Raw genomic sequence first — 224,528 nt, 5'->3', positions numbered from 1 at the left:
TGGACACCGGCGACGCCCGCGTGCACATGCAGGACGGGGCGAAGCTGCCGTGCAGCCGCACCTACCGCGCCGACCTGCGGCAGCGGGCGGGCCTGGAAGGCTGACCTCAGTCGATCCTGGTCAGCGCCGCCCCGTAGTGCGCGGCGACGTGATCGGTCTTGTCGCTCTTGATCTCGTACTGCGGCTTGTCGCCGGAGGCATGGTGCCGATGCCCCTTGTAGTCGAAATCGGCGGTATGCACCTTCACGATGCGGCCGCTGACATGGCCGGCTTCCGAGTTCCAGCGCACGTGGTCGCCCACCTTGAAATGCGTGGTATGGCTCATGTTCGTCTCCTCGAAACTTGCACCCAGTCTGAGCGAAGAGGCAAAAAGCGCGCGTGAGCGCCAGAGGCGACGTGATGGGCCGCACGCGCTGCTAAAATGCCCTATTCACCCGAATACGCGGTTTCCCATGATCGAGCTCAATCCCATCCGAGCCCGCATCGCCGACCTGACCGGTCGGCTCGATGCGCTCCGGGGGTATCTTTGACTACGTCGCCAAGCGCGAACGCCTGGAAGAAGTAGAACGCGAACTGGAACATCCCGACGTCTGGAACGACCCCGCCCGCGCGCAGGCGCTGGGCCGCGAGCGGTCGCTGCTGGACAAGACCGTCAACGGCATCCGCAACCTGACCGATGGCCTGGTCAGCGCCGGCGAGCTGCTGGAGCTGGCCGAGATGGAGGACGACGAGGACACCGCGCAGGCGGTGGTGGCCGACGTCGACCAGTACGAGAAGGGCGTGGAGGCGATCGAGTTCCAGCGCATGTTCTCCGGCAAGATGGACAGCTGCAATGCGTTCGTCGACATCCAGGCCGGCGCCGGCGGCACCGAGGCGCAGGACTGGGCGGAAATGCTGCTGCGCATGTACCTGCGCTGGTGCGAGTCGCGCGGCTGGAAGACCGAGCTGCTGGAGGCCTCCGGCGGCGACGTGGCCGGGATCAAGTCGGCCACCTTCCGGGTGGAAGGCGAGTACGCCTATGGCTGGCTGAAGACCGAGATCGGCGTGCACCGGCTGGTGCGCAAGAGCCCCTTCGATTCCGACAACCGCCGCCACACCAGCTTCACCAGCGTGTTCGTGTCGCCGGAAGTGGACGACGACATCGACATCGAGATCAACCCGGCCGACCTGAAGACCGACGTGTACCGTTCCTCGGGCGCAGGCGGCCAGCACGTCAACAAGACCGAGTCGGCGGTGCGCATCACCCACGTGCCCACCAACACGGTGGTGGCCTGCCAGACCGAGCGCAGCCAGCACGCCAACCGCGACCGCGCGATGAAGATGCTGGCGGCCAAGCTGTACGAGCTGGAAGTGCAGAAGCGCAACGCCGAGAAGGACGCGCTGGAAGCGACCAAGTCCGACGTGGGCTGGGGCAGCCAGATCCGCAACTACGTGCTGGACCAGAGCCGGATCAAGGACCTGCGCACGGGCATCGAGCGCAGCGATACGCAGAAGGTGCTGGACGGCGATCTCGACGAGTTCGTCGAGGCCAGCCTGAAGTCCGGCCTGGAGGCCGGCGCCAAGCGCAACGACGCGGCCTGAGCCGGCTTACCCCTGCCCGCGCAGTGCCCTGAGGCTGCGCGCGCGGGCGACCGTCATCGACGTTGCCACGATCCGAGGCACGCTGGACATCACCGTGATGATGCCTTCGGCCGCTTCCGGCTGTTCCAGCACCGCTTCCGCGGTGGCGTTGTCGGGCAGCTGCGCGCCCCAGTAGCCCACCCAGGCATCGCGGTGGCGCTTGGCCGCATACAGCGCGCGGTCGGCCATGCGCAGCGCGTAGTCCCAGCAACTGGCGGCCGCGGGATCATTGCCGCCGTCGAAGAACGGGATCGGCGCCAGGCCCAGCGACACCGTGACCAGCCGGGTCGCATGCGCGGTTTCCAGCGTGTGGGCCATGGCGCGGCGCAACCGGGTGGCGACCTGTTCGGCCTGCTCGCGGGTCAGGCTGGCGCAGGCCACCAGGAATTCCTCCCCGCCCCAGCGGGCCACCAGGTCGGTGGGCCGGCATGCTGCCTTGAGCTTGGCCGCCAGGGCGACCAGCACCTCGTCGCCCACATGATGGCCGTGGCCGTCGTTGATCTGCTTGAAATGATCGACGTCGATCAGGAACAGCACGTGGCGGGTGCCTTCCGGGCCGCGCTGGATCGTCATTGCGTCGAGCTTGCGCGCGGCGGCGCGGCGGTTGCCCAGGCCGGTCAGCACGTCGATCTCGCTGAGCCGGCGCAGCTGCCGGTGGCGCCGGCGCAGCAGCAGGCCGAAGCCGGTGGCCGCCGCCAGCAGCAGGATCAGCACGGCGATCACCGCCGCCGACAGCAGCCGCGCCTTTTCGTTCTCCAGCGCCTGGATGCGGCTTGCGTTGCGCATCCGCTCCAGCTCGCGCTGGTTGGAAAGCGCCTGGCTTTGCGCCTGCAGCTCCGCCAGCGCGGTGGTCTGACGCGACAGGCTGCCCTGCAGGGTCATGCACTGGGCCAGCTGGCCTTGGCTTCCGGGTTGCGGCGGTGCTGTCTGTCTGGCGGTGGCGGGGTTGGCCGCCAGCGGCAAGCCGACCGAGAGCAGCAGGAAGAGGGCGAGGATGCGCATGGTGTCGGAATCGTGGCGTTGGCAAGCGCCATGCAGGATGCGTGCCGGGGCGCCGCCGGCGCCGCTGCATCGCGGGTTGCCGCGGTCGCTCTGGTATCCTTCGGGGTCTGCACGCCCCCCGATTCCCCCTGTAGCACGCCGCTGCCGTCCGCGCGCGTGACGGATTCCCGATGAACGACACCACCGCCTCCCCGCCCGTCGACGAAAACCACCTGATCGCCGAGCGCCGCGCCAAGCTGGCCGCGCTGCGCGAGCGCGGCGGCGCGTTCCCCAACGACTTCCGTCGCGGCGATTTTGCAGGCGACCTGCAGGGCGAATACGCCGATGCCGAACAGTGGACCGGCGAGGCGCTGGAAGCCGCTCGCCGCAGCGTCGCCATCGCCGGCCGTATCCTCGCCAAGCGGGTCATGGGCAAGGCCGCCTTCGCCACCATCCAGGACATGAGCGGCCGGATCCAGCTGTTCCTGCAGGCCAATGTGCTGGGCGAGGCCTACGAGGCCTTCAAGGGCTGGGACATCGGCGACATCGTGGCCGCCGAGGGCGGGCTGATGCGCACCAGGACCGGCGAGCTGTCGGTCAAGGCGGCCTCGCTGCGGCTGCTGGTGAAGTCGCTGCGGCCGCTGCCGGACAAGTTCCACGGCCTGAGCGACGTGGAGCAGCGCTATCGCCAGCGCTATGTCGACCTGATCGTGACCCCCGAGGCGCGCGAGGTCTTCATCGCCCGCTCGCGCATCGTCCGCGCGATCCGCCACTGGCTGGACGCGCGCCGCTTCCTGGAAGTGGAAACACCGATGATGCAGTACATCGCCGGCGGCGCCACGGCGCGCCCGTTCGTGACCCATCACAACGCGCTGGACCTGGAGCTGTTCCTGCGGGTCGCGCCGGAGCTCTACCTCAAGCGCCTGGTCGTCGGCGGCCTGGAGCGCGTCTACGAGATCAACCGCAACTTCCGCAACGAAGGCGTGTCCACCCGCCACAACCCCGAGTTCACCATGCTGGAGCTGTACGAGGCCTACGCCACGTACACCGAGGTGATGGACCTGACCGAGGCGATGATGCGCGACGTCGCCCTGGAGGCGATGGGCACCACCGTGTTCGAGTGGGATGGCCACCGCATCGACCTGGCCCCGGCATTCCGCCGCTGGAAGCTGGAGGAGGCGGTGCGCGAGCTGAATCCGGAGATCTCCATGGCCGACTGCCGCGACCGTGAGGCGCTGGCCGCGCACTGCGCCCGCCTGAAGATCCCGGTGAAGCCCGGCTACGGCTGGGGCAAGTTGCTGCTGGAGATCTTCGAGAAGACCGTCGAGAGCGGGCTGATCCAGCCGACCTTCATCACCCATTACCCGGTGGAAGTCAGTCCGCTGGCGCGCGAGTCCGACAGCGAGCCGGGCATCACCGACCGCTTCGAGCTGTTCGTCGGCGGCAAGGAACTGGCCAACGGCTTTTCCGAGCTCAACGATCCCGAGGACCAGGCCGCGCGCTTCCGCGCCCAGGTCGAGGCGAAGGCGGGCGGCGACGACGAGGCCATGCACTACGACGCCGACTACATCCGGGCGCTTGAAGTGGGCCTGGCGCCCACCGGCGGCCTGGGCGTGGGCATCGACCGCTTGGTGATGCTGCTGACCGGCTCCAGCTCGATCCGGGACGTGCTGCTGTTCCCGTACATGCGGCCGGACCACGCGTAAGCGTCTCGACGGCCGTGTCATGGCGGCCGGTTGGGGTCGCTGGTCGGGTGCTCTGGTAGCTCCAGCCGCCGAGGGCTGCCGCGATTAGGTGCCGTGGGCCGTGCGTGCGCGAAGCCACGCCGATGCGCCCCGGCCGGCCAGCAGACCGCTGGCGAAGCAGGCGGTGAGCAGGTAGCCGCCGGTCGGCGCGTCCCAGTCCAGCATTTCGCCCGCGCAGAACAGGCCGGGGCGGTTGCGCACCATCAGCGCGTCGTCCAGCGCCTCCAACCGCACGCCGCCCGCGGTGGAGATAGCCTCGGCCATCGGTCGCGGGTTGAGCAGCCTCAGCGGCAGGCGCTTCAGGGTGGCGGCGAGACGGGCCATGTCCTGCTGGGCGGCCTTGTCCAGCATTTCGAACACCAGCGCGGACTTGGCGGCATCGAGCCCGGCCTGCCGGCGCAGGTGTTCGCCCAGGCTGCGGCCCTTGCGGGGTTTCGACAGGTCGGCCTCTAGGCGCGCGAGGTCGCGGCCGGGCACCAGGTCCAGATGCAGCAGCGTGCTGCCGTCGCGGGCGATGGCGACGCGCAGGTCGGCGCCAATGGCGTAGACCAGGCTGCCTTCGATGCCGGTTGCGGTGAGCACGCATTCGCCCTGCAGCGCGTGCGCGGCACCGGTGGCGTCCTGCCAGTGCGCCACCACGGGCTTGAGCGGCGCGCCGGCGAACCTCTCCGCCAGCAGGGCGCTCCAGCCGACATCGAAGCCGCAGTTGGCGGGCTGCAGGGGCGCGACGTCCACGCCGTGCGCTGCGAGCGACGCCACCCAGGCGCCGTCGGAGCCCAGCTGCGGCCAGCTGCCGCCGCCGAGCGCCAGCACCACGGCATCGGCGTCGAACGCGGTGCTGCCGGAGGGGGCGTCGAAACGCAGCCTGCCGGCTTCGTCCCAACCTTGCCATCGATGCTGGACATGCATCTGCACGCCGGCCTCCTTCAGCCGCCGCACCCATGCGCGCAGCAGCGGCGCAGCCTTGCGATCCAGCGGGAATACCCGCCCGGAGCTGCCGACGTAGGTGTCCACGCCCAGTCCGCGCGCCCAGGCGCGCAGGGCGTCGGCGTCGAAGGCATCCAGCCAGCGGCCCACCGCCGCGGCGCGCTCGCGGTAGCGCGCGTCGAAGCCGGGGCGCGGCTCGCCGTGGGTCAGGTTCAATCCGCCCTTGCCGGCGATCAGGAATTTCCGCCCCACCGAGCCCTTGGCTTCGAACAGATGCACGTCCACGCCGGCCGCGCGCGCGGCCTCGGCCGCCATCAGGCCGGCGGGACCGCCGCCGATCACCGCGAGGCGGGGTAGGGAAGGGGAATCTGGCATCCGCACATGATGCCGCGGGCGGCGCCCGCGGGCGACTACAATGCGCGGTTTGCGTCTGCAGGCTTCCCCCGCATGGTCCTCAACATCGCCGCCTACCTGTTCGTGGCCATCGACGACGCCGACGCGCTGGCCGCGCGCCTGCGCGAGCGTGCCGAGGCCGCGGCGCTGCGCGGCACGATGCTGGTCACCCCGGAAGGCCTGAACCTGTTCCTGGCCGGTACCGAGGCGCCGCTGCGCGACTTCCTGGCATGGCTGCGCGCCGACGCGCGCTTCGCCGCGCTGCATGCCAAGGAGAGCTGGAGCGACACCGTGCCCTTCGCGCGGCTGAAGGTGAAGCGCAAGCCCGAAATCATCACGTTCCGGCGCGAGGCCGCGTCGCCATTGCGGGCCGGCGCGCGCGCGCCGACGGTGGCGCCGGCCACGCTGGCGCGCTGGATCGAGCAGGGCCGTGACGACGACGGCCGGCGGCTGGTCCTGCTGGACACGCGCAACCGGCAGGAGATCGCCCATGGCACCTTCGCCGGCGCGCTGACGCTGCCCATCGACCGCTTCACCGAGCTGCCCGCAGCGCTTGCGCCGCATCGCGACGCGCTGCGCGACGCCACGGTGGTGAGTTTCTGCACCGGCGGCATTCGCTGCGAGAAAGCGGCGCTGTGGCTGCGCGCCGACGGCATGGACAACGTGCTGCAGCTGGACGACGGGATCTTGGGTTATTTCGAACAGGTGGGTGGCATGGGCTACACGGGCGGGTGTTTCGTGTTCGACGAACGGGTGGCGCTGGACCCGCAGCTGCGGCCGCTGGCGTGCGCCCTCGACGGCGGGGCAGCCGCATGAACTGGATCGCGATCGTCCTGGTGGTGCTGGGCGTGTGGCTGGCGATCAAGGTGGCCGGGGTGCTGGTGAAGCTGCTGCTGTGGCTGGCCGCGGTGGTGGGCCTGTGGTGGCTGGTGCACCCCTATCTCGGGCTGCCGCTGGTGCCCTTCATCTGACCTCGGCGTAGCCGCCTTGCGCCTCAGGCGCCGCCCAGCGCCTGCCCGGCGGCATGGCCCGACGCCCAGGCCCATTGGAAGTTGTAACCGCCGAGCCAGCCGGTGACATCCACCACTTCGCCGATGAAATAAAGTCCAGGCACCGTCCTCGACATCATGGTGGCGGACGACAGCCCATCGGTGTCGACGCCGCCCAAGGTCACCTCGGCGGTGCGGTAGCCCTCGGTGCCGCTGGCCATCAGCGGCCAGTCGCGCAGCAGCGCGGCGATCCTGTCCAGTTCGCGCGGGGCGTACTGGCGCAGTGGCCTGCTGACGATCCAGTGCTCGCACAGCCGCTGGGCGAAACGCTTGGGCAGCACATCCGCCAGCAACGTCCTCAGCTCCGAGTCCCGGCGCTGCCGCTGCCAGTCGCGCAGCAGGGCATTGGTGTCGGTCCCGGGCAACAGGTCCAGGCGCAGCTCATCGCCTGGCTGCCAGTAGTTGGAGATCTGCAGGATCGCCGGGCCACTGATCCCGCGGTGGGTGATCAGCATGAAGTTGCGGAAGCTGGCGTCGTGGCAGCGTGCCTCCACCGGCAGCGCCACGCCGGCCAGATCGTGCAGGCGTTCGGCGTGCTTGCCGGTCAGCGTCAGCGGCACCAGGCCGGCGCGGGTTGGCAGCACGGCGTGCCCGAACTGCTTGGCCAGCGTGTAACCGAAGCCGCTGGCGCCCATGCTGGGGATCGACAGGCCGCCGCTGGCCACCACCAGCGAAGGTGCCTCGAAGCGCCCCTGCGCCGTGTGCAGGCGGAAGCGGCCGGCGTCGGTTCGTTCCACACGTTCGATGGCGCAATGGGTGCGGATCTCTACCCCGGCATCCGCGCATTCGGCCAGCAGCATCGCCACGATCTGCTTCGAGGACTCGTCGCAGAACAGCTGGCCCAGCTCCTTTTCGTGGTAGGCGATGCCGTGTCGCTCGACCAGCTCGATGAAGTGCCAAGGCGTGTAGCGCGCCAGCGCCGACTTGCAGAAGTGCGGATTGGCGGAGAGATAGTTGGCGGGCGTAGCGCCGGTATTGGTGAAATTGCAGCGCCCGCCGCCGGACATGAGGACCTTCTTGCAGACCTTGTTGGCGTGGTCCAGCACGCGCACACGCAGCCCGCGCCGCCCGGCGGCCAGGGCGCACATCAATCCGGCCGCCCCGGCCCCGATGACGAGGGCGTCGCAATCATTGGAATGGCTCATGCGCACAGCATCGCCGCATTGCCAGCCTCGTGCCAGCTCGCATTCGCCGCGGCCGGCGGCCTCACGTCTACTCGCGAGAGGGCAGGGTGTGGCGGCGCTGCGGGCGGCCGGCCAGGTCCAGGAAGTTGTTGAACACCGCGTCGGCCCGCGCCTGCATGCCGGCGATGTGGCGTCGGGTGTCGGTGCGGATGCGCGCTTCGTCCTGGCTGCCGGCCAGCTGCTCCAGCTCGCGCCGGTAGGCCGGGGTGGCCAGCCAGCGCTCGATCAGCGGCGGGTTCATCTCCAGGTGGAACTGGAAGCCGTAGGCGTTGGCGCCGTAACGGAACGCCTGCTGTTCGCAGGCGTCGCTGCGGGCCAAGTGCACCGCGGTGGCAGGCACCTCGAAATGGCAGCCATGCCACTGGAACACCGGCGCGGCGTCGCCGAGCGGCGACAGGACCGGATCGGCGCGGCCGGCTTCGGTGGTGCGCACGGGATGCCAGCCGATTTCCGGCGTGCGCTGGCGCTTCACCGTCGCGCCCAGTGCATGCGCCAGCAGCTGTGCGCCCAGGCAGATCCCCAGCACCGGGCGGCCGAGTTCCAGCATGCGCTCTATGGCGGCCAATTCGGTACGCAGGTGCGGGCGCCGGGCCTGGTCTTCCACGTTCATGGGGCCGCCGAGCACCACCAGCCCTTTGTAGCGTTCCACGTCCGGCTGGGCGTCCGGATTGCGCTCGAAATTGACGAAGCGGATGCGGTGCCCGCGCCGGCGGATCAGTGGGTCGAGCGTGCCGAGCGGTTCGGCGGCCACGTGCTGGAAGACGAGGAGGCGGGACATCGACGGACCTTGCCGCCGGCCCGGGCGGCTGGCCAATGCCCGGCCGGCATGTCGGCATGTCGGTGCGATCCATTCTCCCCATCGGGGATGGGGAGGGGACGGTCAGCGTGGTTCAGCGCGGTTCAGCGCGGGCCGCGTGGCTTGAACCCGCCGGGCTTGAAGCCGCCTGGCTTGCGCGGGGCGCCGGGACGGTCGCCGCGCGGCGGGCCGAAGCTGCGCTTGCGCTTCGGCGCGTCCTGGTCTTCCGGCGTCGCCGGCCGCATCCGCAGCGGACGGCTGGCCACGCGCACCGTCTGCATGTGCTGCATCAGCTCGTCGGGCATGCCTTCCGGCAGGTCCACCAGGGTGTAGTCGTCGCGAATGTCGATGCGGCCGATGAAGCGGGCCTCGAGGTCGGCCTCGTTGGCGATGGCGCCGACGATGTTGCCCGGCTGCACGCCGTGCTGGTAGCCCACCTCGATGCGGAAGGTCTGCATGCCCACGTCGGCCGGCAGCGGTTCGCGCGGGCTGCGTTCGCGCGGCTCGCGCACCGGGCGCTCTGCGCGCTGCGGGCGGTCTTCGCGCGGAGTGAAGGCTTTTTCCGGCGCCGCGGGCTTGGGCAGCAGCAGCGGCGTCTTGCCCTGCACCAGCTTGGCCAGCGCGGCGGCGATCTCCACCGCCGGCACGTTCTTCTCGCGTTCGTAGCGTTCCACCAGGTCGCGGAACACCGACAGGTCATCGCTGGCCAGGGCGCCATCGATCTTGTCGAGGAACTTGGCCACGCGGCGCTCGTTCACGGCGTCCACGCTGGGCAGGTTCATCTGCTCGATCTTCTGCCGGGTGGTGCGCTCGATCGCGCCAAGCATGCCGCGTTCGCGCGGCGCCACGAACAGGATCGCCTCGCCGCTGCGGCCGGCGCGGCCGGTGCGGCCGATGCGGTGGACGTAGCTCTCGGTGTCGTACGGGATGTCGTAGTTCAGCACGTGGCTGATGCGCTCCACGTCGAGGCCGCGCGCCGCCACGTCGGTGGCCACCAGCACGTCGATCTGGCCGTCCTTCAGGCGCTGGATGGTGCGCTCGCGGGTCTTCTGCTCCACGTCGCCGTTGATCGCGGCCGCCGCGAACCCGCGCGCCGCCAGCTTCTCGGCCAGCTCCTCGGTGCCCATCTTGGTGCGGGCGAAGATGATCATCGCCTCGAACGGCTCGGCCTCCATGATCCGGGTCAGCGCGTCCAGCTTGTTGATGCCGCTGACCATCCAGAAGCGCTGGCGGATGCTGGCCGCGGTTGTGGTCTGCGCCTTGATGGCGATTTCCACCGGGTTCTTCAGGTAGGTCTGCGCGATGCGCTTGATCGGCGCCGGCATGGTGGCGGAGAACAGTGCCACCTGGCGGGTCTCCGGGGTCTTCTTGAGGACGGCCTCGACGTCGTCGATGAAGCCCATCCGCAGCATTTCGTCCGCTTCGTCCAGCACCAGCATGCGCAGCTCGGACAGATCCAGCGTGCCGCGCTCCAGGTGGTCGATCACGCGGCCCGGGGTGCCCACCACCACGTGCACGCCGCGCTTGAGCGCGTGCAGCTGCGGGCCGTAGCCCTGGCCGCCGTAGATCGGCAGGATCTGGAAGCCGGAGATGTGCTTGGCGTAAGTCTGGAACGCCTCGGCCACCTGGATGGCCAGCTCGCGGGTCGGCGCCAGCACCAGCACCTGCGGCTTGCCCGCTGCCGCGTTCAGTCGCGCCAGCGCAGGCAGGGCGAACGCCGCCGTCTTGCCGGTGCCGGTCTGGGCCTGGCCCAGCACGTCGCGGCCTTCCAGCAGCGGCGGTATGGTGGCGGCCTGGATCGGCGAGGGGGACTCGTAGCCGACGTCGCGCAGGGCGGCCAGCAGGGTCTCGGGCAGGCCGAGGTCGGTGAAAAGCGGGGTCGCGTTGTCGGCGCTCATGTTGCCTTGGGGCGGGATCGCCGAAGGAAAGGGGGCACGCATTGTACGCGCCGCGCCGCGAGTACGGGCTCCAATCGGCCAGGAGGTGGCGCCGCATCGCCGGCGTGGCGGCGATCCTTGCGCGAGATCGATCCGGGGATTTTCCCCGCCGGGGATGCGAACGATTCTTGGCTTTTCGCAGGCCGGCGCATCGGAGTGCGGAATCCTGCGCCCTTCGCGTGCATTCAGGACGTGAAGGTCTGGCCGCGGTGGCGTCCCGGCGGTTAGAATGCGCGGCTGTTAGCGAGCGGCCATCATGGCCGGCAAGCCCACGAACAACTAGAAGAGGCAAGCGTGCTGGCCGAATACCTGCCCACCCTGCTGTTTTTGATCGTCGCCACCGGCATCGGCATTGCGCTGATCGTCGTCGGCAACGTCCTTGGTCCCAAGCGGCCCTCCGGGGAAAAACTCTCGCCCTACGAGTGCGGCTTCGGTGCCTTCGAGAATGCGCGCATGCCGTTCGATGTGCGCTACTACCTGGTCGCGATCCTGTTCATCGTCTTCGACCTTGAAATCGCCTTCGTCTTCCCCTGGGCCGTGGTGTTCCGCGAGCTGGGGGTGTTCGGCCTGATCGAGATGGGCGTGTTCCTCACGCTGCTGGTCATCGGCTTCGTGTACGTGTGGAAGCGCGGCGCGCTGGAGTGGGAATGAGCAATATCGTCCGATCAGTACTGGAAGCCGCCAGCAATCCGCTGCCGGAAGGGCGGCTGGACGACATCCTGCGGCCCGAGGGCGACAATCCGCTGCTGCAGAACGGCTACGTCACCACCAGCCTGGACGCGCTGTGGAACTGGGCGCGCACCGGCTCGATGTGGCCGATGACCTTCGGCCTGGCCTGCTGCGCGGTGGAGATGATGCAGGCAGGCGCGGCGCGACTGGACATGGACCGCTACGGCGTGGTGTTCCGCCCCTCGCCGCGCCAGTCCGACGTGATGATCGTGGCCGGCACCCTGGTCAACAAGATGGCGCCGGCGCTGCGCAAGGTCTACGACCAGATGCCCGATCCCAAGTGGGTGATCTCGATGGGCAGCTGCGCCAACGGCGGCGGCTACTACCACTATTCCTACTCCGTGGTGCGCGGCTGCGACCGCGTGGTGCCGGTCGACGTGTACGTGCCGGGCTGCCCGCCCACCGCCGAGGCGCTGGTGTACGGCATCCTGCAGCTGCAGAAGAAGATCCGCCGGTTGGAACAGAATCCGTACTCGCGGACGCCCAAGCCGGAGGGCGCGCGCGCATGAGCATGCAATTGTCCGAGCAGCTGGTCGCGCGCTTCGGTGCGCAGGCCGTGCAGGTCGCGCTGCCGCGCGGCGAGGTCGGCCTCGAGGTGGCGCCGGCCGATTACCTTGCCGCCTGCAAGGCGCTGCGCGACGAGTTCGGCTTCGACACCTTCATCGATCTGTGCGGCGTCGACTACCTGGGCTACGGCACCGATGAGTGGGATACCGTCGGCGTCTCTTCCGAAGGCTTCAGTCGCGGCGTCGAAGGGCAGGGCCCGGGGCGCTTAAACTGGGGCGAAGCCCCCAGCCACGAGGCCGGCGCCACGGTCGTTTGCGACGAGCGCGCCAGCCGCCGCTTCGCGGTGGTGCTGCATCTGCTGTCGATCCCGCGCAACCTGCGCCTGCGCGTGCGGATGTTCGCGCCGGACGACGGCGTGCCGATGGTGCCGTCGGTGACCGGCCTGTGGCCGGGCGCCAACTGGTTCGAGCGCGAGGCGTTCGACCTGTTCGGGGTGGTGTTCGACGGCCATCCGGACCTGCGCCGCATCCTGACCGACTACGGTTTCGTGGGGCATCCGTTCCGCAAGGATTTCCCGCTGATCGGCAACGTGGAAGTGCGCTACGACGAGGAGAAGAAGCGCGTGGTGTATGAGCCCGTCACCAGCGTGGAGCCGCGCGTGGGCGTGGCCCGCGTGATCCGCGACGACGCCCGCTTCGCGACCGCCGAGGCCGAGCGCGACAACCGCATCCTGCAGCGGGAGGCGCGTCGATGAGCGACGTCCTGCACCCCGGCAGCGACACCTTCGCCAGCAATCCGGCGGAGGCGGCCCAGGAAATCCGCAACTACACGCTGAACTTCGGCCCGCAGCACCCGGCCGCGCACGGCGTGCTGCGCCTGATCCTGGAAATGGACGGCGAGGTGGTGCGCCGCTGCGACCCGCACGTCGGGCTGCTGCACCGCGGCACCGAGAAGCTGGCCGAGTCCAAGCCGTTCAACCAGTCGATCCCGTACATGGACCGGCTGGACTACGTGTCGATGATGTGCAACGAGCACGCCTACGTGCGCGCCATCGAGAACCTGATGGGGATCGAGGCACCGGAACGCGCGCAGTGGATCCGCACGATGTTCGACGAGATCACCCGCATCCTGAACCACCTGATGTGGCTGGGCTCGAACGGGCTCGACCTCGGCGCGATGGCGGTGTTCCTGTACGCGTTCCGCGAGCGCGAAGAGCTGATGGACTGCTACGAGGCGGTCTCCGGCGCGCGCATGCATGCGGCCTATTACCGTCCGGGCGGCGTCTACCGCGACCTGCCGGACAGGATGCCGAAGTACAAGGAGTCGCCGTGGCGCAAGGGCGCGAAGCTCAAGCGCTTCAACGAGTGGCGTGAAGGTTCGCTGCTCGATTTCCTCGATCAGTTCACCCGCGACTTCCCGGCGCGGATGGACGAATACGAGACGCTGCTCACCGACAACCGGATCTGGAAGCAGCGCACCGTCGGCATCGGCGTGGTCACCCCGGAACAGGCCAAGGCCTGGGGCATGAGCGGCGCGATGCTGCGCGGTTCCGGCATCGAATGGGACCTGCGCAAGAAGCAGCCCTACGCCAAGTACGCGGAAGTCGATTTCGACATCCCGGTGGGCGTGAACGGCGACTGCTACGACCGCTACCTGGTGCGCATGGCCGAGATGCGCCAGTCCAACCGGATCATCGCGCAGTGCGTCGCCTGGCTGCGGGCCAACCCGGGCCCGGTGATGCTGGACAACTACAAGGTGGCGCCGCCCTCGCGCGACGACATGAAGCAGAGCATGGAAGCGCTGATCCACCACTTCAAGCTGTTCACCGAAGGCTACTGCGTGCCGGCCGGCGAAACCTACGCGGCGGTGGAAGCGCCCAAGGGCGAGTTCGGCTGCTACCTGGTCAGCGACGGCGCCAACAAGCCGTTCCGCGTGCACCTGCGCGCGCCGGGCTTTGCCCATCTCTCGTCGATGGACGAAATCACGAAGGGACACATGCTGTCCGACGTGGTGGCGATGATCGGCACCTATGACATCGTGTTTGGTGAGGTTGACCGATGAAAGCGACGGGCAATTTCGAAGCCTGCCGCAACGTCGATCCGATGGTGGCTCTGTCGGACGCGACGCGCGCGCATATCGACCACTGGTTGACCAAGTTCCCGCCGGAGCGCAAGCGCTCCGCGGTGCTGCAGGGCCTGTTCGCGGCGCAGGAACAGAACGGCGGCTGGCTGTCCGACGAGCTGATCGCCGCCGTGGCCAAGTACCTGGACCTGCCGCCGGTGTGGGCCTACGAGGTCGCCACCTTCTATTCGATGTTCGAGATCAAGCCGGTCGCCCGCAACAACGTGGCGTTCTGCACCAACATCAGCTGCTGGCTCAACGGCGCCGAGGCGCTGGTCGCGCACGCCGAGCAGAAGCTGGGCTGCAAGCTGGGCGAGTCCTCCGCCGATGGCCGCGTCTACCTCAAGCGCGAGGAAGAATGCGTGGCGGCGTGCTGCGGCGCGCCGGTGGTGGTCATCAACGGGCATTACCACGAGAAGCTCGACCTCGCGAAGGTGGACGAGCTGCTGGACGGACTGAAGTAATGGGCGGACATTCGCACTATTCGGAAGGTTACGGCCCGGTCGGCCCGGCGCCGAAGGAACACCAAGCCGTCTACACCACGCTGCATTTCGACAAGCCGTGGTCGTACGAGAACTACCTCAAGACCGGTGGCTACCAGGCGCTGCGCAAGGTGCTGACCGAGAAGATCCCGCCGGCCGACATCATCGAGATGATCAAGGCGTCGGGCCTGCGTGGCCGCGGCGGCGCGGGCTTCCCGACCGGGCTGAAGTGGAGCTTCATGCCCAAGCACGACGGCGAGAAGTACATCCTGTGCAACTCGGACGAATCCGAGCCGGGCACCTGCAAGGACCGCGACATCCTGCGCTACAACCCGCATTCGGTGCTGGAAGGGCTGGCCATCGCCTGCTACGCCACCAACACCAAGGTGGCCTACAACTACATGCGCGGCGAGTTCCACCACGAGCCCTTCGAGCACATCGAGGAAGCCTTGGCCGAGGCGTACAAGCACGGCTGGCTGGGCAAGGACATCCTCGGCAGCGGCATCGACATCGACATCCACAACGCGCTGGGCGCGGGCGCCTACATCTGCGGCGAAGAAACCGCGCTGATGGAGTCGCTGGAGGGCAAGAAGGGCCAGCCGCGCTACAAGCCGCCGTTCCCGGCGAACTTCGGCCTGTACGGCAAGCCGACCACCATCAACAACACCGAGACCTACGCCTCGGTGCCGGCGATCGTGCGCAACGGTCCCGAATGGTTCATGTCGCTGGGCAAGCCCAACAACGGCGGCTGCAAGATCTTCTCGGTCTCCGGCCACGTGGCCAATCCGGGCAACCACGAAATCCGCCTGGGCACCCCGTTCGCCGAGCTGCTGGAGATGTGCGGTGGCATCCGCAACGGCCACCGCATCAAGGCGGTGATCCCGGGTGGTTCGTCGATGCCGGTGCTGCCGGGCGAGACGATGATGCAGCTGACCATGGACTACGACGCGATCCAGAAGGCCGGCTCCGGCCTGGGCTCGGGCGCGGTCATCGTGATGGACGAGACCACCTGCATGGTCCGCGCCTGCCAGCGCATCAGCCAGTTCTACAAGGCCGAGAGCTGCGGCCAATGCACCCCCTGCCGCGAAGGTACCGGCTGGATGCACCGGATGCTGACCCGCATCGCCAACCTCGACGCCACGATGGACGACCTGCACATGCTGCGCGCCGCCGCCGGGCAGATCGAGGGCCACACCATCTGCGCCTTCGGCGAAGCCGCGGCGTGGCCGGTGCAGGGTTTCCTGCGCCATTTCTGGCACGAATTCGAATACGCCATCGTGAACAAGCGCTTCTACGTCGACGACGAACGCGCCGGCACGCTGGTCAAGGCTGAAAAGGTGGTTGCGTGAGCGCACAACCCGTCAATCCGAACCTGCCGCCCGACCACGTCACCGTCTTCATCGACGGCGTCGAGATGGCCGCGCCCAAGGGCTCGATGATCATCCAGGCCGCCGACAAGGCCGGCGTCCCGATCCCGCGCTTCTGCTACCACGAGAAGCTGCCGATCGCCGCCAACTGCCGCATGTGCCTGGTGGACACCGAGGTCGGTGGCCGCGCCGCGCCGAAGCCGTCGCCGGCCTGCGCCACCCCGGTGATGGACGGCATGAAGGTCTTCACGCGCAACGACAAGGCGCTGAAGGCGCAGCGCAACGTGATGGAGTTCCTGCTGATCAACCACCCGCTGGATTGCCCGGTCTGCGACCAGGGCGGCGAGTGCGAGCTGCAGGACCTGTCGCTGGGCTACGGCCGTTCGGTCAACCGCTTCGTCGAGCGCAAGCGCGCGGTGGCGGACGAGGACCTGGGCCCGCTGGTCGCCAGCGAGATGACCCGCTGCATCCACTGCACCCGCTGCATCCGCGTGACCGCCGAGATCGCCGGCACCTACGAGCTGGGCGGCATGTACCGCGGCGAGAACCTGCAGATCGGCACCTACGACGGCAAGCCGCTGACCACCGAGCTGTCCGGCAACGTCATCGACGTCTGCCCGGTGGGGGCGCTGACCAACAAGGTGTTCCGCTTCAAGGCGCGCCCGTGGGAGCTGACCGCGCGGCCGTCGCTTGGCTACCACGACGCGCTGGGCAGCAATCTGTTCCACCACGTCCGCCGCGGCGACCTGCTGCGCAGCGTGCCGCGCGACAACGAGGCGGTGAACGAGTGCTGGTTGTCCGACCGCGACCGCTACGCGCATGAAGGCCTGTCCGCTGCCGACCGTGCCACGGCGCCGCTGATCCGCGACGGCGAAGGCTTCCGCGAAGCCAGTTGGGAAGAAGCGCTGGCGATGGCGTCACGGATCCTGCGCGACAACGCCGGCGACGCGCTTGGCGTGCTGGCCCACCCGGCCACCTCGAACGAGGAGGGTGCGCTGCTGGCGCGCCTGGCATCCGGCCTGGGCAGCGGCAACATCGACCACCGCATCGGCCAGCTCGACCTTTCCGACGGCGCCGCCGCGGAAGCGTTCGGCATGCCGGTGGCGGAGATCGAACTGGCCGACGCCATCGTCATCGTCGGTTCCAATGTCCGCCACGAAGTGCCGCTGCTGCACCAGCGCATCCGCAAGGCCTTCAAGAAGGGCGCGAAGATCCACGTGGTCAACCCGGTGGATTTCGATTTCACCTTCAGCATCGCATCCAAGGCCATCGTGCCGCCGTCGCAGCTGGCTGCCGCGCTGGCCGCGGTGGATGTTGGCGATGCCGGCAATATCGCGGTGATCGTGGGCGGCGTGGCCGAGAACGGCCCGCATGCCGCCGCCATCCGCAAGGCGGCCGCCGACTTCGCCGCGGCGAAGAACGCGAAGCTGTGCCGCATCCCGCAGGGCGCGAACGCGCTGGGACTGTCCCGCCTGGGCGTGCTGCCCACCTCGCGCGATGCGCAGGCGATGCTGCGCGATCCGCGCAAGGCCTACGTGATCTACGGCATCGAGCCCGGCCTGGACTTCGCCGACCAGCAGCTCGCGCTGAAGGCGCTGGGCGGCGCGCAGGTGGTGGCATTCAGCCAGTTCGCCTGCGAGTCCACCCGCGCGGTCGCCGACGTGATCCTGCCAGTCGGCGCGCTGCCGGAAATCGATGCCACCCTCACCAACCTCGACGGCATCGAGCAGCAGGCGGTCGCCGCCGGCAAGCTGCCGGGTCTGGCGCATTCCGGCTGGCGCGTGTTGCGTGCGCTGGGCGGCGACCTGGCACTGCCGGGCTTCGAATTCACCGATTTGACCGGCCTGCGTGCGGGGCTCGCGCCGAAGGCGGTGCAGGTCGCCAAGGGCGCGCCCGCGCCGGTGGCCGGTAATGGCCTGGAAGTGGCGGCCTCGGCCGCGATCTACCGCGTCGACGGGGTGATCCGTCGCTGCGACGCACTGCAGGCGCACCCGCTCACTGCGGGCCCGCGTGCCACCCTGAACCCCGCCGATGCCACGGCGTTGGGGTTGGCCGAAGGCGTCATGGCGAAGTGCGCCACCGCCGCCGGCACGGCCACCCTGCAGGTGGCGATCGACCCGCGCGTCGCCCCCGGCAGCGTGTGGGTGGAATCCGGCTACGGGGCCACCGCGCCGCTGCTGGCCGCCGCCAAGCTGGAGGTCGCGCGCGCATGAACATCGCGAGCAATCCCCTGATGCAATACGCCATCGACCCCCTGCGCGAGTTGCTGCTGTCCTTCGGCACGGTCGGCATGCTGGCCTGGATCGTGCTGAAGATCCTCGCCATCCTGATGCCGGTGATCATCGCGGTCGCGTTCTACGTGGTGTGGGAGCGCAAGCTGATCGGCTGGATGCACGTCCGCCATGGGCCCATGTACGTGGGCTGGGGCGTGCTGCAGGCGTTCGCCGACGTGTTCAAGCTGCTGTTCAAGGAAGTGGTGCAGCCCACGGTGGCCCACCCGGTGCTGTACCGGCTGGCGCCGCTGTTGGCGCTGGTGCCGGCCTGCGCGGCTTGGGCGGTGGTGCCGTTCGACGCACAGGTGGTGCTGTCGAACGCCAACGCCGGCCTGCTGTACCTGCTGGCCATGACCTCGCTGGGCATCTACGGCGTGATCATCGCCGGCTGGGCCTCGAACTCGAAGTACGCCTTCCTCGGCGCCATGCGTGCCTCGGCGCAGATGATCAGCTATGAGATCGCGATGGGCTTCTCGCTGGTCGGCGTGCTGATCGCGGCCGGCAGCCTGAATCTGTCCGACATCGTGATGGCGCAGGCCGGCAAGGGCTTCCTGGGCTGGTTCTGGATTCCGCTGGCGCCGCTGTTCGTGGTGTATTTCGTTTCCGGCGTGGCCGAGACCAACCGCTCGCCGTTCGACGTGGTGGAAGGCGAATCGGAGATCGTCGCCGGCCACATGGTGGAATATTCCGGTTCGCAGTTCGCGCTGTTCTTCCTCGCCGAATACGCGAACATGATCCTGATCAGCTTCCTGACCTCGATCTTCTTCCTCGGCGGTTGGCTGAGCCCGTTCGGCGGCTGGGGCATTCCGCTGCTGTCGGTCGACGGCTGGTGGTGGCTGCTGGCCAAGGTGTTCTTCTTCGCCAGCTGCTTCATCTGGTTCCGTGCCACGTTCCCGCGCTACCGCTATGACCAAATCATGCGTCTGGGCTGGAAGGTGTTCATCCCGATCACCATCGGCTGGATCTTCGTGACCGCGCTGCTGGTGTACTTCGGCGTGATCGGCGACGGCATGATGGGAGCGGCGGCATGAGCAAAGTGGTTTCCTACTTCAAGAGCCTGCTGCTGCTGGAACTGGTCAGCGGCATGTGGCTGACGCTGAAATATCTGTTCCGTCCCAAGTACACACTGATGTACCCGATGGAAAAGACCCCGCAGTCGCCGCGCTTCCGCGGTGTGCATGCGCTGCGCCGTTACGCCAACGGCGAAGAGCGCTGCATCGCCTGCAAGCTGTGCGAGGCGGTGTGCCCGGCGCTGGCGATCACCATCGAGGCCGGACCGCGTGCGGACGACGGCACCCGCCGTACCACCCGCTACGAGATCGACCTGTTCAAGTGCATCTTCTGCGGTTTCTGCGAGGAGTCCTGCCCGACCGACTCCATCGTCGAGACGCACGTGCACGAGTACCACTTCGACCAGCGCGGCCAGAACATCCTGACCAAGCCCAAGCTGCTGGCCATCGGCGACCGCCTGGAGGCGGAGATCGCCGAGCGCCGCGGCGCCGATGCCCCGTACCGTTGAGGCCGACCCGAGCATGGACTTCGATCTGCAAACCCTTGCCTTCCTCGGCTTCGCGGCGGTCGCCGCGGCCGCGGCGCTGGCGGCGATCACCGCGCGCAACCCGGTCCACGCCGTGCTGTGGCTGGTGCTGACCTTCTTCTCGGTGGCCTGCACCTGGATCATCGGCGGCGCCGAGTTCCTCGGCATCGCGCTGGTGCTGGTGTACGTCGGTGCCGTGATGGTGCTGTTCCTGTTCGTGGTGATGATGCTGGACATGGACAAGGCGCCGGCCCGTCAGGGCTACGTGCGCTACCTGCCGGTCGGTCTGGTGGTGGCGGTGGTGATGCTGGTGCAGATGCTGGCCCTGATCGGCGTGCGCAGCGCCGCCGAAGCGCCGCTGGCGGACAACGCCGCGGTGGCCGCGGACGTGCCCAACACCACCTGGCTGGCGCGTGCGTTGTTCACCGAGTTCGTGCTGCCGTTCGAAGTGGCGGCGGTGATCCTCACCGTGGCGGTGGTGGCGGCGGTGATGCTGACCCTGCGCAGGCGCCCGGGCGCCCGCCACCAGAATCCGGCCGAGCAGGTGCGCGTGCGCGTCGCCGACCGCGTGCGGCTGGTGAAGATGCAGGCGGAAGTGCCGGCCGCGAGTGCCAAGCCGGAGGAGGGCGCGCAATGAGCAACCTGATGTCCGCCCTGACCCTGGGCCACTACCTGACGCTGGGCGCGGTGATCTTCTGCATCAGCGTCGCCGGCATCTTCCTGAACCGCAAGAACGTGATCATGCTGCTGATCTCGCTGGAGCTGATGCTGCTCTCGGTGAACATCAACTTCGTCGCCTTCTCGCGCTCGCTGGGCGACGCCGCCGGCCAGGTCTTCGTGTTCTTCATCCTCACCGTCGCCGCTGCCGAGGCCGCGATCGGCCTGGCGATCCTGGTGACCCTGTTCCGCAACCGCCGCAGCATCGACGTGGCGGACATCGATACGTTGAAGGGCTGACCTGATGGATCCGGCAATCCTCATCTCCAAGACCCAACTGGTGCTGGTCGTGCTGCTGCCGCTGGTCGGGAGCCTCCTGGCCGGCCTGTTCGGCCGCCGGATCGGCCGCGCCGGCGCGCACACCGCCACCATCCTCGGCGTGGCGGCCAGCTGCGCGCTCTCGGTGCACGTGCTGTGGCAGCTGATGCACGGCGCCGCCGTGTTCAACGAGAATCTCTACACCTGGATGCAGGTGGGCGACATCTCGGTCAACGTCGGCTTCATGGTCGACAAGCTCACCGCGATGATGATGGTGGTCGTCACCTTCGTCTCGCTGCTGGTGCACATCTACACCATCGGCTACATGGCAGAGGACGAGGGTTACCAGCGTTTCTTCAGCTACATCTCGCTGTTCACCTTCAGCATGCTGATGCTGGTGATGAGCAACAACTTCATGCAGCTGTTCTTCGGCTGGGAGGCGGTGGGCCTGGTGTCCTACCTGCTGATCGGCTTCTGGTACAAGAAGCCGACTGCGATCTTCGCCAACCTCAAGGCGTTCCTGGTCAACCGCGTCGGCGACTTCGGCTTCCTGCTGGGCATCGCCGGCGTGCTGTACTGGATCGGTTCGCTTGATTACGCGCAGGCGTTCGCCAATGCGGATGCCATCCGCGGCATGAACGTCGAAATCCTGCCCGGCCACGCCTGGTCGATCGCCACGGTCATCTGCATCTGCCTGTTCATCGGCGCGATGGGCAAGTCCGCGCAGGTACCGCTGCACGTGTGGCTGCCGGACTCGATGGAAGGTCCGACCCCGATCTCGGCGCTGATCCACGCCGCGACCATGGTGACCGCGGGCATCTTCATGGTGGCGCGCATGTCGCCGCTGTTCGAACTGTCGCAGACCGCGCTCAACTTCGTCCTGTTCGTCGGCGCAACCACCGCGTTCTGGACCGGCCTGATCGGCATGGTGCAGAACGACATCAAGCGCGTGGTGGCGTATTCCACGCTGTCGCAGCTGGGCTACATGACGGTGGCGCTGGGCGTGTCCGCGTACTCGGCGGCGGTCTACCACCTGATGACCCACGCGTTCTTCAAGGCGCTGCTGTTCCTCGGCGCCGGCTCGGTCATCATCGGCATGCACCACGAGCAGGACATGCGCAAGATGGGCGGCCTGCGCAAGTACATGCCGGTGACCCACATCACCATGTGGCTGGGCACGCTGGCGCTGGTGGCCACCCCGTTCTTCAGCGGCTACTACTCGAAGGACGCGATCATCGTCGCCGCCGGCGAGCACGCGGGCGAGGGCGGCTTCATCGCGCAGTACGCCTACTGGGCCGTGCTGCTGGGCGCCTTCGTGACCAGCTTCTACAGCTTCCGCCTGCTCTACCTGACCTTCTTCGGCAAGGAGCGCTTCCGCGACGCCCACGGGCATGGCCATGACGCGCACCACGATGCCCATCACGACGATGGCCACGGCCAGCACGGCGCGCACGAACCGCACGAGTCGCCGTGGGTGGTGACCCTGCCGCTGGTGCTGCTGGCGATCCCGTCGGTGCTGATCGGCTTCTTCACCGCCGGCCCGATGCTGTTCGGTACCGACTGGGCCGGCCACGAGAAGGGCACGGGTTTCTTCGACGGCGCGATCTTCGTCGAGCCGGTGCGCGACGTGATGGCGAAGATCGCCGCGGCGGACTGGCACGGTCCGGTGGCGTTCGCGCTGCACGGCTTCATGACCCCGGCGTTTTGGCTGGCATTCGCCGGGTTCGCGCTGGCCACCCTGCTGTACCTGGTCAAGCCGGACCTGCGCACGGGCATCACCCGTTCGCTGGCCGCGCCGATCCGCCTGCTGGAGCGCAAGTACTACATGGATGACCTGTGGATCGGCGGCCTGGCCGGCGGCAGCGTCAAGCTGGGCAGGCTGTCCAGCCTGGTCGACAACCGGGTGGTGGATGGCGCGGTGAATGGCGCCGTCAGCCTGGTGGGGACCGTGGCCGCGGCGCTGCGCAAGGTGCAGACCGGCTACCTCTACCACTATGCGTTCGCAATGATCCTGGGCCTGGTCGCGCTGCTCGCGATGGCCCGGTACTACTGGCAGTAAGCCGGCAACCGACGAGATGGATACCGCAAGCGTGACCCACTGGCCCCTGCTTAGTCTTTTGATCTGGCTGCCGATCCTCGGCGGCGTGTTCTCCCTGCTTGCCGGCAACCGGCGGCCCGAACTTGCGCGCTGGATCGCGCTGGGGTTCGCGCTGGTCTCGCTGGCGCTGAGCGTCCCGCTGTTCACCGGCTTCGATGCCAGCAGCGCGGCGATGCAGTTCGTCGAGCAGCGCGCCTGGATCCCGGCCTACGACATCCAGTACCACCTCGGCGCGGACGGGCTGTCGGTGCCGCTGATCGGCCTGACCACCCTGGTCGGCGTGCTGGTGCTGGTGGGCGCCTGGGGCTCGGTGGACAAGCGCGTTGCGCAGTACGTCGCCTGCCTGATGTTCCTCGAAGGCCTGATGATCGGCGTGTTCTGCGCGCTGGACTCGATGCTTTTCTACGTGTTCTTCGAGGCGATGCTGATCCCGATGTTCATCGTGATCGGCGTGTGGGGCGGCCCGCGCCGCATCTACGCCTCGCTGAAGTTCTTCCTGTACACCTTCCTCGGCTCGGTGTTCATGCTGATCGGGCTGGTGTACCTGTACCTGAAGGGCGGCAGCTGGCAGATCGCCGACATGGCGGCGCTGCCACTGACCATGACCGAGCAGACCTGGCTGTTCTTCGCCTTCTTCGGTGCGTTCGCGATCAAGGTGCCGATGTTCCCGGTGCATACCTGGCTGCCGGACGCGCACGTGGAAGCGCCCACCGGTGGCTCGGTCATCCTGGCTGCGATCATGCTGAAGATCGGTGGCTACGGCTTCCTGCGCTTCACCCTGCCGATCGTGCCCGACGCCGGCCACGAGTTCGCCTGGCTGATGATCGCCTTCAGCCTGGTGGCCATCGTCTATGTCGGCCTGGTGGCGTTGGTGCAGGAGGACATGAAGAAGCTGATCGCCTATTCGTCGGTCGCGCACATGGGCTTCGTCATCCTGGGCACCTTCATCGCGTTCTCGCTGGTGCGCGACCAGGGCCTGGGCGACACCGCCCGCCTCGGCCTGCAGGGTGCGATGGTGCAGATGGTCTCGCACGGCTTCATTTCCGCGGCGATGTTCTCCTGCGTTGGCGTGCTGTACGACCGCATGCACACCCGCATGATCAAGGACTACGGCGGCGTGGCGAAGGTGATGCCGTGGTTCGCGCTGTTCTGGGTGCTGTTCGCGATGGCCAATTCCGGCCTGCCGGGCACCAGCGGCTTCGTCGGCGAGTTCGTGGTCGTGCTGGCCAGCTTCCAGCACAACCCGCTGATCGGCCTGGCCGCCGCGCTCACGCTGATCATCGGCGCAGGCTATTCGCTGTGGCTGACCAAGCGGATCATCTGGGGCGACGTGGGCAACGCCCACGTGGCCGGACTGAAGGACATCAACGCGCGCGAGTGGATCGTGCTGGGCGTGTTCGCCGCCTTCACTCTGGCACTGGGCATCAACCCCAAGCCGCTGACCGACCTGATGGAACCCTCCATCGCGCAACTGGCGGCCCAGCTCGCCGCGACCAAGCTTTGAGGACATGACGACGATGCAGGCCACTCTCGCCATGCCGGCAGCCACCGAACTGCTGCCGCTGATTCCCGAACTGGTGCTGGTGGGCGCCGCGTTCGCGCTGCTGATGCTGGACCTGTTCCTGAAGGACAGCCAGCGCGTGGTCACCCACGTGCTCTCCATCGCCGTGCTGGCCTTGGTGGGGGGGCTGATCGCCGCAGGCGTCGGCGTCGGCGAAGACACCGCCGTGCTCAACGGCATGTTCGTGCGCGACACCATGGCAGACGTGCTGAAGGTCGCCACCTGCGTGGTGTCGGCGATCGCGCTGCTGTTCGTCTGGCCCTACCTGCGCGAGCGCGGGCTGTACAAGGGCGAAGTGTCGGTGCTGATGCTGTTCGCGGTGCTCGGCATGATGCTGCTGACCTCGGCCGGCAGCCTGATCATGGTCTACCTGGGCCTGGAGCTGCTGGCACTGAGCTCCTACGCGCTGGTGGCGATCGACCGCGACAACAAGCTGGCCTCGGAAGCGGCGATGAAGTACTTCGTGCTGGGCGCGCTGGCCTCCGGCCTGCTGCTGTACGGCATGTCGCTGGTCTATGGCGCCACCGGCAGCCTCGACCTCGCGGCCATCCGCGACGCCGCGCCGGGTGTGGCGCAGCCCATGCTGCTGCTGACCGGCGTGGTGTTCATGGTTGCCGGCATCTCGTTCAAATTCGGCGCCGCGCCGTTCCACATGTGGCTGCCCGACGTCTACCACGGCGCGCCGACCCCGATCACCCTGTTCATCGGTTCCGCGCCGAAGCTGGCGGCGTTCGCCATGGTGGTGCGCCTGCTGGGCTTCGGCACCGCGCCGCTGGCCGAGCACTGGCAGCCGATGCTGGGCGTGCTGGCGGCGCTGTCGCTGGTGGTGGGTAATGTGATCGCGCTGATGCAGACCAACCTCAAGCGCATGCTGGCGTATTCGACCATCTCGCACGTCGGCTTCCTGTTCCTCGGCTTGGCCGGCGGCGGCGCCGAAGGCTATGCGGCGGCGATGTTCTACGCGATCAGTTACGCGCTGATGGCGACCGCCGCGTTCGGCGCGATCGTGCTGCTGGCGCGGCGCGGGTTCGAAGCCGACAGCATCGACGACTTCAAGGGCCTGAATGCGCGCGACCCGTGGAGCGCCGGCATGGTGCTGTGCGTGATGGCCTCGCTGGCCGGCATCCCGCCGTTCCTCGGCTTCTGGGCCAAGCTGGCGGTGCTGCGCGCCGCGATCGATGGCGGCATGCTGTGGCTGGCCATCGTCGGCGTGGTGTTCGCGGTGATCGGCGCGTTCTACTACCTGCGGGTCATCAAGGTCATGTACTTCGACGAGCCGGTGGGCGAGCCGGTGATGCCCCGCGACGACCGCAGCCTGCGGTTGGTGTTCGGCGTGAATGCGCTGGCGCTGCTGGTGCTCGGGGTCTTCTGGAACCCGCTGATGGCTTGGTGCCAGGCGGCGTTCGCCTGAGGGCGACTGCCCCGCGCGCTGCGCAGAGCGAGACGCGAAGGCCCGCCGTTTGGCGGGCCTTTCGCTTGCAGACACCGTGATTCCGCGGTCCGGGCGGGTTTGCCGTTCGCTGCGATCAGCGCAAACGTTGCTCCACGGCGCCGACGAAGCGGCCCTGCCGGTCCACCACCACGCGCGCGCGCTTGGTGCCGTGGTAGAAGGTGGCGCGGTACAGGCCGGCGTCCTCGCCGGTGCCGCGCTCGCACAGCCGGTCGATCTTGCGCAGCTCCAGCAGATGCAGGAACTCGTCCTGTGCAAGGCCGAGCGCCGCCGCGATCGGCGCGGCATCGATCTCGATTTCAAACGCCGGATTGAGGTCGAGGGGAATGGACTTGCCCATGGATGCGGCCGGTCGGTAGGCGGGCATGTTCCGACGCGCCGGTGGGCGGCGCCATGATCCCGGTCAATCCGTGGGCAAACGAAAGGGGCCTTGCGGCCCCCTTCGGGAATGCGCGGAAGGCGAATCTCAGTTGGCGTTCTGCAAGTCGCGCAGGCTGCCCGGAACGCTGGCGTAGTAGGCCGCCAGGTCGGCGATCTGCTGGTCGCTGAGGTTCTTGGCCTGGGCGGCCATCACGTCGGCGGTGGCGCCGGCGCGGGTGCCGCCGCGGTAAGCCTGCAGCGAATGCGCGAGGTAATCGGCGTACTGGCCGCCCAGCTTGGGGTACATCCCGTCGATCGGGGCGTTGCCGTCGGCGCCGTGGCAGGACGCGCAGGGCGCAATGCCTTCGCCGCCCTTGGCAGCGAACTCGCGGCCGGCCTCGATATTGCCGTCCGGCAGGCCGGCGGAGCTCGACTTGGCTTCGCCGGCCGCAGCGTGGCCGCCTTCCGACTTGCCGCCGCAGGCCGACAGGGCCAGCGCGCAGGCGAGGGCGAGCAGGGTCATGGAGGTCTTGGTCATGGCGCGGCTCACTTCAGGCTGGACAGGTAGGCGGCGATGTCGGCGATATCCTGCTGGGAGAAGCTCTCCGCCTGCGCCTGCATCGTCGGGTGCTTGCGCTTGCCGGTGCCGTATTCGGTCAGGGCATTGCGCAGGTAGGTTTCCGACTGGCCGCCGATCTTCGGAACATGGTAGCTGGGATAGGCGTTCTTGTAGCCGGTCAGGCCGTGGCAACCGCGGCAGGTGTAGGTCAGGCCCTTGCCGCGGGTGGCATCGCCGGCCGCCGGAGTGGCGGGCGCCGCCGCAGCGGGCGCGGCCTGGACGGCAGGTGCGGGGGCATCGGCCGCCGCGGGTGCGGGCGGGTCCTGTGCAGTGACGGCAAAGGCCGCCAGGAGCAGGGCAAGGCTTGCGGCAATCGGCAGCGGTCGCATCATCTGGCTGTTCCGGACTGTGTATCGGTAAAGGAAGTCGGGCGCCGGTGTTGGGCGCCCGATCGTTCGAGTATAGCGGCGAAAGCCACGGACTTCACATGCGACTCATCCGCATCGCGCCATCGGCTCCGTGACGGCGGGGCCGGGAGCCATGCCATCGGCATACATGACCTTCGGCGGATGGCGCGCCTCCTGGCGCTGGTGACATACTTGACTACAACACTAACCCATGACGATTCCCCCCATGCGCCCACTGATCCCGGCCCCCGTTTCCCGCTTCCGCCGCGTGCTTCCGCTCGCCCGGCTCAGCCTATTGGCCGTTGCGCTGGGGCTGGCGGCCTGCAAGGGCGGCGGCGCCGAGGGCGGCAAGGGGCCGAACGGCAAGGAGCAGGCCAACAAGGGGCCGGAGGCCATCCCGGTCGAGGTGGCGAAGGCGTCGACCCGCTCGATCTCCGCCAGCTATGCGGGCACCGCGCCGCTGGAAGCGCGTGCCGAGGCGCAGGTGGTGGCCAAGACCTCGGGAATCGCGCTGCAGGTCTATGCCGACATCGGTCAGCAGGTGGTCGCCGGCCAGCCGCTGGTTCGCATCGACCGCGACCGCGCGACCTTGCAGGTCGCCCAGGCCGACGCGGAAGTGCGCAAGCTGGAGGCCAACTACCGGCGTTCCGCGCAGCTGCAGGAGCAGAAGATGGTCAGCGTGAACGACGTTGAACAGCTGCGCTACAACCTGGAGAACGCCCGCGCGCAGCTGCGCATGGCCAAGCTGGAACTGTCCTACGGCACGGTGAGCGCGCCTATCTCCGGCGTGGTGGCCTCGCGCAGCATCAAGCAGGGCAACCTGGTGCAGATCAACACGCCGATCTTCACCATCGTCGACATCTCCCGCCTCGAGGCCACGCTCAACGTGCCGGAGCGCGAGATCGAGACCCTCAAGGCCGGCCAGGCCGTGCAGCTGACGGTGGACGCCCTGCCGGGCAAGACCTTCGATGGCCGAATCGACCGCGTGTCGCCGGTAGTGGATGCCGGCAGCGGTACCTTCCGGGTGATCTGCGCCTTCGACGGCGGCGGCTTGCTGCAGCCGGGCATGTTCGCGCGCATCCGCATCAACTACGACCAGCGCGCCGATGCGCTGGTGATCCCGCGCAGCGCGCTGCTGGAAGACGGTGGGGCGCCGGCGGTGTTCACGGTCAAGGGGGGCAAGGCGGTGCGCTCGGAACTCAAGCTGGGTTACGTCGATGGCGAATGGGTCGAGGTGCGTGACGGCCTGCGCGCGGGCGACCCGGTGGTGGTGGCCGGCAAGTCCGCGCTGCGCGAGGGCAGCGCGGTGCAGGTGATCGGCGACAAGGCCGCGCCGGCGGCCGCGGCGAAGGCGGCCGCCAAATGAGTTCGCCGTCGACCCCCGGGCCCGACCACGCGCAGGACCCGCACCACGCGCCCGCCGCCGGCTTCAGCCTGGTGGAGTTTGCAACCCGCCGTCGCGTCACCATCGCGATGATGACGCTGACCCTGGTGCTGTTCGGCTTGATCGCGCTGGGCAGTCTCAAGGTCAACCTGCTGCCCGACCTCAGCTACCCGACATTGACCGTGCGCACCGATTACGAGGGTGCGGCGCCGGCGGAGATCGAGACCCTCATCTCGCAGCCCGCCGAAGAGGCGTTGGGCGTGGTGAAGGGCCTGCGCAAGCTGAAGTCGGTGTCGCGCACCGGCCAGTCGGACGTGGTGATGGAGTTCGCCTGGGGCACCGACATGGACCAGGCCAGCCTGGACGTGCGCGACAAGATGGAGGCGCTGCAATTCCCGCAGGACGCAAAGCCGCCGGTGCTGCTGCGCTTCAATCCCTCCACCCAGCCGATCATGCGGCTGGCGCTGTCGCCGAAGCAGCAGCCCGCCAACACGGCCGAGGGCATCCGCCAGCTGATGGAGCTGCGCCGTTTCGCCGACGACGACCTCAAGCGCAAGCTGGAGCCGGTCGAGGGCGTGGCCGCGGTGAAGGTGGGCGGCGGCCTGGAAGACGAAGTGCAGGTGGACATCGACCAGCGCAAGCTGGCGCAGTACGGCCTGTCGCTGGACAGCGTGATCAACCGGCTCGCGCAGGAGAACGTGAACGTCTCCGGCGGACGGCTGGAGGAAGGTTCGCAACGCTACCTGGTGCGCACCGTCAACCAGTTCGCCACCGTCCAGGAGATGGCGAACATGCTGCTTACCACCCGCAGCGCGGGCGCCTCCTCCAACGGCGCCACCGAGCAGGCCCTGCGGCTGGCCGCGGCCAGCGGCGATGCGCGGGTGATGGCTGCGCTGTCGCAGGGCGGCGACACCCAGGCCGGCACCTCCCCGCTGCGCCTGAGGGACGTTGCCACCGTGCGCCAGGGCTACAAGGAGCGCGAGGCGATCATCCGCCTCAACGGGCGCGAAGCGGTGGAACTGGCGATCTACAAGGAAGGCGACGCCAATACGGTGTCCACTGCCGATGCGCTGGAGGCCAAGCTCAAGGCCATCCGCGAAAAACTGCCCGCCGACATCGAGCTGACCACCATCGAGGACCAGTCGATCTTCATCCGCAACGCGATCCGCGACGTCAAGGTGGACGGCGTGATCGGCGGCCTGCTGTCGGTGCTGATCATCTTCCTGTTCCTGCGCGATGGCTGGAGCACCTTCGTCATCAGCCTGTCGCTGCCGGTGTCGATCATCGCGACGTTCTTCTTCATGGGCCAGCTGGGGCTTTCGCTCAACGTGATGTCGCTGGGCGGCCTGGCGCTGGCCACCGGTCTGGTGGTGGATGACTCCATCGTGGTGCTGGAATCGATCGCCAAGGCGCGCGAACGCGGCCTTGGCATCCTCGAGGCGGCGATCGCCGGTACCCGCGAGGTGAGCATGGCGGTGGTCGCCTCCACCCTGACCACGATCGCGGTGTTCCTGCCGCTGGTGTTCGTGCAGGGCATCGCCGGCCAGCTGTTCCGCGACCAGGCGCTGACGGTGGCGATCGCCATCGGCGTGTCGCTGGTGGTGGCGATGACCCTTATCCCGATGCTGAGTGCGCTGAAGGGCCGTCCGCCGCTGGGCTTCCCGGAGGAAGCGGCGCCGGCGCGCTGGCAGCCGCAGAAACGCTGGCAGAAGCCCGCCGCCTATGCCGGCCGCGGCGTCGGCGCGCTGTTCCGCTACGGCTTCTTCGGCCTGGCCTGGCTGGTGGTGCGCGGTTGGCGCGGGCTGGCTGCGGTGGTCGGCCCGGTGATGCGCAAGCTGAGCGACCTGGCCATGGCGCCTTACGGCCGCGCGGAGCGCGCTTACATGCGCGTGCTGCCGAAGGCGCTGCAGCGGCCCACGCCGGTGCTGCTGGTGGCTTCGCTGGCGTTCGCGCTGACCATGGCGGCGGTACCGCTGCTGGGCACCGACCTGATCCCGCAGTTCGCGCAGGATCGTTTCGACATGACCGCCAAGCTGCCCCCAGGGACGCCGCTGGCGAAGACCGACGCGCTGGTCCGCGACGTGCAGGCCCTGCATGCGGACGACGCCGGCGTGCGCGTGCTGTATGGCGTGTCGGGCACCGGCACCCGGCTGGATGCCAGCCCCACCGAAAGCGGCGAGAACATCGGCAAGCTGTCGGTGGTGATGGAGAGCAACGACGCCGAAGGCCCGCTGACCGAGGCGCTGCGCAAGACCATGAAGGACTTCCCGGGCGTGCAGGTGGACTTCAGCCGCCCCGAACTGTTCAGCCTGTCGCCGCCGCTGGAGATCGAGGTGGAAGGTGCGGACCTGGAAACCATCCGCAAGGCCGGCAACCGGCTGGCCGGGATGCTCCGCGCCAATCCGCACTACGCCGACGTGAAGTCCACCGTGGAGCAGGGCTTCCCGGAAATCCAGATCCGCTTCGACCAGGACCGCGCCGCGGCGCTGGGCCTGACCACCCGCCAGATCGCCGACGTGGTGGTGAACAAGGTCAAGGGCAACGTGGCGACGCGCTACAGTTTCCGCGACCGCAAGATCGACGTGCTGGTGCGCGCGCAGGAGTCCGACCGCAGTTCGGTGGACGACCTGCGCCGGCTGATCGTCAATCCGGGCAGCGGCACCCCCGTCGAGCTCGCGGCCGTCGCCGACGTGGTGGCCACCACCGGCCCCAGTGAGATCCATCGCGCCGACCAGCGCCGCGTCGCGATCGTCTCGGCGAACCTGCGCGACATCGACCTAGGCGCTGCGATCCGCGAGGTCAACGACATGGTGGCGAAGAACCCCCTCGGCACCGACATCGACATGCGCATCGGCGGCCAGGGCCAGGAGCTGGGCGAATCCATCCGCTCGCTGCTGTTCGCGTTCGGGCTGGCCATCTTCCTGGTCTACCTGGTGATGGCCTCGCAGTTCGAATCGCTGCTGCATCCGTTCGTCATCCTGTTCACCATCCCGCTGGCGCTGGTGGGTGCGGTGGCCGCGCTGCTGCTGACCGGTTCGCCGGCCTCGGTGGTGGTGTTCATCGGCCTGATCCTGCTGGTGGGCCTGGTAGTGAAGAACGCGATCATCCTGATCGACAAGGTGAACCAGCTGCGCGAGGAAGGCGTGGCCAAGCGCACCGCGCTGGTGGAAGGCGCGCGCTCGCGCCTGCGCCCGATCATGATGACCACGCTGTGCGCGGTGTTCGGCTTCCTGCCGCTGGCCCTGGCCTTCGGCGATGGCGCGGAGGTGCGCAGCCCGATGGCGATCACGGTGATCGGCGGCCTGCTGGTGTCCACGCTGCTGACCCTGCTGGTGATCCCGGTCGTCTACGACCTGCTGGACCGCAAGCCGGACGAGTTCTACGCGGAACGCGGCCGGCGCGCGCGCAGCGTCGCCGAGCAGGCGGCCGCAGTGATCTCGCACGAACACGACCCGCTGGACGGCGGCGCGAGGGCATGACCGGATGAACATCACCGAGCTCTCCATCCGTCGCCCGATCACCACCATCATGCTGTTCGTGTCGATGGTGGCGATCGGCCTGATCGCGTCGTTCCGCCTGCCGCTGGAGGCAGAGCCGGAAGCCACCATCCCGTTCTTCTTCGTGTCGCTGCCGTACCCCGGCTCCACCCCGGAAGAAGTGGAGCGCAACCTGGTGCGTCCCGTCGAGGAGGCGCTGGCGACCATGCCCGGCATCGAGTCGATGAACTCGCGCGCCAACGCGGACGGCGGCTCGATCCAGGTGCGCTTCAGCGACTGGAGCCGGGACATCGCGATCGCCGCCTCCGAGGCGCGCGAGCGCATCGATGCGATCCGCGACCAGTTGCCGGACGATTTCCGCCGCTACTTCGTGCAGCGCTGGAGCACCTCCGACCGCGAGGCGCTGAGCCTGCGCCTGACCAGCAGCGTGGACCTGACCACCCGCGCCGACCTGATCGAGCGCAGCATCAAGCAGCGGCTGGAGCGCCTGCCCGGCGTTGCCCGGGTGGAAGTGGAGGGCGTGGCCAAGCAGGAAGTGCTGGTGGCGCTGGACAAGGACCGCCTGACCGCGCACGGGGTGGTGCTGAACGAGCTGGTGCAGAAGCTGCAGGCGGCGAACTTCGCGGTGTCCGCCGGCGAGATCAACGAAGCCGGCCGGCGCCTGCGCGTGCAGCCGCTGGGCGAACTGCAGCAGCTGCAGCAGCTGCGCGACCTGCGCATCGACAAGAAGGGCACGCGCCTGTCCGATATCGCGGACGTCGACCTGCAGCCGCAGCGCATGAACTACGTGCGGCAGCTGGACGGCAAGCCCAGCGTGGGCGTGGACATCTACAAGGAGCGTGCGGCCAACCTGGTCGACCTGTCGCGGATGGTGCGCAAGGAGATCACGCTGCTCGAGCAGGATCCGGCGATGCGCGGCGTCAGGATCGAAGTCACCGACGACCAGGGCCAGGCGGTGACCAGTTCGCTGCTGGCGCTGGCCGAGGCCGGCGGCATCGGCCTGCTGCTGTCGGTGGTCGTGCTGTACGCCTTCCTGCGCCACTGGCCGTCGACCCTGATGGTGTCCACCGCCATCCCGATCTGCTTCACGATGACGCTGGGCTTCATGTACTTCGCCGGCATCACCCTCAACATCATCTCGATGATGGGGCTGCTGCTGGCGGTGGGCATGCTGGTCGACAACGCCGTGGTGGTGGTCGAGAGCATCTACCAGGAGCGCGAGAAGTACCCCGGCAAGCCGTGGCTGGCGTCGATCATCGGCACCCGCCACGTGGCGATCGCGCTGTCGGCCGGCACCCTGTGCCACTGCGTGGTGTTCCTGCCGATGCTGTTCGGCGAGAAGAACATCATCACCATCTACCTGTCGCAGTTGGCGGTCACCATCTCGGTGTCGTTGCTGGCCTCGTGGCTGGTGGCGATCAGCCTGATCCCGATGCTGTCGGCGCGGATGAAGACGCCGCCCGCGCTGAAGTCGCCGTTCATCACCGGGCTGCAGGCGCGCTATGCCCGCCTGCTGCGCTGGACCCTGCTGCATCGCGGCTGGAGCGTGGCCGGCATCCTGGCGATCTCGCTGGTCAGCGTGTACCCGATGATGAACACCACCGGCAGCGGCGACGACAGCGATCCCACCGAGATCAACATCTTCTACCAGTGGAAGGGCGCCTATTCCAAGGAGGAGATGGGCAAGGAGGTGGCGCGGGTCGAGCAGTTCGTCAATGCGCACCGCGAGGAATTCAAGATCGACCGGGTGTACAGCCGCTACAGCGAGCAGGGCTGGGCGCAGACCCGGCTGTTCCTGACCATCGACGATGCCGAACAGAACAAGAAGATTGCCGAGGAAGTGCGCAAGGGGCTGCCCAAGTCCGCGCGCGCCAACCTCGGCATCGGCTGGCCGGGCGGCATGGGCAGCGGCGACGGGCAGGGGATCACCTTCAGCCTGATCGGCGACTCCACCCAGACGTTGAAGGAGCTGGCCGACGACATCGTGCCGATCCTGGCCCGCAATCCGAAGCTGCGCGACGTGCGCGTGGACACCGGCGATGCCAACACCGAGCTGAAGGTGCAGGTGAACCGCGAGCGCGCGGCGGCCTACGGATTCAGCGCGCAGCAGGTGGCGCAGTTCGTCGGCATGGCGCTGCGCGGCTCGTCGCTGCGTGACTTCCACCGCGAGGACGTGGAGATCCCGGTCAACGTGCGCTTCGCCGGCTCGGATAGCTACAGCGTGGAGGACCTCTCCACCTTCCTGGTGCGCGCGCCGAACGGCACCGAAGTGCCGCTGCTGGCGATGGTTGACGTGGACACCACGCCCGCCGCCACCCAGATCCAGCGGCAGAGCCGGCAGACCATGCTGCAGGTGCAGGCCGGTCTGGCGCAGGGGGCGTCCATCCAGGATGCCCGCAAGTCGATCGAGGACACCCTGAAGAACGTGCAGTTCCCGCCCGGCTACAGCTACACCTTCGATGGCGCCGGCTTCAACATCAACTTCGACGGCATGAAGCAGATGTTCCGCGCGATCGGGATCGCGCTGGTGCTGATGCTGGTGATCATGGCGGCGGTGTTCGAGTCGCTGCTGTTCCCGCTGGCCATCATGTCCTGCGTGCTGTTCTCGATCTTCGGCGTGTACTGGCTGTTCTGGCTCACCGGCACCGAGATGAACATCATGGCGGTGATCGGCATCCTGGTGCTGATGGGCGTGGTGGTGAACAACGGCATCGTGATGATCGAGCACATCAACAACCTGCGTCGCCGCGGCCTGCCGCGCATCGACGCGCTGGTGGAGGGCAGCCGCGAACGCCTGCGGCCGATCATGATGACGATGGGCACCGCGATCCTGGCGATGATCCCGATCGCGCTGTCCACCAAGACCGCCGACGGCATGCCGCCGTACTACCCGATGGCGCGCGCGATCGCGGGCGGGCTGGCGTTCTCCACCGTGGTGAGCCTGCTGTTCCTGCCGACCATCTACGCGCTGCTGGACGACCTGCGCGCGGGCTCCTCGCGCCTGCTGCAGCGGGCCAGGCTGGGCCGCGCGCAGCGGCGCGCCGTGGCGGCGGGCTGACCGGCCGCGCCGAAGCATCCCCCGGGCGCGGACACGGCAGACGGGGCGCTGCGCCCGGACGCGCTATCGTGTGCCTCGGGACGGCGCGGGAGAAGGCTACGGGATGAGTACCTACGCACTGGACGCGGTGTTCCGGCCGCGGTCGCTGGCGCTGGTCGGCGCCAGCCCGCGCGAGCGCTCGGTCGGCGGTGCCATCCTGCGCAACCTGCGCGAGGCGGGTTTTGCGGGGCCATTGGGAGTGGTCAACCCGCGCTATCCGCGGATCGAGGGCGTGGCAGCCGTGGCCAGGCTGGCCGACCTGGGATTCGTCCCGGAGTTGGTGGTGGTGTCCTCGCCCGCCGCCACGGTGCCGCGGGTGATTGCCGACGCCGCCGCGCTGGGCGTGCGGGCAGCCATCATCGTGACCGCCGGCCTGGGGCGCGGCCCCGGCTCTTTGCTGGAGCAGACCGAGGCCGCGGCGCGCGCGCACGGCCTGCGCATCGTCGGTCCCAATTGCCTGGGCGTGATGGCACCGCATGCGCGCCTCAACGCCAGCTTCGCCGCGGGCGCGCCGCTGGCCGGCGACCTGGCGCTGGTGTCGCAGTCCGGCGCGATCGCCTCGGGGCTGGTGGAATGGGGGAAGGCGCGCGGCGTCGGGTTCTCGGCGGTCGTGTCGCTGGGCGATGCGGTCGACGTCGACGGCGGCGACCTGCTCGACTGGTTCGCACAGGATCCGAAGACCCGCGCGATCCTGCTCTACATCGAATCCATCCAGGACGCGCGCAAATTCATGTCGGCCGCGCGCGCCGCCGCGCGCGCCAAACCCGTCGTGGTGGTCAAGTCTGGCCGGCATGCGCAGGGTGCGAAGGCGGCGGCCACGCATACCGGCGCACTGGCCGGTTCCGATGCTGTCTACGACGCGGCGTTCCGCCGCGCCGGCCTGCTGCGGGTGATGGCGCTGGACGAGCTGTTTGCCGCGGCGGAAACGCTGGGCCACCTGCGCAGCGCGCCCGGACGGCGGCTGGCCATCCTCACCAACGGCGGCGGCATCGGCGTACTGGCGGTCGACCGGCTGATGGACATGGGCGGCACGTTGGCGACCATCGACGATCCCACCCGCGAACGGCTGGAGGCGCTGCTGCCGCCGTCGTGGTCGCGCGCCAACCCCATCGACGTGATTGGCGACGCCGACGCAGCACGCTATGCGGCCTCGCTGGAGGCGCTGTTGGCCAGCCCGGAGAACGATGCGGTGCTGGCGATGCACGTGCCCACCGCGCTGTCGTCGTCGCACGACACCGCGGCTGCGGTGGCCGGCGTGCTGGCGGGGCGGCCGCGCGCGTCCAGCGGCAAGCCGGTGCTGGGGGTCTGGGTCGGTGCCGGCGACGATGCCGTGGCGCGGCTGGACGCCGCCGGCGTTCCGACCTATGCCAGCGAAGCGGACGCCGTGCGCGGCTACATGTACCTGGTGCGCCATCACGAAGCGCAGCGGGCGCTGATGGAAACGCCGCCCAGCCTGCCGGAGGATTTCGAGGTGGACATCGCCGCGGCGCGCGCGGTGGTGGAGGGCGCGCTGGCCCAGGGCCGGCACTGGCTGGACCCGCTGGAGGTCGCCGCGCTGCTGCGCGCCTATGCGATCCCGGCCATGCCGGTCGCGCTGGCCACCGACTCCACCCGGGCCGAGGAGGTGGCGGCGCCGCTGCTGGCCGCCGGCACGCCGGTCGCATTGAAGATCCTGTCGCCGGACATCATCCACAAGTCGGACGTGGACGGCGTGCGCCTGAACCTGGCCAGCGGCGCCGCCGTGCGCGAAGCCGCCGACGCGATCCTGGCGCGCGCACGGGCGCTGCGGCCGGAGGCGCGCATCGATGGCGTGACCGTGCAGCCGATGGTGCTCAAGCCGAAGGCGCGCGAACTGATCGTCGGCCTGGCCGACGATCCCACCTTCGGCCCGGTGGTGGTGTTCGGCCGCGGTGGCACCGCGGTGGAAGTCATCGACGACAAGGCGCTGGCCTTGCCGCCGCTGGACCTGCGGCTGGCCCACGAGCTGATCGCGCGTACCCGGGTCTCGCGCATCCTGAAGGCCTACCGCGACGTACCCGCCGCGGACGAACGCGCGGTTGCGCTGGTGCTGGTGAAGCTCGCCCAGCTGGCGGCCGACATCCCGCAGGTGCGCGAGCTGGACATCAACCCGCTGCTGGCCGACCGCGACGGGGTGATGGCGGTGGATGCGCGGGTGGCCATTGCCCCCGCCGACGACAGCCCGAACCGCGGGCCGTGGCATTCGCGGATGGTGATCCGCCCGTATCCGTCGGAATGGGAGCGCGAGGTCGACCTGGCCCACGACGAGCGCATGTTCGTGCGTCCGGTGCGGCCCGAGGACGAAGCGCTGTTCCGCGAATTCTTCGGCCGGATCAGCGACGAGGACCTGCGCCTGCGGTTCTTCTCCACCGTGCGCCACTTCAGCCACGAGTTCATCGCCCGCCTGACCCAGCTCGACTACGCGCGGGCGATCGCGCTGGTGGCGCTGGGCACCGACACCGGCCAACTGCTGGGCGTGGTGCACCTGCTGGCCGACGCCAACTTCGAGAAGGGCGAGTACAGCATCCTGGTGCGCTCCGACCTGAAAGGCTACGGCATCGGCTGGCAGCTGATGCGGATGATGGTCGAGTACGCCCGCAGCGTCGGCCTGAAGACGGTGGAAGGGCAGGTGCTGCGCGAGAACGCGACCATGCTGCGGATGTGCCGGCAGCTGGGTTTCCGGGTCAGCGTGGACCCGGACGACATGATGCTGATGGACGTGGCGCTGGACGTGGCCAGCGCCCAGGTCTGAGGCGGGCTAGTGGAGCAGGCGGCCGAGGATGCTGGCGCCGGAGATCCACACCCCCACCGCGCTGCCGATGTTGCTCAGCAGGAACACCAGCACCACCCGGCACACCCGGTTGCGGTACCAGCCCGCCAGCGTCTGCGCATCGTCGCGCAGGGCGAGGAAGTCGGGGTAGGCCGGCTTGCGCAGATGCACTTCCGCCAGTGCGCTGAACATGCCTGGGGGCAGGCCGGGGCGGAAGGGCTTCAGCGGTGCGGCGATGGCGGCGGCCAGGACGCTCAGCACGTGCCCGCGCGCCAGCAGCGCGCCCAGCGCCGCCAGCCCGCCGGTCCACGCCACCCATTGCAACAGCAGGTCGCGGCCCAGGTCGCGGCCACCGTGGAAATAGCCCCATGCGATGCCGCCGCAGATCAGCACCATCAGGGTGAGGGTGATCCATGGGATGTTGCGCTTCTGCCGGACCTGCAGCAGCTCCGCGGTCAGCGCCTGCGGGGCGCGCTGCTCTTCGGCGAGGTACTTCGCCATGCCCTTGAGGTGGCCCGCCCCGACCACGGCGAGGACGTGCTTCGCGCCGTCGTCGCGTTCTCGCAGCTTCGCCGCCATGTAGCGGTCGCGCTCGTCGATCAGGGTGGCGTACAGCGTCGGCGTTTCCCGGGCGAACTCGCCGAAGCTGGACTCCAACATGTCGCCTTCCTTCAACCGCTCGATGTCGGCTTCGGACACATCCTCGCGGTCGAACAGGCCGCCGGCCACGCTGCCGATCAGCTTGGCGCGGTCCCACCAGCTCAGGCCCTGCAGGATGCGACGGAAGGTGATGCCGACGTCGCGGTCGATCAGCTGCATCGACAGTCCGCGCGCCACCGCCTCGGTCGCCGCAGCCTTCAGCTCCGCGCCGGGCTCGATGCCCAGCTGCTCGGCCAGCCGGCGCTGGTAGGCGGCCAGCGCGAGGTTGGCGGCGAACGGCGCCACCTTCTTCTCGCGGATGACCTTCACCAGGTCCAGCTGCGCCAGCGCGTCGGGCTGGGTCAGCGCCTTGTGGCGCTGTTCGTCCAGCTCCACCGCCACCGCATCGAAGCGGCCGCTGTCGATGGCGGCGTTGACCGCCTCGATGCTGGCCTTGGACACGTGCGCGGTGCCCAGCAGGGTGTAGTGGACGCCGTCGCGCTCGATTTCGATGACGGGCTGGCCGGCGTAGCCGACGGCATCGTGCACGGGGGCCTCAGTCACGGTAGCGCTTGACCAGATCGCCGTAGGCGTCGATGCGGCGGTCGCGCAGGAACGGCCAGATGCGGCGCACGTGTTCGCTGCGCTGCATGTCCACCTCGGCCAGTAGCAGGGTGGGCGAGGTGCCTGCTTCGGCGATGAATTCGCCCTGCGGCCCCAGCACGTGGCTGTTGCCCCAGAAATCGATCCCCGAAGCGCCCAGCGGCGAAGGCTCGTGGCCGACGCGGTTGCACGACAGCACCGGCAGCCCGTTGGCGACGGCGTGGCCGCGGTGGCTCAGCACCCAGGCATCGCGCTGGCGGGTCTTCTCGTCATGCGCATCGTCCGGGTCCCAGCCGATCGCGGTGGGATACAGCAGCAGCTCGGCGCCGGCCAGCGCCATCAGCCGCGCGCCTTCCGGATACCACTGGTCCCAGCACACCAGCACGCCGAGGCGGCCGACGCTGGTGTCGATGGGATTGAAACCGAGGTCGCCCGGGGTGAAGTAGAACTTCTCGTAGAAGCCCGGGTCGTCCGGGATGTGCATCTTGCGGTACCTGCCCGCGGTGCTGCCGTCGGCGTCGAACACTACCGCGGTGTTGTGGTACAGCCCGGTGGCGCGCTTCTCGAACAGCGAGCTGACCAGCACCACGCCGTGCTGTTTCGCCAGCGCCGACAGGCGTGCGGTGGAAGGGCCGGGGATGGGTTCGGCCAGGTCGAATTCGCAGACCGCTTCGTGCTGGCAGAAGTAAGCACCGTTGTGCAGTTCCTGCAGCAGGACGAGTTTCGCGCCGGACTTCGCCGCCTCGGCCACGCGAGATTCGATGACCGCGAGGTTGGCCTCGGCGTCGCCATGGTTGCGCTCCTGCACGAGCGCGACGGGAAGCTTGCTGTACCTGGACATCAGACCAGACCCTCCGGCAATTGCATGGTGATGCAGTGCAGGCTGCCGTTCTGCCAGATCAGCGGGCGGCAGGGCACCTGCACGATCTCGCGGCCGGGGAACGCCTGCGCCAGCACCGCCGCGGCCGCATTGTCGGCGACGTCGCCGTAAGCCGGCATCAACACCGCACCGTTGACGATCAGGAAGTTGGCGTAGCTCGCCGCCAGCCGGCGGCCGTCGTCGATCACGGGCCGGGCCCACGGCAACGGGAACAGCCGGTACGGCTTGCCGTCGCGGGTGCGCAGCGCGGCGATCTCGTCGGCCATCGCCTTGAGGTCGGCGTAGTGCGCATCGGTGCTGTCGTCGCAGGCCTGGAACACGATGGCGTCGCCGGGCGCGAAGCGGGCGAGGGTGTCGATGTGGGCGTCGGTATCGTCGCCCTCCAGTGCGCCGTGGTCCAGCCACAGCACGCGGTCCTGCTGCAGCCACTTCGCGAGCTGCGCGGACAGCTGCTCGCGGGTCGCGTCGGGATGGCGCTCGTGCAGGCAGCGCCAGGTGGTCAGCAGGGTGCCGGCGCCATCGGTCTCGATGCCGCCGCCTTCCAGCGCGAAATCGATGCGCTGGCGCGCGGCATCGCCGAACACCCCTTGCGCGGACAGGCGCTCCACCAGCAGGTCGTCAAGGCCGGCTTCGAACTTGCCGCCCCAGGCGGTGAAGCGGAAGTCCAGCAGGCGCAGGCCCGGGCCATCGCGCAGCGTGATCGGCCCGGAGTCGCGCAGCCAGGTGTCGTCGTAGGCCACGGTGACGAAGCGGACGCGGGCCATGTCGACCCGGTTCGAGCGCAGGCGCATCTCCGCGTAGGTCTCGATGTCGTCGTCGGCCACGCAGATCAGCACCGGCTGGAAGCGGGTGATGGCCTGGACCAGGGCGATGTAGCTCTCTTCGACCTCGCCGAGGCGGTCGGCCCAGTCGGTGCCGGCGTGCGGCCACGCGATCAGGATCGCCGATTGGGGTTCCCACTCGGCGGGGAAGCGCACGGAATTTTCGGTCATGGGGTCTGCGTGGAAGTCCGGCGCCGGGGCGCGGGATGGAGGGGGATTGCGTCAGCGGGCGGCCGGCTTGGGGCCGATCTCGTCCGCGCCGGCCTTGTTGGCCACCGCGTCGATCACCCGGCCCTGTTCGAAATAGACGGTGAAGGCGGGGTAGACCCAGCGGTCGATCGCCGGCCATGCGCGCTTCTGGCCGCCGCGGCGGTCCAGCCGCTCGGCCGGGGCGCCGTACCGGGCTTCCACGTCGGCCATGCGCAAGCCGCGCGCGGGCAGGTTGCCGGGCTCTTCCTGCACGCGCTGGATCAGCAGGGTGTCGCCGGCACTGGCGGTGCCCGAAACGGCGACGCAGAAGGCGAGGAGGAGGCTGCGGATCGTGCGGTCCATGGCGGGACTCCCGGGAAGTGGAGACGGGATTCTATCGCCGATACGCAAAAGGCCGCCTTGCGGCGGCCTTCGCGGAGTCGGAACCGCGCGCAAGGCGCGGCGCCTTCACGCCGGTCTCAGCGCTGGCGCGCCTTGAAACGCGGGTTGGACTTGCAGATCACGAAGACCTTGCCACGACGGCGAACCACCTTGCAGTCGCGGTGACGGGCCTTCGCCGACTTCAGGGAGGACAGGACCTTCATGATGAAACCTCGGCAAATGGAATGGAATGAAACGAAGCCGCGCATTCTAACGGGTATTCGGCTTCCTTTTCAACAGGTTGGGATGTTTCCTTCGCGCACCCTGCGGTGCCGGCGGCTTGGTTCCATAATGCCGGCCATGAATTCCTCCGTCCCCGTTCTCACGATCGATGGCCCGTCCGGCTCCGGCAAGGGCACCATCAGCCGCCTCGTGGCCACCCGGCTCGGCTGGCACTACCTTGATTCCGGCGCGCTGTACCGCGCCGTGGGAATCGCCGCGGGCTGGTCGGACATCGACCTCTCCGACGCTTCCGCGCTGGTGCGCTGCACCTTCGACACCGAGGTCGGCTTCCGCGATGCCGGCGACGGCGAGCCGCGGGTGATCGTCAACGGGGTCGACGCCACCCTGGAGCTGCGCACCGAAACGGCGGGCGCCGCCGCCTCCGCCATCGCCGCCATCCCCGAGGTCCGCTCGGCGCTGAAGGAGCGCCAGCGCGCGTTCCGGCAACCGCCGGGGCTGGTGGCCGATGGCCGCGACATGGGGACGGTGATCTTCCCCGACGCCGCCCACAAGGTGTTTTTGACCGCCAGCGCCGAGGAACGCGCGGAGAGGCGCTATAAGCAGTTGAAAGACAAAGGGGTTTCGGTCACAATCGACGGTCTGCTGCGCGAGATCCTCGCCCGCGATGCCCGCGATGCCAGTCGCGCGGTGGCGCCGCTGCGTCCGGCAACCGATGCCGTCCTCATCGACACCACCGGCCTGCCCATCGATGCGGTGGTCGCCCGGGTATTGGACGTCGTCATCCGCCCCACGGCCTGACGGCGCCGGCTCCAGCGTTGCAGATACAGTTCCGCGGGCACCTGCGTGCCTGCGGTTTTCCTCCGTCCACACATGGCCAAGCGCCTCCTGCGCGAACGCCAACCAACCCAAGGTGGGCCGCCCCGTTGCTGTGGGCCGCCTGTGTATCCACCCGAGATTTTTCATGAACTCCGTAGCTACCGAATCCTTCGCCGAACTGTTCGAAGCCAGCCAGGCCAATTGGGCCAAGATCAAGCCCGGCGCCATCGTCAAGGGCATCGTGGTCGACGTCCGCAACGACGTCGTGGTCATCAATGCCGGCCTGAAGTCCGAGGGCATCGTCCCGATCGAACAGTTCCGCAACGACGCCGGCGAGATCGACGTCGGCATCGGCGATGAAGTCAAGGTCGCCCTCGACTCGCTCGAGAATGGTTTTGGCGAAACCGTGCTGTCGCGCGAGAAGGCCAAGCGCGCGATGGTGTGGGACGAGCTGGAAGAAGCGCTCGAGGCGAACGCCACCATCGTCGGCCGCATCAGCGGCAAGGTGAAGGGCGGCTTCACCGTCGACATCAAGGACGTCCGCGCCTTCCTGCCGGGCTCGCTGGTCGACGTGCGCCCGGTCCGCGACCCGGTCTACCTGGAAGGCAAGGAGCTGGAGTTCAAGCTCATCAAGCTCGACCGCAAGCGCAACAACGTGGTCGTCTCCCGCCGCGCGGTGGTCGAGACCGAGCATTCGGAAGAGCGCGAGCAGCTGCTGGAGAAGCTGGTCGAGGGCGCCGTGCTGAAGGGCGTGGTCAAGAACCTGACCGATTACGGCGCGTTCGTGGACCTCGGCGGCATCGACGGCCTGCTGCACATCACCGACATGGCCTGGAAGCGCGTGCGTCATCCGTCCGAGGTGGTGGAAGTCGGCCAGGAGCTGGACGTCCGCGTGCTCAAGTACGACCGCGAGCGCAACCGCGTGTCGCTGGGCCTGAAGCAGCTGGGCGAGGATCCGTGGGACAACATCGCCCGCCGCTACCCGGCCAACTGCCGCGTGTTCGGCAAGGTCTCCAACGTCACCGATTACGGCGCGTTCGTCGAGATCGAGCCGGGCGTCGAAGGCCTGGTGCACGTCTCCGAAATGGACTGGACCAACAAGAACGTCAACCCGGCCAAGGTGGTGCAGGTCGGCGACGAACTCGAGGTCATGGTGCTGGACGTGGACGAGGAGCGTCGCCGCATCTCGCTGGGCATCAAGCAGGTCACCAGCAATCCGTGGGAAACCTTCGCCGCCATCCACAAGAAGGGCGACAAGGTGTCCGGCCAGATCAAGTCGATCACCGACTTCGGCATCTTCATCGGCCTGGACGGCGGCATCGACGGCCTGATCCACCTGTCCGACATCAGCTGGAACTCCACCGGCGAAGACATCGCGCGCAACTACAAGAAGGGCGACACGCTCGAGGCAGTGGTGCTGGCGGTGGACCCGGAGCGCGAGCGCATCTCGCTGGGCGTCAAGCAGATGGAACAGGACCCGCTGGGCCAGTTCATGGCGGCCAATCCGAAGGGCACCAAGGTCAAGGGCACCGTCAAGGAAGTCGACGCCAAGGGCGCGGTCATCGACCTGGGCGAGGGCGTGGAAGGCTACGTGTCCGTGCGCGACATCAGCCACGAGCGCACCGAAGACGCCAGCCAGGCGCTGAAGGTCGGCCAGGAAGTCGAGGCCAAGTTCGTTGGCATGGACCGCAAGGGCCGCAGCCTGCAGCTGTCGATCAAGGACAAGGACGCCGCCGAGACCGCCGAAGCGCTGGCCGAGTACAACAAGGCCCACGCGGACGCCGCCAGCGGCACCACCAAGCTGGGCGCGCTGCTGCGCGAGCAGTTGAACAGCAAGGCCGACTGATCCATCCGGCCGGTTGACATGCGGCGGCCCGGCTTCGGCCGGGCCGCCGTTTTCTCGGCGTCCGAACCATCTTTGCAAATGACCAAGTCCGAACTCATCGAACTGCTCGCACGCCGCCAGCCGCACCTGAAAGCCGACGACGTCGACATGGCGGTGAAGACGCTGCTGCAGATGATGGGTGGGGCGCTGGCCGCCGGAGAGCGGATCGAGATCCGCGGATTCGGCAGTTTTTCGTTGCATTACCGGCCGCCACGCACCGGCCGCAATCCGAAGACCGGCGATGCCGTCGCCCTGCCGGGCAAGCATGTGCCGCACTTCAAGCCGGGCAAGGAACTGCGCGAGCGGGTCACCGGCGTGTTGCCGCTGCCTGTCCAGGACTGACGCGGTACGGGACGCGGATCAGCGGTCCAGTCCGTTAAGCTTGCGGGGTTGCCGCAACCGGATTCCAGACCGTGGCGTCATTCGTTCGATTTGTTGCCGCCGTTGCCTGCCTGCTGGCAGGCGGAGTCGTCGGCGCACTCAATCCCCAGCAGATCGCGCTGGACCTCGGCTTCGCCACGCTGCACACCAGCCTGGGGCTGGGCGTCCTGGTGGCAATCCTGCTGGGCGTGGTGGCAGGCGGGCTGCTGGTGGCGGTCGGCGTGGTGGCGCCGTTGCGCCAGCGCTTGCGCCGCGAGGAAGTCGCGCGCCTGCCGGCAACGCAATCAGGGAGCTGATCGTGGATTTTCTCAACCAGTGGATGTGGTTCGTCATCTTCGTGCCGCTGGCCGCGCTGCTGGGCTGGGTGGTCGGCCGCCGTGGCGGCGAGCAGCACAGCGGCAACCAGGTCAGCAAACTGTCGACCACCTATTTCCGCGGCCTGAACTACCTGCTCAACGAGCAGCCGGACAAGGCGATCGAACTGTTCCTGCACGTCGCGGAACTGGACCGGGATACTTTCGAAACGCAGGTCGCGCTGGGTCACCTGTTCCGCAGGCGTGGCGAGGTCGACCGGGCGATCCGCCTGCACCAGGCGCTCGCACAGCGGCCTGACCTGAGCGACCTGCAGAAGATCCAGGCGCTGTCGGCGCTGGGCGAGGATTACATGCGCGCCGGGCTGCTGGACCGGGCCGAGACCGTGTTCAACGACCTTGCCCAGCTCGACCAGCGGGCGCCGCAGGCGCTCAGGCACCTGATCGGCATCTACCAGTCCGAGCGCGACTGGGAAAAAGCGATCGGCAATGCGACCCGTTTCGAAGAGGTTTCGGGCGAGCCGATGGGCAGGCTGATCGGGCAGTTCGAATGCGAGCTGGCCGATCGCCATCGCGCGAACGGCGAGATCGAGGCGGCGCGCGCGGCGCTGGCGCGTGCCTACGCCGCCGATCCGACCTCGGTGCGCGCAGGGATCGCCGAGGGCCGCATCGAGGCGGAGGCCGGCAATCCGCAGGGCGCGATCCGTGCGCTGGAGCGGGCCGCGCGGCATGATCCGGAGTACCTGCCGGTGATCCTGCCAATGTTGCTGGAGAACTACACCCGGGCAGGCGACAGGACCGGCGCGCGCGCCTTCCTGAGCGAGATGTGCGAGCACTACCGGGGGATCGCGCCGGTGCTGGCGCTGACCCGCATGGTCGAGGCGGAGGAGGGCGTGAGCGCCGCCCGCCGCTTCCTGGCCGAGCAGCTCAAGGACCGGCCCTCGGTGCGCGGCGAGGCTGCACTGATCGACCTCAGCCTCGCCGACCGGGCTGATGCCGAGGCGACCCTGCAGGACCTCAAGCTGGTGACCGACCAACTGCTGGTGCGCAACCCCAGCTATCGCTGCAACCGCTGTGGTTTCGGCGCGCGCAGCCACCACTGGCAGTGCCCCAGTTGCAAGGAGTGGGGGACGGTCAAGCCGCTGCTGAACTATGCGGTGGTCTGAGCCGGCGCTGCTGTCCGCCGCGGCTTTCGCGGTTTCCTGTTGCGCCACCGCCTGGGCGCGCGCGCATGCGCGTCGCCGCGGCCTGGTTGACCTGCCCGGCGAACGCCGCAGCCACGACCTGCCCACGCCGCGCGGCGGCGGGATCGGCATCGCCGTGGCGGCGCTGGGCGCTGCCGTCTGGCTGGCCTGGGTCAATGACGGCGGATGGGCGTGGGTGGCGCTTGGCCTGATGCTGGTCGCCGGCGCCGGCTGGTGGGATGACCATCGTCCGTTGCCGGCCTGGCCGCGTCTGCTTGCGCACGCCGCGGCCGGCGCCTGTCTGGCTGCGGGTACGCTGCACGCGGGGGCGCCGATGGGCGCGGCGCTGGTCGCGCTGCTCCTGGTGCCGGTGCTGGTGAACGTCTGGAACTTCATCGATGGCATCGATGGCCTGGCCACCAGTCAGGCGCTGCTGGCGGCGCTGGCGCTCGGCTGGGCGCTGGACGGCGCGGGCCGGCTGCTGGCGTTGGCCGTGGCCGCCGCTTGCGCCGGTTTCCTGCCGTTCAACTTCCCGAAGGCGCGGATCTTCCTCGGCGATGTCGGCAGCGGGGCGCTGGGCTATCTGCTGGCGGCGCTGGTCGTCATCGGGCTTTCCAGCCGCCCCCTCGCCGCCTGGCCGGTCCTGCTGCTGCCTTTGTCCATCTGCCTGGTCGATGCGGGGTTGACCCTGGCCCGCCGGGTGGCCCGTCGGGAACCGTGGTGGCAGCCGCACGTACAGCATCTTTACCAGCGCCTTGCGCGCCACCTCGGCCATCCGCGGGTTACGCTTGGCTATGCGGGATGGACGGCGCTGGCGATCGGGATCATGCTAGGGCTCCTCCGGGTACCGGCAGACCGGGCCTGGGTCGGCGCCGCAGCTTTTTTCGGACTGTCGATGGCCGCATGGCTCCGCCTGCAACGCAGGCTAGGAAACGGAAGCGAAGGAATCGTTTGATGAGCGCATGGAAGGATCGCCTCAGGCACCGGCTGCCGCGCATGGCGGTGGTGGGGCACGATCTTGCGATGGTGTGGATCTGCTGGCAGGGGCTGCACTATCTGCGCTACGCGCTGCAGCCGACGCCGCTCGATCTTGCGCCGTTTTCCAACACCGTTGTCATCGTGCTGGTCGCCCAGGGCCTGGTGTCCTGGCGGGTGGGGTTATACAGGGGGCTCTGGCGTTTCGCCAGCGTTCCTGACCTGCTCAATATCTTCAAGGCCAGCTTGCTTGGGCTGCTTGCGGTGGTTGTGGGGCTGTTCTTCTACAGCAGGCTGGACCTGGTTTCGCGCGCCGCGCTGCTGCTGTATCCATTCGTGCTGACGGTGCTGTTGGGCGCGCCGCGGCTTATTTTCAGGGCTTGGAAAGACCACAGTCTGCAGCAGGCCGTCGAGGGCGCGGAGCGGGTGCTGATCCTCGGCGCGGGCCAGGCTGGCGAAGCGCTGGTGCGCGATCTGCGCAGGCTGGGGCAGTACGACCCGATCGGTTTCCTCGACGATGCGGCATCGCTGCGCGGCACCCGCTTGCAGGGCTTGCCGGTGCTGGGCCGGATTCCAGAGGTGGCGCGGATCGCCCGCGAAACCGGGGCGCAGCTGCTGGTGGTCGCAATGCCCTCGGTGGATGCCACGGTGATGCGGCGGGTGATCGCGCTGTGCGAGGAGAGCCATCTGCCTTTCCGCACGGTGCCCCGGCTCGCCGATGTCATGCAAGGCCGCTCACTGCCGGGACAGCTGAAGGAAGTGGCGATCGAAGACCTGCTAGGCCGGCAGGCGCGAAGCCCCGACTGGAAGGCGATCCGCGGTTGGCTGGGCGGGCGTTCGGTGCTGGTGACGGGAGCGGGCGGATCGATCGGCTCGGAGCTGTGCCGCCAGTGCGCCCGCCACGGCGCAAAGCGCATCGCGTTGGTCGAGATCGACGAGCTGGCGCTGATGACCATCGCTGCGGAATTGCGTCGCGACTTCCCGGGCATCGATTGCGTGCCCGTGCTGGGCGACTGCGGCGACGAGGCGGTCATCCGCCATGCGCTGAAGCTGGTGGAACCCGAGTCCGTCTTCCATGCCGCCGCCTACAAGCAGGTACCGCTGCTGCAGGGCCAGCTGCGCGAAGCGGTACGCAACAACGCGCTGGCCACGCACGTAGTGGCCATGGCCAGCCGCGAGGCCGGGGTCGGCACGTTCGTGCTGGTATCCACCGACAAGGCGGTGGACCCGGTGAACGTGCTGGGCGCCACCAAGCGCCTGGCGGAAATGGCCTGCCAGTCCTTGGTGGATGCCCGCTCCACCCGCATGGTGACGGTGCGCTTCGGCAACGTGCTGGACTCTGCGGGCAGCGTGGTGCCGCTGTTCCGCGAACAGATCCGCCGCGGCGGCCCGGTGACGGTCACCGATCCCGACGTGACGCGCTACTTCATGACCATCCCGGAGGCCTGCCTGCTGATCCTGCAGGCCGCGTCGATTGGTGCCCAGCAGGCGGTGTACACGCTGGACATGGGCGAGCCGGTGCCGATCAGGGTGCTGGCCGAGCAGATGATCCGCCTGGCCGGGAAGCAGCCGGGCAAGGACGTGGCGATCGAGTACATCGGTCTGCGTCCCGGCGAGCGACTGCACGAGACGCTATTCCATGCCGACGAGCGTTACAGCAGCACCATCTATCCCGAGATCCTGCAGGCCGAGCCGCGCGCGGTGATGCCGGAGCGGGTGGCGCAGGCGCTTGAGCGACTGTGGGCGAGCGTGCGCAGCTACGACCTCGAGGCGCTGGCGCATGCGCTCCGCGACGCGGTACCGGAATTCAGCCCGGTCGAAGATGCGTCCGGCCCCCGGCCTGCCACCGTGGTGGTATTTCCCGGCCGTCGCGCGAAGGCGCGGTAACACGCGCCCTGTAGAATCAGGGGATGCCAAATCCGAATGCAATGCGGCGCATCCGCAAGGCGGTGTTTCCGGTCGCTGGCCTGGGGACCCGGTTCCTTCCCGCCACCAAGACCGTTCCCAAGGAGATGCTGCCGATCGTGGACCGGCCGCTGATCCAGTACGCCGTCGACGAGGCCATCGCCGCCGGTTGCGATACCCTCATTTTTGTCACCAACCGCTACAAGCACGCGGTGGCCGACTATTTCGACAAGGCGTACGAGCTGGAGCAGAAGCTGGAAAAGTCCGGAAAGCAGGATCAGCTGGCGCTGATCCGCAACGTGCTCCCCGACGGCGTGCGGGCGGTGTTCGTGACCCAGGCCGAGGCGCTGGGGCTGGGCCACGCGGTGCTGTGCGCCCGGCCGGTGGTCGGCGATGAGCCCTTTGCGGTGCTCCTGCCGGACGATCTGATCTGGAGCAAGGGCGATCCCGCGCTCAAACAGATGGCCGACCACGCCCAAGTCAGCGGCGGGAGCGCTGTGGCGGTGCAGGACGTGCCGCGCGAACAGACCGGCAGCTACGGCATCGTGGCCACCGACGCCTTCGACGGCCAGAGCGGCCGCATCTGCGAGATCGTGGAGAAGCCCAGCCCGGAGCAGGCGCCCAGCAACCTTGCCGTGGTCGGGCGTTACATCCTCACCCCAGCCATCTTCGACCTGCTGGAAACCACCCAGAAGGGCGCAGGCGGCGAGATCCAGCTGACTGACGCGATCGCCGCGCTGCTGGAGGCGGAGCGCGTGGATGCGTTCCGCTTCCGCGGCACGCGTTTCGACTGCGGTACCCATATCGGGCTGATCGAGGCCACCATCCGCTACGCGCTGGACAACGAGAAACTCAGCGACGCCGCGCGCGAGCTGATGCAGAACGCACTGGGCGAAATGGGCGTGGTCGAAACCTGATGCCGGCACGGCCAGTTCCGGGTTGATGCGAAAACGGCGCCTTCCGGCGCCGTTCTTTGGTTTCCTGACTGCGGTCAGAGCGCCTCGAAAATCCCCGCCGCGCCCATGCCAGTGCCGATGCACATCGTCACCATGCCGTACTTCTGCTGGCGGCGACGCAGGCCATGGACAATCGTGGCGGTGCGTACCGCGCCGGTCGCGCCCAGCGGATGGCCCAGCGCGATCGCGCCGCCCAGCGGATTGACCTTGGCCGGGTCCAGCCCGCAGTCGTTGATCACCGCCAGCGACTGCGCGGCGAAAGCCTCGTTGAGTTCGATCCAGTCCAGCTGGTCCTGGTTCAGGCCCGCCTGCTTGAGCGCCTTCGGGATCGCCGCGATCGGGCCGATGCCCATCACCTCCGGACGCACGCCGGCCACGCTGAAGCTGACGAAGCGCGCCAGCGGGGTCAGGCCGTAGTCCTTGATCGCCTGCGCCGACGCCAGCAGCACCGCGCCGGCGCCGTCGCTCATTTGCGAGGAATTGCCGGCGGTCACGCTGCCGCCGAACTGGCCGTTGCGGAACACCGGGCGCAACTTCGCCAGTCCTTCCAGTGAGGTGTCCGGGCGCGGGCCCTCATCGTGCTCGGCCAGCTTGTTGCGGGTCAGGATGCGGCTGCCATCGGCCAGGTCCGGCTGGTGGCTGACGATCTCGTAGGGGCTGATCTCGTGCCTGAACTCGCCGGCCGCCTGCGCCGCCAGCGCCTTCTGGTGCGAGGCCAGCGCGAAGGCGTCCTGCGCCTCGCGCGAGATCTTCCACTCCTCGGCCACCTTCTCGGCGGTGATGCCCATGCCGTAGGCGATGTTGACGTGGTCGTTGTCGAACACCGACGGCGCCATCGCCACCTTGTGGCCCATCATCGGCACCATGCTCATCGACTCGGTGCCGCCGGCCAGCATCAGGTCGGCATGGCCCAGCCGGATCTGGTCCGCAGCCAGCGCCACGGCCTGCAGGCCGGAGGAGCAGAAGCGGTTGATGGTCTGCGCGGCGATGGTGTTGGGCAGGCCGGCCAGCAGCACGCCGATGCGCGCCACGTTCATGCCTTGCTCGCCTTCCGGCATGGCGCAGCCGATGATGGCGTCGTCGATGCGGTTGACGTCGATGCCCGGCGCCTGCGCCACCACGCTGCGCAGCACGTGCGCCAGCATGTCGTCGGGTCGGGTGTTGCGGAACATGCCCTTGGGCGCCTTGCCGACCGGGGTGCGGGTGGCGGCGACGATGTAGGCGTCCTGGATCTGCTTGCTCATTCGAATGACTCCGGAAATTTGGTTTTCCCTTCTCCCCGGCGTCGCGGGGAGGAGGTGCCGAATGCGGGCGAGGGGCTCAATTCCGCAGCGGCTTGCCGGTCTTCAGCATGTGGCCGATGCGGGCCTGGGTCTTCTCCTGCTGGGCCAGCTCGACGAAGTGCTGGCGCTCCAGCTTGAGCAGCCATTCCTCGTCCACCAGCGCGCCGCGGTCGACCTTGCCGCCGCACAGCACGGTGGCGATGCGTTCGGCGATCTCGTAGTCGTAGGGGCTGACGAAGCGGCCCTCCAGCATGTTGACCAGCAGCATCTTGAAGGTGGCGATGCCGACGTCGCCGGCCACCTGGATGCGCCGCGCCGGCAGCGGCGGGCGGTAGCCGCCCTCGGCCAGTCCGCGCGCCTCCGCCCTGGCGATGTGCAGCAGTTCGAAGGCGTTGAAGGCGACCTTGTCGCCGGCGCGCAGCAGGCCCAGTTCCTTGGCGTTGACGGCGGAGTTCGACACCTTGGCCATCGCCACGGTCTCGAAGATCTTCTTCAGCTCGGCGAACACGTCGCCGCCGGGTCCGGCGGCATCCGAGGCGCGCACCGCGAACTCCTTCAGCCCGCCGCCCGCCGGCAGCAGGCCGACGCCGGCTTCGACCAGGCCGATGTAGCTCTCCAGATGCGCCACGGTCCTGGCGCTGTGCATCTGGAACTCGCAGCCGCCGCCCAGCGCAAGCCCGCGCACCGCGGCCACCACCGGCACCAGCGAATACTTGATGCGCTGGCTGGTGGCCTGGAAGTTGGCCACCATCGCTTCGAACTCGGCCAGCTTGCCGGCCTGCAGGGCGCCCAGCGCGCCGGCCAGGTCGGCGCCGGCGGAGAACGGCTCCTTCGGCTGCCAGATCACCATACCGGCGAAATCCCGCTCGGCGCGCGACACCGCTTCCTGCAGGCCATCCAGCACCGCGTCGGAGACGGTGTGCATCTTGGTCTTGAAGCTGACCACGGCCACGTCGTCGCCGTCGTGCCACATGCGCAGGCCGTCGTTCTCGAACACGGTGGTGCCGGGCGCGAACTTCTCGCCCAGCAGCGGATCCGGGAAGCGCTGGCGCTGGTAGACGGGCAGGGCGGAGCGCGGCTGCATCGCATTGCGCGAGGGGCTGTAGCTGCCTTCCGCCGCGTGCACGCCGCTGCGGCCATCGAGCACCCACGCCGGCAGCGCGGCAGTGCTCATGCTCTTGCCGGCGGCGATGTCATCGACGATCCATGCCGCCACCTGCTGCCAGTCGGCCGACTGCCAGGTTTCGAACGGCCCCTGCGCCCAACCGTAGCCCCAGCGGATGGCCAGGTCGACGTCGCGCGCGGTATTGGCGATATCGGCCAGGTGGTAGGCGCTGTAATGGAACAGGTCGCGGAAGCAGGCCCACAGGAACTGCGCCTGCGGATGCTCGCTGGCGCGCAGCCGGGCGAACTTCTCCACCGGGTTCTTCAGCTTGAGGATCTCCACCACCTCCGGCGCCGCCGAGCGGTCTGCGGGGCGGTAGTCCTGCTTTTCCAGATCGAGGACGACGATGTCCTTGCCGACCTTGCGGAAGATGCCGGCGCCGGTCTTCTGGCCCAGCGCGCCCTTGCCGATCAGCGCGGACAGCCACGCCGGCGACTGGAAGAAGCCGTGCCACGGGTCGTTGGGCAGGGTGTCGGCCATGGTCTTGATGACGTGGGCCATTGTGTCCAGGCCGACCACGTCCGAGGTGCGATAGGTAGCCGACTTCGGCCGGCCCAGCAGCGGACCGGTGAGGGCGTCCACCTCGTCGAAGCCGAGCTTGAACGCGGCGGTGTGGTGGATCACCGACAGGATCGAGAACACGCCGATGCGGTTGCCGATGAAGTTCGGGGTGTCCTTGGCGTACACCACGCCCTTGCCGAGCTGGGTGACCAGGAACGTCTCCAGGCCTTCCAGCACGGCGGCGTCGGTGGTGCTGGCCGGGATCAGCTCGGCCAGGTGCATGTAGCGCGGCGGGTTGAAGAAGTGCACGCCGCAGAAGCGGTGGCGCATTTCCTCCGGCAGCACCGAGGCCAACGCATTGATGCCCAGGCCGGACGTGTTGGAGGCCAGCACGGCGTGCGCCGGCACGAACGGCGCGATCTTCCGGTACAGGTCCTGCTTCCAGTCCATCCGTTCGGCGATCGCCTCGATGATCAGGTCGCAGTCCTTGAGCTGGTCCAGGCCGCTGTCGTAGTTGGCGGGCGCGATCGCCTCGGCCAAGGCCTTGCTGGCCAGCGGGGCGGGGCTGAGTTTGCCGAGGTTGGCAATGGCCTTCAGCACCACGCCGTCGGGGTGACCTTCCTTGGCGGCGAGGTCGAACAGCACGGTGTCGACGCCTGCATTGGTGAGGTGGGCGGCGATCTGCGCACCCATCACGCCCGCGCCCAGGACCGCGGCACGACGTACGAGCAGTTTGTGAGACATAGTTCCTATCTCCTTGAAAATTCAGGTGGCGTCGGCGTGGAAGCCGGCCGAGGCGAAACGGATCAGGGCCTTGGCGGCGCGCTGGCGATGAGTGGATTCGGAAACGCCGGGCGGGCGCTTGATCAGGCCGAAGTCGGCCATGGCGTAAGTCAGGGCGCCGGACAGGAAGTCCAGTCGCCAGTACAGGTCTTCCTTGCCCAACGCAGGCACGCAGGGACCAATGGCCTTGGCGAACTCGCGCAGCACGTGGCCGTACTGGTCGGACAGGAACTTGCGCAGGCTGTCGTTGCTCTCGGCGTAGGCGCGGGCGATCACCCGGATGAAGGCGCCGCCGCCATGGCGGTCCTGGGCCATCGCCAGCGCGGGCTCCACGAACGCCGCCAGGATCGGCTCAAGCTCGCCAGGGGCGGCGGCCGCCGCCTTGGCCAGTGCTTCGAGGCGCTGGGCGCTCATCACGTCCATGCGCCGGCGGAACACCTCGTGGACCAGGTTGTCCTTGCTGCCGAAGTGGTAGTTGACCGCCGCGATATTGACGTCCGCGCGGCTGGTGACCTGGCGCAGGGAGGTCGAAGCGAAGCCCTGCTGGGCGAACAGCTCTTCCGCCGCGTAGAGGATGCGGTCCTTGGTCGAGAAGTGCTGGAGCCCCATGCGATGCCCTCGAGTCAAACGCTTGTTTGAGCCTACGCCGTACGCTGGCGTACGTCAATCGCCCGCGCGGTCGCGGGGTCGGCGCAAAACGGGCGCGTAAATCGCCGGCCGATCAGGTAGAATTCCCCGCAGCCATATCGGCCAAACCCGCGCCAGTACGCGGGTTTTTCTGTTATCCTCGGGCGATTCCGGCATGGACGCCCGCCAACCGGAGAGCTTTCCCATGGCGCTGGAGCGCACCCTTTCGATCATCAAGCCCGATGCCGTCGCCAAGAACGTCATCGGCGAAATCTATTCCCGCTTCGAAAAGGCAGGCCTGAAGGTCGTTGCCGCGAAGATGAAGCAGCTGTCCAAGGCCGAGGCCGAAGGCTTCTACGCGGTCCACCGCGAACGTCCGTTCTTCGGCGCGCTGGTCGAGTTCATGATCTCCGGCCCGGTGATGGTGCAGGTGCTGGAAGGCGAGGGTGCGGTGCTGAAGAACCGCGACCTGATGGGCGCCACCAACCCGAAGGAAGCGGCCGCCGGCACCATCCGCGCCGACTTCGCCGACAGCATCGACGCCAACGCCGTGCACGGTTCGGATTCGCTGGAGAACGCCGCGATCGAGATCGCCTATTTCTTCCCGGCGACCGACGTCTACGCGCGCTGAGCGAACGCCATGACTGAAGCGCGCAACCCCGCCATCGAGATCGCCCTGCTGGGCGACGACGGGGCTGCGCCTGCCTCCGCGCCGGTGAATGCCGGCGTGGAGGATCGCGTCGCCGCGGCAGCGGCGTCTGCCGATGCCGGGAAAACCAATATCTTCGACTTCGATCGCGCCCGCCTGGAGCGCTTCTTCGAGGAAGACCTGGGCGAGAAGAAATTCCGCGCCCACCAGGTGATGAAGTGGATCCATCACCGCTACGCCACCGATTTCGCGGACATGACCGATCTGGGCAAGGCGCTGCGCGCCAAGCTGGAGGAGCGCGCGGTGGTGCGCGCGCCGCAGGTAGTGTTCGACAAGGCCTCCACCGACGGCACCCACAAGTGGCTGCTCGGCATGGACGCGAAGAACGCCATCGAGACGGTCTACATCCCCGACAAGGGGCGCGGCACCCTGTGCGTGTCCTCGCAGGTGGGCTGCGCGCTCAACTGCGGCTTCTGTTCCACCGCCACGCAAGGCTTCAACCGCAACCTGTCCACCGCCGAGATCATCGGCCAGGTGTGGGTGGCGGCGCGCCACCTCGGCAACGTGCCGCACCAGCAGCGCCGGCTCACCAACGTGGTGATGATGGGCATGGGCGAGCCGCTGGCCAATTTCGACAACGTCGTGCGCGCGATGAGCATCATGCGCGACGACCTTGGCTACGGCCTCGCCAACAAGCGCGTGACGCTGTCGACCGCCGGCATGGTGCCGCAGATCGACCGGCTGGCGCAGGAGAGCGACGTGTCGCTGGCAGTCTCGCTGCATGCGCCGTTCGACGAGCTGCGCACCCGGCTGATGCCGATCAACAAGAAGTACCCGCTGGCCGAGCTGATGGACGCCTGCGTGCGCTATGCGCTGCGCAAGAAGGGCGAATCCGTGACCTTCGAGTACACCCTGATGCAGGGCGTCAACGACCAGCCGGAGCATGCGCGCGCGCTGATCGGCCTGCTGCGCGATTTCGATCGCCGGGTGCAGATGAAGGGCGCGGCCAAGATCAACCTGATTCCGTTCAATCCGTTCCCGGGTACCGGCTTCCAGCGCCCAAGCGACGAGGCCATCCGCGCGTTCCAGAAGCACCTCAACAACGCCGGCATGATCGCGCCGGTGCGGCGCACCCGCGGCGACGACATCGACGCCGCCTGCGGCCAGCTCAAGGGCCAGGTGATGGACCGCACGCGCCGCTCGGCCGAGCATCGCAAGCGGCTGCACGCAGCGGGAGCAGGCGATGCGGCGTGAGTTCGCGATCCTGGCCATCCTCGGCAGCCTGCTGCTGGCCGGGTGCAGCCAACTGGAGCGGCTGACCCTCATCCGTCCCAGCGCGCAGCATCGTGGTTACACCCAGATCGCGCCGCGTTACGACTTCAGCGGCAAGCACGGGCGGGATACCGGCGACGCCGCCATGCTGCTTGCGGCGGGCTCGATGTTCTTCCAGCGCGGCCAGCTGGACGAAGCGGAGGAGCAGGCGCGCAAGGCGCTGAAGGCGCAGCCCGGCTCCGGCGACGCCAATACGCTGCTTGGCCTGATTGCCGATGCGCGTGGCGACGCTGCCGGGGCAGGGCTTCTGTTCCGGTCGGTGGCGGATGCCGCGCCGGCCAATGGGGTCTATGCCAACAACTACGGCGCCTGGCTTTGCGCCAATGGGCGCGCGGCGGAATCGCTGGACTGGTTCGACCGCGCGATGGCGGACCCGGCTTATCCGACGCCGGTGCGGGCGCTGGCCAATGCCGGGGATTGCGCCCGCAAGGCCGGGCAGCCGGTCCGGGCCGAAGCCAGCTGGCGCGCGGCACTGGCGCTGGATGCGACCCATCCGCAAGCGCTGGCGGGAATGGCGGCGATGGCGTTCGCCCAGGGCGAGTATCTCGAGGCGCGGGCATTCGTCGAGCGCTGGCTGGCGGTGGCCCCCGATGAGCCGGCCGCGTTGCAACTTGCGATGCAGGTCGAGGAAAAAAGAGGCGACAACGTGGCCGCTTCGCGTTATCGTTCACGTTTGCAGGCGATCTCTCCGGGTCCTACCACGGCACCGCGCACGCAATGACCGCGAATCAACAACCAGACCTGACCCACGAGGCGCTTGCCGGATGCGGCGCTCGTCTGCGCGCCGCGCGGGAGGCAGCTGGCTTGAGCATCGATGATGTGGCGGGCCGCCTGCACATGCCCGCCCGGGTGGTCCGATCGCTGGAAAACGAGGACTGGTCACGTCTCGGGGCGCCGGTGTTCGTGCGCGGCCAGGTGCGCAGCTATTCGCGCCTGCTGGGCCTCACCACGGCACCGCTGATGGACGCATTGACGGTCGGCCAGGTCGAGCCCACCAAGCTGGTCAGCCGCACCCATATCCCCAAGGCGCAGTGGTGGGCCGAACAGATCGGCCGGCGCCTGGTCTACATCGTGCTGACGCTTTCCCTGGCGATCCCGGTGTGGGTTGCCACCCGCCAGCACCTGGCCGCTACCGTCGAGGGCGTGGCCGCGCTGGACGCGCCGGCGGACGCCGCCCTGCCCGTCGAGCGGGAGGTCGATCGCACCCCGCGTACGGTGGTCGCTTCGATGGCGCCGGTGGCCGCCAGCGGGCAACCTGCAGTCGCCGTCGCTGCCGCCACGGGCGCGGAGATCGTGCTGCGGACCAGCGACAAGACCTGGCTTGAAGTGATCGCCAACAACGGCAGCACGCTGGCCAAGGAGCTGTTGCCGGCCGGTGCGGAACGCCGCTATGCCGCGTCGCAGGTGCGTCGCATGACCATCGGGAATGCCTCCGCAGTGGTGCTGGAAAGCCGCGGCCGCCCGGTCGACGCGCTGGCCAATGCCCGCGCGAACGTTGCCCGCTTTGAGGTATCCTCCGACGGCTCGCTTGTCGCGTCGAACTGAACGCTTCGTCGCGCGGGCTCCCGGTATCCAGAAGAACACAACGCCCCGTCGGGACGACGGGCGAGAGGCAGCATGGCGATTGACGAACTGCTCAACGAGCACGAACAGAGCGAGAAAGTACGCAACTGGCTGCGCAGCAACGCGCTTGGGCTGATCGGCGGCGTCGGGCTTGGCCTGGCAGTGATCGCCGGCTGGCAATGGTGGCAGGGTCAGCAGTTGCAGAGCGGCATGCAGGCCAGCACCGGCTACGCACGGGCCAGCGAGGCGTTCGAAGCCGGCCGGATCCCGGCGGACAAGGGCAGGAGCTTGATCGCCGGGCTGGAGAAGGGCAATCCCACGCTGGCCACCCTCGCGGCACTGCAGCTGGCCAAGGCGCAGGTCGATGCCGGCAAGCGCGATGACGCCATCGCGACCCTGCGCGGTCTGGACAGTGTCGACGCCGACCTGCGGCCGGTGGTGCGGCAGCGGCTTGCGCGCCTGCTGATCGATGCCGGCAAGGCCAAGGACGCGCTTGCGCTGCTGGATGACGAACGCAATGCGGCGATGCTCGACGTGCGCGGCGACGCGCAGTTCGCGCTGGGCGATAAGGCGAAGGCGCAGGATGCCTACCGCAAGGCGCTGGCGCTGGTCGACGTGGCCGATCCGCAGCACCGGCTGATCGCGATGAAGCTGATCGAAGCGGGCGGCACCCCGCCGCACGCAGGGAGCAACGGTTGATGGACAAGCGAGGTTTCCTGCGCACTCTGGCTATCGCCGCGATGGCGATGGCGATGCTTTCTGGCTGCAGCTCGGTCAAGAACCTGTTCGGCGGCCGCAACAAGGACAAGACCGGCGAGCCCGCCAAGCTGGTCGACTTCACCCCTTCCGCGAGCGTCAACAAGCTGTGGTCGACGACGGTCGGCAAGGGCGAGGACCTCCTTGGCATCGGCCAGCAGCCGGCGGTCATGGATGGCAACGTCTACGCGGCCGCGGTCGACGGCGGGGTGAGCGCCTATGCGCTCTCCTCCGGCGCCCAACTCTGGCGTTACGAATCCAAGCAGGCGCGTCTGAGCGGCGGCCCCGGCGCTGGGGACGGCCTGGTGGTGGTCGGCGGCCTGGAGGGTCAAGTGGTGGCGCTGGACGCGGCCACCGGGCAGGAGAAGTGGACCGCCAAGGTCGGCAACGAAGTCCTGTCCGCGCCGGCGATCGGCGGCGGCATGGTGTTCGTGCACTCCAACGATGGCCGGGTCACCGCGTTCGATGCCGGCACCGGCGCCCGCCGCTGGTTCCACAGCGTCGAGTCGCCGGCGCTGACCGTGCGTGGCACCGCCGGCATCACCCTCGGCCCGGGCATCCTGTTCGTGGGGGGGGACAACGGGGCCCTCACGGCCCTGAACATGAACGACGGCAACGTGCTGTGGTCTACCCCGGTCGCCGAGGCCGACGGGCGTACCGAACTCGAGCGCATGGCCGACGTCGATGCCGCGCCGGTGCTGGAAGGCACCACCCTGTTCGCCAGCAGCTACAAGGGCCGCACCGTCGCCATCGACGGTCCCAGCGGCCAGGTGATGTGGACCAGCGACCACGGCGGCGCCCGCGGCGTGGCGGTCAGCAACTCGGCGGTGGTGGTGACCGACAAGGGTGGCATGGTGGTCGGGCTGGACAAGAACAGCGGCGGCAGCCTCTGGCAGCAGTCGGGGCTGGGCAACCGCAATGTCTCCGCGCCGGCGGTGCAGGGCGATTACGCGGTGGTCGGCGATCTCGACGGCGTGCTGCACTGGCTGCGCCTCAACGATGGGGCGTTCGCCGCGCGCAGCAAGCTGGGCGATGCCATCGTCGGCCGGCCTGTGGTCGTCGACGGCATCCTGTTGGTGCAGAGCCGGGACGGCAAGCTGGCCGCGTTCGCGCTGCAGTGACCGGCCCCGCCAGCCCGCATCGGCTGGCACATCTCCGCGGCCCCGGCTACCCTGCCGGGGCCGCTGTTGTTTCGCCCGGACCCTGACCGGGTCCCATCGAACGATGCGGTGGACATCCGCCGCCAAAGGTCTGATCCATGCTTCCCCTCGTAGCCCTGGTCGGGCGCCCCAATGTCGGCAAGTCCACGCTGTTCAATGCGTTGACGCGCACCCGCGATGCGCTGGTGCACGACGAGCCGGGTGTGACCCGCGACCGCAACTACGGCGTCTGCCGGCTGCTTGAGGGCAGGCCGTTCGTGCTGGTAGACACCGGCGGCATCGCCGGCCAGGACGAGGGACTGGCCGGGGCGACAGCCAAGCAGTCGCGCGCCGCCGCCGAAGAGGCGGACCTGATCCTGTTCGTGGTCGACGGCCGCGAAGGCGCCTCGGCGCTGGACGACGACATCCTGCGCTGGCTGCGCAAGCTGTCCAAGCCCACGCTGCTGATCATCAACAAGACCGATGGCATCGACCAGCGTGCGGCGGAGGCCGAATTCGCGCGCTATGGCATTGCCGACGTGCTGCCGGTTTCCAGCGCGCACCGCACCGGCATCGACCAGCTGCTGGCGAGGACCGCAGCGCTGCTGCCGGAAGCGGGTAGCGCCGAGACCCTCGATGACGATCCGGAGCGCATCCGCATCGCCTTCGTCGGCCGCCCGAACGTGGGCAAGTCCACCCTGGTGAACCGGATCCTGGGCGAAGAGCGGATGATCGCCTCCGAAGTGCCCGGCACCACCCGCGACTCCATCGCCGTGGACCTGGAGCGCGACGGCCGCAAGTACCGCCTGATCGATACCGCCGGCCTGCGCCGGCGCGCGCGGGTGGAAGAGGCGGTGGAGAAGTTCTCCGCGTTCAAGACCCTGCAGGCGATCGAGCAGTGCCAGGTGGCGGTGCTGATGCTGGACGCCAGCGAAGGTGTCACCGACCAGGACGCCACCGTGCTGGGCGCGGTGCTGGATGCAGGCCGCGCGCTGGTGATCGTGCTCAACAAATGGGACGGCCGCACCGATTACGAACGCCAGCAGGCCGAGGCGCTGGCCGCGCGTAAGCTGAGCTTCGTCGATTGGGCGGAGCGCGTGCGCATTTCCGCCCTGCACGGCTCCGGCCTGCGCGAACTGTTCAAGGCCATCCACCGCGCGCATGCCTCGGCCACCCACGTCTTCAGCACCGCGGACGTCACCCGTGCGATCGAGGCGGCCTACACCGCCAACCCGCCGCCGGTGGTGCGCGGCCACGTCGCCAAGCTGCGCTTCGCCCATCCGGGTGGCGATACGCCGCCGACGTTCGTCGTCCACGGCACCCGCCTGAAGACGCTGAGTTCCACCTACCAGCGCTATCTGGAGAATTTCTTCCGCAAGCGCTTCAAGCTGGTGGGAACCCCGATCCGCTTCGTGTTCCGGGAAAACAGCAATCCCTACGAAGGCAAGAAGAACGTGCTGACCGAGCGCCAGGTCGAGAAGAAGCGCCGGCTGATGCGGCACGTCAAGCGCGGCGGCTGATGCTGGCCCCGAGCGACATCACCCTGGGCATCCTGGCGGGGGGCCGCGCCACCCGCCTGGGCGGGCGCGACAAGGCCTGGATCGAACGCGGCGGCAGCGCGCAGGTGGTGCGTCTTGCGCACCGCTTCGCCGGCGAATGCGGCAAGGTGCTGGTCAGCGCCAACCGCGAACTGCCGCGATACGCGGCCCTTGCGCTGCATGCGGTGCCCGACCGCCAGCCGGACCTGGGTCCGCTCGGGGGGCTGGACGCGCTGGCGGCTGCCTGCCCCACGCCGTGGCTGCTCACCCTGCCGGTCGATCTGGTGGAGGCCGCCGACGGCCTGCCGCGGAGGTTGGCGCAGGCGGGCGGGCAGGGCGCAGTGGCGCGCGACGACGACGGCCTGCAGCCGCTGGTGGCGCTGTACCGCGTGGAGGCGCTGCGCGCCGCGCTGGCGGCGGCGCTGGCTGACGGCGAATACTCGGTGCGCGCGCTGCAGGCGTCGCTGGCGCTGCCGGTGGTGACCTTCGACGGACTGCGCTTCGGCAATCTCAATACCCCCGCCGATCTGCTCGCGGCCGGCTGCACCACGGCGTGACGGCGCCGCGACGACGGGCCGCATCGTGCGGGCGATAATCCATCCATGAGTGCCCGCAGCCTGCCCCCCGCCGCCGCTTATGCCCGCCTGCAGGAGGGCGCGTTGCTTGTGGATGTGCGCGCGCCGCACGAGCGCGCGCTGGGCATGGCCACGGACGCGCTGGGCATCGTCCGCGAAGACCTGCTGAAAGATCCGGGCGCGCAGCTGCCGGATCGCGACGCGGAAATCCTGCTGCTGTGCCAGGCCGGCGTGCGTTCGCTGGCCTGCGTGCAGGCGCTGCAGGCGCTGGGCTACCGCAATGTGGCCTCGGTGGAGGGCGGGACGCGCGCGTGGGAGGCGGCCGGGCTGCCGATGGCCAGGCCCGACATCGACGCCGATTTCGGCGAACGCTATTCGCGCCACCTGCGCCTGCCGGAAGTCGGCCTCGACGGCCAGAGGAAGCTCGAGGCCGCACGCGTGCTGCTGGTGGGCGCCGGCGGCCTGGGTGCGCCGGCTGCGTTCTATCTGGCAGCCGCCGGCATCGGCCATCTGCGCATCGCCGATGACGATGTGGTCGATCGCAGCAACCTGCAGCGGCAGATCCTGCATGCCGATGCCCGCATAGGCATGTCGAAGGTGGAATCTGCGGCGGCCGCGCTGACCGCGCTCAATCCGCGCGCCCGCATCGAGCAGGTGCGCGAGAGGGTCACCGCGGTCAACGTCGAACGCCTGCTCGAAGGCGTGGACGTGGTGCTGGACGGCGGCGACAACTTCCCGGTGCGCTATCTGCTCAACGACGCCTGCGTGCATCTTGGCAAGCCGCTGGTGCATGGCGCGGTGCATCGTTTCGAGGGGCAGGCCAGCGTGTTCGACGCCGGCCGTCGGCGCGGACAGGCGCCGTGCTATCGCTGCCTGTTCCCGGAGCCACCGCCGGCCGAGGCCGCGCCGAACTGTGCCGAAGCCGGCGTGCTTGGCGTGCTGCCGGGCGTGATCGGCCTGCTGCAGGCCACCGAGGCGATCAAGCTGCTGCTGGGCATCGGCGAATCCCTGGCCGGCCGGCTGCTGCAGTTCGATGCGCTGGCGATGCGCTTCCGGGAATTCCGCGTGGAAGCGGACCCGCAGTGTCCGGTTTGCACGCCGGATCGCGCTTTCAACGGCTATCCCGACTATATGGCGCTGTGCGCTGGAGCTGACCGATGACCGATTTCGCATGGATGCGTCGCCTGCTGGCGGCCTGCCTGTTGTTCGCCGCCGCACCGGCGTTTGCCACCGACCAGTGCCCGACGCTGTCGCAGCGCCAGTCCGACCCGCAGGTGGCCACCCGCATTGCCGCCATCGCCTGCGACGAGCACCTGCGCTGGAACCGGCCGTTCATCGACGCCGATGGCCGGCTGGCCAGCCTCAACGCCTACGAGGCGGAAGGCAGCGGGCTGAAGGACGGCGGCTCGCCGTGGCGGCGGGTGGCGTTCTACTGGCAGGCCAGCGGGCTACTGTCGCCGATGGGGTTCAAGCCGGGCGCCAGCGACTGCGGCTACGCCGCGCTCAACCTCGCGTACCCGGGCCTGGGCTGCCGCGGCTTCGTCATCGACAACCCGTGGTCGGCCGCCTTCATCAGCTGGGTGATGCAGCGCGCCGGGGTGCCGGGCTTCCGCACCTCCGCCAGCCATTTCGATTACGTACGCGCCGCGCGCAAGGACGTCGCCGCCAGCCCCTATCGCTTCGTGGAACCGATGTCGGCGAAGCTGGAAACCGGCGACATGCTCTGCTACGTGCGCACCGGCCGCGTGTACGGCCACGACGGCCTGCTGAAGGCGATCGACGGCAGCACCACCAGCCTGCCGATGCATTGCGACCTGATCGTCGCGGCCACAGGCGGCAAGGCCTATGCGGTGGGCGGCAACGTGCAGCAGGCGGTGACCATGCGCATCTTCAACCTCAATGCGCAGGGCCAGCTGTGGGACCTGCCGCGCCGCTCCGATGGCGACGTGGAATGCTCGCCGGAGACGCTGGGCGCCTGCAGCTTCAACCGCCAGGACTGGGCCGCGGTGCTCAAGCTCAAGCCGCAGGAAGAACTGGCGAAGCTTGGCCCGGTGGCGCCGCCCAGCTTCCTGCCCAGCGCCCCGGTGGCGCCCACCTGCTGCGTGAACTGCGTGGTGGGCTCGGGCGTGCCGCGCTGTCCGGCGGCGGGACAGATCGCCCCGCAGGCACAGCAAACCGACGCCCCGCTGCAGGGGTCGGAATAGGCCACGCGGACCGGCTGCGCGATAATGCGGGCCCGCCCGTTACGCAGCCGCGCCGAATGACCGCAAGAATCCTCGATGGAAAACGCATCGCCGACGCGCTGCTCGACAGCCTGAAGGCGCAGGTGGACGCGCGGTTGGCCACCGGCAAGTCGCGGCCGGGCCTTGCGGTGGTCTTGGTGGGCAGCGATCCGGCGTCGTCGGTATACGTGCGCAACAAGAAGCGCGCGGCGGAAAAAGTGGGCATCCGGGCGTTCGACTACGACCTGCCTGCGGGCACCGGCGAGGCCGAGTTGGTGGCGCTGATCGACCAGCTCAACGCCGATCCGCAGGTGCACGGCATCCTGATCCAGCTGCCGCTGCCCGGCATCCGCGACGCCAGCCGGCTGATCGAGCGCATCCACCCCGACAAGGACGTGGATGGCTTCCACCCGCAGAACGTCGGCCATCTGGCGCTGCGCCAGTTCGGCCTGCGCCCTTGCACGCCGCGCGGCATCACCACCCTGCTGGCGTGGACCGACCGCCCGGTGCGCGGGCAGAGCGCCACCATCGTGGGCGTGTCCAACCACGTCGGCCGTCCGATGGGGCAGGAGCTGCTGATCGCCGGCTGCACCGTGACCAGCTGCCACAAGTTCACCCCGATGGACGTGCTCAAGCGCCACGTTGGCGAGGCCGACATCCTGGTGGTTGCGGCCGGCCGGCCGGGCCTGATCCCGGGCGACTGGGTGAAGGAGGGTGCGGTGGTGATCGATGTCGGCATCAACCGCCTGGACGACGGCCGTCTGGTCGGCGACGTGGGCTACGAGGAAGCGGCCAAGCGCGCCAGCTGGATCACCCCCGTGCCGGGCGGGGTGGGGCCAATGACCGTGGCCACGCTGATGCAGAACACGCTGGAGGCGGCGGAACTGGCGGATTGCGCCGCGAATCCGGACGCGCTTCGGCCGTAGCCGGGGGCGCCCTGCAGTTCATCGCGGGATCGGCCGTGGCCTGGCCTCGCAAGTCGCTCCCCGATACTCGCTTGGTTGCGAGGCCAGGCCACGGCCGATCCCCGGACAAGGCCGCCGGCGTCCCGGTTTTCCGGGCCAGCCGCAAAAAAGCGCTACAATGGCGCGCTTCCCCACTTCCTATGGGTCTGCCGATGCTCCGCATCCTGGCTGAAGCACTGACGTACGACGATGTTTCCCTCGTCCCCGCGCATTCCGCCGTCCTGCCCAAGGATGTCTCGCTGGAAACGCGCCTCACCCGCGACCTGCGCATCCGCCTGCCCATCGCCTCGGCGGCGATGGATACCGTGAGCGAAGCGCGCCTCGCCGTGGCGATGGCGCAGCTGGGCGGCATCTCGATCATCCACAAGAACATGACCGCGCAGGCGCAGGCCGCGCAGGTGGCGTGGGTGAAGAACTTCGAGGCCGGGGTGATCCGCGAGCCGTTCACCGTGGGCCCCGACACCAGCATCGGCGAGGTGCTCAAGCTGACCCGCGCGCGCAACATCTCCGGCGTTCCGGTGGTGGACGAATCCGGCCACCTGGTCGGCATCGTCACCGGCCGCGACATGCGCTTCGAGAAGAAGCTGGACGATCCGGTCCGCCACGTGATGACCAAGAAGGACAAGCTGGTCACGGTGAAGGAGGGCGCCAGCGACGACGAGGTGATGGGCCTGCTGCACAAGCACCGCATCGAGAAGGTGCTGGTGGTCAACGACGACTTCGAACTGCGCGGCCTCATTACCGTCAAGGACATCCAGAAGAAGTCCGACAATCCCAACGCGGCCTACGACACCAGCGAACGCCTGCTGGTCGGCGCCGCGGTGGGCGTGGGCGGCGATACCGAACAGCGCGTGGAGGCGCTGGTGGCCGCCGGCGTGGACGTGATCGTGGTCGATACCGCGCACGGCCATTCGCAGGGCGTGATCGAGCGCGTGGCCTGGGTCAAGCAGCGCTACCCGAAGGTGCAGGTGGTGGGCGGCAACATCGTCACCGGCGACGCCGCGCTGGCGCTGATGGACGCGGGTGCGGACGCGGTGAAGGTAGGCGTCGGCCCGGGCTCGATCTGCACCACCCGCATCGTCGCCGGCGTGGGCGTGCCGCAGATCACCGCCATCGACATGGTGGCGTCGGCCTTGCAGGATCGCATCCCGCTGATCGCCGACGGCGGCATCCGCTATTCCGGCGACATCGGCAAGGCGCTGGCGGCAGGCGCCTCCAGCGTGATGATCGGCGGCCTGTTCGCCGGCACCGAGGAAAGCCCGGGCGAAATCGAGCTGTTCCAGGGCCGCAGCTACAAGAGCTACCGCGGCATGGGGTCGCTGGGCGCGATGGAGAAGGGGTCGAAGGACCGCTATTTCCAGGATGCCTCCGACGCCGACAAGCTGGTGCCGGAAGGCATCGAGGGCAGGGTGCCGGTGCGCGGCCCGCTGTCGGGCGTGGTGCACCAGCTGATGGGTGGCCTGCGCGCGACCATGGGCTACGTGGGCTGCGCGACGGTCGAGGAAATGCGCAGCCAGCCGCAGTTCGTCAAGGTGACCGGCGCCGGCCAGCGCGAAAGCCACGTCCACGACGTGCAGATCACCAAGGAACCGCCGAACTACCGGGCCGGTTGAGGCATCCACGCAAAGGGAGCCGCAAGACTCCCTTTGTTGTATCCAATGACGAATAACAGCCAGCGCATGACCAACATCCACACCGACAAGATCCTGATCCTAGACTTCGGCGCGCAGTACACCCAGCTGATCGCCCGCCGCATCCGCGAGATCGGCGTGTACTGCGAGATCTGGGCGTGGGACCACGATCCGGCCGAGATCGCCGCGTTCGGCGCGAAGGGCATCATCCTGTCCGGCGGTCCCGAGTCGACCACCGAGCCCGGCTGCCCCGCGGCGCCGCGGCAGGTGTTCGATGCCGGGGTGCCGATCCTCGGCATCTGCTACGGCATGCAGACGCTGGCGGTGCAGCTGGGCGGCGCCACCGAGGCCGGCAACCAGCGGGAGTTCGGCCATGCGGCGCTGGAGATCATCGCCAACGATGCGCTGCTGGCACCGGTGGCCACCAGCGCGGCGTTGCGCAACGTGTGGATGAGCCATGGCGATCATGTCGCGCGTGCGCCGGAAGGCTTCAGCATCACCGCCCGCACCGATCGCCTCGGCATCGCCGCGTTCGCCAACGACGCGAAGAAGATCTATGGCGTGCAGTTCCATCCGGAAGTGACCCACACCGCAGCCGGCGAGGCGCTGCTGCGGCGCTTCGCGGTCGACATCTGCGGCTGCCGCACGCTGTGGACGGCAGCCAACATCATCGAAGACCAGATCGCCCGGGTGCGCGAGCAGGTCGGGACCGACGAAGTGATCCTCGGCCTGTCCGGCGGCGTGGATTCCTCGGTGGTCGCGGCGCTGCTGCACCGGGCGATCGGCGACCAGCTGACCTGCGTGTTCGTGGACACCGGCCTGCTGCGCTGGAACGAAGGCGACCAGGTGATGGCGATGTTCGCCGAGCATATGGGCGTCAAGGTCGTGCGCGTGAACGCCGCCGACCGCTATTTCGACAAGCTCGCCGGGGTCAGCGATCCGGAAGCCAAGCGCAAGATCATCGGCAACCTGTTCGTCGAGATCTTCGATGAGGAATCCAGCAAGCTCAGCAACGCGAAGTGGCTGGCGCAGGGCACCATCTACCCGGACGTGATCGAATCGGCCGGCAGCAAGACCGGCAAGGCCCACGTCATCAAGAGCCACCACAACGTCGGTGGCCTGCCCGAGCACATGAAGCTGGGGCTGGTGGAGCCGTTGCGCGAACTGTTCAAGGACGAAGTGCGCAGGCTGGGAGTCGAGCTCGGCCTGCCACGCGAGATGGTCTATCGCCACCCGTTCCCTGGCCCGGGGCTGGGCGTGCGCATCCTCGGGGAAGTGAAGCCGGAGTACGCCGAGCTGCTGGCGCAAGCGGATGCGATCTTCATCGACGAGCTGCGTAAGGCCGGCCTGTACGACAAGACTTCGCAGGCATTCGCGGTGTTCCTGCCGGTGAAGTCGGTCGGCGTGGTCGGCGACGCACGCGCCTACGAATGGGTGATCGCGCTGCGCGCGGTGGAGACCATCGACTTCATGACCGCGCACTGGGCGCACCTGCCGTACGACTTCCTCGGCACGGTCAGCAACCGCATCATCAACGAACTCCGCGGCGTCTCGCGCGTGGTCTACGACATCTCCGGCAAGCCGCCGGCTACTATCGAGTGGGAATGAGCGACACCGACGAGCGCTGGATGCGCCATGCGCTGGCGCTGGCCGAACGCGCGCGCGACGAGGATGACGAGATCCCGGTCGGCGCCGTGGTGGTGGATGGCGACGGCAACGTCGTCGGCGAGGGCTGGAACCGCAACATCGCCGAATGCGATCCGAGCGCGCACGCGGAGATCGTGGCGATGCGGCGAGCCGGGCAGGCGCTGGGCAACCACCGGCTGGTCGGCTGCACGCTATACGTGACCCTGGAGCCCTGCGCGATGTGCGCGATGGCGATGGTGCATGCGCGGTTGGCGCGGGTGGTGTTCGGTGCGTTCGATCCCAAGACCGGTGCGGCGGGCAGCGTATTCGACCTGCTGGCCGATCCGCGCCACAACCATCGCATCGAAGTGGCCGGCGGCGTGCTGGCCGCTATCGCCGGACCGATGCTGACTGGCTACTTCCGCGCCCGCCGGGGCAAGGGCGGCGCCTGAGGCGATCGCGGGCGCGTCAGTCCGCGGCGGCATCCGGCGGCGTGGGCGGGCGCCGGGCCGCGGCCATGCTGTGGTCGAGCTCCAGATCGAAACTCTTCACCGCCAGGCTGACTTCGCGCCACATGGCGATGCTGGCCGCCAGCAGGAACAGGACGCCCAGTACCGCCATCGCGGTGGGCAGCGCCCCCATCCGGAATCCCACCAGCGCGTCGGTGGCCAGCGCCAGGCTGGTGCCGACGAAGCTGGCCAGGGCGCCGTACAGCAACCGGCAGGCGCGCAGCACCAGGTGTGCGCGCTGGCGGTGGCGACGGATCTGCTCCTCGCGCTCGCCGGCGTCCGTTGCGTCGTGCTCCCAACTGGCTATCAGTGCGCGCAGCCTGTCCACGACCCGGGCCAGCCGCGTATTGGCCGAGGCCAGCAGGCCAGCGGTGGCGGTGAGGAAGAAGGCCGGGGCCAGCATCGCGGTCAGGATCGCGTGGTGGCCGATGGCATTGGCGGTGGTCTGCAGCATGCGGCGTCCCGTCGGCAAGCCGGTATCATGCCCTCACCCCAACGCGTGCGCGAGCCCATGCCTGCCGATCCCACCCAAGACTGCCTGATCTGGATCGATCTTGAAATGACCGGGCTGGATACCGAGCGCGACGGCATCCTGGAGATCGCCACCGTGGTGACGGACGGCCAGCTGAACGTGCTTGCCGAAGGGCCCGAGCTGGCCATCGCCCATCCGCTGGCCACGCTGGAGGCGATGGACGAATGGAACCGCAGCCAGCACGGGGGATCCGGGCTGTGGCGACGGGTGCTGGAAGCGGGCGTGCCGCTCGCCGATGCCGAGTCGCAGACGCTGGCGTTCCTGCACCAGTGGGTGCCGGCCAATGTTTCGCCGATGTGCGGCAATTCGATCTGCCAGGACCGGCGTTTCCTGCACCGGCTGATGCCGGCGCTGGAACGCCATTTCCACTATCGCAACCTCGACGTCAGCACGCTCAAGGAGCTGGCGCGGCGCTGGTCGCCGGCGGTGCTGGAAGGGGTGAAGAAGACCTCTGCGCATACCGCGCTGAGCGATGTGCACGACTCGATCGAAGAACTGCGCCACTATCGCAGGTACATGGGCGCCATGGCCGGGCTGGCCGTGGGCTGACGCCGGCAGCTGCCGAATGTCCGCAGGGGGCGTCCGGAGGGCACTGGGGCTGGTGGCTTTCGGGCTGCTGATCCTGTCGTGTGCGTGGTTGGCGGCGCCCAAGCACGCAACTGCGGCCATGCAGGCCACGCCCGTGCGGACGACGGCGCCGCCGCGTCCCGAGAAGCCGATTTCGGCGTTCTATAGGGAAACCTGGACCACCCGACAGGGACTTCCCCATAACCAGATCAACGCCATTGCGCAGACGCCCGACGGCTACCTGTGGCTGGGCACCTGGGAAGGCCTGGTGCGCTACAACGGACTGGAGTTCCACCAGTTCGACCGCGGCAATACGCCTGCGCTGAGGGACAACGGCGTGCGGTCGGTGCGCGCGGCGGCGAACGGCGCCGTGGTCGTTGGCACCTCGCGGGGCGGGGTGGCGGTGAAGCAGGGGGATCGCTGGCGCAGCTGGACAAGCGCCGATGGCCTGGCGCAGGACGAGATCCTCGATGCGGTGCTGGATCGCCACGGGCGCCTGTGGGCGGCCACCGAAAGCATGGGTTTGAGCATGCTGGAGCGCGGTCGCGCGCTGCAGTTCAACGTGGCGAACGGCCGGCTTCCCAGCGACGTCGTGTTCAGCCTGCTGGAAGACCGCGACGGCAGCATGTGGGTCGCCACGGCGGCCGGGCTGGTCCACGTGGTGGGCGGCCGGGCGATCCGGGTGGGTGCGCTGGCAGGCCTTCCGCAGGCGCCGGTGTTCCGCCTGCTGCAGACGCGAGCCGGTGTCCTGCTGGTGGGCACCGAACGCGGGGTATACCGTCGCGACGCCAGCAGCGGGCGCTTTGTGCAGCTGTCGCCCAGGCTGCCAGAGGACGGCGTGCCCAGCCTCGCGGAGGACAATGCAGGTCATCTTTGGATCGGGACCGTCAACAACGGGTTGTTCCGGTTGGCCGGGTCGGGCGTGGAACACTTCACCAGCCGGCGGGAACTGCCGAACAACCGGGTTGCCTCCCTGCTTGCCGATCGCGAAGGCAGCATCTGGGTAGGAACGAATGCCGGACTGATGCGGTTGAGCGACGCGCCGTTCACTACCTGGAACAGCGACCAGGGGCTGAGCGACGACTACGTCCGCGCGCTGGCAGCTGCACCGGACGGCGGCATCTGGATCGGTACCGGTCGCGGCCTCAACCTGTGGCGCAACAACGCCATCGTGGCCGGATACACCAAGGCGGATGGCCTGCCCGGCGACTCCATCCTCAGCCTGCTGCAGGCCCGCGATGGCAGCCTGCTGGTCGGCACCTACACCGACGGCGTGCTGCGGCTGCGCGACGGCCAGGTGGTGGCGCGCTACGACTCCGCCGACGGCATGCCCGGCAGCAACCAGATCCGGGCGCTGGCGGAAGGCAAAGATGGCACCGTCTGGATAGGCACCACCCGCGGACTGGTGCGGCTTCGCGATGGACAGTTCCGCGGATTCGGCGTGGCGCAGGGATTGCCGCGCGAGTTCATCATCGCGCTGCATGTGGCCGGCGATGGCACGCTGTGGGTGGGAACCAGCAACGGCGTGGCGCGGGTCGTGGATGATGAGGTGCTGCCGCTGGAGGCGAACCTGGTCCGCGGCGCGCAGGACGTCTTCGATTTCCACGAAGACGCCGACGGCACGATGTGGCTGGCCACCGACCGCGGGCTGTTGCGCTACCGCCAGGGCCGGATACGCGGGCTGAGCCTGGAGCACGGCCTGCCGGTGGATACGCTGTTCGCCATCCTCGACGACGGTCTTGGCTACCTGTGGCTGGCATCGAACCGCGGCGTGCTGCGCATCGCGCGGGACGAGGCGGAGGCGGTGCTGGGCGGCCGCCGCGCCCAGCTCACCGTCGATCATTTCGGCGAGGCGGACGGACTCGTCAGTTCGCAGTGCAACGGCGGCTCCGGACCTGCGGCGATGCGCGATGGGCGCGGCAACCTGTGGATCGCCACTGCGCGCGGCGCCGCAGCGGTGGATCCGGGGGCGCTGCAGAGCTACCGGCACGCGCTGCCGCACGTGGTGGTGGAGCAGGTGTTGGCCGATGGCAAGCCCGTGCATCTGGACGAGGTTCTGCGGCTGCCTGCAGGCACGCGCAAGCTGGAGTTCCGCTTCGCCGCGGTGAGCTTCCAGATGCCGCGTTTCCTGCGCTACCGCTACCAGCTGGAGGGCTTCGATCCCGGCTGGGTGGAGCGCGGCAACCTGCGCAGCGCCCAGTACACCAACCTCGATCCCGGCAACTACCGCTTCCACGTCAACGTCTCCGCTCCCGGCCTGGACCAGGGCTGGAGCAGCGAGGTGACCGGGGTTGCCATCGAGATCGCACCGCAGCCCTGGCAGCGGCGCGGTTTCATCGTCGCCGCGATCCTGCTGGGGCTGGCCTGCGTGTACGCGGTCTACCTCTGGCGCGTGGGCAGCCTGCGCCGGCGCGCGGCCCGCCTCGAGGAAACGGTGGCGGAGCGGACCCACGACCTGCGCCTGCACGCCGAACGCCTGCGCGAGTCCGACCTCGAGAAGTCGGTGTTGCTGGACAAGCTGGGCCAGCAATCGGAAGCGTTCGCGCGGATGGCGCTGGAGGATGCGTTGACCGGCGTCGGCAACCGCCGCAGTCTGGATGCCGAACTGCAGCTGGCCTTCGCGCGCGCCCTGCGCACCCGCCGGCCGCTTTGCTTCGCGCTGTTCGACATCGACCATTTCAAGCAGATCAACGATCGCTACTCGCACGCCGCGGGCGATCAGGCGCTGGTCGCCGTGGCGCATGCGCTGCGCGACGCGTTGGACGGCGCCGGCATGCTGGCGCGCTGGGGCGGCGAGGAGTTCGCGGTCCTGTTCGAGCGGATTCCGCTGGAGCGCGCACGCGAAATCTGCGAGGCGATGCGCCAGCGCGTGGAGGCGATCGATTGCAGCGCCTATGCGCCGGAACGGCGGCTGTCGGTGAGCGCCGGCATTGCCGAGCGCGCCGGCGCCGTCCGCATCGAGGATCTGGTCGCGCGGGCCGATGCGCTGCTTTACGAGGCGAAGCGCGCCGGTCGCAACCGCATCGCTGGCTGAGGCCGCCGGCGGTTTCAGCGTTCGCGGCTGCTCGGCTGGTCGCCATCGTCCGCCATCCCGCGCAGCAGGATGTCGGCAATCGGACGGCCGTCGGCGTCGCGATGGTAGACGTGCAGGTCGCGCTGCGGGTAGGGGATGTTCAGGCCGCTGCCGATCAGCTCGTTGCGGATCGCCTCGATGACCCGGCTGCGCGCATCGCCATAGTCCTCGTTGCGTGCGAATGCGAACAGGGTCAGATCGACGCTGCTTTCGCCAAGGTTGACCACCTGCACCATCGGCGCCGGCTCCGCGAGCACCTTCGGCTCGCTCTCGGCGATCTGCAGCAGGATCTGGCGGGCCTTGTGCAGGTCGTCCTCGTAGCCCACGCCGACGGTGACGTCGAAGCGGCGCTGCGGCAGCTGCGAGTGGTTGACGATCGGGGCGGTGGTGATCTCGCTGTTGGGCAGGATCACCACGCGGTGGTCGAACGCGCGCAGCCGGGTCTGGAATACGCGGATCTCCAGCACCGTGCCCTCCTGTCCCGCAATCACCACGTGGTCGCCGGCGCGGAACGGCCGCAGCACGATCAACATCACCCCCGAGGCGATGTTGGACAGCGAATCCTTCAGCGCCAGGCCTACTGCCAGGCCCGCGGCGCCAAGGACGGCGAACATCGAGGTGGTGGGAATGCCGATCGCCGCCAGCGCGGTCATGATCACCAGCACCAGCATCACCGCGTAGGCGATGTTGCCGAGGAAGCCGCTCAGCGTGCTATCCACGTTGGCGCGGCCAAGCACGCGCCCGAGACCGGTGCTCATCCGCCGCGCCAACCAGCGGCCGATCATGAAGATCGCCAGCGCCGCCAGCAGCCGCAGGCCCCAGGCCTCGAGCAGCTGCAGCCAGTCGATGCCGCGCAGTTCGCGCGCCAACTGCGTGGCCTGTTCGTGTTGCGGTGCGGCGGCGGGAACGCTGGGCTGCATCTTGGCTCCGATGGTTGAGTGCGCATCCTTGCCGCGGCCGCGGCAGGGCCCGGCAGGATAACGCGCAGGCCGCAAAGGCACGATCAACGTGCCCTGCGTCCTGCGCGCGCGGTCAGCCGGCGGACCGCGCGCCGCGCTGCTTCACCAGCGCATAGATCACCGGGATCACCACCAGCGTCAGCACGGTGGAAGACACCATCCCGCCCACCATCGGCGCGGCGATCCGGCGCATGATCTCCGAACCGGTGCCATGGCTCCACATGATCGGCAGCAGGCCGGCCATGATCGCCACCACCGTCATCAACTGGCGGATCTCCGGATGCAGCGGGCAGACGTACAGCGTGCCGGCCACCGCTGCGTTCGGGGACGGCGTCGGGAAATGCGCCGGGTCGGCGATGAACTTCTCGCGGCAGCGCGCCGAACAGAATTGGTAGGTGGTGCCCGCGCGCCCGGCACGGTGGGGCGTCGTAGCCGGATCCACCTGCATGCCGCAGACCGGATCGATGACGCCGCCATTGGCGGGCGCGGGGTTGGCGTGCGGGCGGCTGCGGTCGTGGCCATGTGCGTGGTGCCGGCGTCCGCTCATGCGTCCTCCCGTAACAGCGCAGTCAAAATGGAACCGGTAACGAGATTTGGAATGGGGCGAGTCAGTGCCCGTGGTGGGCGAACGGCGAGGTGGAACCGTCCTTGGCCACCAGTTCCACCACGTAGGGTTGGACCCGCCCATCCGGCGTTTCCATGCCGGGCGATCCCATTGGCATGCCTGGCACGGTCAGGCCCTTGGCATCGGGCCGTTCGGCCAACAGGCGCTTCACGTCCCCGGCGGGGACATGACCCTCGACGAAATAGCCCTCGATCTCGGCGGTATGGCAGGAACCCTTGCCGTAGGGCACGCCGACACGCTCCTTCACAGAGCCCAGGTCATCGACGTCGCGGACCTCGACCTGGAAACCTGCCTGCTGCATGTGCTCCACCCACAGATGGCAGCAGCCGCAGGTCGGCGTCTTGGTGACCACCAGGCGTGGCTGTGCGTGATTGTCGCCATTCGGACCGGCCGCAGGCGGCGACGCGAACGGTTCCGCCGGCTGTGCCGCGGTGGCGGGCATGGGCGTTGTTGCGGCAGCGGCGCCGGCAGGCGGATCAGCGGGCTTGGCGCAGGCGCTCAGGGCCAGGGACGAGGCCAGGATCAGGCCGGTCCACTGGCGGTGGACGTGGCCGCGTGCAGGGGTGCGGTATTTGAAAGACATGCGACTCCTCCTCAGAACCAGATGCGGACGCCCGCGACCATGCGGGTATCTCGGGTGGCTTCGCCTCCGGCCGTACGCAGGTCGGCGGTTCTGCCGAACGCGCGTTCGTGGACGACGCCGATGTACGGGGCAACCCGGCGGGTGAACTCGTAGCGCAGGCGCAGGCCGGCTTCGGCCGTGCTCAGGCCGGAGCCGATGCCGCGGCGCGGATCGTCCTTGCCGTACAGGCTCGCCTCAACCAGCGGCTGCAGGACGAGGCGATTGGTCAGCAGCACCTCGTACTCCGCCTCGATGCTGGCCGCGGTCTTCCCGGATTCGCCGACGTACGCCGTGGCCTGCACTTCGAACTTGTAGGGCGCCAAGCCCTGCACGCCGAACGCCGCCCAGGTCTGCGAACCGCCGGGCTTGAAGTCGCGCCTGATGCCGCCGACCACGTCCCACCAGGCGGACACGCTGCGCCCGTACAGCACTTCCAGATCGGCCGATTCGGTGTGGCCGTCGCTGCGCTCGCCTTCCGAGCGCAGCCACAGGCGGTTGAGGTCGGTGCCGATCCAGGCCTGCGCTTCCCAGGCCTGGCCGCTGCCGTGGTCGGCATCCCAGCCTTCGAGGCGATTGAACATCACCAGGCTGTTCACCTCCGAGGCGTGCTCCATGTGCAGCTTCAGTTCCGGGAATGCCGCCGCGCGATCCGCATCGGTCACCACCGGGATCGGGGCGAGCGGCTGCGCGGATGTCCCGGCCGCGCCGTGGCCCATGGCGGCGTGATCCGTCGATCCATGATTCATCGACCCGTGATCCATCGCGCCGTGGTTCATGTCGAAATGCCCGGCCGCGTCCGCCTTGGGCGTGGCGTGGCCCATGTGGGCGTGTTCCATCGCGGGCGTTGCCGGCGGCGCCGGCTTGTTTGCGGTATCGGCGGCGTGAGCCGCATGGCCGGCGTGATCGGCATGGGCCGGCGGCGGCGTCGCCGGTGTTGCCGCGTGCGCCTGCTGCGTGGATGGGAGGTGCTTGTGGTGGGCGTGATCCTGCGCCTGTGCGCCGGCGGAGACGGTGAGGCCAAGCGCCAACGCGAGGGCATTCCACGGCATCGGGTGCATGCTGTCCATCGTGCTCATTCCTCCACCCGCACTTCGCGCATCATTCCCGCTTCCATGTGGTAAAGCAGATGGCAGTGGTAGGCCCAGCGGCCGAGCGCGTCGGCGCGCACGCGGTAGCTGCGCCTGGTGCCGGGCGCGATGTCGACGGTGTGCTTGCGCAGGTGGAAGTTGCCGCTCTCGTCCTCGAGGTCGCTCCACAGCCCGTGCAGGTGGATCGGGTGGGTCATCATGGTGTCGTTGACCAGCACGATGCGCATGCGCTCGCCGTAGTTGAGCCGCAGCGGTTCGGCATCCATGAACTTCTTGCCATCGAACGACCAGGCGAACTTCTCCATGTGGCCAGTCAGGTGCAATTCGATCTCGCGCGAGGGCTCGCGGCCGTCGGGATCGTCGAACAGGCTCTTCATCGCGCCGTAGGTCAGCACGGTGCGGCCGTTGCCGCGCAGGCCGATGCCGGGATCGTCGAGCCTGGGGGCAAGTGACATCGCCTGCATGTCCAGCAGCGGATTGCCGGTTTCCGAAGCCGGGTGCTGCTGCATGCCGCCCGCCGCGCCCTTGCCGTGGCCGGCGTGGCCCATGCTGGCACCGCAGCCGCCCTCCATGCCCATGCGGGCGCCGCAGCCGCCTTCCATGGGCTTCGCGCTCCCGTGCGCGCCGTGGTCCATGCCGCCGTGGCCCATGTCGTCCATGGTCAGCAGCGGGCGCGGGTCGATGGCGGGCAGCGGCGCTTCCAGGCCGGGGCGGACGGCCAGCGTGCCGCGCGCATAGCCGGTGCGGCCCATGTCCTGGGCGAAAATCGTGTAGGCATCCTGGCCGCGGGGTTCGACGATCACGTCGAAGGTCTCGGCCACCGCGATGCGGAACTCGTCCACGCTGACCGGGTGGATGTACTGGCCGTCGGCCGCCACCACGGTCATCTTCAGGCCGGGGATGCGCACGTCGAAATAGGTCATCGCCGAGCCGTTGATGAAGCGCAGCAGCACCTTCTCGCCGGGGCGGAAAAGGCCGCTCCAGTTGCCGGCCGGCGCGGTGCCGTTGATCAGGTAGGTGTAGGTGTGGGCGTTGATGTCTGACAGGTCGGTCGGGGTCATCCGCATGCGCCCCCACATGCCGCGATCTTCCAGTGTGGCCGCCAGGCCGTCCTCGCGCACGTCGCGCATGAAGTCGCCGACGGTGCGCTTGTAGTAGTTGTCGTAGCCCGCCATTTTCTTCATGCGGCGGAACAGGGCGACCGGATCGAGATCGGTCCAGTCCGACAGCAGCACCACGTGCTCGCGGTCGTGGTGGTAGGGCGGCGGTTCGCGCGGCTCGATCACGATCGCGCCGTACAGGCCCGCCTGCTCCTGGAACATCGAATGGCTGTGGTACCAGTAGGTGCCCGACTGGTTGAGCCGGAACCGGTAGAGGTAGGACTCGCCCGGTGCGATGCCGTCGAAGCTCAGGCCGGGCACGCCGTCCATGTTGGCCGGCAGGATGATGCCGTGCCAGTGGATCGACGACTGCGCGCCGCGCAGCCGGTTGGCCACCCGCAGGGTGACGGTGTCGCCTTCGCGCCAGCGCAGGGTAGGAGCGGGCAGCGAGCCGTTGATCGTGGTGGCCATGCGCTCGCGGCCGGTGAAATTGACCGGCGAGCGGCCGATGGCGAGATTGAAATCGGTGCCGCGCAATTCCGGCACCGCCGCGGCCCGCGGCGAGGGCGCGGCGAACGCCGGCCAGTGCGGCAGGGCGCCGGCCACGACGCCGCCTGCGGCCAGGCCGGTCACGAAACGACGGCGCGACAGCTCGGCGCCAAGGCGAGAGGGGAGATCGCGTGATGACATTGGGGCTCCACACTGGGGAGACAGGGCGACGAACCGTATAGGGGTTGCCCCGGGGGGAAGGTCAAGGACGGTTGTGGCGGAGTCCATGCATCGGCTTCATCGCGACGCTGCCCCGCCGAGCGTGCGCTCAGGCGATCGGTGGGCGGACCGCCCGCCGCCGGGCCGGATCGGCGCGCGCCGGCGCGGTCACCGTCTGGTAGCCGGGACCGAGGTCTTCGCTGCCGAAGCCATGCAGCAGCTTAAGCGCGGCAACGGCGTGCTGGGCGCAGGCACCATCGCAGTTTCCGGGGTCGCAGCAGTCGGTGTCGGTCGGCGCCTGCGCATGGGACGGACAGTCTTGCGTCGCATCCGCCGGGGCCGCCGGGCCGGAATGGTTCTGGCCGGAATGGTTGCGGCTGGCGTGATCGGCATGGGCCAGCGTCATGGTGATTGCGGCCGCGGCCACGCCGACCCCATTGAGGAGCAGACAGAACGCAAGCAGCAGGTGGCCGAACAGGCGTGCCATGCGCGCTACTTTACCGCCCCGGCACGGCAAAGGGTGAACCGGAGGCTTGCCTGCGAAGGCCCGGGAGGGAGTACCCCTCCCGCAGGCCCGTTGTGGCGCAAGGCAAGGATCAGTGCTTGGCCTTCGCCAGCGCCAGCCAGGTGTCGACCACGGTGTCCGGGTTGAGCGACACCGATTCGATGCCCTGTTCCATCAGCCACTGCGCCAGATCCGGATGGTCGCTGGGCCCCTGGCCGCAGATGCCCACGTACTTGCCCTTGGCGCGGGCGGACTGGATGGCCATCGACAGCATCTTCTTGACCGCCGGATCGCGCTCGTCGAACAGGCCGGCGACGATGGCGCTGTCGCGGTCCAGGCCCAGGGTGAGCTGGGTCATGTCGTTGGAGCCGATGCTGAATCCGTCGAAGATCTCCAGGAACTCGTCGGCCAGCAGCGCGTTGGACGGGACCTCGCACATCATGATGATCTTGAGCCCGTGCTCGCCTTGCACCAGGCCGTTCTCGCGCAGCACCTCGACCACCTGGCGGCCTTCCTCCAGCGTGCGCACGAACGGGATCATCACCCACACGTTGTCCAGGCCCATCGCCTCGCGCACGCGCTTGACCGCCACGCACTCCAGCGCGAACGCGGCCTTGAAGCTGGGGTCGATGTAGCGGGAGGCGCCGCGGAACCCGATCATCGGGTTCTCCTCGTGCGGCTCGTACTTCGAGCCGCCGAGCAGGTTGGCGTATTCGTTCGATTTGAAGTCCGACAGGCGCACGATCACCGGCTTGGGATACACCGAGGCCGCGATCGTCGCGATGCCTTCCTTCAGCCGCTCGATATAGAACTCCACCGGACTTTCGTAGCCGGCGATGCGGGCGTCGATCTTCGCCTTGGTGTCGGCGTCCTGCTTGGCGTATTCCAGCAGCGCCTTCGGGTGCACGCCGATGTGGCTGGCGATGATCATCTCCAGCCGCGCCAGGCCGATGCCGGCGTTCGGCAGCTGGCCGAAGTCGAAGGCGCGGTCCGGGTTGGCCACGTTCATCATGATCTTCAGCGGCGCCGGCGGCATGTTGCCGAGGTCGGTGGTGGTGCGCTCGAAGGGCAGGGCGCCCTGGTAGATGAAGCCGGTGTCGCCCTCGGCGCAGCTCACGGTGACGGTGTCGCCGTCCTGGATCGAATCCAGCGCGTCGCCGGTGCCGACCACCGCCGGCACGCCCAGCTCGCGCGCGATGATCGCCGCGTGGCAGGTGCGGCCGCCGCGGTTGGTGACGATGGCGGCGCTGCGCTTCATCACTGGCTCCCAATCGGGGTCGGTCATGTCGGCGATGAGCACGTCGCCCGGCTGCACCCGGTTCATGTCGTCCAGGCTGCGCACCACGCGGGCGGTGCCGCTGCCGATCTTGTGGCCGATGGCGCGGCCCTCGGAGAGCACCTTGCCGCGGCCGCCCAGGGTGTAGCGCTCGATCTGGGTGGCGTGCGCGCGCGACTTCACCGTCTCCGGGCGCGCCTGCAGGATGTACAGCTTGCCGGTGTGGCCGTCCTTGCCCCACTCGATGTCCATCGGGCGGCCGTAGTGCTGCTCGATGACCAGCGCCTGCCTGGACAGTTCCTCCACGTCGGCATCGGTGATCGAGAACTTGCCGCGCAGCCCGGCCGGCGTCTCCTCGGTGCGCACGCGCTCGCCCGGCACGTCGGAATAGACCATGCGCAGCTGCTTGCTGCCCAGCGAGCGGCGCAGGATCGCCGGCTTGCCCTGCTGCAGGGTGGGCTTGTAGACGTAGAACTCGTCCGGGTTCACCGCGCCCTGCACGACCATCTCGCCCAGGCCGTAGCTGGCGGTGACGAACACCACGTCGCGGAAGCCGGATTCGGTGTCGAGGGTGAACAGCACGCCGGACGCGCCGACGTCGGAGCGCACCATCAGCTGCACGCCGGCGGACAGGAACACGTCCTCGTGGGCGAAACCGTGGTGTACGCGGTAGGCGATGGCGCGGTCGTTGTACAGGCTGGCGAAGACTTCCTTGACCTTGCGCACCACGTCGTCGGCGCCGGTCACGTTGAGGAAGGTCTCCTGCTGGCCGGCGAAGCTGGCGTCGGGCAGGTCCTCGGCGGTGGCGGAGGAACGCACCGCGACCGCGATGTCCTCGCCGCCCGCATCGGTGCACAGCTGCGCGTAGGCGGCGCGGATGTCGGCATCCAGCTGCGGCTGCAGCGGTGCATCGATCACCCAGGCCCGGATCTCGGCGCCGGCCCTGGTCAGCGCCGACACGTCTTCCACGTCGACCGTCGCCAGCTTGTCGTAGATGCGGGCGTGCAGGTCGTTGTGGGCGATGAAGGCCTTGAACGCGTCCGCGGTGGTGGCGAAGCCGCCCGGCACCGACACGCCGAGGTCGGCCAGCTGGCCGATCATCTCGCCCAGCGAGGAGTTCTTGCCGCCCACCTGGGCGAGGTCGGACAGGCGCAGGTCGTGCAACCAGAGGACGTTGCTGGTCGAGGCGGGGGTGCTCAAGGCGGGCTCCGTGGGGGGCGTGTGCGGCGCAAGCGCGCGGAAGTCCGCTATTTTACCCCGAGCGCCCGCGAGGAATCCCGATGGAATCCGCTCGACCCGTGTTCTATGTCTCCGACGGTACCGGCATCACTGCCGAAACCATCGGCCACAGCCTGCTGACCCAGTTCAGCGGCGTGCGCTTCTCCAGCGACCGGCTGCCGTTCGTGGATACACCGGAAAAGGCGAAGGAAGCCGCCGAGCGCATCCGTGCCGCCGGCGCAGCGCGGGGGCTGCGGCCGATCGTGGTCAATTCCTGCGTCGACCCCAATCTCAACATCCTGCTCGCCGAGAGCGGGGCGCTGATGTTGGATGTGTTCGCGCCGTTCATCGCCCCGCTGGAGCAGGAGCTGGGCCGCAGCCGTGAGGCCCAGATCGGCCGCGCGCACGGCATCGTGGACTTCGACATCTACCACCAGCGCATCAACGCGATGAACTACGCGCTGACCCACGACGACGGCGTCAAGCCGGACTACTCGGATGCAGACGTGATCCTGGTCGCGGTCTCGCGCGCCGGCAAGACGCCCACCTGCGTCTACCTGGCCCTGCAGCACGGGGTGAAGGCGGCCAACTACCCGCTGACGCCGGAAGACCTGGAAGGCGAGCGCCTGCCGGCCAGGCTGCGCCAGTACCGCGGCAAGCTGTTCGGCCTGACCATCGACCCCCAGCGGCTGCACCAGATCCGTCAGGAGCGGCGGCCGGATTCGCGCTACGCGCAGCTGGACACCTGCAAGCGCGAGGTCGCGCAGGCGGAGACCATGCTGCGCCGGGAGGGCATCGAACTGCTCAGCACCACCAACGCCTCGATCGAGGAAATCGCCAGCCGGGTGATGAAGCACCTGGGCATCAATCGCGAGATGTACTGACCGCTCCGTGCGGCGCGTGGGACCCCGCCAGCCTGTGCCTGCGCGGCGCATGCGTCAATGCTGCCGCGCGCGCCGGCGGGCGTGTACGATCGATCCATGACCACCGCACTTGCACGCCGCGCCCGCGTTCCCGCCATCAGCCGCTTCGGCTGGCTGATGGGCCTGTACTCGGAAAACCACGCGCGGCTGCAGCGGCTGTTCGAAGTTTCCGACCTCGGCTGCGGCACGTATGTCTCCTTGATCGGCGACGGCCTCGACGTGCGCCTGGAAGTGGTGGAGCGCCATGCCTACACCAGCGAGCTGCGCATGAGCTACGGCCTCATCGATCCGCAGACCGGCATGGCCGATCCGTCGGCCAGCCTGCGCCTGTACCGCGATGCGCGCCAGGTGGAGGCCACGCACTGCTACGCGGGCAGCCGCTGGCAGGACGTGATCGGCATGTATCCGCCGCCGCAGCGCATCCTCGACCATCGCCTGCGCATGAACACCTTCCTCGGCAAGTGGCTGCAGTACCTCGCCGAACGCGGGCACGGCGTGGCCACGCTGCACGTCGATGAAGACGCGCTGAAAATTTGTTGAGAAAACGCTTGACGGTTCCCGATTTCACCCCCAGAATGCGCGTCTTTCCAGCCCCGTGGGGCCATAGCTCAGCTGGGAGAGCGCCTGCATGGCATGCAGGAGGTCGGCGGTTCGATCCCGCCTGGCTCCACCATTTTTCAAAGCGTTTCCGGTTCTGTCCCCATCGTCTAGAGGCCTAGGACATTACCCTTTCACGGTAGCGACCGGGGTTCGAATCCCCGTGGGGACGCCACCTTCGGAATCGGTAGACGACGCAACACACGCAAGCGGTCGCCCCAGTGGCGGCCGTTTTCGTTTGTGCGTTTTTCCCCGCGTTGACCGGCGCATGGATGCGCGCGCCCCGCGGCGCGCGATCAGGCGTCCTTGTTGTGCCGGCGCATCAGGCGCTGCTTCTCGCGGTTCCAGTCGCGCTCCTTGCTGGCCTCGCGCTTGTCGTGGCTCTGCTTGCCCTTTGCCAGCGCCAGCTCGACCTTCACCTTGTTGCCTTTCCAGTACAACGCGGTGGGAACCAATGTGTAGCCGTCGCGCTGGATGCGGCCCATCAGGGTGTCGATCTCGTGCCGGTGCAGCAGCAGCTTGCGGGTGCGGCGATCGTTGGCGACGACATGCGTCGACGCCTGGATCAGCGGGGTGATTTGCGCGCCGATCAGGAACAGTTCGCCCTGCAGCACCACCGCATAGGCATCGCCGATGTTGGCGCGGCCGGCGCGGATCGCCTTCAGTTCCCAGCCCTGCAGCGCAAGGCCGGCCTCGAACTTCTGTTCGAAGCTGTACTCGTGGCGCGCGCGCTTGTTGAGGGCGATGGTGCCACCGCCGTTTGGCTTATCCTTGCCGTTCTTCTTGCTCATCCCGCCATTCTCGCCGATCCGGACGCGCCGCGGTGCGTCCTCCCGGCCCGGATCTTTCGATGCCCGTCATTTTGCGCAGCGCCCTCGTCGAACATTCCGCGTCCCGGATGTTCGCACTGGTCAATGATGTTGCCGCCTACCCGCGCCGCTTCGACTGGTGCCGGCAGGCGCAGTTGCTGGAGGAGGGAGAAGGCCGCCTGGTGGCGCGGCTGGACCTCGGCGTCGGGGGGTTCTACACCTGGTTCACCACCGAGAACCAGCTCAGCCCGCCGCACCACATCGACATGGCGCTGCGCGATGGGCCTTTCCGGCGCCTGCAAGGGCGCTGGGAGTTCCATGCGCTGGACGAGTCGGCCTGCAAGGTGTCGCTGCGGCTGGATTTCGAGCCGCAGAATCGCCTGCTGGCGCCCGCGCTGCAGCTGGGCATGCAGGGGCTGGCCGACCGCATGGTCGATGATTTCGTGCGCGAGGCGGACAAGAGGGCAGACTGATGCGGGTGCAGCTGCTGCGCGCTTGGCCGCATCGCGCCGAGTGCGTTGATCTGGAAGTGGCGGCGGACGCCCGCGTCGGCGATGCGCTGGACGCGGCCGGCTGGCGGCTGGAGGGCGGGTTCGTTGCGCTGGCGGTGTTCGGCGTCGCCGCCTCGCGGGAGACCCGGCTGCATCCGGGCGACCGCGTCGAGCTGCTCCGGCCGCTGCAACGCGACCCCAAGCAGGCGCGCCGGCTGCGTGCGGGGAAGGCTGGGGCCCGCGTCGGGACGCGCGGCCGCTGAGGCGGCGCCGGGCGCCCTCAGCGGCGGCGCTTGTTCTTGTCCTTGGCCAGGTTCGGGCCGAAGTAGCGGATCGCGTTGCGCGACAGCTCGGAATCCTGCTCGGGGAAATATTCGCCTTCCCAGCGCGACAGCTGGCCGTTCTCGAACCACAGCGTCATCGTCTTCACTTCCGGCTTGCCGGTGCGGCCGATGCGCTGGCTGGCGACGTAGTCCCAGCGGTCGTGGTGGAAGGGGTCGCGGATCGACGGCGTGCCCAGCAGCACCATCACCTGCTGCCGGTCCATCCCCGCCTGCAGCTGGTCGACCGCGGTCTTGTCGAGCAGGTTGCCCTGGAACACCGGCTGCCGGTACAGCAGGCCGCAGCCGCTGACCAGCAGGGTTGCAAGGAAGAGTACGAGCAGCTTGCGCATCGGCAGGGCGGGGCAGTGGCGGAGGTGCCGATGATACACTCCCGGCACGTCGCATCGGCCCGCCGCAAGCTGCGTTGGCGCGGGGCGCGGCGGCGGCGTTCACATGCCGGCAGGCGGCACTGGATTGTTCACGGAGAGATGTCGATGTCGCAGGATCTTCGCAAGGCCGGGCTCAAGGTCACCCATCCGCGGCTGCGCATCCTGGAACTGCTGGAGCACGCCAAGCCGCGGCACATGACCGCCGAGGACATCTACCGCCAGCTGCTGGCGGAGTCCGAGGAAATCGGCCTGGCCACGATCTACCGGGTGCTGACCCAGTTCGAATCCGCCGGCCTGGTGCTCAAGCACAACTTCGAGGGCGGCACCGCCGTCTACGAGCTGGACCGGGGCGAACACCACGACCACATGGTCGATGTGGACACGGGCAAGGTGATCGAGTTCCACAGCGACGAGATCGAGCGCCTGCAGCAGAAGATCGCCGCCGAGCACGGCTACGAGATCGCCGACCACGCGCTGGTGCTGTACGTGCGCAAGAAGCGCTGAGTCACTACGGCTGCGGCGACGCCCGCCGCCGTTCCAGCCACCAGACCAGCGTCGCCAGCGCCAGCCATGCGGCCAGCCACGGCCACGCTGCGCCGCGCTGGGTGACGGTGGCCGGCGAGGCCCGCGGGGCGGGCGCATCCGAAGCCAGCGCCGCGGTGGCATCGAACCGGCGTTGCGCCTGCCAGGCCTGGCCTGCGTCGGCCGGCAGCACGGCAAATGCAGTTTGCAGGGCTCGGGTCTGCAACCGGTGCCAGCCGGGCGTGCGCGGCCAGAACGCGGCGCAGCGGCGTGCGCCGGCCGCCGGATCCACGGCCAGCGATATGCGGCTGCCGTCGGGCGCGATCACCGCAGCGGCGTGATCGATGCCGCACAGCACCGCCCGCTGGCCGGCCCAGAACGGTCCGGAAGGCGGCGCCTGCGTGGCGGCGATGGCCGGGCGGGCGATGCCCGCGAGCAGGCCGCTCCACAGGCGCGCGTGCGCGGGAGCATGGCCAGCCAGCGGCAGCCTGTAGCTGTCGGCCAGCGCAACCAGCCCCACGCGGCCGCGCCCCAGCGGACGCCACCACGCAAGCGGCTGCCCCCGCGCATCGCGCAGCAGCGGCAGCGCATCGCCGGCTTGCACGGTCACCACGGTCCGGCTCAGGCCGGGCAGGGCGTGCTCGGCAGTGGGCTGCAGCGAGGTGTTCGCCAGCTGCGCAGGTGCGCTGCGGGCGCCGGCATCCACCCTATAACCCCAGTGGCGCAGGCGTGAGCGCGACGTTGGCGTCAGCGGCGCATCCAACCGCAGCAGCACGCCCAGTCCGTTGCGGATGGCGGCGGTGAGCGCGCGCAGCTCGGCCTCGCCCAGCGCCTGCAGGCTGCGGGTATCCAGCAGCACCGCGTCGAACCGCCGGAGGGTGTCGGCGTCCAGCGGCAGCGGCGCGTCGCCCAGCACCAGACCGGCACCGACGCTGACCCGCGTATGCAGGCCGACGCCGGCATCCAGCGCCCAGCGGCGCAGGTACTTCAGCTCCGGATCGGGCGCGCCGGCCAGCACCAGCAGGCGCGGCGCAACGGGTGCGATGACCTGCAGCGGCAGGGGCACGCTGTCCCGGACCTGACCTTCCGCATCGCGCAGGCGCAGCTGGAAAGAGAACGAGCCGCCGCTGCGCGCCACGCCCTGCAGGATGAAACCGCCATCCGCCGCCACGGCCGTGCTAGCGATGGCGCGCGCGGCGGGGTCCAGCAGTTCCAGCGTGCCGGCCTCGATGCCGCCAACCCGCCCACGCACGCTGAAGGCGTTGCCGGGCGCCACCGTCGCCGGTGCCTTCAGGTCGATGATCCCGACCGGGCGCGATGCGGGATGGAAGCGCAGCGGAAGGCCGCGGGCGGCCTCCCGGTCACGCACATCAAGCCCGCTGCCGACGATGCGCAGGCCGCGCACGCCGGGATGGCGTCGCAGGGCGGTGGCGAGGTCGGGCGCCGGCTCCGCGCCGATGCCTGCGGGTGCTTCGGGCAGCGCGATGCGCAGCGTGCCGGCATCGGCCGCGCCGGACTTCGCGCCCGCGGTGTAGACGGTCATCACCCTGGCATCGATCGGCCGCGCCGGCGGAAACAGGCCGAAGTAGAGCAGCGCCGCCAACAGCGGCTGCGCGGCCAGCAGCAGCGGCAGCTTCCAGCGCGGCGTGGTCTGGCTGCGATCACGGCGCTGGTGGCCATGCAGCAGGCGCGTACAGGCCAGCAGCGCGGCCAGCGCCAGCACGCCGGCGGTGAGGACCTCGGGCATGACTGCGGTCATTGCTTCGCCTCCGCATCCAGCGCATCGAGGTAACGCTGCCCCTGCGCGTCGGGCGCGGGCCGGCGCGCGACCGCTGCCGGCGGCACGGGCAGCAGCGGCCACAGCAGGGCGCGCAGGCGCTCGCGGCATGCCTTGCAGGCGGGATCGCGCCGCAGGGCATCCAGCGCGGCCTGCAGCGCCAGCGGGTCGGCGACGCGTTGGCCGTGCTGGCGCAACCAGGCCTGCAGTGCCTCCAGCGCGGGTGCGGACATCGGGCGCGGCGGCACCGCGTCCAGCTGCTGCCACAGCGCCGCGACTCCGGCCTCGGCGGGCGGCGCGGTGCGCAGCGGGTCCGGGCGCGGCGCCAGCCCTTCGCGCTTGCCGCCCAGGCGGCGGCTCTCGTCGATCGGCGGCAGCTGCGGACCCACCCGTGCCAGATAGATGCGTTCCGCCTGCTGCACCTGCTTGATGTGCCCGAGTGCCTTGTAGGCGAACGGCAGGGCGCGTTCGGGATGGCCCTGGCGCAGCTGCAGTTCGGACTGCCACATCTGGTCCAGCGCCAGTTTCAGGGTGGCGCGGGTCTGCGGGTCGAGCAGGGTGGCGGCTTCGGCGTGGTCGTGGGTATGGCCGTAGGCTTCCAGCAGGTCGACGTCCTGGCCGAAGGTGCTGGCGGGCGCAGGCGCGGGATGGTCGTGGCCGGCGTGGTCGCCGGTCTCGTTGTCGTGTCCGTCTTCGTCGGCGGTGGGCAGGCTGGGCTCGCCTTCCGCTTCCTCGCCGAGGAACTGCCCGTAGCGCAGGCGCAGGATGCGCTGGTCGACGCCAATGCCATCGGACTTCTGCAGATAGCGCTCGCTCGCGAGCTTGGGCTTCTGCTTCAGCAGCGCTTCGGCGTCCAGGATGATCTGCCGCTGGCTGCGGAAATACGCGGGCAGGACGCGCTTGACCACGCCTTCGATGCCGCTTGACTCCTCGCTGGCCGCAGCCTGGAGGCGAAGGATCAGCGCGGGGCTGCGCGCGACCTGTGGCTGCGGGCTGCGATTGTCCTGCGCCACCAGCCGCGCGATCAGGTCGTCGCCCGGCTGCAGGCCAAGAGTGGGCAGCGCCACCCGGTGGCTGAAGCGACGGCGCAGGCGGCTGCCTTGCCCCTGCAGCGGCAGGCTGAGCTCACGGAAGGTGATGTTCTCGCCGCTGCCCTGCGCCAGCGTGAGCTGCAGCGTGGCCTGCGTGGCGACGCCGTAGTCGTCCTCCACCTCGAAGGCCAGCTCCCAGCCGGCTTGCGTCGGCGGCGCGAGGCTCAGGCTGCGCGCCGGGGCCAGCACCTTGAGCTGCGGCGGGCGGTCGGGAAGCGCGTCGAGGCGATGCGGTTTGTCGGCATCCAGCAGGCGGCCGTCGAGTTCGATGCGGTAGAGCGCGGAGGCGTCCAGCCGCAGCCCGCCCTGCCAGTCGTTCCCGCGCTGTTGCAGCGGAAGACGCCGGCCATCGAGGAAGACCAGCGCGACGCGGCCCGGCGTGCCGCTGAATGTCAGCGTCCAGCGCAGCTGGGTACCTTGCGGGGCGGACGCCGACAGCGTGCCGACGCGGCGCACGGGAAGGCCGGTATAACGAGGCGGCGCAATCTGCAGCTGGCTGGATGCCAGCCGCAAGGGTGACGTTGCGATGGCGGCGCCAGGCGCCGGACGCCCCAGATCCGGAGCGCGCTGCGGCCACAGCAACGCGCCTGCCAGCAGCAGTGCAGCCCCCGGCACCGACACCGCCAGCCGAGGCCACGGCCAGGCGGTGCGCAGGTCGGCGGGATGCGCCGCCAGCCGCTGCTGCAGGCGCTGGCGCTGCAGCTGCTGCAGCGTGCCGGTGGGCGGCGCCGCGGCCAACAGGTCGGCGCTGTCCTCCATGTCGGCACGCGCGTTGAGCGCACGCAGCAGCCAGCGCAGGTCGCGACGCCGCCACTGCAGCATGGCGGTGAAGGCGATGAGCAGCAGGCCGGCGGCTGCGACCACCAGCGCGGAGGTGCGTCCGCCCAGACGCAGGGCGAGGGCGGCAAGCGCCGCCAGCCACGGCAGCGCGAACGCGGCAAGCAGGGCGATAGCGCGAAGTCGCGCCGCGCGCCAGGCGGCTTGCGGAAGGGCGTTGCCACTCATGCGCTGGCTTCGCGGCGGCGGGCCGTGGCCAGCCAGCGTTCGACCGCGAACAGCAGCGCGATCAGCACGGCCAGCCACGGCTGCAGGTCGCGCGGCGCGGGCGGCTGCGCGCGGGCGCCGAGCGCGGGCATGTGGGCGCGCGCATCGGCGCGGCCGGGCGGCGGCATCGGCGGTGCCAGCGCATCGCGCAGGCGCTGCGGGAAGTCGGCCTCCAGCAGCAGCGGCATGTCCGCCGGTCGCAGCGGCTGGCGGAAGCGCAGCAGGCGCCCGCGGCCGAGGCGGCCGCTTTCCAGCAGCGGAACGCCGGCGTCATCGTGCAGCAGCGGCGCCAGGGCGATGTTGCCGGGCAGCGCAGCGTCATGCGCCAGCAGAACGCTGCCACCGCGCGCAATCCAGTCCTGCAGGGTTGCCGGCATCGGCGCGGAGGCCAGCCATGCGGCGACTGCCGTGGTGGCCGGCGGTGCGGTATCGGCGGCCAGGTCGAAGACCGTCCCCTGCCAGGCACGCGCAGCGGCGCGCAGCGGGCGCAGAGCGTATGCGTGCCCGGCATCGGCATGCAGGTAAAGCGATGGCGGCGGGAGTCCGGCGGCTGGCTTCGATGGGGCCGGCGCCACATCGACGACCCGCCAGTCCAGCTTGCGCGACAGCTGCGGAATGCGGCCGTCGGCGCCATCGAATCGGGCCGTGGCCAGCACCACCAGCGGCACGCCGGCCGGCAGGTCCGCGTCCAATTCGCGCAGCAGGCTGGCGATGGGTTGCGGCGTTGCAGGCGAGGGCGCGTCCAGCGCTGGCAGTCCCTGCGCCAGCCAGTGGCGGCGCGCGTCTTCCGGCAGCGACTGCGCGGCCAGCGCCGCGGCCGGTACGCCGGGCATCACCGCTACCACGGGGCGCATATCCGGCGCGCCGTGCAGCACCGGCCGCGCCAGCCACAGCGCCAGCAGCGCGAGCAGCAGCAGGCGCAGCAGCAACAGCGGCCATTCGTCGAAGCGCAGCCGCCGGCGCGGACGCGGGCGGGCGCGCAGCCAGCGCAGCGCGGCGAAATCCAGCGGGCGCACGCTGTCGCGCCGGGCCAGGTGCAGCAGCAGCGGCAGCAGCAGGCTGGCCAGCGCCGCCAGCGCGGCGGGCAGCAGGAGGGACAGGGTCATGGCCGCCCCGGCGCGAACAGCTGCCGCAGCGGCTGGTCCAGTGGCTCGTCCAGCACGTGGCGGGCGTGGGCGATGCCGGCGGCGTCGAGGCGCGCATCCAGCTGGCGCTGCGCCTCCGCGAAGCGGCGCAGATAGTCGTCGCGCAGCAGGCGGCCATCGCCGGGCAGGTGCTCGCCGGTTTCAGGGTCGCGGAACAGATGCCCGCCGACGAACGGAAAGTCGCGTTCTTCCGCCGTCAGCAGCTGCAGGAACAGCACCTCGCGGCCGGCCTTGGCCAGCGTCTCGGCCAGCGCAACGACGCCTTCATCGAAACCGTCGCTGAGCAGCACCACCAGGTCATGGCCGCCGATCCGCTCCCACAGCGGGTGCAGCCGTTCGTTCGCTGGAAACCCGCCGCCCGCCTGCACCGCATGCAGCGCCAACCACAAGCGGTCGCGCCCGCGCGGGCCGTGGCCGGGCGGCAGCAGCTGCAGGCCGTTTTCCGCCAGCACCACCAGCCCGAAGCGGTCGCCCTGCGCCAGCGCCAGCTCGGCAATGCAGGCGGCCAGGGATTTCGCAGCGTCCAGTCGGCGCCAGTCGGGCCGGGCCTGGTCGGCCTGCGCCATCGAGGCGCTGGCGTCCAGCAGCAGCCAGACGGTCAGCGGGCTTTCGCGCTCGGCTTCGCGCACGAAGAAGCGGTCGGCGCGGGCATAGAGTTTCCAGTCGATCTGGCGCGGCTCGTCGCCGGGCTCGTAGCCGCGGTACTGTGCGAACTCCAGCCCGGCGCCGCGGCTGGGGCTGCGGTGCGCGCCGATGCCGCGTTCGCCGCGCGCACGCCGCACCTGCAGGCGCAGGGACTGCAGCCGGCTGCGGACGTCGGGGGGGATCAGCGGCGCGACCATCGGCGGGTATCAGGCGGCGTAGGGCACGTCGCGCAGCAGCAGGGCGACCACGTCGTCGGCGGACTTCTGCTCCGCTTCGGCCACGAACGACAGCAGCAGGCGGTGGCGCATCACCGGCGCGGCCAGCGCCATCACGTCGTCTCGGGTGGCGGCCAGGCGGCCGTGCAGCAGCGCCCGCGCCTTCGAGGCCAGCACCAGCGACTGCCCGGCGCGCGGGCCGGCGCCCCAGCGCACGTACTTGCGCACGTCTTCCGGCGCGCCCGCATCACGTGGGCGGCTGGCGCGCACCAGCCGGGTGATCCAGTCCAGCAGGTCTTCGCCCAGGTGCACCTCGCGCACCAGCGCCTGCAGCGCCAGCACCTCGCTGCCGTCCATCACCGTCGGCACCTGCGCACTGGCGCTGCCGGTGGTCTGGGCGATGATCGCGCGCTCCTCGGCGGCGTCCGGGTAGTCCACCTTCACGTGCAACAGGAAGCGGTCCAGCTGCGCTTCCGGCAGCGGATAGGTGCCGGCCTGTTCCAGTGGGTTCTGGGTGGCCAGCACGAAGAACGGCGCCGGCAGCGGGTAGGTGGTGCCGGCATAGCTGACGGTGCGTTCGGCCATCGCCTCCAGCAGCGCGGCCTGGGTCTTGGGCGGGGTGCGGTTCAGCTCATCGGCCAGCAGCAGGTTGGTGAACACGGGGCCCTGCTGGAAGCGGAACGCGCGCCGCCCGGTGCCGTGGTCTTCCTCCAGCAGCTCGGTGCCGAGGATGTCGCTGGGCATCAGGTCGGGGGTGAACTGCACGCGCCGGAACTGCAGCGCCAGCGCCTGCCCCAGCGAACGCACCAGCAGGGTCTTGCCGAGGCCGGGCACGCCTTCCAGCAGGCAGTGGCCGGAGGCCAGCAGGCCGATCAGCAGCTGCTCCACCACCGCCTGCTGGCCCACCACGGCCTGGCCGATCGCCGCCCGCAATCGTTCGAGGCGCTGGAACTGCTGCTGGAGGCTGGCTTCGCTTGCGGCAAGGGTCATGGCGGTTTCCGATTCAGGACAGCAGGGCATACATCACGATATTGACGCCGAAGCGGGTGTTGTCTTCGGCCAGGAAGCGCTTGTTGCGCCAGTCGTAGTCCCACTCGCAGCCGTAGTCCTTGTTGCTGTAGAGCAGGCCCAGGCGGCCGTCGAACTCGATGCCCTTCAGGTAGTCGTGGACCAGGTCGTCGCCCCAGCCGTTGAGCTCGAAGCCGGTGGCCGGCGGGCCTTCCGGGAACTTGAAGAAACTCGAATACAGCGGGTGCGCATTGGGCAGCTTCTTCAACGCGGCCTTGCCGAAGATCGCCGCCATCTGCGCCTCGAACGACTTGGCGAACAATCCGTCGATGTCGTGGTTGCAGTCGTCCACGAACACGAAGCCGCCGTTGCGCAGGTAGCGCTCGAAATTGCGCCGCTCGGCCGGGTTGAACTCCACCAGCTTGTGCCCGGCGAGGTAGCAGAACGGCGCCTGCAGCATCTTCGGGTCGGACAGCTCCACCACGTGTTCCTTCGGGTCCACCCGCAGCGAGGTGTAGTCGATCAGCGAGGTGATCAGGTTGGACGGCATCCGCGCGTCCACGTCCCAGTCGCCGGAGTCGTACTTCAGGCGGGTGAACCAGAAATCGTAGCGGCCGGACTGCGCGAACGCCGGCGATACCAGAGCGCCCGCGGCTGCTCCGAGCAGCAGCCGCAGGAACCCGGCGCGGGTCATGGCATGGCCCGGCTCAGACCGCATCCGACAGCGAGGTGAAGGTGAAGTCGCGCAGGCGCATCGGCGGGATCATCATCACGAAGCTGGATTCGTCGCCGGCCACGCGCACCGGCTTGCCCAGCTCGTCGATGTTGTTGAGCATGATCACCGGCGACTCGTTGAAGCGGAAGTTCTTCACCGGGTGCTTGATCTGGCCGTTCTCGATGTAGAAAGTGCCGTCGCGGGTCAGGCCGGTGAGCAGCACGGTCTGCGGATCGACCATCCGGATGTACCAGGTGCGGGTGACCAGGATGCCCTTCTGGGTGCCCTTGACCAGGTCGGCGATGGACTTGTCGCCGCCGCCCATCAGCAGGTTGCCGGGGCGCGCGTTGGCGGTCTTGCCCTGCTTCTCCGCCCAGTAGCGCGAGTAGTTGAGGTTGGCGATGCGGCCGTCCTTGATGATGTCCATGCGCTCGCGCGGCAGGCCTTCGCCGTCCCACGGCAGCACCGGTGCGTCCGGATGCCACGGGTCGGAATGCAGGTTGACGCGCGGGTCGTAGACCAGTTCGCCCAACTTGTTGCCGCCGCCCTTCCTGGACAGGAAGCTGCGGCCCTCGTCGGCGCTGCGCGCGTCGAAGAAATTCATCATGAAGCTGATCAGGCCGGCGGCCGCGGCCGGCTCCAGGATCACCGTGTACTTGCCCGGTTCCAGCGCCTTGGCGTCGGCCGAGGCCAGCGCCTTGCGCTTGGCGATCTCGATGTCCTGCGCAGCGCGGAAATCCGCGGCGTCCTTGAGGTTGCGGCCCACCCAGCCGGAACCGCGGCCATCCTCGGTGCGCACGGTGCAGGTGTAGTTGAAGCCGGTGGCGCGCTGGTAGCCGAAGTTGCCCTTGCTGTTGGCGAAGGCGACGAAGCTCTGGCCGTCCTCCAGGAAGCCCGCGGCAATCAGCTTTTCGGCCTTGCACGGGGCGATGGAATCGGCGGCCACCTGGGCGCGGAACTCCGGGTCGATGGCGGCGGTGGACTCGCTGAAGGTCGGGCTGGCGCGGTAGCTCTGCTTCTCGAGGATCGGCATGTACTCCGGGTTTTCCGGCGCCAGCCGCGCCAGGTCCTCGGCGCGACGCACCACCCGCTCCAGCGCGGCGTCGTCGAACTCGTTGATGCTGGCCATGCCCACGCGCTTGCCGAACGCCACCGACACCGACAGGCTGGTGTCTTCGACGATGCCGCTGGTGGACACGTTGTTCAGGGCGAAGCGGATGTTGCCTTCGACCGATCCGGACAGCGAGGCGCTGCATTCGTCGGCCTTGGAGAGGGCGATGACCTTGTCGAGGATGGCCTTGGCCTGCGCTTCGGTGAGGATGCTCATGTAGGTGTTTCTCCTGGCAGCGCGGAGCGGGCTCCGCGGCTCTTGGTGATGGGGTGGGATCGACGATCCGATGCCGCCGGTCTGATCCGGCCCTGCAGGGTTCAACCCAGGTTGCGCGCGGTGTTGATGACGTTGATGCCGTTGAAGCGGGCGGTGGACGAGCCATGCGACACCGCCGACACCTGGCCGGGCTGGCCCTTGCCGTCGAAGAACGAACCGCCCAGGCGGTAGTCGCGCTCGTCGGCGATGGCCGCGCAGGCGTTCCAGAACTCCGGCGTGCGGATCTGGTAGGCCACGTCCTCCAGCGGGCGGGTCACCCTGCCGTCCTTGATTTCATAGAACAGCTGGCCGCCGAACTGTGCGTTGTAGCGCTGCTGGTCGATCGAGAACGAACCGTCGCCGACGATGTAGATGCCGTTCTCCACGTCCTTCACCAGGTCATCCACCGACAGCTTCTGCCTGCCGGGCGCCAGCGAGACGTTGGCCATGCGCTGGAACTGCACGCTGGACCAGGAATCGGCATAGCAGCAGCCGTCGGACTCGGTCTTGCCGAGGATGTGGGCCTGGTCGCGGATGGTCTGGTAGTCCACCAGCTTGCCGGCCTGGATCAGGTCCCAGCGCTTGCACTTCACGCCTTCATCGTCGAAGCCGACCGCGCCCAGGCTGCCGGGCTGGGTCTTGTCGGCGAAGATGTCGACCAGCTCGCTGCCGTACTGGAAGCGCTGCTCGCGCTTCTCCAGCGTGGCGAAGCTGGTGCCGGCGTAGTTGGCCTCGTAGCCCAGCACGCGGTCCAGCTCCAGCGGATGGCCAACCGCTTCGTGGATGGTCAGCCAGGTGTGCGACGGGTCCAGCACCAGGTCGTACTTGCCCGGCTTCACCGAAGCGGCCTTGAGCTTTTCCTGCGCGTGCCTGGCGGCGGCGATGGCATCCTCGCGCATGTCGTAGCTCTTGCCGTACACGGTCACGCCGTTCGGCAGCACGGTCTTGTCGGCGGCGTTGCCGTCCAGGTATTCGAAACCCATGCCCATCGGCGACGACAGGCCCGAGCGGCTGCGGAACTTGCCGCTGGCCTTGTCGATCACGGTCACGCTCATCGGCGCCCAGATGCGGTGCACGTCCTGGTCGATGTAGGAGCCGTCGGTGGAGGCGAAGTACTTCTGCTCGTTGATCGCGAACAGGGTGGAATTGACGAAGCTGGCGCCGGCCGCCATCGCCGCGGCGTTCACGCCCAGCAGCAGGTCGGCCTTGTCCTTCACCGGCACTTCCATCGCGTTCTTCACGATCGGCGTGCGCCAGCTGACCTCGCCGTAGCCCGGCGCCTTCGCCAGTTGCACCGGCGCGCTCTGGATCTTCGCGTTGGCCTTGGCGATCGCGGTGGCCTGGCGCGCGGCCTTGGCCACGCCGTCGGCGGTCAGGGTGTTGGTGGCGGCAAAGCCCCAGGCGCCGTTGGCGATGACGCGGATGCCCACGCCGGTGGACTCGCCGTTCATCACGCCCTGCACCTTGTTCTCGCGGGTCATCACCGCCTGCCGCAGGTAGCGGCCGATGCGCACGTCGCAATAGCTGGCGCCGGCGGCCCGGGCGGCCCCCATCGCCTCGTCGGCCAGGCGCTTCTTCAGCGCCGGGTCCAGCGGGATCAGCAGCTGTTCCGCCGCAATGGCATTCCCGAAGAACGACGGCAGCAGCAGGCCGCCGGCGGCAAGCCCGGTGAGGGCGAGGAATTCACGTCGTTGCAAGGCGGCTCTCCTGGTGGAAACGGGATGGGCGGTGCGGCGGATGGGGCAGGGTGGTCCAGCCCCCGATTCTTGCGGGCCGGGCGCAGGCCGCGCAAATGACTTTCGGCATGGCGCGCGGCTCAGCCCAGGCTGCGCGCGGTGTTGATGATGTTGATGCCGTCGAAGCGGGTGGTGGCCGCGCCGTGCGACACCGCCGACACCTGGCTGGGCTGGCCCTTGCCGTCGAAGAACGAGCCGCCCAGGCGGAAGTCGCGCGCATCGCAGATCGCGCTGCAGGCGTTCCAGAACTCCGGCGTGCGGATCTGGTAGGCGGCGTCCTCCACCATCTCCTTGATCTCGCCGTTGCGGATGCGGTAGTACAGCTGGCCGCCGAACTGCGCGTTGTAGCGCTGCTGGTCGATGGAATAGGAGCCGCGTCCGTGGATGTAGAGGCCGTTCTCCACGTCCTTGACCATCTGCGCCGGGGTCAGCGGCGCCTTGCCCGGCGCCAGCGAGACGTTGGCCATGCGCTGGAACTGCACGCTCTTCCACGAATCGGCATAGCTGCAGCCGTGCGAGGCGTCCTCGCCGAGGATGTGCACCTCGTCGCGGGTGGCCTGGTAATTGACCAGCACGCCGTCCTTCACCAGATCCCACTTGCGCGTCTTCACGCCCTCGTCGTCGTAGCCCACCGCGCCCAAGCTGTACGGCTCGGTCTTGTCGGCGGTGAAGTTGACGATGTCGCTGCCCCAGCGGAAGCCGGCCTCGCGCTTGTCCAGGGTGGCGAAGCTGGTGCCGGCGTAGTTGGCCTCGTAGCCCAGCACGCGGTCCAGCTCCAGCGGGTGGCCCACGTTCTCGTGGATGGTCAGGAACAGGTTGGACGGATCCAGCACCAGGTCGTACTTGCCCGGCTGCACCGACGGCGCCTTCAGCTTGGCCCGCGCCTGCTTCGCCGCGGCGATGGCGTCCTCCACCGGGTCGTAGGAACGGCCGTAGCCCACCACGCCGCCGGGCAGCTGGAACTTGCCGGACGCATCGCCGTCCAGGAATTCCCAGCCCATGCCCATCGGCGAGGACAGCCCGTTGCGGGTGCGGAACTTGCCGCTGGCCTTGTCGATGGCGGTGACGGTGAACGGCAGCCAGATGCGGTGCACGTCCTGGTCGATCCACGAGCCGTCGCTGGAGGCGAAGTATTTCTGTTCGTTGACCAGGAACAGCTGCGAATTGATGAAATCGGCGCCGGCATTGCGCGCGGCGGCATTCACCGCCAGCAGCAGCGCGGTCTTGTCCTTGACCGGCACCGCCATCGCGTTCTTGCGGATCGGCGTCTGCCAGCGCACCTCGCCAACGCCCGCCTGCGGCGCCAGTTGCACCGGCTGCTCACGCAGCCGCGCATTGGCGCGTGCCACCGCCAGCGCCCGCGCCACGGCCTCACGCATGCCGTCGGCGGTCTGCCGATGGGTGGCGGCAAAGCCCCAGGCACCATCCACGATCACCCGGATGCCAACGCCAGACGACTCGCTGTTGGTCACGTTCAGCACCCGGTCCTCGCGGGTCTGGATGGCCTGGTTGAGATAGCGCCCGATCCGCACGTCGCAATAACTGGCGCCGCCAACCCGCGCCTGCGCCAGCACCGCATCCGCCAGCGCCTTGTTCCTGGCCGCATCGGCCGGCACCAGCAGCTGCTCGGCCGCTATCAGCCGCGCATGCGGCAGCATCAGCCCGGCCAAGCCGAAGCCCGACAGGACGAGGAATTCGCGTCGTTGCATCCGTCTCTCCCCGCAGCGCTGCATCGCGCTGCCAGCGCTGGATTCTCGGCAGGCGGGGGAGGGGAGGGGAGTGTCTTTTGGCAGGGGTGGCACGGATGAGTAGCGCAAGAACTGCTGTTCCATGATTCGCCGGAGAAAAATCAGGACGCTGATTTCAGATCTGCTTGATGCTCTTTGGCAAACCAGTAAACGTCCGCGCGAGCCAAGTCGAATTTTTCTCCAAATATCATTGCGGCCTCGTAGGGCGGAAAGTCGGCAAAACATGACAGCTGCTCGTCGTCCAACCCAGCATCAAAGTGATCTATTGCGAAAAGATGCTTCATGGCCACGTCAAACATTTGCAGCCAGTCCCGATCAATAGCGTCCATTAGATGGCGTCCCGTATCATTTTTTCGCGATGCCGTGCAATGAATGAAGGTTCCGGCGCGAACTTGTCAGGCAGTGAAATTTTCTTGCCTTCCGCCGCCCAAAATATTTGTCGCAAAAAATCATCTTTTGAATTTTTTAAATGTTCTGAAAGAATTACACGATGATCGTCCGTTAGTGAAAATAGGTGCTTGTCGAACGCCTTATCATGAATCGCAGAAAGACAGAGACCATTTCCAGGATGAAGGCGAATCGTTGCATCTTCATTCCACGGCACGATATGGCTGGCAACAAGAAAAAGCCTGTCGCTAACGCTCGAAATGCAGCAGCGCTCACCGTAACTACTTAGTACCGCGCGACGGAAAAACGTCTGGCCGACACGCTGTTTCACAAGTGCTGCCCGCACATCACCGGTGAAGTCTCGCTCTTCAATCGGGAGGATCTCCGGTTCCGGAAGCTTCTTTTCCTTATGGATATAGGCAAGCAATTTCTCGCATTCTGCAATTACGGCCTCCCAGTCTGCATGGGCTTCTCCCCATATCTTTTTATCAAGGGATGAGGCATTGCCAAGGCCGACCCTACCGCTTTCAGTGATTTTCGGATCAAGGCTCGCGATGTTGAGGCACTTCATAGCTACCGCGCCTGGTGTACGGCCAATCATTTTGGAGAGCGCGATGATCTCTTTGTTCCGGCTATCCAATTGGCCGAACGGCATTTCGCAGTAAAGCTTGAAGGCAAGCATTGTCTGCTCGCGCGTCCAATTGCCTTTGGGGTTGAATGCGCCCTCGCGCACCCTGGTGATTTCAATCATGGACTGAGTCGGCGTTTATAGATGTTGTGACACGCACTTTGCAACATCGCCAATCATTGGCACAACTGCCGCTTCTAAAAAAACACGAGACAAACACACGGATCAGAGTCAGCTTTTCAACCCCGCACGCCGCCCACGCAGCCACGCGGTTGCATAACCAGCAACTCCCGCCGACACCAGCCCCAGCGGCAACGCCCCCGGTTCGCCTTCGGTGGTGACCATCATCACCAGCAGCGCCAGGCCAAGCGCGGCCACTGCCAGCGATGCCGTTTTCAGTGTCTTCGGTGTCATCTGTGTCTCCTGCCTTTGCAGGCGGGCAATGTGCCGGCGGACTGTGTGCTGGCCATGAAGCGGGCGAGGGCGGAGGCATTGCCCGCCGCGCCCCGCGTACGGCTCAGGCGTCTAGGCGCTGCGCCGGGTAGTCCTCTTCCTTCAGCGCCGCGATGGCGGCGTCCGCGCTGAAGCTGCCGCTGGCTTCCACTTCGCCCCTGGCCAGGTCCACGCGCACCTGCGCGGCGGGGTCCAGCGCGTGCAGGGCGCGGGTGATGGCGCTGACACAGTGCTGGCAGCTCATGTTTTCGACCTTGAACAGCATGGGGTTCTCCCGGTGTGGTGGATGCGGGCAGTGTCGGCCTTGCCACGGTGGCAAGGTCAAGCCTAGGCTGGGCGCTTGACCTTCCCATGTTGGGAAGGTGGAAGCTGGCCGCGAACATCATCGCAGCGAGGCCGTCATGACCACCGATTCCACGATCCAGCTGGGCATTACCGGGATGACCTGCGCCAGCTGCGTGGGCCGGGTGGAGAAGGCGCTGCGCAAAGTGGACGGGGTGGAGGAGGTGGCGGTGAACCTGGCCACCGAAGCGGCGACGGTGCGCGCGCCGGGCCTGCCGCTGGCGCAGCTGGTGGAAGCGGTGGAGCGCGCGGGCTATGGCGTGGCCGGCGACGATGTGCGCCTGTCGATCGAGGGCATGACCTGCGCGTCCTGCGTGGGGCGGGTGGAAAAGGCGCTGCGCAAGGTGCCGGGCGTGCTGTCCGCCAGCGTGAACCTGGCCACCGAATCGGCGCATGTACGCGTGCTGGCCGGCACGCCGGTGTCGGCGCTGCGCGCGGCGGTGGTGAAGGCAGGCTACCGGGTGCACGAGGACGCGCCGCAGCCGGCAGCCAGCGCCGGCATGCCGAAGGAACTGCGGCATGTGCTGTTGGCCGCGGCGCTATCGCTGCCGCTGGTGTTGCCGATGCTGCTGATGCCGCTGGGCGTGCACTGGCAGCTGCCGGGCTGGGTGCAGTGGCTGCTGGCCACGCCGGTGCAGTTCTGGCTGGGCGCGCGCTTCTACCGCGCCGGGTTCGCCGCGCTGCGCGCGCGCAGCGGCAATATGGACCAACTGGTGGCGCTGGGCACCAGCGCGGCCTATGGTCTGAGCGTGTTCCAGCTGCTGGCCTCCGCATCGGAGCACCACGCGCCGCCGCTCTACTTCGAATCCAGTGCCGTGGTCATCACCCTGATCCTGCTGGGCAAGTGGCTGGAGGCGCGCGCCAAGCGCCAGGCCACCGATGCGATCCGCGCCCTGCAGGCGCTGCGCCCGGACACCGCGCGGGTGCTGCGCGACGGCATCGAACAGGAACTGCCGCTGGCGGAAGTCGTGGTGGGCGATGCGGTGGTGATCCGCCCCGGCGAGCGGGTGCCGGTGGACGGCGTGGTGGTGGCAGGCCGCAGCCACGGCGACGAATCCCTGCTCACCGGCGAGTCGCTGCCGGTGCCGAAGGCGCCCGGCGATGCCGTCACCGGCGGCGCGGTGAACGGCGAGGGCCGGCTGCTGGTGCGGACCACCGCGGTAGGCACCGAGTCCGTGCTGGCACACATCGTGCGGCTGGTGGAGGACGCGCAGGCGAAGAAGGCGCCGATCCAGCGCGTGGTGGACCGGGTCAGCGCGGTGTTCGTGCCGGTGGTCATCGGCATTGCGCTGCTTACCGTGCTGGGCTGGGGCCTGGCCACCGGCGACTGGTCGCAGGCGCTGCTCAATGCGGTGGCGGTGCTGGTGATCGCCTGTCCCTGCGCGCTGGGCCTGGCCACGCCGGCGGCGGTGATGGCCGGCACCGGCGTGGCCGCGCGCGCCGGCATCCTGGTGAAGGACGTGGAAGCGCTGGAAACCACCCGCCAGCTGTGCAGCGTGGCCTTCGACAAAACCGGCACGCTGACCATGGGCAAGCCCGCGCTGATGCGGCTGCATGCGCTGGATGGCGATGACGCGAGCGTGCTGGCACTCGCCGCCGGCCTGCAGCAGGGCAGCGAACATCCGCTGGCGAAGGCGGTGCTGGCGGCAGCAACCGAACGCCCCGTCACGCTGGCGGACGTCACCGACATCGCTGCGGTCACCGGCCGTGGCGTGGAGGGCAGGGCGGGGCAGTCCCGGCTGGTGCTGGGGCATGCGCGCTGGATGGGCGAGCTGGGCATCGACCTCACGCCCGCGCAGGCGCAGGCGGATGCGGCATCGAACGCCGGGCAGACGCAGTCGTGGCTGGCCCGGGAAACCGGCGGCGAATGGCGCTTGCTGGGCCTGCTGGCGTTCGGCGACGCGCTGCGCCCGCAGTCGGCGGAGGCCATCGAGGCGCTGCACGCGATGGGCATCCGCCCGCTGATGCTGTCCGGCGACAACCGCGCCGCCGCCCGCGCGGTGGGCGCGCAGCTGGGGCTGGCCGACGACGAGGTGCGCGCGGAGCTGCTGCCGGCCGACAAGGTGGAGGCCATCCGACAGCTGGCGAAACAGGGCCCGGTGGGCATGGTGGGCGATGGCCTCAACGACGCGCCGGCGCTGGCCGCGGCGACGGTAGGGTTCGCGATGGGCAGCGGCACCGATGTGGCCATGCATGCCGCCGGCATCACCCTGATGCGGCCGGACCCGCGGCTGGTGGCCGACGCCATCGACATCTCCCGCCGCAGCGTGCGCAAGATCCACCAGAACCTGTTCTGGGCCTTCATCTACAACGTCATCGGCATCCCGCTGGCGGCGCTGGGCCTGCTGGACCCGATGATTGCCGGTGCAGCTATGGCGCTGTCCAGCGTCAGCGTGGTGACCAATGCATTGCTGCTGCGGCGCTGGTCGCCGCGGGCGCGCGACTGAGCCGCAAGGAGCACGACATGGCATCCAAACCCGTTCGCCCCGAACTGGCTGATGCGCTGGAGCAGGGCCTGCACAACATCGGCCAAGCCGCGGCGCTGACCGGCGTGTCGGCCAAGATGATCCGCCACTACGAGAGCATCGGGCTGATCGCGCCGGCGGCGCGCACCTTCGCCAACTATCGCCTGTACAACGAGGCCGATCTGCACCGGCTGCGCTTCATCAAGCGCGCACGCTCGCTGGGGTTTGCGGTCAAGCAGATCGAGGCGCTGCTGGCGCTGTGGGACGACCCCCGGCGCGCCAGCGCCGAGGTCAAGCAGCTGGCGCGCGCGCACGCCGCCGAACTGGGCGAGAAGATCCGTGAACTGCAGGCCATGCAGCGCACCCTGGAAACGCTGGCGCAGCGCTGCCACGGCGATGACCGGCCGACCTGCCCGATCCTGGACGACCTGGCGTCCTGACCGGTTGCGACGGAGCGGCCGGAATGGAAGCGGCCGCCCGCAGGAGGGCTTCCGCACCGGCCCTGGCGTTCGGCTGCGGCCCATCCCCGCATGAGAGAGCCCTGCGGTCGCGGCTGGAGTCCCTCCTGCAAAAACCGGAACTACCGAGACTTGCCCGAACGCGAGCGGGAAGTCCGCCTCCGAATTGCGGCATTCCCCGACCCCTGCGCACCCCCATCGACGATTGGCCGGGTAGCGCAGTTGCAGCAGGCTGCCCACATCGACCCGTGGAGCCGCGCGATGCGTCCGCTGCTGCTGATCGCCCTGCTGTTTGCGTTCCTGCCGCCCGCGCAGGCGGACAGCCTGTATCGCTGCATCGCGCGCGACGGCGCGGTGAGTTACCAGTCCCAGGCCTGCGCCGCGCAGCAGCGGCTGGACCGCGTGGTGGAATACCGGCCCGATCCGGTAGTGGCGCGCGTCGAACCCGCCTCCGCGATATCGCGCCGGCAACCGCGCCGGTATGCGGGCAGCGGGGGCACGCGCTCGGTCCGCGCCGTCAACACCCCGACCGCCAGCCAGCGCTGCCGCGCCGGCAAGGCCCGGCGCGAGGCGGCGCTGCAGCTGCTGGGCCTGAAGCGCACGTATGCCCAGCTCAGCGCGCTGGACGCCGATGTGCGCGCGGCCTGCACGGGCTACTGAATCACGCGCCGCCGGTGTGGCCTGCCGTCAGCGGTTGTCCGCAAGCGTGGTGTCGGTATGCGGAACCGTCCGCCACTTCGACAGGTCGTAGCCCAGCCCGCGCAGGCGCTGGCGCGCGCGCTCCAGGTCGGCCTGGGCCACGTCGTGCGAGCGGGCGAACACCCAGGCGTAGTCGCGGGCGTCGCGGGCCACCACCATCAGGCTGTAGTCGTCGCGCAGCCACGCGACCACGTACTGCGCCTTCATCGGCCCGAACACACGCACGTCCCAGACCGCGTTGCCGGTGCCGGGGCGCACCCGTGCCGGCGCTTCGATGTGCTTGCGCGGGCCGTCCGGGCGGCCGTGGTTGAAGGTGAGGGTGGTGCGGATGCTGCCGTCGCGGCGCAGTGTGTAGGTCTCCACCGCGTTCCACGCCTCGCGCTCGTAGCGGGTGGGGATGCCGCCCACCAGGTACCAGGTGCCCATGAAGCGGGCCAGGTCCACGTGCGGCACCGGGCGGATGGCGGGCAGGTTCGCGGCCACGCTGCCGACACACAGCAGCAGGGCCAGCCACCACCAGTGTCTTGCGGGCAGGCGTGCGGGCATGGCGGGACTCCGGTCAGGAACGCTCGAACAGATAGTGCGACACCATCCATTCCTGGCCGTCGGCGTAGCCGAACAGCTCGGCGCAGGCCATCCAGAACATCCGCCAGCGCTGGTACCACAGGCCGGCGGCGTCGCCATAGGCCTCGCGCAGGATCGCCATCACCTCGCTGCGGTGGGCGTCCTGGTGCTCAAGCCACTGGTTGGCGGTCTTCTCGTAGTGGGTGCCCTCCACCAGCCACTGCTGGCGGATCGCCAGCGGCCCCTGGAAGTGCAGCAGGGTGTCCGCCGCCGGCATCAGGCCACCGGTGAAGAAATGCCGGCCCATCCAGTTGTCGTCGCCCTGCGTCTCGAACGGGTAGAGCAGGGTGCGGTGCACGAAGATGTGCACGAACAGCCGGCCGCCCGGACGCAGCCAGCCGCCGATGCGGCCCAGCAGGCTGTCGTAGTTGCGCATGTGCTCGAACATTTCGACCGAGACGCAGCGGTCGAACGCGTCCGCGGGCAGGTCCAGCGTGTTCACGTCGCGGGTCAGCACGCGCACGTTGTCCAGCCCGCGCTCGCGGCAGCGCGCTTCGATGAAGCCGCGCTGGCCGTTGGAGTTGGACACCGCGGTGATGCGGGCGTTCGGGTAGCGCTCGGCCATCCACAGGGTCAGCGAGCCCCAGCCGCAGCCCAGCTCCAGGATGTCCTGGCCGTCGGCCAGCCCGGCGCGCTCGCAGTACAGCGCCAGCATCGCCTCCTCGGCCTGCGCCAGCGTTTCGTCGCCGCGCGGGTAGTAGCAGCAGGAGTACTTCAGCCGCGGCCCCAGACAATGGGTGAAGAACGCCGGCGGCAGCTCGTAGTGCTGGGCGTTGGCGGCCTCGGTCTCGATGGCCACCGGGCTGTGGCGCAGCTCGTCCAGACGGGCGCGCTGGCGTGCGGACTGGGCCTCCACCCCGCCGGCCAGCTCCTCCTTGAGGCGCTGCGCGCACAGGCGGCGGATGCCGGCGCGCAGGGCGGCGTCCGGCAGCCAGCCGCGTTCGGCCAGGCCCAGCAGGCCGGGGGCGGGAAGGTCGCGGGACAGCTGGTTGGCGTCCAGGGTGGCGGTGGTCATGGCGCGCGCGCTCCTTGTTGCGGTATCAGGATTTCGGGAACCACGGGAACAGCATCGGCGTGCTGCGCTGGTAGTCGCGGTAGTTGTCGCCCCGCGTGCGCAGGGCCTGCTGTTCGGTAAACGGAATGCCGCTGATGTAGCGCAGGAACAGGTACATCACCACCGGCCCCAGCCAGCCCAGCCAAGCCAGCGGCGCGCCGATGGCGGCGACCGCGTAGGCGCACCAGTGCAGCCATTCGAAGAAATAGTTCGGATGGCGCGAATACCGCCACAGCCCGCTGCGGCAGGTCTTGCCGCGGTTGGCCGGGTCGGCGCGGAAGCGCGCCAGCTGGGCGTCCGCCAGCGATTCGCCGCCGACCGAGACCAGCCAGATCGCGGCAGCCACGGCCAGCTGCCAGGGCGCGGGCGCCGGATGCCCGGCCACCGCGGCCAGCGGCAGCGAGAACAGCGCCACCAGCAGCGCCTGGAACTGGAAGAAGCCGAAGAACTTCGCCTGGCTTCCCTGCCAGTGTTCGCGCAATGCGCGGTAGCGGCCGTCCTCCGGTTCGCTGCGCACGCGCGCCCACAGGTGCAGGGCCAACCGCAGCGCCCAGGCGGTGGCCAGCACGCCCACCAGCAGGCGTGCGCCGGGTGCGCCGGTGCCGGTCAGCGCCAGCAGCAGCGACGCGGCGGCCAGGCCGGTGGACCACAGGACGTCCACGATGCCGGCATTGTCGCGGCGGCGCTGCCACAACCAACCCAGCACCATCAGCACGGCGGCCAGCAGCCAGATCCATGGCAGTTGTTGGGCGGGGGTCATGCGGTATCTCCAGCGGAATGGGATTGCAGCCCGCGCCGGGCCAACCAGGCCAGCAGCGGCATCGCCAGCGCCCAGCCCGCCGCCAGCGCCAGCAGGCTGTGCCACTGCGGCTGCGCGAACTGGACGACGTCCCAGCCGCGCGCGGCGCCGAGATAGGCCAGCGGGCCGCCGATGGCGCCGAACACCGCGGCCAGCAGCAGGCGCCGGTGCAGATAGCCCAGCAGCGGGACGATGGACAGCGCGAACGCCCACCACAGCGCCAGGATCCACGCCGGCGAGCCGGCCCACGGCCAGGCCACCGCGTAGTCAAGCAGGCCGGTGCGCACCCACAGGTTCTCTAGCAGCAGGCCCAGCGCCAGCGCGACCACCACCAGCCGCGCTTCCAGCGCCCGGTGCGGCGACACCCACAGCCGCCACAGTGCGAACAGCCCGGCGGCGGCGACGCCCGGCCACCACAGGCCGTGGCCGGCGCCGATCACTGCCGCGAACCAGGTGGCCTGGTAGGCCAGCAGGGTCAGCCAGAAGGTCATGCCGCCTCCGCGTCCACCGGGCGCCAGCCCGGTTTGGCCATCAGCAGGTGCGACACGCCGATGGAGCGCTCGCGGAACCCGCCTTCGCAATAAGCAAGGTAGAACTCCCACATGCGGACGAAGCGCTCGTCATAGCCCTGCGCACGCACCGCCGGCAGCTGGGCGAGGAAACGCTCGCGCCAGGCCTGCAGGGTGCGGGCATAGGACAGCCCGAAATCCTCCAGGCCCACCAGTGCCAGGTCGCTGCTGCGGGTCTTCGAGGCCAGCATCGCGCTGACCGAGGGAATGAAGCAGCCGGGGAACACGTGGCGCTTGATGAAGTCGACCGAGGCCAGCGCCTGCTCGTAGCGGTGGTCCTCGATGGTGATGGCCTGCACCAGCGCCAGCCCCTCCGGCTTCAGCAGGCGGCCGATCTGGGCGAAGTAGCTGTCCTGGAAATCCGCGCCCACCGCCTCGATCATTTCGATCGACACCAGCTTGTCGTACTGGCCGGTGAGGTCGCGATAGTCGGACTGCAGCAGGGTGATGCGGTCGCCCAGCCCCGCCTGCTGGATCCGCGCCGCGGCCAGGTCATGCTGCTCGCGCGAAATGGTGGTGGTGGTGACGCGGCAACCGTAGTGCTTGGCGGCGTGCACGGCGAACCCGCCCCAACCGGTGCCGATCTCCACCACGTGGTCGTCCGGGCCCAGCGCCAGCTTGCGGCAGATCAGGTCCAGCTTGCGGGTGGAGGCCGCTTCCAGCGTGTCGTCCGCGCCCGTCCAGTAGGCCGAGGAATACATCAGGTCTTCGGAGAGGAACAGGCGGAAGAATTCGTTGCCCAGGTCGTAATGGGCGGCGATGTTGCGCCGGCTGCCGCTGCGCGTGTTGCGGCGGAGCAGGTGGATGGCCTTCATCGCCAGGCCGCCCAGCCGCGCGCTGCCGGTTTCCATGCCGTCCAGCAGGTCGCGGTTGCGCACCAGCAGGCGCACCAGCGCCACCAGGTCGCTGCTGCGCCACAGCCCATCCATGTAGGCCTCGCCGGCGCCCACGCTGCCGTTGCCGGCAAGTGCGCGATAGAAGCCCGGATCCAGCACCTCCAGCGTGACCGTGGGGCCATCGCCGGCGCGGCCGACCGCGATGGTGCCGAGGGCGTCGCGCACCTCCAGATGGCCGTGGCCGAATCCGGACAGGCGTTCGAGCAGGCGCTGGCGCAGGAACCGGTCGAAGGCGCCGAATGCGCTGGCCGGTGCGGACTGGACGATGGCGTTCAAGAACGGCCTCCTGAAAGTCGGGGGTGGTCGTGGAAAGGTGTGCGCTTGAGCCATAGCCGCAGCGCCTGCCAGTAGATGGCGCCGATCACCTGCGCGGTCATCAGCGGATAGCGCCACAGCACCCGCGCCAGCGTGGCGGTGCCCAGCGGCCGACGCTGCAGCTGCAGGTGTGCGTCGAACTCGCGGCCGTGCGCGCCCAGCACGGCCATGTTGACGTGCAGGGTGTCGCCCGGGATCGTGAAGCGCCAGTCGTAGCGGCGGGCCATGCCCACGAACGGGGAAACATGGAAGGTCTTGTCGAAGTCCCAGCGCAGCATCCGCCCGTTGCCGCGGGCGGCGCCCGCCGGCAGCACATAGGCATGCCGCTCCAGCCAGGGGGTGTTGGTGATCTCGGCGACGATGCTGTGCAGGGTCTCGCCGTCAGCATCGAAGCAGTAGTAGAAGCTGACCGGGTTGAACACCACGCCGGCATAGCGCAGATGCGCCAGCAGCCGCACCGGTCCGGCCGGCCGTTCGCCGGTGGCGGCCTCGACGCGATCCTTCACGGCTTCCTTGAGCGGGCGTTCCGGCGGGCCCAGGAAATCCGAGCGGCGGAATTCGGCCAGCGCGCGTCGCGTCGCCGACCACAGCCAGCGGCCGCGGAACACGGTTTCGATTTCATCGAGGTCGAGGTAGAGCTGCGCCATCCGGTACGCAAACGCATGCGGCCGCGGCGCGGCGCGGCGATGGCGCACCACGCCCTCATACACGGCGCTGTGCAGGGGCGTGTTCATGCCGATGCGCCGTCGTCCGGCCAGTCCACGCCCAGCCCTGCCGCCACGTCGACCGCGCTGCGCATGCCGTCCTCGTGGAAGCCCCAGCCCCAGTAGGCGCCGGCGAACCAGGTGTGGTTGCGGCCCTGGATGCGGTCCTTGCGCCGCTGCGCCGCCACCGAAACCGCGTTGTAGACCGGATGCTGGTAGTGCAGCCGGCGCAGCACCTTGGCCGGGTCGATGGCCTCGCTGCGGTTCAGCGTGACCACGAAGGGCTCGGGCGAACGCAGGCCCTGCAGCAGGTTCATGCAGTAGCTCACCGTGCAGGGCGCGCCGGGCGTGCCGGGCACGAAGGCGTTCCACGCCGCCCACGCCTTGCGGTGGCGCGGCAGCAGGGAGGCATCGGTGTGGAGCACCACGTCGTTGGGCTGGTAGGCGATCGCGCCCAGCACGTCGCGCTCGGCGTCACTGGCATCGCCCAGCAGGGCCAGCGCCTGGTCGCTGTGGCAGGCCAGCACGATGCGGTCGAAGCGCTCGCTGCCCACCACGCTGTCCACGATCACGCCGTGGGCATCGCGGGTCACCGACCACACCGGGCAGCGCAGCCGTTCCTGCACCTGCCAACGGGCCCGCAGGGCCGACACATAGGTGGACGACCCGCCCCGCACCACCCGCCATTCGGGGCGGCCGCTGACCTGCAGCATCTGGTGGTTGGCCATGAATTGCACCAGATAGCGCGCCGGGAAGGCCAGGATCTGCTCCGGCGGCGACGACCACAGCGCCGAGGCCATCGGCACCAGGTGGTCGTCGCGGAAGGCTTCGCCGTAGCCGTTGTCGTCCAGCCAGTCGCCGATGCCCGGGCCGGGGCCGTCGCCCTCCAGCAGCGCCGGCGCCTGCCGGTAGAAGCGGAACAGGTCGCGGACCATGCCGAGGAAGCGCGGCGACACCAGGTTGCGGCGCTGGCAGAACAGCGTGTCCAGCGTGGCGGCGTTGTATTCAAGCCCGGTGCGCGCGTTGTGCATCGAGAAGCTCATCGTGGTGGGCTGGGTGGCCACGCCCAGCGCGCGGAACAGCCGCGTCAGCAGCGGGTAGTGGGCCGGGTTGTGGACGATGAAGCCGGTGTCCACGGCGTAGCGCTGGCCGGCCAGCTCGATCGGGTGCGTATGCGTGTGGCCGCCGAGGTAGTCGTTGGCCTCGAACAGCACCACGTCGTGCGCCTGCGACAGCAGCCAGGCGCTGGCCAGGCCGGAAATCCCGGAGCCGACGACGGCGATCCGCATCTCAGCGCTCCGCCTTCGCCAGCACCCACTCGGGCACCGGCTTGAGGTCGCGCACCAGGCCCAGCAGCGCCATCAGCCGCAGGCCGTACCAGGTCAGGTCGATCTCCCACCAGCGGAAGCCCTGCCGCGCGCTGCTGGAATAGAAGTGGTGGTTGTTGTGCCAGCCCTCGCCGAACGTCAGCAGCGCCAGCCAGAGGTTGTTGCGGCTGTCGTCGGTGGTGGCGAAGCGGCGGCTGCCGAAGCGGTGCGCCAGCGAATTGATCGTCACCGTGGCGTGGAACAGCACCACGGTGGAGACGAAGAAGCCCCAGACCAGCAGCTGCGGGCCGCTGGTGCCCAGCCCCGGCGCAGCGCGCTCCAGCAGCGCGCCCAGCGCGTACAGGCCGGCGGCCATCGCAAGCGGCACCGCCACGTCGTAGCGGTCCAGCCAGCGCAGCTCCGGATAGCGCGCCAGATCCGGCACCCGGCTGAAGTCGGTGGCGAACGCGCGCCGGGTCAGGAACCAGCCCATGTGGCTGCGCCAGAACCCGTAGCGCGGCGAATGGGGATCTTCCAGCGCATCCGAATGCCTGTGGTGGTGGCGGTGGTGGGCTGCCCACCACAGCGGCCCGCGCTGCACGCTGGCGGCGCCGACCAGCGCGAACACGAACTGCAGCACGCGCGAAGTGCGGAAGCTGCGGTGCGAGAAATAGCGGTGGTAGAAGCCGGTGATCGCGAACATCCGCACCGCGTAGAGCAGCGCGGCAACCAGCAGGGCCGCCGGCGAAACGCCCACCCACAGCACCGCAATGCAGCCGAGATGCAGCAGCACGAACGGCAGCACCCGCAGCCAGTCCACCCGGTCCGCGTCGGCGCCGGTGGCCACCGGTACGGCGGCGCTGTCGAACCACTGGCGCAGGCGTCCGCCGCCGGGCGGCGGCGTGGGGCGGGAGGAGGAGGGCGCCGAGTCCTGGGGCATCGCGGATATCCGGTTGGGTCGCTTCCACTACGCGGCGCTGCGGCGATTGGATGCAACGCCCCCGGCACCGCGGCCTGCATCCAATCCGGCGCCCCGCGCGTAGGAACGGGCGAATCCCTTCCATGGCCCGCGTTGCCCTACCATGCGCCCAGACCCTTACCCTGGAGCCCTGTCGCCTTTCGAGGCGGCCAGAGCCATGTCGATCGCCGATGCAAGCCCCGCAGAACCGGGCTACTGGTCCGCGCAGATGCAGGCGGTCGCGCGGCGGCGCGACCAGGACTGCTTCATGCGGATCTACGACCATTTCGCCCCGCGCGTGCGGCTGTACCTGCGCGGTTTGGGGCTGCAGCACGCGGTGGCCGAGGAGCTGGCGCAGGAAGCCCTGCTGCGGCTGTGGCAGCGCGCCGACAGCTACGACGCCAACCGCAGCACCCTGTCCACCTGGCTGTTCCGGATCGCCCGCAACCTGCACATCGACCGGCTGCGGCGCGAGAACCACTGGATCGCGGTGGACATCGAGCCGGAGCTGGAATTCGAGGAGGAAACCGAGAATCCCGCGTTTTCCTCCGCCGAGAGCTACGCCGCCCACGCCGACCTGAACGAGCGGATCGAACGCCTGTCCGCGAACCAAGCACGCCTGATCCGTATGTCCTATTTCGAAGCCAAGTCCCACCAGCAGATTGCCGATGAACTCGGCATGCCGCTGGGCACGGTCAAGTCCTCCATCCGCCGTGCCTTCCTGCGCCTGCAGTCGGGCGTGCAGGAGGCCGTATGACGCCGCGCCACCATCTCGACCCCGCCACCCTGGTCAGCCACGCCGCCGGCGCGCTGTCGCCGGAGATGGCGGCCGTCGCCGACACCCACCTGGAGGGTTGCGCGCACTGCCGTCGCCAGCTGGCCGAGGCCGAGCACGTCGGCGGCGCGCTGCTGCTCCAGCAGCAGCCCGTGGCCGCCGAGCCGGTCCTCGCCGGTCGCCTGCGCGACGACATGCTGGCGCGCCTGCGCGAGCCGGTGCCGGCGCCGAAGCCGGAACCCGAGACCGCCCCCGCCCGTCCGCCCGTCGACGCGCTCCCGCGTCCGCTCCAGCCCTATTTCGGCAAGACCTGGAAGGCGCTGCGCTGGCGCTGGATGGCGCCCGGCGTGCACATGATCCGCGCCGCGCGCGGCAGCGGCGACACGCTCGTGCTGCTGAAGATCGCGCCCGGCAAGAGCATGCCCATCCACAGCCACCGCGGCAGCGAGCTGACCCAGATCCTGAAAGGCGCCTACGACGACGAACTGGGCCACTTCGGTCCCGGCGACATGGCCGATCTGGACAGCGACGTGGAGCACCAGCCGGTGACCTCGCCGGGCGTGCCCTGCATCTGCGTCGCAGCGCTGGACGGCCCGCTGCAGTTCCGCGGCTGGCTGGCCCGCAAGATGCAGCCGCTGGTGGGCCTGTAATCCCGGCCCAGCGCCCGGCGCAGCCGGCAACGCAAACGGCCCGCATCGCGAGATGCGGGCCGTTCGTTTTGGCGCTTGCGGCGGATCAGCCGCGGTGGCGCAGCGACAGGAACTCCTTGCGCAGCGACGGGTCGGCCAGGAAGCGGCCGCGCATCACGCTGTTGATCATCTTCGATTCGTCGTCCTTCACCCCGCGCCAGTGCATGCAATAGTGGTCGGCCTCCATCACCACGGCGATGCCGTCGGGCTTGAGGCGCTGCTCCAGCAGGTTGGCGATCTGGCTGACGGCTTCTTCCTGGATCTGCGGCCGGCTCATGACCCAGTCGATCAGGCGGGCGTACTTGGACAGGCCGATCAGGTTGGAATCGGCATTCGGCAGCACGCCCACCCAGATCCGGCCCATGATCGGGCACAGGTGGTGCGAGCAGGCGCTGCGCACCCGCAGCGGGCCGACGATCATCAGCTCGTTCAGGCGCTCGGCATTGGGGAATTCGGTGACCGCGGGCGCCTGCTGGTAGCGGCCGGCGAACAGCTCGCGCACGAACATCTTGGCCAGCCGGCGGCCGGTGTCGCGGGTGTTGTGGTCATGCTCGACGTCGATGACCAGCGCGCGCAGCATCTCCTGCGCCTTGGCGGCCACCTCGCCCTCGATCGCCTCCAGGTCGCCGTCCTCGAGGTAGTCGGCGATGTTGTCGTTGGCGTGGAAGCGGGTGCCGGCGCTGTGCAGGCGTTCGCGGACGCGCTGCGACGCGGTGAGCGGCGCAAGGCGCTGGATGGATGCGGGTTCCCGCAGGGGATGCGACATGGCGTGGCCTCGAAGGCAGGGGAAGGGCGCGCCGCGCACGGTCGATGCCCGGCGCAGCGCGTGCCAGTGCTTACGCCGGCGGAGCGGTTTTGGATGCGGAGATCTAGAGCCCGTCGAGGTCGGCCAGCACCTGCGCGGCGCGCTCCACCAGCGCCTCCCGGCGCGCGGCCGGCATGCGCGCCAGCTGCCGGTAGGGCATCGCCAGCCGGGGGTTGCCCGCCAGTCGCGCGCCGTTGCGGTCCAGGAAGTCCCAGTACAGCGCGTTGAACGGGCAACTGCGCGGGCCGGTATGGGCGTCGCGACGGTAATGGCACTGGCCGCAGTGGTCGCCCATGCGGTGCAGGTAGGCCGCCGACGACACGTAGGGCTTGGTCGCCAGCAGGCCGCCGTCGGCGAACTGGCTCATGCCCACGGTGTTCGGCAGCTCCACCCATTCGAACGCGTCGATGTAAATGCCGAGGTACCAGCGGTGCAGCGCCTGCGGCTCCAGCCCGGCCAGCAGGGCGAAGTTGCCGATCACCATCAGCCGCTGGATATGGTGGGCATGGGCGTTGGCCAGCGACTGGCCGATGGCGCTGCGCATGCAGGCCATGCGGGTGCGCCCGGTCCAGAACCAGGCGGGCAGCGGGCGCTCGTGCCCGAATGCGTTGCTGCTGTCGTAGCCGGGCATGCGTGCCCAGTACACGCCGCGCACGTACTCGCGCCAGCCCAGGATCTGGCGGATGTAGCCTTCCACCGCCGCCAGCGGCGCGCGCCCAGCGCGGCCCTCGGCCTCGACCCGGGCGATCACCTCGGCCGGCGAGAGCATCTTCACGTTCAGCGCGAACGAGAGCAGCGAGTGGAACAGCCGCGCCGCGCGGCTGCTCAACGCGTCCTGGTAGTCGCCGAAGTGCGGCAGCGCGTGCTCGACGAAGGCGTCGAGCTGGCCCAGCGCCTCCTCGCGGTCGATCGGCCAGCGGAACGCGCCCGCCGACGGTTCGCCGAAGCTGGCCACGCCGGCGGCTTCGATGCTCGCCCACAGCGCACGGTGGTCATGCACCGGCCGCAGGTCCGGCGGTTCCGGCGGGTCGCCGCGCCACGGCTTGCGGTTCTCGGCATCGAAGTTCCAGCGTCCGCCCAGTGGGCTGCCGTCCAACTCCAGCAACACGCCGTGGCGTTGCCGCATGTGCCGGTAGAACAGCTCCATGGTCCAGCGCTTGCGCGCGCCGAAGAAGCTCGCCACATCGTCGCGCGCGGCGAGGAAGTGGTGGCCGTCCACGCAGCGCGCCGGGATTTTCAGGCTTGCGGCATGGTCGCGCAGCTGCTGATCCAGCCGCCATTCGTCCGGCGCCTGGTACTCGAACGATGTGGCGCCGTGCTCCGCCATCAGCCGGTCCAGGTTGGCGGTCAGCGAGGGCAGATGGTCGGGATCGTCGATCCGCAGGTAGGCCACGCGGTGGCCGGCGGCGCGCAGCCGCTCGCCGAAGCGGCGCATGGCGGCGAAGATGGCCAGGATCTTCTGCGCGTGGTGGAGGACGTAGTCGGTTTCCTGCCGCACTTCCATCAGCACGTACAGGACGTCCGGTGAAACGGCGTCGAACCAGGGATGCCGCGGATCCAGTTGGTCGCCCAGGACCAGGCGCAGGCAGGTCATCCGGTGCGGATCGCGCGGCGTTCGCGCCAACCCAAGGCGCCTGCGGCAAGCGCGGTCGCGGCCACCAGCACCGCCAGCGCCAGGGCGACGCTGGCCGCCGTGCCGGCGCCCGGCAGCGCGGATGCCTGCTGCTTGGCATGCACGCCCAGCAGGCCCCACACCGCCGCCAGCGCATACCACGGGTTGCCGCGCAGCTTCACCACCACGGCCAGCAACAGCACCCCGGCCAGCGCGAACAGCACCAGCGTCCACGGCAGCATGCGTTCGACCGGCAGCAGCTGGAACGCCACCACCACCTGCGCCACATTGAGGAACGCCGCCAGCGACACCCAGCCCGCGTGCAGCGACAGCGGCAGCCATTGCCACCACGGCCCACGCCGATGCCGCTGCGTTTGCGAGGCCAGCCACGCCGCGCCCAGCAGGCACCACAGGCTGCCCCAGATGATCGCCAGCGCCAGCCAGAACCATTGCAGGGTGAAGACGATCATCCACAGCGAGGTCAGCGCGAAGCCCATGGCAGTGAGCACGCGGATGCGCAGCAGGCGGGTGCCCGGCTCGCGCACGCGGACCTGGGCGATGCCGAACACCGCGTCCAGCAGGAAGATCGGCCCCCAGATCGCGAACGCGTAGCCGGCGGCCACGATCAGGGTGGGGTAGCGATCCGAGATCTCGCCGTTGGTCGGGCCCAGCAGGCCACTGTTCGACAGCCAGCCCACCAGCGGCATCGCCAGCGCCAGGATCAGGACCAGGAACCTCATTTGCAGTCCCCGTGGAAGGTGTCGCGGCCGGCGCCGGATTCCGGCCAGCGCTGCGGCACGCGCTCGATGCGGTCCACGTCGTAGCCCAGCGTGCCGGCGCGCGCCAGCATCGCCTGGTAATCGCTTTCCGGCACGGTGGGCGTGCGCGCCATGTACCAGAGGTAGTCGCGGGCATCGCGCACGATCAGCACCTGGCTGTAATCCGGTGCCAGCCAGCCGACCTTGTACTGCGCCTTGAACAGGCCGAAGAAGCGGATCCTCCATTCGGCATTGCCGGTGCCGGGCACCACCAGCCCGGTCGACTGCAGCAGCTTCACCGGGCTGTCGAAGCCATCGGCCCGGTAGCGGTACCAGGTGCAGACGTTGCCGTTGCGGTCGAGCCGGTAGGTTTCCACCGGGTTGTGGTTGCCGCGCTCCAGCCGCGTGGGGATGATGCCGATGACGTACCAGCGTCCCATGAACCGCGGCAGGTCCACCTGCTGCACGGTCCGGATCGGCGTACTCGCCTCCGCGCATCCGGTCAACAGGGCGGCCAGCAGCAGGGGCAGTGCAGAGACGGCGAAGCTGCGCATGATGGAAGGTCGGCATTGGGAGAGATGCCGGTTTTACGCAGGCGTGCGCCGACCGGATGCAGCAAGGTTGGCGGCCCGGCGTGCATCCGCTGGGGCGCGCCGCGCGTACGCCAAGGCATTCCATGACGCGGGTCCGGTGAAGCCGATGGCTGAGAAATATCTGGTGTACGGGGCAACGGGTGGCGTGGGCAGCGCGCTGTGCCGGCGGCTGGCCGCCGAAGGCCGGGCGCTGCACCTGGTGGGCCGGGATGCTGCGCGCCTGCAGGCGCTGGCGGGCGAGCTGGACGCCAGCTGGAGCGCGGTCGACGTGCTGCAGCCCGACGCCTTCGCGCAGGTGGCGCAGGACGCAGGGCCCACGCTCGCGGGGCTGGCGTACGCCATCGGCAGCATCAACCTGAAACCATTCGAGCGGATGACCGCCGGCGACTTCGATCGCGACTTCCGCCTGAATGCGTCCGGCGCAGCGCTGGCGGTGCAGGCCGCGCTGCCGGCGCTGCGCGCGGCGCCGGCCCGCTCATCGGTGGTGCTGTTCTCCTCGGTGGCGGCCGGGCGGGGGTTCCCCATGCATGCCTCGATCGGCATGGCCAAAGCGGCGGTGGACGGGCTGGTGCGATCGCTGGCGGCGGTGCTGTCGCCGGCAGTGCGCATCAACGCGATCGCGCTGTCGCTGACCGACACCCCGCTGGCGCAGCACATCATCGCCAGCGACCGCCTGCGCGAGGCGATTTCCGCGGCGCATCCGCTGGGTCGGCTGGGGACGCCCGAGGACGCCGCTGCCATCGCCGCGTTCCTGCTCTCCTCCCAGGCCGACTGGATCACCGGCCAAGTCCTCGGGGTCGATGGTGGGCGTGGCGCGGTGGCGGGCAAATAGGCCGCCGCCGTGTCGCGGATGCGCAGCAAGCACCAGCTGCCGCACAAACTGTGCGCAACCTGCGGCCTGCCGTTCCAGTGGCGACGCAAATGGGCGCGTGACTGGGACGCGGTGCGCTACTGTTCCCGGCGTTGCCGGGGGCGCGGCTGAGGAGGCGGGCGATGGGCAAGCGGGTGCTGCTGGTGGGCGCGACCGGGCTGGTCGGGCAGGGCGTGCTGGAGGTGCTGCTGGGCTCGCCCGCTATCGCGGGCGTGAGCGCACTGGTTCGCGGCCCGTTCCGGGCCACGCATCCGAAGCTGCAGGCGCTGCGCGCGCCGGGGTTCTCCGCCGCCGCGCTGGCGGACCTGGACCTGTCCGGCCACGACGCCTGCGTGTACTGCGCTGGGCCGCTGCCGCTGGGAATGACCGAAGCGGCGTACAGCGAGGCCACCGTGGCCACCCTAGCGCGCGTGACCACTGCCTACGCCGCCGCCAATCCCCGGGGATACATCGCTTACGTCTCGGGCATGGGCGCCGATCCCGGCAGCCGGCTGATGCCGCTGCGGGTGAAGGGTGAAGCCGAACGGGTGCTGGCTGCGGCCGGCGTGGCCCACACCAGCCTGCGCCCCGGCGTGGTCCGTCCGCTGCCCGGAGTGGTCTCGCCCCATCGGATGCGGCGATGGCTGTACGCCCTGGGGGCGCCGGCACTGGCGGTGGCAGGGCGCTGCCTGCCGGGCATGTTCACCAGCACGCGGGCCATCGGCGACTGCATGCTCCGGCTGGTGATCGACGACCGCCGGCGTCCGGCCGTGATCGAGAACGCCGGTATCGCCGGTGCGCCCGGCTGATCCGGCGCCCGCGGCGGCCGCGTCGCCCTCGGATATGAACGCGATACCCGCGTGGTGTTCGTCAACGACGCGTTCCGGCACCTGGCCGGCTATGCCACCGATGAGATACTGGGCCATTCCGCGCGGATGCTGTACCCCTCCCACCACGACCCGATGTTCTACCGCAACCTGCGGACCTCGCTGCGCGACGGCAAGGCGTTCCGCGCCACTTTCACGTACCGGCGCAAGGACGGCAGCCCGTTCTACGTCGAGCAAAGCATCTCGCCGGTACTCGATGATGCCGGGCGGATCACCCACTACGTCAGCACCGGCAAGGACGTCAGCGAGCGGGTGGAGCGTGAGCGCCACCTGCTTGAAATCGCCAGCCGCGACGCCCTGACCGGCCTGTACAACCGGCTGGCCGGCGCACGGATGCTGGAGTCGCTGGTCGCCGAAACGCAGGCGGCAGGCCAGGCTTTCAGCGTGATCCTGGCGGACCTGGACCATTTCAAGCACATCAACGATTCCCGCGGCCACCAGGCGGGAGACGATGCCCTGGTCACGGTCGGCGCCATCCTGCAGGCGGGTATCCGCGGTGGCGACCTGGCGATTCGCTGGGGCGGCGAGGAATTCCTAGTGCTGGCGCCCGGATGCGGGATCGCACAGGCAATGGAATTGGCGGAACGGCTGCGGGCAGGCGTGGCGCGCGCGGAGATCCCTGCATCCGGTCCTGTAACGGTTTCGCTGGGAGTGGCGCAACTGGCAGCCGGGGAGGCCGTCGCCGAACTGCTGCAGCGGGCGGACGAGGCGATGTATCGCGCCAAGAGCGGCGGCCGCAAACGCGTCGAGGCTGCGGCCCCTGCCTGATCAGGCGGGCAGCGCCCCCCAGGCGGCCAGCGCGGCATCGCGGGAGGCGCCGAGGTCGACCATCTGGGCAGGGTAGCCCTTGGCGGCGAGCGCGGCCGGGTGACGCCATGCCTCGTGCAGCGCCTTCGCGGGCAACGACGCCAGCTCCGGCAGCCAGCGTTTGAGATAGGCGGCGTCGGGGTCGAACTTCGCCGCCTGCAGGTACGGGTTGAACACGCGGAAGTAGGGCGCCGCGTCGGCGCCGCAACCGGCCACCCACTGCCAGCCCAGGGTGTTGTTGGCCAGGTCGGCATCCACCAGCGTGTCCCAGAACCAGCGGGCGCCGTGCCGCCAGTGCTGGCGCAGGTTCTTGGTCAGGAAGCTGGCCACCACCATGCGCACGCGGTTGTGCATCCAGCCGGTGTGCCACAGCTCGCGCATGCCGGCATCCACCAGCGGGATGCCGGTGCGGCCGCGCTGCCAGCGCTCCAACAGCGCGTGGTCCGCCTCGGCCCAATGGAACGCATCGAAGCGCGGGTTGAAGTTCTCCTCCGGCGTGTGCGGGAAGTGGTAGAGCAGGTGGTGCGCGAACTCTCGCCATCCCAGCTCGCGCAGGTAGGGCTCGAGGTCGGGCCGCTGCTTCGCGTCGACGCCGGCGGCGCGGTCCTGCAGCACGCGCTGGATCTGGGCCGGGGTGATTTCGCCGAAATGCAGGTGCGGCGACAGGCGCGAGGTGCCGTGGCGCGCAGGCAGGTCGCGACCTTTCGCATAATCCGAGACGGCATCGTCGGCGAACACGTCCAGCAGCTCGCGGGCACCGGCTTCGCCCGGCGTCCAGGCCGCGGCCAGCCCCGCATCCCAGCGGATCGCCGGCAGCAGCCCCAGCGCAGCCGTGGGCAGGCTGCCAGGCAGCCGCAGCCAGTCGCGCGCCCGCGCTGCCGGCAGCGGCGCGGCCTCCGGCAATCGCGTGCGCAGCTTGCGCCAGAAAGGCGTGAATACGCGATACGGCTGGCCGGCGTCGGTGGCCAGCGCCCACGGCTCGTGCCAGAGGTTGCCGGCGTGGCTGTGGACCTGCAGGCCGTCCTCGCGCAGCGCGGCCTTGAGCGCGGTGTCGCAGGCAATGCCGGCGGGCTCGTAGCGACGATTCCAGTAGATCGCGGTGGCCCCGGTCGCGCGGACCACGTCGCGCAGCCGATCCAGCGTGTTGCCAGCCAGCACATGGAGATCGGCCCCTTGCGCCGCCAACTGCACGCGCAGCGCCTCCAGCGCGTGGTGCAGCCACCACAGGCCGGCGGCGCCGGGTTGCCACGGCGTTTCCTCCGCGGGCGCGTGGACAAAGACCGGCAGCACCCGATCATGTCCTGCGCAGGCCGCGGACAGGGCGGGATTGTCGGCCAGGCGCAGGTCACGCCGGAACAGCACCAGGGCGGTGGACATCAGGCGATCCGCCTTCGATTCGGGATTGGGGACCGCGGGTATACGCGAAACCGGAAGAATTCGATGCATCCCTTGTTGAGTCTTACATAATATGCATTATGCGAAATTAAAGAACGACCGCCGCAGGCGCCGTGCGCGCCTGCAACCGATTTGCTCCGGTTTTCAGGCGGGCGTTCCCGTTGCGCATTTCGCTATAGTTCCGCTACTGCATGGGGTACGGCGAGCGCCACCGACAATGTCTTCCATTCGATGCATTCCGGCGGCCAGCCTGCGGACCGGCATGTATCTGCACAAAATCGGCGGCTCCTGGCTCAGCCATCCGTTTCTGCGCAACAGCTTCCTGTTGGAGGATCCGGACGACGTGCGCCGAATTGTCGAGGCCGGCATCGACAGCGTGTGGATCGATGAGTCCAGGGGCGACGCGCTGCAGGATGTCGAAGCGATCGGGGGTGCCCCCCCTAGCGAAGCGCTGGGAGCGGCAGTGACGCTGCCCGGCACGCCCGGCGGGCTATCGAGCGCCCCCAACAACGGACCGCAGCGCCTGCACGCCACCGCCACTGCGCTGGATCTGGAAATCGAGCGTGCGCGGGATATCTGCCTGGCCGGCAAGGCACAGATCGAGGCGATGTTCTCGGACCTGCGGCTGGGCCGGACGGTCAGCCAGGACTCCGTGCTGCCGCTGGTCGAGGAAATCTCCGCGTCGGTGTTGCGCAACCCGGCCGCCCTGATCAGCGTGGCCCGCCTGAAGACGCACGACGACTACAGTTACCTGCATTCGGTGGCGGTGTCTGCGCTGATGCTGGCGCTGGCCCGCCAGCTCAGGCTGGATGAGCGGCTGGTCCGCATGGCGGGAGTCGGCGGACTGATGCACGATCTGGGGAAGGCATTCATGCCGCTGGACGTGCTGAACAAGCCGGGACGGCTGACCGACGAGGAGTTCGAGATCATGAAGCGCCATTCCGGTGCGGGCGCGCAGGCGCTGCAGGAAGGCGGCTGCGAACCGGGCATCGTCGACATCGCCCTGCACCACCACGAGCGGATGGACGGGCGCGGCTATCCCGATGGCCTCGGCGCGGACGAAATCTCGCTGCTGTCCCGGATGGGCGCAGTCTGCGATGTCTACGACGCGGTGACCTCGGTGCGGCCCTACAAGCGCCCCTGGGACGCGGCGATGGCGATGCGGGAAATGGCGCGGTGGGACGGGCACTTCGACAACCGCATCTTCAATGCCTTCGTGAAGTCGGTGGGCATCTATCCGGTCGGCTCGCTGGTCCGGCTGTCTTCGGAGCGGCTCGCGGTCATCCTCGAACCGGGACGCGAGTCGCTGCTCAAGCCGCGGGTGCGCGCGTTCTATTCGTTCCGTTCGCGGGAGAAGATCCTGCCGCAGTCGCTGGACCTCGCGTCGCCGGATTGCCGGGACCACATCGTTTCGCCCGAGAGCCCAGAAACGTGGGGCCTGGGCAACCTCGAGGCGCTCTGGCTATGAGCACCCTGCCCCCGGCCGACGGCACCCTGGGCGGCAGGTCCGGGCAGCCCGAGATCTATCGCCTCGGCGCCAGCGGCCCCAGCCTGAACTCGGTGCTGGCCGGCGTGGATGGCACCACCCGCAAGCTTGCCCTGCTGCACATCGACGTCGACGGCATCGGCGCGATCAACGCCACCCTGGGCGAGAACATCGTCGAGCAGGCGCTGCGGGTGGTTGCCCGCCGGCTGGTGCAAGCGGTGCCCGACGATGCCTGGCTGTGGCGATTGGGCAGCGAGGAGTTCGTCGCCGCGATCGCCTACCGCGAAGGCGGGAGCGACGGCGAAACCCTGGCCGAACGGCTGCGCGAGGCGTTCGACGCGCCGGTGCAGGTGCAGCCGTTCGTGCTCGATGTGACGCTGTCGATCGGCATCGCCATCTATCCCGACCATGCGCACGACGCCGCCGCACTGCTGGTGGCCGCCGAGCAGACCATGCGCCGGGCCAAGCGCAGCGGGCCGGGCGGGCAGGCGGTGTACGTGCCCGACGCCCTGCCCGACCCGGCCAACGATCCGGGCCGCGAGCACCCGGGCCACCGCTTCGTGGACGCCATCGCACAGAGCGAATTCCGCCTGTATTACCAGCCGGTGGTCAGCGCCCAGCACGGCAGCATCGTTGCCTGCAGCTCGCTGCTGCGCTGGCACAACACCCAGGAGGGCGTGCTGCGCGCGAACCGCATCCTGCCAGCGGTGGAGCGCGCCGGCCTGGCGGGCGCGGTGGGCCTGTGGACGATCGAAACCGCGATCGGACAGGTGCAGCGCTGGCGCGGCATGGGCATCGACTACCTCAACGCGTCGGTACCACTGGAAGGCGTGCTGTTGAGCCGCGCCGAATGCCTGGACCTGATCGGCGAACTGCTGCACCGTTACGACGTGGCCGGCGCCGCGATCGAGTTCGAGGTTTCCGAATCGGTCCTGACACTGGATGCACCGCACGTAGCCGCCAACCTCGTAGGCCTGCGCGGCATGGGCGCGGTGCTGACCCTGGGCGATTTCGGCATGCGCGGGCTGAGCCTGGCCACGCTGGCGCAGTTCCCGCTGGACCGGCTCAAGATCGACCGCAGCTTCCTGCGCAATATCACCACCAACCCACGCAGCGCGGCGCTGGTACGCGGCATCATCGCGATGGGCCACCAACTGGGCATGACGCTGGTGGCGAAAGGCGTGGAAACCGATGCCGAACTCGGTTTCCTGCGCCGCAACCATTGCGACTTCTTCCAGGGTTACCTGTTCAGCCCGCCCCTGCCCGGCACCGACATCGACGAGTTGCTGCGCCAGCGCTTCCTGCTGCCGCATGTGTTCCAGGACAGCGCCGCGATGCAGCCTACCCGCACCCTGCTGCTGCTGGACGACGAGGAAAACGTGTTGCGCTCGCTGGTCCGGCTGCTTCGACGCGACGGCTACCGCCTGCTGACCGCGAGCAGCGTCAGCGAGGCGTTCGACCTGCTGGCCAGGAACGACGTGCAGGTAGTGCTTTCCGACCAGCGCATGCCGGACATGAGCGGCACCGAGTTCCTGGCCCGCGTGCGCGACCTGTATCCGGACACGGTGCGGCTGGCCCTGTCCGGCTATACCGACCTGGAGACGATCAGCCAGGCGATCAACCAGGACGCGGCCTACCGCTTCCTGATCAAGCCCTGGGACGATGCCGACCTGCGCGAGCATGTGCGCGCGGCGTTCCGGCTGGTGGAACAGCGCCGCGCCGGCCAGCACCGCGAATAACGCGGGTCGGCCCGACTCAGCCCGCCGCCGGGTCCTGTTCGCGCGGCTGCCGGATCGGCAGCACCACGCGGAAGGTGCTGCCCTGCCCCACCCGGCTGGACACGTCGATGCGGCCGTGGTGCTTGGTCACGATGCCGTAGGAGATCGCCAGCCCCAGCCCGGTGCCGCGGCCGATCGGCTTGGTGGTGAAGAACGGGTCGAACAGGTGCGGCAACGCCTCCGGCGGAATGCCGCAGCCGCTGTCGGTGATGCTGATCCACGCCTCCTGCTCGTCGCAGCCGCTGGCCAGCTCGATGGTGCCGCGCTGCTCGATGGCCTGGCCGGCGTTGAGCAGCAGGTTCAGGAACACCTGGTTGATCTCCGAGGCCAGGCATTCCACCGGCGGCAGGCTGCCGTAGTGCTTTTCCAGCCGGATCTTGTACTTGAGGTCGTTCCAGACGATGTTGAGGGTGGAGTCCAGCCCCTGCAGCAGGTCGGCCGGCTGCATCTGCTGGTCGCGGCCCACCCGCGAGAAATCCTTCAGGTCCTGCACGATCTTGGTCACGCGCTCGATGCCTTCGCGCGATTCCCTCAGCAGGTTGGGCAGGTCGCCGACGATGTAATCGATGTCCAGCCGCTGGCGCGCCTGCAGCAGCTCGTCGCGGCGGGCCGCCGGGTCTTCCGAGAACAGCGCCTCGTGGTACTTCTGCACCAGCGCAAGCAGCGCCGTCGAGTAGTCCTGCAGGGTGCCCAGGTTGGAGCCGACATAGCCGATCGGGTTGTTGATCTCGTGGGCGACGCCGGCCGCGAGCTGGCCGATCGAGGCCATCTTCTCCGACTGCAGCAGCTGTTCCTGGGTGCTGGCCAGGCGGTCGACCGTGCGCTGCAATTCTTCGTATTGCCGCTGCCTCTCGCCGCGTTCGCTGATGTCCAGCACCACCATGAAGCAGTGGTCGCTGTGCGGGGCGTGGCCGCAATGGATCTCCAGGGTCAGCGGCGATGCCGCGGGCGGACGCACCGCGCGATGCCAATGGCCGCTGCGGACCGATTCCGCCCAGTTCTCGTCGGAGATCATCGCCACCAGCGATTCCGGACCACTGCCCGGCGCCAGCTTCTCGGCCAGCGCCAGCGCCGCCGGATTGGCGGCATGGACGCGGCGGCTGCCGTCGAGAAACAGCACGGGGAAATTCACCGTGCTGGCGGCCCAGATGGCGTCGTCGCTCCACAGGGAGGACGGCGCGGCGTCCATGTTCATCCGCTTCCCAGCCACCTGGATTGGGTCTGGGCGCTGGCGTAGCCGGCGCCGTTGTAGACGCCGTTGGCCTCGTTGCGCCCCAGGTGCCGCAGCGTCCACGCCACCTCGCGGCGGCGGCGCGCCAGCAGCACCGCGTTGGCGCGGTTGAGTTCGTGCAGCTCCGAGACCCGCGGCATGTCCGCGGCCCCGGCGGTGCGCTCGGCTTCGGCCAGCGCCTCCAGCTTGGCCTGGGTGGAGCGCAGCAGCGCGTCGACGTCGTGCTCCAGCAAGGCGCGACGTTCGGCCTGCAGGGCAGACTCAAGCGCGTCCAGCGGATGCACGGCCAGGCTCATCCCAGCAGCTCGCGTTCCAGCGCCAGCAGGCGGTTGGCGATTTCCTGCGGGTGGATTTCATAGGTGCCCGAGTCGATGGCGCTGCGGATCTCCTTGATCCGCGCCATGTCGAGCTTGGCGGGAGTGGCCAGGTCGCGCGCCATCGCCTTCAGGCCCACCGCTTCCCCGGTCAGGCGCAGGCTGTCCGCGGGCGGTGCCGCGGCGACCGCCGCGTCGCGCGCGCCGCCGGCGCGAACCGGGCCGGAATCGCTGACAACCGACGCCTCCACGGGCTTCGCCGGCAGGCCGCCTTCGATTTTCGTGGTCATGGGAATGTGACTCCGGTCAGTGTTCGCAGACTGTAACGGCAGGCCAACGTGCGACTTTAGGGGAATAGCGCGGAAAACATCAATTGACCACTTCCACCGAGCCATCGGCTGCCAGCCGGCCGCGGATGATCCGGTGGGAGCTGTCGTTCTCGACGTTCAGGATGCCGCCCGCCCGTGCCTGCCCCAGCGCCCGGCCGCCCATCCGGACCTCGGTCCCGCCGAAGCTGGCGCGCAGCACCACCGGGTCGCCCCGTTTGACCATGACGGCCGCTTCGGCAATTTCTTCACTTGCCTGGGCTGCCTGCCCTGCCCGTGCCTGCGCGCCCAGCCGCAGGGGGACGAACAGCCGCCAGCCGGGGCTGTCAGGGCAGCGAACGTCCGCCACGGTAGGGCTGCTGGCGCTGGCGGTGAGCGGCTGCCGGCAGGCAGGCAGGCGCAGGCCCGGAGCGACCATCGCCTGGGCGGATGCATCCGCCTGCAGCGCCGCCAGCGCGGCGTCGCGGATGGGCTGCAGGGGCTGCGCATCCTGCGCCCCGGCGGTCGCGGTGGCGGCCAGCAGCAGGCAGGCCAGGAGCTTGCGGGGAAGGGTCATCGGGATTTCTCGTGCCGCAGGGGTGTTCGCAGGCAGGGACGCAAGAAGCGTGCCGGACTCAAGCCGCGGCGATCGGGGCCGACAACGGCGTCATGCAACGCAATCAACTGCTCGACCGCATCGACCAACGCATCCGCCTGGCCGGCCACAACCGGCTGGCCCTGCTGCTGTTCCGGCTGGGGGGGCGTCAGCTTTTTGGCGTGAACGTCTTCAAGGTACAGGAAGTGCTGCCGCGGCCGGCGCTGTTCACCATGCCGCAGCTGCCGGCCGGCTTCCTCGGCGCCGCCGACATCCGCGGCCGCAGCGTGCCGGTGCTGGACCTGGCCAGCGCCATCGGCCAGCCTGCCGATGGCCCGGCCAACTACCTGGTCGTCACCGAATTCAACCGCTCCGTGCAGGGCTTCCTGGTGTCGGCGGTGGACCGGATCGTCAATATCGCGGTGGAGGACGTGCGGCCGCCGCCGGAATTGGGCAACGACCCGCACTACCTGACCGGCGTCACCCGCTACCACGACGAGCTGATCCAGCTGGTGGACGTGGAAAGCGTGCTGGCCGAGGCCCTGCCGCCGCCGCCCGGCAAGATCGAGATCGCCCCGATCGCCCGCGCCGGCAGCCGCGAAGTGCTGGTGGTGGACGATTCGCGGGTGGCGCGCAACCAGATCCGCCACGTGCTGGAGCAGTTGGGCGTGGCCTGCACGCAGCTGTCCGACGGCCGCCAGGCGCTGGACCACCTCAAGCAGCTGGTCGCCTCCGGGCAGGACCCGGTCCAGCGCTACGGCATGGTGATCTCGGACATCGAGATGCCGGCGATGGACGGCTACACGCTGACGTCGGAAATCCGTCGCGACCCGGCGCTGAGCGGCCTGTACGTGCTCCTGCACACCTCGCTGTCAGGCGTGTTCAACCACGCGATGGTCGAACGGGTGGGCGCGGACGACTTCGTGCCCAAGTACTCGCAGCAGGAACTGGCGGACCGGATAACCAGCAGACTTTCAGCGATTGCTTGAGAATATCACGTAACGGTTTGTTCCTTAAAGAAACCGAACTGAGCTGAAAGCGCGAAAAAATCGCGTGCGGCAGGTGGTGGCACATACGTTGCATCGACTCCTGCGGACAAACCCCTTGGAGGGGCCGCATGAGCGATTTCCTTGGCATCCACGGTACCGCGCTGGCGCTGCGTGAGCAGCGGCTGCAGGTGCTTGCCTCCAATCTGGCCAATGCCGACACCCCCGGCTTCCAGGCGCAAGACCTCGACTTCAACACCGCCCTGCAGGCGGCGCTCTCGCCGGCCACCGGCGAAGGCGGCGATGCCCTGCAGGCCGCCGCGACCCAGGCGACCTACGCCCGGCCCGGCGTCCAGCCCAGTCTGGACGGCAACACAGTGGACACCCAGCGTGAGCAGGCCACCTACGCGCAGGCGGCGCTGGAATACCGCGCCTCCATGGCCTTCGTCGAATCCAAGGTGAGGACCATGCTCACCGCCATCACCGGCCAGTAAGGGGACGCGCCATGAGCAACCTGCCGATCTTCGACGTCGCCGGCTCCGCCATGCAGGCGCAGTCGGTGCGCCTGAGCACCGTGGCCAGCAACCTGGCCAACGCCAATACCGTGGCCGGCACCGCCGAGGGCGCCTATCGCGCCAAGCAGCCGGTGTTTTCCGCCGAACCGGTGGCCGCCGACCCGGCGCTGGCCGGGGTGCAGGTGCTGGAAGTGCGCGAAAGCGACGCCGCGCCGATCCGCCGCTACGACCCCGGCAACCCGCTGGCCGACCCGCAGGGCTATGTCTATGCGCCCGACGTGGATCCGGTGGCGCAGATGGTGGACATGATCTCCGCCTCGCGCAGCTATCAGGCCAACGTGGAGGTCTTCAACAGCGCCAAGGAATTGGCCGTCGCCACCCTCAACATGGGCCGCTGAACATGAGCACCGTGAATCCCGCAGCGGGCAGCGACAGCGCCTACGCGCAGTACGCCTTCCCCAGCACCGGCAAGAGCAAGAACGACGGCATGGGCCAGGCCGACTTCCTGCGCCTGATGACCGAACAGATGAAGAACCAGGATCCGTTGAACCCGCTCAAGGGCAACGAGTTCCTCGGCCAGCTGGCGCAGTTCTCCACCGTGCAGGGCATCGAGAACATGCAGCAGGCGATGTCGGCCATGGCCAGCGTGATGGAGAACGACCAGTCGCTGCGCGCCGCCAGCCTGGTCGGCCGCGACGCGCTGGTGGAAGTGGACAAGGTGACGCTGGCCGAAGGCGCGGGCGCCAACGGCGAGATCGTCGCCACCCGCGCCGGCCCGGTCCAGCTGGAAGTGGTCGGCGCCGGCGGCCAGGTCGTGCGCCGGATCGGCCTGGAGGCTGCAGGCAGCGGCCCCGTGCAGTTCGCCTGGGATGGCAAGGACGGCGATGGCAACGCCCTGCCCGCCGGCACCTACAGCTTCCGCGCCGCCAGTGCCAGCGGCGATGCCAGCGAGGCGCTGGGCGTGCGGATGGCCGCGCGCATCGACAGCGTCTCGATCGAACCCACCGGGCTGGTCCTGAACCTCGCCGGCCTCGGCAGCATGCCGCTGTCTTCCGTCCGTCGCATCGGCTGACCGCCGACTATTCCTCTCCAAGGAGCGCACCATGAGCTTTCGCATCTCCGTCAGCGGCATGAACGCCGCCAGCCAGGACCTCAACGTCACCTCCAACAACATCGCCAACGTCAACACCACCGGCTTCAAGCAGTCGCGTGCGGAGTTCGGCGACCTGTTCGCGGTGTCCGCCTATGGCCTGTCCAATGTCACCACCGGCGCCGGCGTGCGCATGCAGGCGGTGGCCCAGCAGTTCGGCCAGGGCAACATCGACTTCACCGGCCGCGCACTGGACATGGCGATCTCCGGCCAGGGCTTCTTCACCCTGTCCAACAACGGCGCCACGGTCTATTCCCGCGCCGGCAACTTCGGCGCCGACCGCGAAGGCTTCGTGGTCAATCCGTCCGGTCATCGCCTGCAGGTGTTCCAGCCCAACGGCGCCGGCGGTTTCGACACCGGCCGCATGGGCGACCTGCAGCTGCCCACCGGCGATGCGCCGCCTGCCGCCACCGGCAATGTCACCGTGGAAACCAACCTGCCGGCCGCAGCAACCGCGCCCACCGTCGCCCCGTTCGACCCGCTGGATCCGCTCAGCTACAACCACACCACCGCGGTCACGGTGTACGACTCGCTGGGCGCCGCGCACAGCCAGTCGCTGTACTTCGTCAAGACCGCGAACCCGAACGAGTGGCAGGTGCATACCCTGGTCGACGGCAATGCGGTGGGCGGCCCGCAGACCCTGCAGTATTCCGATACCGGCGCGCTGACCTCGCCGTCGCCGGGACAGATCACCCTGCCCGCCTATGCCACTACCAATGGTTCGGCGCCGCTGAACATCGTGCTGGACCTGGGCCGCTCGACCCAGTACGGCGACAAGTTCAGCGTGCTGGGCCTGACCCAGGACGGCCATACCACCGGCCGCCTGACCGGGGTGGAGACGTCCCCGGAAGGCGTGGTGTCGGCGCGCTACACCAATGGCGTGGTGCAGCCGCTGGGCCAGGTGGCGATGACCAACTTCGTCAACCCGCAGGGGCTGCAGTCGCTGGGCGACAACGTCTGGGCCGAGACCTACAACTCCGGCGAGCCGCGCCGCGGCCAGGCCAGCACGGCCGACTTCGGCATGGTCCAGGGCGGCGGCCTCGAAGCCTCCAACGTCGACCTGACCGAGCAGCTGGTGAACATGATTACCGCGCAGCGCAACTTCCAGGCCAACGCGCAGATGATCCAGACCCAGGACCAGATCACCCAGACCGTGATCAACATCCGCTGATGAACCACCCCGCCCCCGCATTGACGGGGGCGACCGGAGGCTGCCATGACCGACAGAGCCCTCTATGTTGCGATGACCGGCGCCAGCGCCATGCTGCGCGGCCAGGCCACCGTGGCCAACAACCTCGCCAATGCCGACCGGGTGGGTTTCCAGGCCACGCTGGAGGCCACTTCGGCCAAGCCCATCGAAGGGCCGGGTTATCCGTCCCGCGTGGCCACGGAAGCGCGCACGCTGGGCATCGATGCCCGCATGGGCGCGATCCGGCAAACCGGCAACCCGCTCGATATCGCCCTGCACCAGGAGCGCTGGCTGGCGGTGCAGGACGGCAACGGTGCCACCGCCTACACCCGCGCCGGCGACCTCACCATCAACGCCAACGGCCTGCTGTCCACCGCCAACGGCCAGCTGGTGCTGGGCGCCGACGGCGCGCCGCTGGCAATCCCGCCCAGCCAGAGCCTGGACATCGCCGCCGACGGCACCATCTCCACCGTCCCGCTGGGCCAGCCGCCTTCCACCATCGCCGAAGCCGGCCGGCTGCAGCTCATCGAAGCCAAAACCACCGAACTGGAACGCGGCGACGACGGGCTGATGCGGCCGCGCGCCGGCATCGCCCCGCAGCCTGCCACCGGCGCCTCGCTGACCTCCGGCACGCTGGAGGACAGCAACGTCCGCCCGGCCGATGCGCTGGTGTCGATGATCGAACTGGCGCGCAAGTTCGAAATGCAGGTACAGCTCTTGCAACGTGCCGACGAGAACGCACGCGCCAGCGCTTCGCTGGTGTCGATGCGCTGACCGCAGCGCCTTGCACCCCCGAAATGAACTGAAAGGAACAACGCCATGACCCAGTCCCTGTGGATCGCCAAGACCGGCCTTGATGCCCAGCAGACCAAGATGGCGGTGATTTCCAACAATCTCGCCAACACCAACACCACCGGCTTCAAGCGCGACCGCGCCAGCTTCGAGGACCTGCTGTACCAGACCATCCGCCAGCCCGGCGGCGCCACCTCCGAGCAGACCCAGCTGCCCACCGGCCTGCAGATCGGCACCGGCGTGCGGGTGGCGGCCACCGCCAAGCAGTTCGTGCAGGGCAGCCTGAACCAGACCGGCAACGCGCTGGACACCGCCATCAACGGCCGCGGCTTCTTCGAAGTGCTGATGCCCGACGGCAGCTCCGCCTACACCCGCGACGGCAGCTTCCAGATCAATGCGCAGGGCGAAGTGGTGACCAACGAAGGCTACCCGGTGCAGCCCGGCCTGCAGCTGCCGGAGGGCGCGCAGAGCGTGACCATCGGCGCCGACGGCACGGTCAGCGTGCAGCTGGCCGGTCAGGCGCAGCCGGTGCAGATCGGCGCGCTGACCCTGGCCGATTTCGTCAACCCGGCCGGCCTGCAGGCGCTGGGCGAGAACCTGTTCGCCGAAACCGGCGCCAGCGGCCCGGCGCAGACCGGCGGCCCCGGCACCGGCGGCCTTGGCCGGCTGATCCAGGGCGCGCTGGAAGCGTCCAACGTCAACGTGGTGGAAGAGCTGGTGTCGATGATCGAGACCCAGCGCGCCTACGAAACCAACGCCAAGGCGATCTCCACCACCGACCAGATGCTGGCGTTCCTGAACAACAACGTGTGAGTACCGCCATGAGCCGCGCCGCCCTCCTCGCCCGCACCGCCACGCTGGCTGCCGCCGTTGTCGGCCTGTCGGCCTGCGCCACGGCCAACCGGCTGCAGGGCGACGTGCGTCCGTTCGACGCCCCGGTCGCGCAGTACGCGGAACCGGCGCCACAGCCGGTGCGCGCCGGGCCCGGTCCGGGCGACGGCGGCGGCTCGATCTACGCCGGCCGCAGCGGCAAGCCGATGCGGCTGTTCCAGGACAACAAGGCCAGCGAAATCGGCGACCTGCTGACCATCGTGCTGGTGGAAAGCACCAGCGCCACCACCAAGGCCAATACCGCGATCACCAAGAAGACCGGCGTCGACATGGCGGCGCCGACCCTCGCCGGCCAGCAGGTCACGCTGAACGGCAAGTCCCTGCTGTCGGCCTCGGTGGAAGGCGGGCGCGACTTCGCCGGCAACGGCAACAGCGCGCAGAGCAACCAGCTGCAAGGCCAGCTGACCGTGCGGGTGGTGCAGGACCTCGGCAACGGCAACCTGCTGGTGCGCGGCGACAAGCAGCTGCGCCTGAACCAGGGCGACGAGCTGGTGCAGGTGCAGGGCATCGTCCGCCGCGCCGACATCGGCTCCGACAACCGCGTGACCTCCGACCGCGTGGCCGACGCCCGCATCGTCTACGGCGGCCGCGGCACCCTCGCCCGCTCCAACGCGATGGGCTGGCTGGGCCGCTTCTTCAACTCCGCACTGTTCCCGTACTGAGGCCGCAGACGATGAAACGTATCGCAACCGCGTTGGCCGCCCTGCTGTGCACCCTGGCGCTGGCGCCGCCCGCACAGGCCGAGCGCGTCAAGGATCTGGCGCAGGTGGCCGGCGTGCGCGGCAACCCCTTGATCGGCTACGGCCTGGTGGTGGGGCTGGACGGCAGCGGCGACCGCACCAGCCAGACCCCGTTCACCGTGCAGAGCCTGCGCACCATGCTCGACCAGCTGGGCGTATCGATTCCGCCCAACGTCAATCCGCAGCTCAAGAACGTGGCGGCCGTGGCGGTGCATGCCGAACTGCCGGCGTTCGCAAAGCCCGGCCAGCCGATCGACGTGACCGTGTCCTCGATCGGCAACGCCGGCTCGCTGCGCGGCGGCAGCCTGCTGATGACCCAGCTCAAGGGCGCCGACGGCGAGGTCTACGCGATTGCCCAGGGCAGCCTGGTGGTCAGCGGCTTCGGCGCTTCCGGGCGGGACGGCTCGAGGATCTCGGTGAACGCGCCCAACGGCGGCCGGATTCCGTCCGGCGCCATCGTCGAACGCTCGGTGCCGTCATCCAACGCCAGCGACAAGGTCATGCTGAACCTGCACGAAGCCGACTTCACCACCGCCTCGCGGATCGTCTCGGCGGTGAACCGCAGCTTCGGCGCCGGCAGCGCCCGCGCGCTGGACGGCGTGACCATCGAGATCGCGCCGCCGCCGGGCGACCGGATCAGCTTCCTCGCCGCACTGGAATCCCTGGACGTGGATCCCGGCACCGCCGCCGCCAAGGTCATCGTCAACGCCCGTTCCGGCACCGTGGTGATGGGCGGCCAGGTCAGCGTGCTGCCGGCGGCAGTCGCGCACGGCTCGCTCACCGTCACCATCAGCGAAGCCACCCAGGTCAGCCAGCCGGAGCCGTTCGGCCGCGGCAGCACAGTGGTGGCACCGCAGTCCACCGTCAGCGCGGAGGCCGAGGGCAGCCACATGGTGCTGTTCAAGGGGGGCACCTCGCTGGAGGAGATCGTGCGCGCGGTGAATGCGGTCGGCGCGGCGCCGGGCGACATCGTGGCCATCCTCGAGGCGCTCAAGCAGGCCGGCGCGCTGCGCGCCGAGCTGGAAGTGATCTGATGTCGATGGCATGCCGTTTGCATCCATCCTGACATGCGCCTGCCCGTCGCCACCGCCTTCCCCCTGCAACGCCCCGAGGCGACCCCGCGCGCCCGCGTGGAAGAAGCCGCGCGCGGGCTGGAAAGCCAGTTCGCGCAGATGCTGATCAAGAGTATGCGCAGCGCGACGCCGGGCGACCCGTTCGGCGGCGACAACAGCTATCGCGACATGTACGACCAGGCCTTGGCGAAGGAACTGACCAAGGGTCGCGGGCTGGGCCTGCAGCCGATGATCGTGCGCCAACTGTCCGGCGCCATCGCCACCCCGGCACCGCCGGTTGGCGGGCTGCCGCTGCGCCAGCCGAATGCGCCGATGGCGCTGCCCGCGGCCGACACCCCCTCCGGGCTGCCGCTGCCGGCCGGCCTGCGCGGCAGCTCCCTGTCGCTGGCCCCCGCCAGCAGCGGCACCTCCCTGCAGGCGGTGGCGATGCCGCCGCGCCCGCCGCTGGCCGCCGCGGTCAACAGCTGCGACGAGAACGCGCCGCTGGACTGCAGCAGCCCCGAAGCCTTCGCCCGTTCGGTCTGGCCGCATGCGCGCAAGGCTGCCGAGGAGCTGGGCGTGCCGGCCAAGGCGCTGGTGGCGCAGGCCGCGCTGGAAACCGGCTGGGGCCGTCGCCTCGCTGGCGGCAATGGCACTGCCACCTCGCACAACCTGTTTGGCATCAAGGCCAGCGGCGGCTGGCGCGGCGGCAAGGTCAACACCGCCACCCACGAATACGTCAACGGCCAGCGGGTCACCGAGCGTGCAGCGTTCCGCAGCTACGGCAGCCCCGCGGACAGCTTCGCCGACTACACCCGGCTGCTGAAGAACCCGCGCTATGCCGATGCGCGCGGCACGGGCGACGACGTCCATCATTTCGCGAAGGCGCTGCAGCGCGCCGGCTACGCCACCGACCCGGCCTACGCGGCCAAGATCGTGGCGATTGCCGACGGCGCTACCATGCGCCGTGCGCTGGCTGGACTGGAGGGTTAAACGATGCCGACTGGCGGCGTACTCGGAACCGGCGCATCCGCCCTGCTGGCCTTCCAGCGGGCGATGTCCACCGTCGGCCACAACGTGGCCAACGCCACCACGCCCGGCTACAGCCGCCAGCGCGTGGAGTTCGAGGCGCGTGCCGGCCAGCCGGGGCGGATCAGCATCGGCCAGGGCGTGGATGTCGACAGCCTGCGTCGGCTTGCCGACGGCCTGGTCTACGCGCGCCAGCTCGACAGCGCCGGCGAAATGGGCCGGCTGACCCAGATGTCCGGGCTGTCGTCGCGGGTGGACAAACTGATTTCCGACCCCACTACCGGCCTGGCCACAGCCTGGTCGAGCTTCTTCAGCGCCGCCAAGGGCGTGGTGGCCGACCCCACTTCCACCGCCGCGCGCAGCCAGATGCTGACCACCGGCGGCCAGCTGGCCGCGCGCTGGCGTTCGCTCGACGGCCACCTGACCCAACTCGGCAACGAAGTCGAAGCCAGCCTCAAGGACAACATCACCGCCGCCAACCAGCTGGCCGGCGAGATCGCCAACCTCAACCGCGACATCATCGCTTCCGGCGACAACGCCTCGCCCGACCTGCTGGACCAGCGCGACCTGCGCGTGGGCCAGCTGTCGGCGCTGGTCGGCGCCGAAGGCGTGCTGCAGGACGACGGCGCGATGAACGTGTTCACCATCGGCGGCCAGCCGATGGTGCTGGGCGCGCGCGCCATGCAGCTGTCCACCGTGGCCGATCCGTACCAGGCCAACCGCGCGCAGCTGGCCGTGCAGACACCGGCCGGATCAGTGCCGCTGCCGGCCGGCTCGGTCTCCGGCGCGATCGGCGGTCTGCTGGAGTTCCGCAGCAACGTGCTCGATCCCGCCCGCGCCGAGCTGGGCCGCCTGGCCACCGCCTTCGCCGACACTTTCAACGCCACCCAGCGCGGCGGCATCGACTACGCCGGCAATCCCGGCAGCGACTTCTTCAGCCTGCCCGACCCCAGGATCTATCCGCACAGCGGCAACGCCGCGGCGTCCACCGCCAGCTTTGCCACCAGCGTGACCGACGTTGGCGCGCTGACCGGCAACAACCTGGTACTGCGCTTCGACGGCGCCGCCTGGAGCGCCGCCCGTGCCGATACCGGCCAGGCGGTGGCGATGAGCGGCACCGGCACCGGCGCCGATCCGTTCGTGGTCGATGGCGTCAGCCTGGTGCTGTCGGGCGCAGCCACCGCCGGCGACCGGTTCCTCCTGCAGCCCACCGCTGCTGCCGCCGGCGGCATCCAGCTGGCGCTGACCGACCCCGGCCAGATCGCAGCCGCCGCACCGATGACGGTGGGCCTGGATCCCGGCAATCTGGGCAACGTCAGCGGCGGCACGGCCAGCGTGACCGATCCGGCGCTGTTCGCCGGCTTCACCAGCGCCACCATCAGCTTCCTGGATGCCACCACCTACACCATCAACGGCGGCCCGCCCCTCGCCTACACGCCCGGCAGCACCATCAGCGATCCCGCGGCCGGCTGGTCGCTGGTGCTGAACGGCAACCCCGCAGCCGGCGACGAAATCAACCTCGGCCGCACCGCGCCGCGCTCGTCCGACAACGCCAATGCGCGCCTGCTGGCCGCGGTGGATGCCAAGGCCGTGCTCAACGGCGGCCGCACCGACGTCACCGCCGCCATGTCGCAGCTCACCGCCCGCGTCGGCGGCGACGCCCGCCACGCCCAACTCAACCTCGACGCCCAGCAGGTCATGGACGACCAGATCCTGGCCGAGCGCGAGTCGGTGTCCGGGGTCAATCTCGACGAGGAAGCCACCAACATGCTGCGCTACCAGCAGGCCTACCAGGCCGCCGCGCAGGTGATCGCCACTGCCGATACCATGTTCCAGGCCCTGCTCGGCGCCGTGCGCCGCTGATCCCGTGAAGGAGGCCCCATGACCCTGCGCCTGTCCACCCAGAGCCTGTACCTGCAGGGCCTGAACAGCCTGCTTGGCCGGCAGGGCGAAATCGCCCGCCTGCAGCAGCAGATCAACAGCGGGGTCAAGCTCACCCAGGGCAAGGATGATCCGGTGGGCATGGCCACCGCGCAGCGGCTGGACCACCTCAAGGCCGCGCTTACCCAATACGACAGCAACGCCCTGCGCGTGGATCATCGACTGCGCATGCAGGAGAACGCGCTCACCGACGCCAACGACAGCCTCACCCGCGCCCGCGAGCTGGCGATCCAGGCCAACAGCGGCGCGCTGGGGCCGGACGACCGCAAGGCCATCGCCACCGAGGTGCTGCAGCTGCGCAAGAACCTGCTGGACATCGCCAACCGCGACGACGGCAACGGCCGCCGCCTGTTCGCCGGCACCCGCGACGGCGTGATCCCCTTCACCGACAACGCCGGCGGCGTGATCTACCACGGCGACGACGGCCGCAACGCGGTTGAAGTGGGCCCCGACATCGCCATCGAGGACGGCGATCCCGGCAGCGCCGTGTTCCTGCGCGTGCGCACCGGCGACGGCTACGCACGCGGCAGCGCCGGCGCCGGCAATACCGGCAGCGGTCTGCTGAACAGCGCTCAGGCCACCGACGGCAGCACCTGGAACGGCGACGCCCTCACCCTGCGCTTCACCGCTCCCAACGCCTACGAAATCGTCGATGCCGCCGGCAACCCGCTGGCACCGCCCGTGACCGGCAGCTGGACCAGCGGCAGCGCCGTGCCGCCGGCATCGGCCGGGCTGGGCGTGGAGTTCAGCATCAGCGGCAGCCCCGCCGTCGGCGACACCTTCACGGTGGAAACCGCACCCAACCAGGATGTGTTCGCCACCCTGCAGGCGTTCGCCGATGCGCTGCTGCTCCCCGGCAGCGGGCCAGCCGACAACGCCCGCCGCGCCAACGCCTTCGGCGCCGCCATCGGCGACATCACCACCGCGCAGGGCCACATGCTGTCGCTGCGCTCCGGCGTCGGCGCGCGCATGAACGACATCGACACCGCCGACGACGGCCGCAGCCTGCAGAGCGTCACCCTGGCCGAGTCCCTCGCCAGCCTGCGCGACACCAACTATGCCGAGGCCATCAGCCGCCTCAACATGCAGCTGTTGGCGCTGGAAGCCGCGCAGAAGACCATGCTGCAGACCCAAGGCATGTCGCTGTTCAACAAGCTCTGAGGCGGCACCGGGGCTAGCATCCACCGCCCTGGCATCAGGCCGCTGCAACCCGCGCCCGCCGGCTGGTCGCAACCAGCCCGACCAGCGCCAGCAGCGAAAACCCGGCGCCGGCGGCGAAGGTCATTGCCGGCCCCGCCACCGTCCACGGCGCGCGCGCCAGGAAGCTGGCCAGCAGCAAGGTCACGCCGGTTGCCAGGTTGAACAGGCCGAACGCGGTGCCGCGCAGATCGGCTGGGGCGGCATCCGCAACCAGCGCATCGCGCGGCGCCCCGCGGAGGCCCTTGCCGATGCGGTCGACGAAACGCGCGGTCAGCCCCAGCCCCAGCCCCGAAGCCAGCGGGAACAGCGGCTTGGTCAGCGCCGCCAGCCCGTAGCCCACCAACACCAGCGGCTTGCGCCGGCCCATCCAGTCGCTGAGCGTGCCCGAGAACACCTTCACGATGGCCGCAGTCGCCTCGGCGATGCCTTCGATGATGCCAACCGACATCGCGCTGACGCCCAGCACGCTGACCAGGAACACCGGCAGCAGGCTGTGCACCATCTCCGACGAGGTGTCCATGAACAGGCTGACGAAGCCCAGCGCGACCACGCCGCACGGCAACCGGGAAGTTTGTGTCATCCGCCGCCTCCTGATCCCCCCGCCCTGTCCACTGCAGCCCGGCAGCGCATGGCGCGCTTCCGGCGCGCCGCCTCGGAAGCCGCCGTGCGGCCATTGCCCGCGGCCCTGCCCCGTCGGACCGCGCCCGTTGTGGCAACGCCGCGACCGGCACCGATTACAGCCGGCCGTCGCGAGGCCGATACCGCATTGCAGGCCGGTGACTGCGTAGCGAAAACGGGCTTGAGGGAATCTTTAGGGCATTCACGGAAATTTTTTTATTTCTGCGGAATCCACCACAGATTCAAACATTTCCCTCAAGAAACCCCACGGAAGCCCGTTACCGGGATTGCAGAGGACAGGGCCGCACCAAAAACCGGCAAGCCCCTGCGGACCCCAACCGGCAACGCCCTGACCCATTTCGGCATCGCCCTTCCACGGAGAAAACGCAATGTCCATCATCAACACCAACGTGATGTCGCTGAACTCGCAGCGCAACCTCGCGACCAACAACGCCAGTCTGTCCACCACCATCCAGCGCCTGTCCTCGGGCCTGCGCATCAACAGCGCCAAGGACGACGCCGCCGGCCTGGCGATTTCCGAGCGCTTCACCACCCAGATCCGCGGCCTGAACCAGGCGGCGCGCAACGCCAACGACGGCATCTCGCTGGCGCAGACCGCCGAAGGCGCGATGGCCGAAATTTCCAACAACCTGCAGCGCATCCGCGAGCTGGCGGTGCAGTCGTCCAATGCCACCAACTCTGCTTCCGACCGCGCTGCGCTTCAGGCAGAAGCTTCCCAGCTGACGGCCGAAATCAATCGTGTGGCGGAACAGACAGAATTCAACGGCTTGAAGCTGATGGACGGTTCGTTTACCAGCAAGAGCTTCCAGGTGGGTGCCAATCAGGGGCAAACCATTGACATTGCGTCGATCACGGACGCGCGTACCGCGTCTCTCGGCGGCCACACCCTGACCGCTGACGGCACCCTCACGGGTAGCGTCGTCACTGCCGCCTCAGGTGCTGTCACCAATGGCGTCACGGCGGCTACTGCTGGCACCAACTTCACCATCACGACGTCAGCGGGCACCACCAGTCCGATCACCTATGCCAGCAATGCCAGCGCCAAGGACATTGCCGCCGCCATCAACAGTGCAGCCTCAGGCATTGGCGTCACCGCCACTGCAAGCAACAGCACCACCTTGTCCAGTATCAGTGCGGCCGGCGACATTACGTTCTCTCTGAATGGGCAGGCCATTTCCGCCACTATCGCAGATCAGAATGATCTTGGCAGCCTGGTCTCGGCCATCAACGGCTCATCCGCCACCACCGGCGTCACCGCCACTTTCACCAGCAGCAGCGCCAAGAATTCGATCACCCTGACCACAACGGATGGCCGCAACATCAACTTGCAGGATTACACCAACTCCGGCCATGCCACTGCAACCGCAGACTTCGGTGGCACTACGCTGACCGAAGGCACCACGGTGTCTGCTGTAAAGACCGGTACCGTCAGCCTGTCCAGCAGCAAGGGGGCCATCGCCACGGCCAATGCAAGCGCCGAAGTGTTTGCATCGGCAGGCGTCAACAATTCCAGCTTCACCTCGGTGGCTGCGCTCGACATCGCCAGTGCATCAGGTGCCAGCGCTGCATTGGCGACCATCGATTCCGCCCTTTCGCAGATCAATGGCGGCCGTGCAGACTTGGGTGCGATCCAAAACCGCTTCAGCTCGGTCGTCGCCAACCTCAGCACCACCTCCGAGAACCTGAGCGCCGCCCGCAGCCGCATCCGCGACACCGACTTCGCCAAGGAAACCGCGGAGCTGACCCGCACGCAGATCCTGACCCAGGCCGGCACCGCCATGCTGGCCCAGGCCAACCAGGCCCCGCAGAACGTCCTGAGCCTGCTGCGCTAATAGGCCATTAGCAACAACGGTACGGCAGGACGGCCCCGACGCAGATCGCGTCGGGGCCAACCTGCTTTCCGGCAACACCCGGTTCAAGGAGCAACACGCAATTGCGGCAGGAAAGGCCCCGGCCCGGACTGCAGGAGAGTTGTCCCAACCCCTTCGATGAGCCGTCATGTCCAGCATCACGCCCATCAGCGCTCCGCCTAACGGAGCCGTTCCCGCCTCGACGCCCGGCGCCGGGGCTTTGCCGCGTGCGCCTGCCGGCGCGCCTTCCCCGGAGGCCGCGCGCCAGGCCAGCCAGGCGCAGGCCGAACAGGCCGCAGCGCAAGCACGCAGCAAACCCACTGCCAGCGAACTGCAGAAGCAGCTCGAACAGGCGCTGGCGGACGCCCGTGTGCAGACCAACCTGCGGTTTCGAGTCGACGAGGACGCGAACCGCATCGTGGTGTCGGTGGTGGATTCCGACACCGGCGAGACCATCCTGCAGATTCCCGACGAGGCCGCGCTGGCGGTAGCAAGGCGCTTTGCCGCCACCGGCCGTGGCCTGCTTGACCGTGAAGCATGAACGGCGCATGGTCGGGCCCGCCCCTCTCCCCGCGGCAACGATACCGTCGACTTCAGCGGCGCGCCGCATGGCTTAGGGCTTGCATGACTCAAGGATCGGCGGGTATTGCCGTTAAATTCCAGGCAAGCAACGGCACCGCACCGGCGGTCGCCACGGAGGAAGCAAGATGGCCACCATCACCAGCGCAGGCATTGGCTCGGGCCTGAACGTCACCGAGCTGGTCGGCCAGTTGGTCGCAGCCGAGCGCGCGCCGGCGGACAACCGGCTGAACGCCATGGAGACTTCCACGAAGGCGCAGATATCCGCCTTCGGCTCGCTCAAGGCCGCACTGTCCGGCATCGAGGGCGCCCTCAAGAAGCTGGATGGCGCCGGTGGTCTGCCGGGCCGCAAGGCCACGGTGGCAACGGATGCGGGTTTCACCGCAAGCGCCGGTACTTCCGCCGCGCTGGGCACCTATTCGGTCATCGTCGAGAAGCTGGCCACCGCGCACAAGCTGCAGTCGGCGGCGGTCGCCAGCGGCAATCAAGTGGGCAATGGCACGCTGAACCTGCAGGTGGGCAGCGGCGATGCCTTCGATGTCACCATCGATGCCGGCAAGGGCACGCTGGCCGACATCCGCGATGCCATCAATGCGCAAGCCGCGGGCAAAGGCGTGACCGCCACCCTGGTCAACGGCGATGCCGGCCAAGTGCTGGTGCTGAGTTCGGACAAGACCGGCTCTGCCGGCGCGATGACCATCTCCGCCAGCGGCGGCGACGGCGGCTTGTCGGTTCTGGCCACCACCGGCGGCACCATGACCGAAGTGGCCGCCGCGCAGGATGCCCAGGTCAAGGTGGACGGCATTACCCGCACCTCCTCCTCGAATACCCTGACCGACCTGGTCGATGGCATCACCCTGACCCTGACCAAGGCCAAGCCAGGCGAGGCGTTCTCGCTGGAAGTCGGCTCCGATGCCAGCACGCTGAAGGCCTCGATGCTCGGGTTCATCAGCGCCTACAACACCGCGCTGGGCGCACTGCGCACGCAGAGCGCGGCCGGTGGCGAGGGCAAGACCGCCGGCCCGCTGAGCGGCGACGCCGCGCCCCGCGCGATCACTTCCGCGCTGCGCAACGCCATCGGCAACAACTATGCGGAACTCAACGCGCTGGGCCTCAAGACCGCCGTGGACGGCTCGCTCAGCCTGGATGGGACCAAGTTCGACGCCGCGATCGCCGCCAACCCGGGCGCGGTGAAGACTCTGCTGGGCGAAGACGCTGACTTCGGCAAGAACATGCGCGACATGCTGCACAACTACGTGGGCACGCAGGGGCTGCTGGCGGATCGCGGCAAGAGCCTGGACACCCGCATGAAATCACTGACCCAGCAGCGTGCCGACCTCGACGCCCGCATGGAGCGGCTGGAAGCCTCGTATCGACGCCAGTTCACCGCGCTGGACGCGATGATGGCGCAGATGCAGAGCACCTCCAGCTATATCGCCCAGCAACTGGGCTCCCTCAACAGCCGCTGACCGAAGCCATGAATGCTCGCACCTCCGCCCTGCAGTACCGACAGACCGCCGTGAGCAGCGCCGTGCTGGACGCGTCCCCGCATCGTCTGGTCAGCCTGATGTTGGCGGGCATCCGCGAGCGCCTGAAGCTGGCCAGCGCCTGCATCGAGATTGGAGACCTGCCGCGCAAGGGGCAGGCCATCGGCGAAGCCAGTATGATCATCGGCCAGCTGGACGGCTCGCTGGATCACGCCGCTGGCGGCGAAATCGCCGATGGCCTGGCCGCGCTATATGACTATTCGCAGCGCCGCCTGACCGAGGCCAACCTGAATAACGACGCCGTCATTGTGCAGGAGGTCGACGGCCTGATCGCCGACATCGAAGCCGCATGGCTGCAGATCGACCCGGAACGCCCCCGGTGACCAACTACACCACCGACGCCCCGCCCGTCCTGCCGGTGGAGGCCCTGCGCGAAGCGCTGGGCAGGGCCGACGTGGATGCGGCCGCCGCGTTGGTGGATGCGCATGACCGCGCGGTGCGGCAGGCGCTGACCCCGGCGGATGCCGCCCTGTTGGACCCGCGCCAGGTGCAGGCGTGGATGAATCTCGTGGAGGCGCAGCAGGCGATGCTGGAAGAACTGGGCCAGCGGCGCGACTTCGTCGCCGACCAGCTGCTGCAGCTTCAGCGCCACCAGCGCGGCGCCAACGCCTACCTGCAGGCGATGGGATGAACCACGAGCGCGCCGACGCTGCATTGTTCGGCGACGCACTGTCCTGTGAAGACCTCGCGCGCGCGGCATTCCTGCCGCAGCCGCTGGCCCCGGCGTGGGTGGAAACCACCTGCGCCCGCGCCGAGATCCACCTGTCGGCGATCGCCATCATCGAAGACAGCCGCAACGAAGAGGAAGAAGGCCCGCAGGGCCTGGCGCTGCGGCGCATCGAAGCCAAGCTGGACCTGTTGCTGACCCTGGTTGGCAATCTGAACGCACAGGCCAACGCCGATCCGCGGGTGCCGCTGAAGTGGTCCGCGCAGGGCGTGCGGATGCCGGCCGGCAACGCCTGCGTGGAAGGCAGTACCGGCCTGTTCCGCATGCAGGCGACCCCGTGGCTGCCGGATCCGCTGGTCCTGCCGGCGGCGGTGATCACCTGCGCCCCCGGCGACGACGGCACGCCCAGCCAGTGGCTGCAATTTGGCCCGTTGCCCGATGCCACCCGCGCGGCGCTGGAACGCCATGTGTTCCGCCAGCATCGCCGCGCCGTCGCGGAACTTCGCGCCCAGCGCGACGCGACCTGAGCCACCGGTACCGCAACGCCAACCAACGCGGTCCTTCAGTCCCGCCGCCAGTGGATGTGTTTGCAGGCGCCGCCCTTCCCGCACAGGCCGGAATCGCTGCTGGCTTGCGGCGGCGGGCCGCGAAGAGCGATCCCCGCCTGCGCGCGGATGACGGTTTGGTTCCGCCGAGGACGTGAACGCTTTCCTCGCGCGCCCCTGCGGAGAGGACGAGCGACAGCGCTGGGACGATGAACAAACGCGCGGGGATGCGGGCAGGTGTCGATTTCCCGACTCCGGTCGCGCCTATTTCCGTAGATTCGCCTACACTGCATGCAAGACGCATGCGCGGATTCGCGGTAGGGGCGGCTTGACCACAGCGGATAAGCGACACGGGCAGGACCACGGGGGCCGAGGATGAAGGCTAGCTTGCAGGCCAAGATGGGGCAGTCGATGACGCTGACCCCGCAGCTGCTGCAGTCGATCCGCCTGCTGCAGGTCACCTCCCTGCAGCTGGAACAAGAACTCCAGCTGGTCCTGGAACGCAATCCGCTGCTGGAGCAGGCGCCCGAAGAAGAAGAGCCCGCGCCGGCCGGCGACGGCGACGCGGCCACCATCGAAGCCGCCGCCTGGGACGAGCTGCCCGAGCCCATGTTCCTGTCCGGCGGCAGCTATACCGGCGATATGGACGAGGACGCCACTGCCCGCATCGCTGCCGGAGAGTCCAGCGACCCGCGCCAGCGCTTGCTGCAGCAGTTGCAACTGCGCTGCAACGCGCAGGACCTGGCCATGGCGGCCTGGTGGCTGGATTGTTGCGACGACCGAGGCTACCTGGAAGCGGAACCGGCGGAGCTGGCCCGGCACGGCGCAGCCCAGCTGCAGGACGCCCTGCCCGGCGTTGGTGCCGACGACCTGCTGGCAGCACGCCAGCACTTGCTGCTGGACGGCGACTGGCCGGGCATGGCCGCTGCCGATCCGCGCGAATGCCTGCTGGCCCAGCTGCGCGCCCTGCCCACCAGCGAGACCCGCGCACTGGCGCTGCGGATCGTGGGGGAGCAGCTGGACGCGCTGGCCCGGCATGACCTGGCCACCCTCGCCGCGCGCCTGGACGCCACCTCAGCCGAGGTGGCGGCGGCCGTGTCGCTGATCCTGTCGCTGCAGCCGCACCCGGTGGAGCAGCCGCCCGAGCCGGAGCCCGCCTTCATCGTGCCGGACGTGATCGCCTGGCGCGCCGGCGGCGCCTGGCAGGTGCGCCTGAACACCCGCAGCGCCCCGCGCCTGCGCCTGTGCGCACATGCGGAACAGGCGTCCGGCCACGCCGGCATGCGCGGCCTGCTGGACGAGGCGCGCTGGCTGCTGCGCAGCCTGGGCATCCGCAACGAGACGCTGCTCAAGACCGCGCGCACGCTGGTGGCGCGCCAGCAGGCCTTCCTCGAGCGAGGCGAGGAAGCCATCGCGCCGCTGACGCTGAAGGAGGTGGCCGAAGACATCGGGATGCACGAATCCACCGTGTCGCGCATCACCACCGGCAAGTACATCCAGACCCCGCGCGGGACGATGGAGCTCAAGCGCCTGTTCGCGGTGCGCCTGGAGGGCGCAGAGGTGTCCGGCGCGGCCATCAAGGCGATGGTCCGCCGCCTGATCGAGGACGAGCCGGCGCATGCGCCGCTTGCCGACGAGGTGATCGCTGCCATGCTGGCGCGCCAGGGCATCCGCGTGGCGCGCCGCACCGTGGCCAAGTATCGTGAACAGTTGTCCATCGCACCGGCCCGGATGCGCCGCCGCGAGCGGGCCCCCGCCCCGGCGGTGCGGCTGGGATGATCTTCTGCAGGGGAAGAGGATGTTGAAAACGATCAGGGTGCTGCTCGTGGATGACCACGAGGGCTTCATCAACGCGGTGATCCGGCACATGCGCAAGCATGCGTGGATCGACATCGCAGGCACCGCGGCCAACGGCATCGAGGCGGTGGCCCGCTCCGAGTCCCTGCGCCCGGACGTGGTGCTGATGGATCTGGCCATGCCGGAAATGGGCGGCCTGCAGGCCACCCGCCTGATCAAGGCACAGGATGCCCCGCCGTTCGTCGCCATCGTCAGCCATTTCGACGACACCGAGCACCGCGAGCACGCACTGCGGGCCGGCAGCGACGCGTTCGTCAGCAAGCTCAACTACATGCAGGAAGTGCTGCCGCTGCTGGAACGCCTGGCCGGGAACGAGGCCGGCGCATGAGCGAATCGCGCATCCTGGTGGTCGACGCGGACGACGCCCGCACCGAGCGGCTGGCAACCCTGCTGGACTTCATGGATTTCACGCCGCGCATCGTGGCCGACGCCGCCGACCTCGATCCGGGCAAGGCGCGCGCCACCGACTGGGTGGCCGTGATCGCCGGCGACGTGGGCAGCGCCGCCGCCTGGGACGCATTCATCGCCTGGCTGGGCACGCAGCCGATGCACCCCCCGGTGATCGCCCTGCCCGACCCGGCCGATGCCACCGGCTGGCGCCGACACCTGCATCCGGAAATGGTCTGGACGCTGGACTACCCGATCCGGCGCAACCAGCTGCAGGACGTGCTGCGCCGCGCCAGCATCAAGCGCATGGACGACGACGAGCGGCGCGAAGTCCCGCAGATCGGACCCACCGGCCGCAGCCCGGCAGTGCTGAGGCTGAACCGGCTGATCGACCAGGTCGCCCGCTTCGACACCACCGTGCTGATCCTCGGCGAGTCGGGCACCGGCAAGGAGGTTGCCGCGCGCACCATCCACGCGCGTTCGCCGCGCAAGGACAAGCCCTTCGTCGCCATCAACTGCGGCGCGATCCCGCCGGACCTGCTGGAAAGCGAGCTGTTCGGCCACGAGAAAGGCGCCTTCACCGGCGCGCTGACCCAGCGCAAGGGCCGCTTCGAGATGGCCGAGGGCGGCACGCTGCTGCTGGACGAGATCGGCGACATGCCGATGGCGATGCAGGTCAAGTTGCTCCGCGTGCTGCAGGAACGCGTGTTCGAGCGCGTGGGCGGCGGCCCGCCGATCACCTGCAACGTGCGCGTGCTGGCGGCGACCCACCGCAACCTCGAGGCCCATATCGCCGACGGCAGGTTCCGCGAGGACCTGTTCTACCGCCTCAACGTCTTTCCCATCGAAATGCCGGCGCTGCGCGAGCGTGGCGACGACCTGCCCGACCTGGTGGTGGCGATCACCCGCCAGCTGGCCGAGGCCGGGCGCGGCCGGGTCACCCTGACCGACGAGGCCGTCGCGGCGCTGCAGCATTACGACTGGCCCGGCAACGTGCGCGAACTCAGCAACCTGCTGGAACGGCTGGCGGTGCTGCACCCGGAAGGCCGGGTGGGCGTCGCCGACCTGCCCGCCCGCTACCGCGCCGCCGTCCCGGAAGACTTGCTGCGTGACGCGGCGCCGGCCCGTGAAGACCTGCTGCCGCCGCTGCAGCCCCCGGCGGCACCGACGCCGCCCCCGCCCCCGGACCCAGCCACCCTGTCCCCGCTGGTGTCGCTGCCGGCAGGCGGGCTGGACCTGCGCCAGCACATTGCCGAAATCGAGAACGAACTGATCCGCCAGGCCCTGCAGCAAAGCAATGGCGTAGTTGCACATGCGGCCCCTTTGCTGGGCCTGCGCCGCACCACGCTGCTGGAGAAGCTGCGCAAGTACGGCATCGGACGCGGCAGCGAGGCCGCGCTGGAAGACGGTCAGCGGGACGCCTGAACGGAGTGGCGCTGCGCACCGGGACGGCAGCGGCCGGCGGCCGGCTTCCCGGTCGCCACCTGATCGCCGTCCGGGGAGGAAGCTGCAGTCGGCCGGCCGGCGCCATAGGCCTGCCGGCAGCTCTCCCTATCACGACGCTTTAGATTTTCACCCCATCTGCTTGTAAATAAACAAGTTTTTTGAGGTCAAAGAAGCGCAGGCGGCTTTCTGACGCGGCCCCGGCATGGGTTTTGCAGCAAAGACGGCAGGCTTTCCTCGTCCCCTTGCCCAGATGACCGATGCCATCAGCTCGATCCTCTCCCAGATCCGCGCCCACGAGACGCGGGCGCAGGGACCGCTGGGCAACCCGGCCGCCCTGGCAGATGCCCGTCCGTCGAACGCCATCGAAACCGGGCAGCCGGCGCGGGCCGACTTCCAGAAGACCCTGAGCAATGCCATCGACGGGGTCAGCAAGACCCAGAACGAGGCCGGCGCGCTGCAGCATGCGTTCGAGATCGGCGATCCGCGCGCCGACCTGGCCCGCGTGATGGTGGCGATGCAGCAGTCGCAGGTCGCCTTCAAGGCGGCGGTGGAAGTGCGCAATCGCCTGGTCCAGGCTTATCAGGACGTGATGAACATGCCGGTCTAGGCGGCATGACCCCCGCAGCCACTTTTCCCGCTGATCCGCACCGCTTTCGCTCCCCGCCCTTCCAGCCAGAATCCCGCCAGCCATGAGCGCCATCGCACTCCCCAAGACCACCGAAGGCCTGAAGAACCTGGGACGCCTGCAGGACATCCCGATGGTCCGGCAGCTGCTGACCCTGGGCGTGACCGCGGCCGCCATCGCCCTGGGGCTGTGGCTGTTCTTCTGGACCCAGAAGCCGGCCTACGCGCCGCTGCCGGGACTGGACGTCAAGACCGCCGGCGAGGCGCGCGACGTGCTGCGCAATGCGCAGGTGCCGTTCAAGATCGACCCGGCCACCGGCGCGCTGTCGGTACCCGAAGACCGCATCGGCGAGGCGCGCATGGCGCTGGCCGCCGGCGGCATCGGCGCGGGCGAAGAGCGCGGGTTTGCCGCGATGGAAGGCGACCAGGGCTTCGGCACCAGCCAGTTCGTTGAAACGGCGCGCTACCAGCACGCGCTGGAAACCGAGCTGGCCCGCACCATCTCCAACCTGCGCCCGGTGCGCGAGGCGCGCGTGCACCTGGCCATGCCCAAGCCGTCCGCGTTCACCCGCAACAAGGATCCGGCCAGCGCCTCGGTGGTGCTGCAGCTGCAGAGCGGCGCCAGCCTCGAGCAGGGCCAGGTGGACGCCATCGTGCATCTGGTGTCCTCGTCCATTCCGGGCCTGCCGGCCAGCAATGTCACCGTGGTCGACCAGTTCGGGCGCCTGCTGTCCAACCCCGATCCGGACAGCGACGCGGCCATCAGCGCCAAGCAGTTCGAGCGCCAGCGTCGCCAGGAAGCGGTGTTCGTGCGCCGCATCCAGGAGCTGCTGGAGCCGATGACCGGCCCCGGCCGGGTCCGCGCCGAAGTCAGCGTGGACATGGATTTCAGCCAGACCGAGCAGGCCAGCGAGAAGTACGGCCCCGATCCGGCGATCGTGCGCAGCGAGCAGCTGTCGGAATCCGGCAACCTGGCCGCGGCGAACCCCCCGCAGGGCGTGCCCGGCAGCGCCAGCAACACGCCGGCGGCCACGGCGGCTGCGGCCGGCGGGCCCGCACCCAATGCCGCCGCGGCAGCGCCGGCCGCCGCCGCGCAGGCCACCGCGGCCAGCGGCAACGGCACCCGCAGCTCGGTGCGCAACTACGAGATCGACCGCACCCTGACCCATACCCGGCAGGCGCCGGGCCGGATCAGCCGCGTCACCGCCGCCGTGCTGGTCGACAATCTGGCCGGTGCGCCGGGCAAGAGCGGCAAGCCCACCGAACGCGCGCTCAATGCCCAGGAAATCCAGCGCATCCAGTCGCTGGTGCAGCAGGCGATCGGTTTCGATGCCCAGCGTGGCGACGTGGTCACCGTGGTCAATTCTCCGTTCGCGCGGCAGCCCGAAATCGCCGCGGAGCCGTTGCCGTTCTGGGAGAACCCGCGCGCCCGCGACCTGCTGCGCACCCTGCTGGGCGGCCTGGCGGTGCTGGCGCTGGTCTGGTTCGTACTGCGCCCGGCCTTCCGCGCACTGACCACCCCCAAGGTGCTGGTCAAGCAGGACCCGCAACAGGCCGAGATCACCCAGATGCTCGACGCGGACGAACCGAGCGCGCCGCCGGCGCTGACCCAGGAACGCATCGCCAAGCGCCGCGACTTCGAGGCCAAGGTTCAGGTGGCGCGCGATGCCGTCACCACCGATTCCAAGCGCGTCGCCTCGGTGGTGCGCGACCTGGTGAACGCCGATGAGTGACTACGCGCTGACCGGCGTCCAGCGCGCCGCCGTGATCCTGCTGTCGCTGGGCGAACAGCAGGCCGCCGAGGTGCTCAAGCACATGGGCGCGAAGGAAGTGCAGAAGCTGGGCGTGGCCATGACCTCGGTCGGTGGCGTGTCCCGCCAGGACGTCGAGAAGGTGATCGACGAGTTCGTGGACACCCTGGAACAACCCAACATCGGCAGCGGCGCCGACGAATACGTGCGCAGCGTGCTGGTGCAGGCACTGGGCGAGGAGCGCGCCAGCAGCCTGATCGACCGCATCCTGCTGGGCCGCAACACCACCGGCCTGGACACCCTGAAGTGGATGGAGCCGCGCGCCATCGCCGACCTGGTGCGCAACGAACACCCGCAGATCATCGCCATCGTGCTGTCGCACCTGGACCCGGACCAGGGCGCGGACGCGCTGAAGTTCCTGCCGGAGCGCACCCGCGCCGACGTGCTGATCCGCATCGCCACCCTGGACGGCATCCCGCCGCATGCGCTCAATGAACTGAACGACGTGATGGCCAAGCAGTTCGCCGGCAACCAGAACCTGAAATCGTCCTCGATCGGCGGGGTGAAAGTCGCGGCCAACATCCTCAACTTCATGGACAGCGGGCAGGACGAAGCCATCCTCGGCACCATCGCGCAGATCGACGAGCCGCTGACCGCCAGCATCCGCGACCACATGTTCGTGTTCGACAATCTGGCGGAGATCGACGACCGCGCGATGCAGTCGGTGCTGCGCGAAGTGCCGGCCGACCGCCTTGCGTTGGCGCTGCGCGGCGCCGACGCCAAGGTCAAGGACAAGATCACCGCCAACATGTCCCAGCGTGCCGCCGAGATGCTGGTCGAGGACATGGAGGCCCGCGGACCCGTGCGGCTGGCCGAAGTCGAGGGCGCGCAGAAGGAAATCCTCGCCATCGTCCGCAAGATGGCCGAAGACGGCACCATCCAGCTGGCCGTCAAGGCCGAGGTCTTCGTATGAGCAACACCGTGCGCTGGGCCGCGCCGGAACTGGCGCCACCGCCGCCACCGCCGCCGCAGGAGCCGGTCCGGCACATGCCCAGCGTGGAGGAGCTGCAGGCCATCGAGGAGGCCGCCCACGCGGAAGGCTACGCGCGCGGACATGCGGAAGGCGTGGCCGCCGGCCAGGCCGAAGTGCGCCGCATCGCTGCGCAGATGGAGGGCATCCTCGACGCCTTCACCCGCCCCTTGGCGCGGCTGGACGCGGAAGTGGGCGACGCCCTGGGCGATCTGGCGGTGCGCATCGCCGGCGCCCTGCTGCGCCGCAGCTATGCGGCCGAGCCTGCGTTGCTGGAAGCGCTGGTGCGCGAGGCGCTGGACCTGGCCGGCAGCGACCAGCGACAGGTGGAGCTGCGCCTGCACCCGGACGATCTGGCCATGCTCAGCCCACAGCTGGTGTCGCTGCAGGGCGTGCGCCTGGCGGGGGACAGCACGCTGGCGCGCGGCGACCTGCGCCTGCATGCCGACAGCGTGCGCATTGACGGCAGCCTGTCGGCCCGCCTGAATGCGGCCCTGCAGCGGATCATGGCCGGAGCCGGCGCATGATCCCGTCGGCCGCCCCCTTGATCTTTTCCGCAAAAGGGCGCTGCATAGGCAGGGAGAATCGTGACAGCCGTCGCGGTTCACTGGAGTACGCCCTGCGCAGCCTTGCGGGACCCGGTCGATGAGCATTGCCGCCGCCCAGTGGAATGAAGCACGCAGCCTGCGGCTGGCGATGCGGCTGCGCGGAACGGACGCCACGCGCGTTCCCGCGATGGGCATGGTCCGCGAAGGCGTGCTGCGCCGCGCGGTGGGCCTGACCCTGGAAGCCACCGGCTGCGAAGCGCCGCTGGGCGCCCGCTGCAGCGTGGAGAGCAGCGGCGGCCGCTGGGTGGACGCGGAAGTGGTCGGTTTCGCCGGCGACCGCACCTTCCTGATGCCCACCTCCGACCTGTCCGGCCTGCTGCCGAACGCCCGCGTCATCACCGGCTCCAGCCGCGGTGAAGTGGCGGTGGGCGAGGGCCTGCTGGGGCGCGTGATCGACAGCGACGGGGTGCCGCTGGACGGCCGCCCGCCGCTGCGCGCCGAGGATTTCGTCGGCCTGTCCGGCGTCCAGATCAATCCGCTGATGCGCGAGCCGATCACCCGTTCGCTGGACGTCGGCGTGCGCGCCATCAACGCCCTGCTGCCGATCGGCCGCGGCCAGCGCGTCGGACTGTTCGCCGGCTCCGGCGTCGGTAAATCGACGCTGCTGGGGATGATGACCCGCTACACCGCCGCCGACGTGATCGTGGTCGGCCTGATCGGCGAACGCGGCCGCGAAGTGCGAGATTTCGTCGAAAGCACCCTCGGACCCGAGGGCCTGCGCCGTTCGGTCGTGGTGGCCGCCCCGGCCGACCGGCCGCCGCTGGCACGCCTGCACGGCGCCCTGCGCGCCACCGCCATCGCCGAATGGTTCCGGGACCAGGGCTTGCATGTGCTCTTGCTCATGGACTCGCTGACCCGCTTCGCCCACGCCCAGCGCGAGATCGGCCTGTCGGTGGGCGAGCCGCCGACCACCCGCGGCTACCCGCCGTCGGTGTTCGCGCGCCTGCCCGCGCTGGTGGAACGCGCCGGCAACGGCGCCGACGGGCGCGGCTCGATCACCGCCTTCTACACCGTGCTGACCGAGGGCGACGACCAGCAGGAACCCATCGCCGACGCCGCCCGCGCCATCCTCGACGGCCATATCGTGCTGACCCGCCGGATTGCCGACGCCGGCCTGTACCCCGCCATCGACGTGGAAGTCTCGGTCAGCCGCGTGATGCAGGACATCACCGACCCGGCCTGGCGCGGCCGCATCCGCCGCCTGAAGCAGCTGATGGCCGCCTACAACGCCCAGCGCGACCTGATTGCCATCGGCGCCTACCAGCGCGGCAACGACCCGCTGGTGGACGACGCCCTGGCGCTGTGGCCGCAGATCCTCCAGTTTCTTGGCCAGGACGTCGCCGAATCGGCCGACGTCGAAGCCAGCCGCAATGCCCTCGCCCGTCTGCTCGACGGCGCTCCGGAGATCGCCCTATGACCCGTTCGCAACGCCTCAACCCCCTGCTCCGGGTCACCCAGCAGCGTCAGGACACGGTGGCCAAGATGCTGGCCGAACGCGACCGCACTCTGGCCGAACAGCAGCAGCGCCTGGACATGCTGAAGGAATACGCGGACGCCTACAGCGTCGCGCCGTCGGGCGGCACGCTGGCGCCGGCCATGCTGGCCAACCATGTGGCGTTCCGCGCCAAACTCGATACCGCCCTGCAGCAGCAGGCGCAGGTGGTGGACAGTTCCCGCCAGAACTGCGAGGTGGAGCGCGCCCGCTTGATGCTGGCCAGCCGCGACAACAAGGTGCTGGAGCAGCTGGCCGCCAGCTATCGCGCCGAAGAATCGCGCGTAGCCGACCGCCGCGAGCAGCGCGAGCTGGACGACCTGGGCGCGCGCCGGGTGCGCGCGGCGCAGGAAGGCGGCGAATCATGATGGGCGAAGCCGCAGGTCTGCCGATGCCCGCCGCGGCACCCGCCCCCGCCGCACTGGCGACTACCGCTGCCAGCGCCACCGGCGCGACCGCCACGCGGGTTGCCGCGGCTGGCGCGGCGCAGGACGCATCCACCGAACCAGCCGCGGATGCGCGCCTGCTGTTCGACCTGCTGCTGGGCGCACAGCCGGAAGCCGCCGCGGCCCCGGCCGCCCCCTTGGCGGGCGCCGAGCGCGCTGCGGCCGGCGAGCGGCAGGAAGACGTCGCGGCGGCCGATCCGCTGCTGACCGTGCTGGCACAGATGCCGTCAATGGCGCCCATCGCGCCGGCGTCGCCCCCCGCGGCATCCGTGGTGCCGCCTACCCCGGCGGACGCCGGCGTGACGGCGGCTGCAGCCGCGGCCACCCGGGCGCTGCCCGGCCTGCCCGCCCGGCCCGCCCTTTCCCCGGGGCAGACGGCCATGATCGCGGAAGAGCACGTTCCACCACTGCCCGCCTCCGCCCCGGCTCCCACCCTGCCCGCGGCGACAAGCGCCGCAGCCGAGGCCGGCCGTGCCGCCGCCACGTCTTTCCCCGCGGCACTGCAGGGCGTTGCGCTCCCGCCGGCGCCCCCCGCCGACGCGTCGCTGCCAGGTATCGCCGCAGCCGCGGCCGAAGCCGCAGGCGCACCGCTCGAGGCCGTGGCATCCACCTCCAGCGTGCCCCTTGGCGCCGTGCAAGCGGTGGCCAGCCCGCCGCCGGCTTCCGCGCCGGCCGCGGTCTTTCCGGCACCGGTACTGTCGCAACCCGCGGATCCCGGCCAGGGGTACGACGATGGCTTCAGCAGCCACGTCGCGTGGCTGGCGGGGCAGCGCATCGGGCATGCGGAGATCCGCGTGGTTCCCGAGCACCTGGGCGCCATCGACATCCGCCTGCAGCTGGACGGCAGCAATGTGCGGGCGGAATTCCACAGCAGCCAGCCGGAAGTCCGCCAGGCGCTGGAGGCCAGCCTGCCGCGCCTGCGTGAAATGCTGGGCCAGCACGGTCTGCAGCTGGCCCATGCCGGCGTCGGCCAGGGCCAGGGCCAGGGCGGCCAGCGCCAGTCCGGCGAGGGCCTGCCGCAGCCGGGCCAGGGCGGGGGTTTGACCCTGCCGGACGAAGCCGGCTCGCCGCTGCCGCCGGATTTCCGTCGCGCCCGCGGACTGCTCGACGTCTACGCCTGATCGCACCGCGGCGCTGGCCGCCGGCCTGTCCCGGCTGCCAGCGCGGGCCCCGCGCGCGTCCGCCGGCGGGCCAGCGGCGCGCGGCCGCGCGGGAAAGCCGGTGGCATCGGCCATTGCAATGCCGGCACGCGGTTTGCAACATGTCGGGCATCACCCGCTCTAGGATGGACCGATCCGTGCCAGCAGCACCTGCCAGAACCCCGACCGCCAAGCCCGGTGCCGCCGCGCCCGAAGCGCCGCTGCCGAAGAAAAAGCCGAAGAAGCTGCTGTTCATCGTGCTGGCCCTGGTGGCGATCCTCGGCGCCGGTGCCGCCGCGGCGCTGTGGTTCCTGAAGCCGGCCGCCCCCGCCGGCGCCAAGCCGGCGGGCCCGGCCCAGTACATCGCGCTGGAACCGGCCTTCGTGGTCAACCTGGCCGACGAGGGCGGCGCGCGCTACCTGCAGGCGGACGTGCAGCTGCAGACCCGCGACGCGGACACCGCCGCGGCGGTGGCGCTGCACACGCCGATCATCCGCAACAAGCTGCTGCTGCTGTTCGGCCAACAGACCTCGCAGCAGCTGACCGGCCGCAACGGCAAGGAACAGCTGCAGGCGCAGGCGCTGGCCGAAGTCAAGAAAACCCTCAAGGCGCAGCACGCGGCCAACCAGGTCGATGCGCTGCTGTTCACCAGCATCGTGATCCAGTAGGCGGACCCGCCCGATGACCACCGACCTGCTCAGCCAGGACGAGATCGACGCCCTCCTCCACGGGGTGGATTCGGGCGCGGTCGACGTCGAGCCGCCGCCCGCCCCGGGCGAGGCGCGGACCTACGATTTCGCCACCCAGGAACGGATCATCCGCGGCCGCCTGCCGACCCTGGAGATGATCAACGAACGCTTCGCGCGGACCTGGCGGATCGGGCTGTTCAACCTGCTGCGCCGTTCCGCCGACCTGTCGGTGCGCGGCATCGACATGATCCGCTTCGGCGAGTACATGCACTCGCTGCAGGTGCCCACCAACATCAACCTGGTGAAGATGAAGCCGCTGCGCGGCACCGGCATCGTGATGTTCGAACCGCGCCTGGTGTTCACCGTGGTCGACAATTTCTTCGGCGGCAACGGCAAGTACCACACCCGCATCGAGGGCCGCGAATTCACCCCCACCGAGATGCGGGTGATCCAGCTGCTGCTCAAGCAGACCTTCTCCGACTTCGCCGAGGCGTGGGCGCCGGTCATGAACGTGGAGTTCGAGTACATGAACTCCGAGGTCAATCCGCACTTCGCCAACATCATCAGCCCACGCGAATACATCGTGGTCTGCCGCTTCCACGTCGAATTGGAAGGCGGCGGCGGCGAACTCCACCTTGCGCTGCCGTGGTCGATGCTCGAGCCGATCCGCGAACAGCTGGACGCCGGCGTGCAGAGCGACCGCGTCGAGAAGGACGAGAACTGGACCAACGCGCTGCACGCGCAGCTGCAGGAGGTGGCGGTGGACCTGAAGACCACCCTTGCCACCCGCCAGATCAGCCTGCGCGAGCTCAGCAAGCTGAAGGTCGGCGACGTCATCCCGATCGAACTCAAGCCCGAGATCCCCGTGCACGTCGAACACCTGCCCCTGTTCAGCGGCGAATTCGGCGTCCATAACGGCAAGAACGCGGTGAAGATCACCGACGTGCACACCCCCCGTTCCCCACAGCATCCGGTACCGACGCTATGACATCCACCGACGAAGCCGCCCAGCTTGCCGCCTTCGAGGCCCTGACCGCCGGTACCGCCGCTGACCCCAACGCCGGCAGCGGGCCGAAGAACGACCTCAACCTGGACGTCATCCTCGACGTGCCGGTGACCCTGTCTCTGGTGGTCGGGCATGCGCGCATCCCCATCCGCAACCTGCTGCAGCTCAACCAGGGCTCGGTGGTGGAGCTGGAGCGCGCCGCCGGCGAACCGCTGGACGTGTACGTCAACGACACCCTGATCGCGCAGGGCGAGGTGGTGGTGGTCAACGACCGTTTCGGCGTGCGCCTGACCGACGTGGTCAGCCCCAGCGAACGCATCAAGCGCCTGCGCTGAGCCGATGGACAGCACTGCACCTCCCGGCAGCGCTCCTGCGCAGAGCGATCCGCGGCCCGCGCCGGCGGGCGCAGCGCCTGCCCAGCACACCAGTGCTCAAGCCAATGCCGCCTCCGCAAGTGCGCAACCGGCGCAGCCGCAGTCGCCAGTCGCGGCCGCCGCGACGGATGCGCAAGCCGCACCGGCCCGCGCCGTCATTGCAACGCCGGCTGCAACCGATGCGCAGGCCGCAGCTGCGACGACCACCGCCGCAGCCCCAGCCAGCGCGGTACCGGCCTCCACCTCCAGGACCATTGCCGGAATGCCGACGCGGCCAGCCAAGGCCACCGCAGCGGTGCAGCAGCCGGTGCACGCCGCCCCGCCCAGCGCGGCCGGCAGCATTGGCGGCACCCTGTTCGCGCTGGCGCTGGTGCTGGGGCTGATTTTCGGCCTGGCCTGGCTGGCGCGGCGGATGCCGGGGATGACCGGCCTGCGCGGCAATGCCGGCCTGCGGGTGGTGCGCTCGCTGGCGCTGGGCACGCGCGAGCGGCTGGTGGTGGTGGAGGTGGGCGGCACCCAGCTGCTGCTGGGTACCGGCGCCGGCGGCACCCGCCTGCTGCATACCCTGGAAACCCCACTCGTTGACGACGCCCCGGCGCAACCGACGCCGTTCGCGCAGCTGCTGGCGCAACGCCTCGGGAAAAAGCCGGCATGACCCTGCCCCTGCCCCGCCCGCGCACGCTGCTGGTCCTGTGCGCACTGCTCTGCTGCCTGTTCGCAGGCGACGCGTTCGCGCAGGCGGCCCAGGCCGTGCAGGCGGCGCCTGCGGCAGCGCCCGCGTCGCCGTCGCTGCCGGCGGTGAACGTCGGCCAGATCGGCAACCAGCCGGTCAGCATGCCGATGCAGGTGCTGCTGCTGATGACCAGCATCACCCTGCTGCCGGCGCTGCTGCTGGGGGTGACCGCGTTCACCCGCATCATCATCGTGCTCAGCCTGCTGCGGCAGGCGCTGGGCACCGGCCAGGCGCCCTCCAACCAGGTCCTGCTGGCGCTGGCGCTGTTCCTCACCGCGATGGTGATGCAGCCGGTGTTCGACCAGTCGTGGAGCGCCGGCATCGCGCCCTACCTGGACAAGCAGATGGATTTCCGCACCGCCTGGACGGCCGCGTCGGAGCCGTTCCGCGCCTTCATGCTGGCGCAGGTGCGCGAGAACGACCTGATGACGTTCGCCAACCTGTCCAACACCGGGCCGTACGCCACCCCGCAGGATGTGCCGTTCGGCGTGCTGGCCGCCTCCTTCCTCACCAGCGAACTGAAGACCGCGTTCGAGATCGCCTTCCTGATCTACATCCCGTTCGTGATCATCGACCTGGTGGTGGCCAGCGTGCTGATGTCGATGGGCATGATGATGCTCTCCCCGATGCTGATCTCGGCCCCGTTCAAGATCCTGCTGTTCGTGCTGGTGGACGGCTGGGTGCTGGTGGTCGGCGCCCTGGCCGGCAGCTTCAACCCGATCTGATGGTGGCCTGCCGATGAGTCCGGAAACCGCCCTCACCCAGCTCGCCCAGGGCCTGTACATGGCCCTGCTGCTGGCCATGCCGCTGCTGTTGGCGGTGCTGGCCACCGGCGTGGTGGTGGGCATCCTGCAGGCCGCCACCTCGATCAACGAGCCCACGGTGGCGTTCGTGGCCAAGGTCATCGCGCTGGTGGCGGTGGTGGCGCTGACCGGCAATTTCCTGCTGGGGCGGCTGGTGTCGTTCACCACCGAGCTGTTCCAGCAGATCCCGCACCTGATCGGCTGACGCCGCGAGATGGACGACGTCACCTTCATCAGCGCGCAGGGCGTCAACCTGTTCGCGATGCTGGGCACGGTGCTCTGGCATGCCATCCGGATCGGCGCCGCGCTGCAGGTGCTGCCCTTCGTTGGCGGCCGCGGCATGCCGGCACGGGCCCGGCTGATCATCACCCTGGCGGTGTCGGCGGCGCTGTCGGGGATGCTGCCGGTGCCGCCGCCGGCGGCGGTGGACGCGCTGACCGCGCTGAACGTGCTGCGCGAATTCGCCATCGGCATCGCCATCGGGCTGGTGCTGCGGCTGGCCTTCGAGGTCGGCATCCTGGCCGGCCAGTTCATCTCGCAGGACATGGCGCTGTCGTTCGCGACCATGGCCGATCCCGCCAACCAGAGCCAGATGTCGGTGCTGTCGCTTTGGTTCTACCTCTGCTTCGGCCTGATCTTCTTCACCCTGGACGCCCATCTGGCGCTGTTCAAGCTGCTGGCCGACAGCTACCGCATGCAGCCCATCGGCACGCCGTTCGCGGATTTTTCCGCATTCCTGGCGGTGGTGCCCGGCTTCTTCCCCACCGTGCTGCGCGCCGCCGTGCTGCTGTCGCTGCCGGTCACGGTGGCGATGCTGGCGGTCAACATCGTGGTCGGCGTGCTGTCGCGCGCCGCGCCGCAGTTCAATCCCATCCAGATCGGCATGCCGCTTGCGCTGCTGGTCGGCCTGACCCTGTTGACGGTACTGGTACGCGAATTGCTTCCTCCCGTTGAGGCGTTGTTCGGGCAGGCATTCGAGGCCGCCCGCGCCATCACGGGTTGAGTTGGAATGAGCGAAGCGGCGGACCGCGAGGACCGGACAGAAGCCCCCAGTCCCAAGCGCCTGCGCGAGGCCCGCGAACGCGGCGACGTGCCGCGCTCGCTCGAACTGGCCAACGTGGCGGTGCTGGGCGCCACCGCCGTCGCCCTGCTGGCCAGCAGCGGCTACATGGCGCGCACCTCGCTCGGCTGGATGCACGGCGCGCTGAGCTTCGACCCCGCCCTGATCGGTCACCACGACCGCCTGCTCAAGCATGCCGTGCTGCTGGTGGCTGGCGCTGCCCTGCCGGTGCTGCCGCTGCTGGCGGTGGCGCTGCTGGCCTGCTTCGTCGCGCCGCTGGCGATGGGCGGCATCGTGTTCAGCAACCAGGCGCTGCAGCCCAATTTCCAACGAATGAGCCCGATGGCGTGGCTGCGCCGCACCTACGGCCAGGAAGGCGCGGCCGAGCTGGTCCGGCAGATCCTGCGGATCCTGATCATCGGCGCCATCGGGGCGTGGGCGGTGCACCGGGCGCTGCGCTACATCCCGCAGCTGCAGAAGATGCCGCTGGAAGCCGCCGTCTCCGAAGGCATGGGGTTCATGCTGCACGTACTGGTGGCGGTGGTCGGCGCGATGGGCCTGCTGGCCGCCGCCGACGTGCCCTACCAGCACTGGAACTGGCGGCAGAAGCTGAAGATGACCAAGCAGGAGCTGCGCGACGAGCACAAGGAGAACGAGGGCAACCCGGAGGTCAAGGGCAAGGTCCGCCAGCTGGCCCGGCAGATGTCGCAGCGACGGATGATGGAAGCGGTGCCCGAAGCCGACGTGATCGTCACCAACCCCACCCACTACGCGGTGGCGCTGAAGTACGAAGCCGGCCGGATGCGCGCGCCCAAGGTGGTGGCGATGGGGGTGGACGAGATCGCGCTGAAGATCCGCGAGATCGGCAACGCGCACCGGGTGGCGACGGTCGCGGCGCCGCCGCTGGCACGCGCCTTGTATCGGAACGCCAGGCTCGATCAGGAAATCCCCGTGCAGCTCTACGCCGCCGTCGCCCAGGTGCTCTCCTACGTGTTCCAGCTGCGCCGCTGGCACCCTTCGCACGGCCCGATGCCCCAGCTGGCCACGGTTGCCGTGGATCCGACGCTGGATGACGGGAAATCGCCGCGATGAGCGCCGCGTCCGACAACCGTCCGCAGGGCGGCAGTTCGCTGGCCTCGCTGGCGCACTCGGTGCGCAGCGGCGCGGCGGCGCCGGTGGTGGTGCTGGCGATGCTGTCGATGGTGGTGGTGCCGCTGCCGCCGTTCTTGCTGGACATCCTGTTCACCATCAACATCGCGCTGTCGCTGATGGTCCTGCTGGCGGTGGTGTACGTGAAGCGGCCGCTGGAGTTCTCGGTGTTCCCCAGCGTGCTGCTGATGGTCACCCTGCTGCGGCTGTCGCTGAACGTGGCCTCCACCCGCGTGGTGCTGCTGCACGGCCACCAGGGCGGCGCAGCGGCCGGCCATGTGATCGAATCGTTCGGCAACTTCGTGGTCGGCGGCAGTTATGCCGTGGGCATCGTGGTGTTCGCCATCCTCACCATCGTCAACTTCGTGGTGGTCACCAAGGGCTCCGGGCGCATCTCGGAAGTATCGGCGCGCTTCATCCTCGACGCACTGCCCGGCAAGCAGATGGCCATCGACGCCGACCTCAACGCCGGCCTGCTGACCCGCGAGGAAGCCAAGCTGCGCCGCGAGGAAGTGCGCAACGAAGCCGACTTCTACGGCTCGATGGACGGCGCCAGCAAGTTCGTGCGCGGCGATGCCATCGCCGGCCTGCTGATCCTGTTCATCAACCTGATTGGCGGCGTGCTGATCGGCATCCTGCAGCATGACATGGGCTTTGGCGACGCCATGCAGACCTACACCCTGCTGGCGATCGGCGACGGCCTGGTGGCGCAGCTGCCGGCGCTGCTGGTGTCCACCGCGGTGGCCATGCTGGTCACCCGTGCCACCCGCGAACAGGAAATGGGCGCAGCGGTCGGCGCGCAGGTGTTCGGCCAGCGCCGCGCGCTGGTGGTGGCCGCGGCGCTGATGGGCCTGATGGGCATCGTGCCGGGCATGCCCAACCTGCCGTTCCTGCTGTTTGCCGGCATCCTCGGCTACGCCGCATGGCGACTGAAGAAGCATGAGGACGCCGAGGCGCCCCCCGCCGCGCAGGAAGCGGCGATGCCGGGCTCGAACGCGGTGGCCGAACTGAGCTGGGACGAGGTGGCGCCGGTGGAGCCGCTGGGCCTGGAAGTGGGCTACAAGCTGATTGCGCTGGTCGACAAGGCGCAGGGCGGCGAGCTGTTGACCCGGCTCAAGGGCGTGCGCCGCAAGCTGACCCAGGACCTGGGCTTCCTGATCCCGGCGGTGCACGTGCGCGACAACCTGGAGCTGGCCGCCGGCCAGTACCGCATCCTGGTCCACGGGGTGCCGGTGGCCGGTGGCGAGCTGCACCCGGACCGCATGCTGGCGCTGGACCCGGGCCGCGTGTTCGGCCCGCTGGAAGGCATTCCCGGCAAGGACCCGGCGTTCGGACTGGACGCCACCTGGATCCTGCCCAGTCAGCGCGCCCACGCCGAATCGCTGGGCTATACCGTGGTCGATGCCGGCACCGTGGTCGCCACCCACCTGTCCCATCTGGTGCGCGAACGCGCCGCCGAGCTGCTGGGCCACGACGAGGTGCAGCAGCTGCTGGCCAGCGTCGGCAAAGCGTCGCCCAAGCTTGTCGAAGACCTGACGCCGAAGCTGCTGCCGCTGTCGGTGATCGTGCGGGTGCTGCAGTCGCTGCTGACCGAAAAGGTGCCGCTGCGGCAGATGCGCCGGATCGTGGAGGCGCTGCTGGAGCACGGCATCCATACCCAGGACCCGTCGGTGCTGACCGCCGCCGTGCGCACCGCGCTGGGCCCGTTCATCGTGCAGGAGCTCAACGGGATGGCGCCGGAGCTGCCGGTGTTCACCCTGGCCCCGCAATTGGAACGCATATTGCAGGACTCGGTAAGCGGCCAGGGCGCCGCGTTGGAACCCGGACTCGCCGAGCGTCTGCACCAGAACCTCAGCGAGTGCGTGGCCCGGCAGGAACAGCGCGGCGAACCCGCGATCCTGCTGGTGCCGGGTGGGATCCGCGCGGCGATCTCGCGGCTGGTACGCCACAGCGTGCCGCAGCTTTCGGTGCTGGCCTACGGCGAAGTCCCCGAAGACAAGCGGTTGCGGTTGCTGGGGGCGGTTGGCTGAGCTTGGCACCCCGACAGACTGGATAGCGGATCGACACCATGAGAATCAAACGCTTCACCGCCCCCGACATGCGCACCGCGCTGCGCATGGTGCGCGACGAACAGGGCCCCGACGCGGTGATCCTGTCCAGTCGCCAGGTCGCAGAAGGCGGCGTGGAAGTGGTGGCCGCCACCGATTACGACGAGGCGCTGGTGCAGCAGACCCTGCGCACCATGAACGTGCCCGCGCCCTCCGCCGAAGCCCCGGCCCGCGCCCCCGCGGCCAGCCGCGGCAGCGAACGCGCGGTGTTCCGGATCGACGGTGTGGAAGTCCCGCCGCTGGAAAAGCCCGCGCTGCCGGAACGCCAGGCCAGCCGGCTGGAACAGATGATGGCCGCGTTCAAGCCCGCCGCCCGCGCGTCCAGCCCTGCCGCCGCACCGGCTGCGCAGACCGTCGCCACGCAGGCGTGGCAGCCCGAACCCGTTGCCGGCACGGGCGCGCCGCGCATTGACGTGCGCATCGACGATGACGAGGCGCTCCAGCCCACCGATTTCGCCCAGGCCCTGCGCCGCGCCGCCGCGCCGCCGCTGCCGGCAGGCCCACAGCCGACGCTGCCGACCCAGCCGCTGGTCGCGCAGCCTCCCGTCCCGACTGCCACGCCTGCCGCGGCCGTAACGCCGTTGCGGGCCGACGAGTCCCCCGCGCTGCGGGTGATCGAAACCGATCCGGCAGTATCCGCGCTGCGCGCCGAACTGGCGGCGATGCGCAAGGTGATCGAACGCGAGATGGGCCAGTTCGCGACCGAGCGCCTGCGTGGCTCGCCCGCACGCGCGGCTGCCCTCGACGCGCTGGCCGCTTTCGGCTGCGATGACGCGCTGTCGCAGCGCATCGCCCAGCGCCTGGACCCGACCCTGCAGACCGAAGCCATCCTGTCGCCGCTGCGCGAAGCGCTGGCCACAGAGCTGCCAGTGGCCGACGGGGAACTGCTGGAGCGCGGCGGCATCGTCGCCCTGCTCGGCCCCACCGGCGCCGGCAAGACCACCACCATCGCCAAGCTGGCGGCCCGCTATGCCGCCCGCCACGGCGCCCGCGACGTGGCCCTGGTCAGCACCGACAACGAGCGCGCCGGTGCACGCGAACAGCTGCACGTGCTCGGCCGCCGGCTGGGCGTGACCGTGTGTGATGCCGACGGCCCGGAAGCCCTCACCCACGCGCTGGAGCAGCTGGCCGATTACCCGCTGGTGCTGATCGATACCGCCGGCCACGGCCTGCGCGACCGCGCCCTGCTGCGGCAGATCCTGTGGGTACGTGCCGCCAGCAACGTGCGCAGCCTGCTGGTGCTGCCGGCGAACGCGCATCCGGCCGATCTGGGTGAACTGCTCCGCCGCTACCGCCCGGCGGCGCCGGAAGCGGTGATCCTGACCAAGCTGGACGAAAGCATCCGCCCGGGCGCAGCACTCTCGGTGCTGGTGCAGCATAATCTGCCGATGGCGTACACCACCTCCGGCCAACGGGTACCCGAGGACCTCGAGCTGGCCGACGCCCGGGAGCTGGCCAGCGCCCTGGACTTCCCCCGTCGCGACAACAGCGTCAGCCCCAACCACGACGAAGGCCGCCATGCATCCGCTTGAGTCCCATCGCGCCGCGAACGCCACCACCGCGCCCCGCGTGATCGCCGTGACCGGCGGCAAGGGCGGCGTCGGCAAGACCACCACCTCGATCAACCTCGCCATGGCCCTGGTCAACGCCGGCCAGCGCACCATGCTGCTGGACACCGACCTCGGCCTGGCCAACGTCGACGTGATGCTGGGGCTGTCGCCACGCTTCACCCTGGCCGACGTGTTCGCCGGCCGCTGCGAACTGCGCGACACCGTCATCGAGGGCCCGCGCGGCCTGCTGGTGGTGCCGGCCGCGTCGGGCAAACGCCACATGACCGAGCTGCTGCCGCAGCAGCACGTCGGCCTGGTCAACGCGTTCTCGCATCTGGACATCCCGCTGGACGTGATGATCGTGGACACCCCCGCCGGCATCAGCGACGGCGTGCTGACCTTCTGCCAGGCCGCGCAGGACGTGATCCTGGTGGTCTGCGACGAACCCGCCTCGGTGACCGACGCCTACGCCCTGATCAAGGTGCTCAGCCGCGACCGCGGGGTGAACCGCATCCAGGTGCTGGCCAACCAGGTGCCCAACGTCAACGAAGGGCGCGCGGTGTTCGACAAGCTGGAGCGGGTGACCTCGCGCTTCCTCGACGTCACCCTGTCCTACCTCGGCGCCATCCCGCGAGACGAATGGCTGCGGCTGGCGGTGCAGCGGCAGGAGTCGGTGGTCGATGCGTTCCCCACCGCGCCCGCGTCGCTGGCGTTCCGCGACATCGTCCGCAAGATCGGCCAGTGGCAGGCGCCGCAGGGCCCGCGCGGCCACGTGGAATTCTTCACCGAGCGCCTGGTCGCCGCCCAGGGGAGCGCCTGTGCATGATGAACACCGGGGCCGCCCAGTATCGCGCCCAGCAGACCGGTGATGCCGCCGCCATCGTCGCGCGCCACGCCGAGCTGGTGCGCCGCATCGCCCACCACCTGGCGGCGCGGCTGCCCTCCAGCGTCGACATCGACGACCTGATCCAGGCCGGCATGATCGGCCTCATCGAAGCGGCGCGGAACTTCCAGTCCGACCAGGGCGCGACCTTCGAAACCTATGCCTCGATCCGCATCCGCGGCTCGATGATCGACGCGATCCGCGCCGGCGACTGGGTGCCGCGCTCGGTCCACCGCCGCTACCGCGACGTGGTCGCCGCGACCCGCAACGTGGAACAGCGCGAAGGCCGCGCCGCCACCTCGCAGGAAATCGCCGGCGTGCTGGGCATGAGCGTCGACGACTACCACCACGTGCTGCAGGATGCCGCCCGCGGCCAGCTGCTGAGCCTGGACGAATACGCCGAGGAACACGACGGCGAGCCACGGCTGGAGCAGCAGGACAACATCACCCCCGCCCGCCGCTTCGAGCAGGGCGCGTTCCGCAGCGCCCTCGGCGACGCCATCGAGAACCTGCCCGAGCGCGAGCAGCTGGTGCTGTCGCTGTACTACGAGCAGGAAATGAACCTGCGCGAGATCGGCGCGGTGCTCAACGTCAGCGAGTCGCGGGTCTGCCAGATCCACGGCCAGGCGATGCTGCGACTGCGCTCGCGGCTGACCGACTGGCGCAGCGAGATCGACGCCGAAATGGCCTGAGCGGCCTGTCCCGGGGCTGCATCCCCGGCGCGGATGCGGCACCATCAAGATTCCCGGTCGCCGACCGTTACCGTTACCGAATATCCACAGGATCCACTATGGACAAGGGCATCCGCATCCTCATCGTCGACGATTTCTCGACCATGCGCCGCATCGTCAAGAACCTGCTCAACGACCTGGGTTTCACCAACACCGCGGAAGCCGACGACGGCACCACCGCGCTGGTCGAGCTGCAGAAGGCGAAGTTCGACCTGGTCGTCACCGACTGGAACATGCCGGGGATGCCCGGCATCGACCTGCTGAAGGCGATCCGCGCCGACGAATCGCTGGCCAAGATCCCGGTGCTGATGGTGACCGCCGAGGCCAAGCGCGAGCAGATCATCGAAGCCGCGCAGGCCGGCGTGAACGGCTACATCATCAAGCCGTTCACCGCCGCCACGCTGGAAGACAAGCTGGTCAAGATCTTCGAACGGATGGAGAAGGCCGCATGAGCCTGCCGCTGCGACCGCCGTCCGTCCCCGCCGGCGACGCCCAGATCATCGAACGCCTGCACGCCGCCATGGCGGCGCTGGAACAGGGCGATGCCTCGGCCTGGAAGCACCACCTGGACTCGCTGCTGGAGTGGCGCCGGCAGCCGGTGGTGGAAAGCCTGGTCAAGCTGGCCCGCGAGCTGGACGAGCTGGAGCGCGCCATCGACGTGCGCATACCGGCCGCCGCCAAGGCGTCGTCCGGCGGCCTGCCGGACGCGTGCAGCCGGCTGGAACACGTGGTCAAGATGACCGAGGAGGCCAGCATGCGCACCCTCGACCTGGCCGACGAATGCCGGACGCTGCTGGGCACCATCGGCCCCGAGCACGAGGCCACCGTCGACGCGATCCGCGCGCGGCTGTCGTCGATGGTCGAAGCGCAGAGCTTCCAGGACCTCACCGGCCAGATCATCCAGCGGGTGATCCAGCTGATCCGCTCGCTGCAGTCCGGCCTGGGCGACATCCAGGCGCTGCACGGCGAGGACAGCAAGGGCAACGGCCCGGCGGTGTCCGGCGTGGATCCGCCGGCCGCCACCCAGGACGAGGCCAACGACCTGCTGGCCGACCTCGGGATCTGACCATGGCGGCGGACGGCTACGACGCCCGCGCGGACTTCCTGGTCGAGGCGCGCGAAATCCTCGATCGCCTCGGCGAACAGGTCGTCGCGCTGGAGCAGGATCCCGGCGACCGCGCCACGCTCGACGCCGTGTTCCGCGGCTTCCACACCATCAAGGGCGGCGCCGGCTTCCTCGACCTGCCGCCGATGGTGCAGCTGTGCCATGCCTTCGAGGACCGCATCGACGCCGCCCGCAGCGGCACCTGCGAACTCGATGCCGCCGCCTTCGACGGCGCCCAGCGCGCGGTCGACATCCTGCTGGACATGATGGACGCGCTGGGCCGCGGCGAAGAACTCGAGAACGTCGACCCCGCCCTGCTGCGCCAGGTGCGCGGGGCCGGGGCAGCGGCGGCCGCGGTGGCGGAGCCGGCGTTCGAACTGCCGGACAACCTCGACGACCTCGACTTCGACGCCCTGCTGGACAGCCTGCACGGCGAAGGCGCCATTCCCGGTGCCGCGCCGCCACCGCCCCCGCCAAAGCCCTCTCCGGCGCCCAAGCCGGCAGCGCCCAAGCCTGCGGCCGCGGACAAGCCCGCGCCCGCAGCCACCGAAACCGAACACACCGTTCGCGTCGATGTGCGTCGGCTGGACGCGCTGGTCAACCTGGTCGGCGAACTGGTCCTGGCCCGCAACCGCCTGAAGACCCTGCGCCCCGAGCTGCGCAACGAGAACCTCGACCGCGCGGTGACCGCCCTCGATACCGTCACCGCACGCCTGCAGGGCGCGGTGATGTCGGCGCGCATGCAGCCGGTCAGCCGGGTGTTCACCCGTTTCCCCAAGCTCGCCCGCGACGTCGCCCGGCAGCTCGACAAGCAGGTCGAGCTGGTGGTCGAAGGCGGCGACACCGAACTCGACCGCAACCTGGTCGAGGCGTTGGCCGATCCGCTGGTGCATCTGGTGCGCAACGCGATCGACCACGGCATCGAGATGCCCGCGGCGCGCCGCGCCGTCGGCAAGCCGGAACAGGGCCGGGTGCGCCTGGCCGCGCAGCAGGAAGGCGACCACGTCGCCATCGAGGTCAGCGACGACGGCGGCGGCATCGACGCCGAGGCGATCCGTCGCAGCGCCATCCGCAAGGGCCTGATCGACAGCGAAACCGCCGGCCGCCTGCCCGAGGACGAATGCCTGTCGCTGCTGTTCCTGCCGGGGTTCTCCACCCGCACCGAGGTCTCCGACCTGTCCGGTCGCGGGGTGGGCATGGACGTGGTGCAGTCCAAGATCCGCGAGCTGTCGGGCCAGGTGCAGATCCAGTCCGAGCTGGGCCGCGGGTCGCGTTTCGTCATCCGCGTGCCGCTGACCCTGGCGATCCTGCCCACCCTGCTGGTGGAGCTGGACGACGACGTCTACGCGCTGCCGCTGGTGCGGGTGATCGAAGTGGTCACCCACGACGACAGCCAGGTGATGTGGATGGACGGGCAGAAGATCCTCGACCTGCGCGAACGCCCGCTGCCGGTGCTGTCGCTGCGCGAATGGCTGGGCCTGGGCAAGGGCATCGGCGAGGCCACCCGCGGGGTGGTGCTGCAGGCCGGCGACCAGCGTTTCTGCATGCTGGTCGACCATGTGCTGGGCCGCGAGGAAGTGGTCATCAAGGCGCTGCCGCGCAGCCTGCGCGGGCTGCCTGGCTACGCCGGCGCCAGCCTGGTCGGCGACGGCCGCATGGCGCTGATCCTGGATGTGGACGCACTGCTCGAATCCGCGCAGCGCGGCTCAAGCGCCACCGCGCGCGGCCGTTAGCGTGGGCACATGGATATCCTCAGTCTCATCGGCGCGATCCTCGGACTGGTCGCCCTTGTAGGCGGCAGCATCCTCAAGGGCGCGGGCCTGTCCGGCCTGTGGTCGCCGGCCGCCTTCATCATCGTCATCGTCGGCACCATCGCCGCGATCCTGTTGCAGACGCCCATGCACACGTTCCGGCGCGCGCTGGGGATCGTGCGCTGGGTGTTCTTCCCGCCGCCGCAGGACCACGCCGCGCTGATCGCGCGGATGCTGGAGTGGAGCACCATCTCCCGCAAACAGGGGTTGCTGGCGCTGGAGCCGGTGCTCGACCAGCTGCCCGACCCGTTCCTGCGCAAGGGCCTGCAGATGGTGGTGGACGGCGTCGAGCCGGAAACCATGCGGCAGATGCTGGAGATCGAAGCGCAGGCGCAGCACCACCGCGACACCGCCGCCGCCAAGGTGTTCGAAGGCATGGGTATCTACTCGCCGACCATGGGCATCATCGGCGCCGTGCTCGGCCTGATGGCGGTGATGAAGAACCTCACCGATCCCAGCAAGCTCGGCCACGGCATCGCTGCCGCGTTCACCGCCACCATCTACGGCATCGGCGCGGCCAACCTGATGTTCCTGCCGATGTGCTCCAAGCTCAAGGGCGTGATCCATCGCCAGCAGGTCGAGCGCGAAATGCTGATCGAAGGCCTGATCGCCATCGCCGAGGGCGAGAACCCGCGCAACCTCGAAAGCCGGCTCAACGGCTTCCTGCACTGAGGGCCACCGCCATGGCCCGCCGCCCCCGCCACCAGCACGAAGAACACCTCAACCACGAAGCCTGGGCGATCCCGTATGCCGACCTGCTCACCCTGCTGCTGGCGTTCTTCGTCGTGATGTACGCGATCTCCTCGCTCAACGAAGGCAAGTACCGGGTGGTGGCGGACTCCCTCTCCGCCGCGTTCGGCGGCCCGCCGCGTTCGATCAAGCCGGTCCAGGTCGGCCAGGTGCAGCTGCGCGGCGGTGACTTCGACCGTCCCTCGGTGATCGATACGGGCGCGCGCCGCGGGCCTGCGCAGCCCAGCCGGGTCGAAGTACCGATGCCGGTCAGCCGGCGCGAGCAACAGAACCAGGCCGCGACCGCTGCCAGCGCGCAGGCCAGCCAGGCCCAGCTGCACGCGCTTGGCGACGAGATCGAGAAAGCCCTGTCCGGGCTGGTGGCCAGCGGGCTGGTGCGGGTCCGTCGCGGCGAGAACTTCCTGGCGGTGGAAATCCAGAGCGACCTGCTGTTCGCCAGCGGCGTTTCCACGCCCAGCGCCACCGCGCTGGGCACCATCCGCCAGCTTGCCGGCGTGCTGCGCAAGGCGCCCAACGCGGTGCGGGTGGAGGGGTATACCGACAACCAGCCGATCCGCACCGCGCAGTTCCGTTCCAACTGGGACCTGTCGGCGGAGCGCGCCACCAACGTGGTCTACGAGCTGATCGATTCGGGCATCGCCCCGGAGCGGCTGGCGTCGATGGGCTATGGCGAGTACCAGCCGATCGCCGACAATGGCTCGGTCGCCGGCCGCAGTGCCAACCGGCGGGTGGAGCTGGTGATCCTCGCCAGTTCCCGCGGAGTGGATAGCGTGATGGAAGGCCTGGACATGCGCGGCGCGGCCCAGCCGGCCGGCGTCGCGGCCGCAACCGGGAGCAATCAGTGATGCGCGTGTGGGCGATCGCCAACCAGAAAGGCGGCGTGGGCAAGACCACCAGCACCCTGTGCCTGGGACGCAGCCTGGCCGATGCCGGCCACCGCGTGCTGCTGGTCGACCTCGATCCGCACGGCTCGCTGACCCGCGCGTTCGGCGTGCCCACCGAACCACCGCCTGCGGGGACGTACGACCTGTTCAACGACAGGAACATCTCCGACGTCGCCCGGTCCAGCGGCTATCGCGGCATCGACCTGGTGGCCGCGCAGCCGGCCATGGCCACGCTGGAGCGGCGCAGCGCCACCCAACCCGGCCTTGGCCTGGCATTGGGGCGGGCCCTGCAGGCCGAGCCCGACGGCCACGACTACGCGCTGCTGGACTGCCCGCCCACCCTCGGGCTGCTGCTGGTGAACGCGCTGGCCGCCTGCGACCGCCTGGTCGTGCCCACCCAGACCGACCCGCTGGCCCTGCACGGTCTGGCCGGCATGCTGCATACCGCGGCGATGGTCGAACGCTCGCGCGCCCGCCCGCTGCTGCGCCAGATCCTGCCCACCCTGTTCGACAAGCGCACGCGCACCGGCCAGCAAACCCTCGAACAGCTGCAGTCGCATCCGGATGCCAGCGCCTGTCCGCACCCCATCCCGGTCGACACGCGCCTGCGCGACGCCGATGCGCTGGGCAGCCGCGAGCATATGTACGGGCGCGGGCTGATCGCCTACGAACACGCCATGCAGTGGCTGCTGGACACCGCCCCTGCCGAACAGGAGGCCGCATGAGCGCTCCGGCAACCACCCTGGCCAGCAAGCCGGACGACGGCGCGATGGTCGATGCCTACGTCGATGCGCTGCTGGCGATGCCGCCCGCGCAGCCACCGGCCCCGCCCGCGGCGTCGGTGGAACCTCCCCACGTCGCCGCTGCCGCACAGCCCGAGCCAATGCTCGAAGACGACAGCCAGATGCAGGCCAAGGCCGCAGGCGAGCCGGGCAGCGCCCGTCCCGACGACGCCGGTCTAGAGGCCGATCTCGAGGCCGAATTTGGGGCGGAGGTCGAGACAGCAGCCGGCGCCAATATCACCCCCGAACCCGGGATCGATCCCGAAGGCGAGGCCGGGCCGGCAGACTGCGATCCTGGCGAACCCGACATGGAAGCCTGGCCCGACGATGGGCCGGTATTCGACGCCGACCCCGCGCCGGCCTCCGCCGAGTTCGAGCCCGGACCGGCGTCCACCCCGCAGGCCACGCCTGCCGCACATGCCGCGGCCCCCGCCGCGCTGCTGCCGCCGCTGGCCGAGCCCGACGAAGACCGGCCGGTGCAGGCAGCGCCGGCAGGCCAGCGCTGGCTGCGGGTGGCGGTCGGCGACGACCGCTACGCGGTGGAACTGCTGCGGGTGCAGGAAGTGGTGCGGCTGGCCCCGGTGATCGCCGTCCGCGGCGCGGTGCCCTCGCTGCTGGGGGTCATGAACCTGCGTGGCCGGGTGGTGCCCGTCCACGACCTGGGCCGCTGGCTGCGCCGTCTGCCGGTGGAGCCCGACGAGCGCGCCCGCATCGTGGTGCTGGAACACCAGGACGAGCTGGTGGGCCTGCTGGTCACCGCGGTCACCGACGTCGTCACCCTCGATGCGCCCCACATCGAGCCCCCCACTCCGGGCCTGCGCGACCGCATCGGCATGGGCATCGCGCGCACCCCGGGCGCCCCGCCCACGGTCCTGCTGGACGCGCGCGTGGTGTTCGACTGAGGCGGGACAGTGCAAACTGTGCGCTGACCTGCAGTTCGCGCCCGCGCCCTCAAGTTGCGGGCTGGCGCGCCGTTAAACGGTCTGGGATCAAGCCCCTCACGAGACGCCCAATGCCCCTGTCCCTGCAAGCCGACCTCGGCATCGAACAGGTCGCCGACCTGCAAGCGGCGCTGCAGCCGCACTTCGACGACGAAGTGCTGGAGCTGTCCGGCGCCGACGTGCGCCGCGTGCACACCGCAGGCTTGCAGCTGCTGCACGCCTTCATGCGGGACCGCGCCGCGCGCGGCCGCGTGACCACCATTACCCTTCCCTCTCCCACCCTGGTGGAAGCCGCGCGCCAGCTCGCGCTCGCGGCCAGCCTGGGTGTCGATTCCGCCCCCGGAGACACCGCGTGAGTGCAAACCTTCTGATCGTCGACGATTCCACCTCCATGCGCCAGATGGTGGCCTTCGCCCTGTCCGGCGGCGGCTACAACGTCAAGGAAGCGGAGGACGGCATTGCCGCGCTGGAAGTGGCCAAGACCCAGAAGTTCGACGCGGTGATCACCGACGTCAATATGCCGCGCATGGACGGGATCGAGCTGATCCGCCAGCTGCGCGCCCTGCCCAGCTACAAGTTCACCCCGCTGCTGATGCTCACCACCGAGTCCGGTGCCGACAAGAAGAGCGAGGGCAAGGCGGCCGGCGCCACCGGCTGGCTGGTCAAGCCGTTCGATCCCGAGCAGCTGCTCGCCACCGTTCGCAAGGTTCTCGGCTAAGCCATCTCGGGGCATCCATGGACATCACCCGCTTCCACGCCACCTTCTTCGAAGAAAGCCGCGAAAACCTCGCCGCCATGGAAGCCGGGCTGCTGGACATGGAATCCGGCGGCGGCGGCGGCGACACCATCCACGTGGTGTTCCGCGCCGCGCATTCGATCAAGGGCGGCAGCGCCACCTTCGGCTTCACCGCGATCGCCGACCTGACCCATCTCCTGGAAACCCTGCTGGACGAAGCCCGCAGCGGCAAGCGCACGCTCGACGGGGTCGCCATCAGCGCGCTGCTGGGCTCGGTGGACGCGCTGCGCATGCTGCTGGCCGCGGCCGAACACGGCGACGCCATCGACCAGGCCATGCTGGCGCGCGCGCGCGCCGAGCTGGAGCGCCTGCTGTCCGGCGCCAGCGACGCACCCGCCACCCAGGCCGCGCCTACCGCCGCCAAGCCGGCAAGCGCCGAGCCGCAGGGCTGGTCGATCAGCTTCGAGCCGGAACGCTCGCTGTTCCTCAGCGGCAACGACCCGCTGCGCATGCTGCGCGAACTCGGCCAGCTGGGCGAGCTGAAGGTCGCCTGCCGCGACGACGCGCTGCCGCCGTTCAACGAACTCGATCCGTTCGAGGCCTGGCTGGCCTGGGACCTGCAGCTGATCGGCAACGTCAAGCGCTCGGCCATCGAGGACACGTTCGCGTGGGTCGAGGACCAGTGCACCCTGAGCATCGAGCCGCTGGCCGACGGCGCTTCCGCACCCGCACCCGCTGCGTCGGCCGTGGCCGCCGCACTGCCGGCGCCGGAGGCCCCGGTGGTCGCCGCCCCTGCGCCGGCTGCCGCAGCCGCGCCTCCGGCCGCCGCGGGCGGTGGTCGCCATGATGCAGGCGAAACCACCATCCGCGTGGCGGTCGACAAGGTCGATGCCCTGATCAACCTGGTCGGCGAGCTGGTCATCACCCAGGCCATGCTGGCGCAGCGCTCGGCCGAGCTGGATCCCGGCCTCCACGAGCAGCTGCTGGCCGGCCTGGGGCAGCTGGACCGCAACACCCGCGACCTGCAGGAAGCGGTGATGTCGGTGCGCATGCTGCCGGTGGATTTCGCCTTCAGCCGCTTCCCGCGGATGGTGCGCGACATCGCCTCGCGGCTGGGCAAGAAGGTCAACCTCAAGACCTCCGGCGAAGGCACCGAGCTGGACAAGGGCGTGATCGAGAAGATCGTCGACCCGCTGGTGCACCTGGTGCGCAACGCCATCGACCACGGCCTGGAGACCACCGAGCAGCGCATCGCCGCCGGCAAGCCCGAGGCCGGCACGGTGACCCTGTCCGCCGCGCACCAGGGCGGCCACATCATCATCGAAGTGGGCGACGACGGCCGCGGCCTCGACCGCGAGCGGATCCTGGCCAAGGCCGCCGAGCGCGGCATCGCGGTGCCCGAGAACCCCACTGATGCGCAGGTCTGGGACCTGGTGTTCGCCCCCGGCTTCTCCACCGCCGAGGCGCTCACCGACCTGTCCGGCCGCGGCGTGGGCATGGACGTGGTGCGCAAGAACATCAACGCGCTGGGCGGCCAGGTGGAAATCCGCAGCCGCAACGGCGAAGGCACCACCGTCTCGATCCGCCTGCCGTTGACCATGGCCATCCTCGACGGCATGACCGTGGCGGTGGGCGGCGAGGTCTTCATCCTGCCGCTGAACGTGGTGGTGGAATCGCTGCAGCCCGCCGCGGACCACATCAAGACCGTGGCCGGCGACTCGCGCCTGCTGCGCGTGCGCGAGGACTATGTGCCCCTGCTCGACTTGGCCAACCAGTACGGCCTGCCGGCCACCCGCACCGACGCCCAGCCGATCGCCGTGGTGGTGGAGAGCCAGGGCCAGCGGCTGGCGCTGGAAGTGGACGAGCTGCTGGGCCAGCAGCAGGTGGTGGTCAAGAACCTGGAGCGCAACTACCGCCGAATCGCCGGCGTGGCCGGCGCCACCATCCTCGGCGATGGTCGGGTGGCGCTGATCGTGGACGTGGGCAGCCTGTCCACCAAGACCCAGGCCGCCCCCGCGACGATCACCGAGGAATACCTGCAGGGCGAGATGGCCAAGGTCATCGAACTGTCCAAGCGCGTGCGCAAGGTCGCCTGACCCGAACGCGCCACGTCTCGCGGCAGCGCCGCGAGGCGCATCACATCAGCGGCTGGACAGCAGCCCGCGACGCCGATACCAGAGTTCCAGCGGCCAGGTGACCAGCGGCGGGATCGCCGCCAGCACGGCCAGCAGCAGCGCCCACATGGGCCAGCGCAGGCGCGCGCCGACGATGAAGCAGATCGCCACGTAAGCCAGGAACGCCGCGCCGTGCAGGCGGCCGAACAGCCACACGCCCAGGTCGGTGGTGCCGCTGACGTACTTCAGGTACATGCCGACCAGCAGCCCGGTCCAGGTCAACGCCTCGATCAGCGCGATGGCAACAAACAGTTTTCCGGAGGGGGCAAGCGGCGGTTTGGTCGTCATGCGGAAGGTGCGGGCCTGGCGGAATTTCGGACCGCACACCATACCTTGAACGCTGCGGCATGGCTTGATTGCGACGCGCGAATTGCGACCGGAGTTCCATCGCTTCGCTTGGTGGCGGGTGAGTGCCGCGCCGAATGTCCCCCGGCATCGGCGCAGGCGCCGCTGCCTCCTCCTTGATTTCGGCGCGACACTCACCCGCCACCAAGCGCGTCCGATGTTCTGGCGACGCGGGAGTGGCACAACGCGAGCGCCAGAACGAATGGCCAATCCAAAGACGGGCCAGGAATGGGCATGGGAACGCGTCCATCAGGCAAGAAATGACAGTGCCTCTGTCCGCCGCACGGTATTCCGGGACGTTCCCTGCCGGGCCAGTCGCTGCTGCGAAATAAAGGAGGAGGCAGCGGCGGCACGCCGATGCCGGGGGACATTCGCAGCAGCGACTGGCCCGGCAGGGAACTGGCGGGAAGCCACGACAGCCCTCCCGAACGGCCACCAACAACCGCCAAAACAAGAACGCCCGGCATAGCCGGGCGTTTGCTTGTGCCGCGAAGGTCGAGCGCTTACGCCGCGACCGTCGCCGCCACCTGCTGGTAATCCGCGATCTGGTCGAAGTTCATGTAGCGGTAGATCGCGTCGCCGTTGGCGTTGACCACGCCGATGTCGGCCAGGTACTCCTCGCGGGTCGGAATGCGGCCCAGCCGCGCGCAGATCGCCGCCAGTTCCGCCGAGCCCAGGTACACGTTGGTGTTGCGGCCCAAGCGGTTCGGGAAGTTGCGGGTCGAGGTGGACATCGCGGTGCTGCCCTCGCGGATCTGCGCCTGGTTGCCCATGCACAGCGAGCAGCCCGGCATCTCCATGCGCGCGCCGGCCGCGCCGAAGGTGCCGTAATGGCCTTCGTTGGTCAGTTCGGCGGCGTCCATCTTGGTGGGCGGCGCGATCCACAGGCGGGTGGGAATGTCGCGCTTGCCTTCCAGCAGCTTGGCCGCGGCGCGGAAGTGGCCGATGTTGGTCATGCACGAACCGATGAACACCTCGTCGATCTGCGCGCCGGCCACGTCCGACAGGGTCTTGGCATCGTCCGGGTCGTTCGGGCAGCAGACGATCGGCTCCTTGATGTCGGCCAGGTCGATCTCGATGACCGCCGCGTACTCGGCGTCGGCGTCCGCTTCCAGCAGCTGCGGATCGGCCAGCCAGGCCTCCATCTTCTCGATGCGGCGCTGCAGGGTGCGCGCATCCGCATACCCTTCCGCGATCATCCACTTCAGCAGGGTCACGTTGCTGGTCAGGTATTCGATGATCGGCGCCTTGTCCAGGCGCACGGTGCAGGCCGCCGCGGAACGCTCGGCGGACGCGTCGGCCAGTTCGAAGGCCTGCTCGATCTTCAGGTTCGGCAGGCCCTCGATCTCGAGGATGCGGCCGGAGAAGATGTTCTTCTTGCCCTTCTTCTCCACGGTCAGCAGGCCGGCCTTGATCGCGTACAGCGGGATCGCGTGGACCAGGTCGCGCAGGGTCACGCCCGGCTGCATCTCGCCCTTGAAGCGCACCAGCACCGATTCCGGCATGTCCAGCGGCATCACCCCCGTGGCGGCGGCGAACGCCACCAGGCCGGAGCCGGCCGGGAACGAGATGCCGATCGGGAAGCGGGTGTGGCTGTCACCGCCAGTGCCCACGGTATCGGGCAGCAGCATGCGGTTCAGCCAGCTGTGGATGATGCCGTCGCCGGGGCGCAGCGACACGCCACCGCGGGTGGAGATGAACTCCGGCAGGGTGTGGTGGGTCTTCACGTCCACCGGCTTCGGATAGGCGGCGGTGTGGCAGAACGACTGCATCACCAAGTCGGCGCTGAACCCCAGGCAGGCCAGGTCCTTCAGCTCGTCGCGGGTCATCGGGCCGGTGGTGTCCTGGCTGCCCACCGAGGTCATCCGCGGCTCGCAGTAGGTGCCCGGGCGCATGCCCTTGCCTTCCGGCAGGCCGCAGGCGCGGCCGACCAGCTTCTGCGCCAGGGTGAAGCCCTTGCCGGTATCCGGCGGCACCACCGGCAGGCGGAACAGGTCGGTCGCAGGAAGGCCCAGCGCTTCGCGCGCCTTGGCGGTCAGGCCGCGGCCGATGATCAGCGGGATGCGGCCGCCGGCGCGCGCTTCGTCCAGCAGCACTTCCGACTTGAGCTCGAAGGTGGCGATCACTTCGCCGTTCTTCAGCGCCTTGCCCTCGTAGGGACGCAGCTCGATCACGTCGCCGTGGTGCATCTGCGAAACGTCCAGCTCGATCGGCAGCGCGCCCGCGTCTTCCATGGTGTTGTAGAAGATCGGTGCGATCTTGCCGCCCAGGCAGACGCCGCCGTCGCGCTTGTTGGGGATGTGCGGAATGTCGTTGCCGGTCCACCACAGCACGCTGTTGGTGGCCGACTTGCGGCTGGAACCGGTGCCGACCACGTCGCCCACGTAGGCGACGGTGTGGCCCTTTTCCTTGAGTTTGAGGATGTCGCCGATCGGGCCGCGCTTGCCGTCTTCCTCCGGCACGAACGGCGCATCCGGGCGCTTGTTCTTCAGCATCGCCAGCGCGTGCATCGGGATGTCCGGGCGGGTGGTGGCGTCCGGCGCTGGCGACAGGTCGTCGGTATTGGTTTCGCCCGGTACCTTGAACACGGTGATGGTCAGGCTCTGCGGGACTTCCGGCTTGCTGGTGAACCACTCGGCGTCGGCCCAGCTCTGCAGCACCGCCTGGGCGTTGGCATTGCCGGCCTTGGCCTTGTCCTGCACGTCGTGGAAGGCATCGAACACCAGCAAGGTGTGCTTGAGCGCATTCGCCGCCACGCCGCCCACTTCGGCGTCGTCCAGCAGCTGCACCAGCGGCGCCACGTTGTAGCCGCCCAGCATGGTGCCCAGCAGTTCGGTGGCGCGGGCGCGCGGGATCAGCGGGTTGACCTCGCTGCCGAACGCCAGCGCGGCGAGGTAGCTGGCCTTGACCTTGGCAGCGTCGTCCACGCCGGCCGGCACGCGGTTGACCAGCAGGCCGAGCAGGAAGGCTTCCTCGCCCGCGGGCGGGTTCTTCAGCAGCTCGATCAGGTCCGCGGTCTGCTGCGGGGTCAGCGGCAGCGCGGGGATGCCGAGGGCGGCGCGTTCGGCTTCGTGTTGGCGGTAGGCGGCGAGCATGTGGGGGGTTCCTTGGCAGGTGTTACGTGTGGAGAGGGCCGTCAGTCCCGGGGGACGATCAACTTCAGGCCCTTGAAGTAATCGCGATGGAACGCGGCGTCGAAGGTGATCAGCGCATCGCACTGCAACAGCGCGTGGGCACCGACCAGGAAGTCGGAAATCGGGCGCGGTTCGCCGCCGCGCTGGCGCTGGCGGCGCTGCATTTCGCCGGCGCGCAGCGCCGACTTGGATTCCACCGCGCTGTAATGGATGCCCATTTCCTCCAGCGCGGCCAGCGCATCGGCGCCGTTGCGCAGCGCGGCGGACAGCTGCGCCAATGCGGCGTCGCTGACCACCACCCGGCCGGCGCCCAGCGCCTGACGCAGGGTGGTTTCCACGGCGTCGGCGTGGGTGCCGTCGGCCAGCAGTTCGACCAGCACCGGCGCATCGACGGCGATCACGCGGGCTTGCCCTTGGCGCCGGCATCCAGCGCGAACTTGCCGCGCACGCGCGAGATGGCGTCGTCGACATGCTTGCTGAGGACGATGCGGCCGCCATCCAGCTCGACCTTGAGCACGCTGCCCTTGGTCAGGCCCAACGCGTCACGCACCGCCTTCGGCAGGGTGATCTGGCCGCGTTCGGCAACGGTGGCTTCCATGGGCAGCCCTGCGCTTTGGGTAGGCCGAAATTATACATACTTCTCAGTACATACTCCAACGTCCGAACCCACCGCACGAGGCGGCGAGCCCCTACCGGCTTGAACGACTGCCCGTCGTGCCGGGGCACAGCCGCGTCCATGACGCTGGGATCCGGCCGCACGTACGCGGCCGATGGCGTGGCATAGGGAAGGGCCGCGCAGGCCCCTGCCCGAGCGCGGATTCAGCCCAGGCTGGTGCGGGCGCCGCCGGCGTGCTTGGCCAGATACAGGGCGCGGTCGGCGCGCTGGCGCAGCTGCACCGGCGCCTGGTCGTCTTCGCCCAGCTGCACCAGGCCGGCGCTGAAGCTGACGTAGTTGGGGCCGGCTTCGGCGCTGTGCCAGTTCCGGCAGCTGGCGAACGCGGCGTGCAGCCGCTGGCTGAAACGCTTGCCGCCCTCCATGTCGGTATCGGTGAGGATCACCGCGAAGGCGTCGCCGCCCAGCCGTGCCGGCAGGTCCGACGTGCGGCAGACCGAACGCAGCAGGCGCGCGGCCTCGCCCAGCACCCCGTCGCCCACCGCATGCGACCAGGTGTCGTTGATCTGGCGGATATGGTCCAGGTCCAGCAGCATCAGGCACAGCGGCTGGCCGTGTCGTTTGGCGCGGGCGAAATGGTGCGAGAACCCCTCGTCGAATGCGCGCCCGTTGGGCAGCCCGGTCAGCCCGTCCTCGTGGGCCTGGCGGCCGAACTCCACCGCCTGTTGCTGCAGGCGCTCGACCACCCCTTCCCGCTCCCGCCGCGCGGCCTGCAGCTGCTCGCCCTGCTGGCGGAGGCTGGCGGTCGATTCGTCCAGCTGGCGTTGCAGCTGCACGCATTCGCGGCGCTGGCGCTGGCCCCAGGCGCCGACGGCCGCGACCAGCAGCAGCGCGGGCAGCACCAGCAGCCACGGCCAGGCGCCGGATACCGCGCCGCCAGCGGCATGCGCCGGCAAGACCACTGCCGCCAGCAGCGCCGCCAATGCCGCGCCGGGCCGGCCCGGCATCGAGTGGATCACCTGGGTGGGTTTCATCAACGAACCTCGCGCTTTTTCAATCCGGCTTAACATCGGAACCGCAAGATGACGCGGGGACCCCCGCATTTTTCCAGCGTCCGGCCATGCACGGACGCCGCCACGCATAACCGGGAGCACGTCCATGAGCAACACCTTCGCCACCCGTGCCACGCTTCACGTTAACGGCCAAGACTACGCTTTCCACAGCCTGCCGGCGCTGGGCGAACGCTTCGACCTCAAGCACCTGCCGTGGTCGATGAAGATCCTGCTGGAGAACCTGCTCCGCCACGAGGATGGCGTGAGCGTGCTGCCCGCGCATATCGAAGCGGTGGCGAAGTGGAACCCGCAGGCGTTGCCGGACACCGAGATCGCGTTCATGCCGGGCCGGGTGATCCTGCAGGACTTCACCGGCGTGCCCTGCGTGGTGGACCTGGCGGCGATGCGCGATGCGGTGGTCAAGCTGGGCGGCCGGCCCGAGCAGATCAACCCGCAGATCCCCTCGGAGCTGGTCATCGACCACTCGGTGCAGGTGGACGCCTTCGCCCGCCCGGATGCGCTGGACATCAACGGCCGCATCGAGTTCGAACGCAACGCCGAGCGCTACGGCTTCCTGCGCTGGGGCCAGAAGGCGTTCGCCGATTTCAAGGTGGTGCCGCCCAACACCGGCATCGTCCACCAGGTGAATCTCGAATATCTCGCGCGGGTGGTGATGACCCGCGAGGTCGACGGCATCACCTGGGCCTTCCCCGACACCCTGTTCGGCACCGACAGCCACACCACGATGGTCAACGGCATCGGGGTGCTGGGCTGGGGCGTGGGCGGCATCGAGGCCGAGGCAGCGATGCTGGGGCAACCCTCGTCGATGCTGATCCCGCAGGTGGTCGGCTTCCGGCTGACCGGCAAGCTACCGGAGGGCGCCACCGCCACCGACCTGGTGCTGACCGTCACCCAGATGCTGCGCCAGCACGGCGTGGTCGGGAAGTTCGTGGAGTTCTTCGGCGACGGCCTGCAGCACCTGCCGCTGGCCGACCGCGCCACCATCGGCAACATGTCGCCGGAATACGGCGCCACCTGCGCGATCTTCCCGATCGACGCCGAATCGCTCAACTACCTGCGCCTGTCCGGCCGCAGCGAAGCGCAGATCGCGCTGGTCGAGGCCTATGCCAAGGCGCAGGGCCTGTGGCACACGCCGGACAGCCCGCACGCGCAGTACAGCTCGATGCTGGCGCTGGACATGGCGACGGTGCGGCCGTCGCTGGCCGGCCCCAAGCGGCCGCAGGACCGGGTGCTGCTGCCCGAGATGCCGGACAACAGCCGCGCCGCCATCGCCCAGCTCACCGCCGCGCGCGACAAGCGCAGCGAGGAAGTGGCCGACTTCATCGCCGAAGGCGGCGGCGCTGCGGTGGGCAACGAACAGCACGGCAAGGGCCAGGCCGACATCGTCATCGACGGCACCCACGTGCGGATCAAGGACGGCGCGGTGGTCATCGCCGCCATCACCTCCTGCACCAACACCTCGAACCCGGCGGTGATGGTCGCGGCCGGCCTGCTGGCCCGCAATGCGGCCGCGCGCGGGCTGACCCGCAAACCGTGGGTGAAGACCTCGCTGGCGCCGGGCTCGCGGGTGGTGACCGACTACTTGCAGAAGGCCGGCCTGCTGGCCGAGCTGGAGAAGATCGGCTTCTACACCGTGGGCTACGGCTGCACCACCTGCATCGGCAATTCCGGGCCGCTGCCGGTGGAGGTCAGCGCCGGCATCGCCGCGGGCGACCTGTGCGTGGCCTCGGTGCTGTCCGGCAACCGCAACTTCGAGGGCCGCATCCACGCCGAAGTGAAGATGAACTACCTGGCCAGCCCGCCGCTGGTGGTGGCCTATGCGCTGGCCGGCCGCACCACCTTGGACCTGACCTGCGAGCCGCTGGGCACCGGCAGCGACGGCAACCCGGTCTACCTCAAGGACATCTGGCCCAGCAGCGCCGAGATCCACTCCACCATCGCCGCCACCATCGGCCCGGACATGTTCAAGGCCAATTACGCCGACGTGTTCAAGGGCGATGCGCGCTGGAACGGGATCGCCTCGCCGGACGGCCAGCTGTACGAATGGAACGGCGATTCCACCTACATCAAGAACCCGCCCTACTTCGATGGCATGACCATGCAGGTGGGCCGCATCGACGACATCGCCGGTGCGCGCGTGCTGGGCTATTTCGGCGACTCCATCACCACCGACCACATCAGCCCGGCCGGCAGCATCAAGAAGGACTCCCCCGCCGGCCGCTATCTGATGGCGCGCGGGGTGGCGCCGCAGGACTTCAACAGCTACGGCAGCCGCCGCGGCAACGACGACGTGATGGTGCGCGGCACCTTCGCCAACATCCGCATCAAGAACCGCTTCTTCGGCGGCGAGGAAGGCGGCAACACGCTGTACTTCGGCGCGCAGCCGCCGGAAAAGCTGGCGATCTTCGATGCCGCGATGAAGTACAAGGCCCACGGCACCCCGCTGCTGGTCATCGCCGGCAAGGAATACGGCACCGGCTCCAGCCGCGACTGGGCCGCCAAGGGCACCCTGCTGCTGGGGGTGAAGGCGGTGATCGCCGAGAGCTTCGAGCGCATCCACCGCAGCAACCTGGTGGGCATGGGGGTGCTGCCGCTGCAGTTCAGGGACGGCCAGACCGCAACCACGCTGGGCCTGACCGGCACGGAAACCTACGACGTCAGCGGCCTGGCCGATGGCAGCGCCAAGACCGCCACCGTCACCGCCACCCGCGACGACGGCACCAGGATCGTGTTCGAGGTGGACGTGCTGCTGCTCACCCCCAAGGAAGTGGAGTACGCCCGCCACGGCGGGCTGCTGCAATACGTCCTGCGGCAGCTGGCGGCAAAGCCCGCCGCCTGAGGTTTCCGCGCGCCTGCGAAGAGCGCCCCGCGATCCGGCCTGCCCGGGTCGTCGGGCGACGCGTTTCCGACCGCGCGGACATGGCCGATGCGCCGGTCGCGCCGCCAGCGTGCCCGCCGCGCGGAGTGCGTGATAACATCTGTTATAACGCCCGCAGCCCGGAGTCCGCCATGAAGCTCAAGATCACCGCCATCGGCAATTCGGCCGGCGTCATCCTGCCCAAGGAACTGCTGGCGCGGCTGCGGGTGGACAAGGGCGACGAGCTGTACGCGCTGGAGACGCCGGACGGGATCCGGCTGACGGCGTTCGATCCGGAACTGGCGGCGCAGATGGAAGTGGCGGAACAGGTGATGCGCAAGCGCCGCAGCCTGCTCAACAAGCTGGCGCAGTAGGTAGACCAGCCATGATTGTCTGGATCAACAAAGCGCTGGCGTTCGCCATCCACGAACGGCAGCTGGCCGAACACGGCGGTAGCAGCGGCGTGCGCGATGCCGGCATGCTCGATTCGGCGCTGGCGCGCCCGCAGCAGCGGTTTGCGTATGGCGACCCGCCGCCGGATCTGGCCGAGCTGGCCGCGGCGCTGGCGTTCGGGTTGGCACGCAATCACCCGTTCGTGGATGGCAACAAGCGCACCGCTGCGGTGGCTTGCGAAACCTTCATCCAACTCAATGGCGCCGAGTTGAATGCAGATGATCTGACGCTGTATCCCCTCTATATCGGCCTTGCCGAAGGCTCCCTGGACGAAGCCGGCTTCGCGGCATGGCTGCGTGACCACATCACCGGTGCGCCCGAAGGCCGGGTGCAGGAGCCGCGGGCGCGCTACCGCAGATAAGCGGCCCGGCGCGGGCCTGCCGCTATCCGCGCGCGCCCCCGGCCTGCCAGCGCGCACTGCGCAGCCGCCATTCGCCGTCGACGCGGCGCCAGCCGGTTTCCACCGCATACACCTGCCCGCGCTCGGGCAGCAGACCACCGCTGCCGCCGGTGGCCAGCATGTTGAAACGCGCAACGGCATCGGCATCGCCGCGCAGTTCCACCTCCACCGGGCCCAGCGTCACCCCGACCCCGCGGTAGCGCAGGAACAGCCCCGCCGCCAGCCGCTTCGCGCCGCGCCGGTCCAACCCCTCGTTGCCCGCGAAATCCTCGGCCAGCAGCGCCTCCACCGCGCCGGCATCGCGCGCGTCGATGGCGGCTTGCAGCGCCTGCAGCTGCGCGCGCACCGCCTGTTCCGGTGCCGGCCGGGTGCAGCCCGTCGCTAGCAGCACGAACGCCAGCAGGCACCACGCCCGCCCCCATCGCAACGCTTGCAGGAACTCCCCGGATTGCCGCACCGCACCACCACCTGCGCCCACGGGCATCGCCTTGTCAGGCATGGGAGGCTATGCTCAAATCGAACGCAATTCCATACGCCGCCGCATTCGACGGCGGATCACACTCGCAGGGGAGCAGTGCATGAGTTTCGACCGTCCTTGGCTGGCCCATTACCCCGCCGGCGTGCCTGCCGAAATCGACTTGAACGAGTTCACGTCGATCAACGACGTGTTCGAAACGGCGCTGCAGAAGTACCGCGACAACACCGCCTTCATCAACATGGGCAAGGCGATCACCTACGCCGAGCTGGACCGCCTGAGCCGCGACTTCGCCGGCTACCTGCTGGGCGAGCTGAAGCTGAAGAAGGGCGATCGCGTGGCGATCATGATGCCCAACTGCCTGCAGTACCCGATCGCCCTGTTCGGCGTGCTGCGCGCCGGGCTGACGGTGGTCAACACCAACCCGATGTACACCGCGCGCGAGCTCAAGCACCAGATGGTGGACTCGGGCGCCAGCGTGCTGCTGGTGATGGACAACTTCGGCAAGGTGGCGCAGGAAGTGCTGGCCCAGCTGCCGGGCGTGCGCGCCATCACCACCGGCCTGGGCGACATGCTGGGCTTCCCCAAGGGCGCAATCGTCAACCTCGTGCTGAAGCACGTGAAGAAGATGGTGCCGGACTACAGCATCCCGGGCGCGGTGCGCTTCCGCGACACCCTCACCCTGGGCCGCATGCACCAGCTGCCGCAGATCCGCAACGCAGCGGACGACCTGGCCTTCCTGCAGTACACCGGCGGCACCACCGGCGTGTCTAAGGGCGCCATGCTGACCCACCGCAACATGGTGGCCAACATGCAGCAGGCGGCGGCGTGGGTGGGCACCAACGTCAAGCCGGGCGAAGAGAAGATCGTCACCGCGCTGCCGCTATACCACATCTTCGCGCTGACCGCGAACTGCCTGGTGTTCATGAAGTTCGGCGCGTCCAACCTGCTGATCACCAACCCGCGCGACATGCCCGGCTTCGTCAAGGAACTGAAGGGCTCCGGCTTCACCGCCATCACCGGCGTCAACACCCTGTTCAACGGCCTGCTGCACACGCCGGGCTTCGACCAGGTCGATTTCTCGCGCCTGCACCTGACCCTGGGCGGCGGCATGGCGGTGCAGCGCGCCGTGGCCGACAAGTGGAAGCAGGTCACCGGGGTGACCCTTGCGGAAGCCTACGGCCTCACCGAAACCGCGCCGGCGGTGTGCATCAACCCGCTGGACCTGCGCGAATACAACGGCTCCATCGGCCTGCCCGTACCGTCCACGGACGTGTGCATCAAGGGCGAGGACGGCAGCGTCCTGCCGATGGGCGAAATCGGCGAGCTGTGCGTGAAGGGCCCGCAGGTGATGAAGGGCTACTGGCAGCGCCCCGAGGAAACCGCCAAGGTCATGGATGCCGAAGGCTGGCTGCATACCGGCGACATGGCGAAGATGGACGGCCAAGGCTACTTCTACATCGTCGACCGCAAGAAGGACATGATCCTGGTGTCCGGCTTCAATGTGTACCCGAACGAAGTGGAAGACGTGATCGCGATGATGCCCGGCGTGCTGGAAGTGGCCGCCATCGGCGTGCCGGACGAGCACAGCGGCGAAACCGTGAAGGTGTTCATCGTCAAGAAGGACCCCGCGCTCACCGCCGAGCAGGTGAAGGCGTTCTGCCACGACAACCTGACCGGCTACAAGCGGCCGAAGCTGGTCGAGTTCCGCAATGAATTGCCCAAGAGCAACGTCGGCAAGATCCTGCGCAAGGAGCTGCGCGAGCCGGTCAAGGCCGGCTGAGCGCCCACGGCCCCATGGAGTCGCGGCGCCCGCCGCGACTCCCTTCCCGCCGCGCCGCTTGCTCGGCAGGCTGCTGATCCTGACCTGCCCCCACTGAGCCGTACCACTCGAAGCCAGAGTCCGTCATCCAGAGAGGACGGACATGCGCAAGAGTCGCTTCACCACGGGCCAGATCATCGGCTTCATCAAGCAGACCGAGGCTGGCATGGCGGTAGCGGATCCGGGCGGAAGCGGATCTGCTATATGCCCAACTTGAAGCGGAAAATGCCGACTTGGTCCGTATTACCCCCGCCCTGTGGCCCACCCTTGCAGGTGAGGCCCGCTGCATCCGCACATTGCGACACGTGGTGATCGAGGACATGCTGGCGTGGGTCCGCTGATCAGCGGGTTGAGACGCGGGCATCCTGGTCGCGAAACCCAGCGAAACCCGCCAGAACCAGCAGCAACCTCAAACCCCGTAATACCCCCGATACCAGCGCGCGAAATTCGCCACGCCCTCCTCCACCGGCACCACCGGGCGGTAGCCCACGTTGGCGATCAGGTCGGACACGTCGGCCTCGGTGTCGGGCACGTCGCCGGCTTGCAGCGGCAGCATCTCCATCACCGCCTTGCGGCCCAGGCATTCCTCCAGCACCTCGATGTAGCGCAGCAGCTCCACCGGCTGCTCGTTGCCGATGTTGTAGAGGCGGTACGGCGCCACCCCGCTGGTGGCCGGGTCCGGATGCTGGCCCGTCCAAGCCGGGTCCTTGCCCGGCACCCGGTCCAGCGTGCGCACCACGCCCTCCACGATGTCGTCCACATAGGTGAAGCTGCGCTTGTGGTGGCCGTGGTTGAACACCTTGATCGGCTTGCCCTCCAGGATCGCGCGGGTGAACAGGAACAGCGCCATGTCCGGCCGGCCCCACGGGCCGTACACGGTGAAGAAGCGCAGCCCCGTGCAGGGGATGCCGTACAGGTGCGCGTAGCTGTGCGCCATCTGCTCGTTGGCCTTCTTGGTGGCCGCGTACAGCGTCAGCGGATGCTCGGCCGGCGAGTGCTCGGAAAACGGCATCGCCCGATTCGCCCCATACACCGAACTGGTGGACGCATACACCAGGTGCTGCACGCCGTGATGGCGGCAACCCTCGAGGATGTGCAGGAAGCCGGTGACGTTGCTCTGCACGTACACGTGCGGGTTCTCCGCCGCATAGCGCACCCCCGCCTGCGCGGCCAGGTTCACCACCCGCTGCGGCTTGTGTGTCGCAAACGCCTGCTCCACCGCCGCGCGGTCGGCCAAGTCCCCGGCGATGTGCGTGTAACCCCGCTTGTCCAGCAGCCGCGCCAGCCGCGCCTGCTTGAGGCTGACGTCGTAGTAGTCGTTGAGGTTGTCGAACCCCACTACCTCGTCGCCCCGCGCCAGCAGCACCTGCGCCACGTGGGAGCCGATGAAACCGGCGGTGCCGGTGACAAGAACCTTCATTGCATTTCCTAGGGAGTGGACCGAACCCCGAGCGTCAGGACCTGCGGGCTAAACTCTGAAATCACAGCCGTCCATCCACCGCTTCGCGGGGTAACACATATTTCACGTCGAACACTACGCTACCGGCGGCCCGCCCATACAAGCGAACGCTATTCGCACCCGCGTTGTGGAATTGCTGGTGACCCACAGCCACAATCACCGCGTCATAGACGCCCTCCGCTGGAGATTCGACAGGCGTGATGCCGTATTCATACCGGGCCTCGTCCGCGTCCACCCACGGGTCATGCACATCCACCTGGGCGTTGTAGCCCTGCAAGGCGGCAACGATATCCACCACCCGCGTATTGCGCAGATCCGGGCAGTTCTCCTTGAAGGCCAGGCCCAGGATCAGGATTCGGGCATTCACCGGGTTGATGCCCTTGCGCACCATCAGCTTGATGACCTGGTCGGCCACGTAGGCGCCCATGCCGTCGTTGGTGCGGCGGCCGGCCAGGATGACCTGCGGGTGGTGGCCCACTTCCTGGGCCTTGTGGGTGAGGTAATACGGGTCCACGCTGATGCAGTGGCCGCCCACCAGGCCGGGGCGGAACGGCAGAAAGTTCCACTTGGTGCCGGCGGCTTCCAGCACGTCCAGGGTGTCGATGCCGAGTTTGTTGAACAGGATGGCCAGGTCGTTGACCAGGGCGATGTTGAGGTCGCGCTGGGTGTTTTCGATGACCTTGGCGGCTTCGGCCACCTTGATGGTGGGGGCTTTGTGGGTGCCGGCGGTGATGATGCTGGCGTAGAGGGCGTCCACGAAATCGGCGGTTTCAGGGGTTGAGCCGGAGGTCACCTTCTTGATGCTGGTGACGCGGTGGGCTTTGTCGCCGGGGTTGATGCGTTCGGGGGAGTAGCCGATGGCGAAGGTAGGGGTGGCGGGGATCGCGCCCCTGCGGTGCGCTCCTACAGGGGCATTGGCGCCGGGGGTGTGGGCATTGGCGGCGCCGGCGGCGGCTTCGAAGGTGAGGCCGGAGACGCGTTCGAGGATGGGGACGCAGACTTCTTCGGTGCAGCCGGGGTAGACGGTGGATTCGTAGATCACGGTGTCAAAGGGCTTGAGCACCTTGCCGATGGCTTCGCTGGCCTTGATGAGCGGGGTCAGGTCCGGGCGCTTGGCGGTGTCGATGGGGGTGGGCACCGTCACGATGTAGACGTTGCAGCCGGCGATATCGTCCAGCTGGTCGCTGAAACGCAGCTGGGTGGCCTGCGCCAGCAGTTTCGGCTCCACTTCCAGAGTGCTGTCCCTGCCCTGCTTCAGCTCGGCGATGCGGGCGCTGTTGATGTCGAAACCGATGGTGGCGTACTGCTTGCCGAATTCCATTGCCAGCGGCAGGCCCACGTAGCCGAGGCCGATGATGGCGATGCGGGTGTCCTTGCGTTGCGTCATTCCCTGGGTTCCGGATGCGTTTGGCGGGGGGGCGGAGGCGCCAACCGCGGCGGTTCTCCCGGCGCGGCCTCCAGTTCGTCTTGCAGGTGCTGGATTTCCAGCCGCAGGCGGTCGTACTCGTCCATCTTGCGGGCTAGGAACCTGCGGGTGAGCTGGAGCTTGGCTTCCAGCCCGCTGGGGGTCAGCAGGTAGGCGTAGCCCAGCTTGTGCGGGTTGCGGCTGAAGTTGCCGGCTTTCACCCAGCCCTTGTCGATCAGGGCGCGCAGGGCGTAGTTGATCTTGCCCAGCGAAACGCCGGTGTCCCGGGCCAGTTCGCGCTGGCTGGCCTGCGGGGATTCCGCCAGGCGCCGCAGCAGGGCCACGTCCAGTTCGTCGGCGTTGTGCGGCATCGACGGCATGCGTTCATCCAATGAACAGATGGCCGACGTTACTGCGCATTGGCGGCAGAGGCAAGCGGTTGCGGCTTGGTGGGCCTGCGGGCGGCGTCTGCAGGGGTGCAGCACAGGGGCGCGATGCGTTTGCCATGGTGTCGCGAACGCGTTCGCGCCCGTTCCGTGCGCGCCTACGGGGTATTGGCCACGCCGTGCGGGACGTGGCCGGCGGCGACGTGGCGGCGGGCGGAATCGATGTTGTGCGGGGAATCGTCGAAGAAGATGTCGGCGCCGAAGGCTTCCAGGAACGGGCCCTTGTCGCGGCCGCCGAGGAACAGCGCCTCGTCCAGGCGCACGTCCCATTCGCGCAGGGTGCGGATCACCCGTTCATGCGCGGGCGCCGAGCGCGCGGTGACCAGCGCGGTGCGGATGGGCGCGGCTTCGCCGGGCGGGAACGCCGCTTGCAGGTCGTGCAGCGCGGCCAGGAAGCCGCGGAACGGGCCACCGGAAAGCGGTTCGCGTGCGCGTTCGCGCTCGTGGCGGCCGAACGCTTCCACGCCCTGCTCGCGCGAGACCCGTTCGCTTTCGTCGCCGAAGATCACCGCGTCGCCGTCGAAGGCGATGCGCAGCTGGCGCTGGCGCGGCTCGCTGGCCTTGGCCGGCAGGATGGTGGCCGCGGCCACGCCGGCTTCCAGCGCCAGCCGCACCGATTCTGGGTTGGCCGACAGGAACAGCTGCGCGCCGAACGGCTTGATGTAGGGCCACACCGGCGCGCCGGCGGTGAAGGTGGCGCGGCGGATGTCCAGCCCGTAGTGTTGGATGGAATTGAACACGCGCAGGCCGGTATCGGAGGAATTGCGCGAGAGCAGGATCACCTCCACCCGCGGCGCGTCGGCCGGCGCCCCCTCGTTCAGCGCCAGCAGCTTGCACACCAGCGGGAAGGCGATGCCGGGCGGCAGCACGTCGTCCTCGCGCTGGCGCTGGAATTCGGCGAACGCCAGGATGCCCTCGCGCTCGAACAGCGCGTGGCTGTCTTCCATGTGGAACAGCGCCCGCGCGGTGATGGCCACCACCAGCGGCGGCGGCAGGCGGTCCGGCGATGGCGGGTGCGGGTCAGCCATCGACATCGGCCTGGTCGATATCGCCATGGTCGACATCGCGTTGGAACAGGGCGCGTTCGGGCTTGTGCATGGCGAAGCCCTGCGCGTAGTCCACGTTCATCGGCGCCAGGATATCCAGCAGCTCCCGCGAGGACACCCACTCGGCCACCACGGTCAGTCCCTGCTGGTGGCCGATCTCGGTCACCGCCTTGACGATGGACTGCGACATGCGGTCGCTGGCCAGGTTCTGCACGAAGCTGCCGTCGATCTTCAGCATGTCCAGCTCGAGGTTCTTCAGGTAGCCGAACGAAGACATGCCGGCGCCGAAATCGTCCAGCGCCACCCGGCAGCCCAGCGCCCGCAGCCGCGCGATCAGCGCCCTGGAGGCGATGAAGTTGCGCACCGCCACCGTTTCGGTGACTTCGAACACCAGCCGCCGCGGTTCGATGCCGTGCAGCTCGATCAGGTGTTCGATGCGGGCGAACAGGCCGTCGTCCTCCAGGCTGCCGCCGGACAGGTTGATGGCGCAGGTGGCCAGGCGGCTACCGTGCGGATGGATGCGGTCGAGGTTGCCCAGCGCGGTTTCCACCACCCAGCGGTCGATCAGCGGCATCAGGCCATAGCGTTCCGCCGCCGGCAGGAACGCGCCGGGCGGCACCACCCCGCCATCCTCGCCGCGCAGGCGCAGCAGCAGTTCCACGTGCGCGCCCTCGGCGTGGCCGGGCTGCAGCGGGTGCAGTTCCTGGTAGTCCAGCAGCAGCCGGCCGTCGCGCAGCGCATCGCGGATGCGGTTGGCCCACTCCATCTCGCCCAGCCGGCTGCTGATCGCGGTGTCGTCTTCGGCATACACGTGGACGCGGTTGCGGCCCGCGTCCTTGGCCAGGTAGCAGGCGGCGTCGGCATGCGCGAACAGTTCGCGCAGCGTGGTTGCGTGCGCCAGCATCACCACGCCGATGCTGGCGCTGATGGTGTAGCTGCGCTGCTCCCAGCTGAAGATGAAGCCTTCGATGCTGGTGCGCAGGCGCTCCGCCGCCAACAAGGCCGACTCGACGGTGGCCGCGCCGCGCAGCAGCACGCCGAACTCGTCGCCACCCAGCCGGCCCAGCACGTCGTCGGGGCGCAGCTTCTCGCGCATCACCGCAGCCAGCTGCACCAGCAGCTCATCGCCCGCGCAGTGGCCGGAGGTGTCGTTGATGATCTTGAACTGGTCCAGGTCGATGAACAACAGCGCGCCATCGCCCCGCCGCGGCTGGTTCAACAGCGACTGCGCCCGCGCCTCGAATTCGCGGCGGTTGTAGAGCCGGGTCAGCGAATCGTGGCTGGCCTGGTAGCTGAGCCGTTCGGTCAGCTGCCGCTGCTCGGAGATGTCGTTGGCCACCAGCAGCCACATCTGCGCGCCGTCCAGCTCGATCGTGCTCAGCCACAGGCTGGCCCAAAAGCTGCCGCCGTCGGCGCCCGGCAGCTGCGCATCCACAGACAGCAGCGTGTCGGCGTCGGCGCTGGCCAGCCGCACCATGACGTCGTGGCCCAGCACGTTGGCCAGGCGGGCGGTCTGTGGATCCGGCGCCATGCGGTCGCGCGCCGCGGCGTTGCGATAGACGATGGTGCCGTCGTCCTCGCGCGCCAGCAGCACCAGGCAGGGCAGCAGTTCGTTGAGCTTGCGGAAGCGCTCCTCGCTGGCCTGGAAGCGCCGCGCCATCGAGGTGCCCAGCGCGATCGCCCGCTCGCGGGTGCTCACCACCGACCAGGTCAGCGCGGCCAGCAGCGCGCTGATGGCCGCGCCGATCCACAGCACCAGCAGCCAGCTGCGGCCTTCCGGACTCTCCACGCCGCGGGCCACGACCTTCCAGGTGCGCCCGCCGAACTGCAGCGGCACCGCATGTTCAGACTGCGAAGGCCCAACCGCATGGCCGGCGAACGCCTGCGAATACAGCGGCCGGGGGGTGCCGTCGCTGATGTCCTCGACCACCACGTCGGCGAGCTGCTGCGGGGCTTCCGGCAGCGCCGAGGCGATCAGGTCGGAAATCCGGAACGACGCGCCGACCGAGCCGATGATCGCGGCGCGACGCGCCTGCACGGTGCCCGGCCGGGTGCCGGAGGCGAACACCGGCAGGCGCAGGATGAAGCCGTCGCCCAGGCTCTGGCGCCCGCTCTGGCGCAGCGCGAACGGCGCCGACATCGCCAGCTCGTCGCTGTCGCGCGAACGCTCCAGCGCCTGCAGGTTGCTGGGCTGGCTGTTGACGTCGAGCCCGCGGATCGCAAGGTTGCCGGATTGCGGCGCGAACATGGTGGTCACGTAGTGGTCGCCGTCGGCCTGGCGCCGGCGCTCGGCGTAGGCCAGCGCCTGCAGGCTGACGCGCGCGGCGCCGTTGGACTGCATGTTCTCGTAGGCGCGGATGTATTCGATCTCGGTCACCTCCTGCGAGGCGATGAAGATCGACTGGAACGCGCGGATCAGATGCCCGCACTGGTCCAGCTGCAGGCGGATGGCCTCGGCCACGCCGCGGGTCTCCTGCACGAACGCGCGCCGCGCCTCGCTGCGGCTGCGGTGCCTCTCGGCGTTCGCCAGCCACAGGGTCAGGGCCATCCCCAGCGCAAAGGCGATCAGCGCCCAGAGCCATGCCGGCACTCGCCGCCCGGAAGGGGAAGCGGCGGCGGATACGGCCATGTCTCGACTCTCGAACGGCATCTTCACCCCAGGCAGTGGACGGACATCAGGCGGCGAACTGCTCGATCAGGATCCTTTCCTCCAGGTTGTGTTCGGGGTCGAACAGCAGGGTGACGCTGCGGTCGCTGGACTCGCGCACCAGCACTTCGGTGACATCGCGCACCTCGTGCGAATCCGCGGTGGCGCTGACCGGGCGCTTGTGCGGGTCGCGCACCCGGAACCGCACCTCGGTGCCCGACTTCAGCACCGCGCCGCGCCAGCGCCGCGGCCGGAACGGCGCGATCGGCGTCAACGCCATCACGTTGGCCCCCAGCGGCAGTATCGGCCCGTGCGCGGAAAAATTGTAGGCGGTGCTGCCGGCCGGCGTGGCCAGCATCACCCCGTCGCAGATCAGCTCGTCCAGGCGCAGTTCGCCGTTGAGCTCGATGCCGATGTGCGCGGCCTGGCGGGTCTGCCGCAGCAGCGAGACCTCGTTGTAGGCCAGGGAACCGACCGTGGCGCCGGACTCGGTCTGCGCCAGCATCTCCAGCGGATGCAGCACCGCCGGCTCGGCGGCGTTGATCCGCGCCAGCAGGTCGTCCTCGGCGCGGTACTGGTTCATCAGGAAGCCCACCGTGCCCAGCTTCATGCCGTACACCGGCTTGCCCAGCGCGCCGTGGCGATGCAGGGTCTGCAGCATGAAGCCGTCGCCGCCCAGCGCCACGATCACGTCGGCATGCTCCGGCGTGTGCACGCCGTGCCTTGCTTCCAGCATGGCGAGCGCGGCCCGCGCCTCGTCGGCGGGGCTGGCAAGCAGGGCAAGGCGCGGCGTGTTCATGCGGCGAGGATAGCAAGAGCCCACGTGACGCGGACGCCCCATCGGCAGGCCCGTCGGCACTGCCGCCCGCGGCACCGGAAAAAAGATGGGCGCCCCTTGCAGGGCGCCCATCCCAGGCACAACGGATGGAGAAGATCAGCCGCGCTGCGCCAGCTGCGCCACGCGCTGCACCGCCACCGACGCGGTGGGATAGTCCAGCGCCTTCTGTGCGGCCAGCTCGGTCAGCATGGCCAGGGTGAAGCGCAGCGACGAGTCGTCGCGGGTCAGCCATGCCTGCACCTTGGCATCCGCCTCCTTGCCCGACATCGCCAGCACCTGCGCCGTGAGCGCGCGTAGCTGGGCGAACAGCTCGTCGCGCAGCACCCCGCGGGCAACCGCGTGCCAGCGGCCCTCCACCTTCAGCGCCTCGATCTGCTCGCGCAGCCACGGCGCGTGCAGCGCATCGGCCAGGCGGAAGTAGACCTTGGCCACCTCGATCGGGCGCAGCTTGCGCTCGCGCGCCAGCTCGATGATGTCGGCGCTCGACTCCAGGTACGGCAGCGCGGCCAGCTGGTCGGCCAGCGCGGCCGGCAGGCCCTTCTCGCGCCACTGCTTGCGGCTGGCTTCGTACTGCGGGCGCTGCGACGGCGGCAGGATGCCCTCGCCGGCGCGGATATCGCGGAAGCCGTCGTGGTAGCGCTCCACCGCGGTGGCGATGGCCGGCACCGCGCCGGGGCGCGACAGCAGCCAGCGGGTGAAGCCGCGCTGCAGTTCCCAGATCACCTGCAGGGCATCGACCTGCACGCCCTCGCCCACCTTGCCGTCCAGCGCGTCGATCTGCGCCCACAGCTCGCGCGCGTCCAGCGTTTCGCGGGTGATGGTGAAGGCGCGGGCGATCTCTCCGATGCTGCGGCCGCTGTCTTCCTGCATGCGCATCAGGAAGGTGGCGCCCATCCGGTTGATGGTGGAGTTGGTGACCGCGGTGGCGATGATCTCGCGCTTCAGGCGGTGGTCCTCCATCGCCTTGGCGTACTTCTTCTGCAGCGGCTCGGGGAAGTAGCGCACCAGCTCCTTGGACAGGTACGGGTCTTCCGGCACGTCCGATTCCAGCAGCTGCGGGTAGGCCACCAGCTTGGCGTAGGACAGCAGGATCGACAGCTCCGGACGGGTCAGGCCCTGGCCGCGCAGCTTGCGCTCGGCGATCTGCGCATCGGTGGGCAGGAACTCGATCTGGCGGTCCAGCAGGCCCTGCGATTCCAGCGTGCTGATGAAGTGCATCTTCGAGCCCAGGCGGGTGGCGCTCATCCGCTCCATCAGGCTCAGCGCCTGGTTCTGGCGGTAGTTGTCATTCAGCACCAGCTGCGCGACCTCGTCGGTCATCGCCGCCAGCAGCTTGTTGCGCTCGGCCAGCTTCAGGCGCTTCTTCTGCACTTCGCCGGTGAGCAGGATCTTGATGTTCACCTCGTGGTCCGAGGTGTCCACGCCGGCGGAGTTGTCGATGAAGTCGGTGTTCAGCAGCACGCCCGCCTGCGCCGCCTCGATGCGGCCCAGCTGGGTCATGCCGAGGTTGCCGCCCTCGCCGACGATCTTGCAGCGCAGGTCGCCGCCGTTGACGCGCAGGCCGTTGTTGGCGCGGTCGCCGACGTCGGCATTGCTCTCGGTGGAGGCCTTGACGTAGGTGCCGATGCCGCCGTTCCACAGCAGGTCCACCGGCGCGCGCAGCGCCGCGTGCATCAGCTCGTTCGGGGTCATCGACTTGACGCCGGCGTCGATGCCCAGCGCCTCGCGCACCTGCGGGGTGATCTCGATCGACTTGGCCGAACGCGGGTGGATGCCGCCGCCCTTGCTGATCAGCTTGGCGTCGTAGTCCGCCCAGCTGGAGCGCGGCAGGTCGAACAGGCGCTGGCGCTCCTTGAACGAGCTGGCCGCATCCGGGTTCGGGTCCAGGAAGATGTGGCGGTGGTCGAACGCGCAGACCAGGCGGATGTGCTTGCTCAGCAGCATGCCGTTGCCGAACACGTCGCCCGACATGTCGCCGATGCCCACGCAGGTGAAGTCCTGCTTCTGGCAGTCGCGGCCGAGCGCGCGGAAGTGGTGCTTGACCGACTCCCAGGCGCCGCGCGCGGTGATGCCCATGCCCTTGTGGCTGTAGCCGGCGCTGCCGCCGGAAGCGAACGCGTCGTCCAGCCAGAAGCCGTGCGCCTGGGCGATGCCGTTGGCGATGTCGGAGAAGCTGGCGGTGCCCTTGTCGGCCGCCACCACCAGGTACGGGTCGTCGCCGTCGTGGCGCACCACGCCCGCCGGCGGCAGCACCTTGCCGTCCACGCTGAGGTTGTCGGTGATGTCCAGCAGGCCGTTGATGAAGCGCTTGTAGCAGGCGATGCCTTCGGCCATCCACGCGTCGCGGTCCACCGCCGGGTTCGGCAGCTGCTTGGCGTAGAAGCCGCCCTTGCTGCCCACCGGCACGATCACCGTGTTCTTCACCATCTGCGCCTTCACCAGGCCCAGCACTTCGGTGCGGAAGTCCTCGCGGCGATCCGACCAGCGCAGGCCGCCGCGCGCCACCGGGCCATAGCGCAGGTGGGTGCCCTCCACGCGCGGGCCGCACACCCAGATCTCGCGGAACGGACGCGGCTTGGGCAGGTCCGGCACCCGGGCGGTGTCGAACTTGAACGCCAGGTAGTCGGCCGGACCGCCGTCCTTGCGCAGGCCGTCCGCGTACTGGACGTAATAGTTGGTGCGCAGGGTTGCATCGATCACGCCGATGAAGCTGCGCAGGATGCGGTCCTCGTCGAGGCTGGCGACGCGGTCCAGCAGGCCCAGCAGGGTGCCGCGGGCGGCCTGGATCTGCGCCTCGCGGTTGCCTTCGCGCGCCTTGACCAGCGCCTTCAGCGCGTTCTGGGCAGCGGCATCGCCGGCGGCCAGCACCTTCAGCTGGCCGCCGAAGCGCTCCATCCCCTGCTGCACCTGGGCCGCGCTCTCCTTGCCGGTGGCCGGGTCGAAGCGAGCTTCGAACAGCTCCACCAGCAGCCGCGCCAGCAGCGGGTAGCGGGCAAGGGTGGCTTCCATGTAGCTCTGCGAGAACGGCACGCCGACCTGCAGCAGGTACTTGCAATAGGCGCGCAACATCGCGACCTGCTTCCACGACAGGCCCGCGGCCAGCACCAGCCGGTTGAAGCCGTCGTTCTCGGCGTCGCCGCGCCAGATCCGCGCGAAGGCTTCCTCGAAGCTCTCGTCCAGCGCGTCGACGTCAAGCTCGCCCTGCTGGGATTCAACCTCGAAGTCCTGGATCCAGACCAGGCGGCCTTCGACATCGACCTTGTAGGGATGCTCGGTGATGACGCGCAGGCCCATGTTCTCCATCATCGGCAGCGCGTCCGACAGCGGGATGTCGCGCAGCGGGCGGTACAGCTTGAAGCGCAGGCTGCCGCGCTGCGAACGGCACAGCTGCAGGCGCAGGTCGTCGTCGCCGCCCAGCGCGGCCAGATGCTCGACGTCGTCGGCCGCGGCCTCCGGGCTGACCTCCTCGATGTAGCCGGCCGGCAGCGCGCTGCCGAAGCGGGCGGCCAGCTTGAGCCCGGCCTCTTCGCCGTGGCGGGCCACCAGCCGTTCGCGCAGGTCGTCGCGCCAGTCGCGCACGATCTCTGCCAGCTTGGCCTCCAGCGCCGGCAGGTCCACTTCGGCGGTGGCGGCGTTGGCGCTGGGGCGCACGATGATGTGCAGCTGCGCCAGCGGCGAATCACCGATCTGCACGTTGGTGTCCACGCGCTCGCCGCCCAGCGCCTCGCGCAGCATCGCCTCGATGCGGTGGCGCACCTGCGTGCTCATGCGGTCGCGCGGCACGTAGGCCAGTGCGGAGTAGTAGCGGCCATAGCGGTCGCGGCGCAGGAACAGCTTGCTGCGCACGCGCTCCTGCAGGCCCAGGATGCCCATGCAGGTGCGGAACAGTTCTTCCTCGCCGGCCTGGAACAGCTCGTCGCGCGGCAGGGTTTCCAGGATGTGGCGCAGCGCCTTGCCGCTGTGGCTGCTGGGGTCCAGCCCGGACTTGTCCATCACGTAGTCGTGGCGCTCGCGCACCAGCGGGATGTCCCACGGGCGACGGGTGTAGGCGCTGGAGGTATACAGGCCGACGAAGCGCTGCTCGCTGACCGCGCGGCCCTTGGCGTCGAAGCCCAGCACGCCGATGTAGTCCATGTAGCCGGGGCGGTGCACGGTGGCGCGCGCATTGGTCTTGGTCAGGATCAGCGCATCGACCGCGCCGGACTGCGGCAGCGCGTGCGCGGCCAGCGACTTCAGCGGACGCGCGCCGCTCTCCTCGCCGCGCAGCAGGCCCAGGCCGCTGCCCGGCACCGCCGACAGCATGTCTTCCTTGCCCTGCTTGCCGACCTTGTATTCGCGGTAGCCGAAGAAGGTGAAGTGGTTGTCGGCGGCCCAGCGCAGGAACGCCTGCGCCTCCTGGCGGCCGGCATCGCCCACCGGCAGCTTGCGGGTGGCCAGCTCGTCGGCGACCTGGCGCATGCGGTCGCGCATCGGCTCCCAGTCGGCGACGATCGCGCGCACGTCGTCCAGCACCTGCACGATGCGCGCCTTCACGGCAGCCATCGCCGCCTGCGGCTGGCGGTCGATCTCCAGGTGCATCAGCGATTCGGCCGCGCCCTCGCCCACGCCGACCAGCTTGCCGGCCTTGTCGCGGTTCATGCGGAGCACCGGATGGCCCAGCACGTGCACGCCGATCCCGGCATCGGCCAGCGCCATGGTCACCGAGTCCACCAGGAACGGCATGTCGTCGTTGACGATCTGCACCAGGGTATGGGTGGAACCGGCCGGGTTGCTCAGCCGCACGTTGGCCTTGCCGCGCTTGCGGGTGCGCGCGAACTCCAGCATGTCGGCGGCCAGCTCGGCCCAGCCGGACGCATCGCGGCTGGCGAGCTCGTCGGCATCCATGCGCCGGTAGAAGGCGGCGGCGAACGCCTGCGCCTGCGCCAGGCCGGCCTTGCCCACGCGCTTGGCCAGCGCATCGAGGATGGGTTTGAGGTCGACGCTGGTGCCGGTTTCGACTGACTTTTTCATCTGCTTCACAGCCTCCAAAGGGAAACGGCCGCGCAGGGGGCGCGGCCGTCTTGGTGTCGTTGTCGTTTATCGCAGGCCGGTTTCGCCGCGGGCGATGACCAACCGCTGGATCTCGCTGGTGCCTTCGTAGATTTCGGTGATCTTGGCGTCGCGGAAGAAACGCTCGATCGGCATCTCCTTGGAATAACCCATGCCGCCGTGGATCTGCAGCGCCTGGTGGGTGATCCACATGGCCGCTTCCGACGCGGTCAGCTTGGCCACCGACGCTTCAGTCGTGAAGCGCTGGCCCTGGCCCTTCAGCCACGCCGCGCGCAGCGTCAGCAGCAGCGCCGCGTCCAGCTTGCACTTCATGTCGGCGATCTTGGCCTGGGTCATCTGGAATGTGCCGATCGGCTGGCCGAAGGCCTTGCGCTCCTTGACGTATTCCAGCGTCGCCTCATAGGCGGCGCGCGCCAGGCCGATGGCCTGGCTGGCGATGCCGATGCGGCCGGCGTCCAGCACGCCCATGGCGATCTTGAAGCCCTGCCCTTCCTCGCCCAGCACTTCGTCGGCCTGCACCACGTACTCGGTGAACTCGATCTCGCAGGTGGCGGAAGCGCGGATGCCCAGCTTGGGTTCGGTCTTGCCGCGGTGGAAGCCTTCGCGGGTGGTGTCGATCATGAACGCGGTGATGCCGCGCGCGCCCTTCTCCGGCGCGGTCATGGCGAACAGCACGATGTACTTCGCCACCGGGCCGGAGGTGATCCAGCTCTTCTTGCCGTTGACCACGTAGCTGCCGTCGTCCCGCTTCACGGCGCGGCAGCGCATCGCGGTGGCGTCGGAACCGGACTGCGGTTCGGTCAGCGCGAAAGCGCCGATCTCGCGGCCCTCGGCGATCTCGCGCACGTACTTCTGCTTCTGCGCCTCGCTGCCGAAGGTCAGGATGCCGTTGCAGAACAGCGAGTTGTTCACCGACATGATCGTGCTGTGGGCGGCGTCGGCCGCGGCGATCTCGACCATCGCCAGCACGTAGGCCACCGGATCCATGCCGGCGCCGCCGTACTCGGCCGGCACCTCGATGCCCATCAGGCCGTTCTCGCCCAGGGCGCGGATGTTCTCGAGCGGGAACTCGCCGGTGCGGTCGTGATGCTCGGCGCTGGGGGCGATCTTCTCGCGGGCGATGCGGCGCGCCACGTCCTGCAGCATCAGCTGTTCGTCGCTGAATCCGAAATCCACAACCGCCCCTTAGCGTCATTCGAAGATGCGGCATTGTATCCCCGCGGCGCGCAGAACCGTAGCGGGCGCGCGCGGCCCCGACGCTTCGCCGATGACCGCGCCCGAAATGCCCATGCGCGGGCGCGTAAACTGCGCTTTCCACGCTGCCGCGACGACGGATCGCCAGCCCGGCGCGCGCAGGCGGCGCCGGCCGCGCGCGCGGCTTGACCGCGCAGCGACATCGCGAGAGAATTATCTTTGAATCGCGATGGAAAGATATATATGGATCTGGAAGGCTGGTCCGCGCACCTGAAGGTGTTCGCCGACGCCACCCGCGTGCGCCTGCTGGCGCTGCTGGAAGGCGAGGAGCTCACCGTGGCCGAGCTGTCGGCGATCACCCAGCTGGCGCAGCCGCGGGTGTCCACCCACCTGGCCAAGCTCAAGGAGGCCGGGCTGGTGCGCGACCGCCGCGCCGGCGTGTCGGCCTACTACCGCTTCGACGATGCCGCCATCGAGCCGGCGCAGCGGATGCTGTGGCAGTCGATCCGCACCGGCAGCGACGACCCGCTGCTGCGCCAGGACGCCGAACGGGTGCCCGGCGTGCTGGCGATGCGCGCCGCCGACCAGAACTGGGCCGACAGCGTGGCCGGCGACATGGAGCGCCACTACTCGCCGGGCCGCACCTGGGAAGCACTCGCGCGCACCGCGCTGCCGCTGCTGTGGCCGGGCGACGTGCTGGACATCGCCTCCGGCGACGGCGTGCTGGCGGAGCTGCTGTCCCCGCACGCCGACCGCTACGTCTGCATCGACTCCAGCCAGCGCGTGGTGGCCGCCGCCAGCGAGCGCCTGCGCCGCTTCGAGAACGTGGAGGTGCGCGAGGGCGACATGCACGCGTTGCCGTTCGCCGATGCCAGCTTCGACCTGGTGGTGCTGATGCACGCGCTGACCTATGCCGCGCGCCCCGCGCAGGCGGTGGCGGAAGCGGCGCGCGTGCTGAAGCCCGGCGGCCGCCTGCTGCTGTCCAGCCTGGCCCGCCACGAACACCGCAGCGTCGTGGAAGCCTACGGCCACGTGAACCTGGGCTTCACCGGCAAGGAGCTGCGCAAGTTCGCCGAGAAGGCCGGGCTGAGCATCGCCAACTGCGAAACCGTGACGCGCGAACGCCGGCCGCCGCATTTCGAAGTGATCTCGCTGACCGGCGTGAAGCCGTGACCCAGCATCGCCGTCATTCCCGCGCCGCTTCTGGCAGTCGAATGGCTGCACCAGACGCAAGAGCGATTCCCGCTTTCGCGGGAATGACGGGCTAGGGCAAGAGCGATTCCCGCTTTCAGCAGTGACGGGCGGGGGCAAGAACAATTCCCGCTGTCATGGCAGTGACGGGCGGGGGCAAGTGCGATTCCCGCCTGCGCGGGAATGACGAACAGGAGCAGGACATGACGCAACTCCCGTGGAAAACCCCCGCCCGCGCCGAAGCGCTGCAGGCTGCGCTTGCGCGCCGCATCCTGGTCATCGACGGCGCGATGGGCACCATGATCCAGCGCCACGAGCTGCAGGAGGCCGACTATCGGGGCGAGCGCTTCGCCAGCGGCTATGACGCCCTGTTCGCGCCCGGTGGCCACGCCCACGGCCCCGGCTGCGGCTGCGAATCCCACGACCAGCGCGGCAACAACGACCTGCTGTCGCTGACCCGGCCCGACATCATCCGCGGCATCCATCGCCAGTACCTCGAGGCCGGCGCGGACCTGGTCGAGACCAATACCTTCAACTCCACCAGCATCTCGCTGGCCGACTACCGCCTGCAGCACCTGGTGCGCGAGCTCAACCGCGAAGGCGCGCGCCTGGCCCGCGCCGAGTGCGATGCCATCGAGGCCGCCGACCCGTCGCAGCCGCGCTTCGTGATCGGCGTGCTGGGCCCCACCAGCCGCACCGCTTCGCTGTCGCCGGACGTGAACCGGCCGGGTTTCCGCGCGATCAGCTTCGACGAGCTGGCCGAGGCCTACCGCGAGGCCGCGCGCGGCCTGATCGAAGGCGGCGCCGACGTGCTGATGGTGGAAACCGTGTTCGACACGCTCAATGCCAAGGCCGCGCTGTTCGCCATCGACGACGTGTTCGAGGAAACCGGCGCGCGGTTGCCGGTGATGATCTCCGGCACCATCACCGACGCTTCCGGCCGCACCCTGTCGGGCCAGACCGCCGAGGCGTTCTGGTATTCGCTGCGCCACGCCCGGCCGCTGGCGATCGGGCTGAACTGCGCGCTGGGCGCCAAGGACCTGCGCCAGCACGTGGACGTGCTGGCCACCGTGGCCGACACCCACGTCAGCTGCCACCCGAACGCCGGCCTGCCCAACGCCTTCGGCGGCTACGACGAAACGCCGGAAGACATGGCCGCGATCCTGCGCGAATTCGCGCAAAGCGGCCTGATCAACCTGGTGGGCGGTTGCTGCGGCACCACGCCGGACCACATCGCCGCGATCGCCGCGGCCGTGCGCGGGCTGCCGCCGCGCGAGGTGCCGGTGGTCGGTGCTCGGGAGCAGGCGGCATGAGCACGTCCCTGCCCCGCTTCACCCGCCTGTCCGGTCTGGAACCGCTGGTCATCACGCCGGAATCCAATTTCATCAACGTCGGCGAGCGCACCAACGTCACCGGCAGCGCGCAGTTCAAGAAGCTGATCCTCGAGGGGCGGCTGGACGAGGCGGTGGTGGTCGCCCGCCAGCAGGTGGAGAACGGCGCGCAGGTCATCGACGTCAACATGGACGAAGGCCTGCTCGACTCCGAGAAGGCGATGGTGGAATACCTCAACCTGATCGCCGCAGAGCCCGACATCGCCAAGGTGCCGGTGATGGTGGACAGCTCGAAGTGGTCGGTGATCGAGGCCGGGCTGAAGTGCCTGCAGGGCAAGGGCATCGTCAACTCGATCTCGATGAAGGAGGGCGAGGCCGAGTTCCTACGCCAGGCGCGGCTGGTGCGGCGCTACGGCGCGGCGGTGGTGGTGATGGCGTTCGACGAAGTGGGCCAGGCCGACACCGCGCAGCGCAAGGTGGAGATCAGCGCGCGCGCCTACAAACTGCTGACCGAGGAGATCGGGTTCCCGCCCGAGGACATCATCTTCGACCCCAACTGCTTCGCCATCGCCACCGGCATCGAGGAGCACAACAACTACGCGGTGGACTTCATCGAAGCCGCGCGCGAACTGCGCAAGCGCTTCCCGCACAGCCACATCTCCGGCGGCGTCTCCAACGTCAGCTTCAGCTTCCGCGGCAACGAGCCGGTGCGGCAGGCGATCCACGTGGTGTTCCTGTACCACGCGATCCGCGCCGGCATGGACATGGGCATCGTCAACGCCGGCGCGCTGCCGCTGTACGACCAGCTGGACCCGCTGCTGCGCGAGCGCGTCGAGGACGTGGTGCTGAACCGCCGCGACGATGCCACCGAGCGGCTGCTGGAGATCGCCGACAACTACAAGAAGCGCAAGGGCGAGAAGAAGGTCGAAGACCTGCGCTGGCGCGAACAGCCGGTGGCCGCGCGGCTGTCGCACGCGCTGGTGAACGGCATCGACCAGTACGTGGTGGAGGACACCGAGGAAGCGCGCCAGCAGGCCACGCGGCCGCTGGACGTGATCGAAGGGCCGCTGATGGACGGCATGAACGTGGTCGGCGACCTGTTCGGTGCCGGCAAGATGTTCCTGCCGCAGGTGGTGAAGTCGGCCCGGGTGATGAAGAAGGCGGTGGCGCACCTGCTGCCCTTCATCGAGGCCGAGAAGCTGCGCACCGGCGATGTCGGCAAGAGCAACGGCAAGATCGTGATTGCCACGGTCAAGGGCGACGTGCACGACATCGGCAAGAACATCGTCGGGGTGGTGCTGGCCTGCAACAACTTCGAGGTCATCGACCTCGGGGTGATGGTGCCGGCGCAGAAGATCCTGGATACCGCAATCGCCGAGAACGCCGACATGATCGGCGTGTCCGGCCTGATCACGCCGTCGCTGGAGGAGATGAGCCACGTGGCGAAGGAGATGCAGCGGCAGGGCTTCACCATGCCGCTGCTGATCGGCGGTGCCACCACCTCGCGCGCGCACACCGCGCTGAAGATCGACCCGCACTACAAGTCGCCCACCATCTGGGTGAAGGACGCCTCGCGCGCGGTCGGCGTGGCGCAGTCGCTGATGAGCCCGGAGCTGCGCGGCGACTTCGTGCAGGCCGCCGCCAACGACTACGCCGACGTCCGCCAGCGCCACCGCAACCGCGGCGACGGCAAGCGGCTGGTGCCGCTGGAGAAGGCGCGCGCGCAGTCGTTCAAGTTCGACTGGAGTTCCTACACGCCGCCCGCGCCGAAGCAGCCGGGGCTGCACGTGTTCGACGACTATCCACTGACCGAGCTGGTGGGCTGCATCGACTGGTCGCCGTTCTTCAACGCCTGGGAGCTGGCCGGCAAGTACCCGGCGATCCTCACCGACGAAGTGGTGGGCGCGCAGGCCAGCGAGCTGTACCGCGATGCGCGCGCGATGCTGCGGAAGATCGTCGACGGGAAATGGCTGACCGCCAAGGCCGTCTGCGGCTTCTGGCCGGCCAACAGCGTCGGCGACGACGTGGCGCTGCAGGTGGACGGCGAGGAGCGCTGGTTCCGCTTCCTGCGCCAGCAGGCCGACAAGCCGGTGGAGCGCCCCAACCTGTGCCTGGCCGATTACATCGCGCCGAAGGACAGCGGCAGGCAGGACTGGATCGGCGCGTTCGCGGTCACCGCGGGGCTGGGCATCGAGCCGCACCTGGAGCGCTTCCGCGCCGACCACGACGACTACAGCGCGATCCTGCTCAAGGCGCTGGCCGACCGCCTGGCCGAAGCCTTCGCCGAACGGCTGCACCAGCGCGTGCGCAAGGAGTTCTGGGGCTATGCGCAGGACGAGGCGTTGGACAACGATGCCCTGATTGCCGAGGCGTATCGCGGCATCCGCCCCGCCCCCGGCTACCCGGCCTGCCCGGAGCACAGCGAAAAGCGGGTGCTGTTCGACCTGCTGGGCGCCACCGCCAATGCCGGCGTGGAGCTGACCGACCATTTCGCGATGTACCCGGCGGCCAGCGTCTCAGGGCTGTATTTCAGCCATCCCGACAGCAAGTATTTCGTGGTCGGGCGGGTCACGAAGGAACAGGTCGTCGACTACGCCCGGCGCAAGGGCGTGGAGCTGGCGCAGGCCGAACGCTGGCTGTCGTTCAACCTGGACTACGACCCGGATTGAGCGGCAATCGGGGGCGGAGTCGAGTCACCAGACCAGGTCGTCTGGCACCTGGTATTGCGGATCGGAGTACGGGTCGTCCTCTGCGGGCGCATCCGGATCGACCTTCAGCGCAACGGCCGGGGCAAAGATCGCCTCGGCTTCAGCCAGCGTCGCGGCATCCACCAGCAGGTAGCGACCGTTCACCTGCACCACGCCCAGCTCGCCGGCGTTGAGCGCCTTCAGCTGCTCGGCGGTGACGTGCACGCGCTTGATCTTGCCGCCGTACTCGAAGTGGCGGACGTGCTCGGCCTCGGCGGCGTTCAGCGCCTTGTCCTTGACGAAGGCCTCCAGCCTCGCCTTGGCCTCGCGACGCAGGCGCGCTTCTTCCTGCTTGAGCCGTTCGGCCTCGATGCGTTCGTCCTTTTCCTTCTGCGCGCGGATCGCGTAGGCCTTGGCCAGGTCGATGTCCTCGCGCCGCGCTCCCTTCGGATGCGGCGGCTTGTGCGGGCGCTGCGGTGGCTTGCCGGCATGCGCGGGTTTGCCGGCATGGGCCGGCCGGCCGGCGTGCGTGGGCTTGCCGCCCTGCCCGGCCTGCGGCCTGCGGTGCTCCTGCTTCGGGCGCGGGGCGGGCTTGGGGGCGTCCTGGAAGCCCAGGCCCAGCAGCTGGTCGCGAAGGGAATTGCTCATGTCGGTCGCGGCGCTCAGTAATGCGGTGGGGGTGGTTCGCTGGCGGCATCGCCGGTGACCGGGCTGGCGGCCATCGCGCTGCGCAATTGTCGCAATTCTTCCAGCGCGCGATGCAGGCGCAGCGCGTTGCCGGCCTCCTCGCTGCGGGCGGCGGCCAGCGCGTCGCTGAGTTCCAGCAGCGCCTGTTCCTGGAAGGCCAGCCGGGTTTCCAGGTCGACCAGGCGTTGTTCGAGATCGGTCATGCCTCTTCCTTGCGCAGCGAGCGTCCGCGGCCGATGCCGTAGTAGGCGATGCCGGCGGCTTCCACTTCGGCGGGTTCGTACAGGTTGCGGCCGTCGAACAGCACCGCGTCGGCCAGCGCCTCTTTCAGCCTGGCGAAATCGGGGCTGCGGAACTGCTTCCATTCGGTGACCACCGCCAGCGCGTCGGCGCCTTCCAGCGCGGCGGCGGCGGAGTCGCACAGCACCAGGTCGTCGCGCTCGCCGAAGATCCGCCGGGTCTCGGCCATCGCCTCGGGATCGAACGCGCGCACCGTCGCGCCGGCATCCCACAGCTGCTGCAGCAGGCGGCGGCTGGAGGCTTCGCGCATGTCGTCGGTGTTCGGCTTGAACGCCAGCCCCCACACCGCGATGGTCCTGCCGCGCAGGCCTTCGTCTTCGCCCACGTCGTAATGGCGCTGCATCAGCTCGAACAGGTGGCCCTTCTGCGCAGCGTTGACCGCCTCCACCGCCTCCAGCAACCGTGGCTGCACGCCATGCTGCGCGGCCGTGCGCGCCAGCGCCTGCACGTCCTTGGGAAAGCACGAGCCGCCGTAACCGGCGCCCGGATAGATGAAATGCCAGCCGATGCGCGGATCGGAGCCGATGCCCTTGCGCACCATCTCCACGTCCGCGCCCACCTGCTCGGCGATGTTGGCGATCTCGTTCATGAAGCTGATCTTGGTCGCCAGCATGGCGTTGGCCGCGTACTTGGTCAGCTCGGCGGAGCGCACGTCCATCGCCACGATGCGCTCGTGGTTGCGGTTGAACGGGGCGTACAGGCGCCGCAGCGTGTCCAGCGCGGCCGCGCTGGAGGTGCCGATGACGATGCGGTCCGGGCGCATGCAGTCCTCGACCGCCGCGCCCTCCTTCAGGAACTCGGGGTTGGACACCACGTCGAAGCCGATGTCGGCGCCGCGCACGGCCAGCTCGGCGTCGATGGTGGCGCGCACCTTGTCGGCGGTGCCGACCGGCACGGTGGACTTGTCCACCACCACCACCGGCCGCGCGATGTGGCGGCCGATGGTGCGCGCCACTTCACGCACGTACTGCAGGTCGGCGCTGCCGTCCTCGTCCGGCGGCGTGCCGACCGCGATGAACAGCACGTCACCATGGGCGATGCCGGCCCCGGCGTCGGTGGTGAAGCGCAGCCGCCCGGCGGCGTGGTTGGCCTTCACCATCGGGGTCAGGCCCGGCTCGTAGATCGGCACGACGCCGTTATTCAGGCCTTCCACCTTGGCCGCGTCGACATCGACGCAGACCACGTCGTGGCCGACCTCGGCCAGGCAGGTGCCGGTCACCAGGCCGACGTAGCCGGTGCCGAAAATGCAGACGCGCATGCGCGGTATCCGTGGGCAAAAGAAAGGGGACGCATCGCAAGGATACGTCCCCCGGTGTTCGGCTTCGGTTAGTTGCCGGACGGCGCCTTGACGATCTCCAGCAGCTCGACCTCGAACTCCAGCATCTGGTTCGGGCCGATCATCGGCGGCGCCTGCTCGCCGTAAGCCAGCTTGGACGGGATCCAGAACTTGTACTTGGCGCCCACCGGCATCAGCTGCAGGCCTTCGGCCCAGCCCGGGATCACGCCCTGCAGCGGCAGCACCGCCGGCTCGCCGCGCTTGTAGGAGCTGTCGAACTCGGTGCCGTCCAGCAGAGTGCCCTTGTAGTTCACCTTCACGCCGTCGCTGGCGCCGGGCTTGGCGCCCTTGCCTTCGGTGACGACCTGGTACTGCAGGCCCGACGCGGTGGTGACCACGCCCTGCTTCTTGCCGTTCTCGGCCAGGAACTTCTCGCCCTTCTCGAGGTTGGCCTTGCCCTCCTCCATCATCTTGGCGATCTGCTTGGCCTGCATCTTCTGGCCGAACGCCTGCATGATCTGCTGCGCCTGCTCGTCGGTGACCAGCGCCTTGCCGCCGTCCATCTGGGTGCGCAGCGCCTTGACCACGGTATCGACGTTGACCTCGTCCTTGATCTCGGAAAGCTGCTTGCCCATCGCCATGCCGATGGTGTAGCTGACCTGCTCCTTCTCGGTCGGCAGGCCCGGGTAGCCGGTCTTGTCGGTCGCGGCCTTGTCGGCTTCGGCCTTGCTGGAGGAAACCTCGACGGGCTTGTTCTCGCCCTTGCAGGCGGACAGCGCCAGCAGCGTGGCGACGGCAATGGCGGTGGAACGGACGAGCGGCTTCATCTGCAGGGAACTCCGGGATGCGAAAAGGGGATGGCGACGGGCGCCGGTGGGAACACGATCAGCTTGGACTCATTCGACGCCCAGCAGTTCCACGTCGAACACCAGGGTGGAATTGGGCGGGATGGTACCGGCACCGCGGTCACCGTAACCCAGTGCGGCCGGGACCCAGAGGCGATACTTGGCGCCCACCGGCATCATGCCGACGCCTTCGGTCCAGCCCTTGATGACCTGGTCGAGGCCGAACACGGCCGGCTCGCCGCGGTCGATGGAGCTGTCGAACTTGGTGCCGTCCAGCAGCGTGCCGGTGTAATGGACGCGGACGCGCTGGCCGGGCTTGGGGCGCACGCCGTCGCCCTGCTTGAGCACCCTGTACTGCAGCCCGGTAGGCGTGGTGAAGACGCCCTTGACCTGCTTGTTCTTGGCCAGGAATTCCTGCTCCTGCTTCAGCGCGGCCTCGCCCTGCGCCTTGCGCTCGGCCTCGCGGGCGGCGCCCAGTCGCGCGGAGAGCGCGCTGCGGACCTGGCCGATCTGCGCCTCGTCCAGGGCCGGCTTGGCGGCCGGGTCGGCGCCATCCTTCAGGCCCCGCATGAACATCGGCATGTCGAACTCGCCGCGGAAAACGGCCAGGCCCTGGCCGATGTTGGTGCCGGCCAGCGTCCCCGCCTTGGCGCGATCCAGCGACACCAGCGGCTTGCCGGCCTTGCGCGCGCCGATGTTGAGCATCAGCGCCTCCGACAGGCGCTTGGCCTCTTCGGCGTCCAGCGTGGGCTGGCCGCCGGCCAAGACCAGCTCGATGGCCTGCCGGAAGGTGGCCAGGTCCAGGTCAGGCAGGCCCGGCCCGATGGCGCGCGCAACGTCCTGGCCCAGCATGTAGCCAACCTTGTCGCGCTCGCTCAGCGGGGCGCCGTCCTGGGCCAACGCCGGTGCGGCCGCCAGCATGGCGACCAGCAGCGCGCCCAGCGCGCGCAGGGAAAACTTCATCGTGACCCTCTCCTGTTGACCTGCTGCGAGAAGCCGCGTGCAGGCGCATGACCACCCTATTGTCGTTTGCACCGCGGTAACCGGCAATCCTGCGGCCGGATCGGGGAAGTGCGCGATTCAGGGACCTGTGCGAGGCATTCGGCCGCCGCCGTGGCGACCATGACTTCAGTTGGGTCAACCGGCGCTTGACGCGGGATTTTGTAGTGTTATAGTTGCCTACAACACCGAACCCCCAGAGCAGGACGTTCACCATGAACCGCAAGCTCCACAACTCCCTCAACGCGGCAATGGCCTGCAGTGCGCTGCTGACCCTGGCCGTGCTGTCAGGCGCCCCGATCGAACAGCCGGCTTCCGCCGCGACGACCAACGTCGCTGCCGTCTCCGCGCCGGTCGGCGCAACCGCCGGCGCAGCGCCGGCCGCGGCGATGGGCGCAAGCAGCGAGCGCCGGGTCACCCGCCGCTCCTACCACTCGGTACGGATGCCGTTCTTCTCCTTCTTCCTGCCGCAGGGCTGAATCATGGTTGCCGTCGAATGGAGCGATAGCGCTCCGATCTACCGCCAGCTGAAGGACCGCGTCGTCGCGATGATGCTCGACGGGGTGCTCAAGCCGGGCGATGCGCTGCCCTCGGTCCGCCAGGTGGCGGCCGAGTACCAGCTGAATCCGATCACCGTCTCGCGCGCCTACCAGGAGCTCGCGGACGAACAACTCGTCGAGAAACGAAGGGGACTGGGCATGTACGTCACCGAGGGCGCCAATGCGCGCCTGCTGCAGAGCGAACGCGAGCGTTTCCTCCGCGAGGAATGGCCGCTGGTCATGGAGCGCATCCAGCGCCTCGGCCTGAGCATCCAGGAGCTGCTGGAACCGCAGCAGAAGTGGGCACCCAAGTGAGTACCGCCATGACCACTCCCGTCATTGAAGCCCGCGGCCTGCGCAAGGCCTACAAGAACAAGCTGGCGCTGGACAACACCGCGTTCGACATCCCCGCCGGCCGCATCGTCGGCCTGATCGGCCCCAACGGCGCCGGCAAGACCACCGCGCTCAAGGCCATCCTGGGCCTGATCCCGTTCGAGGGCGACCTCAAGGTGCTGGGCAAGGATCCGCGCACCGAGCGCGACGAACTGATGAACGACGTCTGCTTCATCGCCGACGTGGCGGTGCTGCCGCGCTGGATCACGGTGGCGCAGGCCATCGAGTTCGTGGCCGGGGTGCACCCGCGCTTCGACGCCGCCAAGTGCCGCCGCTTCCTGGAAGGCACCCAGCTGAAGCCGGGCCTGAAGGTGCGCGAGATGTCCAAGGGCATGATCGTGCAGCTGCACCTGGCGCTGGTGATGGCCATCGACGCCCGCCTGCTGGTGCTGGACGAACCCACCCTGGGCCTGGACATCCTCTACCGCAAGCAGTTCTACCAGCGCCTGCTGGAGGACTACTTCGACGAGGACAAGACCATCCTGGTCACCACCCACCAGGTCGAGGAGATCGAGCACATCCTCACCGACGTGATGTTCATCCGCGACGGCAAGATCGCGCTGAACACGCCGATGGAATCCCTGGGCGAACGCTACATCGAGGTGCTGGTGGACGCCGGCAAGCAGGACGCCGCGCGCGCCTTGAAGCCCATCGACGAGCGCGCCTTGCCGTTCGGCAAGACCGTGATGCTGTTCGACGGCGCCGACCGCGCCCGACTCGGCGAACTGGGCGAGACCCGCACCCCCGGCCTGGCCGACCTGTTCGTCGCCACCATGAAAGGAACCTACGCATGAACGCCGCCATCGACGCCGCGGGCATGGATGTCGCCAAGTCCAGCGTGCCCCGCACCCCGCCGCACCCCACCCACAAGCTGAAGCTGCTGCTGCGCCGCGAATTCTGGGAGCACAAGGGCGGGTTCTTCTGGGCCCCGATCTGGGCCGGCGGCATCTCGCTGCTGCTGACCCTGATGGCGCTGATCTTCGGCGAAGTGGCGATGCGCCGCGAGGCCGTTTCCGGGCTGAAGGTCAACGGCCAGGTGATGATCAACGGCCTGGACCTGCGCCTGATCACCGAGAAGATGTCGCCGGAGGACGTGCAGAAGCTCGCCGACGGCATCAGCCTGAGCACCGCCTCGGCGATGTTCTGGCCGCTGCTGGTGCTGGGCTTCGTGGTGTTCTTCTACTGCCTGGGCAGCCTGTACGACGAGCGCAAGGACCGCAGCGTGCTGTTCTGGAAATCGCTGCCGGTGTCCGACCGCGACACCGTGCTGTCGAAGGCGCTGAGCGCGCTGGTGGTGGCGCCGACGCTGGCGATCGCGGTGGGCATCGCCTGCATGGTCGCCTTCCTGCTGGTGCTGAGCGTGTTCGTGCTGCTGCACCACGGCAATCCGTTCGTGCTGCTGTGGAGCCCCGACAACCTGCTGGCCAACGCCGGCGTGGCGATCGCGGCGATCCCGGTGTACGCGCTGTGGGCCCTGCCCAGCGCCGGCTGGCTGCTGCTGTGCTCGGCCTGGTCCAGGAGCAAGCCGTTCCTGTGGGCGATCATGATCCCGGCATTCGCCGGCGTGTTCATCAGCTGGTTCGACCTGATGAACCTGTTCAACCTGGACAGCAGCTGGTTCTGGAAGAACGTGGTGGCGCACCTGCTGGGCGGCGTGTTCCCCGGCACCTGGTTCACCGTGATGGACCTGGACGGGATGCAGGCGAAGGAGCTGGGCAACCACCTGGTGCTGCTGAAGGCGTTGTATTCGGCACTGGCCACGCCGCAGCTGTGGATCGGCGCCGGCGCGGGCATCGCCATGATCGCCGCCGCCATCCGCCTGCGCCGCTGGCGCGACGACAACTGATTCCCCTGGCCGCAAACGACAAGACCAAGGAACCCGACCATGCAGACCAAGCGCATCCTCTCCGTCGCCGCCCTGTCCCTGCTGCTGCCGCTGGCAGCGCAGGCCCAGCCGCCGCGCAGCGCGGACACCGGCATCACCGCCGAGATCCGCCGCGAACTGGGCGACGCCCGCAGGGAAGTCCGAGCCGAGCTGGCCAAGGCCAAGCAGGATCTGGACACCGGCGACCTGCAGCTGCAGGACAGCCTGCAGTTCGGCAAGCAGGCCAAGGCGAAGCGGACCGCCGCTGAAAAAGCGGCGGCGGCCATCACCCCGCAGGGCGACCTGCTGATCGACGGCAAGCCGCAGGAGATCGACGCCGGCCAGCGCCGCCAGCTGCTGGCCTACCGCGGGCTGGTGGTGGAAATCGCCAAGGTCGGCATCGACATCGGCCAGAAAAGCGCGGATGCGGCGCTGGACGCGGTCGACGGCTCGTGGGTGAGCCTGATGTTCGGCGCCATGACCGGCAGCCTGGAGCGGCGCATCGAGCGCACCGTGCGCGAGCAGGTGGAGCCGGGCGTGCGCGGCATCTGCCGCATGCTGCCGCGGGTGATGGATTCGCAGCAGCGGCTGGCCGCCAGCCTGCCGCAGTTCCGCCCGTACGCCACGCTGGAACGCGACGACGTGGCCGACTGCGAGAACAACGTCCGCCGCGAATTCGCCAGCCTCTGATCTGGAGAACCCGATGAAGCACGCTACCCTGATGGCCTCCCTGGTCGTCGCCAGCCTGCCGCTGCTGGCCTGCAGCCAGCCGCCCGCACCGCCCGCACCACCGGCCCCGCCCGCTTCGCCCACCGCCAGCAACGCCGACAAGGGTTTCATCGGCCGGCAGGTCGACCGCGCACTGGCCGAAGCGCGCAAGGAGCTGCACGCAGGCAACCTGAGCATCAACGGCGACATCGACATCACCGTCAACGGCAAGCGGTTCGGCAAGTCCGACGGCCACCTGCCCAAAGCCGAGATCAGCCCGCAGGGCGCGCTGCTGATCGAGGGCAAGACGGTGGAGACCACCGCCGAGCAGCGCCGGCAGCTGCTCACCTACCGCAACCAGGTGCTGGGCATCGCCGATGCCGGCATGGCCATCGGCTCGCAGGGCGCAGACCTGGCCGGCAAGGCGCTGGGCGGCGTGTTCGGGGTGATCTTCGGCGGCGAGCAGGAGGAGAAGGCCTTCGAGGCGCGCATGGAGGCCGAAGGCAGGAAGATCGAGGCCGAGGCGCTGAAGCTGTGCGCCCAGCTGCCGCCGCTGCTGGCCAGCCAGCAGGCGCTGGCCGCCAGCCTCCCCGCTTTCAAGCCCTACGCGACGATGACCCAGGAAGACATCGACGACTGCGGCAAGGATGCCAAGGGCAAGGGCATCGCCGTCACCAGCAACTGAGCCAGACCGGGCGCGTGCCGCTTACAAACGGCCGCGTCCGCAATATCCTTCCCCCGGCGTCCCCGCCGCTGCAGCGGCTACCGGGACGCCGTTTTTTTCGGCCCTACCCGCCTGCGCCGTCGTCCAATCCGAATCCGGCGCGACGCGCCAATGCGTCGAAGCCGGGGAACGACGTGGCCACCGTCGCGACGTCGCGGATCCGCACCTCGCTGCCTGACCGTTGGCCGGCCACCGCGAAAGCCATCGCGATGCGGTGGTCGTCATGGCTTTCGATGGTGCCGCTTCCCAACCTGCCGGGATGGAGGGTGGCGCCGTCCGCGGTTTCATCCACGCGCAGGCCCAGGGTGCGCAGGCCGGTGGCCATCACCGCGAGGCGGTCGGATTCCTTGACCCGCAACTCGGCCGCGCCGCGCACCACGGTGGGGCCATCGGCGCAGGCGGCGGCGATGAACAGCGCCGGGAATTCGTCGATCATGTCCGGCACCAGCGCCTCGGGCACCTCGATGCCATGCAGCGGCGCATGCCGCACCACCAGGTCGGCCACCGGTTCGCCGCCGTGGATGGCGGCATGCTCTTCGCGGATGTCCGCGCCCATCATCCGCAGGACCTGCAGCAGGCCGGTACGGCGCGGGTTCAGGCCCACTTGGCTCAGCCGCAGTTCGGAACCCGGCACGATGCTGGCCGCGACCAGGAAGAACGCCGCCGAGGAGAAGTCCGCCGGCACCGCCACGTCGGTGGCGCGCAGGCGCTGGCCGCCGCGCAGGCGGGCGAAACCGGGCGAGAACGTGATGTCCACGCCGAACGCGGAGAGCATCCGCTCGGTGTAGTCGCGGGTGGGGTGCGGCTCGCGCACCACGGTGTCGCCATCGGCATACAGCCCGGCCAGCAGCAGCGCCGACTTCACCTGCGCGCTCGCAACCTCCAGCCTGTGGTCGACACCGACCAGGCGCTGCCCGCCGTGGATGCACAGTGGCGGCACGCCGCCTTCTTCCGTGTCGATGCGCGCGCCCATCTTCGCCAGCGGCACGGTGACCCGCCGCATCGGCCGCTTCGACAGCGAGGCGTCGCCGACCAGCATCGAATCGAAGCGCTGCGCCGCCAGCAGGCCCGCCAGCAGGCGCATGCCGGTGCCGGCGTTGCCGCAGTCCAGCGGGCCAGCGGGCGGCTGCAGGCCATCGACGCCGACGCCGTGCACGACCCGCCGCGACGGCGAAGGCGTTTCGATGCGCACGCCCATGCGCGAGAAGATCGCGGCGGTGGCGCGGGTATCCTCGCCTTCGAGGAAGCCGTCGATGGTGGAAACGCCGTCGGCCAGCGCGGCGAACATCACCGCCCGGTGCGATACCGACTTGTCGCCGGGAATCGCCAGCGTCCCGCGCAGCGGCGCGCCCGTGCGCGCCACCCAGTCCATCGTCCCGCTCATGCCATCGCCTCGTCGAGCGCCGCCAGCAGACGCGCGTTGTCGACCGCCGTGCCCACGGTGATGCGCAGGCAGTCGCCCAGCCCGTAGCCGCCCATCGGCCGCAGGATCACCCCGCGCGCCAGCAGCGCCGCTTCGATGCGCGCAGTGTCATCGCCGAATTCGACCAGCAGGAAATTGGTCTGCGACGGCGACACCGCTAGCCCGCGCCCGCGCAGCGCGTCGGCCAGCGCCTGCCGCTGCGCGCGGTTGGCGGCCAGCGAGGCGGCCAGGTGCGCGGCATCGTCCAACGATGCCTGCGCCGCGGCCAGCCCCGGCGCATTGACGTTGAAGCTTTCGCGCACGCGTTCCATCACCGCGATGCAGTCCGGATGCGCCAGCGCGTAGCCCACCCGCAGCCCCGCCAGCGCATGGGCCTTGCTGAAGGTGCGGGTGACGACCAGGTTCGGATGCTTCGCCAGCAGCGGCAGCGCGCTGGCGTAATCCGGCGCATCCACGAATTCCGCATACGCCTCGTCCACCACCACCAGCATCTGCGCCGGCACCGCGGCCAGGAAGGCCTCGAAGTCGGCAGCGGAATACCAGGTGCCAGTCGGATTGTTGGGGTTGGCGATATACGCCAGTCGGGTGCGCGGGGTGATGGCAGCGCCGAGTGCAGCGAGGTCGTGGCCGCGCGGCATCGCGTGGTCGCGCGGCAAGGCCGGCGCCAGCCGCAGGGTCGTGCCCGCCGCCTGCGCGGCCAGCGCATACACGGCGAAACCGTATTGCGAGGCCACCACCTCGTCGCCCGGCCCGGCAAACACCTGCGCGAACTGCATCAGCAGCTCGTGCGAGCCGTTGCCCAGCAGGATGCCGGCGGTGTCAACGCCCAGCCGATCCGCCAGCGCGCGCTTCAGATCGCCGCCCAGCGGATCGGGATACACGTGCGCGCTTTCCAACGCGGCGATGGCGGCACGGACCGCCAGCGGACTGGCACCGTGCGGATTCTCGTTCGAGCCAAGCTCGAGCAGGGGCTGCGGCGCGGCGCGGCGCAGCGCCACCAGGTCATGGCCCGGATCGTAGGCGCGCAGTCCGCGTATCCCGGTATGGGCAAATGAAACGAAGTCGATCAAACAGCCTCCCTTTCCCGCGTCCCGCTTCACCGCCGGCGAAACGGGGCCCGGATCATTGATTCCCTCGCCGCGCGCGGCGAGGGAAGGAAAACCTCAGAGAATCGCCACCGGATAGGACCCCAGCACGCGCACTTCATCGCCGGCCGCGTTGATTTCCGCCAGCGCGTCCTTCAGCGGCGACTCGTCGCAGTGGCCGGCCACGTCGATGAAGAAGGCGTACTGCCATTTGTGGCCGTGCTCGGGCCGCGACTCGATCCGGTTCATGCTGATGCCGCGGCGGGCCAGCGGCTCAAGCACGCCGTACAGGGCGCCGGGGCGGTCGCGGATGAACACCAGCAGGGAGGTCCGATCATTGCCCGACGGCGGGAACGGCTGCCGGCCGATCACCAGGAAGCGCGTGGTGTTGTCGCTGCGGTCCTCGATCGGCCCGGCGATCTTGCGCAGGCCGTACACCACCGCCGCGGACTCGCCGGCGATGGCCGCCGAATCGTCGGCATTGCGTGCGCGCCGCGCGCCCTCGGCATTGCTGGACGTCGGGATCTTCTCCACCCCCGGCAGGTGGGTGCGCAGCCAGCCGCCGGTCTGCGCCAGCGCCTGCGGGTGGCCGAAGATGCGTTCCACGTCCTCCAGCCGGCCGCTGCGCGACAGCAGGTACTGGTGCACGCGCAGCTCCACCTCGCCGCAGATGCGCAGCGGCGAAGTCAAGAACAGGTCCAGCGTGACCTGGATGGTGCCTTGCCCGGAGTTTTCCACCGGCACCACGCCGAAGTCGGCGTTGCCGCTGGCCACCTCCTGGAACACCTCCTCGATGCTGCCCAGCGGCAGGCCGTGCGCGGAGTGGCCGAAATGCTTGTAGACCGCCTGCTGGCTGAAGGTGCCCTCGGGGCCGAGGTAGCCGATCTTCAGCGGTTCCTGCTGGGCCAGGCAGGCCGACATCACCTCGCGGAACAGCCGCACCAGCACATCATCGGCCAGCGGGCCGTCGTTGCGGTCCACCACCCGCCGCAGCACCTGCGCCTCGCGCTCGGGGCGGTAGTAATCCACCGCAGCAGCCAGCTTGCCCTTGGCCCTGCCGACCTGGTGCGCCCAGTTGGCACGCTCGGCGATCAGCTGCTGGATCTGCAGGTCGATGCCGTCGATCTGCGCGCGCACCTGCGCCAGGTCGAGCTTGGGCTCGGCAGCAGCCACGGGCTTCTTCGCGGACTTTCCCGCGGGCTTTTCCGCAGCCTTCTGCGCGGCCCGCTTCGGGGTGGCTTTCGTCGTGGTCGGAGTTTTCTTAGCCATGGGCCTGCTGGAACTCCCGCATGAAATCGACCAGCGCCTGCACGCCGGCTTCCGGCATGGCGTTGTAGAGCGAGGCGCGCATGCCGCCGAGCACGCGGTGGCCCTTCAGCGCCACCAGCCCGGCCTGCTTCGCCTCATCGAGGAAGACCTTGTCCAGGGCGGGATCGTGCAGGAAGAACGGCACGTTCATGCGCGAGCGCGCATCAGGCGCCACCTCGTTGCGGTAATAACCACCGGAGCCGTCGATGGCCGCATACAGCAGCGCCGCCTTGCGCGCGTTGCGGCGGGCGAACTCGGCCACGCCGCCTTGCTCCAGCATCCACTTCACGGTCAGGCCCAGCACGTACCAGTTCCAGCTCGGCGGGGTGTTCAGCATCGACTCGGCGTTCGCCTGCGCGGCGTAGTCGAAGATCGGCGCGCGCGGCTGGCCGCTGCGTTCCAGCAGGTCGCGGCGCACGATCAGCACGGTGATGCCGACCGGGCCGAGGTTCTTCTGCGCGCCGGCGTAGACCGCGCCGAACCGCGTCACGTCCAGCGGCTCGGAGACGATGGAGGAGCTGAAGTCGGCAATCAGCGGCGCGTTGCCGGCGGCCGGGATGTCGCGCCACTCCACGCCATGGATGGTTTCGTTGGCGGTGACATGCACATACGCGGCATCGGCCGACAGCCGCCATTGCGAGCGCGCCGGCACGTCACGGAAGCCGCCGCTTTCGCTGCTGGCGGCAATGCGCGCATCCACGCAGGGCGCCGCCTGCCTGAGTGCGGTCTTGCCCCAGTGGCCGCTGACCACGTAGTCGCAGGCCTGGCCGGGCGCGGCGAAGTTCAGCGGCAGCAGGGCCTGCACCGTGGTGGCGCCGCCGGCGGTGAAGATCACCGCGTAGTCGTCGGGGATGGACAGCAGCGTGCGCAGATCGGCTTCGGCCTGCTGCGCCACCGCGATGAAGTCGGGCCCGCGATGACTGATCTCGAGGATCGATGCGCCGGTGTTCCCGTACTCCAGCATCGTGGCCTGCGCCTGGCGCAACACGGGTTCCGGCAGGGTCGCGGGGCCGGGGCTGAAGTTGTAGGCGCGAGACATCGGGGCGGTCCGGTCCGGGAATGGCCTCCGAGTATGCCGCAGCGCAACACGATTGCGACTGCCGTTGCCGCAGAAACCATCGATGATGCCCGCGGAACATGGAGCACGCCGGAGCGGGTCAGAACCGTTCCTGCAGCACCCGCCGGATCTCCGCCTCGATCGGATCCTTGAACATGGCGGCCAGGAAGCCAAGCTTGGCGAACACGTGCAATCCACCGTCCTCCAGCGCGATGTGGCCATCGATGCCGGAGCGCGAGAAGTTGAGCATGTCGCCGGTCCAGCTGCAGTCGACCTGGAAGCGCTCCTGCAGCTTGCGTGCAACCTCGTCCACCGCCTTGCGGGCTTGCGGCTTGGGCAGGGCATGGGCATGGCGGATATCGATGCGGGACATGGCGGCGGCAATGGAGGGGATTGCCGCATTCTGCCGCGTGCGGCGGCGCGCGAACAGCCGGCGCACGCGCCGCGCATGCTAGATTCCGCCGCGATGAACGACCTGCACCTGCGGTTCTGCGATGGAAGCCAGCCCGACCTGCTATTGGAGTCGGGCGTGCACGTGCTTGGCCGCACGCCCGCCGGGCTGGGCCCGGTGGGGGCGGATGCGCCGGCGCTGCTGCAGCTGTGCAACGACCGCCGCGGGATCTGGCTGACCGTGAACGAGGGCATGCGCGGCGTCCACGTCAACGGCCGCCCGGTGCAGCAGGTGGCGATGCTGCGCGCCGGCGACAGCATCCACGCCGAGGGCAGCGAGCTGCTGCTGTATGCCGCCAACGACGATCGCACGCAGCCGCCGCCCGGGCCGCCGCTGCGCGACCCGGCGGGCAGTCTGCGGATGGTGCTGCGCGGCATCGGTGGCGCCCACCACGGCCGCTGCATCAGCTTGGACCGGTCGCGCCGGATTGGCAGCGCCGCCAGTGCCGACGTGCGCATCGAAGGCAGCGGCATTGCCCCGGAGCACGCCGTGCTGGAAGCCGGCAATGGCTGCGCGATGTTGCGCCATGCGGCCGGCGACGTGCTGGTCAATGGCCGGCCCGTGCGGCAGGCGCTGCTGCACAGCGGCGACCAGATCGCGTTCGGCGTGCAGCACCGGTTCGTGCTGGAAGGGCCACCGCCACCGAGCCCGGGGAGCGCGCGTTCCGGTCCCTCCAGCGAGGCCGATGCCCCGCCGGAGCCGCCCCGCCGGCGCTGGACGCAGGGCGTGCCGTGGCTGCTGCTGGCCGCACTGCTGCTGGCCGCGGCCCTGACCGCGCTGCTGGTGTTCGGCGCGCGCTGAATCGCCCGCACGGCAGGCCCGGCTCAGCCCGCCGGACCACCGAACGGATCGGGTTCGCCGGCGAACAGCCGCTGCATCGCCCGGGTCTCGCTGCGCCGGATGTCGCCCAGGAAATCGGCAACCTCGCCCAACCCCGCAAACGCCGCGCACCCGCGCTCCAGGAACGACTGCAACGCGCCCAGGCCCGCCGCCCGCGCCGGCAGCCGCGACAGCCGCAGCAGCGAATGCACGCCGGGCAGGCGCAGCGCCTCCGCCAGCCCCTGCCCCACCTCGTCGATCAGCTCGATCTGGCGCAGCCGCAGCCGCCGCAGGCCCACCCGCCGGTAGGCCCGCGCATACAGCGCCACGTCCAGGGCGCGCGGGCGCGGCGACAGTCCCTGCAGCGCTTCGGCCATGCGCAGGTCCAGCGCATGGCTGAGCGCCGCAAGGGCGATGCCATCGCCCACGGTTTCCAGCAGCGCCGCCGGCAGCAGCCGCTGCATCATCGGGATCACCCGCGCGATATCGGCGTCGCGCCGGCTGAAATCGTGATCGCCATAGACGTCGCTCAGGAAGAAACGGGCCGCCGGCCGCCGCGCAGGATCGCGCAGGAATGCCTCGAAGCTGCGCTCCAGCCGCTGCGCCTGCCAGGCCTGCAGCGGCTTCAGCCAAGCAAGACCGTTGCGCGGTTCGAGCGCCGGGTCGAACAGGCGCTGATGCAGCGCCAGGCGCCGCGCCAGCCGGCTGTGCAGGTCGGGGCGTGGTTGCATGCGTGCAGTCTCGCGCATCCTTTCCCGACGCAATACTCCAGGACGCTCCGCTACACTCGGGCAGTCCCGCAAGAGCCATACGCATGCTGTCACTGCACGCCGCCCACGCCCCCCGCCCGGACCGCGGCCCGCCGCGGATCGGGCTGGCGATCGCCGGCGGCGGACCGGTCGGCGCGATGTACGAACTGGGCGCGCTGCGCGCGCTGGACGAGGCCTGCGACGGCCTGGACCTGACCCGCCTGGACTGCTACGTCGGGGTCAGTTCCGGCGCGTTCTTCGCCGCCGGCCTGGCCAACGGGATGGATACCGCCGAGCTGTGCCGGATCTTCATCAGCGGCGACAGCGAGGACGTGCACTTCCGGCCGGAGACGTTCCTGCGCCCCGCGCTGGGCGAATACCTCAAGCGCGCCGCGTCCACCCCGACACTGGCCGCGCGGCTGCTGCGCGACGTCTGGTCGGGCCGCACCGATTCGCGCTGGTCGGACCTGCTCAACCGGGTCGGCAGCCTGGTGCCCACCGGGCTGTTCGACAACGCCGAGGTCGAGCGCTTCCTGCGCGACGTGTTCTCCCGGCGCGGCCGCAGCAACGACTTCCGCAAGCTGGACCGGGCGCTGTACGTGATCAGCGTGGACCTGGACAGCGGCGAGGCCGTGCGCTTCGGCGATGCCGGCTGGGACGACGTACCGATTTCCCGCGCGGTGCAGGCCAGCGCCGCCCTGCCCGGCCTGTACCCGCCGGTGGAAATGACCGACCGCGCCGGCCGCACCCGGCATTTCGTGGATGGGGCCCTGCGCCGCACCATGCATGCATCGGTGGTGCTGGACCGCGGCATCGACCTGATGCTGGGGCTCAACCCGCTGGTTCCGTTCAACCCCGGCACCGGCACCAGCGAAGATGCGCAGGCCCACCGTTTCAGCGACCGCCGCATCATCCAGGCGGGCTTGCCCGGCGTGCTGTCGCAGACCCTGCGCACCATGCTGCAGTCGCGGATGCAGGTGGGGCTGGCGCGTTACCCGCAGCAGTACCCGGGCATCGACCAGGTGGTGTTCGAGCCCAATGCGGCCGACCGCGAACTGTTCTACACCAACATCTTCAGCTTCTCGGCGCGGCGGCGGATTTCGCAGCTGGCCTATCGCAACACCCTCACCGACCTTCGCGAGCGCCGCGGCCAGCTGGAGCCGGTGCTGGCCCGCCACGGCATCGGCCTGCGCGAGGAAGTGATCGCCGACCGCCCGCGCTCGATCCTTGCCCACCTGCCGCCGCCCCCGCGGGTGACCGATGCCACCGCGCAGCTCGCCCGCGCCCTTGACGACATCGAGCGCGGCCTGCAGCGCCGCGGCATGGTGTGAATGCTCTAGACGGGCGATCGATCCTGCACTGCAATCCAGATCACGCATGCGTCGTCACGACGCGAGGAAAACGCCATGGCCAAGCTCAAGAAGTCCACCGGCAAGACCGTTCGCACCCCCGCGCGGAAGACCGGCACCCGCAAGGCCCACGCAGGCCTGAACCCGAAATCGATCACCGAGTCGGCGCAACAGATCTGGCTGGCCGGGATGGGCGCGTTCAATCGCGCGCAATCGGAGGGCAGCAAGCTGTTCGAAACCCTGGTGCGTGATGGCCTGTCGCTGGAGCAGACCGCGCGCAAGTTCGCCGGCCAGCGCGCCACCGTGGTCCGCGACGCGGTGGAGGGCCATGTCGGCCAGGCCCGCGAACGCGCCGCCGATACCTGGGACAAGCTGGAGAAGGTATTCGAGGAGCGCGTGCAGCGCGCGCTGGTCAAGCTGGGTGTGCCCGGCCGCGACGATCTCAACGCGCTGACCGAGCGCGTCGAGCGGCTGACCGATGCCCTGCGCAAGTCCGGTGGCAGCGTGCCGGCGCGCAAGGCAGCCAGCCCCGCCGCCCGCAAGCCGGCCAAGCCCGCCAGTTCCGCCACGAAGAAGCCCGGCAAGGCCGCCGGCAAGACCGCCAGCAAGGCAGTCCGGGCCCGCAAGCCGGCCAAGGCTGCCAAGCCGGCCGCACAGGCCGGCACCAGCGGCGAAGCCGGCGCCTGACCCTGCCTGGCCTGCGGATGCAGGCCACGCCCCCTCCAGCCGCTCGCGTCGGCAGGGCGGTGCAGCCGTGCCCTAGGGCCGGCTGGACGGGTGTCCGGTACGCACCTGCGTTCCACGTTCCAGTGGGTATAGTGACGCCCCCGCGTCCTCCCTTGCCCGAGCGCATGATGCCCACCCTGATCGCCCTGATCGCCTTCGCCCTGTCCGGCCTCGGACTCACCGCCTGGTTGCGCCGCAACCAGGCCGCCCGCCCGGCCCCCGCATCCACGGAACGCAGCGCGGAGCAGCTGAGCAAGCTGCGCTGGCGCGACTTCGCCAGGCTGGTCCTGCAGGTGATGCATGCCCGCGGCTACCGGGTGGCAGCAGAAGAAGGCCTCCCCGCCGACGGCATCCCCACCGACGGCAGCGACATCGTGCTGGAGCGCGATGGCGTCCGCACCCTCTTGTCCTGCAAGTACGGCAGCGCCGCCGTGGTCGGCGCACCGGCGCTGCTGGGGCTGGCCAAGTCGGCCACCCTGCGCGGTACCGGCGAGGTCATCGTGGTCACCCCTGGCCGCTTCGACGAAGAAGCCGCCCGCATCGCCCGCCAGCAGAACATCGAACTGATCGACGGGCAAAGCCTGTGGCCGGAAGTGCGGCCCTATGTGGCCAGCGAGGCGGCGGCGCCGGTCGAGGCCGGGCCATCGAATGCCACCACGCCGAAACTGCTCGGGTTGGCCTGGGGCGGCGCTGCGGTGATCGGTATCTTGGCCTGGATGCTGGCGCAGGGCCTGCAACCCGCCGCCGAAGAGGCTGCGCCGCAGGTCGCGCCGGTGCGGACCGCGGCGCCGGTGACCCCGGCCGCACCACAACCTGCGCCTGCCGGCGTGGTCCCCACCGATCCGGCCGCCCTGGAAGCGCGCAGGCGCGAGGCGGCCAATGCCATCACCACGCTGTTCGGCGTCGATCGCGCGCTGTGGTCGACCCAGTCCACCCTGCTGGTGTACCTGTCCGCGGAAGACGTGGACCCGACCACCGACCTGTGCCCGCTGCTCGAGCGCTATCCGGAGCTGGCGGCCTCGCGCGTCCAGCTGCAGCCGCCCGCCGGCAGCCGCAAGCCGGTGCGCTTCAAGCAGTGCCGGAGCTACTAGGCGACGCCAGCCGGCGCGCCTGGCCCGGGGCGCGATGGCGCCCCCATCGGCGTTGACCGCAGGCCGCCGGATGCCGCCGCTGCGCAGCACCGCAAAGCCCCGCGCGAGCGGGGCTTTCGTTTGCGCGCGCGCCGGCAGCCGGACAAAAAAGAAGCGCCCCGAAGGGCGCTTTCGAAGATGGAGGCGAGGTCGGAATTGAACGATCACGGGAAAGCCACTACTACCGCCAAGTTCTCGGAAACCGCCAATTTCATACCGCCAAAACTACCGCCATAGTGGTGTGACGCACTTGCCGGGATGTGCATCCTCGATCACGTGATCAATCTGGCTGACCGTCATCGGAGGTCCTCTCGGCTTGCGTCGCCTCGCTCTGCCGCACCAGACTTGTTGCGAGGGACTGGTCCAATACTTTCGGGCCGCTCTCCCACTGCTCGCGGTCCGCCTCCTCCGAGGTGTACGGAGGCAGACCACTGTGCAAACAGTGCCAAAAGGTCTTCTTCTCCATAGGCGAACTCTACCCCCACCCAATCTGACCTGAGTATGGAACTTGTAGCCAATCAGCCAGTGAGTCCGGGGTGGATGGTATCGGGTTCCGACCAGTTCCGGCGAACGGTTGCCGGGGGCTTGTAGCCATGGGCGCTGTGCGGCCGCTGCTCGTTATAGAACTGCCGCCAGCGCTCGATCAGCACCTTCGCCTCGGCGCGGCTGCGGAACCATTCCCGGTTCAGCAGCTCGTCCCGCAGCTTGCCTTTGCAGCCTCAGCGGCGATAGAAGTGGCCTGCTCCCGGGAAATCATGGATAGCTCCGGCCTCCAGTCGCAAACAACGCCAATCACACCAGCTCGAAACGCTCGGCTTCACCAGCCAGCGCATGCATCCGCGCAACCTCGGCCTCCAACACCCGCGCCGCGGCCGCTCCGCGCGTCGTAAAGATGTCGCTTAACCCGTGGTAGTAGCGCAGCGTTCCGTCGCGCTTAGCGGTGAATCGATCGAACACCGCCACGCCGACGGCCGGATCTTCTAGATCGGCGACGATGGCGCGGGCGTTGTGCAGCTTGTCGCAACAGGAGACCAGCAAGGCGTCGGCCTCGGTGTGCCGCAGATGTTCCAGGTAGGCAAGTTTGCGGCGGCGCCAATCGGCGAATTTCGCCTCCGGGGTATCCAGCGCTGCCTTGCCCTCCTGCGTGCCATCCGTGCAGGCCAGCACGATGCGCGCAACACGCTCGCCGAAGCGGTCCCGCACCGGCGCTTCGTGTTGCGTGCCGCAATCCTCGATCACGTCGTGCAGTAGGCCCGCGATGGCTTGGTCCTCATCGCCGCCATGGTCGAGCACCAGCGCGCTGACGCCGAGTAGATGGCTTAGGTACGGAATCTGTGTGCGCTTGCGAGTCTGGCCGGCGTGCTGCTCGCGGGCGTAATCCAGCGCCTCGGTGTAGCGGCTGGTGAGTTGGGTTCGAGCTTTGGTCTTGGTCATGGCGGTCTCCTCCGCAATCGGTCGTTGGTCTTTTTCATGCCTATTTTCCGCTTTTCCCGTCTCACGGACCGCGCCGGACCCTCCGTGATTGTCGCGCCCCCTGCGACGACACTGGGTTCCAATGGTCTCCATCAAGACAGACAGGGGGACGCCATGACCCGCTTCGACTTCGCCGACCGACTGAAACAGCGGCTCCAGGCCGCGAACCGCAAGGGTGCCGCCATCGGCATCGACCTGGGCACCACCAAGAGCTGCATCGCCCGCGCCAGCTACGACCCGGCCAGCGGGGAGCTGCTTTGCGAATGCCTGCCGCTGCCGCAGGCGGATGGCAGCCTGCGCGTGGGGGTGCCCTCGGCGGTGGCGGTGGGCCGCGACGGGCGCGAGTTTTATGGCGCGGAGGCGTTGGCCAAGCGCGGGCAGCGCGGCTTCCAGCCCAGGCAGCGCAAGGGCCTGTTCCTCGAAAGCAAGAACGAGATCGGCCTGCGCCACTCTTACGCCAAAGCGCCGGAAGGCTTCCGCAACGCCGGCGAGGTGGCGGAAAAATTGGTTCTTCTCCCAACTGAGGGGAAAGGCGCACGGCCGACCGGGCAGACTTGCTGATGTCTAAGGCAACAAACTGGGGCC

At 69.2% G+C, this 224,528-nt stretch carries 215 protein-coding genes, 2 tRNA genes and 3 pseudogenes (1 of these 220 running past the window's edge); 134 read left to right on the top strand and 86 right to left on the bottom strand.

The genetic code is table 11. The annotated features are described in order from the left end of the window. Positions 1–104, top strand: the final stretch of a protein-coding gene (locus SPK54_RS01100) for a LytTR family DNA-binding domain-containing protein (RefSeq protein WP_330946096.1). The gene continues 775 nt to the left of window position 1, outside the view; 104 of the gene's 879 nt are visible here — the last part of the coding sequence; the start codon falls outside the window, past its left edge; it ends in the stop codon at positions 102–104. Between the two features lie 2 nt (positions 105–106). Here the strand turns inward: SPK54_RS01100 and SPK54_RS01095 are convergent, their stop codons facing one another. Further along, positions 107–325: a DUF2945 domain-containing protein gene (locus SPK54_RS01095; protein WP_330946095.1), complete on the bottom strand. Its 219-nt coding sequence runs from the start codon at positions 323–325 to the stop codon at positions 107–109. A gap of 127 nt (positions 326–452) precedes the next feature. On the opposite strand from SPK54_RS01095, the gene prfB reads away from it, so the two are divergent. Beyond that, positions 453–1,581, top strand: a protein-coding gene (gene prfB, locus SPK54_RS01090) for a peptide chain release factor 2 (protein ID WP_330946094.1) whose coding sequence is annotated in 2 segments (ribosomal slippage) — positions 453–527 and positions 529–1,581 — 1,128 coding nt in all. Because the reading frame shifts where the segments join, the coding sequence is not laid out codon by codon here. A 6-nt stretch (positions 1,582–1,587) separates the two neighbouring features. Here the strand turns inward: prfB and SPK54_RS01085 are convergent. Continuing rightward, positions 1,588–2,622: a GGDEF domain-containing protein gene (locus SPK54_RS01085; RefSeq protein WP_330946093.1), complete on the bottom strand. Its 1,035-nt coding sequence runs from the start codon at positions 2,620–2,622 to the stop codon at positions 1,588–1,590. 170 nt (positions 2,623–2,792) lie between these two features. Between SPK54_RS01085 and lysS the strand changes: the two genes are divergently transcribed. Then, positions 2,793–4,307: a lysine--tRNA ligase gene (lysS, locus tag SPK54_RS01080; protein WP_330946092.1), complete on the top strand. Its 1,515-nt coding sequence runs from the start codon at positions 2,793–2,795 to the stop codon at positions 4,305–4,307. 84 nt (positions 4,308–4,391) lie between these two features. Here lysS and SPK54_RS01075 read toward each other — a convergent pair whose 3' ends face one another. Then, a complete protein-coding gene (locus tag SPK54_RS01075) occupies positions 4,392–5,648 on the bottom strand; it encodes a TIGR03862 family flavoprotein (protein ID WP_330946091.1) in 1,257 nt (418 codons plus the stop codon). Positions 5,649–5,720: 72 nt separating this feature from the next. Here SPK54_RS01075 and SPK54_RS01070 point away from each other — a divergent pair, with 72 nt between their 5' ends. After that, positions 5,721–6,482, top strand: coding sequence for a sulfurtransferase (locus tag SPK54_RS01070; protein WP_330946090.1), 762 nt, complete (start codon positions 5,721–5,723; stop codon positions 6,480–6,482). Beyond that, positions 6,479–6,637 (top strand): hypothetical protein, encoded by a 159-nt coding sequence (locus tag SPK54_RS01065; RefSeq protein ID WP_330946089.1) that lies wholly within the window; start codon positions 6,479–6,481, stop codon positions 6,635–6,637. Before SPK54_RS01070 ends, SPK54_RS01065 begins: the two co-directional genes overlap by 4 nt. Before the next feature lie 23 nt (positions 6,638–6,660). On the opposite strand, the gene SPK54_RS01060 is transcribed toward SPK54_RS01065, so the two are convergent. The 3 genes from SPK54_RS01060 to SPK54_RS01050 form a co-directional block, all read right to left on the bottom strand. Then, positions 6,661–7,860 (bottom strand): NAD(P)/FAD-dependent oxidoreductase, encoded by a 1,200-nt coding sequence (locus SPK54_RS01060; RefSeq protein ID WP_330946088.1) that lies wholly within the window; start codon positions 7,858–7,860, stop codon positions 6,661–6,663. Positions 7,861–7,927: 67 nt separating this feature from the next. Further along, complete coding sequence (locus tag SPK54_RS01055) at positions 7,928–8,677, bottom strand: gamma-glutamyl-gamma-aminobutyrate hydrolase family protein (protein ID WP_330946087.1); 750 nt, start codon at positions 8,675–8,677, stop codon at positions 7,928–7,930. A 122-nt stretch (positions 8,678–8,799) separates the two neighbouring features. Further along, positions 8,800–10,593: a DEAD/DEAH box helicase gene (locus SPK54_RS01050; RefSeq protein ID WP_330946086.1), complete on the bottom strand. Its 1,794-nt coding sequence runs from the start codon at positions 10,591–10,593 to the stop codon at positions 8,800–8,802. A gap of 333 nt (positions 10,594–10,926) precedes the next feature. On the opposite strand from SPK54_RS01050, the gene SPK54_RS01045 reads away from it, so the two are divergent. Genes SPK54_RS01045 through nuoN form a run of 14 tightly spaced genes read left to right on the top strand, consistent with a single transcriptional unit; the run spans position 10,927 to position 25,693 of the window. Beyond that, positions 10,927–11,283, top strand: a complete 357-nt coding sequence (locus SPK54_RS01045) for an NADH-quinone oxidoreductase subunit A (protein ID WP_330946085.1) — start codon at positions 10,927–10,929, stop codon at positions 11,281–11,283. Further along, positions 11,280–11,870 (top strand): NADH-quinone oxidoreductase subunit B family protein, encoded by a 591-nt coding sequence (locus SPK54_RS01040; RefSeq protein ID WP_330946084.1) that lies wholly within the window; start codon positions 11,280–11,282, stop codon positions 11,868–11,870. The genes SPK54_RS01045 and SPK54_RS01040 overlap by 4 nt, the downstream gene beginning before the upstream one ends. Beyond that, the gene (locus tag SPK54_RS01035; protein WP_330946083.1) at positions 11,867–12,622 is read left to right on the top strand and encodes an NADH-quinone oxidoreductase subunit C; all 756 of its coding nucleotides are present in this window, start codon (positions 11,867–11,869) and stop codon (positions 12,620–12,622) included. The genes SPK54_RS01040 and SPK54_RS01035 overlap by 4 nt, the downstream gene beginning before the upstream one ends. Then, positions 12,619–13,929: an NADH-quinone oxidoreductase subunit D gene (locus SPK54_RS01030; RefSeq protein ID WP_330946082.1), complete on the top strand. Its 1,311-nt coding sequence runs from the start codon at positions 12,619–12,621 to the stop codon at positions 13,927–13,929. The genes SPK54_RS01035 and SPK54_RS01030 overlap by 4 nt, the downstream gene beginning before the upstream one ends. Next, the gene (gene nuoE / locus SPK54_RS01025) at positions 13,926–14,453 is read left to right on the top strand and encodes an NADH-quinone oxidoreductase subunit NuoE (RefSeq protein ID WP_330946081.1); all 528 of its coding nucleotides are present in this window, start codon (positions 13,926–13,928) and stop codon (positions 14,451–14,453) included. The genes SPK54_RS01030 and nuoE overlap by 4 nt, the downstream gene beginning before the upstream one ends. After that, entirely contained in the window at positions 14,453–15,820 is a 1,368-nt protein-coding gene (nuoF, locus tag SPK54_RS01020; RefSeq protein ID WP_330946080.1) for an NADH-quinone oxidoreductase subunit NuoF, read from the top strand. Before nuoE ends, nuoF begins: the two co-directional genes overlap by 1 nt. Further along, positions 15,817–18,051, top strand: a complete 2,235-nt coding sequence (gene nuoG / locus SPK54_RS01015; RefSeq protein ID WP_330946079.1) for an NADH-quinone oxidoreductase subunit NuoG — start codon at positions 15,817–15,819, stop codon at positions 18,049–18,051. The genes nuoF and nuoG overlap by 4 nt, the downstream gene beginning before the upstream one ends. A 20-nt stretch (positions 18,052–18,071) precedes the next feature. Further along, a complete protein-coding gene (gene nuoH, locus SPK54_RS01010; RefSeq protein ID WP_190282296.1) occupies positions 18,072–19,142 on the top strand; it encodes an NADH-quinone oxidoreductase subunit NuoH in 1,071 nt (356 codons plus the stop codon). After that, on the top strand, positions 19,139–19,630 hold the full coding sequence (gene nuoI, locus SPK54_RS01005; protein ID WP_190281098.1) for an NADH-quinone oxidoreductase subunit NuoI: 492 nt from the start codon (positions 19,139–19,141) through the stop codon (positions 19,628–19,630). Before nuoH ends, nuoI begins: the two co-directional genes overlap by 4 nt. Beyond that, positions 19,614–20,285, top strand: coding sequence for an NADH-quinone oxidoreductase subunit J (locus SPK54_RS01000; protein ID WP_330946078.1), 672 nt, complete (start codon positions 19,614–19,616; stop codon positions 20,283–20,285). The genes nuoI and SPK54_RS01000 overlap by 17 nt, the downstream gene beginning before the upstream one ends. Positions 20,286–20,293: 8 nt before the next feature. Further along, complete coding sequence (nuoK, locus tag SPK54_RS00995; RefSeq protein ID WP_028838294.1) at positions 20,294–20,605, top strand: NADH-quinone oxidoreductase subunit NuoK; 312 nt, start codon at positions 20,294–20,296, stop codon at positions 20,603–20,605. A 4-nt stretch (positions 20,606–20,609) separates the two neighbouring features. Beyond that, complete coding sequence (gene nuoL / locus SPK54_RS00990) at positions 20,610–22,682, top strand: NADH-quinone oxidoreductase subunit L (RefSeq protein WP_330946077.1); 2,073 nt, start codon at positions 20,610–20,612, stop codon at positions 22,680–22,682. A gap of 31 nt (positions 22,683–22,713) precedes the next feature. After that, complete coding sequence (locus tag SPK54_RS00985) at positions 22,714–24,225, top strand: NADH-quinone oxidoreductase subunit M (protein ID WP_330946076.1); 1,512 nt, start codon at positions 22,714–22,716, stop codon at positions 24,223–24,225. A gap of 4 nt (positions 24,226–24,229) precedes the next feature. Beyond that, on the top strand, positions 24,230–25,693 hold the full coding sequence (gene nuoN, locus SPK54_RS00980) for an NADH-quinone oxidoreductase subunit NuoN (protein WP_330946075.1): 1,464 nt from the start codon (positions 24,230–24,232) through the stop codon (positions 25,691–25,693). Positions 25,694–25,808: 115 nt separating this feature from the next. Here the strand turns inward: nuoN and SPK54_RS00975 are convergent, their stop codons facing one another. From SPK54_RS00975 to SPK54_RS00965, 3 genes are all read right to left on the bottom strand, one after another. Beyond that, positions 25,809–26,072: a DUF6522 family protein gene (locus tag SPK54_RS00975; protein ID WP_330946074.1), complete on the bottom strand. Its 264-nt coding sequence runs from the start codon at positions 26,070–26,072 to the stop codon at positions 25,809–25,811. Between the two features lie 126 nt (positions 26,073–26,198). Further along, positions 26,199–26,630, bottom strand: a complete 432-nt coding sequence (locus tag SPK54_RS00970) for a c-type cytochrome (protein WP_330946073.1) — start codon at positions 26,628–26,630, stop codon at positions 26,199–26,201. A gap of 8 nt (positions 26,631–26,638) precedes the next feature. Next, entirely contained in the window at positions 26,639–27,040 is a 402-nt protein-coding gene (locus tag SPK54_RS00965; protein WP_330946205.1) for a cytochrome c, read from the bottom strand. A 244-nt stretch (positions 27,041–27,284) separates the two neighbouring features. Between SPK54_RS00965 and SPK54_RS00960 the strand changes: the two genes are divergently transcribed. The 4 genes from SPK54_RS00960 (at position 27,285) to SPK54_RS00945 (ending at position 37,806) form a co-directional block, all read left to right on the top strand. Continuing rightward, positions 27,285–28,424, top strand: coding sequence for an efflux RND transporter periplasmic adaptor subunit (locus SPK54_RS00960; RefSeq protein ID WP_330946072.1), 1,140 nt, complete (start codon positions 27,285–27,287; stop codon positions 28,422–28,424). Beyond that, the gene (locus tag SPK54_RS00955; protein ID WP_330946071.1) at positions 28,421–31,921 is read left to right on the top strand and encodes an efflux RND transporter permease subunit; all 3,501 of its coding nucleotides are present in this window, start codon (positions 28,421–28,423) and stop codon (positions 31,919–31,921) included. The genes SPK54_RS00960 and SPK54_RS00955 overlap by 4 nt, the downstream gene beginning before the upstream one ends. Before the next feature lie 4 nt (positions 31,922–31,925). Next, the gene (locus SPK54_RS00950; RefSeq protein WP_330946070.1) at positions 31,926–34,997 is read left to right on the top strand and encodes an efflux RND transporter permease subunit; all 3,072 of its coding nucleotides are present in this window, start codon (positions 31,926–31,928) and stop codon (positions 34,995–34,997) included. A gap of 103 nt (positions 34,998–35,100) precedes the next feature. Beyond that, positions 35,101–37,806, top strand: coding sequence for a bifunctional acetate--CoA ligase family protein/GNAT family N-acetyltransferase (locus SPK54_RS00945; RefSeq protein WP_330946069.1), 2,706 nt, complete (start codon positions 35,101–35,103; stop codon positions 37,804–37,806). 6 nt (positions 37,807–37,812) lie between these two features. On the opposite strand, the gene SPK54_RS00940 is transcribed toward SPK54_RS00945, so the two are convergent. The 5 genes from SPK54_RS00940 to ykgO all read right to left on the bottom strand — a co-directional run bounded on the left by SPK54_RS00940 (position 37,813) and on the right by ykgO (position 41,561). Beyond that, positions 37,813–39,027 carry a TraB/GumN family protein gene (locus SPK54_RS00940; RefSeq protein ID WP_330946068.1) on the bottom strand — a complete coding sequence of 405 codons (1,215 nt, stop codon included), beginning with the start codon at positions 39,025–39,027 and terminating at the stop codon, positions 37,813–37,815. Continuing rightward, on the bottom strand, positions 39,020–39,907 hold the full coding sequence (locus SPK54_RS00935; RefSeq protein ID WP_330946067.1) for a carbon-nitrogen hydrolase: 888 nt from the start codon (positions 39,905–39,907) through the stop codon (positions 39,020–39,022). The genes SPK54_RS00940 and SPK54_RS00935 overlap by 8 nt, the downstream gene beginning before the upstream one ends. Beyond that, the gene (locus tag SPK54_RS00930; RefSeq protein WP_330946066.1) at positions 39,907–40,938 is read right to left on the bottom strand and encodes an agmatine deiminase family protein; all 1,032 of its coding nucleotides are present in this window, start codon (positions 40,936–40,938) and stop codon (positions 39,907–39,909) included. The genes SPK54_RS00935 and SPK54_RS00930 overlap by 1 nt, the downstream gene beginning before the upstream one ends. Positions 40,939–40,989: 51 nt before the next feature. Beyond that, positions 40,990–41,319 (bottom strand): hypothetical protein, encoded by a 330-nt coding sequence (locus SPK54_RS00925; RefSeq protein ID WP_330946065.1) that lies wholly within the window; start codon positions 41,317–41,319, stop codon positions 40,990–40,992. Positions 41,320–41,435: 116 nt separating this feature from the next. Beyond that, positions 41,436–41,561: a type B 50S ribosomal protein L36 gene (ykgO, locus tag SPK54_RS00920; protein WP_010342887.1), complete on the bottom strand. Its 126-nt coding sequence runs from the start codon at positions 41,559–41,561 to the stop codon at positions 41,436–41,438. Positions 41,562–41,697: 136 nt separating this feature from the next. Between ykgO and cmk the strand changes: the two genes are divergently transcribed. The 8 genes from cmk to galU all read left to right on the top strand — a co-directional run bounded on the left by cmk (position 41,698) and on the right by galU (position 49,954). Continuing rightward, positions 41,698–42,378, top strand: a complete 681-nt coding sequence (cmk, locus tag SPK54_RS00915; RefSeq protein ID WP_330946064.1) for a (d)CMP kinase — start codon at positions 41,698–41,700, stop codon at positions 42,376–42,378. A 163-nt stretch (positions 42,379–42,541) separates the two neighbouring features. Beyond that, positions 42,542–44,242, top strand: coding sequence for a 30S ribosomal protein S1 (gene rpsA / locus SPK54_RS00910; RefSeq protein ID WP_330946063.1), 1,701 nt, complete (start codon positions 42,542–42,544; stop codon positions 44,240–44,242). 78 nt (positions 44,243–44,320) lie between these two features. After that, a complete protein-coding gene (locus SPK54_RS00905) occupies positions 44,321–44,623 on the top strand; it encodes an integration host factor subunit beta (RefSeq protein WP_330946204.1) in 303 nt (100 codons plus the stop codon). A 71-nt stretch (positions 44,624–44,694) separates the two neighbouring features. Continuing rightward, entirely contained in the window at positions 44,695–44,958 is a 264-nt protein-coding gene (locus tag SPK54_RS00900; RefSeq protein WP_330946062.1) for a LapA family protein, read from the top strand. Between the two features lie 2 nt (positions 44,959–44,960). Then, positions 44,961–46,139: a lipopolysaccharide assembly protein LapB gene (lapB, locus tag SPK54_RS00895; protein WP_330946061.1), complete on the top strand. Its 1,179-nt coding sequence runs from the start codon at positions 44,961–44,963 to the stop codon at positions 46,137–46,139. A gap of 154 nt (positions 46,140–46,293) precedes the next feature. Then, a complete protein-coding gene (locus SPK54_RS00890; protein ID WP_330946060.1) occupies positions 46,294–47,112 on the top strand; it encodes a hypothetical protein in 819 nt (272 codons plus the stop codon). Then, entirely contained in the window at positions 47,112–49,019 is a 1,908-nt protein-coding gene (locus tag SPK54_RS00885) for a nucleoside-diphosphate sugar epimerase/dehydratase (protein ID WP_330946059.1), read from the top strand. Before SPK54_RS00890 ends, SPK54_RS00885 begins: the two co-directional genes overlap by 1 nt. A gap of 41 nt (positions 49,020–49,060) precedes the next feature. After that, positions 49,061–49,954, top strand: a complete 894-nt coding sequence (galU, locus tag SPK54_RS00880) for a UTP--glucose-1-phosphate uridylyltransferase GalU (RefSeq protein ID WP_330946058.1) — start codon at positions 49,061–49,063, stop codon at positions 49,952–49,954. A gap of 74 nt (positions 49,955–50,028) precedes the next feature. Here galU and SPK54_RS00875 read toward each other — a convergent pair whose 3' ends face one another. The 3 genes from SPK54_RS00875 to SPK54_RS00865 all read right to left on the bottom strand — a co-directional run bounded on the left by SPK54_RS00875 (position 50,029) and on the right by SPK54_RS00865 (position 54,334). Next, on the bottom strand, positions 50,029–51,237 hold the full coding sequence (locus SPK54_RS00875) for an acetyl-CoA C-acyltransferase (protein WP_330946057.1): 1,209 nt from the start codon (positions 51,235–51,237) through the stop codon (positions 50,029–50,031). Positions 51,238–51,313: 76 nt separating this feature from the next. Beyond that, positions 51,314–53,686 (bottom strand): 3-hydroxyacyl-CoA dehydrogenase/enoyl-CoA hydratase family protein, encoded by a 2,373-nt coding sequence (locus tag SPK54_RS00870; protein ID WP_330946056.1) that lies wholly within the window; start codon positions 53,684–53,686, stop codon positions 51,314–51,316. Between the two features lie 21 nt (positions 53,687–53,707). After that, a complete protein-coding gene (locus SPK54_RS00865; RefSeq protein WP_330946055.1) occupies positions 53,708–54,334 on the bottom strand; it encodes a TetR/AcrR family transcriptional regulator in 627 nt (208 codons plus the stop codon). A gap of 223 nt (positions 54,335–54,557) precedes the next feature. On the opposite strand from SPK54_RS00865, the gene ndk reads away from it, so the two are divergent. The 14 genes from ndk (at position 54,558) to tadA (ending at position 68,800) form a co-directional block, all read left to right on the top strand. Then, entirely contained in the window at positions 54,558–54,983 is a 426-nt protein-coding gene (gene ndk, locus SPK54_RS00860) for a nucleoside-diphosphate kinase (RefSeq protein WP_330946054.1), read from the top strand. Positions 54,984–54,992: 9 nt separating this feature from the next. After that, positions 54,993–56,255 (top strand): 23S rRNA (adenine(2503)-C(2))-methyltransferase RlmN, encoded by a 1,263-nt coding sequence (rlmN, locus tag SPK54_RS00855; RefSeq protein WP_330946053.1) that lies wholly within the window; start codon positions 54,993–54,995, stop codon positions 56,253–56,255. Next, positions 56,245–57,054: a tetratricopeptide repeat protein gene (locus SPK54_RS00850; RefSeq protein ID WP_330946052.1), complete on the top strand. Its 810-nt coding sequence runs from the start codon at positions 56,245–56,247 to the stop codon at positions 57,052–57,054. Before rlmN ends, SPK54_RS00850 begins: the two co-directional genes overlap by 11 nt. Then, entirely contained in the window at positions 57,051–57,878 is an 828-nt protein-coding gene (locus tag SPK54_RS00845; RefSeq protein ID WP_330946051.1) for a RodZ domain-containing protein, read from the top strand. The genes SPK54_RS00850 and SPK54_RS00845 overlap by 4 nt, the downstream gene beginning before the upstream one ends. A gap of 72 nt (positions 57,879–57,950) precedes the next feature. Then, a complete protein-coding gene (locus tag SPK54_RS00840; RefSeq protein WP_330946050.1) occupies positions 57,951–58,595 on the top strand; it encodes a tetratricopeptide repeat protein in 645 nt (214 codons plus the stop codon). After that, on the top strand, positions 58,595–59,773 hold the full coding sequence (gene bamB, locus SPK54_RS00835) for an outer membrane protein assembly factor BamB (protein WP_330946049.1): 1,179 nt from the start codon (positions 58,595–58,597) through the stop codon (positions 59,771–59,773). Before SPK54_RS00840 ends, bamB begins: the two co-directional genes overlap by 1 nt. 137 nt (positions 59,774–59,910) lie before the next feature. Next, the gene (der, locus tag SPK54_RS00830; RefSeq protein WP_330946048.1) at positions 59,911–61,311 is read left to right on the top strand and encodes a ribosome biogenesis GTPase Der; all 1,401 of its coding nucleotides are present in this window, start codon (positions 59,911–59,913) and stop codon (positions 61,309–61,311) included. Next, complete coding sequence (locus SPK54_RS00825) at positions 61,311–61,886, top strand: molybdenum cofactor guanylyltransferase (RefSeq protein WP_330946047.1); 576 nt, start codon at positions 61,311–61,313, stop codon at positions 61,884–61,886. Before der ends, SPK54_RS00825 begins: the two co-directional genes overlap by 1 nt. Before the next feature lie 45 nt (positions 61,887–61,931). Continuing rightward, a complete protein-coding gene (gene moeB / locus SPK54_RS00820) occupies positions 61,932–63,065 on the top strand; it encodes a molybdopterin-synthase adenylyltransferase MoeB (RefSeq protein WP_330946046.1) in 1,134 nt (377 codons plus the stop codon). After that, entirely contained in the window at positions 63,062–64,108 is a 1,047-nt protein-coding gene (locus tag SPK54_RS00815; RefSeq protein ID WP_330946045.1) for a DUF2272 domain-containing protein, read from the top strand. The genes moeB and SPK54_RS00815 overlap by 4 nt, the downstream gene beginning before the upstream one ends. A gap of 56 nt (positions 64,109–64,164) precedes the next feature. Continuing rightward, complete coding sequence (folD, locus tag SPK54_RS00810; RefSeq protein ID WP_330946044.1) at positions 64,165–65,052, top strand: bifunctional methylenetetrahydrofolate dehydrogenase/methenyltetrahydrofolate cyclohydrolase FolD; 888 nt, start codon at positions 64,165–64,167, stop codon at positions 65,050–65,052. 191 nt (positions 65,053–65,243) lie between these two features. Next, positions 65,244–66,704: an IMP dehydrogenase gene (gene guaB / locus SPK54_RS00805; RefSeq protein WP_330946043.1), complete on the top strand. Its 1,461-nt coding sequence runs from the start codon at positions 65,244–65,246 to the stop codon at positions 66,702–66,704. A gap of 66 nt (positions 66,705–66,770) precedes the next feature. Continuing rightward, a complete protein-coding gene (gene guaA, locus SPK54_RS00800; protein ID WP_330946203.1) occupies positions 66,771–68,330 on the top strand; it encodes a glutamine-hydrolyzing GMP synthase in 1,560 nt (519 codons plus the stop codon). Then, on the top strand, positions 68,327–68,800 hold the full coding sequence (gene tadA / locus SPK54_RS00795; RefSeq protein WP_330946042.1) for a tRNA adenosine(34) deaminase TadA: 474 nt from the start codon (positions 68,327–68,329) through the stop codon (positions 68,798–68,800). The genes guaA and tadA overlap by 4 nt, the downstream gene beginning before the upstream one ends. Before the next feature lie 16 nt (positions 68,801–68,816). On the opposite strand, the gene SPK54_RS00790 is transcribed toward tadA, so the two are convergent. Beyond that, on the bottom strand, positions 68,817–69,311 hold the full coding sequence (locus SPK54_RS00790) for a DUF2721 domain-containing protein (RefSeq protein ID WP_330946041.1): 495 nt from the start codon (positions 69,309–69,311) through the stop codon (positions 68,817–68,819). A gap of 57 nt (positions 69,312–69,368) precedes the next feature. Between SPK54_RS00790 and orn the strand changes: the two genes are divergently transcribed. After that, on the top strand, positions 69,369–69,938 hold the full coding sequence (orn, locus tag SPK54_RS00785) for an oligoribonuclease (protein ID WP_330946040.1): 570 nt from the start codon (positions 69,369–69,371) through the stop codon (positions 69,936–69,938). 16 nt (positions 69,939–69,954) lie between these two features. Beyond that, positions 69,955–72,990, top strand: a complete 3,036-nt coding sequence (locus SPK54_RS00780) for a two-component regulator propeller domain-containing protein (protein ID WP_330946039.1) — start codon at positions 69,955–69,957, stop codon at positions 72,988–72,990. A 14-nt stretch (positions 72,991–73,004) separates the two neighbouring features. Here the strand turns inward: SPK54_RS00780 and SPK54_RS00775 are convergent, their stop codons facing one another. The 7 genes from SPK54_RS00775 to ppsA all read right to left on the bottom strand — a co-directional run bounded on the left by SPK54_RS00775 (position 73,005) and on the right by ppsA (position 81,112). Then, positions 73,005–73,949, bottom strand: a complete 945-nt coding sequence (locus tag SPK54_RS00775) for a mechanosensitive ion channel domain-containing protein (protein WP_330946038.1) — start codon at positions 73,947–73,949, stop codon at positions 73,005–73,007. A 112-nt stretch (positions 73,950–74,061) separates the two neighbouring features. Further along, the gene (locus SPK54_RS00770; RefSeq protein ID WP_330946037.1) at positions 74,062–74,535 is read right to left on the bottom strand and encodes an efflux RND transporter permease subunit; all 474 of its coding nucleotides are present in this window, start codon (positions 74,533–74,535) and stop codon (positions 74,062–74,064) included. A gap of 61 nt (positions 74,536–74,596) precedes the next feature. Continuing rightward, on the bottom strand, positions 74,597–75,196 hold the full coding sequence (locus SPK54_RS00765; RefSeq protein WP_330946036.1) for a DUF411 domain-containing protein: 600 nt from the start codon (positions 75,194–75,196) through the stop codon (positions 74,597–74,599). 11 nt (positions 75,197–75,207) lie between these two features. Beyond that, positions 75,208–76,293 carry a copper resistance protein B gene (locus SPK54_RS00760; protein ID WP_330946202.1) on the bottom strand — a complete coding sequence of 362 codons (1,086 nt, stop codon included), beginning with the start codon at positions 76,291–76,293 and terminating at the stop codon, positions 75,208–75,210. A 14-nt stretch (positions 76,294–76,307) separates the two neighbouring features. Next, positions 76,308–78,113, bottom strand: coding sequence for a copper resistance system multicopper oxidase (locus SPK54_RS00755; RefSeq protein WP_330946035.1), 1,806 nt, complete (start codon positions 78,111–78,113; stop codon positions 76,308–76,310). 127 nt (positions 78,114–78,240) lie between these two features. After that, on the bottom strand, positions 78,241–78,618 hold the full coding sequence (locus SPK54_RS00750) for a CopL family metal-binding regulatory protein (protein WP_330946034.1): 378 nt from the start codon (positions 78,616–78,618) through the stop codon (positions 78,241–78,243). Positions 78,619–78,727: 109 nt separating this feature from the next. Next, complete coding sequence (ppsA, locus tag SPK54_RS00745; protein WP_330946033.1) at positions 78,728–81,112, bottom strand: phosphoenolpyruvate synthase; 2,385 nt, start codon at positions 81,110–81,112, stop codon at positions 78,728–78,730. Between the two features lie 80 nt (positions 81,113–81,192). Between ppsA and SPK54_RS00740 the strand changes: the two genes are divergently transcribed. The 4 genes from SPK54_RS00740 to SPK54_RS00725 all read left to right on the top strand — a co-directional run bounded on the left by SPK54_RS00740 (position 81,193) and on the right by SPK54_RS00725 (position 82,825). Next, entirely contained in the window at positions 81,193–82,014 is an 822-nt protein-coding gene (locus SPK54_RS00740) for a pyruvate, water dikinase regulatory protein (RefSeq protein ID WP_330946032.1), read from the top strand. Positions 82,015–82,110: 96 nt separating this feature from the next. Continuing rightward, positions 82,111–82,593 (top strand): DUF1249 domain-containing protein, encoded by a 483-nt coding sequence (locus SPK54_RS00735; protein WP_330946031.1) that lies wholly within the window; start codon positions 82,111–82,113, stop codon positions 82,591–82,593. Between the two features lie 57 nt (positions 82,594–82,650). Next, positions 82,651–82,726, top strand: a tRNA-Ala gene (locus tag SPK54_RS00730). Positions 82,727–82,749: 23 nt separating this feature from the next. Further along, positions 82,750–82,825, top strand: a tRNA-Glu gene (locus SPK54_RS00725). A 121-nt stretch (positions 82,826–82,946) separates the two neighbouring features. On the opposite strand, the gene smpB is transcribed toward SPK54_RS00725, so the two are convergent. Further along, positions 82,947–83,441, bottom strand: a complete 495-nt coding sequence (smpB, locus tag SPK54_RS00720) for an SsrA-binding protein SmpB (protein WP_330946030.1) — start codon at positions 83,439–83,441, stop codon at positions 82,947–82,949. A gap of 59 nt (positions 83,442–83,500) precedes the next feature. On the opposite strand from smpB, the gene SPK54_RS00715 reads away from it, so the two are divergent. Together SPK54_RS00715 and SPK54_RS00710 are read left to right on the top strand one after the other, a co-directional pair. Further along, a complete protein-coding gene (locus tag SPK54_RS00715; RefSeq protein WP_330946029.1) occupies positions 83,501–83,932 on the top strand; it encodes a type II toxin-antitoxin system RatA family toxin in 432 nt (143 codons plus the stop codon). Beyond that, positions 83,932–84,213: an RnfH family protein gene (locus SPK54_RS00710; RefSeq protein ID WP_330946028.1), complete on the top strand. Its 282-nt coding sequence runs from the start codon at positions 83,932–83,934 to the stop codon at positions 84,211–84,213. The genes SPK54_RS00715 and SPK54_RS00710 overlap by 1 nt, the downstream gene beginning before the upstream one ends. A 17-nt stretch (positions 84,214–84,230) precedes the next feature. On the opposite strand, the gene bamE is transcribed toward SPK54_RS00710, so the two are convergent. Beyond that, positions 84,231–84,623 carry an outer membrane protein assembly factor BamE gene (gene bamE / locus SPK54_RS00705; RefSeq protein ID WP_330946027.1) on the bottom strand — a complete coding sequence of 131 codons (393 nt, stop codon included), beginning with the start codon at positions 84,621–84,623 and terminating at the stop codon, positions 84,231–84,233. 144 nt (positions 84,624–84,767) lie between these two features. On the opposite strand from bamE, the gene fur reads away from it, so the two are divergent. Beyond that, complete coding sequence (gene fur / locus SPK54_RS00700) at positions 84,768–85,166, top strand: ferric iron uptake transcriptional regulator (protein WP_330946026.1); 399 nt, start codon at positions 84,768–84,770, stop codon at positions 85,164–85,166. Between the two features lie 4 nt (positions 85,167–85,170). Here the strand turns inward: fur and SPK54_RS00695 are convergent, their stop codons facing one another. The 13 genes from SPK54_RS00695 to SPK54_RS00635 form a co-directional block, all read right to left on the bottom strand. Further along, a complete protein-coding gene (locus SPK54_RS00695) occupies positions 85,171–86,943 on the bottom strand; it encodes a carboxypeptidase regulatory-like domain-containing protein (RefSeq protein WP_330946025.1) in 1,773 nt (590 codons plus the stop codon). Continuing rightward, positions 86,940–89,057, bottom strand: a complete 2,118-nt coding sequence (locus SPK54_RS00690) for a hypothetical protein (RefSeq protein WP_330946024.1) — start codon at positions 89,055–89,057, stop codon at positions 86,940–86,942. The genes SPK54_RS00695 and SPK54_RS00690 overlap by 4 nt, the downstream gene beginning before the upstream one ends. Beyond that, positions 89,054–90,202, bottom strand: a complete 1,149-nt coding sequence (locus tag SPK54_RS00685; protein WP_330946023.1) for a BatA domain-containing protein — start codon at positions 90,200–90,202, stop codon at positions 89,054–89,056. Before SPK54_RS00685 ends, SPK54_RS00690 begins: the two co-directional genes overlap by 4 nt. Next, the gene (locus tag SPK54_RS00680) at positions 90,199–91,083 is read right to left on the bottom strand and encodes a DUF58 domain-containing protein (RefSeq protein ID WP_330946022.1); all 885 of its coding nucleotides are present in this window, start codon (positions 91,081–91,083) and stop codon (positions 90,199–90,201) included. Before SPK54_RS00680 ends, SPK54_RS00685 begins: the two co-directional genes overlap by 4 nt. Before the next feature lie 9 nt (positions 91,084–91,092). Beyond that, complete coding sequence (locus SPK54_RS00675) at positions 91,093–92,091, bottom strand: MoxR family ATPase (RefSeq protein ID WP_330946021.1); 999 nt, start codon at positions 92,089–92,091, stop codon at positions 91,093–91,095. 13 nt (positions 92,092–92,104) lie between these two features. Beyond that, on the bottom strand, positions 92,105–92,803 hold the full coding sequence (locus SPK54_RS00670; protein WP_330946020.1) for a DUF4159 domain-containing protein: 699 nt from the start codon (positions 92,801–92,803) through the stop codon (positions 92,105–92,107). Positions 92,804–92,816: 13 nt separating this feature from the next. Continuing rightward, complete coding sequence (locus tag SPK54_RS00665; protein WP_330946019.1) at positions 92,817–94,151, bottom strand: TldD/PmbA family protein; 1,335 nt, start codon at positions 94,149–94,151, stop codon at positions 92,817–92,819. 101 nt (positions 94,152–94,252) lie between these two features. Next, entirely contained in the window at positions 94,253–95,887 is a 1,635-nt protein-coding gene (locus SPK54_RS00660; protein ID WP_330946018.1) for a TldD/PmbA family protein, read from the bottom strand. Between the two features lie 119 nt (positions 95,888–96,006). Then, on the bottom strand, positions 96,007–97,635 hold the full coding sequence (locus tag SPK54_RS00655) for a TldD/PmbA family protein (protein WP_330946017.1): 1,629 nt from the start codon (positions 97,633–97,635) through the stop codon (positions 96,007–96,009). Between the two features lie 140 nt (positions 97,636–97,775). Continuing rightward, positions 97,776–98,003 (bottom strand): hypothetical protein, encoded by a 228-nt coding sequence (locus SPK54_RS00650; protein WP_330946016.1) that lies wholly within the window; start codon positions 98,001–98,003, stop codon positions 97,776–97,778. After that, positions 98,003–98,812 (bottom strand): HNH endonuclease, encoded by an 810-nt coding sequence (locus SPK54_RS00645; protein WP_330946015.1) that lies wholly within the window; start codon positions 98,810–98,812, stop codon positions 98,003–98,005. Before SPK54_RS00645 ends, SPK54_RS00650 begins: the two co-directional genes overlap by 1 nt. Before the next feature lie 108 nt (positions 98,813–98,920). Further along, a complete protein-coding gene (locus SPK54_RS00640; protein WP_330946014.1) occupies positions 98,921–99,103 on the bottom strand; it encodes a hypothetical protein in 183 nt (60 codons plus the stop codon). Positions 99,104–99,206: 103 nt separating this feature from the next. Beyond that, positions 99,207–99,407 carry a heavy-metal-associated domain-containing protein gene (locus SPK54_RS00635; RefSeq protein ID WP_330946013.1) on the bottom strand — a complete coding sequence of 67 codons (201 nt, stop codon included), beginning with the start codon at positions 99,405–99,407 and terminating at the stop codon, positions 99,207–99,209. A 136-nt stretch (positions 99,408–99,543) separates the two neighbouring features. Here SPK54_RS00635 and SPK54_RS00630 point away from each other — a divergent pair, with 136 nt between their 5' ends. The 3 genes from SPK54_RS00630 to SPK54_RS00620 all read left to right on the top strand — a co-directional run bounded on the left by SPK54_RS00630 (position 99,544) and on the right by SPK54_RS00620 (position 103,067). Then, entirely contained in the window at positions 99,544–101,931 is a 2,388-nt protein-coding gene (locus SPK54_RS00630) for a heavy metal translocating P-type ATPase (protein WP_330946011.1), read from the top strand. Positions 101,932–101,948: 17 nt separating this feature from the next. Further along, the gene (cueR, locus tag SPK54_RS00625; protein ID WP_330946010.1) at positions 101,949–102,389 is read left to right on the top strand and encodes a Cu(I)-responsive transcriptional regulator; all 441 of its coding nucleotides are present in this window, start codon (positions 101,949–101,951) and stop codon (positions 102,387–102,389) included. 279 nt (positions 102,390–102,668) lie between these two features. After that, positions 102,669–103,067, top strand: coding sequence for a DUF4124 domain-containing protein (locus tag SPK54_RS00620; protein ID WP_330946009.1), 399 nt, complete (start codon positions 102,669–102,671; stop codon positions 103,065–103,067). Between the two features lie 27 nt (positions 103,068–103,094). On the opposite strand, the gene SPK54_RS00615 is transcribed toward SPK54_RS00620, so the two are convergent. The 8 genes from SPK54_RS00615 to SPK54_RS00580 are packed head-to-tail and all read right to left on the bottom strand — an operon-like array spanning position 103,095 to position 110,314. Beyond that, on the bottom strand, positions 103,095–103,652 hold the full coding sequence (locus SPK54_RS00615) for a lipocalin family protein (protein WP_330946008.1): 558 nt from the start codon (positions 103,650–103,652) through the stop codon (positions 103,095–103,097). Between the two features lie 13 nt (positions 103,653–103,665). Then, positions 103,666–104,745: a cyclopropane-fatty-acyl-phospholipid synthase family protein gene (locus tag SPK54_RS00610; protein ID WP_330946007.1), complete on the bottom strand. Its 1,080-nt coding sequence runs from the start codon at positions 104,743–104,745 to the stop codon at positions 103,666–103,668. Positions 104,746–104,770: 25 nt separating this feature from the next. Beyond that, positions 104,771–105,544 (bottom strand): DUF1295 domain-containing protein, encoded by a 774-nt coding sequence (locus SPK54_RS00605; RefSeq protein ID WP_330946006.1) that lies wholly within the window; start codon positions 105,542–105,544, stop codon positions 104,771–104,773. Beyond that, entirely contained in the window at positions 105,541–106,074 is a 534-nt protein-coding gene (locus tag SPK54_RS00600) for a DUF2878 domain-containing protein (protein WP_330946005.1), read from the bottom strand. Before SPK54_RS00600 ends, SPK54_RS00605 begins: the two co-directional genes overlap by 4 nt. Continuing rightward, positions 106,071–107,324 (bottom strand): cyclopropane-fatty-acyl-phospholipid synthase family protein, encoded by a 1,254-nt coding sequence (locus tag SPK54_RS00595; RefSeq protein ID WP_330946004.1) that lies wholly within the window; start codon positions 107,322–107,324, stop codon positions 106,071–106,073. The genes SPK54_RS00600 and SPK54_RS00595 overlap by 4 nt, the downstream gene beginning before the upstream one ends. Further along, positions 107,321–108,097 carry a DUF1365 domain-containing protein gene (locus SPK54_RS00590; RefSeq protein WP_330946003.1) on the bottom strand — a complete coding sequence of 259 codons (777 nt, stop codon included), beginning with the start codon at positions 108,095–108,097 and terminating at the stop codon, positions 107,321–107,323. Before SPK54_RS00590 ends, SPK54_RS00595 begins: the two co-directional genes overlap by 4 nt. Beyond that, the gene (locus tag SPK54_RS00585; RefSeq protein ID WP_330946002.1) at positions 108,094–109,356 is read right to left on the bottom strand and encodes an FAD-dependent oxidoreductase; all 1,263 of its coding nucleotides are present in this window, start codon (positions 109,354–109,356) and stop codon (positions 108,094–108,096) included. The genes SPK54_RS00590 and SPK54_RS00585 overlap by 4 nt, the downstream gene beginning before the upstream one ends. A 1-nt stretch (position 109,357) precedes the next feature. Beyond that, entirely contained in the window at positions 109,358–110,314 is a 957-nt protein-coding gene (locus tag SPK54_RS00580) for an acyl-CoA desaturase (RefSeq protein WP_330946001.1), read from the bottom strand. Between the two features lie 196 nt (positions 110,315–110,510). On the opposite strand from SPK54_RS00580, the gene SPK54_RS00575 reads away from it, so the two are divergent. Together SPK54_RS00575 and SPK54_RS00570 are read left to right on the top strand one after the other, a co-directional pair. Beyond that, positions 110,511–111,089 (top strand): sigma-70 family RNA polymerase sigma factor, encoded by a 579-nt coding sequence (locus SPK54_RS00575; protein WP_330946000.1) that lies wholly within the window; start codon positions 110,511–110,513, stop codon positions 111,087–111,089. After that, complete coding sequence (locus tag SPK54_RS00570; RefSeq protein ID WP_330945999.1) at positions 111,086–111,757, top strand: ChrR family anti-sigma-E factor; 672 nt, start codon at positions 111,086–111,088, stop codon at positions 111,755–111,757. Before SPK54_RS00575 ends, SPK54_RS00570 begins: the two co-directional genes overlap by 4 nt. Positions 111,758–111,842: 85 nt before the next feature. Here SPK54_RS00570 and folE read toward each other — a convergent pair whose 3' ends face one another. The 4 genes from folE to SPK54_RS00550 all read right to left on the bottom strand — a co-directional run bounded on the left by folE (position 111,843) and on the right by SPK54_RS00550 (position 115,525). Then, positions 111,843–112,562, bottom strand: a complete 720-nt coding sequence (gene folE / locus SPK54_RS00565) for a GTP cyclohydrolase I (RefSeq protein ID WP_330945998.1) — start codon at positions 112,560–112,562, stop codon at positions 111,843–111,845. Between the two features lie 103 nt (positions 112,563–112,665). Next, positions 112,666–114,195 carry a cryptochrome/photolyase family protein gene (locus tag SPK54_RS00560; protein WP_330945997.1) on the bottom strand — a complete coding sequence of 510 codons (1,530 nt, stop codon included), beginning with the start codon at positions 114,193–114,195 and terminating at the stop codon, positions 112,666–112,668. Next, a complete protein-coding gene (locus SPK54_RS00555) occupies positions 114,192–114,953 on the bottom strand; it encodes a hypothetical protein (RefSeq protein ID WP_330945996.1) in 762 nt (253 codons plus the stop codon). The genes SPK54_RS00560 and SPK54_RS00555 overlap by 4 nt, the downstream gene beginning before the upstream one ends. Next, complete coding sequence (locus SPK54_RS00550) at positions 114,950–115,525, bottom strand: lipocalin family protein (protein ID WP_330945995.1); 576 nt, start codon at positions 115,523–115,525, stop codon at positions 114,950–114,952. The genes SPK54_RS00555 and SPK54_RS00550 overlap by 4 nt, the downstream gene beginning before the upstream one ends. A 145-nt stretch (positions 115,526–115,670) precedes the next feature. Here SPK54_RS00550 and SPK54_RS00545 point away from each other — a divergent pair, with 145 nt between their 5' ends. The 5 genes and pseudogenes from SPK54_RS00545 (at position 115,671) to SPK54_RS00525 (ending at position 118,069) form a co-directional block, all read left to right on the top strand. After that, entirely contained in the window at positions 115,671–116,396 is a 726-nt protein-coding gene (locus tag SPK54_RS00545) for an SDR family oxidoreductase (protein WP_330945994.1), read from the top strand. A gap of 18 nt (positions 116,397–116,414) precedes the next feature. Further along, positions 116,415–116,546, top strand: coding sequence for a DUF2256 domain-containing protein (locus SPK54_RS00540; protein WP_330945993.1), 132 nt, complete (start codon positions 116,415–116,417; stop codon positions 116,544–116,546). Positions 116,547–116,557: 11 nt separating this feature from the next. Continuing rightward, a complete protein-coding gene (locus SPK54_RS00535) occupies positions 116,558–117,223 on the top strand; it encodes an NAD(P)H-binding protein (protein ID WP_330945992.1) in 666 nt (221 codons plus the stop codon). A gap of 48 nt (positions 117,224–117,271) precedes the next feature. Then, positions 117,272–117,562 (top strand): annotated as a pseudogene (locus SPK54_RS00530) (PAS domain-containing protein); the annotation flags it as partial. Then, complete coding sequence (locus SPK54_RS00525; RefSeq protein WP_330946201.1) at positions 117,554–118,069, top strand: GGDEF domain-containing protein; 516 nt, start codon at positions 117,554–117,556, stop codon at positions 118,067–118,069. The pseudogene SPK54_RS00530 and the gene SPK54_RS00525, both read left to right, overlap by 9 nt. Here the strand turns inward: SPK54_RS00525 and SPK54_RS00520 are convergent, their stop codons facing one another. After that, positions 118,070–119,485: a deoxyribodipyrimidine photo-lyase gene (locus tag SPK54_RS00520; RefSeq protein ID WP_330945991.1), complete on the bottom strand. Its 1,416-nt coding sequence runs from the start codon at positions 119,483–119,485 to the stop codon at positions 118,070–118,072. 91 nt (positions 119,486–119,576) lie between these two features. On the opposite strand from SPK54_RS00520, the gene SPK54_RS00515 reads away from it, so the two are divergent. Next, positions 119,577–120,971, top strand: a complete 1,395-nt coding sequence (locus tag SPK54_RS00515; RefSeq protein WP_330945990.1) for an HD-GYP domain-containing protein — start codon at positions 119,577–119,579, stop codon at positions 120,969–120,971. Further along, positions 120,968–122,728: an EAL domain-containing protein gene (locus SPK54_RS00510; protein WP_330945989.1), complete on the top strand. Its 1,761-nt coding sequence runs from the start codon at positions 120,968–120,970 to the stop codon at positions 122,726–122,728. The genes SPK54_RS00515 and SPK54_RS00510 overlap by 4 nt, the downstream gene beginning before the upstream one ends. A gap of 16 nt (positions 122,729–122,744) precedes the next feature. On the opposite strand, the gene SPK54_RS00505 is transcribed toward SPK54_RS00510, so the two are convergent. The 4 genes from SPK54_RS00505 to SPK54_RS00490 all read right to left on the bottom strand — a co-directional run bounded on the left by SPK54_RS00505 (position 122,745) and on the right by SPK54_RS00490 (position 125,194). Next, complete coding sequence (locus SPK54_RS00505) at positions 122,745–123,962, bottom strand: ATP-binding protein (RefSeq protein WP_330945988.1); 1,218 nt, start codon at positions 123,960–123,962, stop codon at positions 122,745–122,747. Next, complete coding sequence (locus SPK54_RS00500; protein WP_330945987.1) at positions 123,959–124,294, bottom strand: flagellar protein FlgN; 336 nt, start codon at positions 124,292–124,294, stop codon at positions 123,959–123,961. The genes SPK54_RS00505 and SPK54_RS00500 overlap by 4 nt, the downstream gene beginning before the upstream one ends. Then, positions 124,291–124,602 carry a flagellar biosynthesis anti-sigma factor FlgM gene (flgM, locus tag SPK54_RS00495; protein WP_330945986.1) on the bottom strand — a complete coding sequence of 104 codons (312 nt, stop codon included), beginning with the start codon at positions 124,600–124,602 and terminating at the stop codon, positions 124,291–124,293. The genes SPK54_RS00500 and flgM overlap by 4 nt, the downstream gene beginning before the upstream one ends. A gap of 79 nt (positions 124,603–124,681) precedes the next feature. Beyond that, a complete protein-coding gene (locus SPK54_RS00490; RefSeq protein WP_330945985.1) occupies positions 124,682–125,194 on the bottom strand; it encodes a flagella basal body P-ring formation protein FlgA in 513 nt (170 codons plus the stop codon). Between the two features lie 92 nt (positions 125,195–125,286). Between SPK54_RS00490 and SPK54_RS00485 the strand changes: the two genes are divergently transcribed. From SPK54_RS00485 to flgL, 12 genes are all read left to right on the top strand, one after another. Then, positions 125,287–126,201, top strand: coding sequence for a chemotaxis protein (locus tag SPK54_RS00485; protein ID WP_330945984.1), 915 nt, complete (start codon positions 125,287–125,289; stop codon positions 126,199–126,201). A gap of 128 nt (positions 126,202–126,329) precedes the next feature. Then, positions 126,330–126,692, top strand: a complete 363-nt coding sequence (gene flgB / locus SPK54_RS00480) for a flagellar basal body rod protein FlgB (RefSeq protein ID WP_330945983.1) — start codon at positions 126,330–126,332, stop codon at positions 126,690–126,692. Positions 126,693–126,703: 11 nt separating this feature from the next. After that, positions 126,704–127,111 (top strand): flagellar basal body rod protein FlgC, encoded by a 408-nt coding sequence (gene flgC / locus SPK54_RS00475; protein WP_190280960.1) that lies wholly within the window; start codon positions 126,704–126,706, stop codon positions 127,109–127,111. 2 nt (positions 127,112–127,113) lie between these two features. Continuing rightward, complete coding sequence (locus tag SPK54_RS00470) at positions 127,114–127,785, top strand: flagellar hook assembly protein FlgD (RefSeq protein WP_330945982.1); 672 nt, start codon at positions 127,114–127,116, stop codon at positions 127,783–127,785. 31 nt (positions 127,786–127,816) lie between these two features. Then, positions 127,817–129,034, top strand: coding sequence for a flagellar hook protein FlgE (gene flgE / locus SPK54_RS00465; RefSeq protein ID WP_330945981.1), 1,218 nt, complete (start codon positions 127,817–127,819; stop codon positions 129,032–129,034). A gap of 45 nt (positions 129,035–129,079) precedes the next feature. Next, the gene (locus SPK54_RS00460; RefSeq protein ID WP_330945980.1) at positions 129,080–129,826 is read left to right on the top strand and encodes a flagellar basal body rod protein FlgF; all 747 of its coding nucleotides are present in this window, start codon (positions 129,080–129,082) and stop codon (positions 129,824–129,826) included. A 45-nt stretch (positions 129,827–129,871) separates the two neighbouring features. Beyond that, a complete protein-coding gene (flgG, locus tag SPK54_RS00455; RefSeq protein WP_190280956.1) occupies positions 129,872–130,657 on the top strand; it encodes a flagellar basal-body rod protein FlgG in 786 nt (261 codons plus the stop codon). A gap of 8 nt (positions 130,658–130,665) precedes the next feature. Next, on the top strand, positions 130,666–131,397 hold the full coding sequence (gene flgH, locus SPK54_RS00450) for a flagellar basal body L-ring protein FlgH (RefSeq protein WP_330945979.1): 732 nt from the start codon (positions 130,666–130,668) through the stop codon (positions 131,395–131,397). Between the two features lie 11 nt (positions 131,398–131,408). Next, a complete protein-coding gene (locus SPK54_RS00445) occupies positions 131,409–132,509 on the top strand; it encodes a flagellar basal body P-ring protein FlgI (protein WP_330945978.1) in 1,101 nt (366 codons plus the stop codon). Between the two features lie 33 nt (positions 132,510–132,542). Next, positions 132,543–133,520, top strand: a complete 978-nt coding sequence (flgJ, locus tag SPK54_RS00440; protein WP_330945977.1) for a flagellar assembly peptidoglycan hydrolase FlgJ — start codon at positions 132,543–132,545, stop codon at positions 133,518–133,520. Positions 133,521–133,523: 3 nt separating this feature from the next. Beyond that, positions 133,524–135,419, top strand: a complete 1,896-nt coding sequence (gene flgK, locus SPK54_RS00435) for a flagellar hook-associated protein FlgK (protein ID WP_330945976.1) — start codon at positions 133,524–133,526, stop codon at positions 135,417–135,419. Positions 135,420–135,437: 18 nt separating this feature from the next. Beyond that, positions 135,438–136,658 carry a flagellar hook-associated protein FlgL gene (flgL, locus tag SPK54_RS00430; protein WP_330945975.1) on the top strand — a complete coding sequence of 407 codons (1,221 nt, stop codon included), beginning with the start codon at positions 135,438–135,440 and terminating at the stop codon, positions 136,656–136,658. 34 nt (positions 136,659–136,692) lie between these two features. On the opposite strand, the gene SPK54_RS00425 is transcribed toward flgL, so the two are convergent. Next, positions 136,693–137,277: an MFS transporter gene (locus SPK54_RS00425; RefSeq protein ID WP_330945974.1), complete on the bottom strand. Its 585-nt coding sequence runs from the start codon at positions 137,275–137,277 to the stop codon at positions 136,693–136,695. Between the two features lie 427 nt (positions 137,278–137,704). Here SPK54_RS00425 and SPK54_RS00420 point away from each other — a divergent pair, with 427 nt between their 5' ends. The 9 genes from SPK54_RS00420 to SPK54_RS00380 all read left to right on the top strand — a co-directional run bounded on the left by SPK54_RS00420 (position 137,705) and on the right by SPK54_RS00380 (position 146,193). Next, positions 137,705–139,168 carry a flagellin gene (locus tag SPK54_RS00420; protein ID WP_330945973.1) on the top strand — a complete coding sequence of 488 codons (1,464 nt, stop codon included), beginning with the start codon at positions 137,705–137,707 and terminating at the stop codon, positions 139,166–139,168. A 238-nt stretch (positions 139,169–139,406) separates the two neighbouring features. Continuing rightward, entirely contained in the window at positions 139,407–139,727 is a 321-nt protein-coding gene (locus SPK54_RS00415) for a flagellar protein FlaG (protein WP_330945972.1), read from the top strand. A gap of 166 nt (positions 139,728–139,893) precedes the next feature. Continuing rightward, positions 139,894–141,234 (top strand): flagellar filament capping protein FliD, encoded by a 1,341-nt coding sequence (gene fliD, locus SPK54_RS00410; protein ID WP_330945971.1) that lies wholly within the window; start codon positions 139,894–139,896, stop codon positions 141,232–141,234. A gap of 8 nt (positions 141,235–141,242) precedes the next feature. Continuing rightward, positions 141,243–141,635, top strand: a complete 393-nt coding sequence (gene fliS, locus SPK54_RS00405) for a flagellar export chaperone FliS (RefSeq protein WP_330945970.1) — start codon at positions 141,243–141,245, stop codon at positions 141,633–141,635. Continuing rightward, a complete protein-coding gene (locus SPK54_RS00400) occupies positions 141,632–141,943 on the top strand; it encodes a hypothetical protein (RefSeq protein WP_330945969.1) in 312 nt (103 codons plus the stop codon). Before fliS ends, SPK54_RS00400 begins: the two co-directional genes overlap by 4 nt. Then, entirely contained in the window at positions 141,940–142,506 is a 567-nt protein-coding gene (locus tag SPK54_RS00395) for a PilZ domain-containing protein (protein ID WP_330945968.1), read from the top strand. Before SPK54_RS00400 ends, SPK54_RS00395 begins: the two co-directional genes overlap by 4 nt. 393 nt (positions 142,507–142,899) lie before the next feature. Next, positions 142,900–144,303, top strand: coding sequence for an RNA polymerase factor sigma-54 (gene rpoN / locus SPK54_RS00390; RefSeq protein WP_330945967.1), 1,404 nt, complete (start codon positions 142,900–142,902; stop codon positions 144,301–144,303). Positions 144,304–144,325: 22 nt separating this feature from the next. Next, positions 144,326–144,709, top strand: coding sequence for a response regulator transcription factor (locus SPK54_RS00385; RefSeq protein WP_330946200.1), 384 nt, complete (start codon positions 144,326–144,328; stop codon positions 144,707–144,709). Beyond that, entirely contained in the window at positions 144,706–146,193 is a 1,488-nt protein-coding gene (locus SPK54_RS00380) for a sigma-54 dependent transcriptional regulator (protein ID WP_330945966.1), read from the top strand. Before SPK54_RS00385 ends, SPK54_RS00380 begins: the two co-directional genes overlap by 4 nt. A 147-nt stretch (positions 146,194–146,340) precedes the next feature. Here SPK54_RS00380 and SPK54_RS00375 read toward each other — a convergent pair whose 3' ends face one another. Then, positions 146,341–146,478: a hypothetical protein gene (locus SPK54_RS00375; protein WP_330945965.1), complete on the bottom strand. Its 138-nt coding sequence runs from the start codon at positions 146,476–146,478 to the stop codon at positions 146,341–146,343. Here SPK54_RS00375 and fliE point away from each other — a divergent pair. The 29 genes and pseudogenes from fliE to SPK54_RS00230 form a co-directional block, all read left to right on the top strand. Continuing rightward, positions 146,465–146,821: a flagellar hook-basal body complex protein FliE gene (gene fliE / locus SPK54_RS00370; protein WP_330945964.1), complete on the top strand. Its 357-nt coding sequence runs from the start codon at positions 146,465–146,467 to the stop codon at positions 146,819–146,821. The two genes, SPK54_RS00375 and fliE, sit on opposite strands and share 14 nt — an antisense overlap. 82 nt (positions 146,822–146,903) lie before the next feature. Then, positions 146,904–148,571: a flagellar basal-body MS-ring/collar protein FliF gene (fliF, locus tag SPK54_RS00365; protein WP_330945963.1), complete on the top strand. Its 1,668-nt coding sequence runs from the start codon at positions 146,904–146,906 to the stop codon at positions 148,569–148,571. A 7-nt stretch (positions 148,572–148,578) separates the two neighbouring features. Then, a complete protein-coding gene (gene fliG / locus SPK54_RS00360; protein WP_330946199.1) occupies positions 148,579–149,562 on the top strand; it encodes a flagellar motor switch protein FliG in 984 nt (327 codons plus the stop codon). Next, the gene (locus tag SPK54_RS00355) at positions 149,559–150,146 is read left to right on the top strand and encodes a FliH/SctL family protein (protein ID WP_330945962.1); all 588 of its coding nucleotides are present in this window, start codon (positions 149,559–149,561) and stop codon (positions 150,144–150,146) included. The genes fliG and SPK54_RS00355 overlap by 4 nt, the downstream gene beginning before the upstream one ends. A gap of 169 nt (positions 150,147–150,315) precedes the next feature. Then, positions 150,316–151,644 (top strand): flagellar protein export ATPase FliI, encoded by a 1,329-nt coding sequence (fliI, locus tag SPK54_RS00350; RefSeq protein WP_330946198.1) that lies wholly within the window; start codon positions 150,316–150,318, stop codon positions 151,642–151,644. Continuing rightward, positions 151,641–152,087 (top strand): flagellar export protein FliJ, encoded by a 447-nt coding sequence (fliJ, locus tag SPK54_RS00345; RefSeq protein WP_330945961.1) that lies wholly within the window; start codon positions 151,641–151,643, stop codon positions 152,085–152,087. Before fliI ends, fliJ begins: the two co-directional genes overlap by 4 nt. Before the next feature lie 23 nt (positions 152,088–152,110). Next, on the top strand, positions 152,111–153,286 hold the full coding sequence (locus tag SPK54_RS00340) for a flagellar hook-length control protein FliK (protein ID WP_330945960.1): 1,176 nt from the start codon (positions 152,111–152,113) through the stop codon (positions 153,284–153,286). 176 nt (positions 153,287–153,462) lie between these two features. After that, on the top strand, positions 153,463–153,972 hold the full coding sequence (locus SPK54_RS00335; RefSeq protein ID WP_330945959.1) for a flagellar basal body-associated FliL family protein: 510 nt from the start codon (positions 153,463–153,465) through the stop codon (positions 153,970–153,972). Between the two features lie 13 nt (positions 153,973–153,985). Then, a complete protein-coding gene (gene fliM / locus SPK54_RS00330; RefSeq protein WP_330945958.1) occupies positions 153,986–154,981 on the top strand; it encodes a flagellar motor switch protein FliM in 996 nt (331 codons plus the stop codon). Beyond that, positions 154,978–155,334 carry a flagellar motor switch protein FliN gene (fliN, locus tag SPK54_RS00325; protein ID WP_330945957.1) on the top strand — a complete coding sequence of 119 codons (357 nt, stop codon included), beginning with the start codon at positions 154,978–154,980 and terminating at the stop codon, positions 155,332–155,334. The genes fliM and fliN overlap by 4 nt, the downstream gene beginning before the upstream one ends. A 301-nt stretch (positions 155,335–155,635) precedes the next feature. Then, a complete protein-coding gene (gene fliO, locus SPK54_RS00320; protein WP_330945956.1) occupies positions 155,636–156,028 on the top strand; it encodes a flagellar biosynthetic protein FliO in 393 nt (130 codons plus the stop codon). Continuing rightward, entirely contained in the window at positions 156,025–156,831 is an 807-nt protein-coding gene (fliP, locus tag SPK54_RS00315; RefSeq protein WP_330945955.1) for a flagellar type III secretion system pore protein FliP, read from the top strand. The genes fliO and fliP overlap by 4 nt, the downstream gene beginning before the upstream one ends. A gap of 13 nt (positions 156,832–156,844) precedes the next feature. Next, entirely contained in the window at positions 156,845–157,114 is a 270-nt protein-coding gene (locus SPK54_RS00310; protein WP_330945954.1) for a flagellar biosynthetic protein FliQ, read from the top strand. 9 nt (positions 157,115–157,123) lie between these two features. Beyond that, positions 157,124–157,912 (top strand): flagellar biosynthetic protein FliR, encoded by a 789-nt coding sequence (fliR, locus tag SPK54_RS00305; RefSeq protein ID WP_330945953.1) that lies wholly within the window; start codon positions 157,124–157,126, stop codon positions 157,910–157,912. A 6-nt stretch (positions 157,913–157,918) separates the two neighbouring features. Next, positions 157,919–159,061 (top strand): flagellar biosynthesis protein FlhB, encoded by a 1,143-nt coding sequence (flhB, locus tag SPK54_RS00300; RefSeq protein ID WP_330945952.1) that lies wholly within the window; start codon positions 157,919–157,921, stop codon positions 159,059–159,061. Continuing rightward, a complete protein-coding gene (gene flhA, locus SPK54_RS00295; RefSeq protein WP_330945951.1) occupies positions 159,058–161,148 on the top strand; it encodes a flagellar biosynthesis protein FlhA in 2,091 nt (696 codons plus the stop codon). The genes flhB and flhA overlap by 4 nt, the downstream gene beginning before the upstream one ends. A 38-nt stretch (positions 161,149–161,186) precedes the next feature. After that, positions 161,187–162,758 carry a flagellar biosynthesis protein FlhF gene (gene flhF, locus SPK54_RS00290; RefSeq protein ID WP_330945950.1) on the top strand — a complete coding sequence of 524 codons (1,572 nt, stop codon included), beginning with the start codon at positions 161,187–161,189 and terminating at the stop codon, positions 162,756–162,758. Next, complete coding sequence (locus SPK54_RS00285) at positions 162,745–163,602, top strand: MinD/ParA family protein (protein ID WP_330945949.1); 858 nt, start codon at positions 162,745–162,747, stop codon at positions 163,600–163,602. Before flhF ends, SPK54_RS00285 begins: the two co-directional genes overlap by 14 nt. Next, the gene (locus SPK54_RS00280) at positions 163,602–164,351 is read left to right on the top strand and encodes an RNA polymerase sigma factor FliA (RefSeq protein WP_330945948.1); all 750 of its coding nucleotides are present in this window, start codon (positions 163,602–163,604) and stop codon (positions 164,349–164,351) included. The genes SPK54_RS00285 and SPK54_RS00280 overlap by 1 nt, the downstream gene beginning before the upstream one ends. Positions 164,352–164,449: 98 nt before the next feature. Then, complete coding sequence (gene cheY / locus SPK54_RS00275; RefSeq protein ID WP_190280922.1) at positions 164,450–164,842, top strand: chemotaxis response regulator CheY; 393 nt, start codon at positions 164,450–164,452, stop codon at positions 164,840–164,842. Beyond that, positions 164,839–165,456, top strand: a complete 618-nt coding sequence (locus SPK54_RS00270; RefSeq protein WP_330945947.1) for a protein phosphatase CheZ — start codon at positions 164,839–164,841, stop codon at positions 165,454–165,456. Before cheY ends, SPK54_RS00270 begins: the two co-directional genes overlap by 4 nt. 2 nt (positions 165,457–165,458) lie before the next feature. Then, the gene (locus SPK54_RS00265) at positions 165,459–167,228 is read left to right on the top strand and encodes a chemotaxis protein CheA (protein WP_330945946.1); all 1,770 of its coding nucleotides are present in this window, start codon (positions 165,459–165,461) and stop codon (positions 167,226–167,228) included. 9 nt (positions 167,229–167,237) lie between these two features. Continuing rightward, positions 167,238–167,978, top strand: a complete 741-nt coding sequence (locus SPK54_RS00260; protein WP_330945945.1) for a flagellar motor protein — start codon at positions 167,238–167,240, stop codon at positions 167,976–167,978. A gap of 11 nt (positions 167,979–167,989) precedes the next feature. Next, entirely contained in the window at positions 167,990–168,901 is a 912-nt protein-coding gene (motD, locus tag SPK54_RS00255; protein WP_330945944.1) for a flagellar motor protein MotD, read from the top strand. Further along, positions 168,901–169,665, top strand: a complete 765-nt coding sequence (locus tag SPK54_RS00250) for a ParA family protein (protein WP_330945943.1) — start codon at positions 168,901–168,903, stop codon at positions 169,663–169,665. Before motD ends, SPK54_RS00250 begins: the two co-directional genes overlap by 1 nt. Continuing rightward, the gene (locus SPK54_RS00245; protein ID WP_330945942.1) at positions 169,662–170,624 is read left to right on the top strand and encodes a chemotaxis protein CheW; all 963 of its coding nucleotides are present in this window, start codon (positions 169,662–169,664) and stop codon (positions 170,622–170,624) included. The genes SPK54_RS00250 and SPK54_RS00245 overlap by 4 nt, the downstream gene beginning before the upstream one ends. 110 nt (positions 170,625–170,734) lie before the next feature. Then, positions 170,735–171,019 (top strand): STAS domain-containing protein, encoded by a 285-nt coding sequence (locus SPK54_RS00240; protein ID WP_190280915.1) that lies wholly within the window; start codon positions 170,735–170,737, stop codon positions 171,017–171,019. After that, positions 171,016–171,381, top strand: coding sequence for a response regulator (locus SPK54_RS00235; protein WP_330945941.1), 366 nt, complete (start codon positions 171,016–171,018; stop codon positions 171,379–171,381). The genes SPK54_RS00240 and SPK54_RS00235 overlap by 4 nt, the downstream gene beginning before the upstream one ends. A 17-nt stretch (positions 171,382–171,398) precedes the next feature. Further along, positions 171,399–173,384, top strand: a pseudogene (locus SPK54_RS00230) (chemotaxis protein CheW); the annotation flags it as partial. A gap of 156 nt (positions 173,385–173,540) precedes the next feature. Here the strand turns inward: SPK54_RS00230 and SPK54_RS00225 are convergent. From SPK54_RS00225 to SPK54_RS00205, 5 genes are all read right to left on the bottom strand, one after another. Then, complete coding sequence (locus SPK54_RS00225; protein WP_330945940.1) at positions 173,541–173,861, bottom strand: DUF3817 domain-containing protein; 321 nt, start codon at positions 173,859–173,861, stop codon at positions 173,541–173,543. A 560-nt stretch (positions 173,862–174,421) separates the two neighbouring features. Beyond that, on the bottom strand, positions 174,422–177,013 hold the full coding sequence (gene acnB, locus SPK54_RS00220) for a bifunctional aconitate hydratase 2/2-methylisocitrate dehydratase (RefSeq protein WP_330945939.1): 2,592 nt from the start codon (positions 177,011–177,013) through the stop codon (positions 174,422–174,424). 41 nt (positions 177,014–177,054) lie between these two features. Then, a complete protein-coding gene (locus tag SPK54_RS00215; protein WP_330945938.1) occupies positions 177,055–177,453 on the bottom strand; it encodes a type II toxin-antitoxin system VapC family toxin in 399 nt (132 codons plus the stop codon). Further along, entirely contained in the window at positions 177,450–177,650 is a 201-nt protein-coding gene (locus SPK54_RS00210; RefSeq protein WP_190280909.1) for an AbrB/MazE/SpoVT family DNA-binding domain-containing protein, read from the bottom strand. The genes SPK54_RS00215 and SPK54_RS00210 overlap by 4 nt, the downstream gene beginning before the upstream one ends. 221 nt (positions 177,651–177,871) lie before the next feature. Further along, on the bottom strand, positions 177,872–178,699 hold the full coding sequence (locus SPK54_RS00205; protein WP_330945937.1) for a GGDEF domain-containing protein: 828 nt from the start codon (positions 178,697–178,699) through the stop codon (positions 177,872–177,874). A 124-nt stretch (positions 178,700–178,823) separates the two neighbouring features. On the opposite strand from SPK54_RS00205, the gene acnA reads away from it, so the two are divergent. From acnA to SPK54_RS00190, 3 genes are all read left to right on the top strand, one after another. Further along, complete coding sequence (gene acnA, locus SPK54_RS00200) at positions 178,824–181,577, top strand: aconitate hydratase AcnA (protein WP_330945936.1); 2,754 nt, start codon at positions 178,824–178,826, stop codon at positions 181,575–181,577. A 170-nt stretch (positions 181,578–181,747) separates the two neighbouring features. Further along, positions 181,748–181,969, top strand: coding sequence for an AbrB/MazE/SpoVT family DNA-binding domain-containing protein (locus SPK54_RS00195; RefSeq protein WP_330945935.1), 222 nt, complete (start codon positions 181,748–181,750; stop codon positions 181,967–181,969). 11 nt (positions 181,970–181,980) lie between these two features. Beyond that, the gene (locus SPK54_RS00190; RefSeq protein ID WP_330945934.1) at positions 181,981–182,409 is read left to right on the top strand and encodes a type II toxin-antitoxin system death-on-curing family toxin; all 429 of its coding nucleotides are present in this window, start codon (positions 181,981–181,983) and stop codon (positions 182,407–182,409) included. 22 nt (positions 182,410–182,431) lie between these two features. Here SPK54_RS00190 and SPK54_RS00185 read toward each other — a convergent pair whose 3' ends face one another. Further along, on the bottom strand, positions 182,432–182,947 hold the full coding sequence (locus tag SPK54_RS00185) for a nuclear transport factor 2 family protein (RefSeq protein WP_330945933.1): 516 nt from the start codon (positions 182,945–182,947) through the stop codon (positions 182,432–182,434). Positions 182,948–183,026: 79 nt separating this feature from the next. Between SPK54_RS00185 and SPK54_RS00180 the strand changes: the two genes are divergently transcribed. After that, on the top strand, positions 183,027–184,706 hold the full coding sequence (locus SPK54_RS00180) for an AMP-binding protein (protein ID WP_330945932.1): 1,680 nt from the start codon (positions 183,027–183,029) through the stop codon (positions 184,704–184,706). A gap of 448 nt (positions 184,707–185,154) precedes the next feature. Here the strand turns inward: SPK54_RS00180 and SPK54_RS00175 are convergent, their stop codons facing one another. From SPK54_RS00175 to SPK54_RS00140, 8 genes are all read right to left on the bottom strand, one after another. Continuing rightward, positions 185,155–186,165: an NAD-dependent epimerase gene (locus SPK54_RS00175; RefSeq protein WP_330945931.1), complete on the bottom strand. Its 1,011-nt coding sequence runs from the start codon at positions 186,163–186,165 to the stop codon at positions 185,155–185,157. A 61-nt stretch (positions 186,166–186,226) separates the two neighbouring features. Further along, positions 186,227–187,591, bottom strand: a complete 1,365-nt coding sequence (locus SPK54_RS00170; RefSeq protein ID WP_330945930.1) for a nucleotide sugar dehydrogenase — start codon at positions 187,589–187,591, stop codon at positions 186,227–186,229. After that, complete coding sequence (locus SPK54_RS00165) at positions 187,588–187,989, bottom strand: MarR family EPS-associated transcriptional regulator (protein ID WP_330945929.1); 402 nt, start codon at positions 187,987–187,989, stop codon at positions 187,588–187,590. The genes SPK54_RS00170 and SPK54_RS00165 overlap by 4 nt, the downstream gene beginning before the upstream one ends. A gap of 164 nt (positions 187,990–188,153) precedes the next feature. Continuing rightward, positions 188,154–189,083: a 5'-nucleotidase gene (locus SPK54_RS00160; RefSeq protein ID WP_330945928.1), complete on the bottom strand. Its 930-nt coding sequence runs from the start codon at positions 189,081–189,083 to the stop codon at positions 188,154–188,156. Next, a complete protein-coding gene (locus SPK54_RS00155) occupies positions 189,076–191,730 on the bottom strand; it encodes an EAL domain-containing protein (protein ID WP_330945927.1) in 2,655 nt (884 codons plus the stop codon). The genes SPK54_RS00160 and SPK54_RS00155 overlap by 8 nt, the downstream gene beginning before the upstream one ends. Positions 191,731–191,776: 46 nt before the next feature. After that, positions 191,777–192,547, bottom strand: a complete 771-nt coding sequence (locus SPK54_RS00150; RefSeq protein ID WP_330945926.1) for an NAD kinase — start codon at positions 192,545–192,547, stop codon at positions 191,777–191,779. Positions 192,548–192,682: 135 nt separating this feature from the next. Beyond that, positions 192,683–197,596, bottom strand: coding sequence for an NAD-glutamate dehydrogenase domain-containing protein (locus tag SPK54_RS00145; RefSeq protein WP_330945925.1), 4,914 nt, complete (start codon positions 197,594–197,596; stop codon positions 192,683–192,685). A gap of 66 nt (positions 197,597–197,662) precedes the next feature. Further along, positions 197,663–198,811: an acyl-CoA dehydrogenase family protein gene (locus SPK54_RS00140; RefSeq protein WP_330945924.1), complete on the bottom strand. Its 1,149-nt coding sequence runs from the start codon at positions 198,809–198,811 to the stop codon at positions 197,663–197,665. A 261-nt stretch (positions 198,812–199,072) separates the two neighbouring features. Between SPK54_RS00140 and SPK54_RS00135 the strand changes: the two genes are divergently transcribed. The 3 genes from SPK54_RS00135 (at position 199,073) to metH (ending at position 204,020) form a co-directional block, all read left to right on the top strand. Beyond that, complete coding sequence (locus SPK54_RS00135; RefSeq protein WP_330945923.1) at positions 199,073–200,002, top strand: metalloregulator ArsR/SmtB family transcription factor; 930 nt, start codon at positions 199,073–199,075, stop codon at positions 200,000–200,002. A gap of 221 nt (positions 200,003–200,223) precedes the next feature. Beyond that, positions 200,224–201,333, top strand: a complete 1,110-nt coding sequence (locus SPK54_RS00130) for a homocysteine S-methyltransferase family protein (protein ID WP_330945922.1) — start codon at positions 200,224–200,226, stop codon at positions 201,331–201,333. Continuing rightward, positions 201,330–204,020: a methionine synthase gene (gene metH / locus SPK54_RS00125; protein WP_330945921.1), complete on the top strand. Its 2,691-nt coding sequence runs from the start codon at positions 201,330–201,332 to the stop codon at positions 204,018–204,020. The genes SPK54_RS00130 and metH overlap by 4 nt, the downstream gene beginning before the upstream one ends. A gap of 24 nt (positions 204,021–204,044) precedes the next feature. On the opposite strand, the gene SPK54_RS00120 is transcribed toward metH, so the two are convergent. The 5 genes from SPK54_RS00120 to SPK54_RS00100 all read right to left on the bottom strand — a co-directional run bounded on the left by SPK54_RS00120 (position 204,045) and on the right by SPK54_RS00100 (position 208,109). Beyond that, positions 204,045–204,686 carry a DUF2058 family protein gene (locus SPK54_RS00120; RefSeq protein WP_330945920.1) on the bottom strand — a complete coding sequence of 214 codons (642 nt, stop codon included), beginning with the start codon at positions 204,684–204,686 and terminating at the stop codon, positions 204,045–204,047. A 14-nt stretch (positions 204,687–204,700) separates the two neighbouring features. After that, the gene (locus SPK54_RS00115) at positions 204,701–204,928 is read right to left on the bottom strand and encodes a SlyX family protein (protein WP_190280881.1); all 228 of its coding nucleotides are present in this window, start codon (positions 204,926–204,928) and stop codon (positions 204,701–204,703) included. Then, complete coding sequence (locus SPK54_RS00110) at positions 204,925–206,283, bottom strand: UDP-glucose/GDP-mannose dehydrogenase family protein (protein ID WP_330945919.1); 1,359 nt, start codon at positions 206,281–206,283, stop codon at positions 204,925–204,927. Before SPK54_RS00110 ends, SPK54_RS00115 begins: the two co-directional genes overlap by 4 nt. Positions 206,284–206,351: 68 nt before the next feature. Next, positions 206,352–207,128 carry an FKBP-type peptidyl-prolyl cis-trans isomerase gene (locus SPK54_RS00105; RefSeq protein ID WP_330945918.1) on the bottom strand — a complete coding sequence of 259 codons (777 nt, stop codon included), beginning with the start codon at positions 207,126–207,128 and terminating at the stop codon, positions 206,352–206,354. 69 nt (positions 207,129–207,197) lie between these two features. Then, complete coding sequence (locus tag SPK54_RS00100; RefSeq protein WP_330945917.1) at positions 207,198–208,109, bottom strand: FKBP-type peptidyl-prolyl cis-trans isomerase; 912 nt, start codon at positions 208,107–208,109, stop codon at positions 207,198–207,200. A gap of 251 nt (positions 208,110–208,360) precedes the next feature. Between SPK54_RS00100 and SPK54_RS00095 the strand changes: the two genes are divergently transcribed. From SPK54_RS00095 to SPK54_RS00070, 6 genes are read left to right on the top strand one after another with little or no spacing between them, the layout of a single operon-like run. Then, entirely contained in the window at positions 208,361–208,624 is a 264-nt protein-coding gene (locus SPK54_RS00095) for a hypothetical protein (RefSeq protein ID WP_330945916.1), read from the top strand. A gap of 3 nt (positions 208,625–208,627) precedes the next feature. Then, positions 208,628–208,999, top strand: coding sequence for a GntR family transcriptional regulator (locus tag SPK54_RS00090; RefSeq protein WP_330945915.1), 372 nt, complete (start codon positions 208,628–208,630; stop codon positions 208,997–208,999). An 8-nt stretch (positions 209,000–209,007) separates the two neighbouring features. After that, on the top strand, positions 209,008–209,871 hold the full coding sequence (locus SPK54_RS00085) for an ABC transporter ATP-binding protein (protein WP_330945914.1): 864 nt from the start codon (positions 209,008–209,010) through the stop codon (positions 209,869–209,871). Beyond that, the gene (locus SPK54_RS00080) at positions 209,868–210,923 is read left to right on the top strand and encodes a hypothetical protein (RefSeq protein ID WP_330945913.1); all 1,056 of its coding nucleotides are present in this window, start codon (positions 209,868–209,870) and stop codon (positions 210,921–210,923) included. Before SPK54_RS00085 ends, SPK54_RS00080 begins: the two co-directional genes overlap by 4 nt. A gap of 39 nt (positions 210,924–210,962) precedes the next feature. Then, on the top strand, positions 210,963–211,631 hold the full coding sequence (locus tag SPK54_RS00075) for a hypothetical protein (protein ID WP_330945912.1): 669 nt from the start codon (positions 210,963–210,965) through the stop codon (positions 211,629–211,631). Positions 211,632–211,644: 13 nt separating this feature from the next. Then, positions 211,645–212,334, top strand: coding sequence for a hypothetical protein (locus SPK54_RS00070; RefSeq protein WP_330945911.1), 690 nt, complete (start codon positions 211,645–211,647; stop codon positions 212,332–212,334). 103 nt (positions 212,335–212,437) lie between these two features. Here SPK54_RS00070 and aroA read toward each other — a convergent pair whose 3' ends face one another. From aroA to SPK54_RS00045, 5 genes are all read right to left on the bottom strand, one after another. Then, the gene (gene aroA, locus SPK54_RS00065; protein ID WP_330945910.1) at positions 212,438–213,757 is read right to left on the bottom strand and encodes a 3-phosphoshikimate 1-carboxyvinyltransferase; all 1,320 of its coding nucleotides are present in this window, start codon (positions 213,755–213,757) and stop codon (positions 212,438–212,440) included. Then, entirely contained in the window at positions 213,754–214,866 is a 1,113-nt protein-coding gene (gene hisC / locus SPK54_RS00060) for a histidinol-phosphate transaminase (RefSeq protein ID WP_330945909.1), read from the bottom strand. The genes aroA and hisC overlap by 4 nt, the downstream gene beginning before the upstream one ends. A 93-nt stretch (positions 214,867–214,959) precedes the next feature. Then, a complete protein-coding gene (pheA, locus tag SPK54_RS00055) occupies positions 214,960–216,150 on the bottom strand; it encodes a prephenate dehydratase (RefSeq protein WP_330945908.1) in 1,191 nt (396 codons plus the stop codon). Then, positions 216,143–217,228 carry a 3-phosphoserine/phosphohydroxythreonine transaminase gene (gene serC, locus SPK54_RS00050; protein WP_330945907.1) on the bottom strand — a complete coding sequence of 362 codons (1,086 nt, stop codon included), beginning with the start codon at positions 217,226–217,228 and terminating at the stop codon, positions 216,143–216,145. Before serC ends, pheA begins: the two co-directional genes overlap by 8 nt. A 118-nt stretch (positions 217,229–217,346) precedes the next feature. After that, positions 217,347–217,619, bottom strand: a complete 273-nt coding sequence (locus SPK54_RS00045; RefSeq protein WP_330945906.1) for a polyhydroxyalkanoic acid system family protein — start codon at positions 217,617–217,619, stop codon at positions 217,347–217,349. Between the two features lie 75 nt (positions 217,620–217,694). Between SPK54_RS00045 and SPK54_RS00040 the strand changes: the two genes are divergently transcribed. Then, positions 217,695–218,498, top strand: a complete 804-nt coding sequence (locus tag SPK54_RS00040; protein ID WP_330945905.1) for an FHA domain-containing protein — start codon at positions 217,695–217,697, stop codon at positions 218,496–218,498. A 23-nt stretch (positions 218,499–218,521) separates the two neighbouring features. Here SPK54_RS00040 and SPK54_RS00035 read toward each other — a convergent pair whose 3' ends face one another. Further along, positions 218,522–219,247: a hypothetical protein gene (locus SPK54_RS00035; RefSeq protein ID WP_330945904.1), complete on the bottom strand. Its 726-nt coding sequence runs from the start codon at positions 219,245–219,247 to the stop codon at positions 218,522–218,524. Between the two features lie 83 nt (positions 219,248–219,330). Between SPK54_RS00035 and SPK54_RS00030 the strand changes: the two genes are divergently transcribed. The 3 genes from SPK54_RS00030 to SPK54_RS00020 all read left to right on the top strand — a co-directional run bounded on the left by SPK54_RS00030 (position 219,331) and on the right by SPK54_RS00020 (position 222,431). Continuing rightward, on the top strand, positions 219,331–220,596 hold the full coding sequence (locus tag SPK54_RS00030) for a patatin-like phospholipase family protein (RefSeq protein ID WP_330945903.1): 1,266 nt from the start codon (positions 219,331–219,333) through the stop codon (positions 220,594–220,596). Positions 220,597–220,671: 75 nt separating this feature from the next. Beyond that, on the top strand, positions 220,672–221,301 hold the full coding sequence (locus SPK54_RS00025) for a phasin family protein (RefSeq protein WP_330945902.1): 630 nt from the start codon (positions 220,672–220,674) through the stop codon (positions 221,299–221,301). Between the two features lie 167 nt (positions 221,302–221,468). Beyond that, positions 221,469–222,431 carry a restriction endonuclease gene (locus tag SPK54_RS00020; protein WP_330945901.1) on the top strand — a complete coding sequence of 321 codons (963 nt, stop codon included), beginning with the start codon at positions 221,469–221,471 and terminating at the stop codon, positions 222,429–222,431. Between the two features lie 557 nt (positions 222,432–222,988). Here the strand turns inward: SPK54_RS00020 and SPK54_RS00015 are convergent. After that, a pseudogene (locus SPK54_RS00015) lies at positions 222,989–223,180 on the bottom strand (transposase); the annotation flags it as partial. An 82-nt stretch (positions 223,181–223,262) separates the two neighbouring features. Continuing rightward, positions 223,263–223,904 (bottom strand): HD domain-containing protein, encoded by a 642-nt coding sequence (locus SPK54_RS00010; RefSeq protein WP_330945900.1) that lies wholly within the window; start codon positions 223,902–223,904, stop codon positions 223,263–223,265. A 153-nt stretch (positions 223,905–224,057) separates the two neighbouring features. On the opposite strand from SPK54_RS00010, the gene SPK54_RS00005 reads away from it, so the two are divergent. Beyond that, positions 224,058–224,504 carry a hypothetical protein gene (locus SPK54_RS00005; protein WP_330945899.1) on the top strand — a complete coding sequence of 149 codons (447 nt, stop codon included), beginning with the start codon at positions 224,058–224,060 and terminating at the stop codon, positions 224,502–224,504. Positions 224,505–224,528: the final 24 nt, after the last annotated feature.

Source organism: Thermomonas sp. LB-4 (assembly GCF_036409385.1).
GTDB lineage: Bacteria > Pseudomonadota > Gammaproteobacteria > Xanthomonadales > Xanthomonadaceae > Thermomonas.
Note: the sequence above shows the minus strand (reverse complement) of the source record. Positions and strands in the feature narration are given on the sequence as shown.

Bases quoted from the DNA above. Each gene is read 5' to 3' on its own strand.
- SPK54_RS00145 (WP_330945925.1), bottom strand. From the start codon at position 197,596: ATGAAAAAGTCAGTCGAAACCGGCACCAGCGTCGACCTCAAACCCATC.
- fliM (WP_330945958.1), top strand. From the start codon at position 153,986: ATGACCACCGACCTGCTCAGCCAGGACGAGATCGACGCCCTCCTCCAC.
- flgG (WP_190280956.1), top strand. From the start codon at position 129,872: ATGACCCAGTCCCTGTGGATCGCCAAGACCGGCCTTGATGCCCAGCAG.
- fliE (WP_330945964.1), top strand. From the start codon at position 146,465: ATGACCGATGCCATCAGCTCGATCCTCTCCCAGATCCGCGCCCACGAG.
- cheY (WP_190280922.1), top strand. From the start codon at position 164,450: ATGGACAAGGGCATCCGCATCCTCATCGTCGACGATTTCTCGACCATG.
- SPK54_RS00485 (WP_330945984.1), top strand. From the start codon at position 125,287: ATGCAACGCAATCAACTGCTCGACCGCATCGACCAACGCATCCGCCTG.
- fliJ (WP_330945961.1), top strand. From the start codon at position 151,641: ATGACCCGTTCGCAACGCCTCAACCCCCTGCTCCGGGTCACCCAGCAG.
- SPK54_RS01085 (WP_330946093.1), bottom strand. From the start codon at position 2,622: ATGCGCATCCTCGCCCTCTTCCTGCTGCTCTCGGTCGGCTTGCCGCTG.
- SPK54_RS00930 (WP_330946066.1), bottom strand. From the start codon at position 40,938: ATGACCGAAAATTCCGTGCGCTTCCCCGCCGAGTGGGAACCCCAATCG.
- SPK54_RS00620 (WP_330946009.1), top strand. From the start codon at position 102,669: ATGCGTCCGCTGCTGCTGATCGCCCTGCTGTTTGCGTTCCTGCCGCCC.
- SPK54_RS00110 (WP_330945919.1), bottom strand. From the start codon at position 206,283: ATGCGCGTCTGCATTTTCGGCACCGGCTACGTCGGCCTGGTGACCGGC.
- SPK54_RS00510 (WP_330945989.1), top strand. From the start codon at position 120,968: ATGAGCACCCTGCCCCCGGCCGACGGCACCCTGGGCGGCAGGTCCGGG.
- galU (WP_330946058.1), top strand. From the start codon at position 49,061: ATGCGGCGCATCCGCAAGGCGGTGTTTCCGGTCGCTGGCCTGGGGACC.
- guaA (WP_330946203.1), top strand. From the start codon at position 66,771: ATGACCAACATCCACACCGACAAGATCCTGATCCTAGACTTCGGCGCG.
- SPK54_RS00175 (WP_330945931.1), bottom strand. From the start codon at position 186,165: ATGAAGGTTCTTGTCACCGGCACCGCCGGTTTCATCGGCTCCCACGTG.
- SPK54_RS00965 (WP_330946205.1), bottom strand. From the start codon at position 27,040: ATGCGACCGCTGCCGATTGCCGCAAGCCTTGCCCTGCTCCTGGCGGCC.
- SPK54_RS00105 (WP_330945918.1), bottom strand. From the start codon at position 207,128: ATGAAGCCGCTCGTCCGTTCCACCGCCATTGCCGTCGCCACGCTGCTG.
- SPK54_RS00675 (WP_330946021.1), bottom strand. From the start codon at position 92,091: ATGACCCTTGCCGCAAGCGAAGCCAGCCTCCAGCAGCAGTTCCAGCGC.
- ndk (WP_330946054.1), top strand. From the start codon at position 54,558: ATGGCGCTGGAGCGCACCCTTTCGATCATCAAGCCCGATGCCGTCGCC.
- SPK54_RS00695 (WP_330946025.1), bottom strand. From the start codon at position 86,943: ATGACCGCAGTCATGCCCGAGGTCCTCACCGCCGGCGTGCTGGCGCTG.
- smpB (WP_330946030.1), bottom strand. From the start codon at position 83,441: ATGAGCAAGAAGAACGGCAAGGATAAGCCAAACGGCGGTGGCACCATC.
- SPK54_RS00950 (WP_330946070.1), top strand. From the start codon at position 31,926: ATGAACATCACCGAGCTCTCCATCCGTCGCCCGATCACCACCATCATG.
- SPK54_RS00195 (WP_330945935.1), top strand. From the start codon at position 181,748: ATGAAGCTCAAGATCACCGCCATCGGCAATTCGGCCGGCGTCATCCTG.
- SPK54_RS00960 (WP_330946072.1), top strand. From the start codon at position 27,285: ATGCGCCCACTGATCCCGGCCCCCGTTTCCCGCTTCCGCCGCGTGCTT.
- SPK54_RS00790 (WP_330946041.1), bottom strand. From the start codon at position 69,311: ATGCTGCAGACCACCGCCAATGCCATCGGCCACCACGCGATCCTGACC.
- SPK54_RS00555 (WP_330945996.1), bottom strand. From the start codon at position 114,953: ATGAGGTTCCTGGTCCTGATCCTGGCGCTGGCGATGCCGCTGGTGGGC.
- SPK54_RS00780 (WP_330946039.1), top strand. From the start codon at position 69,955: ATGTCCGCAGGGGGCGTCCGGAGGGCACTGGGGCTGGTGGCTTTCGGG.
- SPK54_RS00840 (WP_330946050.1), top strand. From the start codon at position 57,951: ATGGCGATTGACGAACTGCTCAACGAGCACGAACAGAGCGAGAAAGTA.
- SPK54_RS01070 (WP_330946090.1), top strand. From the start codon at position 5,721: ATGGTCCTCAACATCGCCGCCTACCTGTTCGTGGCCATCGACGACGCC.
- SPK54_RS00070 (WP_330945911.1), top strand. From the start codon at position 211,645: ATGAAGCACGCTACCCTGATGGCCTCCCTGGTCGTCGCCAGCCTGCCG.
- SPK54_RS00160 (WP_330945928.1), bottom strand. From the start codon at position 189,083: ATGGCTGACCCGCACCCGCCATCGCCGGACCGCCTGCCGCCGCCGCTG.
- rlmN (WP_330946053.1), top strand. From the start codon at position 54,993: ATGACTGAAGCGCGCAACCCCGCCATCGAGATCGCCCTGCTGGGCGAC.
- SPK54_RS00580 (WP_330946001.1), bottom strand. From the start codon at position 110,314: ATGCCCCAGGACTCGGCGCCCTCCTCCTCCCGCCCCACGCCGCCGCCC.
- SPK54_RS00340 (WP_330945960.1), top strand. From the start codon at position 152,111: ATGCCCGCCGCGGCACCCGCCCCCGCCGCACTGGCGACTACCGCTGCC.
- SPK54_RS00395 (WP_330945968.1), top strand. From the start codon at position 141,940: ATGAACCACGAGCGCGCCGACGCTGCATTGTTCGGCGACGCACTGTCC.
- der (WP_330946048.1), top strand. From the start codon at position 59,911: ATGCTTCCCCTCGTAGCCCTGGTCGGGCGCCCCAATGTCGGCAAGTCC.
- SPK54_RS00665 (WP_330946019.1), bottom strand. From the start codon at position 94,151: ATGAGCATCCTCACCGAAGCGCAGGCCAAGGCCATCCTCGACAAGGTC.
- fliR (WP_330945953.1), top strand. From the start codon at position 157,124: ATGGACGACGTCACCTTCATCAGCGCGCAGGGCGTCAACCTGTTCGCG.
- flgK (WP_330945976.1), top strand. From the start codon at position 133,524: ATGCCGACTGGCGGCGTACTCGGAACCGGCGCATCCGCCCTGCTGGCC.
- pheA (WP_330945908.1), bottom strand. From the start codon at position 216,150: ATGGCTAAGAAAACTCCGACCACGACGAAAGCCACCCCGAAGCGGGCC.
- SPK54_RS00515 (WP_330945990.1), top strand. From the start codon at position 119,577: ATGCATTATGCGAAATTAAAGAACGACCGCCGCAGGCGCCGTGCGCGC.
- fliN (WP_330945957.1), top strand. From the start codon at position 154,978: ATGACATCCACCGACGAAGCCGCCCAGCTTGCCGCCTTCGAGGCCCTG.
- nuoN (WP_330946075.1), top strand. From the start codon at position 24,230: ATGACGACGATGCAGGCCACTCTCGCCATGCCGGCAGCCACCGAACTG.
- SPK54_RS00165 (WP_330945929.1), bottom strand. From the start codon at position 187,989: ATGCCGTCGATGCCGCACAACGCCGACGAACTGGACGTGGCCCTGCTG.
- SPK54_RS00635 (WP_330946013.1), bottom strand. From the start codon at position 99,407: ATGCTGTTCAAGGTCGAAAACATGAGCTGCCAGCACTGTGTCAGCGCC.
- SPK54_RS00715 (WP_330946029.1), top strand. From the start codon at position 83,501: ATGCCCGTCATTTTGCGCAGCGCCCTCGTCGAACATTCCGCGTCCCGG.
- SPK54_RS00035 (WP_330945904.1), bottom strand. From the start codon at position 219,247: ATGCAACCACGCCCCGACCTGCACAGCCGGCTGGCGCGGCGCCTGGCG.
- SPK54_RS00970 (WP_330946073.1), bottom strand. From the start codon at position 26,630: ATGACCAAGACCTCCATGACCCTGCTCGCCCTCGCCTGCGCGCTGGCC.
- SPK54_RS00240 (WP_190280915.1), top strand. From the start codon at position 170,735: ATGCCCCTGTCCCTGCAAGCCGACCTCGGCATCGAACAGGTCGCCGAC.
- flgE (WP_330945981.1), top strand. From the start codon at position 127,817: ATGAGCTTTCGCATCTCCGTCAGCGGCATGAACGCCGCCAGCCAGGAC.
- SPK54_RS00265 (WP_330945946.1), top strand. From the start codon at position 165,459: ATGGCGGCGGACGGCTACGACGCCCGCGCGGACTTCCTGGTCGAGGCG.
- flgL (WP_330945975.1), top strand. From the start codon at position 135,438: ATGACCCTGCGCCTGTCCACCCAGAGCCTGTACCTGCAGGGCCTGAAC.
- moeB (WP_330946046.1), top strand. From the start codon at position 61,932: ATGAGTGCCCGCAGCCTGCCCCCCGCCGCCGCTTATGCCCGCCTGCAG.
- SPK54_RS00040 (WP_330945905.1), top strand. From the start codon at position 217,695: ATGCTAGATTCCGCCGCGATGAACGACCTGCACCTGCGGTTCTGCGAT.
- SPK54_RS00550 (WP_330945995.1), bottom strand. From the start codon at position 115,525: ATGCGCAGCTTCGCCGTCTCTGCACTGCCCCTGCTGCTGGCCGCCCTG.
- SPK54_RS00955 (WP_330946071.1), top strand. From the start codon at position 28,421: ATGAGTTCGCCGTCGACCCCCGGGCCCGACCACGCGCAGGACCCGCAC.
- SPK54_RS00135 (WP_330945923.1), top strand. From the start codon at position 199,073: ATGGATCTGGAAGGCTGGTCCGCGCACCTGAAGGTGTTCGCCGACGCC.
- SPK54_RS00190 (WP_330945934.1), top strand. From the start codon at position 181,981: ATGATTGTCTGGATCAACAAAGCGCTGGCGTTCGCCATCCACGAACGG.
- SPK54_RS00420 (WP_330945973.1), top strand. From the start codon at position 137,705: ATGTCCATCATCAACACCAACGTGATGTCGCTGAACTCGCAGCGCAAC.
- nuoH (WP_190282296.1), top strand. From the start codon at position 18,072: ATGCAATACGCCATCGACCCCCTGCGCGAGTTGCTGCTGTCCTTCGGC.
- SPK54_RS00755 (WP_330946035.1), bottom strand. From the start codon at position 78,113: ATGTCATCACGCGATCTCCCCTCTCGCCTTGGCGCCGAGCTGTCGCGC.
- SPK54_RS00865 (WP_330946055.1), bottom strand. From the start codon at position 54,334: ATGGGGCTCCAGCACTTCTCGACCAAGGACCGCATCCTCTACGCGGCG.
- SPK54_RS00650 (WP_330946016.1), bottom strand. From the start codon at position 98,003: ATGGACGCTATTGATCGGGACTGGCTGCAAATGTTTGACGTGGCCATG.
- SPK54_RS00575 (WP_330946000.1), top strand. From the start codon at position 110,511: ATGTCGATCGCCGATGCAAGCCCCGCAGAACCGGGCTACTGGTCCGCG.
- SPK54_RS00885 (WP_330946059.1), top strand. From the start codon at position 47,112: ATGAGCGCATGGAAGGATCGCCTCAGGCACCGGCTGCCGCGCATGGCG.
- SPK54_RS00735 (WP_330946031.1), top strand. From the start codon at position 82,111: ATGACCACCGCACTTGCACGCCGCGCCCGCGTTCCCGCCATCAGCCGC.
- SPK54_RS00770 (WP_330946037.1), bottom strand. From the start codon at position 74,535: ATGAGCGGACGCCGGCACCACGCACATGGCCACGACCGCAGCCGCCCG.
- SPK54_RS01065 (WP_330946089.1), top strand. From the start codon at position 6,479: ATGAACTGGATCGCGATCGTCCTGGTGGTGCTGGGCGTGTGGCTGGCG.
- SPK54_RS00090 (WP_330945915.1), top strand. From the start codon at position 208,628: ATGGTTGCCGTCGAATGGAGCGATAGCGCTCCGATCTACCGCCAGCTG.
- SPK54_RS00445 (WP_330945978.1), top strand. From the start codon at position 131,409: ATGAAACGTATCGCAACCGCGTTGGCCGCCCTGCTGTGCACCCTGGCG.
- SPK54_RS00470 (WP_330945982.1), top strand. From the start codon at position 127,114: ATGAGCACCGTGAATCCCGCAGCGGGCAGCGACAGCGCCTACGCGCAG.
- SPK54_RS00845 (WP_330946051.1), top strand. From the start codon at position 57,051: ATGACCGCGAATCAACAACCAGACCTGACCCACGAGGCGCTTGCCGGA.
- rpsA (WP_330946063.1), top strand. From the start codon at position 42,542: ATGAACTCCGTAGCTACCGAATCCTTCGCCGAACTGTTCGAAGCCAGC.
- flgC (WP_190280960.1), top strand. From the start codon at position 126,704: ATGAGCAACCTGCCGATCTTCGACGTCGCCGGCTCCGCCATGCAGGCG.
- nuoL (WP_330946077.1), top strand. From the start codon at position 20,610: ATGGATCCGGCAATCCTCATCTCCAAGACCCAACTGGTGCTGGTCGTG.
- flgM (WP_330945986.1), bottom strand. From the start codon at position 124,602: ATGACCACGAAAATCGAAGGCGGCCTGCCGGCGAAGCCCGTGGAGGCG.
- SPK54_RS01030 (WP_330946082.1), top strand. From the start codon at position 12,619: ATGAGCGACGTCCTGCACCCCGGCAGCGACACCTTCGCCAGCAATCCG.
- SPK54_RS00600 (WP_330946005.1), bottom strand. From the start codon at position 106,074: ATGACCTTCTGGCTGACCCTGCTGGCCTACCAGGCCACCTGGTTCGCG.
- fliP (WP_330945955.1), top strand. From the start codon at position 156,025: ATGACCCTGCCCCTGCCCCGCCCGCGCACGCTGCTGGTCCTGTGCGCA.
- SPK54_RS00560 (WP_330945997.1), bottom strand. From the start codon at position 114,195: ATGACCTGCCTGCGCCTGGTCCTGGGCGACCAACTGGATCCGCGGCAT.
- SPK54_RS00935 (WP_330946067.1), bottom strand. From the start codon at position 39,907: ATGTCCAGGTACAGCAAGCTTCCCGTCGCGCTCGTGCAGGAGCGCAAC.
- SPK54_RS00975 (WP_330946074.1), bottom strand. From the start codon at position 26,072: ATGGGCAAGTCCATTCCCCTCGACCTCAATCCGGCGTTTGAAATCGAG.
- SPK54_RS00185 (WP_330945933.1), bottom strand. From the start codon at position 182,947: ATGCCTGACAAGGCGATGCCCGTGGGCGCAGGTGGTGGTGCGGTGCGG.
- SPK54_RS00645 (WP_330946015.1), bottom strand. From the start codon at position 98,812: ATGATTGAAATCACCAGGGTGCGCGAGGGCGCATTCAACCCCAAAGGC.
- SPK54_RS00075 (WP_330945912.1), top strand. From the start codon at position 210,963: ATGCAGACCAAGCGCATCCTCTCCGTCGCCGCCCTGTCCCTGCTGCTG.
- SPK54_RS00285 (WP_330945949.1), top strand. From the start codon at position 162,745: ATGCATCCGCTTGAGTCCCATCGCGCCGCGAACGCCACCACCGCGCCC.
- SPK54_RS00825 (WP_330946047.1), top strand. From the start codon at position 61,311: ATGCTGGCCCCGAGCGACATCACCCTGGGCATCCTGGCGGGGGGCCGC.
- SPK54_RS00260 (WP_330945945.1), top strand. From the start codon at position 167,238: ATGGATATCCTCAGTCTCATCGGCGCGATCCTCGGACTGGTCGCCCTT.
- SPK54_RS00180 (WP_330945932.1), top strand. From the start codon at position 183,027: ATGAGTTTCGACCGTCCTTGGCTGGCCCATTACCCCGCCGGCGTGCCT.
- SPK54_RS00100 (WP_330945917.1), bottom strand. From the start codon at position 208,109: ATGAAGTTTTCCCTGCGCGCGCTGGGCGCGCTGCTGGTCGCCATGCTG.
- SPK54_RS00740 (WP_330946032.1), top strand. From the start codon at position 81,193: ATGGAATCCGCTCGACCCGTGTTCTATGTCTCCGACGGTACCGGCATC.
- SPK54_RS00765 (WP_330946036.1), bottom strand. From the start codon at position 75,196: ATGTCTTTCAAATACCGCACCCCTGCACGCGGCCACGTCCACCGCCAG.
- SPK54_RS00615 (WP_330946008.1), bottom strand. From the start codon at position 103,652: ATGCCCGCACGCCTGCCCGCAAGACACTGGTGGTGGCTGGCCCTGCTG.
- SPK54_RS00130 (WP_330945922.1), top strand. From the start codon at position 200,224: ATGACGCAACTCCCGTGGAAAACCCCCGCCCGCGCCGAAGCGCTGCAG.
- SPK54_RS00585 (WP_330946002.1), bottom strand. From the start codon at position 109,356: ATGCGGATCGCCGTCGTCGGCTCCGGGATTTCCGGCCTGGCCAGCGCC.
- SPK54_RS01050 (WP_330946086.1), bottom strand. From the start codon at position 10,593: ATGAGCGCCGACAACGCGACCCCGCTTTTCACCGACCTCGGCCTGCCC.
- acnB (WP_330945939.1), bottom strand. From the start codon at position 177,013: ATGCTCGCCGCCTACCGCCAACACGAAGCCGAACGCGCCGCCCTCGGC.
- ykgO (WP_010342887.1), bottom strand. From the start codon at position 41,561: ATGAAGGTCCTGTCCTCCCTGAAGTCGGCGAAGGCCCGTCACCGCGAC.
- SPK54_RS00540 (WP_330945993.1), top strand. From the start codon at position 116,415: ATGCGCAGCAAGCACCAGCTGCCGCACAAACTGTGCGCAACCTGCGGC.
- SPK54_RS00150 (WP_330945926.1), bottom strand. From the start codon at position 192,547: ATGAACACGCCGCGCCTTGCCCTGCTTGCCAGCCCCGCCGACGAGGCG.
- flhB (WP_330945952.1), top strand. From the start codon at position 157,919: ATGAGCGAAGCGGCGGACCGCGAGGACCGGACAGAAGCCCCCAGTCCC.
- SPK54_RS01000 (WP_330946078.1), top strand. From the start codon at position 19,614: ATGCCCCGTACCGTTGAGGCCGACCCGAGCATGGACTTCGATCTGCAA.
- SPK54_RS00170 (WP_330945930.1), bottom strand. From the start codon at position 187,591: ATGACGCAACGCAAGGACACCCGCATCGCCATCATCGGCCTCGGCTAC.
- nuoI (WP_190281098.1), top strand. From the start codon at position 19,139: ATGAGCAAAGTGGTTTCCTACTTCAAGAGCCTGCTGCTGCTGGAACTG.
- SPK54_RS00545 (WP_330945994.1), top strand. From the start codon at position 115,671: ATGGCTGAGAAATATCTGGTGTACGGGGCAACGGGTGGCGTGGGCAGC.
- SPK54_RS00520 (WP_330945991.1), bottom strand. From the start codon at position 119,485: ATGTCCACCGCCCTGGTGCTGTTCCGGCGTGACCTGCGCCTGGCCGAC.
- SPK54_RS00670 (WP_330946020.1), bottom strand. From the start codon at position 92,803: ATGACCCGCGCCGGGTTCCTGCGGCTGCTGCTCGGAGCAGCCGCGGGC.
- SPK54_RS00945 (WP_330946069.1), top strand. From the start codon at position 35,101: ATGAGTACCTACGCACTGGACGCGGTGTTCCGGCCGCGGTCGCTGGCG.
- SPK54_RS00310 (WP_330945954.1), top strand. From the start codon at position 156,845: ATGAGTCCGGAAACCGCCCTCACCCAGCTCGCCCAGGGCCTGTACATG.
- SPK54_RS00080 (WP_330945913.1), top strand. From the start codon at position 209,868: ATGAACGCCGCCATCGACGCCGCGGGCATGGATGTCGCCAAGTCCAGC.
- SPK54_RS00630 (WP_330946011.1), top strand. From the start codon at position 99,544: ATGACCACCGATTCCACGATCCAGCTGGGCATTACCGGGATGACCTGC.
- SPK54_RS00250 (WP_330945943.1), top strand. From the start codon at position 168,901: ATGCGCGTGTGGGCGATCGCCAACCAGAAAGGCGGCGTGGGCAAGACC.
- lysS (WP_330946092.1), top strand. From the start codon at position 2,793: ATGAACGACACCACCGCCTCCCCGCCCGTCGACGAAAACCACCTGATC.
- SPK54_RS00905 (WP_330946204.1), top strand. From the start codon at position 44,321: ATGACCAAGTCCGAACTCATCGAACTGCTCGCACGCCGCCAGCCGCAC.
- fliD (WP_330945971.1), top strand. From the start codon at position 139,894: ATGGCCACCATCACCAGCGCAGGCATTGGCTCGGGCCTGAACGTCACC.
- SPK54_RS00010 (WP_330945900.1), bottom strand. From the start codon at position 223,904: ATGACCAAGACCAAAGCTCGAACCCAACTCACCAGCCGCTACACCGAG.
- SPK54_RS00925 (WP_330946065.1), bottom strand. From the start codon at position 41,319: ATGGACCGCACGATCCGCAGCCTCCTCCTCGCCTTCTGCGTCGCCGTT.
- rpoN (WP_330945967.1), top strand. From the start codon at position 142,900: ATGAAGGCTAGCTTGCAGGCCAAGATGGGGCAGTCGATGACGCTGACC.
- SPK54_RS00760 (WP_330946202.1), bottom strand. From the start codon at position 76,293: ATGCACCCGATGCCGTGGAATGCCCTCGCGTTGGCGCTTGGCCTCACC.
- SPK54_RS00225 (WP_330945940.1), bottom strand. From the start codon at position 173,861: ATGACGACCAAACCGCCGCTTGCCCCCTCCGGAAAACTGTTTGTTGCC.
- SPK54_RS00155 (WP_330945927.1), bottom strand. From the start codon at position 191,730: ATGGCCGTATCCGCCGCCGCTTCCCCTTCCGGGCGGCGAGTGCCGGCA.
- serC (WP_330945907.1), bottom strand. From the start codon at position 217,228: ATGTCTCGCGCCTACAACTTCAGCCCCGGCCCCGCGACCCTGCCGGAA.
- SPK54_RS01095 (WP_330946095.1), bottom strand. From the start codon at position 325: ATGAGCCATACCACGCATTTCAAGGTGGGCGACCACGTGCGCTGGAAC.
- flgJ (WP_330945977.1), top strand. From the start codon at position 132,543: ATGCGCCTGCCCGTCGCCACCGCCTTCCCCCTGCAACGCCCCGAGGCG.
- SPK54_RS00680 (WP_330946022.1), bottom strand. From the start codon at position 91,083: ATGGTCGCGCCGCTGATCCCCCCCGACGTCCGCAGCCGGCTGCAGTCC.
- SPK54_RS00095 (WP_330945916.1), top strand. From the start codon at position 208,361: ATGAACCGCAAGCTCCACAACTCCCTCAACGCGGCAATGGCCTGCAGT.
- flgB (WP_330945983.1), top strand. From the start codon at position 126,330: ATGAGCGATTTCCTTGGCATCCACGGTACCGCGCTGGCGCTGCGTGAG.
- flhA (WP_330945951.1), top strand. From the start codon at position 159,058: ATGAGCGCCGCGTCCGACAACCGTCCGCAGGGCGGCAGTTCGCTGGCC.
- nuoF (WP_330946080.1), top strand. From the start codon at position 14,453: ATGGGCGGACATTCGCACTATTCGGAAGGTTACGGCCCGGTCGGCCCG.
- flgH (WP_330945979.1), top strand. From the start codon at position 130,666: ATGAGCCGCGCCGCCCTCCTCGCCCGCACCGCCACGCTGGCTGCCGCC.
- flhF (WP_330945950.1), top strand. From the start codon at position 161,187: ATGAGAATCAAACGCTTCACCGCCCCCGACATGCGCACCGCGCTGCGC.
- SPK54_RS00120 (WP_330945920.1), bottom strand. From the start codon at position 204,686: ATGAGCAATTCCCTTCGCGACCAGCTGCTGGGCCTGGGCTTCCAGGAC.
- folE (WP_330945998.1), bottom strand. From the start codon at position 112,562: ATGTCGCATCCCCTGCGGGAACCCGCATCCATCCAGCGCCTTGCGCCG.
- SPK54_RS00850 (WP_330946052.1), top strand. From the start codon at position 56,245: ATGCGGCGTGAGTTCGCGATCCTGGCCATCCTCGGCAGCCTGCTGCTG.
- orn (WP_330946040.1), top strand. From the start codon at position 69,369: ATGCCTGCCGATCCCACCCAAGACTGCCTGATCTGGATCGATCTTGAA.
- SPK54_RS00500 (WP_330945987.1), bottom strand. From the start codon at position 124,294: ATGAGCCTGGCCGTGCATCCGCTGGACGCGCTTGAGTCTGCCCTGCAG.
- cmk (WP_330946064.1), top strand. From the start codon at position 41,698: ATGAATTCCTCCGTCCCCGTTCTCACGATCGATGGCCCGTCCGGCTCC.
- SPK54_RS00605 (WP_330946006.1), bottom strand. From the start codon at position 105,544: ATGACCCCCGCCCAACAACTGCCATGGATCTGGCTGCTGGCCGCCGTG.
- SPK54_RS01040 (WP_330946084.1), top strand. From the start codon at position 11,280: ATGAGCAATATCGTCCGATCAGTACTGGAAGCCGCCAGCAATCCGCTG.
- SPK54_RS00815 (WP_330946045.1), top strand. From the start codon at position 63,062: ATGACCGATTTCGCATGGATGCGTCGCCTGCTGGCGGCCTGCCTGTTG.
- SPK54_RS00685 (WP_330946023.1), bottom strand. From the start codon at position 90,202: ATGACCCTGTCCCTCCTGCTGCCCGCCGCGCTGGCGGCGCTGGCCAGC.
- metH (WP_330945921.1), top strand. From the start codon at position 201,330: ATGAGCACGTCCCTGCCCCGCTTCACCCGCCTGTCCGGTCTGGAACCG.
- fliO (WP_330945956.1), top strand. From the start codon at position 155,636: ATGCCGACGCGGCCAGCCAAGGCCACCGCAGCGGTGCAGCAGCCGGTG.
- SPK54_RS00505 (WP_330945988.1), bottom strand. From the start codon at position 123,962: ATGAACATGGACGCCGCGCCGTCCTCCCTGTGGAGCGACGACGCCATC.
- SPK54_RS00280 (WP_330945948.1), top strand. From the start codon at position 163,602: ATGAACACCGGGGCCGCCCAGTATCGCGCCCAGCAGACCGGTGATGCC.
- motD (WP_330945944.1), top strand. From the start codon at position 167,990: ATGGCCCGCCGCCCCCGCCACCAGCACGAAGAACACCTCAACCACGAA.
- SPK54_RS00205 (WP_330945937.1), bottom strand. From the start codon at position 178,699: ATGAAACCCACCCAGGTGATCCACTCGATGCCGGGCCGGCCCGGCGCG.
- SPK54_RS00380 (WP_330945966.1), top strand. From the start codon at position 144,706: ATGAGCGAATCGCGCATCCTGGTGGTCGACGCGGACGACGCCCGCACC.
- SPK54_RS01055 (WP_330946087.1), bottom strand. From the start codon at position 8,677: ATGTCCCGCCTCCTCGTCTTCCAGCACGTGGCCGCCGAACCGCTCGGC.
- SPK54_RS01060 (WP_330946088.1), bottom strand. From the start codon at position 7,860: ATGAGCCATTCCAATGATTGCGACGCCCTCGTCATCGGGGCCGGGGCG.
- SPK54_RS00610 (WP_330946007.1), bottom strand. From the start codon at position 104,745: ATGACCACCGCCACCCTGGACGCCAACCAGCTGTCCCGCGACCTTCCC.
- SPK54_RS00655 (WP_330946017.1), bottom strand. From the start codon at position 97,635: ATGCAACGACGCGAATTCCTCGTCCTGTCGGGCTTCGGCTTGGCCGGG.
- SPK54_RS00870 (WP_330946056.1), bottom strand. From the start codon at position 53,686: ATGTCTCACAAACTGCTCGTACGTCGTGCCGCGGTCCTGGGCGCGGGC.
- SPK54_RS00710 (WP_330946028.1), top strand. From the start codon at position 83,932: ATGCGGGTGCAGCTGCTGCGCGCTTGGCCGCATCGCGCCGAGTGCGTT.
- SPK54_RS00025 (WP_330945902.1), top strand. From the start codon at position 220,672: ATGGCCAAGCTCAAGAAGTCCACCGGCAAGACCGTTCGCACCCCCGCG.
- fliI (WP_330946198.1), top strand. From the start codon at position 150,316: ATGCGGCTGCGCGGAACGGACGCCACGCGCGTTCCCGCGATGGGCATG.
- SPK54_RS00020 (WP_330945901.1), top strand. From the start codon at position 221,469: ATGCCCACCCTGATCGCCCTGATCGCCTTCGCCCTGTCCGGCCTCGGA.
- SPK54_RS00490 (WP_330945985.1), bottom strand. From the start codon at position 125,194: ATGACCCTTCCCCGCAAGCTCCTGGCCTGCCTGCTGCTGGCCGCCACC.
- bamE (WP_330946027.1), bottom strand. From the start codon at position 84,623: ATGCGCAAGCTGCTCGTACTCTTCCTTGCAACCCTGCTGGTCAGCGGC.
- SPK54_RS00750 (WP_330946034.1), bottom strand. From the start codon at position 78,618: ATGGCACGCCTGTTCGGCCACCTGCTGCTTGCGTTCTGTCTGCTCCTC.
- cueR (WP_330946010.1), top strand. From the start codon at position 101,949: ATGGCATCCAAACCCGTTCGCCCCGAACTGGCTGATGCGCTGGAGCAG.
- SPK54_RS00210 (WP_190280909.1), bottom strand. From the start codon at position 177,650: ATGGAAGCCACCGTTGCCGAACGCGGCCAGATCACCCTGCCGAAGGCG.
- SPK54_RS00690 (WP_330946024.1), bottom strand. From the start codon at position 89,057: ATGAGTGGCAACGCCCTTCCGCAAGCCGCCTGGCGCGCGGCGCGACTT.
- SPK54_RS00030 (WP_330945903.1), top strand. From the start codon at position 219,331: ATGCTGTCACTGCACGCCGCCCACGCCCCCCGCCCGGACCGCGGCCCG.
- SPK54_RS00270 (WP_330945947.1), top strand. From the start codon at position 164,839: ATGAGCCTGCCGCTGCGACCGCCGTCCGTCCCCGCCGGCGACGCCCAG.
- SPK54_RS00375 (WP_330945965.1), bottom strand. From the start codon at position 146,478: ATGGCATCGGTCATCTGGGCAAGGGGACGAGGAAAGCCTGCCGTCTTT.
- SPK54_RS00085 (WP_330945914.1), top strand. From the start codon at position 209,008: ATGACCACTCCCGTCATTGAAGCCCGCGGCCTGCGCAAGGCCTACAAG.
- fliF (WP_330945963.1), top strand. From the start codon at position 146,904: ATGAGCGCCATCGCACTCCCCAAGACCACCGAAGGCCTGAAGAACCTG.
- nuoK (WP_028838294.1), top strand. From the start codon at position 20,294: ATGTCCGCCCTGACCCTGGGCCACTACCTGACGCTGGGCGCGGTGATC.
- aroA (WP_330945910.1), bottom strand. From the start codon at position 213,757: ATGAGCGGGACGATGGACTGGGTGGCGCGCACGGGCGCGCCGCTGCGC.
- tadA (WP_330946042.1), top strand. From the start codon at position 68,327: ATGAGCGACACCGACGAGCGCTGGATGCGCCATGCGCTGGCGCTGGCC.
- SPK54_RS00535 (WP_330945992.1), top strand. From the start codon at position 116,558: ATGGGCAAGCGGGTGCTGCTGGTGGGCGCGACCGGGCTGGTCGGGCAG.
- SPK54_RS01035 (WP_330946083.1), top strand. From the start codon at position 11,867: ATGAGCATGCAATTGTCCGAGCAGCTGGTCGCGCGCTTCGGTGCGCAG.
- SPK54_RS00590 (WP_330946003.1), bottom strand. From the start codon at position 108,097: ATGAACACGCCCCTGCACAGCGCCGTGTATGAGGGCGTGGTGCGCCAT.
- bamB (WP_330946049.1), top strand. From the start codon at position 58,595: ATGGACAAGCGAGGTTTCCTGCGCACTCTGGCTATCGCCGCGATGGCG.
- SPK54_RS00115 (WP_190280881.1), bottom strand. From the start codon at position 204,928: ATGACCGATCTCGAACAACGCCTGGTCGACCTGGAAACCCGGCTGGCC.
- SPK54_RS00460 (WP_330945980.1), top strand. From the start codon at position 129,080: ATGACCGACAGAGCCCTCTATGTTGCGATGACCGGCGCCAGCGCCATG.
- guaB (WP_330946043.1), top strand. From the start codon at position 65,244: ATGCTCCGCATCCTGGCTGAAGCACTGACGTACGACGATGTTTCCCTC.
- acnA (WP_330945936.1), top strand. From the start codon at position 178,824: ATGAGCAACACCTTCGCCACCCGTGCCACGCTTCACGTTAACGGCCAA.
- fur (WP_330946026.1), top strand. From the start codon at position 84,768: ATGTCGCAGGATCTTCGCAAGGCCGGGCTCAAGGTCACCCATCCGCGG.
- SPK54_RS00875 (WP_330946057.1), bottom strand. From the start codon at position 51,237: ATGAGCAAGCAGATCCAGGACGCCTACATCGTCGCCGCCACCCGCACC.
- SPK54_RS00570 (WP_330945999.1), top strand. From the start codon at position 111,086: ATGACGCCGCGCCACCATCTCGACCCCGCCACCCTGGTCAGCCACGCC.
- SPK54_RS00355 (WP_330945962.1), top strand. From the start codon at position 149,559: ATGAGCAACACCGTGCGCTGGGCCGCGCCGGAACTGGCGCCACCGCCG.
- SPK54_RS00640 (WP_330946014.1), bottom strand. From the start codon at position 99,103: ATGACACCGAAGACACTGAAAACGGCATCGCTGGCAGTGGCCGCGCTT.
- nuoE (WP_330946081.1), top strand. From the start codon at position 13,926: ATGAAAGCGACGGGCAATTTCGAAGCCTGCCGCAACGTCGATCCGATG.
- SPK54_RS00775 (WP_330946038.1), bottom strand. From the start codon at position 73,949: ATGCAGCCCAGCGTTCCCGCCGCCGCACCGCAACACGAACAGGCCACG.
- SPK54_RS00245 (WP_330945942.1), top strand. From the start codon at position 169,662: ATGAGCGCTCCGGCAACCACCCTGGCCAGCAAGCCGGACGACGGCGCG.
- SPK54_RS01075 (WP_330946091.1), bottom strand. From the start codon at position 5,648: ATGCCAGATTCCCCTTCCCTACCCCGCCTCGCGGTGATCGGCGGCGGT.
- fliS (WP_330945970.1), top strand. From the start codon at position 141,243: ATGAATGCTCGCACCTCCGCCCTGCAGTACCGACAGACCGCCGTGAGC.
- folD (WP_330946044.1), top strand. From the start codon at position 64,165: ATGACCGCAAGAATCCTCGATGGAAAACGCATCGCCGACGCGCTGCTC.
- SPK54_RS00045 (WP_330945906.1), bottom strand. From the start codon at position 217,619: ATGTCCCGCATCGATATCCGCCATGCCCATGCCCTGCCCAAGCCGCAA.
- SPK54_RS00425 (WP_330945974.1), bottom strand. From the start codon at position 137,277: ATGACACAAACTTCCCGGTTGCCGTGCGGCGTGGTCGCGCTGGGCTTC.
- SPK54_RS00005 (WP_330945899.1), top strand. From the start codon at position 224,058: ATGACCCGCTTCGACTTCGCCGACCGACTGAAACAGCGGCTCCAGGCC.